At 47.6% G+C, this 230,686-nt stretch carries 212 protein-coding genes, 11 tRNA genes and 1 other RNA gene (2 of these 224 cut by a window edge); 64 read left to right on the top strand and 160 right to left on the bottom strand.

Annotation, left to right across the window (positions count from 1 at the left end):
• The 14 genes from oadA to M1L23_RS01395 all read right to left on the bottom strand — a co-directional run.
• Positions 1-738, bottom strand: the 5' portion of a protein-coding gene (gene oadA / locus M1L23_RS01330) for a sodium-extruding oxaloacetate decarboxylase subunit alpha (protein WP_252625224.1). It extends 1,071 nt beyond the left edge of the window; the window shows 738 of its 1,809 coding nt (coding positions 1-738); it begins with the start codon at positions 736-738; its stop codon lies beyond the left edge, outside the window.
• Positions 735-995 carry an OadG family protein gene (locus M1L23_RS01335; RefSeq protein WP_252625225.1) on the bottom strand — a complete coding sequence of 87 codons (261 nt, stop codon included), beginning with the start codon at positions 993-995 and terminating at the stop codon, positions 735-737. The genes oadA and M1L23_RS01335 overlap by 4 nt, the downstream gene beginning before the upstream one ends.
• A gap of 229 nt (positions 996-1,224) precedes the next feature.
• Positions 1,225-1,301, bottom strand: a tRNA-Arg gene (locus M1L23_RS01340).
• Between the two features lie 35 nt (positions 1,302-1,336).
• Positions 1,337-1,413, bottom strand: a tRNA-Arg gene (locus tag M1L23_RS01345).
• A 12-nt stretch (positions 1,414-1,425) separates the two neighbouring features.
• Positions 1,426-1,518, bottom strand: a tRNA-Ser gene (locus M1L23_RS01350).
• Between the two features lie 197 nt (positions 1,519-1,715).
• Positions 1,716-1,907: a carbon storage regulator CsrA gene (gene csrA, locus M1L23_RS01355; RefSeq protein ID WP_252625227.1), complete on the bottom strand. Its 192-nt coding sequence runs from the start codon at positions 1,905-1,907 to the stop codon at positions 1,716-1,718.
• A gap of 213 nt (positions 1,908-2,120) precedes the next feature.
• Positions 2,121-4,748: an alanine--tRNA ligase gene (gene alaS / locus M1L23_RS01360; protein ID WP_252625229.1), complete on the bottom strand. Its 2,628-nt coding sequence runs from the start codon at positions 4,746-4,748 to the stop codon at positions 2,121-2,123.
• Positions 4,749-4,825: 77 nt separating this feature from the next.
• Entirely contained in the window at positions 4,826-5,335 is a 510-nt protein-coding gene (locus tag M1L23_RS01365; protein WP_252625230.1) for a regulatory protein RecX, read from the bottom strand.
• The gene (locus M1L23_RS01370) at positions 5,322-6,410 is read right to left on the bottom strand and encodes an agmatine deiminase family protein (protein ID WP_252625231.1); all 1,089 of its coding nucleotides are present in this window, start codon (positions 6,408-6,410) and stop codon (positions 5,322-5,324) included. The genes M1L23_RS01365 and M1L23_RS01370 overlap by 14 nt, the downstream gene beginning before the upstream one ends.
• Entirely contained in the window at positions 6,407-7,246 is an 840-nt protein-coding gene (gene rluB, locus M1L23_RS01375) for a 23S rRNA pseudouridine(2605) synthase RluB (protein ID WP_252625232.1), read from the bottom strand. The genes M1L23_RS01370 and rluB overlap by 4 nt, the downstream gene beginning before the upstream one ends.
• Positions 7,227-7,811, bottom strand: coding sequence for an SMC-Scp complex subunit ScpB (gene scpB, locus M1L23_RS01380; RefSeq protein WP_252625234.1), 585 nt, complete (start codon positions 7,809-7,811; stop codon positions 7,227-7,229). Before scpB ends, rluB begins: the two co-directional genes overlap by 20 nt.
• The gene (locus M1L23_RS01385; RefSeq protein ID WP_252625235.1) at positions 7,808-8,668 is read right to left on the bottom strand and encodes a segregation and condensation protein A; all 861 of its coding nucleotides are present in this window, start codon (positions 8,666-8,668) and stop codon (positions 7,808-7,810) included. The genes scpB and M1L23_RS01385 overlap by 4 nt, the downstream gene beginning before the upstream one ends.
• Entirely contained in the window at positions 8,669-9,292 is a 624-nt protein-coding gene (locus M1L23_RS01390; RefSeq protein ID WP_252625237.1) for an L-threonylcarbamoyladenylate synthase, read from the bottom strand.
• Positions 9,293-9,295: 3 nt separating this feature from the next.
• Entirely contained in the window at positions 9,296-10,153 is an 858-nt protein-coding gene (locus M1L23_RS01395; RefSeq protein ID WP_252625239.1) for a PHP domain-containing protein, read from the bottom strand.
• A gap of 378 nt (positions 10,154-10,531) precedes the next feature.
• On the opposite strand from M1L23_RS01395, the gene M1L23_RS01400 reads away from it, so the two are divergent.
• The 6 genes from M1L23_RS01400 to trpA are packed head-to-tail and all read left to right on the top strand — an operon-like array spanning position 10,532 to position 17,273.
• Positions 10,532-12,145, top strand: a complete 1,614-nt coding sequence (locus M1L23_RS01400) for an anthranilate synthase component 1 (protein ID WP_252625241.1) — start codon at positions 10,532-10,534, stop codon at positions 12,143-12,145.
• Complete coding sequence (locus M1L23_RS01405) at positions 12,142-12,816, top strand: anthranilate synthase component II (protein WP_252625243.1); 675 nt, start codon at positions 12,142-12,144, stop codon at positions 12,814-12,816. The genes M1L23_RS01400 and M1L23_RS01405 overlap by 4 nt, the downstream gene beginning before the upstream one ends.
• Positions 12,809-13,813, top strand: a complete 1,005-nt coding sequence (gene trpD, locus M1L23_RS01410) for an anthranilate phosphoribosyltransferase (protein WP_252625245.1) — start codon at positions 12,809-12,811, stop codon at positions 13,811-13,813. The genes M1L23_RS01405 and trpD overlap by 8 nt, the downstream gene beginning before the upstream one ends.
• Positions 13,810-15,252 (top strand): bifunctional indole-3-glycerol-phosphate synthase TrpC/phosphoribosylanthranilate isomerase TrpF, encoded by a 1,443-nt coding sequence (trpCF, locus tag M1L23_RS01415; RefSeq protein WP_252625247.1) that lies wholly within the window; start codon positions 13,810-13,812, stop codon positions 15,250-15,252. Before trpD ends, trpCF begins: the two co-directional genes overlap by 4 nt.
• A gap of 3 nt (positions 15,253-15,255) precedes the next feature.
• Positions 15,256-16,455 (top strand): tryptophan synthase subunit beta, encoded by a 1,200-nt coding sequence (gene trpB / locus M1L23_RS01420; RefSeq protein ID WP_252625248.1) that lies wholly within the window; start codon positions 15,256-15,258, stop codon positions 16,453-16,455.
• Positions 16,452-17,273 carry a tryptophan synthase subunit alpha gene (trpA, locus tag M1L23_RS01425; protein ID WP_252625250.1) on the top strand — a complete coding sequence of 274 codons (822 nt, stop codon included), beginning with the start codon at positions 16,452-16,454 and terminating at the stop codon, positions 17,271-17,273. The genes trpB and trpA overlap by 4 nt, the downstream gene beginning before the upstream one ends.
• Here the strand turns inward: trpA and M1L23_RS01430 are convergent.
• Both M1L23_RS01430 and M1L23_RS01435 read right to left on the bottom strand, forming a co-directional pair.
• Positions 17,257-17,511: a hypothetical protein gene (locus M1L23_RS01430; protein WP_252625251.1), complete on the bottom strand. Its 255-nt coding sequence runs from the start codon at positions 17,509-17,511 to the stop codon at positions 17,257-17,259. The genes trpA and M1L23_RS01430 overlap by 17 nt on opposite strands.
• Position 17,512: 1 nt before the next feature.
• Complete coding sequence (locus M1L23_RS01435; protein ID WP_252625252.1) at positions 17,513-18,592, bottom strand: AI-2E family transporter; 1,080 nt, start codon at positions 18,590-18,592, stop codon at positions 17,513-17,515.
• Positions 18,593-18,705: 113 nt separating this feature from the next.
• Here M1L23_RS01435 and M1L23_RS01440 point away from each other — a divergent pair, with 113 nt between their 5' ends.
• On the top strand, positions 18,706-19,608 hold the full coding sequence (locus M1L23_RS01440; RefSeq protein WP_252625253.1) for a TIGR01777 family oxidoreductase: 903 nt from the start codon (positions 18,706-18,708) through the stop codon (positions 19,606-19,608).
• An 11-nt stretch (positions 19,609-19,619) separates the two neighbouring features.
• Here M1L23_RS01440 and M1L23_RS01445 read toward each other — a convergent pair whose 3' ends face one another.
• Both M1L23_RS01445 and M1L23_RS01450 read right to left on the bottom strand, forming a co-directional pair.
• Positions 19,620-22,148, bottom strand: coding sequence for an ABC transporter permease (locus tag M1L23_RS01445; RefSeq protein WP_252625254.1), 2,529 nt, complete (start codon positions 22,146-22,148; stop codon positions 19,620-19,622).
• Complete coding sequence (locus M1L23_RS01450; protein ID WP_252625255.1) at positions 22,141-22,821, bottom strand: ABC transporter ATP-binding protein; 681 nt, start codon at positions 22,819-22,821, stop codon at positions 22,141-22,143. Before M1L23_RS01450 ends, M1L23_RS01445 begins: the two co-directional genes overlap by 8 nt.
• Between M1L23_RS01450 and M1L23_RS01455 the strand changes: the two genes are divergently transcribed.
• Positions 22,822-23,484, top strand: a complete 663-nt coding sequence (locus tag M1L23_RS01455; protein ID WP_252625256.1) for an arylesterase — start codon at positions 22,822-22,824, stop codon at positions 23,482-23,484.
• Entirely contained in the window at positions 23,481-24,032 is a 552-nt protein-coding gene (gene folK, locus M1L23_RS01460) for a 2-amino-4-hydroxy-6-hydroxymethyldihydropteridine diphosphokinase (protein WP_252625257.1), read from the top strand. The genes M1L23_RS01455 and folK overlap by 4 nt, the downstream gene beginning before the upstream one ends.
• Here folK and M1L23_RS01465 read toward each other — a convergent pair.
• From M1L23_RS01465 to M1L23_RS01515, 11 genes are all read right to left on the bottom strand, one after another.
• Positions 23,916-24,704: an SDR family NAD(P)-dependent oxidoreductase gene (locus M1L23_RS01465; RefSeq protein ID WP_252625259.1), complete on the bottom strand. Its 789-nt coding sequence runs from the start codon at positions 24,702-24,704 to the stop codon at positions 23,916-23,918. The genes folK and M1L23_RS01465 overlap by 117 nt on opposite strands.
• 214 nt (positions 24,705-24,918) lie before the next feature.
• Positions 24,919-24,994: transfer RNA gene (locus M1L23_RS01470), tRNA-Glu, on the bottom strand.
• A gap of 18 nt (positions 24,995-25,012) precedes the next feature.
• Positions 25,013-25,087, bottom strand: a tRNA-Glu gene (locus tag M1L23_RS01475).
• A 60-nt stretch (positions 25,088-25,147) separates the two neighbouring features.
• Positions 25,148-25,222, bottom strand: a tRNA-Glu gene (locus tag M1L23_RS01480).
• 34 nt (positions 25,223-25,256) lie between these two features.
• Positions 25,257-25,332, bottom strand: a tRNA-Ala gene (locus tag M1L23_RS01485).
• A 137-nt stretch (positions 25,333-25,469) separates the two neighbouring features.
• Positions 25,470-26,117, bottom strand: coding sequence for a carbonate dehydratase (can, locus tag M1L23_RS01490; protein WP_252625261.1), 648 nt, complete (start codon positions 26,115-26,117; stop codon positions 25,470-25,472).
• A complete protein-coding gene (gene gltX / locus M1L23_RS01495) occupies positions 26,117-27,541 on the bottom strand; it encodes a glutamate--tRNA ligase (RefSeq protein WP_252625263.1) in 1,425 nt (474 codons plus the stop codon). Before gltX ends, can begins: the two co-directional genes overlap by 1 nt.
• A 115-nt stretch (positions 27,542-27,656) precedes the next feature.
• Positions 27,657-27,732: transfer RNA gene (locus M1L23_RS01500), tRNA-Val, on the bottom strand.
• Positions 27,733-27,755: 23 nt separating this feature from the next.
• Positions 27,756-27,831, bottom strand: a tRNA-Val gene (locus tag M1L23_RS01505).
• 164 nt (positions 27,832-27,995) lie between these two features.
• Positions 27,996-30,065 carry an excinuclease ABC subunit UvrB gene (gene uvrB, locus M1L23_RS01510; protein ID WP_420840618.1) on the bottom strand — a complete coding sequence of 690 codons (2,070 nt, stop codon included), beginning with the start codon at positions 30,063-30,065 and terminating at the stop codon, positions 27,996-27,998.
• Entirely contained in the window at positions 30,062-31,432 is a 1,371-nt protein-coding gene (locus tag M1L23_RS01515) for an MATE family efflux transporter (RefSeq protein ID WP_252625264.1), read from the bottom strand. The genes uvrB and M1L23_RS01515 overlap by 4 nt, the downstream gene beginning before the upstream one ends.
• Before the next feature lie 215 nt (positions 31,433-31,647).
• Here M1L23_RS01515 and M1L23_RS01520 point away from each other — a divergent pair, with 215 nt between their 5' ends.
• The 3 genes from M1L23_RS01520 to M1L23_RS01530 all read left to right on the top strand — a co-directional run bounded on the left by M1L23_RS01520 (position 31,648) and on the right by M1L23_RS01530 (position 33,819).
• Positions 31,648-32,832 carry a pyridoxal phosphate-dependent aminotransferase gene (locus M1L23_RS01520; protein WP_252625265.1) on the top strand — a complete coding sequence of 395 codons (1,185 nt, stop codon included), beginning with the start codon at positions 31,648-31,650 and terminating at the stop codon, positions 32,830-32,832.
• A 779-nt stretch (positions 32,833-33,611) separates the two neighbouring features.
• Positions 33,612-33,688: transfer RNA gene (locus M1L23_RS01525), tRNA-Asn, on the top strand.
• A 54-nt stretch (positions 33,689-33,742) separates the two neighbouring features.
• Positions 33,743-33,819, top strand: a tRNA-Asn gene (locus M1L23_RS01530).
• 66 nt (positions 33,820-33,885) lie between these two features.
• On the opposite strand, the gene M1L23_RS01535 is transcribed toward M1L23_RS01530, so the two are convergent.
• Positions 33,886-34,482, bottom strand: a complete 597-nt coding sequence (locus M1L23_RS01535; protein WP_274707207.1) for a phosphatase PAP2 family protein — start codon at positions 34,480-34,482, stop codon at positions 33,886-33,888.
• Between the two features lie 189 nt (positions 34,483-34,671).
• On the opposite strand from M1L23_RS01535, the gene rsxA reads away from it, so the two are divergent.
• From rsxA to nth, 7 genes are read left to right on the top strand one after another with little or no spacing between them, the layout of a single operon-like run.
• Positions 34,672-35,250 (top strand): electron transport complex subunit RsxA, encoded by a 579-nt coding sequence (rsxA, locus tag M1L23_RS01540; RefSeq protein WP_252625267.1) that lies wholly within the window; start codon positions 34,672-34,674, stop codon positions 35,248-35,250.
• Positions 35,251-35,252: 2 nt separating this feature from the next.
• Positions 35,253-35,885: an electron transport complex subunit RsxB gene (gene rsxB / locus M1L23_RS01545; protein WP_252625269.1), complete on the top strand. Its 633-nt coding sequence runs from the start codon at positions 35,253-35,255 to the stop codon at positions 35,883-35,885.
• On the top strand, positions 35,882-37,762 hold the full coding sequence (gene rsxC, locus M1L23_RS01550) for an electron transport complex subunit RsxC (RefSeq protein WP_252625270.1): 1,881 nt from the start codon (positions 35,882-35,884) through the stop codon (positions 37,760-37,762). The genes rsxB and rsxC overlap by 4 nt, the downstream gene beginning before the upstream one ends.
• Positions 37,759-38,832 carry an electron transport complex subunit RsxD gene (gene rsxD / locus M1L23_RS01555; protein ID WP_252625271.1) on the top strand — a complete coding sequence of 358 codons (1,074 nt, stop codon included), beginning with the start codon at positions 37,759-37,761 and terminating at the stop codon, positions 38,830-38,832. The genes rsxC and rsxD overlap by 4 nt, the downstream gene beginning before the upstream one ends.
• On the top strand, positions 38,832-39,485 hold the full coding sequence (gene rsxG / locus M1L23_RS01560; RefSeq protein WP_252625273.1) for an electron transport complex subunit RsxG: 654 nt from the start codon (positions 38,832-38,834) through the stop codon (positions 39,483-39,485). The genes rsxD and rsxG overlap by 1 nt, the downstream gene beginning before the upstream one ends.
• A 4-nt stretch (positions 39,486-39,489) precedes the next feature.
• Complete coding sequence (locus M1L23_RS01565; protein ID WP_252625274.1) at positions 39,490-40,200, top strand: electron transport complex subunit E; 711 nt, start codon at positions 39,490-39,492, stop codon at positions 40,198-40,200.
• A 34-nt stretch (positions 40,201-40,234) separates the two neighbouring features.
• Positions 40,235-40,873 carry an endonuclease III gene (gene nth, locus M1L23_RS01570; RefSeq protein WP_252625276.1) on the top strand — a complete coding sequence of 213 codons (639 nt, stop codon included), beginning with the start codon at positions 40,235-40,237 and terminating at the stop codon, positions 40,871-40,873.
• A gap of 11 nt (positions 40,874-40,884) precedes the next feature.
• Here the strand turns inward: nth and M1L23_RS01575 are convergent, their stop codons facing one another.
• Positions 40,885-41,796, bottom strand: coding sequence for an OmpA family protein (locus M1L23_RS01575; protein ID WP_252625277.1), 912 nt, complete (start codon positions 41,794-41,796; stop codon positions 40,885-40,887).
• Positions 41,797-41,907: 111 nt separating this feature from the next.
• Here M1L23_RS01575 and rnt point away from each other — a divergent pair, with 111 nt between their 5' ends.
• Positions 41,908-42,579, top strand: coding sequence for a ribonuclease T (rnt, locus tag M1L23_RS01580; protein ID WP_252625278.1), 672 nt, complete (start codon positions 41,908-41,910; stop codon positions 42,577-42,579).
• Here the strand turns inward: rnt and M1L23_RS01585 are convergent.
• Together M1L23_RS01585 and M1L23_RS01590 are read right to left on the bottom strand one after the other, a co-directional pair.
• Entirely contained in the window at positions 42,576-44,789 is a 2,214-nt protein-coding gene (locus M1L23_RS01585) for a sulfatase-like hydrolase/transferase (RefSeq protein WP_252625279.1), read from the bottom strand. The two genes, rnt and M1L23_RS01585, sit on opposite strands and share 4 nt — an antisense overlap.
• 9 nt (positions 44,790-44,798) lie before the next feature.
• Positions 44,799-47,036 carry a multiheme c-type cytochrome gene (locus M1L23_RS01590; RefSeq protein WP_252625280.1) on the bottom strand — a complete coding sequence of 746 codons (2,238 nt, stop codon included), beginning with the start codon at positions 47,034-47,036 and terminating at the stop codon, positions 44,799-44,801.
• Between the two features lie 179 nt (positions 47,037-47,215).
• On the opposite strand from M1L23_RS01590, the gene dbpA reads away from it, so the two are divergent.
• Positions 47,216-48,607, top strand: coding sequence for an ATP-dependent RNA helicase DbpA (gene dbpA, locus M1L23_RS01595; protein ID WP_252625281.1), 1,392 nt, complete (start codon positions 47,216-47,218; stop codon positions 48,605-48,607).
• Between the two features lie 92 nt (positions 48,608-48,699).
• Here dbpA and M1L23_RS01600 read toward each other — a convergent pair whose 3' ends face one another.
• Entirely contained in the window at positions 48,700-49,305 is a 606-nt protein-coding gene (locus M1L23_RS01600; RefSeq protein ID WP_252625282.1) for a peroxiredoxin, read from the bottom strand.
• A 63-nt stretch (positions 49,306-49,368) separates the two neighbouring features.
• On the bottom strand, positions 49,369-49,728 hold the full coding sequence (gene grxD / locus M1L23_RS01605; RefSeq protein WP_252625283.1) for a Grx4 family monothiol glutaredoxin: 360 nt from the start codon (positions 49,726-49,728) through the stop codon (positions 49,369-49,371).
• A 234-nt stretch (positions 49,729-49,962) separates the two neighbouring features.
• On the opposite strand from grxD, the gene sodB reads away from it, so the two are divergent.
• A complete protein-coding gene (gene sodB, locus M1L23_RS01610; protein WP_252625284.1) occupies positions 49,963-50,544 on the top strand; it encodes a superoxide dismutase [Fe] in 582 nt (193 codons plus the stop codon).
• A gap of 75 nt (positions 50,545-50,619) precedes the next feature.
• Here sodB and fadR read toward each other — a convergent pair whose 3' ends face one another.
• Complete coding sequence (gene fadR / locus M1L23_RS01615) at positions 50,620-51,330, bottom strand: fatty acid metabolism transcriptional regulator FadR (protein WP_252625412.1); 711 nt, start codon at positions 51,328-51,330, stop codon at positions 50,620-50,622.
• 214 nt (positions 51,331-51,544) lie between these two features.
• Here fadR and M1L23_RS01620 point away from each other — a divergent pair, with 214 nt between their 5' ends.
• Positions 51,545-52,078 carry a disulfide bond formation protein B gene (locus M1L23_RS01620; RefSeq protein ID WP_252625285.1) on the top strand — a complete coding sequence of 178 codons (534 nt, stop codon included), beginning with the start codon at positions 51,545-51,547 and terminating at the stop codon, positions 52,076-52,078.
• A gap of 11 nt (positions 52,079-52,089) precedes the next feature.
• Here M1L23_RS01620 and M1L23_RS01625 read toward each other — a convergent pair whose 3' ends face one another.
• From M1L23_RS01625 to M1L23_RS01670, 10 genes are all read right to left on the bottom strand, one after another.
• Complete coding sequence (locus M1L23_RS01625) at positions 52,090-52,584, bottom strand: YcgN family cysteine cluster protein (RefSeq protein WP_252625286.1); 495 nt, start codon at positions 52,582-52,584, stop codon at positions 52,090-52,092.
• 9 nt (positions 52,585-52,593) lie between these two features.
• Entirely contained in the window at positions 52,594-53,571 is a 978-nt protein-coding gene (locus tag M1L23_RS01630) for a lytic murein transglycosylase (protein WP_252625287.1), read from the bottom strand.
• A gap of 24 nt (positions 53,572-53,595) precedes the next feature.
• A complete protein-coding gene (locus M1L23_RS01635; RefSeq protein WP_252625288.1) occupies positions 53,596-53,892 on the bottom strand; it encodes a YcgL domain-containing protein in 297 nt (98 codons plus the stop codon).
• 48 nt (positions 53,893-53,940) lie between these two features.
• Entirely contained in the window at positions 53,941-55,086 is a 1,146-nt protein-coding gene (gene rnd / locus M1L23_RS01640) for a ribonuclease D (protein WP_252625289.1), read from the bottom strand.
• A gap of 3 nt (positions 55,087-55,089) precedes the next feature.
• Positions 55,090-56,745 (bottom strand): long-chain-fatty-acid--CoA ligase FadD, encoded by a 1,656-nt coding sequence (fadD, locus tag M1L23_RS01645; protein WP_338021823.1) that lies wholly within the window; start codon positions 56,743-56,745, stop codon positions 55,090-55,092.
• Between the two features lie 120 nt (positions 56,746-56,865).
• Positions 56,866-57,732, bottom strand: coding sequence for an alpha/beta fold hydrolase (locus tag M1L23_RS01650; protein WP_252625290.1), 867 nt, complete (start codon positions 57,730-57,732; stop codon positions 56,866-56,868).
• Complete coding sequence (locus M1L23_RS01655; RefSeq protein ID WP_252625291.1) at positions 57,729-58,385, bottom strand: Slp family lipoprotein; 657 nt, start codon at positions 58,383-58,385, stop codon at positions 57,729-57,731. Before M1L23_RS01655 ends, M1L23_RS01650 begins: the two co-directional genes overlap by 4 nt.
• A 15-nt stretch (positions 58,386-58,400) precedes the next feature.
• Positions 58,401-58,688, bottom strand: a complete 288-nt coding sequence (locus tag M1L23_RS01660; RefSeq protein ID WP_252625292.1) for a hypothetical protein — start codon at positions 58,686-58,688, stop codon at positions 58,401-58,403.
• 26 nt (positions 58,689-58,714) lie between these two features.
• On the bottom strand, positions 58,715-59,431 hold the full coding sequence (tsaB, locus tag M1L23_RS01665; RefSeq protein WP_252625293.1) for a tRNA (adenosine(37)-N6)-threonylcarbamoyltransferase complex dimerization subunit type 1 TsaB: 717 nt from the start codon (positions 59,429-59,431) through the stop codon (positions 58,715-58,717).
• Between the two features lie 3 nt (positions 59,432-59,434).
• Positions 59,435-61,411 (bottom strand): DNA repair helicase YoaA, encoded by a 1,977-nt coding sequence (locus M1L23_RS01670; RefSeq protein WP_252625294.1) that lies wholly within the window; start codon positions 61,409-61,411, stop codon positions 59,435-59,437.
• An 81-nt stretch (positions 61,412-61,492) separates the two neighbouring features.
• Between M1L23_RS01670 and M1L23_RS01675 the strand changes: the two genes are divergently transcribed.
• Positions 61,493-63,445 carry a YfiR/HmsC family protein gene (locus M1L23_RS01675; RefSeq protein WP_252625295.1) on the top strand — a complete coding sequence of 651 codons (1,953 nt, stop codon included), beginning with the start codon at positions 61,493-61,495 and terminating at the stop codon, positions 63,443-63,445.
• On the opposite strand, the gene M1L23_RS01680 is transcribed toward M1L23_RS01675, so the two are convergent.
• Entirely contained in the window at positions 63,442-63,756 is a 315-nt protein-coding gene (locus M1L23_RS01680; protein ID WP_252625296.1) for a hypothetical protein, read from the bottom strand. The genes M1L23_RS01675 and M1L23_RS01680 overlap by 4 nt on opposite strands.
• A gap of 430 nt (positions 63,757-64,186) precedes the next feature.
• Here M1L23_RS01680 and hisG point away from each other — a divergent pair, with 430 nt between their 5' ends.
• The 6 genes from hisG to hisF are packed head-to-tail and all read left to right on the top strand — an operon-like array spanning position 64,187 to position 70,751.
• Entirely contained in the window at positions 64,187-65,086 is a 900-nt protein-coding gene (gene hisG, locus M1L23_RS01685; protein ID WP_252625297.1) for an ATP phosphoribosyltransferase, read from the top strand.
• 9 nt (positions 65,087-65,095) lie between these two features.
• On the top strand, positions 65,096-66,481 hold the full coding sequence (gene hisD, locus M1L23_RS01690; protein WP_252625298.1) for a histidinol dehydrogenase: 1,386 nt from the start codon (positions 65,096-65,098) through the stop codon (positions 66,479-66,481).
• Complete coding sequence (gene hisC / locus M1L23_RS01695; protein ID WP_252625299.1) at positions 66,474-67,604, top strand: histidinol-phosphate transaminase; 1,131 nt, start codon at positions 66,474-66,476, stop codon at positions 67,602-67,604. Before hisD ends, hisC begins: the two co-directional genes overlap by 8 nt.
• Entirely contained in the window at positions 67,601-68,665 is a 1,065-nt protein-coding gene (hisB, locus tag M1L23_RS01700; RefSeq protein WP_252625300.1) for a bifunctional histidinol-phosphatase/imidazoleglycerol-phosphate dehydratase HisB, read from the top strand. Before hisC ends, hisB begins: the two co-directional genes overlap by 4 nt.
• A gap of 2 nt (positions 68,666-68,667) precedes the next feature.
• A complete protein-coding gene (gene hisA / locus M1L23_RS01705; RefSeq protein ID WP_252625301.1) occupies positions 68,668-69,423 on the top strand; it encodes a 1-(5-phosphoribosyl)-5-[(5-phosphoribosylamino)methylideneamino]imidazole-4-carboxamide isomerase in 756 nt (251 codons plus the stop codon).
• Positions 69,387-70,751, top strand: a complete 1,365-nt coding sequence (gene hisF, locus M1L23_RS15055) for an imidazole glycerol phosphate synthase subunit HisF (RefSeq protein ID WP_420840619.1) — start codon at positions 69,387-69,389, stop codon at positions 70,749-70,751. The genes hisA and hisF overlap by 37 nt, the downstream gene beginning before the upstream one ends.
• Here hisF and M1L23_RS01720 read toward each other — a convergent pair.
• The 20 genes from M1L23_RS01720 to M1L23_RS01810 form a co-directional block, all read right to left on the bottom strand.
• Positions 70,744-71,274 (bottom strand): DUF6436 domain-containing protein, encoded by a 531-nt coding sequence (locus M1L23_RS01720; RefSeq protein ID WP_252625302.1) that lies wholly within the window; start codon positions 71,272-71,274, stop codon positions 70,744-70,746. The two genes, hisF and M1L23_RS01720, sit on opposite strands and share 8 nt — an antisense overlap.
• Positions 71,267-72,772 (bottom strand): methyl-accepting chemotaxis protein, encoded by a 1,506-nt coding sequence (locus tag M1L23_RS01725; protein WP_252625303.1) that lies wholly within the window; start codon positions 72,770-72,772, stop codon positions 71,267-71,269. The genes M1L23_RS01720 and M1L23_RS01725 overlap by 8 nt, the downstream gene beginning before the upstream one ends.
• A gap of 112 nt (positions 72,773-72,884) precedes the next feature.
• The gene (locus M1L23_RS01730) at positions 72,885-74,255 is read right to left on the bottom strand and encodes an MATE family efflux transporter (protein WP_252625304.1); all 1,371 of its coding nucleotides are present in this window, start codon (positions 74,253-74,255) and stop codon (positions 72,885-72,887) included.
• 9 nt (positions 74,256-74,264) lie between these two features.
• Positions 74,265-75,026, bottom strand: a complete 762-nt coding sequence (locus M1L23_RS01735; RefSeq protein WP_252625305.1) for an alpha/beta fold hydrolase — start codon at positions 75,024-75,026, stop codon at positions 74,265-74,267.
• Positions 75,027-75,058: 32 nt separating this feature from the next.
• Positions 75,059-75,460, bottom strand: coding sequence for an MAPEG family protein (locus tag M1L23_RS01740; RefSeq protein ID WP_252625306.1), 402 nt, complete (start codon positions 75,458-75,460; stop codon positions 75,059-75,061).
• Between the two features lie 49 nt (positions 75,461-75,509).
• A complete protein-coding gene (gene adk / locus M1L23_RS01745; protein ID WP_252625307.1) occupies positions 75,510-76,154 on the bottom strand; it encodes an adenylate kinase in 645 nt (214 codons plus the stop codon).
• Between the two features lie 207 nt (positions 76,155-76,361).
• On the bottom strand, positions 76,362-78,281 hold the full coding sequence (gene htpG / locus M1L23_RS01750; RefSeq protein ID WP_252625308.1) for a molecular chaperone HtpG: 1,920 nt from the start codon (positions 78,279-78,281) through the stop codon (positions 76,362-76,364).
• A gap of 90 nt (positions 78,282-78,371) precedes the next feature.
• Complete coding sequence (gene recR, locus M1L23_RS01755; RefSeq protein WP_252625309.1) at positions 78,372-78,974, bottom strand: recombination mediator RecR; 603 nt, start codon at positions 78,972-78,974, stop codon at positions 78,372-78,374.
• Positions 78,974-79,306, bottom strand: coding sequence for a YbaB/EbfC family nucleoid-associated protein (locus tag M1L23_RS01760; protein ID WP_252625310.1), 333 nt, complete (start codon positions 79,304-79,306; stop codon positions 78,974-78,976). The genes recR and M1L23_RS01760 overlap by 1 nt, the downstream gene beginning before the upstream one ends.
• A gap of 69 nt (positions 79,307-79,375) precedes the next feature.
• On the bottom strand, positions 79,376-81,352 hold the full coding sequence (gene dnaX, locus M1L23_RS01765) for a DNA polymerase III subunit gamma/tau (protein WP_252625311.1): 1,977 nt from the start codon (positions 81,350-81,352) through the stop codon (positions 79,376-79,378).
• A 42-nt stretch (positions 81,353-81,394) separates the two neighbouring features.
• Positions 81,395-81,952 (bottom strand): adenine phosphoribosyltransferase, encoded by a 558-nt coding sequence (locus tag M1L23_RS01770; RefSeq protein WP_252625312.1) that lies wholly within the window; start codon positions 81,950-81,952, stop codon positions 81,395-81,397.
• Positions 81,949-82,329: a response regulator gene (locus M1L23_RS01775; RefSeq protein ID WP_252625313.1), complete on the bottom strand. Its 381-nt coding sequence runs from the start codon at positions 82,327-82,329 to the stop codon at positions 81,949-81,951. Before M1L23_RS01775 ends, M1L23_RS01770 begins: the two co-directional genes overlap by 4 nt.
• 82 nt (positions 82,330-82,411) lie before the next feature.
• Complete coding sequence (locus M1L23_RS14835) at positions 82,412-82,540, bottom strand: hypothetical protein (RefSeq protein ID WP_256473552.1); 129 nt, start codon at positions 82,538-82,540, stop codon at positions 82,412-82,414.
• Between the two features lie 217 nt (positions 82,541-82,757).
• Entirely contained in the window at positions 82,758-84,068 is a 1,311-nt protein-coding gene (locus M1L23_RS01780; protein WP_252625314.1) for a tetratricopeptide repeat protein, read from the bottom strand.
• Between the two features lie 3 nt (positions 84,069-84,071).
• A complete protein-coding gene (locus tag M1L23_RS01785) occupies positions 84,072-84,689 on the bottom strand; it encodes a TonB family protein (RefSeq protein WP_252625315.1) in 618 nt (205 codons plus the stop codon).
• 2 nt (positions 84,690-84,691) lie between these two features.
• Positions 84,692-85,093: an ExbD/TolR family protein gene (locus tag M1L23_RS01790; protein WP_252625316.1), complete on the bottom strand. Its 402-nt coding sequence runs from the start codon at positions 85,091-85,093 to the stop codon at positions 84,692-84,694.
• Positions 85,094-85,105: 12 nt separating this feature from the next.
• The gene (locus M1L23_RS01795; protein ID WP_252625317.1) at positions 85,106-85,633 is read right to left on the bottom strand and encodes a MotA/TolQ/ExbB proton channel family protein; all 528 of its coding nucleotides are present in this window, start codon (positions 85,631-85,633) and stop codon (positions 85,106-85,108) included.
• A gap of 3 nt (positions 85,634-85,636) precedes the next feature.
• A complete protein-coding gene (locus M1L23_RS01800; RefSeq protein WP_252625318.1) occupies positions 85,637-87,040 on the bottom strand; it encodes a MotA/TolQ/ExbB proton channel family protein in 1,404 nt (467 codons plus the stop codon).
• A complete protein-coding gene (locus tag M1L23_RS01805) occupies positions 87,037-87,825 on the bottom strand; it encodes a DUF3450 domain-containing protein (protein WP_252625319.1) in 789 nt (262 codons plus the stop codon). Before M1L23_RS01805 ends, M1L23_RS01800 begins: the two co-directional genes overlap by 4 nt.
• 589 nt (positions 87,826-88,414) lie before the next feature.
• Entirely contained in the window at positions 88,415-91,174 is a 2,760-nt protein-coding gene (locus tag M1L23_RS01810; RefSeq protein ID WP_252625320.1) for a TonB-dependent receptor plug domain-containing protein, read from the bottom strand.
• A gap of 471 nt (positions 91,175-91,645) precedes the next feature.
• On the opposite strand from M1L23_RS01810, the gene priC reads away from it, so the two are divergent.
• Complete coding sequence (gene priC / locus M1L23_RS01815) at positions 91,646-92,227, top strand: primosomal replication protein PriC (RefSeq protein ID WP_252625321.1); 582 nt, start codon at positions 91,646-91,648, stop codon at positions 92,225-92,227.
• A gap of 8 nt (positions 92,228-92,235) precedes the next feature.
• On the opposite strand, the gene M1L23_RS01820 is transcribed toward priC, so the two are convergent.
• Together M1L23_RS01820 and M1L23_RS01825 are read right to left on the bottom strand one after the other, a co-directional pair.
• The gene (locus M1L23_RS01820) at positions 92,236-93,333 is read right to left on the bottom strand and encodes a tryptophan 2,3-dioxygenase family protein (protein WP_252625322.1); all 1,098 of its coding nucleotides are present in this window, start codon (positions 93,331-93,333) and stop codon (positions 92,236-92,238) included.
• Positions 93,330-94,088, bottom strand: a complete 759-nt coding sequence (locus M1L23_RS01825; RefSeq protein WP_252625323.1) for an enoyl-CoA hydratase-related protein — start codon at positions 94,086-94,088, stop codon at positions 93,330-93,332. The genes M1L23_RS01820 and M1L23_RS01825 overlap by 4 nt, the downstream gene beginning before the upstream one ends.
• Before the next feature lie 151 nt (positions 94,089-94,239).
• On the opposite strand from M1L23_RS01825, the gene ffs reads away from it, so the two are divergent.
• Positions 94,240-94,336: signal recognition particle sRNA small type (gene ffs / locus M1L23_RS01830), an RNA gene on the top strand.
• Between the two features lie 28 nt (positions 94,337-94,364).
• On the opposite strand, the gene M1L23_RS01835 is transcribed toward ffs, so the two are convergent.
• On the bottom strand, positions 94,365-94,658 hold the full coding sequence (locus tag M1L23_RS01835; RefSeq protein WP_252625324.1) for a late competence development ComFB family protein: 294 nt from the start codon (positions 94,656-94,658) through the stop codon (positions 94,365-94,367).
• A gap of 4 nt (positions 94,659-94,662) precedes the next feature.
• The gene (locus M1L23_RS01840) at positions 94,663-95,751 is read right to left on the bottom strand and encodes a ketoacyl-ACP synthase III (protein ID WP_252625325.1); all 1,089 of its coding nucleotides are present in this window, start codon (positions 95,749-95,751) and stop codon (positions 94,663-94,665) included.
• Positions 95,752-95,878: 127 nt separating this feature from the next.
• On the opposite strand from M1L23_RS01840, the gene M1L23_RS01845 reads away from it, so the two are divergent.
• Genes M1L23_RS01845 through M1L23_RS01860 form a run of 4 tightly spaced genes read left to right on the top strand, consistent with a single transcriptional unit; the run spans position 95,879 to position 99,680 of the window.
• Entirely contained in the window at positions 95,879-96,514 is a 636-nt protein-coding gene (locus M1L23_RS01845; RefSeq protein WP_252625326.1) for a YajG family lipoprotein, read from the top strand.
• Between the two features lie 31 nt (positions 96,515-96,545).
• A complete protein-coding gene (locus M1L23_RS01850; protein ID WP_252625415.1) occupies positions 96,546-97,109 on the top strand; it encodes a peptidylprolyl isomerase in 564 nt (187 codons plus the stop codon).
• A gap of 28 nt (positions 97,110-97,137) precedes the next feature.
• Positions 97,138-98,763 carry an AmpG family muropeptide MFS transporter gene (locus M1L23_RS01855; RefSeq protein WP_252625327.1) on the top strand — a complete coding sequence of 542 codons (1,626 nt, stop codon included), beginning with the start codon at positions 97,138-97,140 and terminating at the stop codon, positions 98,761-98,763.
• The gene (locus M1L23_RS01860) at positions 98,760-99,680 is read left to right on the top strand and encodes a ketopantoate reductase family protein (protein WP_252625328.1); all 921 of its coding nucleotides are present in this window, start codon (positions 98,760-98,762) and stop codon (positions 99,678-99,680) included. The genes M1L23_RS01855 and M1L23_RS01860 overlap by 4 nt, the downstream gene beginning before the upstream one ends.
• Here M1L23_RS01860 and M1L23_RS01865 read toward each other — a convergent pair.
• The 7 genes from M1L23_RS01865 to M1L23_RS01895 form a co-directional block, all read right to left on the bottom strand.
• Entirely contained in the window at positions 99,677-101,536 is a 1,860-nt protein-coding gene (locus M1L23_RS01865) for an ExeM/NucH family extracellular endonuclease (protein ID WP_252625329.1), read from the bottom strand. The genes M1L23_RS01860 and M1L23_RS01865 overlap by 4 nt on opposite strands.
• Before the next feature lie 19 nt (positions 101,537-101,555).
• Positions 101,556-102,674: a bifunctional 3,4-dihydroxy-2-butanone-4-phosphate synthase/GTP cyclohydrolase II gene (gene ribBA, locus M1L23_RS01870; protein ID WP_252625330.1), complete on the bottom strand. Its 1,119-nt coding sequence runs from the start codon at positions 102,672-102,674 to the stop codon at positions 101,556-101,558.
• Positions 102,671-103,834 (bottom strand): bifunctional diaminohydroxyphosphoribosylaminopyrimidine deaminase/5-amino-6-(5-phosphoribosylamino)uracil reductase RibD, encoded by a 1,164-nt coding sequence (gene ribD, locus M1L23_RS01875; protein WP_252625331.1) that lies wholly within the window; start codon positions 103,832-103,834, stop codon positions 102,671-102,673. Before ribD ends, ribBA begins: the two co-directional genes overlap by 4 nt.
• 1 nt (position 103,835) lies before the next feature.
• Complete coding sequence (nrdR, locus tag M1L23_RS01880) at positions 103,836-104,285, bottom strand: transcriptional regulator NrdR (RefSeq protein WP_252625332.1); 450 nt, start codon at positions 104,283-104,285, stop codon at positions 103,836-103,838.
• A 93-nt stretch (positions 104,286-104,378) separates the two neighbouring features.
• The gene (gene glyA, locus M1L23_RS01885) at positions 104,379-105,635 is read right to left on the bottom strand and encodes a serine hydroxymethyltransferase (protein WP_252625333.1); all 1,257 of its coding nucleotides are present in this window, start codon (positions 105,633-105,635) and stop codon (positions 104,379-104,381) included.
• A gap of 89 nt (positions 105,636-105,724) precedes the next feature.
• Positions 105,725-107,392, bottom strand: coding sequence for an energy-dependent translational throttle protein EttA (ettA, locus tag M1L23_RS01890; RefSeq protein ID WP_252625334.1), 1,668 nt, complete (start codon positions 107,390-107,392; stop codon positions 105,725-105,727).
• 88 nt (positions 107,393-107,480) lie between these two features.
• Entirely contained in the window at positions 107,481-109,991 is a 2,511-nt protein-coding gene (locus M1L23_RS01895; protein WP_252625335.1) for a PilZ domain-containing protein, read from the bottom strand.
• A gap of 118 nt (positions 109,992-110,109) precedes the next feature.
• Between M1L23_RS01895 and radA the strand changes: the two genes are divergently transcribed.
• Positions 110,110-111,477 (top strand): DNA repair protein RadA, encoded by a 1,368-nt coding sequence (radA, locus tag M1L23_RS01900; RefSeq protein ID WP_252625336.1) that lies wholly within the window; start codon positions 110,110-110,112, stop codon positions 111,475-111,477.
• Between the two features lie 80 nt (positions 111,478-111,557).
• Here radA and M1L23_RS01905 read toward each other — a convergent pair whose 3' ends face one another.
• From M1L23_RS01905 to M1L23_RS01920, 4 genes are all read right to left on the bottom strand, one after another.
• On the bottom strand, positions 111,558-112,823 hold the full coding sequence (locus tag M1L23_RS01905) for a dicarboxylate/amino acid:cation symporter (protein ID WP_252625337.1): 1,266 nt from the start codon (positions 112,821-112,823) through the stop codon (positions 111,558-111,560).
• Between the two features lie 60 nt (positions 112,824-112,883).
• The gene (locus tag M1L23_RS01910) at positions 112,884-114,800 is read right to left on the bottom strand and encodes a M1 family metallopeptidase (RefSeq protein WP_252625338.1); all 1,917 of its coding nucleotides are present in this window, start codon (positions 114,798-114,800) and stop codon (positions 112,884-112,886) included.
• A 1-nt stretch (position 114,801) separates the two neighbouring features.
• Positions 114,802-116,391: a peptide chain release factor 3 gene (gene prfC / locus M1L23_RS01915; protein ID WP_252625339.1), complete on the bottom strand. Its 1,590-nt coding sequence runs from the start codon at positions 116,389-116,391 to the stop codon at positions 114,802-114,804.
• 256 nt (positions 116,392-116,647) lie between these two features.
• Complete coding sequence (locus M1L23_RS01920; RefSeq protein WP_000854920.1) at positions 116,648-117,295, bottom strand: LexA family protein; 648 nt, start codon at positions 117,293-117,295, stop codon at positions 116,648-116,650.
• A 117-nt stretch (positions 117,296-117,412) separates the two neighbouring features.
• Here M1L23_RS01920 and M1L23_RS01925 point away from each other — a divergent pair, with 117 nt between their 5' ends.
• From M1L23_RS01925 to eexR, 7 genes are read left to right on the top strand one after another with little or no spacing between them, the layout of a single operon-like run.
• The gene (locus M1L23_RS01925; RefSeq protein ID WP_032482345.1) at positions 117,413-117,664 is read left to right on the top strand and encodes a helix-turn-helix domain-containing protein; all 252 of its coding nucleotides are present in this window, start codon (positions 117,413-117,415) and stop codon (positions 117,662-117,664) included.
• 55 nt (positions 117,665-117,719) lie between these two features.
• Positions 117,720-118,589, top strand: coding sequence for a hypothetical protein (locus M1L23_RS01930; protein WP_193021848.1), 870 nt, complete (start codon positions 117,720-117,722; stop codon positions 118,587-118,589).
• Positions 118,576-119,238, top strand: coding sequence for a DUF6475 domain-containing protein (locus tag M1L23_RS01935; RefSeq protein ID WP_252625340.1), 663 nt, complete (start codon positions 118,576-118,578; stop codon positions 119,236-119,238). Before M1L23_RS01930 ends, M1L23_RS01935 begins: the two co-directional genes overlap by 14 nt.
• Positions 119,225-119,773 (top strand): lytic transglycosylase domain-containing protein, encoded by a 549-nt coding sequence (locus M1L23_RS01940; protein ID WP_008843242.1) that lies wholly within the window; start codon positions 119,225-119,227, stop codon positions 119,771-119,773. The genes M1L23_RS01935 and M1L23_RS01940 overlap by 14 nt, the downstream gene beginning before the upstream one ends.
• Positions 119,770-120,069: a flagellar transcriptional regulator FlhD gene (locus M1L23_RS01945; RefSeq protein WP_000210563.1), complete on the top strand. Its 300-nt coding sequence runs from the start codon at positions 119,770-119,772 to the stop codon at positions 120,067-120,069. Before M1L23_RS01940 ends, M1L23_RS01945 begins: the two co-directional genes overlap by 4 nt.
• Positions 120,066-120,599 carry a FlhC family transcriptional regulator gene (locus M1L23_RS01950; protein ID WP_000566753.1) on the top strand — a complete coding sequence of 178 codons (534 nt, stop codon included), beginning with the start codon at positions 120,066-120,068 and terminating at the stop codon, positions 120,597-120,599. Before M1L23_RS01945 ends, M1L23_RS01950 begins: the two co-directional genes overlap by 4 nt.
• 54 nt (positions 120,600-120,653) lie before the next feature.
• Positions 120,654-121,085, top strand: coding sequence for an entry exclusion protein EexR (eexR, locus tag M1L23_RS01955; protein ID WP_252625341.1), 432 nt, complete (start codon positions 120,654-120,656; stop codon positions 121,083-121,085).
• Between the two features lie 32 nt (positions 121,086-121,117).
• Here the strand turns inward: eexR and M1L23_RS01960 are convergent, their stop codons facing one another.
• The 4 genes from M1L23_RS01960 to M1L23_RS01975 all read right to left on the bottom strand — a co-directional run bounded on the left by M1L23_RS01960 (position 121,118) and on the right by M1L23_RS01975 (position 130,622).
• Positions 121,118-124,687 (bottom strand): conjugal transfer protein TraG N-terminal domain-containing protein, encoded by a 3,570-nt coding sequence (locus M1L23_RS01960; protein ID WP_252625342.1) that lies wholly within the window; start codon positions 124,685-124,687, stop codon positions 121,118-121,120.
• Positions 124,688-124,690: 3 nt separating this feature from the next.
• The gene (locus M1L23_RS01965; RefSeq protein ID WP_252625343.1) at positions 124,691-126,079 is read right to left on the bottom strand and encodes a conjugal transfer protein TraH; all 1,389 of its coding nucleotides are present in this window, start codon (positions 126,077-126,079) and stop codon (positions 124,691-124,693) included.
• Between the two features lie 2 nt (positions 126,080-126,081).
• Positions 126,082-127,026 (bottom strand): thioredoxin family protein, encoded by a 945-nt coding sequence (locus M1L23_RS01970; RefSeq protein WP_252625344.1) that lies wholly within the window; start codon positions 127,024-127,026, stop codon positions 126,082-126,084.
• A 302-nt stretch (positions 127,027-127,328) separates the two neighbouring features.
• Positions 127,329-130,622 carry a bifunctional diguanylate cyclase/phosphodiesterase gene (locus M1L23_RS01975; protein WP_274707208.1) on the bottom strand — a complete coding sequence of 1,098 codons (3,294 nt, stop codon included), beginning with the start codon at positions 130,620-130,622 and terminating at the stop codon, positions 127,329-127,331.
• A 108-nt stretch (positions 130,623-130,730) separates the two neighbouring features.
• On the opposite strand from M1L23_RS01975, the gene M1L23_RS01985 reads away from it, so the two are divergent.
• Positions 130,731-131,756 (top strand): IS5 family transposase, encoded by a 1,026-nt coding sequence (locus tag M1L23_RS01985; RefSeq protein WP_252625345.1) that lies wholly within the window; start codon positions 130,731-130,733, stop codon positions 131,754-131,756.
• A 217-nt stretch (positions 131,757-131,973) separates the two neighbouring features.
• Here M1L23_RS01985 and M1L23_RS01990 read toward each other — a convergent pair whose 3' ends face one another.
• From M1L23_RS01990 to M1L23_RS02070, 17 genes are all read right to left on the bottom strand, one after another.
• Positions 131,974-133,527, bottom strand: a complete 1,554-nt coding sequence (locus M1L23_RS01990; protein WP_252625346.1) for a methyl-accepting chemotaxis protein — start codon at positions 133,525-133,527, stop codon at positions 131,974-131,976.
• Between the two features lie 317 nt (positions 133,528-133,844).
• On the bottom strand, positions 133,845-135,149 hold the full coding sequence (locus M1L23_RS01995) for an IS1380 family transposase (RefSeq protein ID WP_252625347.1): 1,305 nt from the start codon (positions 135,147-135,149) through the stop codon (positions 133,845-133,847).
• A 62-nt stretch (positions 135,150-135,211) separates the two neighbouring features.
• Entirely contained in the window at positions 135,212-135,868 is a 657-nt protein-coding gene (locus tag M1L23_RS02000) for a tyrosine-type recombinase/integrase (protein ID WP_252625348.1), read from the bottom strand.
• Between the two features lie 297 nt (positions 135,869-136,165).
• Positions 136,166-136,873 carry a hypothetical protein gene (locus M1L23_RS02005; protein WP_252625349.1) on the bottom strand — a complete coding sequence of 236 codons (708 nt, stop codon included), beginning with the start codon at positions 136,871-136,873 and terminating at the stop codon, positions 136,166-136,168.
• Between the two features lie 89 nt (positions 136,874-136,962).
• Complete coding sequence (locus tag M1L23_RS02010; protein WP_007104983.1) at positions 136,963-138,036, bottom strand: DUF7146 domain-containing protein; 1,074 nt, start codon at positions 138,034-138,036, stop codon at positions 136,963-136,965.
• Positions 138,037-138,127: 91 nt separating this feature from the next.
• On the bottom strand, positions 138,128-138,469 hold the full coding sequence (locus M1L23_RS02015) for a hypothetical protein (RefSeq protein WP_007104984.1): 342 nt from the start codon (positions 138,467-138,469) through the stop codon (positions 138,128-138,130).
• On the bottom strand, positions 138,469-138,966 hold the full coding sequence (gene radC / locus M1L23_RS02020) for a RadC family protein (RefSeq protein ID WP_252625350.1): 498 nt from the start codon (positions 138,964-138,966) through the stop codon (positions 138,469-138,471). The genes M1L23_RS02015 and radC overlap by 1 nt, the downstream gene beginning before the upstream one ends.
• Positions 138,967-139,049: 83 nt before the next feature.
• A complete protein-coding gene (locus M1L23_RS02025; protein WP_154634130.1) occupies positions 139,050-140,705 on the bottom strand; it encodes a VWA domain-containing protein in 1,656 nt (551 codons plus the stop codon).
• 69 nt (positions 140,706-140,774) lie between these two features.
• Positions 140,775-141,215: a hypothetical protein gene (locus M1L23_RS02030; RefSeq protein WP_024015929.1), complete on the bottom strand. Its 441-nt coding sequence runs from the start codon at positions 141,213-141,215 to the stop codon at positions 140,775-140,777.
• A gap of 61 nt (positions 141,216-141,276) precedes the next feature.
• On the bottom strand, positions 141,277-142,230 hold the full coding sequence (locus M1L23_RS02035; protein ID WP_000027441.1) for a DUF3150 domain-containing protein: 954 nt from the start codon (positions 142,228-142,230) through the stop codon (positions 141,277-141,279).
• Positions 142,231-142,328: 98 nt separating this feature from the next.
• Positions 142,329-143,093: a hypothetical protein gene (locus tag M1L23_RS02040; protein WP_476726591.1), complete on the bottom strand. Its 765-nt coding sequence runs from the start codon at positions 143,091-143,093 to the stop codon at positions 142,329-142,331.
• A 2-nt stretch (positions 143,094-143,095) separates the two neighbouring features.
• Complete coding sequence (locus tag M1L23_RS02045) at positions 143,096-144,055, bottom strand: AAA family ATPase (protein ID WP_096036065.1); 960 nt, start codon at positions 144,053-144,055, stop codon at positions 143,096-143,098.
• A gap of 209 nt (positions 144,056-144,264) precedes the next feature.
• Positions 144,265-145,281: a YqaJ viral recombinase family nuclease gene (locus M1L23_RS02050; RefSeq protein ID WP_252625351.1), complete on the bottom strand. Its 1,017-nt coding sequence runs from the start codon at positions 145,279-145,281 to the stop codon at positions 144,265-144,267.
• A 60-nt stretch (positions 145,282-145,341) separates the two neighbouring features.
• Positions 145,342-145,485: a hypothetical protein gene (locus M1L23_RS02055; protein WP_162837524.1), complete on the bottom strand. Its 144-nt coding sequence runs from the start codon at positions 145,483-145,485 to the stop codon at positions 145,342-145,344.
• A gap of 81 nt (positions 145,486-145,566) precedes the next feature.
• Positions 145,567-146,385 carry a phage recombination protein Bet gene (gene bet / locus M1L23_RS02060; RefSeq protein WP_099821799.1) on the bottom strand — a complete coding sequence of 273 codons (819 nt, stop codon included), beginning with the start codon at positions 146,383-146,385 and terminating at the stop codon, positions 145,567-145,569.
• Between the two features lie 79 nt (positions 146,386-146,464).
• Positions 146,465-146,884 carry a single-stranded DNA-binding protein gene (locus M1L23_RS02065; RefSeq protein WP_008844793.1) on the bottom strand — a complete coding sequence of 140 codons (420 nt, stop codon included), beginning with the start codon at positions 146,882-146,884 and terminating at the stop codon, positions 146,465-146,467.
• Between the two features lie 15 nt (positions 146,885-146,899).
• Positions 146,900-147,226, bottom strand: a complete 327-nt coding sequence (locus M1L23_RS02070; protein ID WP_000455722.1) for a hypothetical protein — start codon at positions 147,224-147,226, stop codon at positions 146,900-146,902.
• Positions 147,227-147,593: 367 nt separating this feature from the next.
• Between M1L23_RS02070 and M1L23_RS02075 the strand changes: the two genes are divergently transcribed.
• The 3 genes from M1L23_RS02075 to M1L23_RS02085 all read left to right on the top strand — a co-directional run bounded on the left by M1L23_RS02075 (position 147,594) and on the right by M1L23_RS02085 (position 150,921).
• Positions 147,594-148,196 carry a hypothetical protein gene (locus tag M1L23_RS02075; protein WP_000035786.1) on the top strand — a complete coding sequence of 201 codons (603 nt, stop codon included), beginning with the start codon at positions 147,594-147,596 and terminating at the stop codon, positions 148,194-148,196.
• 108 nt (positions 148,197-148,304) lie between these two features.
• Positions 148,305-148,988 (top strand): endonuclease, encoded by a 684-nt coding sequence (locus tag M1L23_RS02080; protein WP_099821798.1) that lies wholly within the window; start codon positions 148,305-148,307, stop codon positions 148,986-148,988.
• A 118-nt stretch (positions 148,989-149,106) separates the two neighbouring features.
• On the top strand, positions 149,107-150,921 hold the full coding sequence (locus M1L23_RS02085) for a DUF4365 domain-containing protein (protein ID WP_252625352.1): 1,815 nt from the start codon (positions 149,107-149,109) through the stop codon (positions 150,919-150,921).
• A gap of 168 nt (positions 150,922-151,089) precedes the next feature.
• On the opposite strand, the gene traN is transcribed toward M1L23_RS02085, so the two are convergent.
• Genes traN through M1L23_RS02120 form a run of 7 tightly spaced genes read right to left on the bottom strand, consistent with a single transcriptional unit; the run spans position 151,090 to position 160,859 of the window.
• Positions 151,090-154,782, bottom strand: coding sequence for a conjugal transfer protein TraN (traN, locus tag M1L23_RS02090; protein ID WP_252625353.1), 3,693 nt, complete (start codon positions 154,780-154,782; stop codon positions 151,090-151,092).
• A 2-nt stretch (positions 154,783-154,784) separates the two neighbouring features.
• Positions 154,785-155,813, bottom strand: a complete 1,029-nt coding sequence (locus tag M1L23_RS02095; RefSeq protein WP_099821795.1) for a TraU family protein — start codon at positions 155,811-155,813, stop codon at positions 154,785-154,787.
• A complete protein-coding gene (locus M1L23_RS02100) occupies positions 155,797-156,924 on the bottom strand; it encodes a TrbC family F-type conjugative pilus assembly protein (protein WP_476726589.1) in 1,128 nt (375 codons plus the stop codon). The genes M1L23_RS02095 and M1L23_RS02100 overlap by 17 nt, the downstream gene beginning before the upstream one ends.
• Positions 156,925-156,931: 7 nt before the next feature.
• Positions 156,932-157,444 (bottom strand): S26 family signal peptidase, encoded by a 513-nt coding sequence (locus M1L23_RS02105; protein WP_252625354.1) that lies wholly within the window; start codon positions 157,442-157,444, stop codon positions 156,932-156,934.
• Entirely contained in the window at positions 157,428-157,775 is a 348-nt protein-coding gene (locus M1L23_RS02110) for a plasmid-related protein (RefSeq protein WP_197386150.1), read from the bottom strand. The genes M1L23_RS02105 and M1L23_RS02110 overlap by 17 nt, the downstream gene beginning before the upstream one ends.
• A complete protein-coding gene (gene traC, locus M1L23_RS02115; protein ID WP_193284099.1) occupies positions 157,768-160,167 on the bottom strand; it encodes a type IV secretion system protein TraC in 2,400 nt (799 codons plus the stop codon). Before traC ends, M1L23_RS02110 begins: the two co-directional genes overlap by 8 nt.
• Positions 160,167-160,859 carry a DsbC family protein gene (locus tag M1L23_RS02120; RefSeq protein WP_001228924.1) on the bottom strand — a complete coding sequence of 231 codons (693 nt, stop codon included), beginning with the start codon at positions 160,857-160,859 and terminating at the stop codon, positions 160,167-160,169. The genes traC and M1L23_RS02120 overlap by 1 nt, the downstream gene beginning before the upstream one ends.
• A gap of 378 nt (positions 160,860-161,237) precedes the next feature.
• On the opposite strand from M1L23_RS02120, the gene abiEi reads away from it, so the two are divergent.
• Positions 161,238-161,774: a type IV toxin-antitoxin system AbiEi family antitoxin gene (gene abiEi, locus M1L23_RS02125; protein ID WP_007105006.1), complete on the top strand. Its 537-nt coding sequence runs from the start codon at positions 161,238-161,240 to the stop codon at positions 161,772-161,774.
• Positions 161,764-162,684: a nucleotidyl transferase AbiEii/AbiGii toxin family protein gene (locus M1L23_RS02130; protein WP_252625355.1), complete on the top strand. Its 921-nt coding sequence runs from the start codon at positions 161,764-161,766 to the stop codon at positions 162,682-162,684. The genes abiEi and M1L23_RS02130 overlap by 11 nt, the downstream gene beginning before the upstream one ends.
• A gap of 66 nt (positions 162,685-162,750) precedes the next feature.
• Here M1L23_RS02130 and traA read toward each other — a convergent pair whose 3' ends face one another.
• The 6 genes from traA to traL form a co-directional block, all read right to left on the bottom strand.
• Positions 162,751-163,137 carry a TraA family conjugative transfer protein gene (gene traA / locus M1L23_RS02135; protein WP_004249359.1) on the bottom strand — a complete coding sequence of 129 codons (387 nt, stop codon included), beginning with the start codon at positions 163,135-163,137 and terminating at the stop codon, positions 162,751-162,753.
• A complete protein-coding gene (gene traV / locus M1L23_RS02140) occupies positions 163,134-163,706 on the bottom strand; it encodes a type IV conjugative transfer system lipoprotein TraV (protein WP_152118321.1) in 573 nt (190 codons plus the stop codon). Before traV ends, traA begins: the two co-directional genes overlap by 4 nt.
• A 74-nt stretch (positions 163,707-163,780) precedes the next feature.
• Positions 163,781-165,070 carry a TraB/VirB10 family protein gene (locus tag M1L23_RS02145; RefSeq protein WP_252625356.1) on the bottom strand — a complete coding sequence of 430 codons (1,290 nt, stop codon included), beginning with the start codon at positions 165,068-165,070 and terminating at the stop codon, positions 163,781-163,783.
• 2 nt (positions 165,071-165,072) lie between these two features.
• Positions 165,073-165,969, bottom strand: coding sequence for a TraK domain-containing protein (locus M1L23_RS02150; RefSeq protein ID WP_252625418.1), 897 nt, complete (start codon positions 165,967-165,969; stop codon positions 165,073-165,075).
• Positions 165,953-166,579, bottom strand: a complete 627-nt coding sequence (locus tag M1L23_RS02155; RefSeq protein WP_000667170.1) for a TraE/TraK family type IV conjugative transfer system protein — start codon at positions 166,577-166,579, stop codon at positions 165,953-165,955. The genes M1L23_RS02150 and M1L23_RS02155 overlap by 17 nt, the downstream gene beginning before the upstream one ends.
• Positions 166,576-166,857 carry a type IV conjugative transfer system protein TraL gene (traL, locus tag M1L23_RS02160; protein WP_000433891.1) on the bottom strand — a complete coding sequence of 94 codons (282 nt, stop codon included), beginning with the start codon at positions 166,855-166,857 and terminating at the stop codon, positions 166,576-166,578. The genes M1L23_RS02155 and traL overlap by 4 nt, the downstream gene beginning before the upstream one ends.
• 180 nt (positions 166,858-167,037) lie before the next feature.
• On the opposite strand from traL, the gene M1L23_RS02165 reads away from it, so the two are divergent.
• Together M1L23_RS02165 and M1L23_RS02170 are read left to right on the top strand one after the other, a co-directional pair.
• Entirely contained in the window at positions 167,038-167,361 is a 324-nt protein-coding gene (locus M1L23_RS02165; protein ID WP_252625357.1) for a type II toxin-antitoxin system RelE/ParE family toxin, read from the top strand.
• The gene (locus M1L23_RS02170; RefSeq protein WP_000058216.1) at positions 167,358-167,636 is read left to right on the top strand and encodes a helix-turn-helix domain-containing protein; all 279 of its coding nucleotides are present in this window, start codon (positions 167,358-167,360) and stop codon (positions 167,634-167,636) included. The genes M1L23_RS02165 and M1L23_RS02170 overlap by 4 nt, the downstream gene beginning before the upstream one ends.
• A 25-nt stretch (positions 167,637-167,661) precedes the next feature.
• Here the strand turns inward: M1L23_RS02170 and M1L23_RS02175 are convergent, their stop codons facing one another.
• The 20 genes from M1L23_RS02175 to M1L23_RS02270 form a co-directional block, all read right to left on the bottom strand.
• Positions 167,662-168,297: an IncC plasmid conjugative DNA transfer DtrJ family protein gene (locus tag M1L23_RS02175; protein WP_252625358.1), complete on the bottom strand. Its 636-nt coding sequence runs from the start codon at positions 168,295-168,297 to the stop codon at positions 167,662-167,664.
• Complete coding sequence (locus M1L23_RS02180) at positions 168,284-168,841, bottom strand: conjugative transfer protein (RefSeq protein WP_252625359.1); 558 nt, start codon at positions 168,839-168,841, stop codon at positions 168,284-168,286. Before M1L23_RS02180 ends, M1L23_RS02175 begins: the two co-directional genes overlap by 14 nt.
• Positions 168,842-168,850: 9 nt before the next feature.
• Positions 168,851-170,671, bottom strand: a complete 1,821-nt coding sequence (traD, locus tag M1L23_RS02185; RefSeq protein WP_252625360.1) for a conjugative transfer system coupling protein TraD — start codon at positions 170,669-170,671, stop codon at positions 168,851-168,853.
• A 48-nt stretch (positions 170,672-170,719) separates the two neighbouring features.
• On the bottom strand, positions 170,720-172,870 hold the full coding sequence (mobH, locus tag M1L23_RS02190; protein WP_252625361.1) for a MobH family relaxase: 2,151 nt from the start codon (positions 172,868-172,870) through the stop codon (positions 170,720-170,722).
• A gap of 116 nt (positions 172,871-172,986) precedes the next feature.
• Positions 172,987-173,700, bottom strand: a complete 714-nt coding sequence (locus M1L23_RS02195; protein WP_252625362.1) for a hypothetical protein — start codon at positions 173,698-173,700, stop codon at positions 172,987-172,989.
• Complete coding sequence (locus M1L23_RS02200; RefSeq protein WP_252625363.1) at positions 173,701-174,891, bottom strand: nucleotidyltransferase domain-containing protein; 1,191 nt, start codon at positions 174,889-174,891, stop codon at positions 173,701-173,703.
• Positions 174,884-176,038 carry an SAVED domain-containing protein gene (locus tag M1L23_RS02205; protein WP_252625364.1) on the bottom strand — a complete coding sequence of 385 codons (1,155 nt, stop codon included), beginning with the start codon at positions 176,036-176,038 and terminating at the stop codon, positions 174,884-174,886. The genes M1L23_RS02200 and M1L23_RS02205 overlap by 8 nt, the downstream gene beginning before the upstream one ends.
• A 9-nt stretch (positions 176,039-176,047) precedes the next feature.
• Positions 176,048-176,416 (bottom strand): metal-dependent hydrolase, encoded by a 369-nt coding sequence (locus tag M1L23_RS02210; protein WP_252625365.1) that lies wholly within the window; start codon positions 176,414-176,416, stop codon positions 176,048-176,050.
• 304 nt (positions 176,417-176,720) lie between these two features.
• A complete protein-coding gene (locus M1L23_RS02215) occupies positions 176,721-177,272 on the bottom strand; it encodes a MarR family transcriptional regulator (RefSeq protein ID WP_096991883.1) in 552 nt (183 codons plus the stop codon).
• A gap of 22 nt (positions 177,273-177,294) precedes the next feature.
• Complete coding sequence (locus M1L23_RS02220; protein WP_252625366.1) at positions 177,295-178,380, bottom strand: ATP-binding protein; 1,086 nt, start codon at positions 178,378-178,380, stop codon at positions 177,295-177,297.
• A 22-nt stretch (positions 178,381-178,402) separates the two neighbouring features.
• Positions 178,403-181,444, bottom strand: coding sequence for a type I restriction endonuclease subunit R (locus M1L23_RS02225; RefSeq protein ID WP_252625367.1), 3,042 nt, complete (start codon positions 181,442-181,444; stop codon positions 178,403-178,405).
• Between the two features lie 177 nt (positions 181,445-181,621).
• Positions 181,622-182,164, bottom strand: coding sequence for a hypothetical protein (locus tag M1L23_RS02230; protein ID WP_252625368.1), 543 nt, complete (start codon positions 182,162-182,164; stop codon positions 181,622-181,624).
• On the bottom strand, positions 182,157-182,858 hold the full coding sequence (locus M1L23_RS02235) for a DUF3800 domain-containing protein (RefSeq protein WP_252625369.1): 702 nt from the start codon (positions 182,856-182,858) through the stop codon (positions 182,157-182,159). The genes M1L23_RS02230 and M1L23_RS02235 overlap by 8 nt, the downstream gene beginning before the upstream one ends.
• 8 nt (positions 182,859-182,866) lie before the next feature.
• A complete protein-coding gene (locus M1L23_RS02240; protein WP_252625370.1) occupies positions 182,867-183,148 on the bottom strand; it encodes a hypothetical protein in 282 nt (93 codons plus the stop codon).
• Positions 183,149-183,157: 9 nt separating this feature from the next.
• The gene (locus M1L23_RS02245; protein WP_252625371.1) at positions 183,158-184,480 is read right to left on the bottom strand and encodes a restriction endonuclease subunit S; all 1,323 of its coding nucleotides are present in this window, start codon (positions 184,478-184,480) and stop codon (positions 183,158-183,160) included.
• Entirely contained in the window at positions 184,480-186,909 is a 2,430-nt protein-coding gene (locus M1L23_RS02250; RefSeq protein WP_252625372.1) for a type I restriction-modification system subunit M, read from the bottom strand. The genes M1L23_RS02245 and M1L23_RS02250 overlap by 1 nt, the downstream gene beginning before the upstream one ends.
• A gap of 113 nt (positions 186,910-187,022) precedes the next feature.
• The gene (locus M1L23_RS02255) at positions 187,023-187,946 is read right to left on the bottom strand and encodes a WYL domain-containing protein (RefSeq protein WP_252625373.1); all 924 of its coding nucleotides are present in this window, start codon (positions 187,944-187,946) and stop codon (positions 187,023-187,025) included.
• A 317-nt stretch (positions 187,947-188,263) separates the two neighbouring features.
• Positions 188,264-188,563 carry a hypothetical protein gene (locus M1L23_RS02260; RefSeq protein ID WP_014703148.1) on the bottom strand — a complete coding sequence of 100 codons (300 nt, stop codon included), beginning with the start codon at positions 188,561-188,563 and terminating at the stop codon, positions 188,264-188,266.
• An 87-nt stretch (positions 188,564-188,650) separates the two neighbouring features.
• Positions 188,651-189,556, bottom strand: a complete 906-nt coding sequence (locus M1L23_RS02265) for a 3'-5' exonuclease (protein ID WP_252625374.1) — start codon at positions 189,554-189,556, stop codon at positions 188,651-188,653.
• A gap of 383 nt (positions 189,557-189,939) precedes the next feature.
• Positions 189,940-190,140: a hypothetical protein gene (locus M1L23_RS02270; RefSeq protein WP_252625375.1), complete on the bottom strand. Its 201-nt coding sequence runs from the start codon at positions 190,138-190,140 to the stop codon at positions 189,940-189,942.
• Positions 190,141-190,195: 55 nt separating this feature from the next.
• On the opposite strand from M1L23_RS02270, the gene umuD reads away from it, so the two are divergent.
• Both umuD and umuC read left to right on the top strand, forming a co-directional pair.
• Positions 190,196-190,645 carry a translesion error-prone DNA polymerase V autoproteolytic subunit gene (gene umuD / locus M1L23_RS02275; protein WP_252625376.1) on the top strand — a complete coding sequence of 150 codons (450 nt, stop codon included), beginning with the start codon at positions 190,196-190,198 and terminating at the stop codon, positions 190,643-190,645.
• A 7-nt stretch (positions 190,646-190,652) separates the two neighbouring features.
• Positions 190,653-191,921, top strand: a complete 1,269-nt coding sequence (umuC, locus tag M1L23_RS02280; RefSeq protein WP_256473571.1) for a translesion error-prone DNA polymerase V subunit UmuC — start codon at positions 190,653-190,655, stop codon at positions 191,919-191,921.
• 10 nt (positions 191,922-191,931) lie between these two features.
• Here the strand turns inward: umuC and mobI are convergent, their stop codons facing one another.
• Positions 191,932-192,357: a conjugative transfer protein MobI(A/C) gene (gene mobI / locus M1L23_RS02285; protein ID WP_476726590.1), complete on the bottom strand. Its 426-nt coding sequence runs from the start codon at positions 192,355-192,357 to the stop codon at positions 191,932-191,934.
• A gap of 482 nt (positions 192,358-192,839) precedes the next feature.
• Between mobI and M1L23_RS02290 the strand changes: the two genes are divergently transcribed.
• Genes M1L23_RS02290 through M1L23_RS02300 form a run of 3 tightly spaced genes read left to right on the top strand, consistent with a single transcriptional unit; the run spans position 192,840 to position 195,329 of the window.
• Positions 192,840-193,814, top strand: a complete 975-nt coding sequence (locus M1L23_RS02290) for a ParM/StbA family protein (protein WP_252625378.1) — start codon at positions 192,840-192,842, stop codon at positions 193,812-193,814.
• 2 nt (positions 193,815-193,816) lie between these two features.
• The gene (locus M1L23_RS02295) at positions 193,817-194,086 is read left to right on the top strand and encodes a hypothetical protein (RefSeq protein ID WP_252625422.1); all 270 of its coding nucleotides are present in this window, start codon (positions 193,817-193,819) and stop codon (positions 194,084-194,086) included.
• A 1-nt stretch (position 194,087) separates the two neighbouring features.
• The gene (locus M1L23_RS02300) at positions 194,088-195,329 is read left to right on the top strand and encodes a tyrosine-type recombinase/integrase (protein WP_008305558.1); all 1,242 of its coding nucleotides are present in this window, start codon (positions 194,088-194,090) and stop codon (positions 195,327-195,329) included.
• 76 nt (positions 195,330-195,405) lie between these two features.
• On the opposite strand, the gene M1L23_RS02305 is transcribed toward M1L23_RS02300, so the two are convergent.
• The 5 genes from M1L23_RS02305 to M1L23_RS02325 all read right to left on the bottom strand — a co-directional run bounded on the left by M1L23_RS02305 (position 195,406) and on the right by M1L23_RS02325 (position 203,086).
• Positions 195,406-196,764, bottom strand: coding sequence for a hypothetical protein (locus M1L23_RS02305; protein ID WP_252625379.1), 1,359 nt, complete (start codon positions 196,762-196,764; stop codon positions 195,406-195,408).
• Positions 196,765-196,813: 49 nt separating this feature from the next.
• Complete coding sequence (locus M1L23_RS02310; RefSeq protein WP_171345781.1) at positions 196,814-197,986, bottom strand: nucleoid-associated protein; 1,173 nt, start codon at positions 197,984-197,986, stop codon at positions 196,814-196,816.
• A 162-nt stretch (positions 197,987-198,148) separates the two neighbouring features.
• Positions 198,149-198,343, bottom strand: a complete 195-nt coding sequence (locus tag M1L23_RS02315; protein WP_171345780.1) for a helix-turn-helix transcriptional regulator — start codon at positions 198,341-198,343, stop codon at positions 198,149-198,151.
• Between the two features lie 736 nt (positions 198,344-199,079).
• On the bottom strand, positions 199,080-201,965 hold the full coding sequence (locus M1L23_RS02320) for a TonB-dependent receptor domain-containing protein (protein WP_252625380.1): 2,886 nt from the start codon (positions 201,963-201,965) through the stop codon (positions 199,080-199,082).
• 503 nt (positions 201,966-202,468) lie between these two features.
• Entirely contained in the window at positions 202,469-203,086 is a 618-nt protein-coding gene (locus tag M1L23_RS02325) for a 7-cyano-7-deazaguanine/7-aminomethyl-7-deazaguanine transporter (RefSeq protein ID WP_252625381.1), read from the bottom strand.
• Between the two features lie 168 nt (positions 203,087-203,254).
• Between M1L23_RS02325 and M1L23_RS02330 the strand changes: the two genes are divergently transcribed.
• Complete coding sequence (locus tag M1L23_RS02330) at positions 203,255-204,673, top strand: amidohydrolase (protein WP_420840620.1); 1,419 nt, start codon at positions 203,255-203,257, stop codon at positions 204,671-204,673.
• 97 nt (positions 204,674-204,770) lie between these two features.
• On the opposite strand, the gene M1L23_RS02335 is transcribed toward M1L23_RS02330, so the two are convergent.
• From M1L23_RS02335 to M1L23_RS02350, 4 genes are all read right to left on the bottom strand, one after another.
• The gene (locus tag M1L23_RS02335; RefSeq protein ID WP_252625382.1) at positions 204,771-205,946 is read right to left on the bottom strand and encodes a M14 family metallopeptidase; all 1,176 of its coding nucleotides are present in this window, start codon (positions 205,944-205,946) and stop codon (positions 204,771-204,773) included.
• A 78-nt stretch (positions 205,947-206,024) separates the two neighbouring features.
• Entirely contained in the window at positions 206,025-209,096 is a 3,072-nt protein-coding gene (locus M1L23_RS02340; protein ID WP_252625383.1) for a TonB-dependent receptor, read from the bottom strand.
• A 78-nt stretch (positions 209,097-209,174) separates the two neighbouring features.
• Complete coding sequence (locus M1L23_RS02345) at positions 209,175-210,326, bottom strand: FecR family protein (protein WP_252625384.1); 1,152 nt, start codon at positions 210,324-210,326, stop codon at positions 209,175-209,177.
• Positions 210,323-210,895 carry an RNA polymerase sigma factor gene (locus M1L23_RS02350; RefSeq protein ID WP_252625385.1) on the bottom strand — a complete coding sequence of 191 codons (573 nt, stop codon included), beginning with the start codon at positions 210,893-210,895 and terminating at the stop codon, positions 210,323-210,325. The genes M1L23_RS02345 and M1L23_RS02350 overlap by 4 nt, the downstream gene beginning before the upstream one ends.
• Before the next feature lie 149 nt (positions 210,896-211,044).
• Here M1L23_RS02350 and M1L23_RS02355 point away from each other — a divergent pair, with 149 nt between their 5' ends.
• A complete protein-coding gene (locus tag M1L23_RS02355) occupies positions 211,045-211,911 on the top strand; it encodes a DUF368 domain-containing protein (protein ID WP_252625386.1) in 867 nt (288 codons plus the stop codon).
• Positions 211,912-211,990: 79 nt separating this feature from the next.
• Here the strand turns inward: M1L23_RS02355 and M1L23_RS02360 are convergent, their stop codons facing one another.
• Positions 211,991-212,617, bottom strand: a complete 627-nt coding sequence (locus M1L23_RS02360; RefSeq protein WP_252625387.1) for a peroxiredoxin — start codon at positions 212,615-212,617, stop codon at positions 211,991-211,993.
• A 191-nt stretch (positions 212,618-212,808) separates the two neighbouring features.
• Between M1L23_RS02360 and M1L23_RS02365 the strand changes: the two genes are divergently transcribed.
• On the top strand, positions 212,809-214,047 hold the full coding sequence (locus tag M1L23_RS02365; protein ID WP_252625388.1) for an iron-containing alcohol dehydrogenase: 1,239 nt from the start codon (positions 212,809-212,811) through the stop codon (positions 214,045-214,047).
• Here the strand turns inward: M1L23_RS02365 and sohB are convergent.
• Both sohB and M1L23_RS02375 read right to left on the bottom strand, forming a co-directional pair.
• Positions 214,044-215,084, bottom strand: a complete 1,041-nt coding sequence (gene sohB / locus M1L23_RS02370) for a protease SohB (protein ID WP_252625389.1) — start codon at positions 215,082-215,084, stop codon at positions 214,044-214,046. The two genes, M1L23_RS02365 and sohB, sit on opposite strands and share 4 nt — an antisense overlap.
• Positions 215,085-215,198: 114 nt before the next feature.
• The gene (locus tag M1L23_RS02375; RefSeq protein WP_252625390.1) at positions 215,199-217,661 is read right to left on the bottom strand and encodes a VolA/Pla-1 family phospholipase; all 2,463 of its coding nucleotides are present in this window, start codon (positions 217,659-217,661) and stop codon (positions 215,199-215,201) included.
• Between the two features lie 214 nt (positions 217,662-217,875).
• On the opposite strand from M1L23_RS02375, the gene M1L23_RS02380 reads away from it, so the two are divergent.
• Positions 217,876-218,622 (top strand): YciK family oxidoreductase, encoded by a 747-nt coding sequence (locus tag M1L23_RS02380; protein ID WP_252625421.1) that lies wholly within the window; start codon positions 217,876-217,878, stop codon positions 218,620-218,622.
• Positions 218,612-219,433 carry a S1/P1 nuclease gene (locus tag M1L23_RS02385; protein WP_252625391.1) on the top strand — a complete coding sequence of 274 codons (822 nt, stop codon included), beginning with the start codon at positions 218,612-218,614 and terminating at the stop codon, positions 219,431-219,433. Before M1L23_RS02380 ends, M1L23_RS02385 begins: the two co-directional genes overlap by 11 nt.
• 12 nt (positions 219,434-219,445) lie before the next feature.
• Here M1L23_RS02385 and M1L23_RS02390 read toward each other — a convergent pair whose 3' ends face one another.
• Positions 219,446-220,498, bottom strand: a complete 1,053-nt coding sequence (locus tag M1L23_RS02390; protein ID WP_252625392.1) for a WD40/YVTN/BNR-like repeat-containing protein — start codon at positions 220,496-220,498, stop codon at positions 219,446-219,448.
• A gap of 90 nt (positions 220,499-220,588) precedes the next feature.
• On the opposite strand from M1L23_RS02390, the gene M1L23_RS02395 reads away from it, so the two are divergent.
• Positions 220,589-221,593: a CpcT/CpeT family chromophore lyase gene (locus M1L23_RS02395; protein WP_252625393.1), complete on the top strand. Its 1,005-nt coding sequence runs from the start codon at positions 220,589-220,591 to the stop codon at positions 221,591-221,593.
• Positions 221,594-221,605: 12 nt separating this feature from the next.
• Here the strand turns inward: M1L23_RS02395 and M1L23_RS02400 are convergent, their stop codons facing one another.
• The 10 genes from M1L23_RS02400 to M1L23_RS02445 form a co-directional block, all read right to left on the bottom strand.
• A complete protein-coding gene (locus M1L23_RS02400; protein WP_252625394.1) occupies positions 221,606-222,043 on the bottom strand; it encodes a hypothetical protein in 438 nt (145 codons plus the stop codon).
• Positions 222,044-222,053: 10 nt separating this feature from the next.
• Positions 222,054-223,226, bottom strand: coding sequence for a hypothetical protein (locus M1L23_RS02405; RefSeq protein WP_252625395.1), 1,173 nt, complete (start codon positions 223,224-223,226; stop codon positions 222,054-222,056).
• 140 nt (positions 223,227-223,366) lie between these two features.
• On the bottom strand, positions 223,367-223,591 hold the full coding sequence (nqrM, locus tag M1L23_RS02410; RefSeq protein ID WP_252625396.1) for a (Na+)-NQR maturation NqrM: 225 nt from the start codon (positions 223,589-223,591) through the stop codon (positions 223,367-223,369).
• A gap of 10 nt (positions 223,592-223,601) precedes the next feature.
• Complete coding sequence (locus M1L23_RS02415) at positions 223,602-224,453, bottom strand: FAD:protein FMN transferase (protein WP_252625397.1); 852 nt, start codon at positions 224,451-224,453, stop codon at positions 223,602-223,604.
• A 15-nt stretch (positions 224,454-224,468) separates the two neighbouring features.
• Positions 224,469-225,695 (bottom strand): NADH:ubiquinone reductase (Na(+)-transporting) subunit F, encoded by a 1,227-nt coding sequence (gene nqrF, locus M1L23_RS02420; RefSeq protein ID WP_252625398.1) that lies wholly within the window; start codon positions 225,693-225,695, stop codon positions 224,469-224,471.
• Positions 225,696-225,738: 43 nt separating this feature from the next.
• A complete protein-coding gene (gene nqrE, locus M1L23_RS02425; protein ID WP_252625399.1) occupies positions 225,739-226,347 on the bottom strand; it encodes an NADH:ubiquinone reductase (Na(+)-transporting) subunit E in 609 nt (202 codons plus the stop codon).
• 3 nt (positions 226,348-226,350) lie between these two features.
• Complete coding sequence (locus M1L23_RS02430) at positions 226,351-226,986, bottom strand: NADH:ubiquinone reductase (Na(+)-transporting) subunit D (RefSeq protein WP_252625400.1); 636 nt, start codon at positions 226,984-226,986, stop codon at positions 226,351-226,353.
• A complete protein-coding gene (gene nqrC, locus M1L23_RS02435; RefSeq protein ID WP_252625401.1) occupies positions 226,986-227,741 on the bottom strand; it encodes an NADH:ubiquinone reductase (Na(+)-transporting) subunit C in 756 nt (251 codons plus the stop codon). Before nqrC ends, M1L23_RS02430 begins: the two co-directional genes overlap by 1 nt.
• The gene (locus M1L23_RS02440) at positions 227,734-228,957 is read right to left on the bottom strand and encodes an NADH:ubiquinone reductase (Na(+)-transporting) subunit B (RefSeq protein WP_252625402.1); all 1,224 of its coding nucleotides are present in this window, start codon (positions 228,955-228,957) and stop codon (positions 227,734-227,736) included. The genes nqrC and M1L23_RS02440 overlap by 8 nt, the downstream gene beginning before the upstream one ends.
• Positions 228,958-228,961: 4 nt before the next feature.
• Entirely contained in the window at positions 228,962-230,302 is a 1,341-nt protein-coding gene (locus M1L23_RS02445) for a Na(+)-translocating NADH-quinone reductase subunit A (protein WP_252625403.1), read from the bottom strand.
• 343 nt (positions 230,303-230,645) lie between these two features.
• On the opposite strand from M1L23_RS02445, the gene M1L23_RS02450 reads away from it, so the two are divergent.
• Positions 230,646-230,686: the 5' portion of a transposase gene (locus tag M1L23_RS02450; RefSeq protein WP_252625404.1), read on the top strand. The gene runs 607 nt beyond the window's last position; the window shows 41 of its 648 coding nt (coding positions 1-41); the start codon lies at positions 230,646-230,648; its stop codon lies off the right edge, out of view.

Raw genomic sequence — 230,686 nt, forward strand, 5'->3', positions numbered from 1 at the left:
AATGGTTTCTGTGGCGGAATGGCCGTAGGTCATACTCATGGGTGAAATTGCCGTGTCGAGCATATCAATACCCGCATCTATGGCTTTCATATAGGTGGCGGTGCTTAACCCGGTGGTCGCATGGCATTGCATTGCAATAGGTACCTTAACGCGCTTCTTAAGCGCGGTAATCAGCTCTTCTGCTTCATAAGGCCTAAGCAAGCCAGCCATGTCTTTAATGCAAATAGAATGGCAACCAAGGCTTTCTAGCTCTGCTGCCATATCCAGCCAAGTGTCTAGGGTGTGCACTGGGCTTACCGTATACGACAAAGTACCCTGCGCATGGCCGTCATTGGCAATTGTGGCTGCAATCGCAGTTTTTAGGTTACGCACATCGTTCATGGCGTCAAAGATACGGAATACATCTACGCCATTGGCCCGTGCGCGCTCAACAAAGCGTTTAACTACGTCATCGGCATAATGCCTATAGCCAAGCAAGTTTTGGCCTCGTAGCAGCATTTGCTGGCGGGTATTGGGCATAGCCTTCTTTAGTTCACGCAAGCGCTCCCAAGGATCTTCGCCTAAATAGCGAATACAGGCGTCGAAGGTGGCCCCACCCCAAGTTTCTAACGACCAATAGCCAAGCGCATCAAGCTGTGCGGCAATCGGCAGCATGTCATCAATTCGCAAACGCGTAGCTAGTAATGATTGATGAGCGTCACGTAAAACAAGTTCCGTTAGTTTTAAAGGCTGGGTCATAGCAACTTTCCTTCATGCTTTTGTTGGTGCCGATAGCGGTGAACAGCCACAGCAATAGCAGCCTGCTGAGGCTTGCTCAATGGCTGTGGCTTTAACTGGGCTTTATGGCTTATATCAGAATGGGTATGGCTACTTTGCTCTGGGAACAAAGCTACGAGTAGTTTAGTGAAAATGGTTAGCACGATCAGAAATAAAAAAACCACAATAAGACCCACAACAAGTACGTCGAAGGCTTTAACTAGAAGTTCTGAAGTCATTCAAACACCACACTAACAATAAGTTTACATGCTGTTAGTGTACTGCAGATGGGGGGGTATGCGAACCCTAAAATGATCTTACTAGGGAATTATTACTCAAAAGGGCTTAATTAAATATTACGAACGTACGGCGGTATCAATTGTTTTAAAACTTTCTAATAGTTGCCTGAGCGGCTTAGTTATGTCTTACATTAGCCTGCCTTACAAACTGCAAGTACTATAAATTAAATGGCGCGCTCGGGAGGATTCGAACCTCCGACCGCCTGGTTCGTAGCCAGGTACTCTATCCAGCTGAGCTACGAGCGCATCACTTAATTACTTGCCTACTAACTTTGTTAAACTGGCGCGCTCGGGAGGATTCGAACCTCCGACCGCCTGGTTCGTAGCCAGGTACTCTATCCAGCTGAGCTACGAGCGCATTCAGTTTAACTGGCGGTGAGGGAGGGATTCGAACCCTCGATAGAGCTATAAACTCTATACTCCCTTAGCAGGGGAGCGCCTTCAGCCTCTCGGCCACCTCACCGCAACTTGTGGGCGTGAATTCTAGAGACTTTCACAGGTATGTCAATGGCTTTTCTAAGAAACTTTTTCAACTGCGGCATAATTAACCAGTTCGTTGAAAATTCGCCCAAACTTCCCACATTTAACACTTTAATCATAAGCAAGCCGACCTAGGTCGGCTTGCTTTACTTATGATAATACCAGAAGTCAGAAATAGAATTATTCGTCTGTCTCGGGTGTATTACCTTTTTCCTGTTGGATTCGCATATATATCTCTTCCCGATGTACCGAGACTTCTTTGGGCGCATTTACTCCAATACGCACTTGATTTCCCTTTACACCCAGAACAGTCACAGTGACATCATCACCGATCATGAGTGTTTCACCAACCCGGCGGGTTAAGATTAACATTGTTAAGCTCCTTCAATACCGATTACCGTAGTTAAGAGTATGCTTAAAACTCTTTCCTACACCCCACATTACACATTCAGTAGCACCGATAAAAAATACTGCTACGTCATATACAGAAACTACAACATCCTCTGAGAATCTGTGCGAGCCTTTTAGCATCATGCTAACACTTAGCAGCATAGCACAATGCACCAAATTCTAAATATTGTTTTTTTAATTAATTAACACATTATTTAGCCAATCCGTTGCTGCGGTTAATGCCAATTCTAACTTTTGTGGCTCACTACCACCCGCTTGTGCCATATCCGGCCGACCACCTCCTTTACCACCTACAACGGCAGCAGCCTTATTAACTAACTCACCGGCCTTCACTTTACCTGTTAGCGACTTTGTTACACCAGCAATTAAACTTACTTTAGCATCATCGCGCACAGCGAGAAGAATAATCCCTTCGCCGATTCTATTTTTCAAGTCATCTAACATGTCGCGCAAACCTTTGGCGTCACCACCAGGAATTTCCGCCACAATAACCTTTACACCATGCAGCATGGTTGGGTTTTGTGCCAATTCAGCACCAGCATTAGCCGACAACTTACGCTGTAAGTCGGCGTTTTCCCGCTCTAGGCTCTTTTGTTTGTCAACTATTTGCTCTATTCGTTCAACGACCCCGTTCACATCACTTTTCACTAGGCCGGCTAAGGCCCGTAGTTGCGCTTGCTGCTCTTGGGTATAGCTAAGCGCACGCTCACCGGTTATTGCTTCTACCCGCCGCACACCAGATGCTATACCCGCTTCACTAATAATTCGAAACAAGCCAATATCGCCCGTGTGCGCTACGTGCGTACCGCCGCACAGCTCAATGGAATAGTCACCCATACTCACTACGCGCACTTCGCTGTCGTACTTTTCGCCAAACAGCGCCAACGCACCCGCCGCCTTTGCATCATCAACACTCATTAGTTGCGTGGCTAAGGGCTCATTTTTTAATATTTCTAAATTTACCTCACGCTCTATTGCCACCAGCTCGGCTACGCTTACCGCTTGGCCGTGGGCAAAGTCAAAACGCAACCGCTCGTCGTTTACCAAAGACCCTTTTTGCATTACATGCTCGCCTAATACGCGGCGTAAGGCGGCATGAATCAAATGAGTGGCCGAATGGTTGCGACGAATTGCAGCACGGCGTGCCGAATCAATAGTAGCCGCTAACCGCTCACCCACCGCTAAAGCCTGGTTGGCTGTACCCACATGGCCAATTCCTTTGCCCAAGTAACGGGTATCGGTAACAGTAAAGGCACTTACTCCGGCCTGCCCGCCTTCATCGACACGGGCCAACACGCCTGTATCACCTACCTGACCACCACTTTCTGGGTAAAACGGGGTTTCTTTTAACACCACCGTTGCTTCGCTGCCGGCGGCCACTGTAGCAACCGACTTACCCGCCACAAACAGCTCAACAATTTCCGACACCTGTTGGTCACAGGCGTAGCCTAAAAACTCGGTAGCCGTGGCCGCGGTTATTTGGGCATTGTAGTCGACACCAAATTGCGATGCCTGCTGGGCCCGCTGCCGTTGTTCTGCCATGGCCGCATCAAAGCCAGCCTGATCAACCTGTATACCCCGCTCACGCGTAATGTCGGCGGTTAAGTCTAACGGGAAACCATAGGTGTCATATAATCGAAACGCCACGTCGCCAGCTAAGGTGTCGCCCGCTTGCATACCAGCCATTGCTTCTTCCAATAAGCTCAACCCACGCTGTACCGTACGGGCAAACTGCTCTTCTTCCTGCTTTAGGGCTTTCACAATGGTTTTTTCAGCCTGTGCCAATTCAGGAAAAGCCTCACCCATTAAGCGCACTAATTCAGGAACTAATTTATGGAAAAACGCTTCACTTACACCTAGCTTATGGCCATGGCGCACCGCGCGGCGAATAATACGTCGTAGTACATAGCCACGCCCTTCATTCGACGGCATTACCCCGTCGGTAATTAAAAATGCACAGCTACGAATGTGGTCGGCAATAACCCGCAGCGACTGCTGGGTTAAATCTGTACAGTGGGTCAACTCGGCAACTTTATTAATCAGCGCTACAAAGGTGTCGGTTTCATAGTTCGAGTGTACGTTTTGCATTACTGCGGCAATTCGCTCTAGCCCCATGCCCGTGTCTACCGAAGGCTTCGGTAGCGGGTGCATGGTGCCGTCGCTGTCGCGGTTGTACTGCATAAATACTAAGTTCCAAATTTCAATATAGCGGTCGCCGTCTTCTTCCGGAGTTCCCGGTGGGCCACCCCATACCTCTTCACCGTGGTCATAGAATATTTCCGAACAAGGACCACAGGGTCCGGTGTCGCCCATTTGCCAGAAGTTGTCCTTAGCTCCAATGCGGCCAATACGATCTTCTGGCACGCCCACTTCTTTGGCCCAAATGTCATAGGCTTCATCGTCTTCTTCAAACACCGTTACCCACAGCTTTTCCTTTGGAATGCCTAGTTCTTCGGTTAAAAACTGCCACGCATATTGAATAGCCTCGCGCTTAAAGTAGTCACCAAAGCTAAAGTTACCTAGCATTTCAAAGAAGGTATGGTGGCGTGCCGTATAGCCTACGTTTTCTAAGTCGTTATGCTTACCACCAGCGCGCACGCAGCGTTGTGAACTGGTGGCACGATTATAGCCACGCTCTTCGTTACCTAAAAATACGTCTTTAAAGGGCACCATACCGGCGTTGGTAAACAATAAAGTGGCGTCATTGCCAGGAATAAGTGAACTGCTAGGAACAATTTCATGTCCTCGCTCGGCAAAAAACTGAAGAAATAAAGAACGAATCTCAGCGCTAGTCATACTCATGAAATGCTATCCTGCTTGGTTATTCAAAGGTGTCCGTAGCTACGGAAATATGGTGAAAAGATTATCACGAAAGAAAATTAGAACATACCCTCGTCCCAGTCATGCTCGCCGCTTTCCAAGGCGCCCATGGCTCGGCGAATATGTTCCATAGTAAAGCCGCGCGAGGCTAAAAAACGTTGCCTGCGAGCGTATTCTTTACGGTCGTCGCCAGCGGCAGTACGAAATTTACGGTGTAAGGCTTCTGCGGCTAAAGCAAACCAGTCAACCTGCTCGGCTTCAAAGTGACGCTCTATGTCGTCGCTTTGAATGCCGCGCATGGTTAGCTCGGCACGAATTTTTATTGGCCCTTGGCGCTGCATAACGCGGTGACGAATAAAGCTGCCGGTAAAGCGTTCGTCCGACTGCCAATTCCGTTCGGCTAAGCGCTCTAGCACGGCTTTTACTGCTTTGCTATCGAAGCCACGCTGTTCCATTTTACGTTGCAGCTCAAGCTGACTGTGCTCACGCCGGCTTAATAAATTAACCGCCCTTAATTCAATGTCTTTTTCGTCCGCTGGGTCTGGCGGCAGTCGTCTAACCACCGCCATTACCTAGTTCTGGCTCCACCCAGCTCGCACAGTGCCAACCGCCGCCGCCAACCAACAAACCCCGGGTTGGCGCTCGAATAATAGTACAGTCGGGCAAAGCTTTGGCCAGCACCTTGTAGGCCTCGTCGTCTTCAGCAATACCAAATTCTGGTAACACCACAATGTTGCCAGCCCGAATAAAGTTTAAATAACTAGCCATTAACGGCATGCCTGCAATACGTCTACGAATACCTTGGCGAGTTGTAATAGTAGCCGCTTCTTGCGCTGTTAATCGCGGCATCGGTGGCAATGGCATGCGCACAATCTCAAAGCTGCGCCCTTGAGCGTCTTTAGCTCGCTCTAAAAAAGTTAGCACCCGTCGGCAGGTAGCATAGTCGGGATGCGTCGGGCTGGCAGGCATATTCAACGCAATACGCCCAGGCGCTAAAAAACATGCCATATTGTCCACATGGCCACCGGTTTCATCGGCACTTAACTTGCCTGGCAACCAGAGCACTTTTTTAATGCCTAAGGCCGTGGCTAAGGTGTCTTCAAATGCGGCCTGGCTCCAGTCTTCATTACCTTCACGGTAAATGGTGCTACCAGTACAGGCTAACCCTGTGCCTTCACCGTCGGTGTATATTGCACCACCTTCCAATACCGCCGTATAACGTTCAGTGCTGGCTTTTAAGGTTCGGCTTAACCAATCACGGGCCATAATGTCGAGTGGCCATTGGTCGTCAATGCCACCCCAGCTGTCAAAGGCAAAATGGCGGTGAACGCCGTCGGCACCAACAAAGGGCGCACAGTCACGCAACCACACATCGCCATAGTCCACTTCATGCACAGTAACCGGCTGCAGGCCAGCTGCGGTTATTGCCTGCTCGGCTTTACTCCGCTCGGCACTAGGCACCATTAATTGCACGGCTAAACTCGTAGTTTGCAGCCTTTCCAATAACACTAGCAGGTCTTGCTGCGCCGCCAAACCATGATCAGAGAAAATGTCAGCCCGATAGGGCCAGCGTAACCACAATGCCCGAGCTGCGGTCCACTCGGGCAGCCATTTTAATGTTTCATTATTCACAACTTCACTCATGAACGGCGTCGCTCCTTGTTTGATCGCCGCGCCCGTTTCAGTTGGCGCTCTCTGTCTTCTGGGGTAATCACCGGAGCCGACTCCAGTTTAGGTAATTCCGCTAGGGTACGTAAATAATTCACTTCTTTTAGATCAAGGTCCATCCAGCCACCTTGCACTAAACCTTTTGGCAATAGCTGTTCGCCCATGCGAATACGAATTAAGCGGTTAACTAATAATCCTTGCGACTCCCACATCCGGCGTACTTGGCGGTTACGGCCTTCGGTTAAGCTTACATGGAACCAGCGGTTTAACCCTTCGCCACCTTGGCGTTTCACTTTTAAGAAGTTTGCTTTCCCGTCTTCTAGCATGACCCCTTGGCGCAACCGTTGAATAATGGCGTCGTTCACTTCACCAAATACGCGCACTGCATATTCACGTTCAACTTCATATTTTGGGTGCATTAAACGGTTAGCAAGTTCACCGTCTGTGGTAAACAGCAATAAACCCGAAGTATTAATGTCAAGACGGCCAATGGCAACCCAACGGGAGTTATTTAAATACGGTAAGCTGGAATAAACCGTTGGCCGCCCTTCTGGGTCTTTCCGCGTGACTAATTCACCTTCGGGTTTGTGGTACACAATCACGCGGCACGGCACTTCTTCTTCCGTTTTCACTTCCACCCGGTGGCCGTCAATACGAATGTCTGCACCAGGGCCTATACGCTCACCTAAGTGGGCTACTTTGCCATTCACTCGTACTCGCCCTGCACTAATTTTAGCTTCAAGTTCACGGCGCGAACCATGGCCGGATCGCGCTAATACTTTTTGTAACTTTTCAGTTGGTGCCGTTTTCACTGTTTAATACCTCTATCATGTCACGCTCCCGCGTGTCGGGTTCAGGCGGTTCGGCCAATGCAGGAATATCGGCCACCGACTGAAGAGAAAAATAGTCTAAAAATTCTTTGGTGGTTGCAAACAAAGCGGGCCGACCAGGAACTTCTTTATGGCCCACAACTTTCACCCAGCCTCGTTCTTGTAGCGTACGCATTATTTGGGTGCTCACCGACACCCCTCGTATGGCTTCTATTTCACCACGGGTGGTAGGCTGTCGCCAAGCAATTAACGCCAAGGTTTCCAGCAAGGCCGCCGAATACCGTGGCGCCCGCTCCGGCCACATATTGGCCAAGGCAGGGCCTAGTTCGGCACGGGTTTGAAAGCGAAAGCCGCTGGCTACTTCCACCAGCTGTACACCCCGTTCACGATAGTCGTCTTGTAACTGATCAAGCACTTGCCGAATACGGGGCCTATTTAGCGAAAAATTTGCCAGTGCGCCACTTAGTAACTGGTCTACCGTTACCGCTTGTTCCGCAGCAAAAATTGCTGCTTCAACAATTTGTTTTAGTTGCTTATCGGAAATCATAGCGCGGGCGTTTCCTCTTGGGCCAGTTGCTCATAGCGCGACACATAAATTACCGAATAAGCTTCCGCTTGAATAAGGCGAATTAAGCCTTCTTTATTCAATTCTAAAATGGCTAGAAAACTTACTACCACCCCTGCCTTCCCTTCACTCACATCAAACAGCTCTACAAAGTCAAGCCGTTTCACCTGGCTTAACCGCTCGAGCACCCGGCTCATACGCTCACGGGTCGACAGTGCTTCGCGCATTACCTGGTGGTGCGCTTGAGCCTTCACCAACTGCATAACTCGTGCTAGGGCCAAACTTAAGTCGGCCAAGGTTACCGCTGGCGGCTCTTGCGCGGCAATATCTTGCGCATCGGTAAAGGCGCTGCCAACAAAAAAGTCTCGCTCTTGTTGCGGTTGGTGGTCTAGTTGTTGGGCGCCTTCACGCACCACTTCATATTCCCGTAAGCGCCGAATAAGCTCTGCACGGGGGTCTAGCTCTTCGTCTTCTTCACTTGCTAGCTGCGGTAATAGCAATCTACTTTTAATTTCTGCCAACATGGCCGCCATCACTAAATAATCCGCGGCCAATTCCAATTTTAACTCATGCATTAACTCGACATATTCCATATATTGCTTGGTTATTGGCAATATAGGTAAATCAAGAATATCCATTTTCTGGCGGCGTATTAGGTACAACAATAAATCCATTGGCCCAGAAAACGCCTCCAACATCAGCTCTAACGCTTCTGGTGGAATATACAAGTCGTCTGGTCGGTCGAACATTGGCTCGCCGCGCACAAAACCCAGCGGTAAGCTATGTTGTTCTGTTACTGGCGGCTCTAACACCGCAGCTCCAACCAAAGAATCGCTCATTTACGCTTCAAACGGGCTTGGGTCGCCTTGCCCAATACGCAAAATGGACACTCCACCGTCGGCCAAGTCCACTACTGTGGTTGGTTTTTCACCTATTTGGCCACCATCAATAATAACGTCTACCTGGCCATCAAGGGCATCACGAATCTCTTCCGGATCAGACTCGGCAAACTCACGCCCTGGTAAAATTAACGTGGTCGACATTAACGGTTCCCGCAACTCTGCTAATAAGGTTTGCGCAATAACGTGATCTGGTACCCGTAAACCAATGGTTTTTCGCTTCGGGTTTAGCAACCGCTTGGGCACTTCTTTGGTGCCTTTTAATACAAAAGTATAGGCACCTGGGGTGTTGTTTTTAATTAACCGAAAGGCTTGGTTATCAACCCGAGCATATTCCGACAATTCCGACAAATCGCGACACATCAGGGTAAAGTTATGATCTTTGCCAATATCCCGAATACGGCAAATACGCTGCAAGGCGTCTTTGTTTTCTAGTTGGCAACCAATGGCATAACCCGAATCAGTGGGGTACACCACTACGGCGCCGCCACGAATGAGTTCGGCTGCCTGGGCAATGGTGCGCTGCTGCGGGTTCACCGGGTGAACCTCAAAATAATTAGTCATACTTCATACTCCCTCGCTTAAATTCCATGCTTCCCATATGGGTGTACATTGTGGCGGCAAAGCTAAATTTTTGCCAAGCTCGCGCCAGCGCCCTGGAAAATGAAAATCAGATCCAACCGAAGCTGCTAAGCCATGTTCAGTGGCTAGTGCGGCTAATTGTAAGCGCTGCTTTGGCTCTTGCTGCCCAGACGCCACTTCAATGGCGTCGCCACCGGCAGCCTTAAAGGCCACGGTTAAACGCCGCAGCCACTTACTAGTTAACTGATAAGCCAATGGGTGCGCCAAGCCAGCACTACCACCGGCCGCATGAATTGCAGCAATGGCTTCATCAATGGTACACCAAGGGGTTGCCACATAAGCACACTGGCCCTTACCCAAATAACGCCGAAACGCGTCTTCCATGTTTTTAACATAGCCATGCTCAACCAAGGCCGCACCAAAGTGAGCACGGGTTAATACCCGGCCAGCATGGGCCACCGGTAAATGCTCTTCTGCCACGCCATACTTTATCAATTTTTCAGCAATGGCTGCAGCGCGGGCGTGGCGGGTATTTTGTTGCCGAGTGGCTAAACCAACCACCGCTTCATGGCTGGTGTCAAAATTCCAACCTAGAATGTGTATTTCAAACTGCTGCCATTGGCAACTAAATTCCACTCCCGAAATAATTGTTGGGGCGCCTTTACCATAAGCAACCGCAGCTTCCCGCGCCAGTGCAACAGCGGCAATGGCATCGTGGTCGGTAATAGCTAAATAGTCGAGCTGCATTTGCGCCGCCCGCATCACCAAAATCGCTGGCGTTAAACTGCCATCTGAAATATTCGAATGGCAATGTAAATCAATCCGTAACGGTGGTTTATTCATTTCTATCATCATGGCTCTATATTACGTGGTTTAGCATTGAAAAAACACAAGTTGCTGCTGAAAATGTAGCCACTCATTTATATAAGGTGTTGACACGCTCGGCGGCACGGGTTAGTTTTTATTATATATTCAACTTTCAGGCTCGTTACACATGACACACTCAGCTAACGTAATAGCATTTTTTCACCCGTGGTGGTGGCATTCGCATAACGCGGGTGCAAGTGTGCTGTGGGTGAAATAAAATTTCGTAAATAATACCTGATAAGCATATAAACCCGCTCCTGTAGCGGGTTTTTTCGTTTCAGGAGTTTATTTTCGGCGTTTTAACGTTCAATCGTTAACCCACCCATGTTCGTTAATAGAAGTGAGTAACTCGTCATGTCTGAGCAACTTCCCTTAGCTAAGCTGCCCTTGTCGCAGACCGCCACAGGTACGGTGGTGCCGGTAGTACTATCCACGCCCTACCATTTCGACCCCTTAGCTACCTTTGCTAGTTTGCGCCAGCCTGAGGGCGAACACCTGTTGTTAGAGTCGGCTGAAATTGACTCCCGCGCAAACCTGAAAAGCTTAATGCTTATCGACGCCTCGTTGCGCTTAGTGGCTAACGGTAACCAAGTTGAAATAACCCCATTAAGCGCCAACGGCAAAGTTATTATAAATTGGCTTGCCACCCAGCTGCCAGCAGCTATTGAACAACAAACAACGGCAACGGGCGAACTACAACTTACTATGCCGCCGCCTAACCCAACTTTGAACGAGCAAGAACGGCTGCTAGCCATAAGTAACCTAGAGCCCCTACGGATTTTACAACACCAGCTTACTAGCACGCGCGAACATCCTTTTGCTATTTTCTTAGCTGGTGTATTTGCCTACGACTTATTAGCTAGCTTTGAAACCTTACCCCAGGTTGCTGCAGGCGCTAACCATTGCCCCGACTACCAATACTATTTAGCGGAAACCTTATTGGTCATTGATCACCAACAACAAAGCGCCGAGCTTATTGGCAGTTTACCCGGAGGCGAACATATCACCGACCGCCACCAACAGCTTTGCCAACGCATGGGTGAAATTCTCTGTCGGCTACAATTTCCAGTGGCCACGGCAACAGCTGCCACCAGCCCCGCGCTAACCACCGAGCTTACGGTTACGCCAACCGACGCCGATTTCATTACCATTGCTGAACAAATGAAAAGTGCTATTGCTGCTGGCGATATTTTTCAAGTAGTGCCTGCTCGCCAGTTTAAACTGCCCTGCCATAATGCTTTGGCCAGTTATCAGCAGCTGAAAGCACAAAACCCAAGCCCGTATATGTTTTATCTACAAACCAAAGCCTTTGAAATGTTCGGCGCCTCACCAGAGTCGGCCTTAAAGTTTAACGCCGCTAATCGCCAAACCGAACTATACCCCATTGCTGGTACCCGCAAACGAGCCCGCAATCAGCAGGGCCAAATTTTAACAGACCAAGACTCGCGGATAGAACTTGAACTACGTATGGACCAAAAAGAATTAGCCGAGCATATGATGTTAGTCGACTTGGCTCGTAACGACTTAGCCCGCATTGCGGTACCAGGCTCGCGCTATGTGGCCGACTTATTAAAAGTCGACCGTTATTCTCACGTTATGCATTTAGTGTCGCGGGTGGTGGCCACTCTAAAACCTGAACTCGACGCCTTACATGCTTATCAGGCCTGCATGAATATGGGCACCTTAGTGGGTGCACCAAAAATAAGTGCCGCTCAGCTTATTCGTCAAGCAGAACAACAACGCCGCGGTAGTTATGGTGGCGCGGTAGGTTATTTAAACGGTAATGGCGACATGGACACCTGTATTGTTATTCGTTCGGCCTTTGTTAGCCAAGGCACAGCTATTGTGCAAGCCGGCGCTGGCGTGGTGGCCGATTCGGTGCCACAAGCGGAACTAAACGAAACAGAACAAAAAGCACAGGCGGTTATACAGGCCATTCTAACCGCCAATGAAGGAGCACAACAATGAACATAAGCTCTCCAGGGCTAAGGGGCACTGTGGTGGTGCTCGACAACCAAGACAGCTTTACCTATAACCTGGTCGATGAGCTGGCCCAGCTTGGCTTGCAGGTTGAGGTGTATCGCAACACTGTGGCCTTAGCCGTAATTACGCAGCGTTTAGCCACATTAACCGCATTAACCGCACCCGTTACCGTGGTGCTGTCTCCAGGCCCTGGCTACCCTAGCCAAGCGGGCAATTTAATGGCGCTCATAGACCATTGCGCCGGCCGTTATCCTATGCTTGGTATTTGCTTAGGTTTTCAAGCCATTATTGAGCATTTTGGCGGTACTATCGGCCCTTGTAGTCATGCCGCCCATGGTAAAGCAGCAACCATTAGCACTACTGAACACCCGCTATTCGGGCCGCTTAACCAGCACCAGTTGGCACCCACCAAGGGTGAATTAACCGTGGCGCGTTATCACTCATTGCAAGCCACTCAGGTGCCAAGCTCGCTTAAAGTAATTGCTCATTATCAAGGTATTCCTATGGCCGTTTGTCATCACCAGCTACCCATCGCTGGGCTGCAGTTTCATCCGGAATCTATTATGACTATACAAGGTAGCGACATCCTGCGCTCTTGCCTTGCCTTCTTAACCCAAACACCAAACCTTGTTAGTAAGGAGTATAAACATGCGTGAACTCGCCCTATTATTAGAAGGCAAAACCATTAGCCAAGCGCAAACCGAAAAGCTGTTTGGTCATCTTATTGCAGGCCAGTTAACCAATGCACAAATTGCTGGGTTACTTATAGCGATGAAAATTCGCGGTGAACTACCGGAAGAAATAGCCGGTGCCGCACAAGCGCTGCGTGCCGCGGCGAAGCCTTTCCCCCGCCCTAATCGGTTACTAGCCGACACCTGCGGCACCGGTGGCGACGCTAGCAATACCATTAACATTTCCACTGCCGCCGCCTTAGTAGCTGCCAGTATGGGTATTGCCATTGCCAAACATGGTAACCGTAGTGTGTCCTCACGGTCGGGCTCCGCCGATGTCCTTGAAGTATTCGGCGTACCCTTAGAAGGCTCGCCCGAACATGATCGGGCCTTACTCGACGAGTTTAATTTCTGCTTTTTATTTGCCCCCCATTACCACCCAGGGGTTAGGCACGCAATGCCCGCTCGGCAAGAACTACGTACCCGCACTTTATTTAACCTACTGGGGCCGTTAATTAACCCGGCCCAACCCGATATTCAATTACTCGGTGTGTACAATCCAGCCTTGTGTCAACCTGTTGCAGAAACGTTAAAACTGCTACAGTGTCAGCGCGCTATGGTGGTGCATGGCAACGGCCTCGATGAGTTAGCTTTACACGGCCACACCCAAGTAACCGAGCTCATTAACGACGAATTAATACAGTACCAATTAAGCCCTAGCGACTTTGGTTTGCCCTATGCCGACGTCGATGATTTACGCGGTGGCGACGCCGATGAAAATGCGCGGCTACTCACCCATGTTTTTGCTGGTCGCGGCAAGCCAGCACACCGACATGCCATTGCTATGAACGTTGCCGCTATTTTATATATGGTCGGTCGGTGCTCATCGCTAAAAATAGGCACTGAAGCTGCCCTTGATCATTTAAATTCTGGCGAAACCCTGCAGCACCTTCGCCGTATGCAACAGAGGTTTGAACTATGAGTAATGTTCTCACACGCATTATTACCCAACGTCACGTTAATTTAGCGGCTATGCAAGAGCACTATCCAGAGCAGCAAGTACGCAAGCGTGCCGCTCTCCTTAGCAAGCAGGTTACTCACCGTAGCCTTATGGCTAATTTGCGGGCACAGCAGCCGGGTTTTATTCTCGAGTGTAAAAAAGCCTCGCCTTCAAAAGGTGTTATTCGTGGCAATTTTAATGCCGTTGATATCGCCCGCATCTACGAACCCTATGCAGCCGCTATTTCAGTGCTCACCGAGCCAGACTTTTTTGCCGGTAGTTTTGATTACTTACAAGCAGTAAGCGAGCAAGTACGTATTCCAGTGCTGTGTAAAGACTTTATTGTCACTGAATATCAAGTGGCCTTAGCCCGCTACTTTGGTGCCGACGCCATTTTATTAATGTTATCGGCCCTAAACGACGACACCTATTTAGCCCTAGTAAACTACGCTCGCGAGCTCAATCTTGAAGTGCTTACCGAAGTGTCAGATCGTAACGAAATGGAACGCGCGGTGCTCTTTGGCGCACCACTAATAGGCATTAACCACCGAAATTTAAAAGACTTAAGCATCGACTTAAACCGCACTGCAGAACTGGCGCCTCTGGCTCCTGCTGGCACCATTGTTATTGCCGAATCGGGTATTCATAACAACACCCAAGTACGGGCTTTAGCCCCTTATGTGCACGGTTTCTTGATAGGTAGTTCATTAACCGCAGCCGACAATATCGACCAAGCGTGCCGCCGGCTTATTTATGGTGAAAATAAAGTGTGTGGGTTAACCCACCCCGATCAGGCCCTCACTGCCTTTGCCTGTGGTGCTTTGTATGGTGGTCTTATTTTTGCCAAACGTTCGCCACGCCTGCTCGAGCAGGCCCAAGCTGCCTTAATTGTGAACCAAGTGCCACAGCTAAGTTACGTAGGTATTTTTAGTGCCGACGACCAACATATCGACATTTTAACCTACAGCTTACGTTTACAGCGCGAACTTAAACTCACCGCTATTCAGCTGCACGACTTTGATCCTGAAGCCGAGTCTACCCGCCAGCTATTAAAACAGTTACGCAACCAAAAACCTGCCAACTGCGAAGTTTGGTTTGCCCTGTCGGTGCATGCACCACTTGAAGCGTTACCCGATTTACCCGTCGACCGTTTTGTCTTAGACCACAGCACCGGGGGTACTGGCCAAACCTTTAACTGGGACTTTATTCCCGCCACTGAACGCCACCGCATGATGCTTGCAGGTGGTTTAGGTATTGATAATGTAGCCGACGCTTTGGCCTTAAAATGCCGTGGCCTCGACTTCAACAGTCGCCTTGAAGTAGCCCCCGGGGTTAAAAACCCAGCGCTAGTACGCGACTTATTTCATACCATTCGCGCCACCATTACCTTAGACGTAACCAAAGATCACAAGGAATCATAAATCATGACCCAGCTTGCTCCATATTTTGGTGACTTTGGTGGTCAATATGTGCCGGAAATTCTTTTGCCCGCACTTGACCAGCTCGAAGCGGCCTTTATTGATGCCCAACAAGACGAGGCGTTCCAAACAGAATTTAAAGGCTTACTAAGTACTTATTTAGGCCGACCCACACCACTTACTCTTATGCGCAACCTTACGGTAGGCAGCCCGGTTAAGCTCTATTTAAAGCGAGAAGACTTACTTCACGGCGGTGCTCATAAAACCAACCAAGTACTAGGCCAAGCACTGCTTGCTAAGCGCATGGGTAAAAACCGTATTATTGCTGAAACCGGTGCTGGCCAACATGGCACCGCTACGGCCTTAGCCTGCGCGCTATTGGGCCTTGAATGTATTATTTACATGGGCCAAAAAGACGTAGAGCGCCAGCAGCCAAATGTGTTTCGCATGGAATTAATGGGCGCCAAAGTGGTTGCTGTTAATACCGGCAGTGGCACCCTTAAAGACGCCGTTAACGAAGCCCTGCGCGACTGGACCGCCAGTTACCCCACCACTCACTACCTGTTAGGTACCGCCGCTGGCCCACACCCATTTCCAACTATGGTGCGCGAATTTCACCGCATGATCGGCGCCGAAGCAAAAGCCCAAGTGTTGGCGGCGGAAGGTCGCTTGCCCGACGAGGTTATTGCCTGTGTGGGGGGTGGTTCCAATGCTATTGGCATGTTTGCCGAGTTTATCGACGAGCCCGGCGTACAACTAACTGGCGTTGAACCCGCTGGTAAAGGCATTAGCTCGGGTGAACATGGTGCCACCATAGCCGCTGGCTCGCCAGGTGTATTACACGGTTGCCGGTCATTTTTAATGCAAAACAGCGACGGCCAAATTGAAGAGTCCTATTCCGTTTCTGCTGGTCTCGACTACCCTGGCGTTGGTCCGCAGCACGCCCACTTACACAGTATTGGCCGCGCCAACTATGTCAGCGTGACCGACGACGAAGCCCTAGCGGCATTTAAGTTACTGTCGGAAAAAGAAGGTATTATTCCTGCTCTTGAATCGGCGCACGCCCTTGCTTATGCCTTAAAGCGTGTGCAAGCGGCCACCAAGCCAGAAATTTTAGTGGTGAACTTATCGGGCCGCGGCGACAAAGACATCGAGCACGTGCGTAAAATTTTTGCTGCACAAGCCAAGGCAGGAGAACAAAAATGAGAAAAAGCATGAGCCGTTATGAGAATTTATTTGCCCAATTAGAAGCCCATCAAGAGGGTGCGTATGTACCTTTTATAACCTTAGGCGACCCCAGTATGGCGCTAAGCGAAGAAATTATTGAAGCCCTTATTGCCGGTGGCGCCAACGCCCTAGAACTTGGCATGCCGTTTTCTGATCCTGTTGCCGACGGACCAGTTATTCAAGCGGCAAACCTTCGGGCGCTGGCTGCTGGTGCCAAAGTAGCCCAGTGCTTTGCCTTGCTCAAGCGTGTTCGGGCACGGCACCCAGACCTACCCATAGGCTTGTTGGTGTACTGTAATTTAGTGCATGCCAAAGGCATTGGTGACTTTTATGCGGCCTGTACTGAAGCTGGGGTCGATTCGGTGCTTATTGCCGATGTGCCCATGCGCGAATCAGCCAGTTATCGGGCCGCGGCCCGGCAACATGGCATAGCGCCTGTCTTTATTTGTCCACCAGACGCTACCACCGAACTACGTCAGCAGGTAGCCGCAGCTAGCGAAGGCTATGTGTATTTACTTAGCCGCGCGGGCGTTACCGGTACCGGGGCAACCCTAAGTTTGCCGGCCCACGAGGCCTTAAGCGAATTAAAGGCGTTTGCCAGTGCGCCCGCTCTACTTGGTTTTGGTATTAGTCAGCCCAGCCATGTGCAAGAAGCCATTGCTAGCGGTGCCGCCGGCGCCATTAGTGGCTCGGCAGTGGTCAGTATTATTGCTAAGTACCAACACCAACCCAACCTTATGCTCAGCAAGCTCACCGACTTTACTCTAGCCATGAAAGCAGCTACACGAAAATATTAATTACACTCGGTGGGCGGGTAATGTTCACCGCACTTTTTAAGTTTTCAATGGGGTAACGAACCGCGGCTCGGTTTAAGTCTTTATGCACACGTAAATAGTCGGCCACCCGAGTGCGTTCACGCTCGGGGGCTTTACGCATGGCATCGTCGCGCTGCAATTTCGCTTTAAAATTACTCCGCTCATTAAATACTTGCCCTGCACCACGCCAATGTGGGCCACTGGTTGCTGTGGGAATCATATTAGCCCTCCTCTTGCTTGGTTTCTGCTACAAACAGCGGCTCGCTTACCACTTCATCGCCGCTTAATAAAATAGCTAGCCAGCGCGTGTCGGGGTTTTCTTGCAAGCCTATTTTTACCATCATAGTTAAAGGCACCGACAATAACATGCCCACCGGCCCAAGTAGCCAACCCCAAAATATCAAACTAAGAAATACCACCAAGGTCGACAAGCCCAAGCGCTGGCCCATAACTCTGGGCTCAACAATATTACCCATAACTAGGTTAACGGCCACAAACACTAAAGCTACAGCGCCTGCCATGGCCGGGTGGAATTGAATCATGGCCATTGTAACTGCCGGTACGGCGGCTAAAATTGAACCTATATTAGGAATGTAGTTCAATAAAAATGCCAATACGCCCCACAGCGCAAAATGATCGATGCCCATCAACCATAACGTAGCACCAATAAGAATTCCCGTGGCTAAACTAATGGCGGTTTTAATGGCTAAATACTTATTTATGGCGTGCAACAACGAAGTTAACGACTTCAACTGACTGTCGACCCGATCAAACGCTAGGGCAATTTTTCGCGGCATATTGGCCGCTTCGCCTAAAATAAACACCACTATAAGTATTACTAACAATGAATTGGTCATCATGCCGCCCAGCCCAGAAAGCATGTTTACCATCAAGCTCACTAACCGATTCGGATCGAGCTGACTTTGTAAAACGTCAATATTAATATCAATATTGAAACGCCCCATAAAAGCCACAAACCACTGAAACTGTTCTATCGATCGTGCACGGTAACTAGGAAAACTGGCTAAAAACTCATTTACCGACTGCACAATTAGCATACTAAGAAAAAAGCCAAAGACTGAAATAACCACAAAAACAGCCGTAATGGCAAGAAAGTTAGGTAAACCGCGGCGGGCAAACCAAATCAACATGGGCTGCATAATAATGGCAATGAAAATCGCCAAAAATAGTGGCACCACAACCACACTGGCTGCCTTTATACCAGCCAAAACAATAACCACCGCGGCAGCTACTAAAAATATGCGGCTTACTGGGCCAAGTTCACGTTCTGATCCATTCACGGTTATTTTTCCTATTCATTATTATATTCGCAATTTAATTTACACCAACTATGGCTGTTGTTGCTAGTCGCTGACAGACCACCTAGACTGAAACGACAGTATAAGGAGTCAATATGAAGATTTTATTTACCGGTGGCACCGGTTTAATCGGCTCTGCATTTATTAACCGCTTTGCCTACCAACACCAATATACGGTGCTTACACGTGACCCTGCTAAGGCTAAAAAAATTTTAGGCCCTCAGGTTCACACCATTACGCGGCTCGACTCACTCACAAACCTCGACTCGTTCGACGCAGTTATTAATTTGGCCGGCGAACCTATTGCCGACAAACGCTGGACCGCAGCCCGTAAAGCCCAACTTGAACACAGCCGGTGGGTTATTACCAACCAACTGGCCGCTTTAATGAACCAGTCTAGTATGCCACCTAAGGTGGTTATTTCTGGCTCAGCAGTGGGTTATTACGGTCGCCAAGGCACCACCCAAGTCACGGAAAGTAGTTATAGTGCATACCCAGAATATAGCCACCTGCTGTGCCGCAAGTGGGAACAAGCGGCCCAACAATGTGCAGCCGTAACACGGTTGTGTATTGTTCGTACCGGCATTGTGCTTGCTGCCAAAGGCGGTGCTTTGGCCCGCATGGCTCTGCCTTTTAAATTAGGCTTCGGTGGCCCTATTGGCAGCGGAAAGCAAATGATGTCGTGGATTCATCTCAACGACATGGTAAGTGTATTAGCCTATTTACTTGAGCACGAACAATGCCAAGGCAACTACAACGCCACGGCACCTGTACCAGTCAGCAACCGCGAGTTTAGCCAAACTCTAGCAAAGGTACTGCGCCGCCCTTGCCTGTTCACCGTACCTGCAGTAGTGCTGCGCACAGTATTTGGTGAAATGGCCGACATTATTTTAACCGGCCAAGCGGTACTGCCCGAGCGCTTGCAACAAGAAGGTTTTACTTTCCAATACCCAAGCCTCGAGCCAGCCTTAGCCAACGTACTAAAACCAAACGAATGAAAAAATGCACTCTAGTTAAGGTTGCGTATTAACGCTGCGGTACGCTTAGCCAGTAGCCGCCGCGTAGTCAACCAACCTAAACTAGCCACCACCAGGGCGCCAATGCCAGGGCCTAATAACCAAAAGCGTACATGCAGCGTAGCGGGCATAGCAAATACTTGGGTTTGTAACACATAAATGGTTAATTCCATGGCCAAAGCGGCAATTAAGCCTGCCAAGGCCCCCAGTACAATAAATTCATAGGTAACCGCTTGCGCCAACATGCGGCTACGGGCACCTAAGGTACGCAAAATAACCAGCTCTTGCTCGCGCTCTTCCAACGACGCTTGCACCTGGGCCACCAGCACGAGCGCACCGGCAAACACCACCAAAAACATAACAAAGGTAATGGCTAACGACACATGGCCAATAACCGCCCGTATTTGCTGAATAATACTGTCTACGTCAATTAGCGACACCTGCGGGAAGTCGCGAAACAAACTATATAATTCGCTATTTCGTTCGCTCGGCAAATAAAAACTAGCAATATAGGTCACCGGAATGTCGGCAAAGGCCGCAGGGCTAAAAATCAAATAGAAATTTGGCTGCATGCTATTCCAATTCACTTCACGAATATTGCTTACGGGCACAGTAAATTCTTCAGCCCCAACTTGCATAGTAAGCACGTCGCCTACAACAATGTTCAAGCGCTTAGCCACCCGCGATTCCACCGACACACTTTTATGCGGCTGAGCATTACTCGCTTCGGTGGGCCACCAAGAGCCTGCTACAACTTTGTTTTCCGGTGGAACCGTGTGGCGCCAGGTTAATTGCAGTTCACGGCCAAAGCCTTGGCGCAGTTCTGTTTGGCCGGCCTCTTCGCGATCAGACTTATTCACCGCATCAGCCACCAGCTCGCCATTTACCGCCATTAACCGCCCAGGCGTAAGCGGGTATAGGTCTGTTGCCTCTATTTGCTCGGTTCTGAACACTTCTTGCAATGCGGTTACTTGTTGCTCTGCCACGTTAATAACAAAATAATTCGGCGCATTTTCGGGTAGTTGGTTTTGCCAGTCTTCCAACAGTTCGTTACGGAGTGCTAACACCAGCAAAAACAGCATAATTGCGGTGGAAAAACTTAGCATTTGTAAACTGTTTTCACGGGCGCGGCGCTGCATATTCGCCATGGCCAAACGCCAACTACTACCGGCTTGCATGCCTGCTTCACGGCTCGCGCGAATAAATAGCCGGCCAATTAACAGCAGTACCACCGTGGCAACAATACCGCCGCCAAACAGCGCAGCCGACAACAGCCAGCTACGGCTATACAGCACCATTAATACATAAATTGTGGCACCACTAAATACCCAATGTAACCAGCGGCCTAAATCACTGCCGTCGAGTTCACGGCGCAATACCCGCAACGGCGGTATACGCATTAAACGTAACAACGGATAAAGGCTAAACATTAAGGCTGCCAGCAAACCGGTAATAATGGCTAACCACCAAGGGCCTTGGCTTGCTGCTGGCAACACATAACCTAGTTGGCTACCGACAAAACTTACTACTACGAATTGCAGCCCATAGCCCAGTGCCAAGCCAGCGGCAATGCTAAATACACTTAGTAGTAATAAGTGCGCAGTAAATACTCGGCTAATAAAGCTGCGCGTGCCACCTAAAGTTTTCATAATGGCCACGGCGTCGTAGTTGCGCTGGCAATAGCGCTGTGCGGCCACGGCTACGGCGGTAGCGGCTAACACCACACCAAGTAAACTAGCTAAAAGCATAAAACGTTCAGCCCGCTCTAAAGCCGATGCCAAGGGCGAATCGTCGTCGCGAATACTACGCCAGCGTTGGTTTAAATCATCTAACTGTGGCACTAACCAGTCTTCGTAAGCTGTTATTGCTGCTGGCTCGCCGGCAAATAAGTAATTATAACTCACCCGGCTGCCCGGCTGAATTAACTGGGTAGCAGCTAAATCGGCATACTGAATAAGCACCGTGGGGCTGTCGTTAAACACATTAAAGCCAGCGTCGGGCTCCTTGGTAAGCACCTTGGTAACAGTAAATTGCTTTGCTCCCACTTCAATCACATCGCCTAAGGCCAGCGGTAATTGCTGAAACAAGCCCGAATGTATCCAGGCTTCACCTGGCCCAGGCAAGTACGCAGTTGCCGCCCCTGCAATAAAAGGTTGCTCGGCAACTTCTAGCTCGCCCCGTAATGGGTATTTTGCCGTGACCGCTTTAATGTCGGCCAAAGCCAATTGTTCATGGGCAAAAACCATCGAATTAAAGGTTACCCGCTCGGCATAATCAAGCCCTTGTTCTGTGGCCTGCTCTAACCAAGCTGGGTTAACCTGCTGACGGGTCGACAACACTCTATCGGCGGCTAAAAACTCACCGCTGCGGGCCACTAAGCCACCCTGCAAGCGCTCACTAAAAATAGACAGCGACAACACCGCCGTTACCGCCAAAGTAACCGCTAAAGCCATAACGGTTAATTCGCCCCGGCGCAGTTCGTGGCGTAATAGGCGCCAGGAAATAACCAACCAATTACTCATGGCCAGCGGGCTCGGTTAAATAACCACTGTCAATATGCACTATGCGCTGGCATTTTTTAGCTAAGCGGTCGTCATGGGTAACAATAATTAGGGTGGTGCCAAATTCTCGGTTTAAGGCAAACAGTAACTGTTCAATTTTCTCGCCCGTATGGCGATCAAGATTACCCGTGGGCTCGTCGGCAAATAAAATTTCTGGCTCACCAATAAATGCCCGAGCAATAGCAACCCGTTGCTGTTCCCCACCAGACAGTTGGTTGGGGTAATGGTCAAGCCGGCCGCTTAAACCTACTTTTTCCAGTAATTCCCGCGCTTGCGCTTGCGGGTTAGCGGCCCCAGCAAGCTCTGCTGGCAGCATTACGTTTTCCAATGCAGTTAAGCTTTGTATTAATAAAAACGACTGAAAAATAAAACCTATTTTTTCACCGCGTAAAATAGCCCGTTGCTCTTCATCCAATTCTGATAAATTTACGTTATCAATAGAGATATGCCCCGAACTGGGTAAATCTAAACCGGCTAACATAGCCAGCAAAGTTGACTTGCCCGACCCCGACGCACCGACTATGGCAAGCGTTTCTGCCGCGTCAATGGTAAGGTCAATACTAGACAATATATCTAGCCGACCTGCGTTGGTAACAACGTGGCGGCTTACCGAGTGAGCTTGAATAACTGCCATATGAAAAAAAAGTCCTTTAATGTTGCGTTGTTTTTATTACTGTTGTGCTTTATACGCCCTGCAGCAGCAAATGTATCACTGCTTATTTTAGGCGACAGTTTAAGTGCCGGTTACGGTATTGCAGTTGCCGACAGCTGGCCAAGTGAAATACAGCGGCGCTGGCAAAGCACGCATCCTGAATTCAAACTTATTAACGCCAGCATAAGTGGCGAAACCACCGAAGGGGCCCTACGGCGCTTGCCCGCACTTATTGAACGGCACCAACCCCACTGGGTGTTTATTGAACTCGGCGGCAACGACGGCTTGCGGGGCTTTAACTTGTCAACCATGGCCGACAACCTCAAACAAATAATTACCTTATTGCAAGCTAACAATATACGTGTGGCCCTAAGCGAAATTGAAATTCCACCCAACTTAGGCCCTCGTTATACCCAGCTTTTTAATCAAACCTTTCATAATCTTGCCGCTAACAACGAGCACATCGTACTGATTCCATTTTTTGTTCGTCACATTGCGGTGCAGCCCGAATTAATGCAAGCCGATGGTATCCACCCTAATCGCGACGCACAAGTACAGATTGCCAACCTAATGGAACCACAATTACGCCAACTGTTATTAAGCAAAGAATCAAAGCAACAAGCAAAGGGAGGGAAGCAAGAATGACCTGGCATTATTTAAGTTTAGGCAGCAACTTAAAACCTGAACATAATTTAACGCAGGCTATACGTGCCTTAAGCGAGCGCTTTGGTGAGTTATTGTTATTACCGGTAGTGCGTACCCAGCCCTGTAATATGAACTCGGTGCACGACTTCCTTAACACCTTAATTGTTGTTCACAGCGCGCTTGAACCCGCTGCGCTAAAACAACATTTTAATAGCATGGAAGAAAACGCCGGCCGCGATCGCAGTGATCCTGAGCGCGGCAGCAAAGATCGCCCCTTAGACATCGACATTTTAACCACCAGCAGCAGCCTTAGCTTAGCGCCTTTTTATGCCAGCACCGAGCCCTACTGTTTAGCCAGTGTGCAAGCCTTAGTGCCGCCTAGTGCGGCCCCTGCTAGCAATACCGTAGCGTTAGCACTTACCGCCACACAATTAGCCGGCCAACGAGCGGCCACCATCAACGCGAACCACGGCAGCGGTCATATACTCGTTGTCGAGAATACTATAGATAGCCTTCTCCAACGCCTCGAAGCCGCCTTCAGTTGCTAGTAAAGTTTCACTCAGTACTTTCTCTTTATCGGCGGCACTATGCTCAGGTAAAAACTTCACTGGCCCAGGTTGAATTGCATTTACACGTACTTTAGGTGCAAGTTGTTTGGCAAAGCTTAGCATTAAATTTTCTGCCCCAGCTTTAGTCGAGCAGTATAAGGCGTAGTTCGGGTTCGGATTGTTCACATAAATATCGGTAATATGAATAATATTGCCAGTGGGGCGAACACTGTTAGCAAGCGCCGTAGCGAATAGTTGATTAAGCCGTGCCGGCGCCTTCATGTGAATACGAAATAAACGGTCGTAAAAACTCATCATAGCTGCCCCGTCTTGGGCATGGGCTTGGTCCTGCTCGTAAATAGAAGCGTTGTGCAGCACAAAATCAATCCCTTCATGGCGCGCTAAAATGCTCTGCGCCACCTGCTCAACGTTTTCATCGTCAAGCAGATCACACGACACCCGCTCTAAGCGCTCTGATTCGATGCTAGCAAGGCTTTCTGGCTCAACCGCTGTAGTTTTGCAGCTGCCGCGGGTTAAGGCCACTACGTGCCAACCATGCGCTAATAGCGACTTGGTCATTAACAAGCCTAACCGCCGCCCTGCTCCTGTTACCACCGCAACAGGTCGTGCGCCGCACAATTGATAAGTTGAACTGTTTTGATTATTCGACATAAAAATTCCGCCATCGATAGCTGTGGTGTTATTTATACACTCATTCAAATTAGGTAATGAGTTTACGCTAAATAAACAGAATTAGATCGGCAACAGCAAAGCAGCGCTATTGGTTAGCAAGCTGAATTATGTAGATAGTTAAACTGTGGGGTTAAACCGAGTGTGTGCGAAGCGTAGTAGAATAGTTTAAAACAAAAGGCATGGGTAAAAGAGATGGCGTCCCCTAGGGGGTTCGAACCCCTGTTACCGCCGTGAAAGGGCGGTGTCCTAGGCCACTAGACGAAGGGGACACAGAAAGTTAAGTAAGATGGCGTCCCCTAGGGGATTCGAACCCCTGTTACCGCCGTGAAAGGGCGGTGTCCTAACCGCTAGACGAAGGGGACGCTGACTTACCTTATCTTATTCTCTTTTGCTCGAGGCCAATACTGGCTTCGGTTGTGAATTGGCGTCCCCTAGGGGATTCGAACCCCTGTTACCGCCGTGAAAGGGCGGTGTCCTAACCGCTAGACGAAGGGGACGCAACATATTCACAGTGCAAAGCTTACAAAAGTTTGGTGGAGCTAAGCGGGATCGAACCGCTGACCTCTTGCATGCCATGCAAGCGCTCTCCCAGCTGAGCTATAGCCCCATCACTTTTGAAACTTTTTGCTTTCAGGCAAACTGCCCTGACAGCGAGGCGCATTCTAGAAACAGCCGACCTTGGTGTCAACCCTTTTTTCTTAATATGCGTTCGTTTGGCTATTTTTGTAGCGACTTGGTCGTTAATTAGTCACCCGACTCCGCATCTGGCTCAAATTGGTAGATGGGTGCAATGCTATCCATACCGTCAATTGTCACCTGCAAGTCGTGAGCAATACCGTCTTTAATACTATAAATCCAGCCGTGAATGGCTAACTTTTGCCCTTTCGCCCACGCTTCCTGAATTATATAGTTATGCGACAAGTTATACACTTGCTCAATAACGTTCAATTCACACATGCGGTCAAACTGGGCCGACATGGGTAAGTTAGCAATATCGCTTTCATGGGCCCGATAAATATCTTTAATCGGGTGCAGCCAGTGGTCAACAATACCATGGCGGCAAGACTCTAGCGCGGCAGCAACACCACCACAACCATAATGCCCAACAATTAAAATATGTTTTACCCGTAGTTGCGTCACTGCATATTCCACTACAGCTAAACAATTAAAATCCGTTTGTATTACTTGGTTGGCCACATTTCTATGAACAAACAACTCACCTGGGTCCATCCCTACGATTTCGTTTGCAGGCACACGGCTATCAGCACAGCCAATCCATAAGTATTCTGGATTTTGTTGATTCACTAAACGTTCAAAAAACTTAGGATCTTGGGCTTTTTTATTGGTTGCCCACTGCACGTTATTCGCTAGTAACTCACGAATTTTCGGCATTAGCTTTGTTCCTCTCGGCTGTTAATAAACTCAAGCGCTAAGCTTATACGCGCCACCACCGTTGCTTGTGGAATTAACGCTAAAGTTGCATCTAACGCAGGTGAATTACCACCACCGGTTACCGCTACCCGCAATGGCATGCCAACTTTGCCCATGCCTACCTCGAGCGCTGCACAGGTAGCTTGTATGCTGGCTTGAATATTTTCAGTGGTCCATTCTGTTAACGCTTTTAGGCGCTGCTGAATGTCTACCAGTACGTTTTTGGCTACCGGGCGTAAATGTTTTTGCGCTGCGTTTGCTTCAAAGCCAGTAACTGGGGCGTAGAAATAGCTACTAATTTCGGCCATTTCCTTCAGGGTTTTTACCCGCTCCGCCTGTAGCTTGACTACATCGACCAGTGCTGGTCCGTCCTCAGTCGACACCCCAAGGTTGTCAAAATGCCACAATAATTCTGCTGCAACCTGCTCTGCAGGCAAGGTTTTCATATAGTGTTGGTTCAGCCAATTTAGCTTTTCCGTATTAAAAGCCGAGGCGGCTTTATTAATATCGCTCAGCTTGAAATATTGAATCATTTCTTCGCGGCTAAACACTTCCTGATCACCATGCGACCAGCCTAAACGTACCAAATAATTCAGTACCGCTTCTGGTAGGTAACCATTGTCGCGATACTCTGTCACACTCACCGCACCATGGCGTTTAGAAAGCTTCTTGCCATCGTCACCTAAAATCATCGCCACGTGGGCATATTCAGGTAATGGCGCACCTAAAGCCCGTAAAATATTAATTTGCCGTGGGGTGTTGTTAATATGGTCTTCACCACGCACCACATGGGTAATGCCCATGTCCCAGTCATCTACCACCACACAAAAGTTATAGGTTGGCGTGCCGCCGGTGCGAGCAATAATCAGGTCGTCTAATTCCGTATTGGCAATTTCTATGCGCCCACGCACATGGTCATCGAACACCACACTGCCTTCTTGTGGGTTACGAAAACGAATTACAAAGGGTTGGTCTGCTTTTTCCGCATGTTCTGCTGCGGTTAAGTTACGACATTTGCCGTCGTAACGGGCTTTTAAGCCAGCCGCCATTTGCTCTTCGCGCATGGTTTCTAAGCGCTCCTGCGAGCAATAACATTTGTAAGCTTTATCTTCGCCCATTAATTGTTCAATCAGTTCGCCGTAACGGGCAAAGCGCTGGGTTTGGTATATAGGCTCTTCGTCCCAGTCTAAACCAAGCCATTTCATGCCAGCAAAAATGGCATCAATAGCCTCTTGAGTAGAACGTTCACGGTCCGTGTCTTCAATCCGCAATAAAAATTTACCGCCCGCGGCACGAGCCACCAGCCAAGCATAAAGTGCAGTTCGCGCACCACCAACGTGTAAATAACCAGTAGGACTAGGAGCAAAACGAGAGACAACAGACATGAGTAATTTTCCTGCTTCGGAGTTCAAATGCGTAAATTCAAAAAATTAGCGAAGATTATAGCAGAAAAAAAATGGGGTCAGCGCATCATATCTGCTCTGACCCCATCTTTTATTTTGGTGGATGGTACTGGGCTTGAACCAGTGACCCCCGCCTTGTAAGGGCGGTGCTCTACCAACTGAGCTAACCATCCGAATGTGTACCACCATGTAAAATTGGTGGATGGTACTGGGCTTGAACCAGTGACCCCCGCCTTGTAAGGGCGGTGCTCTACCAACTGAGCTAACCATCCATCTGTTGTTATTCATTCCCTGAACAACGAGCGCTATTATAGGGGCGTAACAAAAACTGTCAACTATAGATGCACTCTTTTTCCCTGGTTTTCGTTCAACTGCTGAAAAAAGGAGCATAACGGCCATAACTCAAACAAATCTGCGCCCTATTTAACCTACTGTATTAGGTACCATAGGTTTTGAGCGCTTCGCGTAATTCATTTAATTCGTCACGCATGGCTGCTGCTTTTTCAAATTCTAAGTCTTGCGCGGCTTTATACATACCCCGCTCTTGCTCGGCAATTTTATTTAACAGCTCTTTTTCTGTTCGGTACGTTCGCATGGTTACAACTTTGCGCGCTTCTTGTTCGCGCTCACGGCGTTTCTTGCGATTCGGGTCGCCGCCCATATCCATTACATCTGTAATGCGTTTATTTAATCCTGTTGGTGTTATACCGTGAGCTTCGTTGTGCGCCATTTGCTTTTGTCGGCGTCGATCAGTTTCGTCAATGGCCTTTTGCATCGACTTAGTAATACGGTCGCCGTACAAAATTGCTTTACCGTTTAAGTTACGCGCCGCACGGCCAATGGTTTGTATAAGCGAACGTTCCGAACGTAAAAAACCTTCCTTATCTGCATCTAGAATAGCCACCAACGACACTTCTGGCATATCTAAGCCTTCACGCAGCAAGTTAATACCAATCACCACATCGAATTCGCCTAAGCGGAAGTCGCGAATAATTTCCATTCGCTCTACGGTGTCTATATCTGAATGTAAATAACGTACTTTAATACCGTGCTCGTCTAAATAGTCGGCTAGGTCTTCCGACATCCGCTTGGTTAACGTAGTAATCAGTACCCGTTCATTTTTTGCTGTACGCAAGCGAATTTCCGACATTACATCGTCCACTTGGGTTGCTACCGGCCGTACTTCAATTTCCGGATCAATCAAGCCCGTTGGCCGTACCACTTGTTCAATAATTTCGCCGCCACAACGCTCTAGCTCATAATTACCCGGCGTGGCCGACACATAAATGGTTTGTGGCGAAATGGCTTCAAACTCATCAAACTTTAAGGGGCGGTTATCCAGTGCCGACGGCAACCGAAAACCATAGTTCACCAAGTTTTCTTTACGCGAGCGGTCGCCCTTATACATGGCACCAATTTGCGACACGGTTACGTGCGACTCATCCAAAATTAGCAAGGCATCGTCGGGCAAATAGTCCATTAAGGTTGGTGGCGGCTCGCCCGGTGCCCGGCCCGATAAATAGCGCGAATAGTTTTCAATGCCCGAGCAATAGCCAAGCTCCAGCATCATTTCAATATCAAACTGAGTACGTTCGCGTATACGCTGCTCTTCCACCATTTTCCCGGTGCTTATATATTGCTCGCGGCGCTCTTGTAGTTCATTTTTTATATGTTCAATGGCGTCAACAATTTTTTCTCGGGGGGTCACATAGTGGGTTTTCGGATACACCGTATAACGGGCAATATCGCTTTGAATAATTTGCCCTGTCAGCGGTTCAAAAATAGAAATTCGTTCTATTTCATCGTCGAACAGCTCTACTCGCACCGCAAGCTCGTCTGATTCGGCAGGGAATATATCTATAATTTCGCCCCGCACCCGGTAGGTACCTCGCGCAAAGGCTTGGTCATTACGAGTGTACTGCAAGGTGGCCAAGTTTCTCAGCATATCGCGCTGATCGATAATGGCGCCACGGCGTAAATGCAGCATCATTTTCATATACGACTCAGGATCACCCAAACCATAAATAGCCGACACAGACGCAATCAAAATAACGTCACGGCGCTCCATTAACGCTTTGGTGGCCGACAGCCGCATTTGTTCGATATGTTCGTTAATGGCCGCGTCTTTTTCGATAAAGGTGTCGGTGGTTGGCACATAGGCTTCGGGCTGGTAGTAGTCGTAATAAGAAACAAAGTATTCCACCGCATTATTGGGGAAAAATTCTTTCATTTCACCATATAACTGCGCCGCTAGGGTTTTATTATGAGCCATAATAAGCGTAGGTCGGCCAGTATTGGCTATTACATTAGCCATGGTAAAGGTTTTCCCCGAGCCAGTTACCCCAAGCAACACCTGCCCTGCTAAACCCGCATCAATATTGTCCACCAACTTTTGAATTGCTGCCGGCTGGTCGCCCGCTGGTTGGTAGTCCGACACTAAGTCGAAGGGTCGCCCCTGCTCTGGTACCAAGGCGGCAACCGCTTGCTGTTTACTGTTTTCACTCACTTCACTGCAACCTGTAGCTGTTTTAACTCGGCGCCACTGGTGCGCATAAACCAATTGTACGACACCACGCCAGTAATTATATTAGCCAAAACACCGCCCATAAATAAACCCGGCAAGCCGGCCAGCGCATTACCAAGAATAGACAAAGGCACAAAGGTAACAAATAACCGTACCACGCTTAACGAAAGCGCATGCATAGGTTTGTGCAACGCGTTTAGCGACGAGTTAGTTAAAATAATCCAACCTTGCAAACCATAACCTAAGGGCATGATCCACACGAACAAGGCCAATACCTCGGCCACTGCTGCGTCGCGGGCAAAGGCTGTTTGTATGCCTGGCAACAACAATAGCAGTAATAAGTAAATGGCTAGCTGCAACCCAAGAATAAAAAACAACGAGGTTTTATAAGCGCTGCGCACCCGCTCCATATTGCCGGCACCAAAGTTCTGGCTAATAAATGGCGGTAAACTCATCGACAAGGCCAAAATAACCACCGAGGCTAACGACTCTAAGCGAATACCTACCCCAAACGCCGCCACTGCAGGCGCGCCGTGGGTGGCTACAATGGCAGTTAATACCGCCATTGCTAAAGGCGTTAACATATTAGCCCCCGCAGCAGGTAAACCTATGCTTAATAAGCGCTTAGCCGAGCGAATAAAAATAGCCAACACCGGTGGGCGGCCATCAATCAGCTTTCTGCGCCACACCAGCCAGTAAATAATTAAACTAAAACCAACTAGCCAAGAAATTACGCTAGCTAGGGCCGCACCCTGAATACCCAAAGCAGGGAAAGGCCCCAAGCCAAAAATAAGCAGGGGGTCTAGTATGGCATTCAACAAACCACCAAGGCCCATAATTAACGACGGCGTTTTGGTGTCGCCCGACGCCCGCAGCACACTATTACCTACCATAGGCACAACTAACAGTACCGCGCCAGCATACCAAATATACATATACTGCTTAATCAGCGGCATTAATTCGGTGGTGGCACCCAGGGTGTGAAAAATAGGCTCGGTCAGGAAAAATAGTAACAAAGCTAAACTACCCACCAACAACGCTGCTAAATATATAGCGCTACTACCTACCTGGCGCGCTCCTACTTCATCATTGCTACCTAATTTGCGCGCCATCACCGCCGAGGTGCCAATACCTAAACCTATCGTTAGGCTGATCACCGTAAAGCTAACGGGAAAAGTAAAACCTACTGCGGCTAATTCTTCAGTGCCTAAAAAACTAATGAAAAGCGTATCGATAAAATTAAAACTAATTAGGGTGGCAACACCAAAAATAACCGGCCAGGTCATCGACCAAAGAGTTGGGGCAACGGGGGCGGTCAGCATGGCGCGAGGCGCCGTGGCTGAAGACATTCGAACTCCTCTATATGTTTCACTTTGCCAGTTCTGCAACAAACAGGATTACGGGGGCAAAAACATTGTCACGTATAGTACTTAAAATAGCCCTTAAATACCAATGAAAGCGCCCCGCCGACTAGACTTTTTAGCCCTGCACACATATAGTCTGTGGTGCTTTTTCATTGGGTTTTCAGCCTTTCCAACCATCAACTACGTAGTTAGGTATCTTTGTGGATTACAAACTTTCTCACCGAGTCAACGCTATTCAACCTTCTCCTACGCTTGCTGTCAGTCAAAAGTCGGCCGAGCTTAAGGCACAAGGGCACAATGTTATTGGTCTTGGCGTTGGCGAGCCCGACTTCCCAACCCCAGACTTTATTTGTGAAGCGGCTAAAGTAGCCATCGACAACCGTTACACTCGTTACACTGCCGTCGACGGTATTCCTGCACTTAAACAAGCGATTATTAATAAATTTAAGCGCGACAACAAGTTAGACTACAAACCAAATGAAATTTTAGTTTCAGCCGGTGGTAAGCATTCTATTTTTAACTTGCTTACCGCGTGGATCAACGACGGCGACGAAGTCATTATTCCGGCCCCTTACTGGGTGTCGTACCCCGACATGACCACCTTGCTTGGGGGTGTACCGGTCATTGTTGAAGCAGGTATTGAGCAAGCCTATAAAATCACCCCGGCACAATTAGCTGCGGCCATTACCCCTAAAACCCGCATGCTGTTTTTAAATAGCCCTTCTAACCCCACCGGCATGGCCTACACCGCCGACGAGCTTCGTGGTTTGGCCGACGTATTACGCCAGCACCCTCATGTACTTATTGCTACCGACGATATGTACGAGCACGTGCTCTGGAGCGACGAGCCTTTCCATAACATCCCAATGGTTGCCCCCGACTTAATGAATCGCACTGTGGTACTTTCTGGTGTGTCCAAGGCCTATGCCATGACCGGTTGGCGCATTGGTTACGCGGCAGGCCCTGCCGTTATCATTGCAGCCATGAAAAAAATTCAATCGCAAAGTACTTCTAACCCTTGTTCTATTGCCCAATATGCGGCTTTAGCAGCACTAGAAGGCGACCAAAGTTTTATTCAAGAAATGGTTACCGAATTTAAAGGTCGGCATGAACGTTTGGTGAAAGGCTTAAATTCTATTCCTGGTATCAAGGCCATTCCAGCAGACGGTACTTTTTATAGTTTCCCGAATGTTGAAGAACTTATGGCGGCCAAAGGCGTAGCCACCGACGTTGAGCTGTGCGAGCTATTACTTGAAGAGCAAAAAGTTGCCCTGGTACCAGGCACCGCCTTTGGTGCACCCGGCCACTTCCGCTTGTCGTTTGCAGCGGCCCAAGAGGTACTAGACGACGCCGTAAAGCGTATTGCAGCCTTTGCCGCAAACTAAGTAACACCACTTAAATGGTCTAGCTAAACCAACTTAGGCACTCGTAGGTATACCACCTTTGAGTGCCTTACTTTTAGGAATACACCCTACCCAGCCTAAATCTTGCCTAGAAGGCAGCCAAATACATACTGCTCGGCTGCAATCCTCGCTTTCTTTACCAGCTAATTTCATTTTTCCCCTTGCACCTAAACACTTTTCTTTACTGCAATTACCACCTACGACAGATTTTACTTGTGTTAACAACATGTAGCCCGTAAGCGATCGCTTACCCCACATCTATGCATAGTTTTCCACCGATCCGCCGAGTTAATACACAATAATGTGAATTACATACTTGCATCGTGCTAACAATAGGCGGGCTCTTTACTTTTTCGTTGACAATACATAACGCATTGATATTTAAGGGTAATAATTTTCATGCCAAGTTTTTAATTATTTCAAAACTCCGCTATATCCCGCACCAGTCCTAATCTCCCACAGACTTAACCACATAGTTATCCACAGAAACAGTGGATAAGATCCGCTAGCCCACACCACTCAAGCCTTTTGCCTGTATGTGGACAAAAGCCGAGTTAAAATGAGTTAGTACTACAAAGTGTATGAAAGCGAAGCAGGCAAGGGAAAGTGTAAAAACAGGTAGGTTTGCGGTTAAAAATACACCTAACGCCTGAAAATGTATGTTTTTCCTCCAGTTGAACCACTTATTATCAATTTATTGTGTTTCAATGGTTGACAGTATAGCTCTCTCCCTTTAACATTCTGCCCCGTTGTTAAGCGATTCCCCAGTAGCTCAGTTGGTTAGAGCGGTGGACTGTTAATCCATGTGTCGTTGGTTCAACTCCAACCTGGGGAGCCATCGCTAACAAACGCCCTTCTTATTCAGAAGGCAATAACAAATGCTTCCAGCAATTCCCCAGTAGCTCAGTTGGTTAGAGCGGTGGACTGTTAATCCATGTGTCGTTGGTTCAACTCCAACCTGGGGAGCCATTTTCATCCTTCTGCTTCACTTATTAAAACTTACTTTAATAGCTTGCCAATAAGCCCAATGGCGGCTTACTGAATCAGCGCTATAAACAGCACGCCAATACTGGTACCTAGTAAAGCACCTGCTATTACATCGCTTGGGTAATGCACCCCAAGCGCAACCCGCGACATAGCCACTAGCACCGCCCATAAATATACGGCACTCGACCAAATGGGAAAGCTAGTCACCACCAAAATGGCAAATAGAAATGCGGCCGTAGAATGGCCAGAAGGGAAACTAAATTGATCAGCCGGGGTAATCACCGGTTTAAAGCTAGGCCGCGCCGCAGGTCGATCGCGCTTTAACACTTGCTTCAGCCCAATAAACAAGGGCACTTCAATAGCAAAGGAAAAAAACAGGCGCTGCACAAACAGCCAGCTGCCTTCTACTGTGGCAATGACCGCCAATAAAGCAAACAGGGCGTAGTAAGGGCCATCGCCACTGCGTGAAAACCAAAAAGCTAACCGAGTTTTACGCAGCGCTGAGGTTTTGTGAAACAACCAATAAAACGCACGCTCATCTAGCGCCCGTAAGCGGTTAAATAATTGAATCAGAACAAACTCCTTGCAGAAAATGATAGGCTTGCCGTATTGCCTGCAGCCCCCAACCTTAAACTGAGGTAGCAAACCCACCGTCACAATGAAGGCTAACGTGCAGATAGTAGCGAAATCTTTGCGAAAGCGCTTGTGTAAAAACAGTTTGTTGGTAAAAAGCATCACAGCGAAAGTTGTGTATCCGAGCTTAAAGCAGGATAATAGCAATATTCATATTCCAGAAGCCGTTGGCTTCGTCACTAACGCGAACAATGTAGTTTCATGACTGAAATTTTGCTTCTACTTATAGCAACGGTGTTGGTAAACAACTTCGTTTTGGTACAGTTTCTAGGTTTGTGCCCGTTTATGGGTGTGTCTGGCAAACTTGAAACAGCCATTGGCATGTCAGCAGCAACCACCTTCGTGCTTACTCTCGCTTCTGTTTGTAGCTACCTAGTGAACCATTATATTTTAATTCCTCTCGATTTAATGGCCCTGCGCACCCTTAGCTTTATTTTGGTTATTGCCGTAGTGGTGCAGTTCACTGAAATGGTGGTGCACAAAGCTAGCCCTACCTTATACCGTCTACTTGGCATCTTTTTACCCTTAATAACCACCAACTGTGCGGTACTTGGGGTGGCATTACTGAATATTTCTAAACAACACAACTTTGTTGAATCTATTTTTTATGGTTTCGGCGCTGCCCTCGGCTTTTCCTTAGTGCTTATTTTATTCTCAGCCATTCGTGAACGCATTGCCGCCGCCGACGTGCCCATAGCCTTTCGTGGCGCCGCCATCGGCATGATTACCGCAGGTCTTATGTCTTTAGCCTTCATGGGCTTTAGTGGGCTGGTAAGTTAGCTATGATTTGGTTCATTGGAATTATTACCTTAGCGGTTATGGCCTTGGTTTTTGGCCTTATTCTAGGTTTTGCCGCGATTCGATTTAAAGTGGAAAGCGACCCGCTGGTTGATCAAATCGACGAAATTTTACCCCAAACGCAATGTGGCCAATGTGGTTACCCGGGTTGTCGCCCCTACGCCGAGGCCATTGCCAATGGTGAAGATATCAACAAGTGCCCGCCCGGCGGCGAAGCCACTATTCAAAAATTAGCCGACTTAACCGGCCGTGAAGCCAAACCTCTCGACGCCGCCCATGGCGTTGAAGACGTAAAAAAAGTGGCCTTTATTCGCGAAGACGAATGTATTGGCTGCATGAAATGCATACAGGCCTGCCCTGTCGATGCCATTATTGGTGCTACGCGGCAAATGCATACTATTATTGCCGACGAATGCACCGGCTGTGACCTATGTGTCGAGCCCTGCCCCGTTGACTGTATTGACATGATCCCCGTTGCAACTAAAACCGAACGCTGGCGGTGGGACTTACACAGTATTCCAGTTACCATGGTTAACCCTACAGAAGTTAACCCCGTAGAAGTTACCCCCGCCAAGCCTCATGAAACCACCCCTAGCAGCACGCAGGTGAAGCCATGAGTAAAGATAATAGCCCAGTGAAGCTCTGGCGTTTTCATGGCGGTGTACAGCCTCCAGAGCGCAAAGCGCTCGCTAACACTACTCCCATTCGTACCTTACCCCTGCCCAAGGTGCTGTACATACCCCTGCGCCAGCATATTGGTATGTCGGGTAGCCTTTGCGTGCAACAGGGTGAGCGGGTACTACGTGGCCAAGCGCTAACCGAACCAGGAGTTTACGGCGGCTTACCCATTCATGCGCCAACCTCGGGCCTTGTGGGCGAAGTGGTTGAACACCCAAGCAATCATCCGTCGCAAATTCCCGAGCCCGCATTAACGCTAATTCCCGACGGTGAACACCAAGCCATTGAATTTCAGGGGCTAGCAAACCCTACTGCGCTTAGCTCGCTCGAGCTAATTCAGCATTTACATCATGCGGGTATTGCCGGTTTAGGTGGTGCAGGCTTTCCCACGGCACAAAAACTAACCTTAGCCCGCACCATAGAATTGCTAATTATCAATGGGGTGGAATGCGAACCCTATATAGTCTCCGACGACCGCCTTATGCGCGAACATGCGGCCACTATTATTCGGGGCGTGGTTTTACTGCAACATATTTTGCAGCACCAACAGCAAGCACCTGAAGCGGTTATTGCCGTAGAAGACAACAAGCCAGAAGCAGTGGCGGCACTAACCGCGGCCCTTGGCAATGAACACCCAAACATTCGGCTGCAAGTTATTCCCACGTTGTATCCTTCTGGTGGGGAAAAACAACTTATTCAAGTGCTTACCGGCAAGCAAGTACCCGCCCGTGGCTACCCCGCCGACCTTGGTATTTTAATGCAAAACGTGGGCACTGCTTTTGCTATCGCCACCGCTATCGATCAAGGCCAACCGCTGATGGAACGGGTAGTAACCCTTACGGGTGAAGCCTTCCAACAGCCAGGTACGGCCTGGGTATTACTGGGTACACCAATTCAGCACCTGCTCGAATGTGGCGCCCTCGAACCAAGTGCGCAGCAACGTATTATAGTCGGTGGCCCCATGATGGGTTACACCGTGGCCGACCCGCGCACGCCCATTATTAAAACCACCAACTGTATTTTAGCCCCCAACACAGTAGAGCTTCCGGCCGCCGGAGCAGAAAGCCCTTGTATACGCTGCGGCATGTGCGAACAAGTGTGCCCCGCTTCATTGTTACCCCAGCAATTACTTTGGCTAGCAAAAGCCAAAGACCACCCTGGGCTGGCCAAGCATAATTTAGCCGACTGTATTGAATGTGGCGCCTGTGCTTATGTGTGCCCCAGTGAAATTCCCTTGGTGCACTATTACCGCAAAGCCAAGGCTGAAGTACGTGAAGAAAAAATTGAGCAGCAACAATCTGAAATTGCTCGGTTACGCTTTGAAGCCCGCCAAGAGCGTTTAGAACGCGAAAAGCAAGAGCGCCTTGAACGCCATAAACAAGCAGCTAAAGCCCGTGAAAAAGCCCTCGCCGAACGGGCCAAACAAGCGGCAGCAACCCCCGACAGCACGCCCACAGCAGCTACGGGAAAAACCTCAGCCGACCCTATTCAAGCCGCCATTGCTCGTGCTAAAGCTAAGCGCGCCGCACAGCAAGCACAAGCCGAGCCCAGCACTAACGAAGCCGCCGAGCTCGATCCTCAAAAGGCTCGGGTTGCTGCCGCCATTGCCCGTGCTAAAGCCAAGCGCGCTGAACAACAGCAACAGGCCGAACCCAGCAACGCCAGTGCCGCTGAACCTGTCGAACTCGACCCACAAAAAGCTCGGGTTGCCGCAGCGGTTGCTCGCGCCAAAGCCAAACGCGCTGCCATGGCAGCTGAGTCTGCAACAACCGACGATAACAACCCAAAACCAGCAGGGGACCCTAATAAGCCATGAGTTTTTATATCGCCTCATCACCCCATAGCCATTTCAACCGCACCACGCAAAACATTATGCAACTGGTGCTGTTTGCCATGGTGCCTGGGGTTATTGCACAGCTTTATTTTTTCGGTTGGGGCGTGCTCTTTCAACTTACACTGGCCATTAGTGTGGCGCTATTAGCTGAAGCAGCCGTTATGTTATTACGCGATCGCCCCATCAAGCCGGCCTTAAACGACTATTCCGCGGTGGTTACGGCGGCTTTATTAGCCGTAAGTATTCCGCCTTTAGCCCCTTGGTGGCTTATTGTGGTTGGTACTTTGTTTGCTATTTTGGTGGTTAAGCACGTTTTTGGCGGCATTGGGCAGAATATTTTCAACCCAGCCATGGCCGCCTACGTTATGTTGCTCATTTCATTTCCTGTGCAAATGACCTCATGGATGCCACCTGCCTTACCGGGCTATACAGCGCCCAATTTTATAGACAGCCTTTGGCTCTTTTTAACCACCTTCACCACCGACGGTTATAGCCTTGAACAAGCCCGTTTAGTTGAACTTAGTGGCAGCCTCGACGCCATGGTTATGGCAACCCCGCTAGACTATATAAAAACTGAGTTAGGCCAAGGTTATACCCTGCAAGAAACACTACAAAGCGATTTATTTTCGATATTTGCTGGGGCCGGCTGGCAGTGGGTTAATTTTGCCTATTTAGCCGGTGGGTTAATACTGTTACAACAGCGGGTTATTACCTGGCACATACCAACCGCTTTGCTGGGTACAATTGGCCTCGGCGCTATTATTGGCACTATAGTTGCGCCCGACACCTTACCTGGCTTTAATATTCATGTGTTAAGCGGTGGCGCTATGTTAGCGGCATTCTTTATAGCTACCGACCCAGTTTCAGCTGCCACCTCGAACAAAGGCAAAATTATTTATGCGGCCTTAATTGGCGCACTCATTTATATTATTCGCACCTGGGGCGGCTACCCCGACGCAGTGGCTTTTGCTGTTTTATTAGCCAACCTATGTGTGCCTGTTATCGACCAATACACGCGCCCAAGGGTATACGGCCACGGGGGAGCACGTTGATGATTTTATCTGCTATGGGCCGTAACGGTGCCATTCTCGCTGCTTTTGCAATTGTTGCCACCGCGCTGCTTATGTTTACTCAATACCTAACCGCCGACCGCATTGCCGCACAGCAGCGCAACGAACTTATGCGAACCCTCAGCGAGCTTATTCCAAGCGACAGTTATAACAACGACTTATACGCCGACTGCACGGAAATAATCGAGCCAACAGTGTTAGGTAATAAATTGCCACAGCCCATATATCGCGCGCGGCTTAATGGTCAGCCCGCTGCGCTAGCAGTGCGCACCACAGCGCCCGACGGCTATAGTGGCGACATTCACTTGCTGGTAGCCATTGGCCATACTGGTAAGGTGCTAGGCGCCCGTGTGTTAGACCACCGCGAAACGCCAGGCTTAGGCGACAAAGTTGACCCTCGGCGCAGCGACTGGATTTATTCTTTTAGCAATGAACGGGTACGTGATGCGAACGACCCACGCTGGCAAGTACGCCGCGACGGTGGCGCCTTCGACCAATTTACCGGGGCTACTATTACGCCACGAGCTGTTATAAATGCCATTCAGCGTACTGTAGTGTGGGTGAATGAACATCAGCCTATGCTTTTTCAAGCCCCTATTCAGTGCACTAACAATGCACCCATAACCGAGGAGTGAAGCCATGAGTGAGGTAACAACACCTAGCGAATACAAAACCCTCGCCCGCGGCGGCCTTTGGGAAAACAACCCTGCTTTAGTGCAGCTGCTTGGCCTATGCCCGCTCTTGGCGGTTACCGGCACCGTTACCAACGCACTTGGTTTAGGCTTAGCCACCTTGCTGGTTCTTATGGGTTCAAACATTACCGTGTCTTTGGTGCGTAACTGGGTACCGAACGAAATTCGTATTCCGGTGTTTGTTATCGTTATTGCCACCTTTGTTACTTTTGTGGAATTAATGATGCACGCCTTTACCTATGGCTTATTTACCGCCCTAGGTATTTTTATTCCGCTTATCGTTACTAACTGCGCCATTATTGGCCGCGCTGAAGCCTATGCTTCGAAAAACCCATGGCATAAGGCCGGTTTCGACGGTTTAGTAATGGGCAGTGGCTTTGCCCTTGTGCTTATTCTACTAGGCGCCATGCGGGAAATTATTGGCCAAGGCACCCTGTTCGACGGGGCCGAATTATTACTTGGCAATTGGGCCGCCGGCCTGCGTATTGAATTAATCCAGTTCGACTACCCTATGCTACTCGCCGTATTACCCCCGGGTGCTTTTATTGGCATGGGCATGATGATAGCAGTGAAGAATATAATTGATCGCCAGCAACGGGAAAAAGCGGCCAAAGCGCCTATTGAAAAGGCTCAGCGAGTTCGGGTAACAGCACAATAAATAACAGCAGAGGTATAAAGGGCACTACAACGCAATGAACCAACAAAAACGTATTGAAATACTAACGCGGCTGCGCGACAACAACCCCAACCCCACCACCGAGTTGAATTTTTCCAACCCTTTTGAGTTGCTCATTGCGGTGTTATTGTCGGCACAGTCTACCGACGTGGGCGTGAATAAAGCCACTGGGCCCTTGTTCGCGGTAGCGAATAACCCTGCCGACATGCTGGCTTTAGGCGTTGACGGGGTGAAAGACTATATAAAAACCATTGGCTTATTTAATACCAAAGCCGAAAACGTCATTAAAACCTGTCGTATTTTAGTCGAGCAGCATAATAGTGTGGTGCCAGAAAGCCGTGAAGCCCTTGAAGCCCTGCCTGGCGTAGGGCGGAAAACCGCTAACGTGGTGCTTAATACCGCCTTTGGCTGGCCCACCATTGCCGTCGACACCCATATTTTTCGGGTCAGTAACCGCACCAAGTTTGCCCCTGGCAAAAACGTCGATCAGGTCGAGCAACGGTTATTAAAGGTGGTCCCCGCTGAATTCAAGCTCGACGTACACCATTGGTTTATTTTGCATGGCCGTTACACTTGCATAGCCCGCAAGCCACGTTGTGGCTCGTGCATTATTGAAGACTTATGTGAATATAAAGACAAAGTAGAAATAGAATAGCCGTTGTTTAATTAACGGCTACTCAGTAGGTTTTGATCAAACGGACGACTAATTTGCACTACCACGCGGCGGTTTTGACTGCGCTCTAGTTCGTTTTCGTTACCTGCCGTATGGCGCATTTCACCATGGCCCTTAATCGATATTTGGCTTTCTTGTAGCCCTTGCCCAACCAAAAAGTCTTTCACCGTTTGCGCCCGCGACACGGACAACACTTGGTTTTCTTCGCGGCTACCATAAGCGTCGGTATAACCTGCTAGCAATACCAATTCAATGTCTTGGTCGTAGCTTAAATATTCGCCAACGCGTTGTAATTTCCGTTTCGAGCCATTGGTAAGCTCGGTCGACTGCTCTTCGTAATTTAATACGGTAAACGCAATATCGTCGAAACCAAAGGTTAATAACCCCGACACACACTGCATAAAGTCGTCGTAGCGCTGTTGAAAGTTCACCGCCGAAATACCCACCTGCACCGTGTCTGCATTGTTATGCCAGTCGGTGTAGGCAATGGTTGGCATCATGCCCTTTTCTAGCTCCGTTAACAGCACCCACGACATTTGTTTACCCAGTTCGCTATCGTACTGTCGGTACAAGGGTAAAACGCCTAACAGGCGCGGGGCTTGGTTAGCGCGCCAGCTAGGGGCCACACTATACACTTGTGCTTCGCTATAGGTGTCGGGTAAACGGTGCATGCCCAATACCACGCGCATATTTAACTCGCGGCTTGCTTCACTTTCAAAGCGAACTTGCCCATAGCGAGGTATGTCATGCTCTAACGTGCACTGCAGCGGTGAATATTCGCTTACTCGCCATTCAGAACGTTCAAAACCCGCACTATAAGAGCGTGCGGCGGCATAAGCGTCTGCACCCAAAATATAAGGCATCGCCGTTACACTTAGCGCCAACACTAGCGTTCGAATTTGCATGTTAAACCCTTTTTAATTCTATCTTACTTAGGGTATCGGCATTTATGCTCTGTCCTTTAGCATTCAGAACACCTTTCTGTCATACTTCTCGGGCAATTTTAAGGAGTATGCATGGCCGAACACGAACAACTCATGAAGTCGCGCTTCCGCGGCTACTTACCCGTCGTTATCGACGTGGAAACCGGCGGTTTTAACGCCAACACCGACGCCTTATTGGAAATAGCAGCTGTATTACTCGACTTCGACAGTAACGGTAACCTATACCCAGTGGCCACTCACCATGCCCATATCGAGCCCTTTGAAGGTGCCAATATTGAACAGGCGGCCATCGACTTTAATGGCATCGACCCCGACAACCCACTACGTGGTGCCGTACCTGAAAGCGAAGGCTTACGCGACATCTTCAAAGCTATTCGTAAAGCTCAGCGCAAAGCCGGCTGCCAACGTTCGGTATTGGTCGGCCATAATGCCACCTTCGACCATGGTTTTGTTATGGCGGCAGCAGAGCGCAGCAAGTTAAAGCGTAATCCGTTCCACCCCTTTGTCACCTTCGACACGGCCGCCCTTGCTGCTGTTGCTTTAGGCCAAACCGTATTAATTAAAGCTTGTGAAGCGGCACAAATACCCTTCGACTCGAAACAAGCCCATTCGGCCATTTACGACACCGAGCGTACCGCCGAACTATTTTGCTGGATTGTAAACCAGTGGAAAGACCGCGGCGGCTGGCCACCCATTATCGACACCAAAACCGGTTCACAAGCAACTACCAACAACTCAATTTAGCTACCACATACGGTGCCTAAAGCCGCCTCGATAATGGCTAGGTCTTGGGCATCGGTAACACCATCAAAGTTTACGTCATACCAGCTCGAGCCCTGCCAACCGGTAGCAATAATGCTGTGGTAGTTAAGCACATCACGTTGGTCTACTTTACCATCACCATTACCATCGCCGGGGCAATCTGGTTGCGACGCCATAATTTCCGCTAAAGCCCCCTGCAAGGTTGCATAAACCGTTTGTAAGGCTTCACTTAACTGGGCAACCCCTGCTTCACCTTGGCCAACTAATAAGTCGCTATCGGCCGTGTCTAGCTGTGGCGTAGCCGCTTGGTCAACGGCATACAGTTCAATCGAAAATATGTCTTCGTAACTATCGGTGGCGGGCACATAGTCTAACGCATGGTTGCGCACTAATTTATAATTGTCATTCCGAATAGCCTGATAGCGCGACCAGCCCATGGTTAGTTTATTCGTGTCATAACTTGCCGGATCAGCATTGTAAATGGCTTGGTTCACCTGCCAACATTGCAATAACTCGCCCGACTGATAGGTATTCACCACTACCGGATCGTCAGCCCCTTGCCCCCACCACACGCCACCGTTGTCTTCACATACCGACTTGCTGGTTGGGGTATGGGAACATTGAGTAGTAAAAGCACAGGGACCATTGCGGCCTGCATTTTGCTGAATATTTAACGCACCCTGGGTAAAGTTATAGTCGCGTAAGCTCGCTTGGTTTGCATTTTCTAGGTAAGCAAGCAAACCAACACTGTCGGGGGTTGCCGCGGCCACTATCGCTTCATCAATTCCTGCTACTTGTGCCAGTAAGGCATACACATCGGTGGCATTTACCATGTGCTCTACATTACGGTCGGGGCTAACCACCTGTTCGCCAGCCACAATCAGCGGCACCCACACCCCTGTTTGGTATGCCGAACCCTTTGCTCGTGCAGTATCGAAGGGCAGTTTCACTGTGGGCCCAAACGAACCATTATCGCCCACCACAATTACTAGGGTATTACTTGCTGGGTTGTAAACTAGTTCGCCGGTGTCATTTTCGGTGGCAATGCCCGTTGCCAACATTAACTTGGCCAGGGCCTTGTCTAACCCTTCAATCATGGCGTCGGTTAAGTGGCGTGCATTAAGCAAGTTCACTGGGGCTAAACTACAATTCGGTAATAATTGTTGCTGCCGTTGAACACTCAATAACTCGGCCGGTGGGTGCTGCAACGGCGTGTGCGGCGAACTAAAACTTAAGGTGGCCATCCAGGGTTTGTCGCCTGCTCGGCTTTGAATCCATTCAGTGGCAGCTTCAGCTTCAATAATCGACCGAAAACCGCGGCCACGGGCATCGGCTAAGGGTACATTTTCCACCCCAGCGGCACTGGTAATTACTAGCTCCGACACATAATGAGCATTTTGTTGGTTAAAATTAACCTGTGCGGGAGGCTGTGCTTGGCACGTTGCCTGGGGCACCAATACGCCGCCTTTGGTTAAACACTGTAGGCCTGCGGAATCGCCATGAATACCACTGTGCAGCTGCTCGCAACTGTTGGGCGTATAACAAGCACCACTATTGGCACCATGTACTGGATCTTGGGCTAACGAGGGTACAAAACCACAACTATAGGTACCCGGCGGGGCAATACCTCCTGCCGTGGTATCTAACGACGCCGGCAAGCCACCTAACCAACCATAAAAGTAGTCCCAGCCTAATTGGGTTGGGGTGTTGTATTCAAAGGGGTTAAGTTCTGGACCACCAAGGTGAAACTTACCAAACATGGCATTTTCATACCCGGCCAACTGCAATAATTTAGGCACCGTTAATGTATAGGGCGACAGTTGCGAATTGGCTAAGTCGTTGGGGCCCAAGGCTTGGTACATATTAGTACGCAATGGGTATTGGCCCGCTAGTAACGCGGCCCGCCCGGGTGAGCACTCTGGCATCGACCAAGTATTGCGAAATCGCACGCCAGCTTTAGCAATAGCTGCAATGGAGGGAGTGGCCGGCGGCACTAGCCCGCCGTAGCCCATAATCTCCATTTGGTCGATACCCACATCGTCCATAATCACTAGCAATATATTTGGTTTAGTCGGCTCGACAACAACCACCTCTTCTTCAACGGGCGGTGGTTCCGACGCCTGTTTCGTGTCATTACAACCTACAACTAACACCACACTTACTAAAAAAGTTAATAATGTTACGCCCTGCATAATTTACTCCTAATCACTTAATGTTATTTCTAGAAAAGGATCAAATGGATTAATACGCTGTAAGTCATCAAGCAGCTTTATTCGTTCTGCGCTATTGCCGCTGTATTGCAATAAAGCCAAGCGCAATTGGCGTTGATGCGGGTTAATAGCCAAGGCTGTTCGCAAAATAGCTAACGCCTCTTGCTGTGCACCGCTGTCGTAAGTGGCAACCGCCAGTACATAGGCATATTGGCTGTTGCCAGGGTCTAAACTATAGGCCTGCTGCAAATGTGTTATCGCCAAGGCTAAGTTACCTTGTCGCACTTGGCTTAAGGCCATGGCAAAGTGCAATGCCGCCGAATTAGGCTGACGCTGCAACTGCTGCTGCAAAAATTGCAGTGCCTGAGTTGGGTTTTGCACTTCAAGCCAATCGGCCCAGGCAATCATTGCCGGTATATAATTACTGTTGCGCTGTAAGGCTAACTGTAGGCTTGCCCCCACTTGGTGCTCGCGGCCAGTTAATTGGTACACACTGGCTAAATTAAAGTGCCCTTGTGCCGTTGCTAAATGGCGCTGCTGTAATTGCTCATATTCCATTAATAACGCCGGTGCAACGGGCTGTTGCAAGCCTATTAGCTGTTCCGCGGCGGTTACTCTTACGGCAGTGGCTTGGTCTTGTAACCAGCGCGGAAACTGCCCTTGCAACCAGGCAAAAGGCATCAGTGCGGTGGCGGCTTCTATAGCTGCGCGTCGTAGCAACGCATGCGAATGGTTGGCATAGCGCAGCACTAATTCTTGCGCCGCACTCGACGGGTAGTTTGCCAGCTCGGTTAATAAAGCCGCTAAACGAATGGGTGGTTGTTGCTCTTGCTGTAACTGTTCAAGTAACGCTTGGGCGGCACCTTCTTCACCCTGCCGGGCCATAAACAAAGTTTTGGCATAGCCGCCATCTCGCGCTTGCGCCGCAGGATACCACTGCTGAAACTGGGCAATAATAGCCGCTGGCGCTTGCTCTTGGTGGCAGCCTAAGCAGGCATCGGAATGGTTTAACTGCGCTGCTTGGGCAGGGTTTGGTGAAGAAAAGCTATGGTCATGGCGATAGTCATTACCCATATAGGTGCGGCCTGGCATGTGGCAGCTAGTGCATTGGGCGCCAACTGAATCAACGGGGTGAAAATGATGCTCGCTACTGGTGTAGTCTTTGCTTTGTAAACGCTCGGTATTTAGCCCCGGGCGCGCAGCTTGCCCTTGCGGGTTGTGGCACTGACTACACACGGCATTGCCAGGGGCCCGCAAGGCGCCACTATGGGCATTATGGCAGTCACTACATACCACGCCCGCTTGCTGCATGTTACTTTGCACAAACGAGCCGTATTCAAATACTTCCTCAAGTATTTTGCCGTCTACTTCATATAAGTCGGCACTTAATGGGCTGAGTAAAAACTGCTCATGCACATCGGTCTCAGGGCTAAAGTCAGTAAGCTCAATGCGCCGACTATGGCACTGGGCACAACTATTTAATTGCGTTTCAGCTTGGTTCAACGACACTTTAAAGCCTTTTAAGCCGTGCTCTGGCATGGGTTCTGCCGTAGCTGTTTTGGCCCAATTTACATGCTCCGCAGCAGGCCCATGGCAGCTTTGGCAACCAACGCCTAGTGCCTGCCAAGTGGAATTGAAACGGTCCGTATTCGGGTCGTAATTGGCTTGGTAATTGGTAACATGGCAGCTAATACACTGCGTATTCGCCATATGTAGCGGTTGTTGCCAATGCAACGGGTGGCTCGTATCGTTCGCCTGTTCAGGATATAGGGCAAACCATTGTTGCAGCTCCGTGTCCCAGGCTTGCCCAAAGGCTTGCCAACGGCCTCGCTCTGTCGCCACTAAATATTGCTGCAAAGGCTGCCAACCAAAGGTATAAGCCACCGGAAAATGCTCTCGTTGACCATCGCCAGCCGGGCTAGTTAGCCAGTAATGCTGATCTTTTTGATAAAATCGGTCCGTATTGAATTGCCCCCGCACATAGTCTGGCGTGGCTACTGCCATTGCCATAGCATGGTCCGAACGCTGCCATTGTTGCACGTACTGTTGGTGACAACTGCCACACTGTTGCTCGTTTACCCAAGCAAACTCGGGCTCGGCTAGTTTTTGCCCAGCTAATTTAGCCTCTACTCTTTTAGGCGCAGTGAACAAAGTTACAGCTAAATAAACAACTACAGCCGTGGTAAGTAATACTCCAACGCCTCGAACAATATTTTTACGGGTAAGCATATAAATTTCCGCTACCACCACATGGTTAGTTTTTCACCAGCAAGTTAAGCTATTAATGTTCACTAAGTCAACTAATACCACCGTATTGCTAGCACAGAACTCTGTTATACTAGTTCAATCATAAAACTAAACGCGACCGTTGTTTGCCGCTCGTGCCTATAAAAGCTGATCTAATCACTATGTCTGAAGTAATACCCACGCCAGCGTACTTTAACCATTTGCCACTGAACCAAGCGCTGCTCAACAGCGTTGCAGCAGCAGGGTTTCAGCACATGACCCCAGTACAAGCCCTTAGCTTGCCTACTATTTTGCAAGGCAACGACGTTATCGTGCAGGCCGAAACCGGCTCGGGCAAAACCGCCGCCTTTGCCCTTGGTATTTTAGCCAAGCTCGAATTAGCGCAACTATTACCTCAAGCCCTGGTACTTTGCCCTACTCGTGAACTAGCCGAGCAAGTGGCTGAAGCTATTCGAGGCCTGGCAAAAACCATGGCAAACGTAAAAGTACTCACCTTATGTGGTGGTGTGCCCGTTCGGTCACAAATAGCCTCGCTGGAACACGGCGCCCATATATTAGTTGGTACGCCTGGTCGTATTTTGGACCACTTAGGCCAAAACAGAATTGACTTTACTAAATTACATACGCTGGTTTTAGATGAAGCCGACCGTATGTTAGAAATGGGCTTTCAGGATGATCTCAGCGCAATTATTGCCAAAACACCAACCGCGCGACAAACACTGCTGTTTAGTGCAACTTACCCTTCTGGAATTCAACAACTCAGCCAAGGCGTGAGCAAAAACGCCAACCATATCGAAGTCGCCAGCACCCAAACGCAAGTTAACATTACCCAGCATTTTTATGATGTAAGCGACACCTCGGAAAACTATGCGGTCGAGCAATTATTATTAACTCAACAGCCCAGCAACTGTATTGTGTTTTGCAACACCCGCGCCGAAACCCAAAACATAGCTAATCAGCTCAAAAATAAAGGCTTTAGTGCACTGGCATTGCACGGCGACTTAGAACAAAAAGAACGCGACCAAACCATGGTGCAATTTAGTAACGGCAGCGCCCGTATTTTAGTCGCCACCGACGTTGCTGCACGTGGTCTCGATATTGCTGAACTCGACTTAGTAATAAGTGTCAATATGGCCCATGATCTCGACACCCACACCCACCGTATTGGCCGCACAGGTCGTGCCGGCGCCGAAGGCTTAGCCATTACCTTAATTGCCCAGCAAGACGATTATAAAATGCGCTTATTAGAAGACACCCTAAGCGCCCCTATTCAATTACTGCCATTACCTAGCGCCCCAAGTGGCAATAAACCCTTAGCAGCAGAATTTGTTACTTTGCAATTAAGCGGCGGTAAAAAAGACAAATTGCGCCCAGGTGACATAGTAGGTGCGCTTACACGCGACAAAAAACTAACCATGGCCGACATTGGTAAAATAAAAGTGCAAAGCAACTGGGCTTTTGTGGCAGTAAAAGTAAGCCATGCCAAACATGCTTTAGCATTACTAAATGGCGATCGGATTAAAGGCAAACGTTTTCGTACTCAAGCACTGTAAACACTATATTAGTGCGTGCACTGAAAATAGTTCACCAAAAAAAAAGTCGCCCGCAGGCGACTTTTTTTAATACTTACTTAGTAGCAGTTAGCTTATAGCTTGTCTGCGTTTTTAGTTAGGTAAGCAGCAACGCCAGCAGCGTCAGCTTGCATACCTTCGTCGCCTGCTTTCCAACCTGCAGGGCAAACTTCACCGTGCTCGTCGTGGAAGTTTAGCGCGTCTACCATGCGTAACATTTCGTCAATATCACGGCCTAATGGCAAGTCGTTTACTACTTGGTGACGTACCACACCTTCTTCATCAATTAAGAACGAAGCACGGAATGCTACGCCAGCTTCAGGATGTTCAATGTCGTAAGCTTTAATAATTTCGCGCTTAATGTCAGCAACAAGAGGGTATTTCACTGGACCAATACCACCGTCTTCAACAGCCGTATTGCGCCATGCACTATGGCTAAACTGTGAATCAATTGAACAACCAACTACGACCACACCACGCTTTTCAAAATCAGCTAAACGCTTGTCGAACGCAATCAGTTCTGAAGGACAAACGAAAGTGAAGTCTAATGGGTAGAAAAACAAAACTGCCTTTTTACCTTTAATAAAATCACTAAAAATGAAGTTCTCAACAATCTCACCGTTACCCATTACGGTAGCAGCCGTGAAATCAGGGGCCTGGCGGCCTACTAATACAGCCATGTTTAATCTCCATGTTTAACTAGTTAATGTAAAAAATAATAAAACTGCGAATTTATTTGCAAATTATTCCGCTGCCGACTCTTCTGGAGCTGCATCGGCAATAATAGTTTGCAATTCACCCTGCTGGAACATTTCTAAAATAATGTCACAGCCACCAATTAACTCGCCTTTTACCCATAGTTGCGGGAAGGTCGGCCAATTAGCAATTTTTGGTAACTCAGCGCGAATATCAGGATTCTGCAAAATATCCACGTAAGCAAAAGGCTTACCGCAATTCATTAACGCTTGCGAAGCCTGCGATGAAAAACCACAGCTTGGCAGCTTAGGTGAACCTTTCATATATAAAAGAATTGGATTTTCAGCTATTTGCTCTTTAATGCGTGTATGTACTTCTTGCACCTGATCTGCGTTTTCATTCTGCATTGTCTCTTACTCCGCTCCAAATCGGTCAACGAGCTTTATTGTAACACAGACTATTTGTGTTCGCGCCCTTGAAATATACTACCACTGCCCATATATCTAAAGGAGTACGCAAAAAAACTTTAGCCCTAGAGGTACACCCTTTAAGTGCGCTATACTGAATCGCAAGGGTCGTGTGCTGTTATTCTTCACACGACCGACTCATCATAACAATTAACGTATAACGGAGAGCAGACTATGGCTTTTGAATTACCCGCACTTCCTTACGAAATGAACGCTTTAGAACCACATATTTCAGCTGAAACATTAGAGTACCACTATGGTAAGCATCACCAAACCTATGTGACTAACTTAAATAACCTAACAGCTGGCACCGATATGGCTGGTAAGTCATTAGAGGAAATCGTTCGTACTTCAGACGGTGGCCTGTTCAACAACGCTGCCCAAGTATGGAACCACACCTTCTACTGGCATTGCCTCAGCCCAAATGGCGGCGGTGAGCCAACAGGTGCTTTAGCCGAAGCAATTAACGCTAAATGGGGTTCCTTTGACAAGTTCAAAGAAGCTTTCACCACTAGTGCAGTAACTAACTTTGGCTCTTCCTGGACCTGGTTAGTAAAAACTGCAGACGGTAGCCTCGACATTGTTAACACCAGTAATGCCGCAACACCACTTACGCAAGAAGGTGTAACGCCAATTATGACCGTTGACCTGTGGGAGCATGCCTACTACATCGACTTCCGTAACGCCCGTCCAAAGTATATGGATGCCTTCTGGGCATTAATTAACTGGGAATTCGCAACAGCGAACTTTGCTTAATTAATACCCCTTAAGGGTGAATGAAAAAAGCGAGCCACAGCTCGCTTTTTTGTTGCTTGTGAAAGCAGTTTAGCCCTATTCGACTAAGTTTTCTGGAATGGTATCGCGAATTTGCTGCCAAATTTCCGCCGAATCATAACCATATTGGCGCACTAACTTCATCGCTTCGTTATGCTCACCAATGGCCGCTAAACTGGCTAACTTGGCATAATACTGCCGTGCTAACTCGCGCGCTTCAGGCTTAGAAAAATAAAACTGGCCAATACGCGCATATAAACCTTTAAAACCATTAAGCACCAGCACATACACTTTATTACCTGAGGCATGGGCCAGCTCTTGATTCAATTTATAATCGAACTCGGCAAAAGCGCGGCCATTGTCTTCTAAGCCTTCCGCACCTGTTAAGGCTAATAATGCGCGATCTTTATTGTGCCGCAAGGCGGCGCGAATATAAATTGCACTAATATTGGTGCGGGCCGACAATAAGTCGTCAATCAAGTCAGGCATGCCTTCTTCGTCAAGGCGTGCCAATGTTTCTAATATGTTTAATCCCGAGGTTTCCCAAAAATTGTTCACTTGGGTGGGCTTACCATGCTGAATGGTTAACCAACCGTCGCGGGCTAAACGCTGTAATACTTCCCGTAACGTGGTACGGGTAACGCCGATTAATTCTGAAAGCTCACGCTCTGCGGGCAAAATTGAACCTGGCGCAAAGTCACCTTTCCAGATTGATTTTACAATGAACTCTTCGGCAAAGCCGGCTGGGCTTTTTGCTTTAATAATCATGTGTGCCAAAATTCAAATCCTGTAGTGCTGCATTTGGTTCGTCAAACGCGACTATCCATTTGCAATCTTAAATTGTAACCTGTGCGGAATGGTCGGACAAGCTTTAAACTAGCATCACAGTATAGGTACTACTGTGTTATCTTCAGCATCATTTACCTTGCCACAGCCATTGTTAACCACTTTTGCTTAAACATCGTACATAAAGGGCACTTTAATGAACCACAGGTATTCCCAAAGTCTTGCTAACTGGCCTTCGCTACGTTGGCCATGGCTACTGTTAGCTAGTACAGCTACCGCACTAACCCTAACGGCACTTTATTTTCAACACAGCATGCACCTAGCCCCATGCGAACAGTGTATTTACCAACGCACCGCCGTTATTGCCATAGCTCTAGGCGCTTGGTTTACCGCCATAAACCCGCAGCTGCTCATTTTTCGCTTAGTGGGCTATAGCAGTTGGTTAGGCGCTGCCATTGCAGGCTTTTCCAGTGCCCACTATCATGTTTGGCTGCAAACTGGCATCAATGCCATGTTCGCTAGCTGTAATTTAGAACCTAACTTTCCTAGTTGGCTACCACTACACGAACTGCTCCCCAGTGTATTTGCTGTCACTGGCCTTTGTAGCGACGTAGACTGGAGCTTCTTAGGGCTCGTTATGAGCCAATGGATGCGTATTATATTTGCCCTTTATATAAGCGTGGCTGTCTTCATTATTAGCTACCGTTTATGGAAACTACGGCGCTTTTAACCACTTAAACCTTAAGGCGCTGTAAATAACGGCCACTTAATAATAAGCATATCGTCTTCGTCTACTTCGTCGGCGTCGGAATATAGCGCATAGCCGGTGGTTGCCATGCCGGCTTCGATCATTAAGGTGCGTGAACCTTTATGCAATAAAGGATGCCAACTCGGTAACGAGCGCCCTTCTGCCAACCGCCGATAAGCACAGCTTGGCGGCATAAAGTGAATATGCTCCATTTGCTCTGCCGTTAGCACCACGCACGAAGGCACATACTCTAGCCGCGTGGAATAATGCCGGCAGCGTCCACTTTCCGTATCCAGCAGCTGACACGCCACATTAATAAAGTGCATGGTGTCATCGGCCCGCATGGGCGCGTCGTCGTCCACATCGTCTCGGGCTTCCAGCACCTTATGTAAACAGCACTTACCGCAGCCGTCACACAACGACTCCCATTCTTGTTGGGTCATTTCATGCAGGGATTTGCGTTGCCAAAATGGCACTTCAGCAGCCATAATTATAATTTAGCGGCCAAGTTGAATACGGTCGGCCAAGTGACCCACCACCACCACAAAGTAACTAGACCGGTTCCACTTCATGAGCACATCCCAGTTTTGATAGCTTAAAAAAATACGCCCGTTCTCGTCATCGGGAATAACCAAACCCGCTTCAATATCACGGCTAGGTAGGTCGCTACCGTCATAACGGCGCACCCCTAAGGCTTGCCACTCTGCTAGGGTACGTTTGTTGTTACGGCCAGCCAGCTCTAGGTTGAAGTTTTCTGGCAACCGCACTTGTCGGCCCCAGGTTTTGCTATCGTCCCAACCCGATTGAGCTAAGTAGTTTGCCGCCGATGCAAATACATCACCTTGGCTGTTCCAAATATCAATTTTTCCGTCTTTATCATAATCTACTGCATAGGCCAAAAATGAACTTGGCATAAACTGGGTTTGGCCCATTGCCCCCGCCCACGAACCACGCATTTGTTCAGGGTCAATATGCCCTGCCTCGATAATTTCTAAGGCTTGCATTAGCTGCTTTTTAAAAAATTCCTCTCGCCGCCCTTCGTAGGCCATAGTGGCTAGGGCCGACACTACCTTGAAGTTACCAGTAAAGCGGCCAAAGTTGGTTTCAACTCCCCATAAAGCCACAATAAAGCGCGGCTGCACCCCATATTCAGCACCCACAGCTTCTAGCAGCTCGCGGTGCTTGTTATACATTTCAATACCTTGACGCACCTTCCAGTCGGGTACTGCTTTAGGCAAATAAGTGTCTAAGGTAAGTTTGAATTCAGGCTGATTGCGATCTGCCGACACAGCGCGCTCGTAAAAGCTTACATCGGCAAAGGCCCGTTCAATGGTAGCGGCCGAAAACCCTTGCTCCCGCGCTTCAGCTTTCAACTGCTCTACATAAGCTGGAAAGCCAGCCGGATCGGCAGCAAAAGCCGTATAACTAAATAACAGCAAAGACGCCGCTAACAACTTAGTAAACCAACGTGTCATGCCTTACTCCTTGCAATGTGATTATTATTTCTTTGAAATATGCGCTGTGTATTCTGGCGACGCAATCGGTAACAGGCTGTCGTGTGCAGGTGGTAACTGCAAAAAATAGCCCGGTTCGTTAAAATGCGCCAATAACTCTGCTCCAGTTAAGCGTGCGTATTTTCGCTCTGGCTTAACCAATAAATTCATTGCTATGTGCTGCGGTGTAAACAAGGTTTGCAGCGCCTCTGGCAAAGCGTCAAAGTCGGCGTCTTTGGGTAAATATAAATAGGTGTCGGCCTTCTTTGGCGACCTTAATACCACACACAAATTAATTGCCATGCTTTACTCTTTTTTTAATGAATTGAAAACCTCAGCGCAAGCCAGCAGCTAGCTAAGGCCATCGGCTAAGGCCAGCACCGCTTTGCCTGCCACGCCATAGCGCCAGCTTAATAATAGCTCTGGCTTAGGCACAGCTGCTTTTACCGCATCGTCGGTGTACTTACTCCACACAAACACGTCGTTAATTTGTTTGCGCGAACCCAATAAACTTGGCGCCACCCCCACCTGCTCGGCACTGGTTTTTATTAACGCTTTAGCCTCTTTAAACCACTGCTTATATTGACTGTGGTCGTCTAAACGGGGAATTAAGCGCGGCCAATTTTGCTCTGGTACTGCTTGCCCTCGCTGTATTGCCGCCAATATTTCTTTACCGCGTTGCCGAAGTACGCGCGGATGCAAGTCTTTTATTTCAGCCAATGCCGCTTTACAGCTTGGTTGCTGTAGCGCAATGTCGGTTAATACCGGATCACGCATTAAAAAAGGCAAGGCAATGTCTTCTTGCTGGGCACATTGCATGCGCCACTTCGCCAGTTCAGCCATAACACTACGCTGCACGCCCTTCATTTGAGCAAAGCCACTTACCTCACGCCAAGCATAATCGGGGTTGGCTTTACGGCTCCGTTTAGTCACTTGAAACGCACATTCCTGCACAAAGTATTCATACTGAGAAGCGGCCTCAATACGCTGCTTTAATTCAGGATACACTTGCGCAAGGTATAAGCTATCGGCTGCAGCATAGTCCAATTGCGGTCCTGTTAACGGCCGCTTTAGCCAGTCGGTACGCGACAAAGACTTATCTAAACTAACGCCACACATTTCCTCAACCATGCCTGCATAGCCAATTTGAGCACCTTCATGCAAAAACGACCACGCAATTTGCGTATCAAACATGTGTTGCGGCGCACCCGGGCATTGCTGATTAATAATTTCCAAGTCTTCACCCGCCGCGTGCATCACGGTGGTCACTTGTTTTTCCCGTAGCAATTGCCATAAAGGGGTTAAGTCAACACCGTTTAAAGGGTCAACAATAAGCCATTCACCGGCTGCCCAAAGCTGTACTAATCCCAGCTTGGCGTAGTAAGTGCGGGTACGAACAAATTCAGTATCTAGTGCTAACCAACCCGCTGCTCGGGCCAGATCGCAAAACGCCACCAAGTCTTTGGTGGCGTTTATCATGCGGTATGTATTAGGCATGCATTACTCATCTTTTAACGCGCGACGTAATATTTTGCCCACGTTGGTTTTTGGAAGTTCGTCGCGGAATTCAACTAATTTAGGCACTTTATAAGCGGTTAAGTTTTCTCGGCAATAATCACGTAACTCGCGCTCCGTTAGTGACTGATCTTTTTTCACCACAAACACTTTAACAACTTCACCCGAAGCTTCATGGGGCACACCAATAGCCGCCACTTCAAGTACTTTCGGGTGGCTAGCCACTACGTCTTCTATTTCGTTCGGGTAAACGTTAAAACCCGACACTAAAATCATATCTTTTTTGCGATCAACAATACGGAAGAAACCTTGCTCGTCTACGGTTCCCATATCACCAGTGGCAAACCAACCGTCTTTAATCGACTTGGCGGTTGCCTCAGGACGGCCCAAGTAACCCACCATTACCTGCGGCCCTTTTACCAGCACTTCACCGGCTTCACCCATAGGTACTTCATTACCGTCGTCATCAACTATTTTAAGATCCGTTGAAGGTACAGGAATACCAATGCTGCCCGTGTAGTGTTCAATATCGTAGGGGTTAGTAGTCACAACCGGGGCACACTCGGTTAAACCGTAGCCTTCTAATAGCACCGTGCCAGTTACCTTGGCCCAATTATCAGCCACCGACCGTTGCACAGCCATACCACCGCCTAAAGCAACTTTCAGTTCCTTGAAGTCTAGTTCACTAAACCCTGGGGTATTTAACAAACCATTAAATAAGGTATTTACCCCTGGAATAACGGTAAATTTAAATTTCGACAGCTCTTTCACAAAGCCGGGCATGTCGCGCGGGTTAGTTATTAATACGTTTAAACCACCGTGCTTCATAAAGGTTAAGCAGTTCGCCGTTAAGGCAAAAATATGGTAAAGCGGTAGCGCTGCAATGGCAACTTCCTTACCATTTTCAACCAACGGGTTAATAACCGCCGACACCTGCTCTAAGTTTGCCACCATATTACGATGAGTTAGCATAGCCCCCTTCGACACCCCCGTAGTACCACCGGTGTATTGTAAAAATGCTAGGTCACTACCTACTACGGTAGGGCGCACATAGCTGTGGCGTTTCCCTTCCGCTAAAGTGGCATTAAACTCTATGGTGTTGTCTAAGTTATACGCCGGCACCATTTTCTTAATATAGCGCACAGCAAAATTCACCACCCAGCGTTTAGGCGCAGGTAACAAGTCACCAATGGCGGTTACTATTACTTTGTTTAAGCTTAATTCATGCTGAACTTTTTCTAGCGTAGTGGCAAAGTTTTTTAGAATAACAATTGCTTTTGCGCCTGAATCTTCAAGCTGGTGCTTCAATTCTCTGGCCGTATACAGTGGGTTTACGTTCACCACCACCATACCTGCCCGCAATATGCCAAACAACGCAATTGGGTATTGCAGCAAGTTCGGCATCATGAGTGCTACTGGGTCGCCTTTTTTCAAACCCGAGCTTTGCAAGTACGCGGCAAAGGTTTTCGAAAGTTCATCAAGCTCTTTAAAAGTAATGTAGCGATCTAAGTTAACAAACGCCGGCCGCTCAGCATAGGTGATGCTGCTCTCTTCAAATATTTCTAGCAATGACGAATAACGATCAGGATCAATTTCGTAGGGGACACCTTCTGGATAACGCTTTTGCCATATTTTTTCCACAATCTTGCTCCTGCTGCTCTTATTCTTATCTTAGTTGTAGCTTATTTAGCGAGCCCAAATGCCCATTAAGCCTTTTATTGGTAATTATTTTGGCATATCCGACCAGTTAATCCTAGTTTCTCAGCCATGTTGCTGTAGAAATGCGTTAACTTGCTGCGCTACTTCGGCTGTACTTTCCAAATGCACATGATGCCCACCAGCTAAGGTGCACACCTGTAAGAGGCTCATTTGTTTCGACCAACGCTGTAAGGCAGCATCGAGCTCTTTGAAGCCCGTTGCACCACGAATTAACTGTACGGGACATTTAATGCCCGCCATTAAATCATCTGCTTGCTCTAAGGTATAGCGAAAAGGCGAGCCTAACCGTACCCGAGGATCAACACGCCAGCTCCAGCCTTTTTCTACCGCATACAAGTTACGCTCTACAATAGGCGCAATTTGGCAAACAGTCACATCACTGGTTTCTGCCCGCAAGCGAATAATACGCTCTTTATCACTATATATGGGGGCTCTTTTTGCCGCCAATTCACGCCGTTGTTTTAATGCAGCAGCCAGTTTGTCACGGGTTTCATTGGCTGGAAAGGTTAATATTCCAAACCCTTCAATTAAGCTAATGCACTGAATTCGATCAGGAATAACACTCGCCACCAGCTGGCTAATAAAACCGCCCATACTGTGCCCAAGCAAATGCACTTGTTGCCAGTTTTGCTGCTCTATTAATTCTACTAAGTCGGCCACCCATTCAACAAAGTAGTAGGCCGCACCCGGGGCACGATGAGCCGACAAACCATGGCCGGGTAAATCAAGTGCAATTACCGGGCGCTCAGTTAAAAGTGGCATTAACGAAAGAAAGCTAGCGGCATTATCAAGCCAACCATGTAAGGCTAAGGTGGGCCCATGCAAGCCCGGCGCCATTGCTTCTGCTGCCGTTAAGGTGGTTAAGCCTGCTAGTTCAATACCACCGCTGTGGTAGCTAACATCAATCATCCTTGTTCATCTGACGAACGGCTACCCCGTGTACCTTGCACCCGCGGGCCTGGCTTTAGTTTGTCGCTAGCTGCAGGCGGTGGGCTTTGCCCCCAACCGGGGTAATAGTAGGCTGGGCCATAGTAAGGATAACGATAATAAGGATGGCCAAAGCCGTAATGGAACATCACATCAACCCGTGGGTTCTGATCATCCATACGCCATAAGTGCACGCCTTGGCTTTGTAGCAATGGGAAATGGTAAATAAACTCACCAATTTTATCGGTTTCTTTGCCCACATAGGTGCCAAACACCGTCACTAGCCGTCCAGGGGCATACACTTCGGGATCAATAAAGCCATTTACTTGAACCCGAAACCGCCCTAGGCTATTTTCATCGGCTATAGGCCGGCCAGTACCGCGCAATTCCATGGTAACCACCTCAATAACCGACATGGTTTCAAGGTTATTCACATTGGCAATAATACCACCCCAGCGGGCCGAACTACCTACGCCAGCATCGGGGCTGTTAATCGTTTGCTGATAACTTACCAAGGCGCTGTCGTCGCCCCGAATTGCTTCTGGATAACGAGCGGCACAAGCAGACAGCGCTATGGCTGCGCCTAAAACAAAGAATAGTCGTAAAATATATTTTATTTGAATGGAGAACATCATTATTACCTCCGGTATTTATGCGTAAACGTCAATACCTACCATCTGCTGCAGCTTATCGCGCTGCAAGTAGGTCGCTATCGCTTGGTAGTGGTCAACCGCACGCTGTTCACTGTCGGCCGGTTGGTCATAACCAAGCCGGGCCCGTTCCTGAACTGCGGCGGCTAGTGCTGCTTCACTACTGTCTTGGCGCGGCACTAAGCTAGTATCAACTACCTTTGGCGCATTTAAATAGGTACGGCGCTGGTCAATGTGCTCTTGGCTAACGTAAGCCTGTGCAGGTGAAATTGTGTTTAATAACGTCATTGTCTGTAACGCTCGTTAAAGGCCCGTTAGGTTCGACCTGGCAACTTCTGCCAAGTCACCTCATTACGTACATAGTGTACGTCAAACTGCTCCGCTGCAACACCTGCCCCAGCGCTAAACAACGCTCGGCCAATGGCCAGCATATCTTGCGCATGGGGAAAGCGCACTTCAGCTATAGCAACCAAATGCGGTGTTGGCCCTTGCGCCGACTGCCCTAACCATTCTATTAGCGCAGGGTAAGTCACAAAACCTGTACCCACACAGTGCCATTGTGCCGCTGCCTTCTGAGCGGGTAAAACCATTTGCTCCGGTGCCCCTACAAGGTCTTTAGTTAATGGCTGCATAAGCCCTTGAACCAATTCGTAGGCACCAAAATAAACCTCTCCCATTCGGGCGTCAATGGCGGCAATAACATGGGTAGCCCCTTGTTTACGATACGCCTGTTGCGCCAAAGCTTGCAAACTTGAAACCCCCACCACGGGTAAATTTTGACTAAAGGCTAACCCTTGGCCAATTCCAGCTGCAATACGCACGCCAGTAAAGCTACCAGGCCCAGCACCAATCACTATACCTTCTAGTTCAGCCAAGCTTGTGTTGGCAGTTGTTAAGGTTTTTTGCACCATCGGCAGGATTAAGTTGGCGTGCTGCTGGGGAGCCTCTTCGCCGTAACTGCATTGTTCCATACCGTTGCTAAAAGCTGCCGAACAGTATTCGGTTGCTGTGTCTATTGCCAGTAAACGCAAAGTTTATTCCTCTTCCAAGGCCGTTGGTGTAGCCGCTAATGAGCCCGCTATTATAGCAGAATTTGGGCTGGGTTTACGGCTTAAAAATGCTAAGGCCTTTGCTAGTGAACGGGTACGCCCCATAGGTGGCAAACTGGCAAGAAATAATTGCCCGTAGTTACGCGTAACAATGCGGTTATCACAAATAATTAGCACACCTTCGTCATGCACCGAACGCACCAAACGCCCCGCGCCTTGTTTCATGGCCAGTACTGCTTGGGGTAACTGCACTTCCTTGAACGGATCACGACCACGCTTGCGACAATCTTCCACCCGAGCCTGTAATAAAGGGTCATCGGGTGAAGCAAATGGTAGCTTGTCAATTAACACACAGCGTAAGGCATTACCGGGAACATCCACCCCTTCCCAAAACGAACTGGTGCCAAGTAAAACACCATTGCCTGCCTCTGTAAATGCGGTAATTAATTCACGTTTCGAAGTGGCCCCTTGCACCAACACCTCGCGCTCTAACTTGCCTTCTAAGCGCTTTGCTACGGCTTGCAACATACGGTGGCTGGTGAATAAAATAAAGCTACCACCATGGTTGGCAGCCACTACCTTTAAGGTAATGTCGGTTAAGGTGTCCACCATACTGCGCTCGTGGGGCTCGGGTAAGTAGCGCGGTAAACACAGCAACGCTTGGTCGGCAAAATTAAACGGGCTTTCCAGTTGTAAGGTGGCTGGCTTGCGCAGCCCTAAGCGCTGGTTAAAGTAATCAAAACTGTTGTTTACTGTTAAGGTGGCCGAAGTAAACACCCACCTCGCCTGCTGCTCTGCCATCACTCGGCTAAAAGGCTCTGCCACCGACAAGGGGGTGCGGTGAAAACTGACATGAAAACGGGAGCTTTCATACCAAAAGCTGAAACCTGTGGCTTCAATGGCAAATACTTCAGCCCAGCGCTTCAATAACAACTCTAATCGCTCCACCGCCTGATCAAGAGCCTTGTCGCGGCCAATTTGGGTATTGCAAATGCGCAATAGCTGTTCAAGTTTTTCTTCAAGTTCCGACACACCAATGGCAATTTTGTCTTCCGCCATTGCTTTGCGTAAGTTACTGCGTTCAGGGTCAAGCTTAAACTGCAACCGTAAATCTTTGGCGCTGCGCTCTACTTGCTTGGCCATTTGCGACATGGCACGGGCGTCGCGTACGGCAGTTTGGTAAATGGTTTCTAAGTCACGGCATAGCTCGGTTACTTGGCGGGTCGACACGGTGTCGCTAAAGTATTGGCTGGCTATTTCTGGCAGCTGGTGTGCCTCGTCAAACACTACTAAATCGGCGGCCGGAATAAGCTCGCCAAAACCAGTGTCTTTTAACACTAAGTCAGCGCAAAACAAGTGATGATTCACCACCACAATATCTGCTTCTAAGGCCTCTTTACGGGCTTTTACCAAATAACAGTCATCATAGTGGGGGCAGTCGCGGCCCAAACAGTTGTCTTGAGTACTGGTAATAAAGGGTAAAATCATCGCGTCTTCGGGCAAGGCCGACAGCTCGCCAATGTCACCACTTTTAGTTTGGTTGGCCCACATACGCACTACTTTTAGCTGTTTAATGGCGTTTTCATGGGCGCCACCGGGGTGCACACTAAACTGATTTAGACGTTGAATACACAGGTAGTTCGACCGACCTTTTAATAAGGTCACGACTTTTTCTGGCCCCAACACTTCCCGCAAGCGCGGCATGTCTCTATGATAGAGTTGCTCTTGCAAGTTACGGGTACCGGTAGAAAGAATAACCTTACCACTGCCCAGTAATGCAGGCGCAACATAAGCAAAGGTTTTGCCCGTGCCCGTTTCGGCTTCAACCACCAGTTGGTCGCCCGCTTGCTGCAACGCTTGTATGGCCGTTGCCATCTCAAGCTGGGCAGCACGGGGTTGAAAGTCAGGCAAGGCCTTACTTAGCGCGCCTTCTGCGCGAAAAACATCAGTTATACGGCTCATAAGACAAATGTGCTACGCTTTAGAATGATAATAATTCAAGACATATAGGGTACACGCATGGTTCGTTGCTGCAAGCAGCTCATGACAGCTTTATTACTTACTTTATTCAGTTACAGTGTCAGTTATAGCGCCTATGCCATTGATGTGGCAGACATTACCGACGACGAATTACGTGCTACTTATCTTACTTCGGTTATTCGTTATGTAACCTGGCCGCAAGAAAACCAGCGCCAGCGCTTAGTTATTGGCATTATGGACGCCGACTCGGTGTATCAAACCCTGCGCGCCACCCCATTGCAACCCATCCGCCAATTAAATCTTGAAGTGCGCACCGTACAACGGTTAACGCAAATTACCGACGTCGACATTTTATACGTGGGCACCCGCTCACTGCCGCAGCTTTCTGCCATTGCGCCTTTGGCCCGTAACAACAACATTTTAGTTGTAACAGAAGGTGCCAGTGGCCGCGAAGAAGTGATGATCAACTTAGTCTCGTCGCGGCAAAGTCGCTTCGCTTTTCAAGTCAACAACGACCGTATTATTGAAGCCGGCATGACCCCCTCGAACGACTTACTTATGCTGCGCGGTTTAGAATTAGAAATGGCCGTAGCCTTTCGTCGCAAACAACAAGAGCTACAACAGGTGTTAGCCCACCTGAACGAATTAGAACTTGAACTCGACGCTAATGAACAGCGGCAAGTACAGCTAAACGAGCGTATTAGCATGCTAGAAGCTGCCATCGACGAGCGCGATGCGGTGCTAAGCGCCCAAGCGGGTTCATTAGAAGACAAACAAATGGTGATGGACTCGCAGCAAAACACCTTGAACAGGCTATTACGCGAACTCGACGAACAGCGCATGCGGCTTTTTTCTCGAGAAGAGCAACTGGCTATTATTCTGCAGTCACTACAGGCGTCGCAAAACACGCTAGAGTCTTTGCAGCATGAATTGCAAATAAAAGAGCAACAACTTCAAGAAAAACAACAAGAAAGTGACATATTAGCCGACCGTATCGCCTTAAACCGTAATACCCTGTCGAACCAACAACAGGTGCTACGTGAGCAGCGCCAAGCTATTGCTGAACAGGTTGCCTTATTAGAAAGCCGCGAACAAACCATTAATCGCCAACGCGATATTTTAATGTATGTGGGCATAGGCTTGTTAGCCGCCTTGTTTTTCGCCCTGCTCAGTATTTTGCTGTATTACAACAAACGAAAAACCGCTACTCAGCTTATGCGCACCCTTGACGAACTGCACGACGCCCAAGACAAGCTAGTGGAATCGGAAAAAATGGCCGCCTTAGGTAACCTGGTGGCGGGTGTCGCCCATGAAGTAAACACGCCGCTAGGTGTAGCCCTTACCGCCACCACCATGTTAAATGATCGGCGCGAAATACTTCTTGGCGCTATCAATAGTGGCCAGTTAACCAAAGAGCAGCTCGACAGCTTTTTATCTAAAGCGGCAGAATCGTTACAGCTGACCGAGCGTAACCTAGCCCGAGTAGCACGGCTTATTAGTAACTTTAAGCAGGTTGCGGTCGACCAAATGGTAACCGAGCGGCGGGAAATAAACCTGCATAATTATCTTGAAGAAGTAATGTCAACCTTGTCTATCGAACTACGCCGAGTAGGAATTGACTATCAAATTGAAAGTGAACAAAACATTAGTATGCTCACCACGCCAGGTGCTATGGCTCAAATTATTACCAATTTAACTACCAACGCTATTCGCCATGCCTTCGACGGCAAAGAAGGCACCATTACTATTCGAGCCAAGAAAATAGCCGGCGACAATGTTCAAATTGAATTTGCCGACAATGGCATGGGCATGGACGAAGCTACCATCGCTAAAGTGTTCGAGCCTTTCTTTACTACCAAGCGTAACGCTGGCGGTACTGGGCTTGGCATGTCTATTGTGTACAACCTAGTACGCCAAAAACTACACGGCGACATTAGTGTGCGTAGCAAAGTAGGTGTAGGTACTGCATTTGCCCTCACCATGCCACGAATTACCCGCCAAATAGCTAACACTTAAGCGAAGGTGTCGAGGTTCTGGCCTTTGCTACTATCGGGGTCGAAGGGCCGTTCACGGGGCTCTGCGTCTGCACTAGCCTGTTTGCTGGCCTCTCCTTTAGCTTCGCTTTGCTCTTGCTGCCGGCGCTCTTGCTGGCGTTGTTTCTGCCGCTCTTCCACACGTGCTTGCTGGGTTTCATCACCGGCATCGTCGCCTGCTACACCTTTAATTTTAGGCTTTTTTTGTAACTGAGTTACTTTGTCTAAATCACTACTTACCGCTACTGTCGTATTCCTTGGCAGTAACGGAAATATTAAGTCTTGGCTTGCCATATCTTATCTCCACAATTGTATTGCGAGAACGCACTCTTGTTGCCTATTTGTGTACTTACTCACTGTATCGGCCGCTTTGGTGAAAAATTAAGCAATCAAAGCTTTGGCGATAAAAACATGAACTTTTCGCTTTACTTCGTGTTTTAAGCTCTGTTAGCATCTATACAACTCCAGCAAGTTGATAGCAAGCAAGCGTCAACGCTAACACGAGCCAAAACAGCATGAGTAACATATACAACTTAGCACAAATTCAAGCTCACCATCATCACCGCCATTCACCTTAGCGGTATGCTGTTATTTTGCTGATTATGTAACTATCACACTTAAATAAAGGTACCGCTGCACAGTTAGGTACCTTCGCTGAGTAAAAATAAACCTCGAGAAGGGCAACTTCTCGGGGTTTTTTCGTTTTTAAATAAGGAATAAAAGCATGACCGACACTCGTCGCCTTACCGTCGCCATTCAAAAGTCTGGCCGCTTAAGCGTAGAAACCATACAACTTTTAGCTGCTTGTGGCATAAAATTTAATTTACATGAGCAACGGCTTATTGCCCCCAGTACCAGCCACCCTATTGATTTACTGCGGGTACGCGACGACGATATTCCCGGCTTAATTATGGACGGCGTAGTCGACTTAGGCGTGGTAGGGGAAAATGTTTTAGAAGAAGAGCGCCTCGAGCGCAGCTTTAAACAACAAGCATCAACCTTTCTCTCGTTACGGCGGCTCGACTTCGGCTTTTGTCGGCTCAGTTTAGCCACTCCAAAAGAATTGCCTTACCTTGGTTTAGCCAGCCTCGCCGGGAAAAAAATTGCCACCACATACCCCCGTTTAACCGAGAACTACTTGCGCCAGCAAGGGGTAGCAGCGCAAACCGTTATGCTCACTGGCTCCGTTGAAGTAGCCCCCCGCGCTGGTCTTGCCGACGCTATTTGCGACTTAGTGTCAACCGGGGCCACCTTAGAAGCCAACGGCTTGCAAGAGCAAGAGGTAATTTTTCGCTCGCAGGTAAAGCTTATTCAGCGCAATGACAATTTATCTGTCGACAAGCAGGCTTTAGTTGAAAAACTGCTAGCACGACTCGACGGCGTACAGCTGGCCAAAGAAAGTAAATACATTATGTTGCACGCACCAAAAAATAAAGTTACCGAAGTGTCGGCTATTTTACCCGGTGCCGAGCGCCCTACTATTTTGCCGCTCAGTTATTCCGACAGCCAAGTGGCCATTCACGTGGTTAGCACCGAAAATTTATTTTGGGAAACCATGGAGCAACTAAAAGCCTTGGGCTGCAGCTCTATTTTAGTTATGCCCATTGAAAAAATGATGAGCTAGGAGCGTATTATGAATGATGCATTAACCACTTTGCCCAAGCCTAAACGCTGGTCGCAACTTAATTCCAACAGCCAAGCGGCTATGCTTGCACGCCCGGCCCAGCAACAAAATTCACAACTGCAACAACAAGTGGCTGAAATAATCGATACCGTACGCACCGGCGGCGACACCGCCCTCACCCACTACACCCAACAATTTGATGGGGTCAGAACAAACTTTTTGTCTATACAACTTCCCATAAGTGCTGATAATTCAGAGAGTTCAGGTTTTTTGTCAACTTTGGTTCTGACCCCAACATTGTCTGCAGCGATTGATGCGGCCTATGACAACATTCGTCGCTTTCATATTTTGCAGCAGCCGCAAAACATCAGTACCGAAACCAGCCCAGGGGTGAATTGCCAATTAAAGTACACCCCCTTCGATGCGGTGGGTTTGTATATTCCCGGCGGCACGGCGGTATTACCTAGTACCGTGCTTATGCTTGGTGTGCCTGCGCAATTAGCGGGCTGCCGCGAGCGTATTTTAGTTACTCCGCCCGATAAAAATGGCGAGCTTTCACCTGCTATTTATTATGCGGCCATGAAGTGTGGCATCACTCGCATTGTGCTTGCTGGCGGTGCTCAAGCTATAGCTGCACTAGCCTTTGGTACCGAAACCATTCCAGCGGTAAACAAAATATTTGGCCCGGGTAATAGCTATGTGACCGCTGCCAAACAGCAAGTTAGCCAGTTAGTGGGCGGTCCTGCCATTGACCTACCTGCAGGCCCAAGCGAACTGCTGATTATTGCCGACGACAGCGCTGAGCCCGCCTTTGTTGCCGCCGACTTATTATCGCAAGCCGAGCACGGCGCCGATTCGCAGGTTATTTGCCTGTCGCCTTCAACCAATGTATTGAGCGCTATTCGGCAAGAACTAGCACAGCAACTAAAAACACTCCCGCGCCAGGCCATTGCGCGCCAAGCGTTAGCCCAAAGTAGCTTCATTGTTACGACGGATCTTGCCGAAGCCATTGCTATTAGCCAGCGCTATGCCCCTGAACACTTAAGCCTGCAAATTGCCGCCACAGAACAAGAAAATGCCCTTGCCCAGCTTACTAATGCCGGTTCTATTTTTGTAGGCCATTACACCCCAGAAGCGGGCGGCGACTATGCTACCGGTACCAACCATGTGCTACCCACCTATGGTTTTGCCAAAAATTACAGCAGCTTAGGCTTACTCGACTTTTATCGTCGTTACACGGTGCAAACAATGACCGCACAAGGGTTAGCGCAGCTCGGCCCAACTATTATCACCTTGGCCGAGTTAGAAACCCTCAACGCCCATGCCCAAGCCGTGTCGGTACGCTTAACTAGCGCACGGTTTGAATTAGACCAACAAGGAACAGCACATGACTAACATTCAAGGGCTGCTACGCCCTCACTTGCGTAATATGACCCCCTATTTATCAGCGCGGCGTAGCATGTCGGGCGGCACTATTTGGCTTAATGCCAACGAGTCGCCCTATGCACCAACCAATAGCGACGGCAGTTATTACAGCATTAATAGCGACCAGCTCAACCGCTACCCTAACTTTCAGTCCCGCACTTTAAATGGCGCTTATGCCAATTATGCCGGCGTTACGGCCAACCAAGTCATGAGCCACCGCGGTAGCGACGAAGGTATCGAACTGCTTATTCGCGCCTTTTGCGAGCCCGGCAAAGACAGCGTGCTTATTTGCCCGCCCACCTACGGTATGTATGCCATTTCAGCACAGCTCAATAATAGCGCCACGGTAAGCGTGCCTTTAGTGCCAACCAAGGGCGCTTACCAATTAAACTTAACTGCTATCGAACAAGCCCTAACCGCCGCCAAGGGCCCACAGGTAAAGGTTGTTTTTCTGTGTAACCCGTCTAATCCGCTTGGTAATTTATTAACCCCGGCCGACATTAAAGCCGTACTCGAACTTGCCCGTGGTAAAGCTATGGTGGTGGTCGACGAAGCCTATATTGAATACGCCGAAGCCAGCAATGTCAGCAACACAGCAAACACCTCTACCGGTTTAATTAAGCACTACCCACACCTTGTGGTGCTGCGCACCTTGTCAAAAGCCTTTGGCTTAGCCGGTATTCGGGTCGGTTTTACTCTGGCTCAGGAAGCAGTTATTAACGCCCTAGCTCCGGTACTTGCACCTTACCCACTGCCCGCTATTAGCATTCAAATTGCCGAACAAGCGCTTGGCCCTGAAGGGCTCATTAACATGCGCCAAAACGTTATTGAAGCGGTTGATGAGCGCGAACAACTGGTTATTGCACTGGCGGGTTTTACTTGGGTAACACAGCTGTACCCAAGCACTACCAATTTTATTTTAATGCAGGTGGAAAACGCCAATGCTCTTATGAGCTATTGCCAGCAAGCTGGTATTTTACTGCGCCAGCTTAGCCAACCTAATTTAGACCAATGTATTCGTATCAGTATTGGTAGCCCGGCAGAAAACGAACAGCTTGTTCGGGTGCTACGCAATTTTGGAGCAACACTATGAAACCAATTTTATTTATCGACCGCGACGGCACCCTTATTGAAGAGCCCGCCATAGACAAACAAGTGGATCGGCTCGACAAGCTAGTGTACGAGCCCGCCGTAATTACCGCACTACTGGCCCTGCAAGCGGAAGGCTACCGCTTAGTGCTAATTAGCAATCAAGACGGCCTTGGCACCGCAAGCTTTCCCCAAGCCGATTTCGACGCGCCGCAAAATGCTATGCTCGCCCTGTTTGCTAGCCAAGGTATTGAATTCGACGACATACTTATTTGCCCGCACTTTGCAGAGCAACACTGCAGCTGCCGTAAGCCTAAGCTCGGCTTGGTGCAAGACTATTTACAACAAGGCAAAATCGACTTTCAACGCTCCGCCGTCATTGGCGATCGCGACACCGACCTACAACTGGCCGCCGCTATGGGTATTCGTGGCATTCGGTACGAACGCGAAAACATGAACTGGCCGAGTATTGTTCGCAGCTTAACCGGCGGCGAGCGTACTGCCACCGTTACTCGCATTACCCGTGAAACCAATATAGAAGTGGCAGTGAATCTTGACCAAACTCAGCCCTTAACCTTTAACACGGGCATTGGCTTTTTCGATCACATGCTCGAACAAGTGGCCACCCACGGTGGCTTTTCGTTGCAAATAAATGTGGTGGGCGACTTACACATCGACGATCACCACACGGTAGAAGACACCGCCTTAGCACTGGGTGAAGCTATGGCCAAAGCCCTTGGCAACAAACGTGGCATTGGCCGCTTCGGTTTTGCCTTGCCAATGGACGAATGCCGCGCTGAATGTTTAATCGACCTGTCTGGCCGCCCATGGTTAGAATTTAACGCCAATTTTTCCCAGCCCAAGGTAGGCCAACTCAGCACTGAAATGGTGCCGCACTTTTTCCGCTCCTTTGCCGACAGCATGAAAGTTAGCCTGCATTTAAGCACCAGCGAAGGCAATAGCCACCACCAAGTAGAAAGCTTATTTAAAGTATTTGGCCGCGCCTTGCGCCAAGCCTTACACAAAGAAGGCAATGCTATGCCCTCAACCAAGGGAGTACTGTAACCATGTTAATACCCGCATTAGACTTAATAAAAGGCCAAGTGGTGCGCTTATTAAATGGCAACTTTAACCAGCAAACCACTTACCACAGCGACCCCGTGGCCATTGCCACGGAATACCGCAACGCTGGGGCTGAATACTTACACTTAGTGGATCTCGATGGTGCTCGCGATCCAAGCCAGCGCCAGTTCAAACTTATTGGCCACATCACTCGCAGCACCGGCCTACCCATTCAAGTGGGGGGCGGTATTCGCAGCACCGCAGACCTTGAACAATTGTTCGCCAGCGGGGTTCAGCGGGTGGTCATTGGCTCTCTTGCCGTTACCCAGCCGCAGTTAGTACGGCAGTGGTTTAATCGCTTCGGGCCAGAGGCTATTGTGCTCGCCCTCGATGTGAATATAAATGCAAGCGGTGAACGCTTATTAGCCACCCACGGCTGGCAACAAGCATCAACCACCACTTTAGAAAGTTGCTTAGAAAGCTTCTTAGCCGTCGGTTGCCGCCACGTGCTATGCACCGACATTAGCCGCGACGGCACCTTGGCCGGCAGCCATGTAGAACTCTACGCTGATCTAAAACAACAGTTTCCCACGGTGCAATGGCAAGCGTCCGGTGGCGTAGCAAGCTTAAACGATTTAACCGCCCTGAAAGCAGTTCAGTGCGACAGCGTTATTTTAGGCAAAGCATTACTTACCAACCAATTCACTCTTACGGAGGCTCTCCAATGTTGGACCAACGCATCATCGCCTGTCTCGATGTAAATAACGGCAAAGTAGTTAAAGGCGTACAGTTTCGCCAACATGAAATTATCGGTGACATTTTACCGCTGGCCGAAAAATACGCCACAGAAGGCGCCGACGAACTGGTGTTTTACGACATTAGCGCCTCGGTAGATAACCGCTTAGTCGACACCACTTGGGTGCAACGCATTGCCGAGCGTATTAATATTCCCTTTACTGTGGCAGGCGGTATTCAGTCCTTTGCCCAAGCTCGTGAAATATTGGCCATGGGCGCAGATAAGGTTTCTATTAATTCACCGGCCTTACTGCGCCCCGAGCTTATTAACGAGTTTGTAGCAGCATTAGGCTCGCAGGCTGTGGTAGTGGGCATCGACAGCTATTACAATGCCGACACGGGCAACTACCAAGTGCTGCAATTTACTGGTGACGAAAACTGCACCGAAACAACCGATTGGCTTACCTTCGACTGGGTTGCCGAAGTTATTCGGCGCGGGGCCGGTGAAATTGTACTCAATTGCATGAACCAAGACGGCGTTCGCAATGGCTACGACTTAGACCAGCTGCGCGCCGTTCGTGCTATTTGTTCGGTGCCGTTAGTGGCCTCCGGGGGCGCTGGCAGCATGGAACACGTACGCGACGTGTTTGAAAAAGCTCAAGTGGAAGGCGCTTTAATTGCGTCGGCCTTACACAAAAACTTAATTCAGCTGCCCAAGCTCAAATCGTTTTTGCAGTTACCAGCGCTGGCTTGGGAAAAAATGAACGGCTTACTTCCCTGCGTGGTGCAAAACGCCATTAACGGCCAAGTACTCATGCAAGGCTACATGAACCTTGCCGCCGCCGAGCAAAGCTTAAGCACTGGTAAGGTTACTTTTTTTAGCCGGAGTAAAAATCGGCTATGGACGAAAGGCGAAAGCTCCGGCAATACCTTGCAACTACTCGAGCTGGTGGCCGACTGTGATCAAGACGCCCTCCTCGCTTTAGCTATACCACAAGGACCCACCTGCCATTTAGGTACAGACTCTTGCTGGCAACAACAAACCACTCCTGCTTACGCGTTGTTAGCCGAGCTTTGCCAGCTAGAGCAAACCATTGTTACGCGCAAAGCTGAAGCCAATACCAACACCAGCTACACAGCACAGTTGCTGGCCGAAGGCATTCGTCGCTGCGCGCAAAAGGTTGGCGAAGAAGGGGTAGAAGTAGCGCTGGCCGCCGTAGCACAAGAAAACGACGCCCTGCTGAATGAAAGTGCCGACTTGCTTTATCACCTAATGGTTGTGCTGCAAGCGCGTGATTTAAGCTTCGCCGATGTCAGCCAAGTGCTAAAAGCACGACGTCAACATACTAACTAGCAACGGCGCAGCGGCAGGCTTTTACACCGCCATTGAACCAAGGCCCAGACATATCGATGCTGCCGTCAAGTACAGCGGGTAAAAAGCTGTCATCGGCGGCACAAAAAGGACCCGATGCATAAGGCCCAGCGTACACAAGCGTTAGCTTATCTGGGTCCAGTTCAGAGCTTAATTGTTCATACGAAAAAACGGCCACCATTGGTGTCGCAGGTACAGGTATATTTAGCCCTTTAGCCTCAGTTACGCTAAGTGTTATTTGTTTGCTTTTCACACCCGCTAGTAAGTCATTCGCATGCTGGTCTGCATAGCTATTACAGCGACAACCGGGTTGACGAATGTGTATGATTAACGATTGCTGCTGTTCGCTTTCTACCTCACTAGCAATATTAATTTCCGTAAGCCCCAACCATTGGTTGTTCTTATCAAAGTATCCATAATCGCTAAACGCCCAAATATATAAGTATACCGAGGAGCCCACCACCCAAAGTACAAACACTAGAAGCGGCAACCGTAACTTATTCATACACAAAGCGTGTTGTTTGTTCCGCTAGCCTGTCGCTAATCGCCGCCACTTGGTTGGCTGTGGCAACCAAGTTTTCGGCTTCTTGTAGGTGCTCTGCCGACAAGTCATTCAGGTATTGGGTACTTTGTGTCACGCTCGAACTCGCTTGATTTTGCTGTTGTAACGCATGGGTTATGTCTTGAATAGCCGCTTCAAGCGAAGCAGATTGCTCGGCAATACTACTTAACCAGCCGTCGCTTTCTTCCGAATAACTGCGGGTTTCATCTAACTTGTCTAAACAGTTGCCAACCGCTTGCACCGACTCTTGGCTGGTTTTGGTTAAACGTTCAACATTACGCTCAATTTGTTCCGTCGAGCCTTGTGTTTGGCTAGCTAAATTACGCACTTCATCGGCAACCACAGCAAAGCCACGACCCGCCTCACCGGCTCGCGCCGCTTCAATAGCCGCATTTAAAGCTAACAAGTTGGTTTGCTCGGCAATGGTGTCTATCACTTGCAGTACTTTTCTAATTTCAGTTGCCGACTCCGCCATTTGCGTTACTTTATTACGCGAATCCTCTAATACTGCAGCTAGGTCTTCTACTGACACTCTGGTTTTACTCACCGACGTTTTACCCGACTGAGCCGCATCACCAGCACTTTTTGCTGTGTTTAACACTTCAATAGAACGCTGTTCTGTTTCAGCAATGCTATGGCTCATTTCTTCACTGGCCGCTGCTATACGCTCTACTTCTGTTTGCTGGCGGCGCATACTTTCACTTAGCGTTGCCCCTTCTTTTTGCAAAGCATCCGCCGCGGCTCTGTTTTCTACCGTAGAGCGCGACACACTACCTATACTTTCATGCAAGGTATGCAGCATCTGGTTAAAGCGAATTAAACGACGAGACTTATGCTCAGGGCAACGCTCTGTTAGTACAACAGTGCCGTCATTGCGCACTAAGGTTGCTGTCATATCGAAATAAGCCTGTCCCACTTGCGCCTCACGTAAACTGGTGCGGCAAATAACCACAAGCACCGCCGACTCAATCACCACATATACAGCGTGAATTAAAATAATCGACAAACGGGCGTTTTCCGTCGGAACTACGTAAACAGGAGCGCCATTCTGCTGTAAGTACATAAATAACAAATGATGCACCGCAATAGTGGCAGCGGCCACCACTATTACTACCCAATCACGGAAGGAAATAAGTATGGCTAACAGCACAAAAATGCCGAAATGAACTTCAGTAAACCCCATGCTTTGGTGAATATGCAACGCTGCCAGCAGCATAAAGCTCACGCCATAAGACACTCGGGCTAAAACGTGATCGCCTAAGGTTTTATAAAGCCATAAAGGGACTAAAGCGGCAGGTAGGCCAATAAAAAAAGCGAGACCCCAAGTGGAATACATGCTGGCAAGGCCAAATGCAACGAGTAATAACAATAGATTTATAAGGTTGCCAATTCGAAACGCAATCGTGCGAAACTCGTAAGCTCCCTGCTTGTTTTGCGACATCGGAGTCTCACTTAAATGAAGATAGTTAATTAGAGATGGTTAAAAAACGCCCTATAATACAAACAGAGCAGACCTGTTGCAAGTTAACATTCTTTACAACGTGTTCATTACGTCACGAGGCTGCTAAATGATCATTCTTAAGTGCATGTTTTTTATGTACCCGTAACAACCGTAACGTCAGCATCACTGCAGCCACACTTAGACCACTAATAAAACCAATCCAGAAGCCGGCCGCGCCCATGGCTGGGCGCACTAAGTTGGTTAGGCCTAAAATAACACCTACGGTTAAACCAAAGGGCCAGTAGGCAATCAATGTTATTACCATGGCTGCGCGGGTGTCTTTGTAACCGCGCAAGGCGCCCATAGCAATGGCTTGGAAGGTATCAGAAATAGTAAAAATGGCGGCAAGGCCCAGCAAGGTGCCCGCTAGTTCAATAATACCGCTGTGTTGGCTATAAAAGCCTGCCAACCAACGTCCACCCAACCACATACCTAAGCCATTTATAGTGGCAAAGCTCACTCCGAATAACAGCGCAACCTTATAGGCAGTAATGGCATCTTCGGGCTTTTTCGCGCCTAAGGCGAAACCCACCCGCAGGGTTACCGCCATACTTAAACTGAGCGGAAACATATACACAATCGACGACACATTTAAGGCAATTTGGTGCCCCGACACCATTACCGAGCCCAAGGGCGCAATTAAAATTGCCACTGCAGCAAATAAGCTCGTTTCAAAAAACAGCGACATGGAAATGGGCCCGCCTAGGCGGAAAAAATAAAATATATCGTCCCAGTCGGGCTTAGAAAAGCGTTTAAACGGCCCATTTGCAGCAAAACGTTTGGCCGTGGTTACATACACCAGCAAACTAAGCGCCATGGCCCACAGCACAACTGCCGAGGCTAAGCCCGAGCCCGCCCCACCTAAGGCGGGCATACCTAACTTGCCGTAAATGAATATATAGTTCATCGGAATGTTAACCAATAAACCAATCACGCCAATCACCAACGACGGCATGGTGTGCGACAAGCCCTCACAAAAATTACGCAGCACCACGTACAACACAAAGGCTGGCAGGCCCCACATAATAAACCGTAGGTATTTTAACGTCATGGTCCGAAAGGCCGGCTCTACGTCCATCATGGCGAGAAAATACGGCGCCAAATAAATCAAAGTGCCAGTAATAAGCGCGCCAATAATGCAGGTATATAAGGCTTGTTGTACATAACGCGACATTTGGCTGTTGTCACCCGCACCATGGTAATGGCTAATCACTGGCGCTAAAGCCATACCCAAACCAAATATTAACAGGGTCAGCGGTGTCCAAATAGCACTGCCCACCGCCACTGCCGCAAGATCAACTGCACCCACACGGCCCGACATGAGCGTATCAACCACCCCCATCATCATTTGGGTTAGCTGAGCCACCAAAATAGGCCCAGTAAGCAACGCCAGTTTCTTTGATTCCGGCAATAGGTGGCGCATGAATGTGTCCTAAACTGAGCTTGGTTGGGTCGTAAGCAAGGCTTCTAAAAGTAGCGGGGTAACAATTCGAGCATGTGTAATTGGCCCCATGTGGCCAGCAGCAACCCTAGTATGGGTTGCATTAGGTAAGGTGTTTGCCAGTAGCTGTGCCACGGTTTGGCTAGATAAGGGCGACTGCTCACCACTAAACAAATGCACTGGCATGGTTAATTTTGCATAGTCGTCTAGGCTGGCAGGCTCGCCCAGCAAGGCTTGAAAGTCTGCCGTTACCTTGCCTTGCTGGATTATCATTAAGGTTTGTGCAGCAGCAGGTAAGGCGTTGAAATAACCGGGGCTATTCCAGTAATCCACAAAGTGCGTGCAGGCATCGGCCGCCGACATGGTGTCCATGGCCGCCGCTACCGCACTAATTTCAACTCGCGCTGCATGGTTTTGGGGTAATACATGAAAGGCCACCGGCTCATACAGCACCAACGCTGCTACTGCCTGCGGAAAGCGCCGTGCCCAGTGTAAGGCTAACGCCCCGCCATAAGAATGGCCCAGTAACACTATAGGCCCACAGTCGGGCTGTAAACCTGCCTGCTCTAACGCCGCTAGCTCGTTGCTTAAGCGAAAGTCCGCTGCAGCAACGTGGCACTGGGCAAACGTAGGTGCTGCCCCGTAACCAATTAAGTCGGGCGCTTGCAGCGTTAAGCTTTCTGGCAACTGGCGCGACAGCGCACGCCACTGGCCACCATGGCTTTGCGAACTATGCAGAGCAATACATTGCATAACAACTTAGGCCTATGGTTCGTTAAATATTACTACAGCACGTTACCGTAAAAATAACCTAGCAAGTAAGCCGCTTGGAACAGCATAACACCAAAGGTTCCTAGCACCCCATACGCACGGTACACACTGGTACCTATACTTTTCGTAAGGCCAACAGCATGGCTAATACGGGCGGTAAACAACACCCCACCACACACATACAGCATCATTGCACCTGCGCCGGCTAGTTCCATTAGGGCTAATAACAGCACTGCCATAGGCACAAACTCAATAAAGTTACCGTGAATACGTACAGCCACTTCAAGGGGTTTGCTTGCGCCCACACCAAGGCCAATTCGCTCACGATTACGAATAACAATAATACGAATTGAAAGTGCTAACAGCAGCAATGTTAAAAGCGCTGCAAACAAACTGGTAACAGGCAGAAAAGTCATTTTTAGTCCTTAGGTGGAGTTGCTAACTTGTGTTTGGCAAGCAATGTTATTAACCAAGCAAGCCTTTAAGCTGCTGGTGAATTACGTCTACTTTTTGGGTGCCGTCAATGCGGTGATACTGCACCACATTTTGTTTTGCTAGCTGTTGGTAATAGTCTACCAGCGGCTCGGTTTGTTCATGGTAAATAGCTAAACGTTTGCGTACCGTGGCTTCTTTATCGTCTTCACGCACCGCTAAAGCTTCGCCGGTAACATCGTCAATACCGTCTGTTTTTGGTGGATTATGTTCAATATGATAAACCCGGCCTGAACCAGGATGCACACGGCGCCCTGCCATACGGTTTACTATTACGTCGTCGGCCACGTTAAATTCAAGTACATGGTCAATTTCAATCCCTGCTTCTTGCATCGCATCGGCCTGCGGAATGGTGCGAGGAAAGCCGTCTAATAAAAAACCATTGGTACAATCATCTAGGGTAATGCGCTCTTGCACAAGGCCAATCATAATATCGTCAGAAACCAACTGACCGGCGTCCATAACTTGCTTCGCTTTTAAACCTAATTCCGTGCCCGCTTTTATTGCTGCACGCAACATATCGCCGGTCGAAATTTGCGGTATGTTGTAGGTGTTCATAATGAATTGTGCTTGAGTGCCTTTTCCTGCGCCTGGCGCCCCCAAAAGGATTATGCGCATGTTTAAATTCCCCTAAATAATATTTAATAACATCAAGATTTAGCGCAACTTTACCCGATACAGCCCTGCTAGGCAACGAAATCGGCTTTTTCCTCGTGTAATTGTTGCAGTAAATAAAGCCTGTACCAACAAAAAGCCCCGCTAAATTTAGCAGGGCTTTGGCTACTCGTGTGAGTTGTTAGCAACTACAACAGCCGCTATAAATCACTAGGCTAACTTTAATAGCATTGCGTTCATACGACGCACGAAGCTGCCCGGGTCTTTTAAACTACCACGCTCGGTTAAAGTTGCTTGATCCAAAAGCAGTTGCGCCCATTCAGCAAAACGCTCTTCGTCTGTTTCATCGGCTACACGGCTTACTAGCGGGTGCTCTGGGTTCAGCTCGAAAATGTACTTAGTTTCAGGTACCGGCTGGCCAGCAGCTTCCATTAGCTTCGCCATTTGTGTGCTCATGTCATGGTCATCGGTAACAATACATGCAGGCGAATCAGTTAAGCGATGAGTGCTGCGTACTTGCTTCACTTGATCGCCTAAAACTTTACTAAAGCGTTCCACCACCGGCTTAAATTTCTCGTCGCTGGCTTCTTGTGCCGCTTTGTCTTCTTTACTGTCTAAACTGCCTAAATCTAAATCACCACGGGTAACCGACTGGAATTTCTTTTCCTTAAACTCGGTTAAGTGGCTCATTAGCCATTCGTCAATACGCTCAGACAACAGTAATACTTCAATACCCTTCTTGCGGAATATTTCCAAGGTTGGGTTATTGCGCGCCGCGTCAAAACTGTCAGCCACTATGTAATAAATTTTATCTTGGCCTTCTTGCATACGGCTTACATAGTCTTCTAGCGAAACCCGCTGCTCTGCCACATCGTTATGGGTCGAGGAAAAGCGTAGTAACTCAGCAATACGTTCAATATTACCTTGGTCTTCTGCAGGGCCCTCTTTTAGTACATTACCAAAGGCGTCCCAAAACTTGCCGTAAGCGGCTTGGTCGTCTTTGGCTAATTTACTTAGCATACTTAATACACGGCGCGTGCTGGCAGAACGCATTGAACGGGTTACTTTATTGTCTTGCAGAATTTCCCGCGACACGTTCAACGGTAGGTCGTTCGAATCAATCAAACCACGCACAAAGCGTAAGTACGGCGGCATAAACTGTTCAGCGTCGTCCATAATGAACACCCGCTGCACATAAAGTTTAATGCCTTTTTGCGCATCACGGTTCCACAAGTCAAAGGGCGCCCGCTGAGGAATATATAACAAGCTAGTATACTCGTGCTTCCCTTCAACTTTGTTATGGCTCCATACTAATGGGTCTTCAAAGTCATGGGCTAACGACTTATAAAACTCGTTATATTCATCGTCTGAAATATCATTGCGATCACGTAGCCATAAAGCTTTACCAGCGTTTATGGTTTCCCATTCACCAGGTACAGCTGGTATTTTTTTACCATCTTCGCCTTCACGCTCGGGCTGCTCTTCTTTCCACATTTGCACTGGCATATTCAGGTGGTCAGAATAACGGGTAATAATTTGGCGTAAATTCCACCCATCTAAAAACTCTTCTGCATCGTCGCGCAGGTGTAAAATAATGTCGGTGCCGCGGCCTTCCTTCTCAATATCAGCCAAGGTAAATTCACCGTCACCCGCCGACTGCCATTCTACGCCAGCAGACTTATCAACCCCAGCGGCACGCGAGCGCACCGTAACATTGTCGGCTACAATAAAGGCCGAGTAGAAACCTACCCCAAACTGGCCTATTAACTGTGAATCTTTGGTTTCGTCGCCAGAAAGCTGGCTAAAGAAGTCTTTGGTACCCGACTTAGCAATCGTACCTAGGTTGGTCATAGCTTCGTCTTTAGTCATACCAATACCATTATCACTAATGGTCAGTGTACGGGCGTCTTTATTTACACTTACCCGCACATAAAGGTCGGCATCACCTTCAAACAAGGCGTTATTCTGCAAAGCTTTAAAACGCAACTTATCGGCCGCGTCTGAGGCGTTGGAAATAAGTTCGCGAAGGAAAATTTCTTTATTTGAATACAGCGAATGAATCATTAAGTTCAAAAGCTGTTTTACTTCGGTTTGAAAACCATGTTTTTCTGCGTTTTTCTTATCAGCCATGGCTGAATCTCTCCTGAGCATAAGCAATGTTGATGAACGATAAGTTAAACATGGGGGCAGGCACGACGTTTTTCAATTGTAAATTTTAGGCTAAATCTTTTTTCGACCTTGAAAGGCATGGCCAAGGGTACGGTAATCTACATATTCCAGTTCACCGCCAACAGGTACCCCATGGGCAATACGGCTAGTCACTATGTTGCAACGAGCCGCTGTTTCAGCAATATAATGGGCCGTAGCTTCGCCTTCAACCGTTGGGTTGGTGGCTAAAATCACTTCTTCAATACCACCTTGTTGCAAGCGTTGCTCAAGTACGTCTAAACCTATATCGCGCGGACCAATACCGTCTAAGGGCGACAGGTTGCCCATCAAAACAAAATACTGACCGTGGAATTCACCAGTTTGCTCTACGGCTATAACGTCGGCCGGCGACTCAACAATACACAAAATACCCTGGCTGGCCCGTTCAGGGTTGGCACAAATAACACAAAGGTCGCCTTCCGTTAAAGTGCGACATTGTTGGCAACGCCCCACCACTTCAAGAGCGTGTTGAATACTGGCGGCTAGTTTATCTGCCCCCGCACGTTGCCGCTCAAGTAAAAGAAAAGCCATCCGCTGCGCTGTTTTTTGCCCTACTCCGGGTAACACACGCAGCGACTGTATTAATGCCGCAATAGCTGGGCTATAACCTACCATTAGAACGGCATCTTAAAGCCAGGTGGTAAACCCATACCGCCAGTTACACTGGCCATTTTTTCTTTCGACGCTTCTTCTACTCGGCGCACCGCATCATTTGTTGCTGCGGCAATCAAGTCTTCTAGCATTTCACGATCGTCTTCGTCGCCAAATAAGCTAGGATCAATAGCAACACGCTTCACGTTATGGTTACCGTACATGGTAATTTTAACCATGCCAGCACCCGCTTCGCCGGTTACTTCTAAGCTTGCAATTTCTGCTTGGGCTTGTTGCATGCGCTCTTGCATTTGTTGCGCTTGCTTCATCATGTTACCCATACCGCCTTTAAACATGTGCTTCTCTCTTTAGTTATTGATAAAAATTAACACCGCCGTGGTCACGGCAGTCATATATTAACAGGCTCAGTCGCGGGCTTGAATACTTCCGGCCACAACTTCTGCACCTAGGCTTTGCTGTAACGCCTGAATACCTTCATGCTGCGCCACATACTGCTGCGCTAACGTTAACCGATAGCGATCAATTTCTTGTTGAATTAAAAATGGCGTGCCCGTTACGCTGGCAAACTGAATAGTTAACGGCGCTTGGCCAATTAACTGCTGCAAAACAGCCGCTAAATTTTGCTCCGTATGCACCGACGCCAAGGTTTGTTGCTGCTGCTCAATGGTTAATATATAACCGCCGGTAGCTTCATCTTGGCTTAATAGCGAATGTAGTAACAACTGTCGCACTAAACCATGGGCGTCAAGCCCAGCAATAGTCGCGCTCCAAGAGTCAATATCGGCAGCTACACGCACCGCTGGGGTTAGTTCACCCTGCTGTTGACTAATAAAATCGCTAACTGGTAGTGCTCGCTCAGCGGTTGACGGTACTAGCTCCGGCGCTGAATACTGCGGCTCAGGCGCCGGACTTACCTTTGGGCCAGGTGGTGGCTCCGTTGTGCTTGCAGGTGCCGGCTCCGGTTGGTTCGCTAGTAAGTCGCGGGTAGCCAATAGCGCCGCTAAGGGATCTGTGGTGTCTACCGTGGGTGGCAACTGCACCGGTGCCGTTGGTGTCTGCGGCGCTGGCGTTGGCGAATTCTGGGCCGCCCGCCCCGGCGCGGTTTGTTGCGCCGCTGCTTGATCAATAATAGCTTGTTGCTGCAAGGCCAAGTCCGCTGTAGTTGGTACCACCGGTGCCGGCTGCGCTGCTGCAGCTGGTGGTGCAGGCATAGGCGCCGGCTGCGCTACAGGAGCAGCTGGAGCTGGTTGCTGGCTAGCTGCTGGTTGCGGCGGCGGCAATGTCTGGCTTTGCCCAGCTGGGCGAAAACTTACTAACCGTAGCAAAGTCATTTCCACCGCAGCAAACGCATCAGACACCAAAGGTAATTCGCGCCGGCCTTCAAGCACCATGCGGTACCAAACTTGTATTTGTTCTGGGGCTAGTTGCTTGGCTAAGGCCTGCATGCCTTCTTTATGTGCTACCAAGCCCGTGTCTACATAGCTAGGAGCAAGCTGCGTTAAAGCCAACTGGTGCAGCAAGTTTTGTAGCTCACTAAGCACGTCACTAATGTCGGTCATACGGTCAGGTAACGAGCGTAAATGTTTTAGCGCTTGGGTTATATCGCCACTGGCCAAAAAACTTAATAGCGCAATATTGTCCCGTGGGTCTAGGCTACCCAACATTACCGCCACACTTTGTTCAGTTACTTGCCGGTCGCCTTGAGCAATAGCTTGGTCAGTTAAGCTTAAGCCGTCACGCATACTGCCTCGCGCCGCACGAGCCAGTAGTTCCAATGCGCCGGGCTCAAAAGGAATTTCTTCAGCGGTTAGTACTTTGGCTAACTGGCCGGATATTTCTTCCCGCGTTAGCGCCCGTAAATTAAACTGTAAGCAACGGGAAAGAACAGTAACAGGTAACTTGTCTGGCTCGGTGGTGGCTAACAAAAATATAGCGTGTGGCGGCGGCTCTTCCAATGTTTTTAATAAGGCATTAAAACTGTGCCGCGACAACATGTGCACTTCGTCTATTAAATAAACTTTATAGCGGCCCGAGCTAGGTCGGTACTGCACATTTTCTAATATTTCCCGAGTGTCCTCAACTTTGGTACGCGAAGCAGCGTCAATTTCTAGTAAGTCAACAAAGCGGCCTTCGTCTATTTGGGTACAGGCTTCGCACACGCCACAGGGCTCGGGGGTAATGCCAGTGGCACAGTTCAGGCTACGAGAAAGAATACGCGCAATGGTGGTTTTGCCCACCCCGCGAGTGCCAGAAAGTAAATAAGCATGATGTAATCGTTGGTGGCGTAAGGCATTGCTTAATGCCTGTAGCACGTGTTGTTGCCCTACAACTTCGGCAAAGGTTCGTGGGCGCCATTGTCTTGCTAACACCTGATAACTCATGTTCACTCCTGTGTAGACACTCAGTGATGGCTGTGGTTGGCTTTAGGTGTCGTACGCAATAATGGCGTAACTCGACACCCCTTTTTCCATTAGGCGCTTACGCCCTGGTAAATACAGCAGCTCGGCCACAAAAGCGGCTTCCACAATAGTTGCGGGGGTTTTTTGCACTAAGTTAATTGCTGCATTAATAGTGCCACCCGTCGCCAACATATCGTCCATTACAACCACTCGGTCACGGTGGGTTAAGGCATCTTTATGCAGCTCTAGGGCGCTATTACCGTATTCAAGTGCATAGCTTTCAGAATAGGCGGCACGGGGTAACTTGCCAGGCTTACGAATAAGCGTTAAACCTACCCCTAAACGGTCAGCCAACGCTGCCGCAAAAATAAAGCCACGAGCTTCAACTGCTACTACTTGCGTTAAGCCGTAGTCTCGGTAGCGCTCGTGAAATAAGTCAATGCTGTAACGCAGGGCTTTGGGGTTTGCCAGCATGGTCGTTATATCACGAAATATGACGCCATCTTGTGGAAAGTCAACCACGTCGGTAATTGATCTGGAAATGAAATCACTGCGCAAATCTGCACAAACATAATGCGTCATGAAACAATATCTCGCTGTCGAAGATGGTACAGAAAGTGAGCTAGGTTATTCGTATCTAAGGGCTTTGCCAATACATGGTCAGCACCTACCCGTTCGGCGCGATCACGCACCAAGTTTATATCATCCGTGGTCATTAGCACTAAAGGTGTTTGCTCGTAAGTTGCCAATTCACTTAAGTTACGAATTAAAGTAATACCGTCCATAAGTGGCATTTTGTGGTCGGTCAGCACTAAGTCAAAGTGTTGTTTCTTAGCTAGGATTAAGCCACCTAAACCGTCAACTGCCACCGTTACAGCGAACTTTGTGGAGTCTAATATTGATAGTATCGAATTGCGCGTACGCTCGTTATCTTCCACCAACAGTAAACTTAACGCCATGAATTAAATCCTTTTTTGGTATGTGTTAGCAACCTACTCGGGTTTATTCCTGCCCATTCTTACAACTAACAACGCGGTTAAATTAAACGCCAACCATTAATTGAATCACTCGCAATATTGGCCCTAGTAACGCTAGAGCTAAAAAAGCTACCGTGCCAACAAGCACATGGGGCAGCCCTGTTTGATCTTGAAATGTGTTATCTGTTTCCATATTGAATACCCCTAAAAAAATTTATCCAATCAATTTAAAAGCACCAGTGGCAATAGAAAAAGTTAGAAACATCGCCCACTAGCGCTGCGCATATTACCCGATCAAGCGCTTTTTTGAAAGTTAAACAATGTTAGCTCAGCCTTCTCCAGTTAATATTTTTATTTTCAAAAGGTAAAAAAAAAGCCCGCCAAGGCGGGCTCTTTAATAATTTACAAAACTACAGGTTCACACCACGTCGCTCTGCTGTTTCACGGATAAATCCGGCCCAGCTTTCAGCGTTACGGCGCGTAGCCGAATAGCGACTAGCATTTTCCATAGCTGCAATAGCCTGACGATACTGACGCGCATTAAAGTGTGCTTCACCTAATGACATATACAAACGTCCAGCATCGGCACCTTCAGCAACACCAACGTCTACTGCCCGTTGAAACGACTGCGCTGCCTTACGATAGTCGTCAGACAATGCGTAAGCGTCACCCTGCGAACGAAAAGCCTTCATCAGCTCTTCTTTGTCGTCGGTATATTTAACCACTTCGTCGTAAACTTGTGCCGCACGTTTAAATTCACGTGCCGTATAAAAGCTACGAGCAGCAGAAGCCCAGTTCGAACGAGTGCTTTCAATATCGCCGTTTTGTAAGTGGCGCGTCATGACTACACCCGCATGATATGGAACTTCAGCGTTAGAGTACATTTGTACCAAGTAACGGTAATCTGCTGAGCGGGTTAAATACCCTGCGTCGTAAGCAATGGCCAAGGTTGAAAGAGCTTTGTCGTACTGCTCGTTCATTGCATAGAATGCACCGAGCTGACTCCACCAACGTATCTGTTCAGGCAATACCACGACACCTTCTTCCAAAACTTTAATGGCATTAGGAATGTCGTTCAATTCAAAATACGCACCAACCAATAACACATAGGGGTTACGGTTTGGCGTTTCGTAATTTTGAATAGCTTTACGCGCAAAAGGTATAACGCTAGAGTAATTTTTCAACTCCATGTGAGCTGCGGCCATACGGAACAAAATATCTGCGTTCCATTCGCCGGTGAATTGCAAATAGCGTTTGAAGGTGTCAATCGCGTCTTTGTAATGCTCTTCTTGAAGTTGTAAATTACCTAACAATTGCAACGACTGCTTTTGGTCAGCGTAACTGAGAATGTCTAAAGCTACAGCATCACGCAGCAACTCAAGCGCCTTTACGGGCTGAGCGTTTTCTTCATCAAGTGAAGCGTACATAGTTCCTAAAAAACGGCCAATGTAAGCCCGCTCATATTCGCTACGAGGCGAAAGTGCTTCAAGAACGTTAATTGCTTCTTGCACTTCCGACGCTTCATAATGTTCAAACGCCTGCACAACGGCTCGCGCCAAGCGGTCACCTAATGCATGAGAACGACGGCTCTCTTGCATTGCGGTAACCTGCTCTAGTGTAGGTATATCAAAGCCTACACTTTGCTGCTGAGCTTGAGCTGGAAGGAATGCCATGCTCAGCAACGCAACCGCAGCACAAAGTGTTGTTGTTAAACGCATCATGAGCTATAACCCCCCATCCATTGTGAAATCTAGCTGTATCGTCATACCTTCTTGACGCACTGCCACACCATCTACCATTTTTGCGGCATAACGCCAGCGGCGTAGGGCTTGACGTGCTTCACGGTCGAATACTCGACGCGGCTCTGCTTCAATGATTTCGATATCTTCAACACCACCAATTTCGTTGATTGTGAAGCGCAAGCGCACCCAACCTTCGATACCGTCACGAAGTGCAGCAGCAGGATAACGTGGCTCAACCCGAACTAAAGGTTGTGCATCGCCATCTCGTGCCATACCCGTGCCTGGACCGGTTAGTCCAGTGTCTGTACCACCTATGTTAACGTCGCCTAATTCCAAGTTAAAGCTAACCGAATCGTCTGGCGACTGGGGCTCTTGTGGTGGACTTTTCGGCGGTGTTTCCGGCGGTGGTGGTGGCGGTGGCGGTGTCCGACGACGAGCGTCAACTTCTTGCTCCGCCTGTGTTTGAACAATATCGATCGTGGTCGGAGCCTCAGGCGCTTCATGCCGTTTCGCTCCGCCACTAATCAGGAATGCCATTAAGACAAACAAAGCGAAGGTGACAGCAGCGCCTAGTAATATTGATACTAATACGCGCACCATAATTAATCTGTCTCCGCTGCTATTGATATTTGAGCAATACCTGCTTCTTTAATCTGGTCCATGACCTTCACTACAATACCGTGGCGTGCGTCTTTGTCAGCTTGAATAACTACCATGTCGGTAGGCTGTTCAGCTAATAAGCGCTCAAGGTTTGCAGCAACCCGCTCAACGTCCACCTGGCGACGGTCCATCCATACTTCACCATTCTCACGAATAGCAATAAAGATGTTAGCCGAAGGCTTGGTTGTTGCTTGTGAAGCTTCAGGGCGACTTACATCGATACCTGCTTCTTTCACAAACGAGGTCGTCACGATAAAGAAGATTAACATGATAAACACGATGTCTAGCATCGGTGTCATATCTAGCGTTGCTTCTTCTTCTTCACGAATACGTTTACGTGCCATAATTCTACTCTCTTAATGATGAGGCATGTTGTCGATAAGCTTCGATTTCTCGCGTGCGACGCGAACGTCTAAGCGCTGAACGAAGAACATACCCGACAATGCTGCCACCATTCCCGACATAGTCGGAATAGTCGCCATTGAAATACCACCAGCCATAAGACGCGGGTTACCAGTACCCTGTACCGCCATAATTTCAAATACTGAAATCATACCGGTAACCGTTCCAAACAGCCCAATTAAAGGGCAAATTGCAATAGTTGTCTTTAGCAGCAGCATCCGCGCTGTTAACTTACTCGACGCTTCTGAAATCCATGCTTCACGGATTCTATGTGCGTACCAGGAGGATGTGTCTTCCCTAGCGTTCCACTTAGCGATGATCTGTTCCCGCTCGCGCGGGAACACACCAAGTAGGAACCAATAGCGCTCAATCATAACAATCCACATAATCAGTAGCGCTACTGCAACTAAGTATAAAACATTACCACCAGTGCCAATAAAATCCCTGACAGTTTCCCAAAGGCCTATCAGGTACAATTCCATGGCTTACTCTCCTTTCGCAGCTTTATTAGCCGCAACTTTAGGAGCCGCGTGTTTTTCAGCGTGCTCAGCAACAATACCAGCCGCCTGCTCATCTAAAATGTGCAGCACAAACTTGCTTCGGCCAGCAACGATACTATGAATAATAATCAATGGTAGTGCGGCTATTAAGCCTAGTGCTGTTGTTACAAGCGCCATTGAGATGTCACCTGCCATGATACGTGGGTCACCAGTACCAAATAGGGTAATCGATTGGAAGGTACCGATCATACCGATAACCGTACCCAATAGACCCATTAGCGGTGCAATCGCAGCAAGTATCTTAATAATGTTCACACCGGCTTCAACACGAGGCGTTTCACGTAAAATCGCTTCGTCTAGTTTCAGCTCAAGGTTGTCAGCGTCAACACTTGGGTTCTCATGGTAAACCTTCAGAATACGACCCAACGGGTTAGCATCCGACGGCTTATCTTTGTTCTTCAACTGAGCACGCATCTTGTTACCTACAATGGTCAAAGTAACCAATTTGTAAATAGCAATAATGAAACCTAAAATTAACAGCACAGTAATGGCATAACCCACTTCCTGACCGTTATGGTAGTGTTCCATTAAGGTTGCTTTTTGCGTTAACAAACCTAGAATTTGACCACGAGCTGGGTCAAGGAAAATTCCGCCAAAACCGCTTTGCAATTTCTCGAAGCTTTTAAGTTCTTTTAACACGTGTCCTGCCGGCTGACGTGCTAGAGGTTGCATTTGCTCAGAGCTGTCGCTATAGAGTAAATATTCACCGTCAGAAACTAGGTTAAACGAACCAAGACGAATTACATCACGAACTTCAGAACCACCACCAAGCAAAGTAACTTCGCCTTTAAAGCGCGACACTTTACCTGATTCAGTCATTTCAGTTAGCAAAGCTAACCAAAGGTCTTCAAGCTCTGCAATATTTGGTAGTTCACGTGCTTGTGCAAGGTTTTCTAGCACAATGTGACGACCTGGGTACTGCGCACTTACTACCGAAGTAGAAATACGACCGATGGTGTCGGAAGCAGCGCCACGAATTACACCGAAAATTTCACCTAAGGTACCAATCATGTTGTCGAGTTCAACTTCTTTGGCAGCAATGGTGCTTTCGTTGTCTGAATATTCTTGCTGTAAGCGTTCGCTACGTTTGTTCTCATTCACTAATTGTTGCTGAGCTTGGCGTAACAAGGCTTGTTTGTCGGCACGCTCTTGACGGAAAGCACTTTCGCGCTGTTGGTCAATACGCTGAGAGGCTTGACGGCTCTGTTGAACCTGTTCAAGTAATTGTTCTAATGTTTTTGCTTCTTGTGCTGAGGCAGAAAAAGCAGCACCCGCAACAAGTGTTAAACCTGCAACGGCGCTAATAAAGGTTTTAGCTACTTGTTTCATTCTGCATTCTCCGCGGCAAATACTGGTAAGCGAACGATATCAAACGCAGTTTGGCGACGAGACATACGAATTGCCTGAGTTAAAGGGCTCAGGAAGCTGTCATCTACTTTCGTCCAATTACGCGCATTGTTATCCCACAACCATGCACTACGGCCGTCTAGCGACTGAGCCATAAGTGTTACACGACCCATGTGGAAGAAGTCTACTGCGATTTCCTGGCCACCAAGGTTTAAGTTGCCGCTATAAGAGTTAGGACCAATTCCGTAGTCCATTTCAATTTGGTACGCTTCAATGATCAAACGGAACTTTTCTGAATCCGTTACATCCGAACGAGTCATAGTAGAACGTAAACGCTCAACCCGACGTTCGCGCGCTTCACTATGAATTGGAATGTCTAACCCTACGAACGTGTCTAAAGAGTCGATCATTTTGTACATCAATGGAACGATCCCCTGACGAGTCGCTTCAATTCCGTCAATTTGACGCTGTAAAGAAGCAATAGATGCGTTTTGGTCATCTACTAACTTCTGTACGTGGTTGTTGTACACGTTTAATGCTTCATATTCGGCGACAACACTACGGTATTCGCCTAACAGTTCGCGGCTTTGATCGAACAAGGAATCAATCCGGCCTTGCGATGCTGCTTGATTACGATGAGTCTGAATTTGCTCAGACTGCAGCTGCTGAAGGCTTGGGGTATTAGCTGCCGCTAAACCGCTTCCCGCCAGCGCCATCACACCAACCATAGCGGCGGCGATTTTGCTTCGTTTGATAACTGTGGTCATAGTTCCCAACCAATTTGACTTAACTTAGCCTTCACAAAACAACTCTAAATAACACTTACTGTTACGCAAGTAGCAAATTTAAAACGTTGGAAGGTCCTCGTTGTGTGAGTGATGAATAAAACAATTACACCGAATTAGCTACTTTTTAACAAATAGCCTTGTTCGAATACTCCCATGAACCCGCAGAAGCTGTCAACTGGGCATTTCATCTGGTCCGATGAATGTGAGTGAATTTTTGCATAAAAGAGACAATAATGCCACCAACAGGCGCTAAGTTGAGACGAAAAACACTATTCCGCGTAGCACATTTATTTTAATTATTTAGCTCGCTCTAGCACCGCACAGCATCTAACGCCCGTAGCGTTACGTTTTTCTGCTTTTGGTGCCGTTGCGTGGCTTAACAGAGATAACCTTACTACAGCGCTTAGAATTACCAAGCTAGGTCATTTTAGCCATAAAGCTAAGCTCTGTGTTGTGGCTTATAAGCGTTTGCATTTATTCCGCGCATAAAAAAACCGGCCCTAGTTAGGGCCGGTTTGCTTTATTTACACTTGTTTCTTAACTTTTTCCTTAACTAAGGAAGCCGTTTTTAGAAACGTTGGGTGTAACGAACGTATGTGACACGACCGTATGTGTTGTATAGGTCGAAGTTGTAGTCACGTCCGCCAGCACCGTACTGAGCACCTGCCCAAGGAGAAATCTTAGGTAGTTTCTCAAACGCGTTCTGTACACCTACCGTGAAACGACCGTTCCAAGGTGAGTTGTAGTTGAACTGTAAGTCGTGAGTAGTGTAGCTACCTACGTTACCACAACGAACTGTATCAATGCCTGCACCTGGGTCATCACACTTAACGCCACCAGCACCAGTACCGAAGGTACCGTCTGCACGGCGACCAAGTACTGTGGTGTACTGAGTGCCGATGAAGTTTAGGTTCCACGCTACCGAGAAGTCACCCAAGGTCCAAAGGTTCTGAAGGGCGATACGGTTCGCTGGTACACCTGGGTCTTTAACTTGGTTACGACCACCGTCAACTTTATAGTCAATCATGTGGCTCATTTGCAAGTTATTGCTAATGGAACCCATGCCGCCTAAGTCGAAGTTGGTGCGTAAGTTGAAGTCTAAACCAGTTGTTTTCAACGTACCTTCGTTACCATAACCCGTTAAGATTTCGGTAATTAAGCCATTGCCGTCACGGCTAACACCAAGTCCTGGAGGTATAGGGTCGCCAGAAAGCTCACGGTCAATTAGGTTTTGTGAACCAAACGAACGAATACGGTTATCAATTTCGATGCTGTAGTAGTCAGCTGTTAAGCTCATCCAATCCGTAGGCTGGTATGCAGCACCCAACGCAATTTGCGTAGACTCTTCAGAGCTTAGGTCAGGGTTAGCAATACGGTATGCGTTAATCTGACACTGCTTGTTTGCGTCACCGGCTAAAACAGCACAGGTTTTTGCGTCTACTACTGAGTCAGCAGAGAACGACGTTAACATGGTTAACAGGTCAAGTGACGGTGCACGGAAACCTTTACCGTACGACGCACGTAACATTAAGTTGCTCATTGGCTGATAACGCACACCAATTTTCGGTGAGAAGTCTGAACCATAGTCAGAATAGTCATCGAAACGACCTGCTACAGAAACTTCTAAGTCATAGGTTACTGGTATTAAGAACTCGAAGTAAGCAGCGTCTAGCGTACGACCACCACCTGCTGAGTTACCCGCTGAACCACCTACTAAGCCCGCTTCAGACTGTGAGTCATAAGCGTCTTCGTAGTATTCGTCACGGCTTTCAATACCAGCGAAACCTTGAATCATGCCGCCGCCAATTTCGAATACGTCGAAACCAACAGATGCATACATTTCATCGATATTAAACTGCGAAATACGTGAAGTTGTTACCACACCAGCAGCTAAAACATCGGCTGGGTTGTCACTTGGGCTTTGAATGTCATAACCATAGCGGTACGTTGATGGGTCAAACACTGTACGGTCAGCGTTATAACCTGGGTTAAAGTCGTTAACGTTCGACCATGCAGTGGTAGCAGCTAGGTAGCCATTACCAATTTCATAGGTTTTGTTACGAACACGACGTACACCGAAGTCTAGGTCGAAGTTACCCACACGACCTTCAACACCTACTAAGAAGTCGATGTTTTCGTTACTTACGGTAGAGTCACGGTTACCCATGGCCGCAAAGCGGTGATAGAAAATACCAGGGGTATTTGCACCGGCTTTTGCTGGGTCATAAGCAACAGCATGTGGGTTATTCGGGTCGTAGAACCAAGCATTCGGGTTGGTTGGGTTATTATAGCTGTCTGCTGGAGTAAACAAGCTAGGATAGTAACCGTTTGTATCTGGGGCTGGTGCATAACGACCGAAAGATTCAGTTTTCGCAATGCTAGCATTCGAGTACAAGGTCCAGTTATCGCTGAAGTCATGACGTACTTTAGCAAACAATGATTCGTTTTCAGTAGAAGCTTCGTTAGCGTTGGTGGCGTTAAAGTTATAACGACACTGGTCGTCATCAGCGTCATACATGAAGTTGTCATCACGACAACCATTTGGAACTGAAGAGAAACCACCGAAACCACCAGCTTCTAATGGACGCCAGTTGTTACCGTAGGTAGACGCACCAGGCGACACCCATGGGAACGCGTTTTCAAAAATGATTTCACGTTTGTTCCATGAAACACCACCAATCACGCTGGTTGTGTCGCTTGACGAGCCGAACACTAAAGAACCGTTCTCACGGTCTCCGCCGTCGCTAGGAATGCTTACTTCACCTTTACCGATGGAAAGCTCAGCACCGTTAAAGTCGCGGCGAGTAATAACGTTAATTACACCACCGATGGCGTCTGAACCGTAGATAGCTGAAGCACCGTCAGAAAGGATTTCAATACGCTCGATCGCACCCATAGGGATTGAGTTCAAGTCTTGTGAAGAACCAGTTGAAGGAGACATGGTTAAACGACGGCCATCAACTAGTACTAGTGTACGACCAGCACCTAGACCACGCATGTTGACCTGGCTCACGCCTTGGGCAGATGAACCAGACTGTGGACGGAATGAACCGGCACTGTTAAACGTTGTATTACGAAGAAGTTCTGCTGCAGACGTTTCACCTGAAAGCTCAATGGCTTCACGGTCAATAACGGTTACAGGCAAAGCCCCTTCCATATCGGTACGTTGAATACGCGAACCAGTTACCTGGATACGCTCAACGCGCTCTGCTTGCTCTTCGTCAGCGGCTGTGTCTTGTGCTACGGCTACGCCAGAAACGGCAGTTGCAGTTGCACCAAACATTAAAGCCAAACGAATAGACTTAGCTAATTTACTATTGGTGTGCATGTAAGTTCTCCCTGGATCACTTATCTGTGATTTTTAGGTTTATAAAGCCATGAGTTATTCTTAAAGTGTAACCCTTGGCCGAGCTTCGGCTAGCAAAAAACTAACCAATCGCCTTCGATAGTAATCAAAAAAAAACACAGTAGCAACACTTGTAAACAATGATTGTCATAAATTTGTGCCTGCGTGCAAACCGTGCAATTTTCGACCACTTTGATAGCTAAGTTACACTAAAACCCAACTAAAGTCACATACACCTTTAAAATCAATAGCTTATCTTGTTATTTTATTGTTTAGCAAAGGTCAAAAATAGGTTAATTTTCTCTCCAAAGTGGAAATAAACCGTGCCATCAGGCCCTTTTATATCAAATGCAATAGTGGAAAATAATTTTGCTCAACGAATAAATATCTAACTATTTTTTGCAGTTATGGAATAATCAAGCCCAACTTCACTTATTTGGAGCCAGCTACACCATGAACAATTCGCAAGAGTCTGTTGTTTTATTTAATCAACTCTATGCAAAGGCTGAGGAAGCAGCAACCGAGCTAGCTCGCCCATGGTTCGATAAAAGTTTGTTTAGCTGTCGCAGTACTATTATTAGCGACTATGTGAAAGAAGCCGAAAACACTTGGCAGCGGTGCCAACAGCTTAGCCAAACATCCGCTGGCAACAGCGCTCAACACAATTGGCTAATTGCTCGCTTAGAGCAACAATTAAACACCTTGGTGCAGGCGCTTTACCGCAGCAAGCCGCCACAAGCTAGGTCGGTAACTAAGGCGCAACTTCATGCCCAGCAGGAAAAGTTAACCACCGATTTATTAGGGTTATACCAACAGTTAAAAACCTATAAAGAATATGAAGTGCGGTTAGGTGACAACTTACGGGTGGTGCAACAGCAATTAACGCTGCATTCGCAAAGTAACACCACCACAATTAAGCAAGCTAATGAACAGCAAGCAACCCAACAACAGGTGTTGGTAGCTCAGCAACGGCTACAGCGTTGCCAAAAGGCAATTACTGCCGTTGAACGAGCAATTGCCAAGCTAGAAAGTTAGGCTTCTCGCTACTTACGTCGTAACGCCTGTTTTACGCTTTCAGGTAGCGGTGGTAGTATCCGCTTTGGCAATAAATAGGTAGCTAAATTCATAAAATCAGCAAACACCCGGTTGCGCTCGGTGGTTTTCCGTAAGTATTCGTGCCCCGACGAGCCGCCCGTACCAATTTTACTACCCAGCATACGTTGCACCATCATGACATGGCGAAAACGCCAAATAGTTAGCTGCTCGTCAATATCTACCAAGCTATTTAATACTTGCCAGGGTAAGTTAAACACTGGCTCTTCACGGTACATATAAATAAACAGCGCTGCTTGCATGGCTTGTTGCGACAAGCGCACTCGCCCTTCTGCCTGTAACTTGGCGTATTCTTGGTCGTCGAACAAAGCAACAAAATTTGCCTTGGTGGCGGCTAAGGCGGCTAATTCCGCAGCACGCTCGGCATCGGTAAGCAAATCATTACTCTCTACTATCGCTTCATCGTGGGCCATTTCCGTTGCTATTGCGCTTTGGTAATGCTGCCAAAAGGAAAAGTCGGGCGTTTCTAAAAATGGCATACGGCTTAGCCAGGCATCTACATAGCTAAACAAGTCTGGCTCTTGTTCAAGTTGTTCTAAATAAGCCCGATCACTATCGTTAATGCGGCTATAAAAAGACTCCTGATCAAAAGCCACCCGCCGATCGCGATTCAAACCTAGGCTTATTTCTAGCGCTTTAAACTGAATGCTTTGAAACCCACTGGCCGGTACCAAATAATCGCGAAACTCAAGAAAGTCTTGCGCTGTCATGGTTTCAATCACTTTTATTTGTTGGTTTAGCAGCTCTTGAATTACTACCACTCGGTGCAGCCTATGCACCACAGTCATTAATTGTTCGTCGGGCAAGTACTCTGCTTTAAACAAGCCATGCACCGAGCGTAGTTCATGCAGCATTTGTTTAAACCACAGTTCATAGGCTTGGTGCACCACAATAAATAAGGTTTCATCGTGAGCTTCAGGACCATACTTAGGGCTTACTGGCTGTTGGGCGTCTAACAATTTATTTAACTGTAGGTAGTCGCCATAATAAACCGGATCAGGCTTTCTTCGTTTTTTAAACTCGCTCATAAGCTACCTGCCTTAGCAGCAATAATTGCCTGTGTAGCTGGGCTGGCTAATATTTTTAAAAAGTCTTTTAACTCTAACGCAATACGCTCGGGCACAGGCTGAAACGGGGTTTTTAATAGTTTTTTGCTTAACCGTAAGCTGGCCCGCGGTTTGGCCGCCAGCGCCTGCATTACCTCAGCCACGGTTTGTTCCAGTTCAGCTAAAGGCACCACCTTGTTTACCATATTAAATTGCTGGGCTGTATGGCCATCTATGGTTTCACCTAGCAACAGCAGCTCCGACGCTTTCACATGGCCACACAACAACGGCAGTAATTGGCTTGAAGCCGCCTCTGGCACTAACCCCATATCTACAAAAGGCATCACAAAGCGAGCCGTATCTGCCGCGTACACTAGGTCGCAGTGTAGTAATAAGGTGGTACCAATACCAACCGCAGGCCCCTGTACAGCTGCAACAATTGGCACATGCACAGAAGAAATTGTGGTTAAAAGCTGAAACACCGGTGCATTAGCGTTCATTTCGCCGTGGCGTAAAAAGTCTGCTAAATCGTTGCCAGCACAAAACACATCGCCAGCACCGGTAATAAGTACCGCAGCAATGTCATCTGCGCGCGCATTGGCGCCTAGCAATGCGTCATTCATAGTTTGGTACATGTGCTGGGTTAAAGCGTTTTTCTTGGCTGGCCTATTCAAATGAATACGTAGCACGCCATTTTCTTCGCTTACTTCTACGTGGGTTGTTACATCTGTGCTCATGTTATCCCTCTTATTATTGTCATTGCTTTTTATTACAGCGTTTATGGCCACTTCCTAGCCAAACTGGCTGTTTTCTGCGCACCCCTGCTTTTAAAAGCGGTTATGCCTTGAGTCTTATCACCAGTTCTTGCATAATGCTTGCCGGTGGCCCTGCGGGTCCCCTCGCAACATGAACCAGCGAACCCGGTCAGGCCCGGAAGGGAGCAGCCGTAGTTGGGGTAGTGTGTGCCGGGGTGCGGCTGGTAGGGTCACCACCTCTTATTTAACCATCAAACTTTAACGCCTACGCTCTTCTTCGTTTGGATTATCTTTTTGGCGCTGTTCTAAATACGTCAACACACTCTGCACTGTTTCTTTTACACGCTCATTCATGTCAGCACGCTCTTGTTGCGACAGAAAGAAAGCCATGTCTACTTCATAACGAATGTAGCGTGGTGGTAATTTATTCAACACCAAGCAACATAAGTCTGCAATAAACTCTTTCTCGAAGCGCAGGTGTAAATCCTGCGCATAAATGTGTTCCATAACTAACTGTTCGTAATAATTACGTATGTCATCATTGACGCTCATATTTTTAGTCGCCTCTTTTTTTAGCCCACGCTGCAACTGCGCTTTGGTGCAATGGCAAAATAAGTTCAAGCGCAGTTTGGCCGTTATCGGCTAGCGTTTTCTGGTTATTGTTAATTGGCGTCACCCGCTCGCCCCAACGAATCAACCCAGCACCACAAGTTAAGCCCCCGCCAAACACCGCCGACATAATAGTATCACCAGGTTTAACCATACCTGTTTCTAGCGCTTCACAAAACGCTATGGGCAAGGTTGCCGACGAGGTATTACCGTATTTTTGTATATTCACCATGGTCTTTCCTTCTGGCACCTTACACATTTTAGCCAGAAAATCGATCAGTCGCTTATTCGCTTGGTGTGGAATTAGCGCGTCAATATCGTCTACGGTTTTACCGGTTTGTTTAAATACGTCGTCTATCGCCGCACTCATGCCTTTTACCGCGCGCTTAAATATTTCTTGGCCTTCAAAATTAAACTCCATTACACCATCAAAGTCATAGCGGTCGAAGCTCAAGCCAAAATCGAGGCTCAGCACATCCCGTGCTTCGGCGTCACAGGTAACCTTCGAGGCCAACAAACCCACTTCTTGCTCACTGGCTTCTAACACCATAGCGCCCGCTCCGTCACCAAACAACACCGCACTTTCTCGTTGTGTCCAGTCTAAAATGCGGGTTAAGCGCTCGGCCCCAATAATGAGCACTTTTTTGTGCATACCAGTACGAATTGCCGCCGTAGCGTAATGCATGGCGTATAAAAAACTACTACAGGCTGCATTTAAATCAAACGCAGCAGCATGAGTGGCACCTATTTCTTGCTGCACCTTCGACGCCATATTGGGAATAATTTCGTCCGCCGTACAGGAGCCCACAATAATGAGGTCTATTTCTTTGGCATCTAAGTTAGCGGCGGCCAAGGCATTTTCAGCAGCTATGCGCGCCAATACCGACGTGCCCACGTAACTCACACGCCGCTCTTCAATACCAGTACGGGTGCGAATCCACTCGTCTGAAGTATCTAAAAAGGTCGCCAGGTCGTCGTTCGTCATAATGGCTGGCGGTACACATTTACCCCAGCCGGTAATTTCAGCGTATGTCATTCTAGGAAGTTCCTCTTTAACCGCCACAACATGTAAGACAGAGTATAAGCCCACAACACAGAGCGTGACTCATATAACCTAATCGTATACCTTAATGGGCAGAACAAAAACCCTAAACGAGGCTTTGATGTTAAAGCGTTCATTTATTAAACCTTTTGCCCTCATGGTGGCTGCTTTAAGCAGCATATTGGTTGGCTGTGCCAGTACCGAACTTGCTCCGCTACAACTTCAGCCGCCTAGCTTAGCACCGCCCACCGCTACTTTAGCCATGCAGCGTGTGCGGCCGCAAAGTGCACGCTTAGTGGTGCTCGACCAACGGCCCCAGCACCATGCCCTGCGTTTGCACCAAGGTAACAAGCCAGCCCAGTTTGCTACCCTTAAAACCCCCATTGCTACGCTTATTCGCCAACAGCTGTTACCTTATGTGCGTCATCAGCCCGATCATGCACTGCTATTGCAGCTCACCGTCGACCAAGGGCTATGCATTGCGGAACAAACATTTACTCAGCACAATATGAATTGCACCTTTGTGTTGCAAGTGAGTGCGCAGGTGCCAAACAGCTCGTGGACTAAAACCTACACTCGCACCCGTAGCCGCGAAGGCAAGCTCAGCCTTAGCAATGAATATGTTCAAACCGACATTGTTGCTGTTTTAAACAGCGCCCTAAGCGACTTTATCAACGACCCGGAATTTTATAGCTGGTTAAATACCTATGTACCTAACGCTGCACATGTTATCGAGGAAGCTGCCAATGCGTTTTAAGTTTATTGCCCTTATCATCGCCACCTTCGCCATGCTTGCAACGCCAACAGTTTTTGCCAGCCAGCCAGCCGAACTTCAGCCCGACAATTACTTTCCCCGGCTAAAGTTTGTAACCAGCAAAGGCGACATGGTGGTAGAGCTTAACCGTATGCGAGCGCCACTTACAGTGGCTAATTTTCTACGTTATGTGGCCGACGGCAGCTATAACAACACTCACTTTCATCGGGTTATCGACAACTTTGTGGTGCAAGGCGGTGGCTTTACCCCCAACTGGACCGAATTACCTACTTACGACCCCGTAGTTAATGAAAGTGGCAACGGCTTAACCAATAGCTATGGCACCATTGCTATGGCCCGCCAGTCAAACCCCCATAGTGCGCTACGGCAGTTTTACTTCAATAGCAACGACAACGACAGCCTCAACCCAAGCCCGCGGCGTTGGGGCTATACGGTGTTTGGTCAGGTTATCGAAAATGCCGAATTACTGCGCACCTTAGCCGCAGTAAAAACCGGCCCGCACGCGCAAACCGGCTACGACAACGTACCTATCGAACCCCTTATGCTTATTCGTATTGAACTACTACCAATTGAATAGCTTTATTTGCTAACAGGAACGCCTGCCAATGGCACAGCACCAAGCCCCTCGCGGCATTATGAACATTGTTCGATTTTACACTCAGCGTCGCCTGCTCACTATTTTTTTGCTCGGCATGGCCAGTGGTTACCCTTGGGTAATGATCGGCTCGTCCATGTCGGCCTGGCTCAACGAAGCCGGCATGACCCGCAGCGCCATTGGCTATTTTGGTGCTGTGTATGTTATGTATTCAATAAACTTTTTATGGTCGCCACTTATCGACAGGCTAAAAATACCCTTACTTAGTCGCTGGTTAGGGCAACGTCGTAGCTGGATTTTATTTTGCCAAATAGGCTTGGCAATAACCTGCTTTGCCCTGTCGTTCATAAATTTTGAAATTCATTCACTAACCACCGCAGGCCTTATTGCATTAGCTATTGCCACTTTTTCTGCCACCCAAGACATCGCCATCGACGCCTACCGTATCGACTCTATTGGCGAATACGAAAGTGGCGTGCAGTCGGCTGCAGCAGCTATGGCCACTTCAGGGTGGTGGACAGGTTTTGCCGCCATCGGCAGCATTCCATTCTTTTTAAGTGAACTCCCCGGCTGGAACTGGCCCACCATATACAAAGGTTTAGCCATGGTTATGGTGCTACTAATGGCTGGCGTGTGGTTAGCCCGCGAGCCCGTTACAAACCGCGCCCAACTGCAACATGAAGCCGAACAAAGTTACCTGGCCGTTGCCCTAAGCCGCCCCCTACTTTCCCTTAGCTTGCCGGTTATTGGCTTTGCCGTTATTACCTTGCTGGCGTTGGCTATTACCCAAATGGGCGAAGCCAGTCGTAATTTATGGCTTGTTTGGGGCGCTATGCAACTCGGCTTAGTGGTGGCAATGGTGCGCAGCCTCATGGCGCTCGAACAAAAAAGCCTCGGTTTGATCACTATGAACACTATCGACAACGCCCGTATTCGTATTCAGCACCGTATGGCCGCCTGGCTTATTGTTACCATGATCGAACCCCTAGCCGAATTTTTCCGCCGTAATGGTGTGAGCTTTGCCCTGTCTATTTTATTATTTGTGCTGTTATTTAAAGTGGGCGAAGCCTTTCTTGGCCGTATGTCTATTGTGTTCTATCAAGAAGTGGGCTTTACCAACCAGCAAATTGGGCTTTATTCCAAACTACTCAACTGGTGGATCACCATTGTGTTCTCACTTATTGGTAGTTATGTCACCATGCGCGCCGGCATTGTTAAAGGCTTATTTATTGGTGGCTCGGCCATGGCCTTAAGCAATTTATTCTTTGCCGTCCTTGCTGTTACTGGTCCTAGCGTGCCACTTCTTACCGCCGCCGTGGTGGTCGACGGCTTTACCTCTGCTTGGTCTACGGTAGCTTTTGTGGCTTTAATTAGCCTAATGACCAACCGTGCCTTTACCGCTTCGCAGTATGCCCTTATGGCGTCTATCGCCACCCTTGGTCGTACCTTGCTAGGTAGCTATTCCGGTGCCTTGGTTGACTACCTCGACGGCAACTGGGCACTGTTTTTTGTGCTCACTACGCTAATGGTATTACCTAGTTTGCTATTTTTATGGAACATCCGTAAACCCATTCAGCGCCTTGAAGCCGAAGGCCGCCAGCGAGAATACGACCACCACAACAAGGACACCCCATGAGCCAAGCTTCTGTAACTGCACCCAGCTGGGTTATTGTTGGCACCGGCGCTGTCGGCAGCATTTTAGGTGCGCGCTTAATTCAGCAAGGCCAATCGGTGCATTTTGTACTGCGTAGCCCTGCCGAAAGTCAGCCAATGCAGTTAATAGTTACTGGCCATACGGAATTTTCTGCGCCCATTAAAACCCATACGGCCCATTCGCTGCAGCTAATTCCCCCACAAGCCGTTTGGGTGTTTGCGGTAAAAGCATGGCAACTAGAAGACGCCCTAAGCGCCCATGGCCCTGCACTACAGCAGGCCCAACACATTATTATTAGCCATAACGGTTTAGGCGCCGCTGAAGCCATGTTGCAACAGTTAAACCCCACTCAATTAATCGACTGGGTTACTACTCACGGCGGTTGGCGACATTCACCCCAGCACACAGAACACAGCGGCCTAGGCCAAAGCTGGCTGGGCTTTCGGCACTCCAGCCCACGACCCACAGCGCCCACTTGGTGGCCGCTGTTCGCCAACGCCTTGCCCCCTGCCGAGTGGCACACCAACATTGCCCTGCGCCGCTGGCACAAATTAGCTATCAATTGCGCTATTAACCCCCTTGCCGCCCTTGCCAACGCACCCAATGGTGAATTACAGGCCCCGCAATACCAAGGCCAGTTGCAAGCCGTGTGTGAAGAAGTTGCCGCAGTAATGGCCGCAGAATTAAACTTGCCCGTTAGCGCCAGCGAACTTCTAGCGCAAGTCCAGCAGGTTATTCAAGCCACGGCTAAAAACATCAACTCAATGTTGCAAGACCTACGCGCCCAGCGACCAACAGAAATCGACTATTTAAATGGTTTCGTGCATAAAAAAGGTCGGCAACATAAGGTGCCGACCCCGGTGAATACCATGCTATGGAAAGAAATTACTCAGGTTTAGTTAATTAACCCGGTGTCTACCGCAATCACCACTGGGTTACGCTCTACCGAACGGTACATATCTTCTTGATACCAAACGTTCTGGTGGCGGTAAGTCTTGCCATTAATTTCATAGTTAAACGCCTCTGGCTCGTCGGCATTCACTTTCCACGTATCGGCAGCAACCACCGCATTGCGAATACTACTGGCTACAAAAATATGGTCGAGCGAACCAACCATACCCTCTTCAACCGTTGTATAAGGCTTAACAGCCAAAGTTTCTGCCGCATTAAAGTAACCAGCTGCTTTAATTAAGCGAGCAGGATCTTCTAAAGTATAAGCATTAAAGTCACCGGCAATAACCACTGGCGCCGCACTATTACCAGTGGGGTTCGTGGCAAGCCAATTCAATAATGTTTGCGTTGCTTCGCGGCGTGCTAAACTTGCACAGGCTTGGCCGTCGCCATGATTCTTAAGTAATTCGCTGGCGTTATTGTCATCGTCACAATCACGCTCTGCAAATTGGTTACCAACCACAGTAAAACCCTTGCCCGAAACAATATGGGTAAAGGTTTGTGCTACAGCGGGCTGGTTCAAATCACCGTTAAAATGGCCGCTTGTTAACGCTGCTGCCACTCCGGCTTGGCTAACGCGATCTTGGCGGTACACAATACCATTAGTTTCATCGTCGTTGCCTAATGGGCCTGCTGCAAATTCAACAAACGCATAAGGGGTGCCTTCTTCAGCTTCGTTAAGCATATTTACTAAGTCAACAATACCACTGGCTGGGCCCGTACCATTGTTTGGCAGCTCTTGCAGTACATATACATCTGCATCTAAACCACTAAACAAGGCCTGAATTTTCGGCCGCTGGCGGCTAAAGCTATGGGTACCTGGTATGTATTGCCATAAGTTTATGGTCGCTACCCGAAATTCATTGGCATCTCTTGGCGGCTCATCAACACCTTCTACTTCGCCCACTTTGGGTTTTGCCGGCCGATGGTTGGTAGGCACAAAGGTTGGTACTTCGGAAGGGTGTAACCGATACACACCATCTTTTTTCGCTAACACACCTTGTAAGCCAAGTACTCGGTCGCCTATGCGCACTGGGTTGTACGAAAGTAATTCTGGCGCAGGGTAAATAACCGACTCTGGGTTTTCAACAAAAGAGCCGTCATCTAACACCAACGACATAAGTTTATAGCGCTCCGCATAGGTATTTGCTGCACTACCTGGTGCCATTACTTCCGTTGGGTAACTTAATACTTCAGTGGCCAGTAACAGCTCACCTTCCTCAGCTAAATTTTCATGGTCAGTAACATATTCAACACCCGCTAAACGAACTGCCATGCCTTCATAACGGTCTAAGCTAGCAATGCTGTCAATCGGAAACTTAATGTCTGAATACACAATAGTATTACCCGTTTTACAGGCAGCAATAGCTTCTACCGCACCAATTTGGGTATTGCCATTACTTTCCTGCACTACCCCACGCACCACCACTTCTTGGCCAATACGAATGGTAGTTTGCGCTGGGTGGTGAATAAACAAGCCTTGCGAGGCCGTTGCAGCATTATCAAAATTAGCTTTGTTCGCTTGAATATAAAAACCATTTAAGCGTTTGGCGCCTAAAAACTCCGCATGTACTACACCACTAACAGTTACCGTTTCACCTAACTTAGGGCTGCTTGCACCGGTACCTTGAATACTCGTAATAGGTAAGGTAGCTGCCGAACAACTTAAGTTACCTGTACTACCGCCGTCGCCACCAGTGTCGCCGCCACCATCACCGCCGCCACCGAAAACATCGTCCGACGAACCACACCCTGTTAGCAATACCACTAGTAATGCAGCCAGGCTGCCATACTTTAAAGCCATAATTAATTCCTTCGTTTTTTTAATGAGTATCTTCAATAAACTCGACAATTTCTAAGCCAAAGCCCGACAGCGACGAGTATTTTTTCGGTGAACTTAACAAACGCATTTTACCCACGCCTAAATTCGACAATATTTGCGAACCAACCCCCACATTTCGAGACTGATTCGACAAGGTCGCCTTTGGTCCAGTACCGCCTTTGTCTTCTGCTTCAAAGTGGCGCACTTGCTCTATTAAGTCTTTCGGACTTTGCTGCCGGCCCAGTAACACCAACACACCACCTTCTTCGGCAATTTTGCGCATAGCGCGATATAAAGGCCAGCTACGTCGAGTGGCACGGTCTGTCGCCAACAAGTCGTTAAAGGTGTCCTGTAAATGGACCCGAACCATAGTCGGTTGGTTCCCTTCAATAGCACCATTAACTAACGCAAAATGAACTTGGCCATCTACCGTGTCTTGGTAAGTCACACAATCAAATTCGCCATAACTAGTAGGTAAGCGACATTGCGCCACCCGCTCTACGGTATGCTCGGTTAGCGAGCGGTACTCAATTAAGTCGGCAATAGTACCCATTTTAATACCATGCTCTGCGGCAAACTTTTCTAAATCTGCGCGGCGCGCCATGGTGCCGTCTTCATTGAGTATTTCAACTATAACTGCTGCCGGCTCTAAGCCAGCCAATTTGGCTAAGTCACAACCTGCTTCCGTATGCCCAGCGCGGTTTAGCACCCCGCCTTCACGGGCCTTTAATGGAAAAATATGCCCTGGCATCACTAAGTCTGAAGGCTTGGCGTCTTTTGCTACCGCAGCCAAAACGGTGGTGGCCCTATCGGCCGCTGAAATACCTGTGGTTACGCCTTCAGTGGCCTCAATCGACACGGTGAAGTTAGTGGCGTAAGGCGAATTGTTTTGCCCCACCATTAAGGGTAAACGTAACTGCTGACAACGCTCTGCCGTTAGCGTTAAGCAAATTAGCCCACGGCCATAACGGGCCATAAAGTTAATGGCTTCGGGGGTCACACACTCGGCCGCCATAATTAGGTCGCCCTCGTTTTCCCGGTCTTCATCGTCCATAAGAATCACCATTTTGCCCGCTTTTATATCTTCAATAATCTCAGCAGTGGTGTTCAGTGTACTCATACTCGGGTTACTCCTTGGTTTGTGTTCGCTTGTTTACATACATAAATTAGTTTTACGTCGTGGCCTATGGGTTGTACCTCTTGCAAATGCAATTGCGGTACCTCAGCCATACTGTCGTATTGTGGCAGCGCCAGCATTGGCTGCGCACCTTGGCCCATTAGTTTGGGGCCAATATAAAGCCACAGCTCATTGGCTAACTGCTGCCCTACTAAAGCGCCCGCCAATTGGTGGCCAGCTTCACACCACACGGTATGAACATTCATTTTTGCCAGCGTTTTTAACAACGCTTTTAAGTCTACTTTACCGTGCCGATCAGGCACAATAAGCTCTTGCACATGGGCTGGGTAGTTAAGCCCTAAGGGTCGGGTACGAACCAAATAAACCGGCACCCCGTCGTCGAATATACCAGCGTTTAGTGGCACTCGGCCTAAGCTGTCAATCACCACCCGAATAGGTTGCTGCACGCAACGGTCGGCTTTGCTTACGGCCGGCGAAAACACGTCTGGCGGCATTTCATTTATACGCACATTTAAGCGTGGGTTGTCGTAAATAACCGTGTCAGCACCGGTTAAAATGGCACCCGCCAACGCCCGCCCTAATTGCACGTCGGCACGGGCTTGAGGCCCGGTAATCCATTTGCTTTCACCACTAGCTAAGGCTGTACGGCCATCAATACTTGCCGCTAGCTTTACTTGCACTAAAGGTAGGCCGGTTTTACAGCAATGCATAAAACCTTTATTTAATTTCGCTGCGGCACGGGCTTCTACGCCAACAAACACCTCAATGCCAGCGTTCCGTAGTTTTTCTATACCTCGCCCAGACACCGCCGCAAAGGGATCTTCCATCGCCACCACCACCCGCTTTAAGCCGGCGGCAATCAGCGCGTCGGCACAAGGCGGCGTACGCCCTTGGTGGCTACAGGGCTCTAGTGTTACATACGCGGTGCCGCCTCGGGCTTGTTCTCCGGCGGCGCGTAACGCATGCACTTCCGCATGGGCTTCACCCGCTCGCACATGCCAACCTTCGCCCACCACAGCGCCCGCCGCATTAATAATAACGCAGCCCACATTAGGGTTCGGGTGAGTAGTAAATCGGCCACGGCGCGCTAACACTAGCGCCCGCTGCATGTGGTGAGTGTCGTGGGGCAGTATGGTATTCATATTAGTCGTCAAGCCTGGCTATTTCTTCGCCAAACTCACCTAAATTTTCAAACGACCTATACACCGAAGCAAAACGAATATAAGCCACTTTGTCGAGCTGCTTTAAGGCTTCCATTACTAGGTTGCCAATATGTTTACTCGACACTTCGCGCTCGCCGGTGGCCCGCAGCGCCGACTTAATTGAATTCACATTTTTTTCAATCGCTTCCATACTTACCGGGCGTTTTTCTAAAGCCCGCAATAAACCAGCACGTAATTTGTCTTCATTAAAGGGCTCGCGGGCACCATTAGTTTTCACCACGCGAGGCATAACCAATTCAGCCGACTCAAAAGTAGTAAAACGTTCCTTGCATGCCGTACATTCACGCCGCCTGCGCACCGACATGCCGTCGGTTACTAAACGCGAGTCAATGACTTTGGTATCTTGCATATTACAAAATGGACAATGCAAAACGCTCTCCTTACTTTAATGGCCACCCATAAGGGTTTTACTGTTAAAAAAAGGGGGCAAAGGCTGCCCCCTACTTACACACAGTATAGAAGCTTAGCCGTATACTGGGAAGCGCGCACACAGTGCTTTTACTTCGTCACGTACACGGGCTTCAACGCTTTCGTCGCCTAGGTTGTCTAACACGTCGGCAATCCAGTTGGCTACTTGCTCGGCTTCCGCAACTTTAAAGCCACGGCGAGTAATAGCTGGGGTACCTAAACGCAAGCCAGACGTAACAAACGGCGAACGCGGGTCGTTTGGCACCGAGTTTTTATTCACAGTAATAAAGGCGCGGCCTAAAGCGGCATCGGCGTCTTTACCGGTAATATCTTTCTTAATCAGGTCAACCAAAAACAAATGGTTTTCTGTACCGTTCGACACAATGTCGTAGCCACGACTTTGCAGCACTTTTACCATGGCTTTGGCGTTGTCTAGCACTTGCTGTTGGTACACCTTGAATTCAGGCGCTAAGGCTTCTTTGAACGCCACTGCTTTGGCAGCAATCACGTGCATTAATGGGCCACCTTGGTTACCAGGGAACACCGCACTGTTTAGGCGTTTGTGTAATTCTGGGTCGTCTTTACCTGAAAGAATCATGCCGCTACGTGGGCCAGCCAAGGTTTTATGGGTGGTAGTGGTTACTACGTCGGCATAAGGTACCGGGTTCGGGTATAAGCCCGCAGCAACTAAACCAGCTACGTGAGCCATATCTACTAAAAAGTAAGCACCTACTTCGTCTGCAATATCGCGGAACTTTTTCCAGTCAATCACCCCAGAAAACGCCGAGAAACCAGCAATAATCATTTTCGGCTTATGCTTACGGGCTAGCTCAGCTACTTCCGCATAGTTAATGTCACCGGTTTCAGGGTCTAAACCATACTGCACCGCATTATAGTTTTTACCCGAAAAATTCACCGACGAACCATGGGTTAAGTGGCCGCCGTGGGCCAAGCTCATACCTAAAATGGTGTCGCCTGCATTCACTAACGCCATAAAGGCCGCGGTGTTTGCTTGTGAACCCGAATGGGGTTGTACGTTGGCGTAAGCAGCTGAAAACAGCTCTTTGGCACGGTCTATGGCTAAGTTTTCGGCAATATCAACAAACTCGCAACCACCGTAATAACGCTTGCCCGGGTAGCCTTCTGCGTATTTATTCGTTAGCTGCGAACCCTGTGCTTCAAGCACCGCGCGGCTTACGTAGTTTTCAGATGCAATCAGCTCAATATGCTCTTCTTGACGCTTATCTTCAGCTTGCATTGCAGCCCATAATTCTGGGTCGAACTCAGCAATAGAGGTATTACGGCTTTGCATGCGTACTCCTAACTTAAACAAAAAGAATGGGTCTTGCGCTTAAAGTATACCGCCTAAGCGCAAGCTTTAAAAACAAACGCAGCCCTAGCTTACTTGGCAATACGCTTATACTTAATACGGTGCGGCTCCATTGCGTCCGCGCCATAGGTTTTCTTCATATAGGCCTCATACTCACTGTAGTTACCCTCGTAGAAAGTCACTTCACCTTCGTCGCGGTAGTCAAGAATATGGGTAGCTATACGGTCTAAGAACCAACGGTCGTGCGATATCACCATAGCCGCGCCCGGAAACTCCAATAAGGCTTCTTCCAAGGCCCGTAAGGTTTCAATATCAAGGTCGTTGGTTGGTTCGTCTAATAATAGTAAGTTACCGCCTGCTTTTAATAGCTTAGCTAGGTGCACGCGGTTACGCTCACCACCGGAAAGTTCGCCAACAAATTTTTGCTGGTCGTTGCCACGGAAGTTAAAACGCCCTACATAAGCACGGCTAGGAATTTCGTAGTTGCCAATTTTTAGAATTTCATGGCCTTCCGAAATTTCTTGCCACACGGTTTTCTTTGGGTCCATGTCGTCACGGAACTGATCAACCGACGCCAACTTCACGGTTTCACCCAACTCTATGGTGCCCGAATCAGGCTGCTCCATGCCGTTAATCATACGGAACAAGGTCGACTTACCCGCCCCGTTCGGACCAATAATGCCCACAATAGCGCCCTTGGGCATACTAAAGCTTAGGTTATCAATGAGTAGCCGGTCGCCATAACTTTTACTTAAGCCATTCACCTCTACCACCTTGTCGCCTAAGCGTGGGCCAGGTGGAATAAACATTTCATTGGTTTCGTTACGCGCTTGGTGATCCGAACTTTGTAGCTCTTCAAAACGCGCCAGCCGCGCTTTACTTTTCGCTTGGCGGCCTTTGGGGTTTTCACGTACCCATTCAAGTTCTTTTTGAATCGACTTCTGGCGGGCTACTTCAGTGCGCTCTTCTTGCTTCAAACGGGCGTCTTTTTGCTCTAGCCAGCTTGAATAGTTGCCTTCCCACGGAATACCATGGCCACGGTCTAATTCAAGAATCCAGCCAGCTACGTTATCGAGGAAGTAACGGTCGTGGGTAATGGCTACCACAGTGCCTTCATAGTCGTGCAAGAAGCGCTCTAACCAAGCCACCGACTCAGCGTCTAAGTGGTTAGTAGGCTCGTCGAGCAGCAACATGTCTGGCTTTTCTAACAGCAACCGACAAATAGCTACCCGGCGGCGCTCACCACCAGAAAGATGTTCAATGGAAGCGTCCCAAGGGGGTAGGCGTAAGGCGTTCGCCGCGCGCTCAAGGGCGTTATCAAGGTTATGGCCGTCGTGGGCTTGAATAATGGCTTCTAATTCGCCTTGGCGTTTGGCTAGGGCGTCAAAGTCGGCACCTTCTTCTGCATAGGCAGTGTACACACTGTCTAGTTCGGTTAATGCATTAGCCACTTCAGCTACGGCTTCTTCAACAATTTCACGTACGGTTTTAGTTGGGTCAAGCACCGGCTCTTGTGGTAGGTAACCAATTTTAATACCCGCCTGTGGTATAGCTTCACCCTCAAACTCTTTGTCTACACCCGCCATAATGCGCAGCAAGGTCGACTTACCCGAACCGTTTAAACCCAGCACACCAATTTTAGCACCCGGGAAAAAGCTTAAAGAAATATCTTTTAAAATGGTACGCTTCGGGGGAACAACTTTACTAACCCGCTGCATACTAAATATGTATTGCGCCATGAATAAACCAATTCCTGTTCGAACGAAGAAATGAATAGGCTCAATAGTACCACATTGAATGATTCCAGCAGTAGCGTTCCGCGCTGCTTTAAGGTGCCTTGGCTAAATTGAAGCGCATTAATACCTCTTCCGTAACCAGGGTTACGTCAACCAAACCGGCAATACTCCACATTACCTCTTCTACTTCTTCTGCTCTGTGGCCAGCATATTTTTGCAAGTATATAAATTCATTAGCAATAAATTCAGTGTCTGGGCGCCCTGTGCGCATTAGGTCAAACTGCAAGGCGTACACATCTCCTTCCATTAGGCCGCGAACTAAAAACTTTTTCGCTTCTTTAGCATGGTCAGAATTTGGCACCGTTGGCAGTAACCACATACGGCGAGTACGCAGGGCATTTTTTTCAATGTTGCGGCGAATGATAATAGTGGCACGCCAAGGGCGACTGTTCGGCTCAAGGTCAGCCCACGCCTGCTCTAAGGTATCGCGAATAAAATGCTCCGACATAATCGACTGCAAATTCACTAACCCAGGCCCTGCATTTTCCAGCGCTTTGGTTTTCAATGGCTCCTCAAGCGGCGACAACCCCACCCTATGCAAGGCAAGTTTTTGGTTGCGCGGCTTCCTTAAAAACATCGGCAAACTCATTAATGCGTTGCAATATAAATTGCGCAAACAAAGCTCTAAGCCGTGTACTGTACCCGTTTGCTCGTGGGGCTTTAAGGCCCGCTGGTGCTTGTCTATTAAGTAACTAAAAAAGCGTTTCCCTACATGCTCTCGTTCAGCCGCCATTTTTAAGTGGTACACGGTTTTATCATTACTAATATTCATTACTTGGTAGGGCATTTTTCGCAAGTCAAAATCGGTAAAGGTTTTTGCCAATTGTGGCAGGCTAATAAACACCTTGTCACCCGCAACAATTGGCATCGGCCGTTCAACCTCAACTTGCAAACCACCTACAGAAAAGTCGCGCGTTACTCCTAGCTGCCCTTCACCACCAATTTCTATACGCATTTGACTGCGATAATTAAAGCGTCTTTCATGGCGATGATTCACAAAGTCGAACGACGCCCGCATCAACGACCGAATACCCCGGCGCGGGTGCATAAAGTTATTTAACACCCCTAATTCGTCGCGCACGTATTCATGCTGCTGATATAGCCCCACCGACGGCGTAATCTCGGTTAGCAAACCTACGTGGGTTAAGCCTTCCAGCTCTTTCATTACTTCCGGCGAAGGTGGCCGCACATCAAAACCTTCCGCGTCTACCACGTCTTTAGGAATAGTAGAAGGTATCCAGGCTTTACCAATATCTAGCCGAGCAAAGCTAAAGCGATACACCCGAAAATGAGCCCGGCGGCTCGCGTAGGCTAGGAAAATACGCCTAGTTTCCGCCGTGTTTAGCTCGCTGTCTAAAGCCGAATAAAAGTAACTTTGGCCGTTACGCAATACTTGGAAGCTATAAATAATTCTTGCAGCAATAGCTTTAGGCTGGTCTTTTATTTCCCGTATCAGGGCCGCTAACCGGCGGCCTGAAAACAAGCCTCCCACCACACAACGGTTCGACTCGTCTAACCAACCGTCTAAAATGGTGCTATTCATTTCCGTTTCTAACGCCAGCTTAGGAAACATGCGTTTTTCTTCCCGTTTAAAAAACAGCGGTACGCCGCCCATACGGGGTAAATAAAGCTGCTCATGGGCCTTGCTCACTAGGCCACGGAAAATGTTGTCAACGTTCACCTTGTACTTGTGTTTATAACCGGCAATAAATTTCGACAAAAAGGCATCGAAGGTATCGTTTTCTTGTTCTGCACTACGTTTTAAGCGTATATATGTGCCTTGCGGCCGCTCGTCCACTGCCATTAGGTTGTACATTACGCCTTCATCAATATCGAGAGTAAATTCTTGAGTAAAGCCAGTAAACTGCACCACTAAGCTTACTCCATGGCGTAAATCTAGCGTCGACAACACCTGGTTCGACACCTTTAAGCGCACTCGAATACCGCTCACAGAAATGTCCGAAGTAACTCCCTCAAAGGTTTTTTTCCCTAGCGTTACCAACACTGGTGCTGCGTAGTTCATGCGCTCTTCGCGCCGCCCCACATAACGGCCAAAGGTAAAGTAAGGCACTTCAATGCCCTGCTCTAACTGTAGCTCTGTCATATTTTGCTGAATTTCATCTTGCGGTGTGGGTGCTTCAGAAAGGTTTTCATTCATGCGTTTTGCTGCCAGTGCAAGGGTTTTTTCTTTCTCTTGCAGCACCCGAATATTGTTTTCTGCTTGGTGAATTTTATGGTAGGTGTCTTCGGTAAAAATGCCGTTGTAACGGTCAATGCCATCTTCAAAAATACTAATAGCAATAGGATCCATATAATGCACTTGCCCGCGGTAAGTATAGGGCTGTACGTCGCCCACCACGCGCTTTCGCAAGTCCACTTGCCGTGGGCACGGGGTGGCCAGCTTGCGCAGCTTAGCTTTCAGTTGAAAGCGCTCAGGCCCGCTCAAGTCGGTTGTTAACATTGCAAAAATCTTATCGAACTCAGGCTCGTTCACGATTGGCTTAAGTTGTTCAATAAGCTGTTGGCGTACCACGTCTTCCATTGTCGATGTTTCCTGCGATAATACGTTTGTTATTATTGTTTTCGGCCAGTAATCGTTAGTCTATAGTTTGCCGTCAAGAAAATCACCCACCACGTATGTATAGGAAGCTTACCTGCTTATGTCCAAAGCCAAACAAAAAACCGCTTATGTCTGCACCGAATGTGGCGCCGACTACCCCCGCTGGGCTGGCCAATGTAATGCCTGTAATACTTGGAACACTATTACCGAAGTGCGCTTAGGCACTGGCCCTGCCCGCCAACATGTACGCTCAGGCTTTGCCGGCGCAGTGCAGGCCAAAGTGCAACGTTTAAGCGAAGTCGATTTACAGCAAGTGCCCCGGTTCTCTAGTGGGTTTAGCGAGCTCGACCGCGTCTTAGGCGGCGGTATTGTCCCCGGCTCGGCTATTTTAATTGGTGGCTCGCCGGGTGCGGGCAAAAGTACCCTGCTATTGCAAACCATGTGTTTACTAGCAGAACAAATGCCTGCTCTCTACATTACGGGTGAAGAATCATTACAGCAAGTAGCCATGCGTGCGCAACGGCTGAAACTGCCCGCCGACAAACTAATGATGCTGGCTGAAACCTCCGTTGAAACCATTTGCCAACTGGCCGACCAAGAGCAGCCCCGAGTTATGGTTATCGACTCCATTCAAGTTATGCATTTAAGCGACATTCAGTCGGCACCGGGCAGCGTGGCGCAAGTACGCGAAACCGCCGCCTATTTAACCCGCTACGCCAAACAAAACAACGTGGCTATTATTATGGTTGGCCATGTTACCAAAGACGGCTCGTTAGCAGGGCCAAAAGTACTCGAACACTGTATCGACTGTTCCATTATGCTCGACGGCGACACCGACGGCCGCTACCGCACCTTACGCGGCACCAAAAACCGCTTTGGTCCAGTAAACGAACTGGGCGTATTTGCCATGACAGGCAGCGGCTTAAAAGAAGTGAAAAACCCCTCGGCTATTTTCTTGTCCCGCGGCGACGACCACGGCAGCGGCTCGGTGGTTATCGTTATTTGGGAAGGCACGCGGCCACTACTGGTAGAAATACAAGCCTTAGTCGACCACTCCCAGCTTTCCAACCCACGCCGAGTGGCCGTTGGTACCGAACAAAACCGCTTGGCCTTGTTACTTGCGGTACTGCACCGCCACGGCGGTTTAGCTCTAGGCGACCAAGACGTGTTTGTAAACGTGGTGGGTGGCGTGAAAATAACCGAAACCAGTGCCGACTTAGCCCTGTTATTAGCCATTATTTCCAGCTTTAAAGATCAGCAACTACCGCGCGACTTAATTGTGTTTGGAGAAGTGGGGTTATCAGGAGAAATTCGCCCCGTACCCAACGGTACCGAGCGCGTAAACGAAGCGGCCAAGCACGGCTTTACCCGTGCTATCGTGCCCATTGCCAACGTACCTAAAAACCCACCCAAAGGCATGAAAGTTCAAGGCGTCCGCAACATCGCCGAAGCCCTCGACCTAGTTTAATTGTGGGGTCAGAAGCAAACCTCTGCAGGCCATATAGCATGCGGAAAGGGTTAGCGTTAAGTTGTTCTGACCCCAATAAATTAGGCTTTGGGGTCGTTGTAAACTTCTTCGTCGAGCTTGCCTTCGCTTTTGGCAATAACGGTGGTAACCATAGCGTCGCCGGTTACGTTAACGGCGGTGCGGGTCATGTCTAGCAAGCGGTCTACGCCAATAATCAAGGCAATACCTTCCACCGGCAAGCCCACCTGCTGAAACACCATAGCCAGCATAATCAAGCCTACACCCGGCACCCCTGCGGTACCAATCGAAGCTAAGGTAGCGGTAGCAATCACCATTAGGTATTGGGTCATGGTTAAGTCTATGCCATAAATTTGGGCAATAAACACCGTTGCCACGCCCTGCATAATAGCGGTACCGTCCATATTAATGGTGGCACCCAGCGGAATGGTAAACGACGCAACTGAATTGTCTACACCTAAGCGCTGTTCAGCGTTTTTTAAGTTCACCGGAATAGTGGCGTTACTGCTTGAAATACTAAAGGCAAAGGTTTGCACATTCATCATTTTACGTAAAAAGTGCCGTGGGTTTAAACGGCTCATAGCACTTAACATTAAGGGGTAAATAACAAAACCATGGAAAATCAGCACGAAAAACACCGTGCCAAAGTACTTGCCTAAGCTCAACACCATGTCTAGGCCTAAGTCGGCAAACACTCGTGCCATTAATGCGAACACCCCGTAAGGCGCCACATACATCAACATTACCACCAACTTCATAATCACGTCGTTAACGTCTTCAAACACCACCTTTAAGCGTTGGCCCGGCTCGCCACTTACTGCAATAGCCACACCAAAAAGCAATGCGAACACAATAATTTGCAGCATATTACCTTCGGCCATGGCTTCTACCGGGTTACGCGGCACCATGTTCAGCAATACGTCTATAAAGGGCGGGGCGTCTTTAACGGTAAAGGCATCAGCCGGCGGTAGCTCTAAGTTCATACCCATGCCTGGCTGTACTTTCACCGCCACAATAAGCGCAATGGAAATAGCCACGGCGGTGGTTAACAAGTATAAAAATATGGCTTTACCACCCAAACGCCCAAGCATTGCTGGGTCGCTCAGTGAACTGGTGCCCACCACCAACGAGAAAAACACCAAGGGCACAACTAGCATCATTAAACTAGCTATAAACATATCGCCCATAAGGCGGAACACACCATCAACCAACAATGACTGAATTGCTGTGCCTTCAACACCAACCTTGTTTAGAATGAAGCCTACTATTGCACCAGCTATCATTCCGGTCAGAATTTTGCCCGTTAGGCCAAGTTTCTTCAAACGCATGTTTACACCTATGTTGTTATTTTTTAAGCGAGCATAACTTACCACACTTACTAGAAGAATTTACTCTCCCAACAGCGCTTCAACCTCTACTCTCGTCAGTTGGTGGTATCCGGCCCGTGCTACTTGGTAAATTGCTAAGGCCAGCTCTTTGCCAGCCTCGGTTTCAACCAAGGCACTATACACAGGCATTAAATACAATAAACGCCCCATACTGGTTAACATTTGTTCAACCCGCGGAAAAGCAGGCTCATAGTTATTACGAATCGCCACCACCAACCAAGTGCTTAATACTTCGTTATTTTGCGTGGCGGTTAAATTAAATTCCATATCCATTCGGGCCAGTTGCGCCGGGGTTAATTCGGTAGGCAAGCTACGTAAAAAATATAGCCGCTCGTGAATACTCCAAGCCGAAATATCTAGTGCTTCACCGGCTAACCAACGGGCTTGGTCCGCATCAACCCGATCAAACACATCTACGTTTGGCGTACTGGCTGTTGCCGGCAAGCCTGGCTCGTGCAGCCATTCATGCACTTCTGCCGCCGACACCACACCCGGGCTCTGCGCCAGCAAATGCTGCTCTAAATACACTTCAAACTGCGGCGTAGTAATACTTTTAAAACTAAAGTCGGCAAAATAATTACGCACAAAGGCATCAAAGGTTTCACGGCCAAAGCGCTCTTCTAAAAAGTATAAAAACTGCTGGGCTTTAATATAAGGCACACGGGTAAACGCCGTGTCGGGGTCGCGCTGCTCAAGTTCCACATACATCACCTGATAACGTTCACTCATACTCGGCAACGACCGCTCTAACGCCTGAGCGTCTAACATCCGCTCCATCAATGCCCGCTCGCGGCCGTATACCCGCTCCATAATGCGGTTTTCAACATACGAAGTAAAACCTTCATTTAACCAAATATCGCGCCACGTGCCGTTGGTCACTAAATTACCCGACCACGAATGGGCCAGCTCGTGGGCAATTAAACCCACCAAGCTTTGGTCGCCAGCAATGGCCGTCGGGGTAATAAAGGCCAACTGTGGGTTTTCCATGCCACCAAAAGGAAAGCTGGGCGGTAAAATCACTTGGTCGTAACGGTCCCAAGCATAAGCACCAAACATATCTTCCGTGGCGGCCATCATGTCGGTGGTATAACCAAATTCAGCCACCGCAGCAGCCAACACACTCGGCTCAGCGTAAATTGCCATGCGCTCATTCAAAGCTTGAAAGTCTAAGTCGCCCACCACCAACGCCATTAAGTAGGAAGGAATCGGCTGCCGGCTTGCAAATGTGTAATGGCCCGTGCGCTTCGGGTTGGGTGCATTATTAGCGCCCATCAAACCAATTAAGTTTGCTGGCGTAAACAGCTCGCCGGTAAAGGTAAAGCGCGAAGCCGGAGTGTCCTGAATCGGAATCCAAGTACGGGCATAATGGGGCTGCGACTGGCTATATAAAAACGGCTGCTCGCCGCCTGCGGTACCCTTGGCGTCTACCCAATCAAGCCCAGTGGCGTTTGGCGAAGAAGCATAATGAACTTTTACCTTCTCAGCGCCTGCCGGCAGCGCAATAATAAGCGGCGTACCTAATACAGGGTCAGTGGTACCCAGCTCGTAGTTCGTCATGGCCCATTCATTGTTACTATAGGCTTCTACGTACTGAATCAATAACTCCTCAGTGTCTAGCACCAAAGTAGTGGCTTTAGGCTCGCCCCGCTTATTATGAAAAGCTAGCGTGTACTCAGCAAAGCCAAACAACTGTTTTGCTTCAAAGTTAACGTTTAAGCTTAAATGCAAATGCGGCGTCGACACCTGGTTAGCATTGGCAAAGCTATGTAAATCGGTCGTTGGCGTTGCCACCCGCATGTGCTCGCTAAATTCGAAGCTAGCGGGCGCGGCCGCACTCGGTGTTGTTTCCGTCGTAGGTTTTGGCCCACAGGCGCTTAACACCAGCACCGCCGCCAATAACTTTATCCAATAACTCATGTTAAACCTCGCGAGTTTTATGAAACTCAATGTCAGGGTAACGCTCTTCGGTAAGCATTAAATTAGCCCGCGTCGGGGCAATATAAGTAAGGTTGTCACCACCGTCTAAAGCCAAGTTGTGTTCCGTTTTACGACGGAAGTCATCTAGCTTCTTAGCATCTTTCGAATACACCCAACGGGCCGTGTGTACTTGCACGCTTTCATAAATAGCTTCCACACCGTACTCCGACTTCAGCCTATGCACCACCACATCAAACTGCAGCACACCCACCGCACCAACAATTAAGTCGTTATTAATTAGTGGCCTAAATACCTGCACCGCACCTTCTTCAGCCAGTTGCACCAAGCCTTTTTGCAGCTGCTTTTGCTTAAGCGGATCTTTTAAACGAATACGACGGAACATTTCTGGGGCAAAGTTTGGAATACCCATAAATTTAAAGTCGTCGCCCCAGGTAAAAGTATCGCCAATTTGAATAGTACCGTGGTTATGCAACCCAATAATATCGCCCGGCCAAGCTTCATCCACCGCTTCCCGGTCACCGGCCACAAAGGTTAGCGCGTCACTAATGCGCACTTCTTTGGCAATACGCACATGGCGCATGCGCATACCTTTTTCGTACCGGCCCGACACAATACGCATAAAGGCCACCCGGTCGCGGTGCTTCGGGTCCATATTGGCCTGAATTTTAAACACAAAACCCGACAGGCGCGGATCTTCCGCCGCAATCACGTCGCCCTTATCGGTTACTCGGCCCTGGGGCTTCGGTGCCCAATCCAACATACCGTCAAGCATGTGATCCACACCAAAGTTGCCCAAGGCAGTACCAAAAAATACCGGGGTTAACTCGCCTTCAAGGAACATTTCTAAATCAAAATCGTTCGAAGCGCCCTTTACCAATTCAATTTGTTCACGCAGCTCTTCCGCATGCACGCCCACCCGCTGGTCTAGCTCTGGGTTATTTAAACCTTTAATAACATCTACTTTTTGAATACGGTGGCCCTGGCCCGACTTATACAAAATCGTTTCGTCGCGCAACAGGTGGTACACCCCTTTAAAGCTTTTCCCCGAACCAATAGGCCAAGTAACCGGCGCGCACATAATATTCAGCACGCTTTCCACTTCGTCTAGTAGTTCAAGCGGGTCACGAATATCGCGGTCAAGTTTATTAATAAAGGTAAGAATAGGCGTGTCACGTAAACGCGTTACTTCCATTAACTTAATGGTTCGCTCTTCAACACCCTTGGCCGCGTCAATTACCATTAAGCAAGCGTCCACCGCCGTTAAGGTACGGTAAGTGTCTTCCGAAAAGTCTTCGTGCCCAGGCGTGTCTAGCAAGTTAATCAGCGCATTACGGTAAGGAAATTGCATTACCGAGGTGGTTACCGAAATACCACGCTCTTTTTCCATTTCCATCCAGTCCGACTTCGCATGCTGGTTCGAACCACGGCCTTTAACCGTACCCGCTTTTTGTAGCTTGTGGCCGTGCAACAACACCTTTTCCGTAATGGTGGTTTTACCCGCATCCGGGTGAGAGATGATAGCAAAGGTCCTTCGCTTATTGATTTCATTGAGAAAATCTTGGTTTGCCATGTATAAATTCTTTTAGTTTGTACACGGATTTGTACACACTTTTGGAAGTACTCTCTTTTCAGTTCTTCGCTTGTCAAATCCGTCGTGTTAATCGTAATTGGCCGCTATTTTCGCTGATCTTGACTTTATAAACAATCGATGGTTATCTAATCGGTTACCATTTACTCTCAGCGTGCGCCAATGCTCAGTTGTACCTGTTTGCAATCGTTGCTTCTTCAGCTCATGAACAACTATGGCTAAACCACAAATTCCTTTGCTACCAGAAATCGATGATAGCTTGTCGTACTACACCGATGATGGTGCAGTTGCCGTTGATCGGTATTGCAGGGTATTGCGGGTTCAAAGGTTTTAGATACTTCTGTTCACCATCAATAACCAACTGCTTAAAGGTTGCTTCTTTCGAATCATCCAAACGCGCAACAACCAATGAACCTGAAGAGTAAGGTAACTCAGGATCAACAACGATCACTGCCCCCTCAGGTATGGATTTTTTCCCGCTTGGATTTTCCATACTGTCGCCTTTTACGCGAAGTGCGAAACAACCCTCATGTGCTTTCCCAGTGACTTCACGCCACTCCTCAGCATCTTCATGGGCAAATCCCTCCGCTATTTCAGTCCAATCACCAGCCTGAACCCAGTTAATGAGAGGAATTCTTCCCTTAATATCAGGCCCGACTTCTACATTACCGACCCCCAAGCCAATCTCGCCATCACCTGTGGCGAGCCAATGAGCATTCACGCGAAGCGCCTCCGCGATCTGCATGGTGTAACGAGACCTAGCCGATTTACCAGAACAAATCTGGCTGATCGACTGCTGTTTGATACCAATGCGACGAGCCAACTCAGACTGAGTCACCCCAGTAAGCTGCAAGGCATGGTTTAGTCGTTCGGATAAAGTTTTCATAAGCTCGCACTCTACAAATAAAACTGTAGCCTTTCAACAATATTAACTGTTGACTTATCTACAGTTTAAACTGTAACATTCAATCTTGTAACAGTTATTATTGTAACAGGAGACGGTATGGAAGTGTTCAACACGACACAAAAACATCTCCGCCGTGCCATTGACTTGGTCGGCGGGCAATCAGCATTAGCACGAGCCATCAACTCAAAACAGCAAAACGTCTGGTTTTGGTTGAATAAATCAGGGCGTGTTCCCGCTGAATTCGTTTTACCCATCGAACAAGCTACGCGAGGACAGGTAACCCGATCCCAGTTAAGACCGGACATCTATCCCGAATGCCCAAGCGAGCTGAAAGCCAGTAACCAGTAGGATTAAGGGCAAATAATGGTCAGCATTTTACGTAAACACAAAAGCGAGTTCCTCCATGCGTGATTATGGCAAGGTCTATACCCGCTTTTGGCTAAAGCAAAACGTTTTGTCCTGGAGTGACTCAGCGAAGTTGCTAGGACTGTATTTGCTTACATGCCCACATTGTAATTTGCTTGGCTGCTTTCGATTGCCGATTGGTTACGTTGCTTCTGACTTGAACTGGGATGAGCAACAAGTTGCCAAGGCTCTAAATGAGTTAGAACAAGATCAGTTCCTCATTCGTTGCGAGGAATCCGGTTGGACTTTGATTCGGAGCTTTCTGAAGCACAACCCAATCGAAAACCCAAACCAAGGTAAGGCAGCCTTTCGGTTGCTTAAAGATGTACCTGCCGACTTCGTTGGTATGGCATCGCTATTGAAATCTCTTGCCGCTTTTCAAGCTCGGCTTCCAGAAGAATTTTCATCATTGTTTATGCCTGATGGCAACCCGGTAAGGGACTCTCAACGGTCGGATGACTCTGAGAGAAGCAATAAACCAACAGTTAAAACTGTTGACCACATACAGTTTGAAGACTTCTGGGATGTACAAATACGCAAAGAAAAAAAAGCGAAAGCCAAAGAAGAATGGCTTCGCATGGGTCTCAATGAAGACCATGAACTCGCCTTGGAAGTGCTAACACGCTGGAAAGAGCAACGAGACAACCGATTGCAGTATCAAGATCGGACTAAGACACCTATGCCACATAACTGGCTTTTAAACCGGCAATGGGAAGACGAGTACGTTCGCATTGATGAAGTACAGCAATCATCGACGAGCCTAAAGGGCAGCAATCACCAATTGAATATTGAAGAAAGCAATCGCCGCATTGCTGAAAGCTGGGCCGGACCAGGTATTCGGGAGGTTCGTTCAAGTGCAGGAGGTTGATAAACGCGAGTTTGCTGAAGTTTGGGGAGCCGCTTGGGCCATGTATGGCAAAAGCGTATCACCACAATTGCTATCCATCGCATTTGAAGCCCTTCGTGCTTATAGCATTGAAGATGTGCGAATCGGTCTAACTCGGCATATTCAATCACCGGATACAGGGCAATTTTTTCCAAAGCCCGCTGACGTCATCAAGCATATCGACGGCAACTCAGGTTCAAGAGCCATGGTTGCTTGGAACAAAGTTGACAAGGCTGTTCGTCAGGTTGGCGCCTGGACATCCGTGATGTTTGACGATGCGCTTATCCACCGCGTGATTTCAGACATGGGTGGATGGGTTGAACTCTGCAAGGTTGATGACAGGGAATACCCCTTTAAGCAAAAAGAGTTTTTAACACGCTACCAGGCTTACTTGCTACGGGACGAAGTGGGTGAATACCCAAGGCTATTACAGGGTATTGCAGACCATCAGAACCAGCAAAAAGGATTTGATATGCAAGCGCCTGTTGCCGTAGGCGACTGGTCAAAAGCGGCACAAGTTTATACGAGAGGCATCGCCGACTTTAGCGCAGTGCCATTAAAAAGAATAAGCCCGAAAGCCATCCAGGCGCTTCTCGGAAATCAATTAGAGGACAAAAATGAAAACGATTAAAGCAAAAACCATTGCCCTAGTGATAGCCATGTCCGCAAGCACTTCAGTCTATGCGTTTCCGGGCTATCAGTGGGAAAAAGCAGCACAAAGCGTTGGTATTGATCCAGTCATGCTCTACGCCGTTGCCTTGGCTGAGTCGGCCTCACATCGTGGTCTCAACATGACCAGTCCATGGCCATACGCAATTCGCAATGGTTCAAACGCAACCTACGCCAAATCTAAGACAGAAGCAGAGCAACTGTTAAACCAGGCACTGCAAGAGACTGAAAAATATCAGCTCGATATTGGCCTTATGCAAATCAATTTGCATTGGCATGGGCATCGGGTGAGCTCAGCAGCGGAACTGCTAGACCCCATCACCAACCTTACGGTCGGCTCAAGTATTTTGGCCGAAGCAATCAAGTCTTCACCAAATGATTTAGAGCTTGGCATAGGCCGCTATCACAGTTGGAACGAAGAGCGTGCACGCTGGTATGGGCAAAGAGTGCTTTCTATCTATCGCAATATTTTACATGAACTGGAGGTCCGTCAATGACAACCAATCAACAAGACTTCTATCAATTAAATTTGGCGTACCTACACGCAGCACGAGAATTGGCGCGAATTGATCCGCAAGAGGCCGTCTTGCGCTTTGGACTTACACGCGACGTGGTTGATGCTCTGATTAATGCTGGTGTTGATGACCTGCAACGAGTGGCGACCTCATCATTCATGCTGTTTCAACCAAGGGGTAACCAAAGCCAACTGATTGAGATGGTGAAGAGCAAAGGCACAGGTATCCCAAGAATCGCTTATTTATTATCAACCCTAAACAACAAGGGGGATGCATGATTGATAACCTGTCCAAAAGTGAGCTATTTACCCGAGCCTCGCTGCTTATTAAATACGGATTTCGAACAACCATTATCGCGCTCGATACAGGTTTGCCAATCCACATTATCAGAAGGCTCCACAAAGAAGTGACTGGCAAGTCACCTTGTCCTGGTCAATTGCCAGAATCTGATGCCATCGTCAAAAGCAGAAGAGCATTAGTTGAAGGCTCCCTGCTGATGGCGCTTTATGTCAATATTGGTGGTGATAATGTCTACAAGCAATTAAATATTGATGCTTTGATGAAGGCTTACGATGCGTACTTGGTTGCAAGGGAAGAAGCAGATCTTCCAGCTGAGATCCCCTGGAAAAAACTGACCATTAATGAAGGTTGGGTTCTAGCTCGTGATTTAAGATCACAGCTAGCATCCTTACACCGGTGTCGATGCGGCAGTCTGTATTTGACGGTATCTCAACAGCGCATTCAGCTTAAATGTCCTGTGTGCGAGATTATGGCCGAGCAAACCACTAGAGCACTTTTTGAGAACTAACATGCTGATGCATGATTTGATTGTGCACCGCCCATGCACTTTGAGAGTACTAAGATGACAAACTTACTTAAATCTTTACCAGCACGCTGCTGGGTTATATCACTGGGGCTTTTTCTGGCGACTTTGGCTGCGGCTCATTTTTTTCCATCAGAAATATTAACGGCATCTGCCAAGTTAGCGGCTTTGCCATTTCTGATTTGCACCATCGTTTTTTTCAGCTACTTGGGATTCAAAGCAACTGCTAGTCCTATCGGCTTTATAACCATCACCACTATGTGTTTAGCAATCGCATATTGGCAAGCGAGTTGGGCAATTTTATGTGTCGGTTTAGCTTTCTTAGGCTTAAGCGGACTAATCCATTTATTTCAAAGACAACTGAAAGATACCGGTCGAGAACTAAGCCTGAGCGAAAAAAAATATTGGTACTGGGTAAACGAATTTGCAGACGGTCGCTCATCTATCCTCCCCAAAAGGCCAAAAAAATAGCCAGCCCATCACAAGCTGGCTACCTTCTGTTTTTAGTTCCTTCCTGATGCCTGGTTATAGGCCCTAATATCAATCAAGTTGTTCTGAGCATAATCTCCCGCAAGGGATGCATTTGAGATCACCGCTATCTGCTTATCCACAAATGCTTTATCTTCTTCAGACACACTGTCAGGGATGTAAGCGCCACTCTCATCCTTTTGACGATACTCATTTAGCATTTGCTCCCTTAGGCCAAGCATTTCAGGCGACCAACTCGATGAGTCTTCAGAGTTGAATACGCGCCCCGCCAAACCTTCATTGAAAGCTTGAGCGAACACTTGACTTTGAATCGGGGTCAATCCCATTCTCTGCCCTTCGCTGTATGCTTCCTTTTTAAAATCATCAGCATACTGCTCTAGGAACTCACCATATCGATTGTTAACTGCCGCACCGAATGCCCCAGCCAACATGGCTTCAGACTTAGTGCCCCAGTTTACTTCGGAAGCATACTGCGAACTCGATCCACTGTATGCATCATTAAACGCCGTCAATGGGTTTTCCAAAGAGGTTCCTGCATCAACGGCGGCTTTTAAGCCATCCCAGGTTGATTTGCTGGCCACCGTAGCGTTGTGCAAGAAACCTCGTGAGCCAGGATCTTCAAGCGCTTGTTCTTTGTAACTCTCATAGTCTTCGCCAAAGTGATTCAAGGTATGCAGTGCTGCATCAGTATGCTTGCCACTGAAATCACCAATAGCACTGGCGCTGTTGAAGAACATTTCAGCACCAGAAACTCCGCTATCATCAGCCATAATGCGTGATCGCCACTGAGATCCAGCTTCACTGTTTAGTCCAGATTGATAGGTACTTGTGTCAGTAGCTACGGCCTGCTGAGCTTGCTGCTGATGCGCATTCAACTGTCCATCTATACCAGACAGATTGGTTTGGTAAGCCGATTGAGCTGCGTTGAACTGAGTTTGAACTGTTGCTGCATCCTCGTAGCCGCCCAATACACCCGATTCAACTTGGCTTTGAGTACCACCAAAAGTAGGTGCAGTTGATGACAAGCCTTCATTTGAGCGCGGCTGAATTGATCGTAAATCGGCTCCGGTAGCCATGGCCATAACAGTCATTGCTGCTTGATAATCATTGTCCCGTTCAGCGGGCGTTGAAGAATTGCTATAGGTTAAAGACTCCATAGCTGCGGCCACATACGCCTGATTATCATCAGGTAACAAGCGCTGATACATTGGAAGGTTTTCACGTAATCGGTTACCGGCTTCAACATGCTGGTTCATATAGCGACCTAAATAATCCATGACTTCAGGATTATCCGCCGCTAATCGGGTTAACGTCGCACCATCAGTATTTCTTTGTCCTGATAGACTGTAGCTGGCCTGATCAAGCTCACTAAAGCGGTTTGATGCCGTGACAACGTCTTGTGCTGAACTCTGAAGAGACTGATAGTCTTGGTTAGACAAGGACATCTCAACGCCAGAACGTCTTGAATCTGAAAGGTCCTTAACCATTGCATCGCGATACTCAGCACGTCGTGAATCACTTGATGCCAAGCTTTGCATCTCCCCAGTGAGCGTATTTGCGGTCGTAGATCGAGAACTGCCTTCTGATGACTCAACTTGGCCACTAAAGTTACCACCTAAATCCAAGCCTGCTCGTAACCGTGATATTTTTGGTACACGAGATGCGTCTGGCTTATCGACTCCTGGCAAGTTGCCCCGTGGGGAGTCATTCCCCCCTGTACCAAGTAATCTTCCCAAGAACCCTTTATCTGCTACTTCTTTATCATCGGTATTTGTAATGGTTCCATCGCCACCGACCCTTAAGCCTCCCGATAACACGCCAGATACCAAGCCACGTACAGCATCTTTTTTATCGTCTCCAAAACCATACCGAGTTTGCAGGTCATCAGTAACCTGATTAACAACGGCGCTAGATGCGGAGTTAGATGAGCCGATCTGACGTCCAACCGAAGACAGGTTGTCGTAACTTAGCTTTTCACCAAAAGTTCGACTCATAGTATTCCCAACCTGACGACTAAAGGCTTGGGTTGCCTGAGTCATGGATTCTTTTGCAGAGCCGACCATTGAACCCACTGCGCTTCCTACAGAGAAACTGCTTAGTAGGTTTGACGCTCCGGTCATAGCAGAACCCGTAAGGGCTGAATTCTGGAACATTGACTGTGATTGCATTACCGGGGCATTTTTCGCGACATCTGGACTTGCCATCTTTTCATCAATGGCATCACCGTTTTGAAGACGTCCAGCCAAGTGGGTTGCAGTTATTGCTGAGCCATACACGAGCATGAGCGAAATTGCCGGAACACTCGACGCCAACATGCCGCCAGTAGCTATCCAGGTTTGCAGCACTGAATCCATCTGCATCATCCCAGCAAAAGATGGTACTTCTGTACCTGCAAAGGCATCAAGAGCCGACATTTTCCCTGCAACGGTTAAATGAATATACAGGTTAATGATGGCCATGACAGGCATCCAAAGTTGAATCCAAAGCAGGATTAACAAGTACTTCCCGGCCATTCGCATCCCGATTTGGCCAAGGGCAATCACAAAGGCCATCAATGGGGTGATGGCGTAAATGAAACCCTCAAAAAACGTCATCATCGGACGAACGATGCTTTGGAACAGGGTCTGCTCCGCCGCCCATTGCGTATTGCGCTGCTCAATTGCTTGGTTAACCATAACGGCTGCGGTGAAAGCTTGATCATCCATATACTTGCCCGTCACGCTTTGCTCATAAATAGGCAAAAGCACTGACGCGGTCATGTACTCTTGGGTGTTAACCGAAGCCAAACCAAGGTTATTCAGTGCATTTCGGATCACGTCATCAGTATCCGTTGCTGACGAAGTCCCCAATGAGGCTGACAAAACCTGTTTAAGCCTTGGAATGAAGGTTGATTCTGTCATGAGTTTCAGTTGGCTATAAGCATCGGTGCAGTCCAGATCGCTACTGCTACCACTGAGCATGATGCGCGTGCCATAAATGCGCGAATCAAACCTAATCGCAGTCATCGGGTTAGGATCACTCAGCACCTGATCGAGGTTCTTTTGGCCAATGTCGATACCAATCAAGGTGCATTCTTTAATGTAGTTAAACCACGATTGCTCGATATCCGAGCCGCCGACACGATTTGCATCACCCAACCCAGAGCGATCCATCACCTGTTTTCTCACTTTAATCAGTGACTGTAAACTGGATGCAAAGCCGTATTCCGTCATGGCGGGAGTTGAGAACGCCGTTTCAAACAATCGCGTGATTTGAAAGCCAACAGTTGAAATCGTACTACCTGCGGCAGCAACACCGATGGGCACATTATCAACCACTCGAACTTGCCCCGTGTACGCATCCTCAATGCTCACTCGGGTACTGGGTCCAAACATGGTTGCAAAGACTAGCCATGAGACTAAAACGTGCTGAAAGTTAATCCCACGACCACCTTGCATTAAGGCCTGAACAGAGACCATCAATACCCCTATGAGCAAGCCAATCCGAACCATTGAAGTAAAGTCGCCTGTACCAGTGATCATCGCGACAGCGTTCAAGACCTGCTCTAAAAATGCCGAATCCCCGATGGAATAGATCTCCCACATTATCTATTCCCCCAGCGCCGTAGATTTAACGGTGTAATAACGCTGTTTGCGAATGGTCTGAATCACCTGATTAAAATGCGCCAGCAATTCTTGCTCTGAGCCGTATCTTCGCTGCAACGCAGCGTACTCCTCATTGATTTGGCGACGTGCACGTTCAAGGTCTTCCGTTAATAACTTCGCATAGGCATGATCTTCCACACCGGAGGTACTTCTAGCTGCATTGAGCATGTCTTCAACCAATGCTCGGGCCATCTCAACAGCAATAAATGGCGCAGCTCTTGAAGCAAACGACCTAGCAGCCCCTTCATTTAATGCAGAAAGTGTTCGAATCATGCCGCCAATGCTTGCAGGAGCCGAGGTCATAAAAGCCTTTTCGGTGGTGCTAGCTGCCCCAGTATTTCGAGCAAACTTAAAAATAATGCCGTTACTAGAACCTGTACCAAGAAGTAAATTTTCGACCTGAGTTGATAACCCGGTTAGGGTCACGTTAGTGATTGTCGGATTTAGACAGCCGTCTTGTGTCACTGTGTCACATCGGTACATAGCGACGTTACCGCCATGAATTAGATGCTCAATAGTCACTTTATTGCCATTCAGTCTGGTCAGTTTTGGGGCTTTACCTTGGCCATCAGCGGCATTCGCTAAATCACCAACGATGATCGAGCCCGTCACTGACATAACCGCTTCAAGAAAACGGTCATCCCCCGATGCAAACCAGCTTGATGCCGAGTGACGTTTCAGTGCTCGCCAAACCAAGTTGCCTTTAATCGTTTTGTTCACATCAGATGCCGCGACACTTGAAGCGTTCTCATAAGGATTCTTACCATTGGACTCACTCCAACTGGTAAAAACGTCTCCGGCCCCTTTAAGTGAGCTCAACATGCTGGCTTCTGTTTGCCCCTTTTTACCAAAAGCAGCCAGAGTATCGTTCACGACTCCCTGAGCCATTTGACAGGAATTGCCAAAATATTCGTTCAACTGCTGGATTTTCTTTTGCAGTGTCTCCATGTGCTGGGAGCATTTCTCACACATAGCACTGAGCGCCAATTGGAATGCATATCCCTTGGCGTTTGCAGCAACAGAGCGAAGTAATTGAACAAACTGATCCGCGTTAACAAATGACAAACTTCCAGCGAACATATCAATGCCGCCACAACCGGCTTGGAATGACGGAGGCACCATAGAGACGAGGTTTTCGTTCATGATCCTGTTACGAACAACAACACTTCCACCAGATATAACGCCACGCCGCTGACTCTCGAATACGCCAGGCGCAGTGGTGTTGGTCATTGAACCAAACAACTGGTTCATCTCCTGTTGCAAGCTTGCTTGGCTCATAGACGAAAAACCAATCGCACAGACGATTAGCGATACTCGTAATACTTTTTTCATCGTTATAACCCTCCTTGTGCACGCAGATAGCGAACAAGGAACTCAGGGTCCTGTAATATCTTCTCGTTAAGCTCTTGGGCTGACATCGCGAGTGACACGCCGGGCTGAACAGGTCTGGTGGCATAGTAAGTTTGATCGTCAATCCAACCTGCTTGATGGGCTACGAGAATAATTCGATTATTGAGCTCATCAAGGCTCATTGCACCTTGGCCAATCGGAGTGATAACGTTGGGCGGGTCTACTAAGAACACAGCAGGGACAGTCGTAACGGACAAGGATTGCGCTTGTCCTGAGTCAACTTTGTAATGAGGAAACTCTCCTCCGGGTAAAGGCAGACCATCAACGGAAATAGCAAACACCTCGAACCCATAGTTCAAGGCCATTGATTCGATGATAGGCGCTTGAGCGTGGCAATAAGGGCAATCCGAACGATAGAAGAAGAACAAGCCTGCTCGCTTTGCTACTTCACCTAAAGCTACATCACGTTGAGCGCCAGCTTCTCGGTCCATCCGATTGGCGGCATAAGTCGCCAATGGTCTGCGACTGATTTCATCCAAAACAGGATCGCCCATGACCACCTGCTGACTAACATCAGCAAATAGTGAGCCTTTATCCATCATAACGCGCTGAAGATACAGATAGGCTCTGACGTTTTCAGTCGTTGGTTCATCAATTGCCTTGTCCATGAACGATTGCATATGCTCTCGGAACCATGCGGCACTGAAGGGCTTTAGTTCGCTCTGACTGGACTCCACGACACCAGTTTCCGGCTCTATCAGCTCATCAAGCTGCTCAGGTTCAGGAATAACCTGATACCAAAACCAGCCTTCCTGACCACGCTGATAGAATGGTCCATCACTGGCATGGGCGGGCAAGATGAATAGCAAGAAAATAATGATTGGGATGGTCACCCATAGGATGAACCAAGGGAACAAGGGGGTTCTCATTGTCAGCTCCAGAAAATTTCATAGAGCTAACATGCTAATGATCCCGGTAAGAGCGATTGGCCAGATAGATGAATGAATCGTGTGTTTTTCTGACTAGCTGCTGTGACCAGTAACAACAGCTAATTTTAACGAGCCAAATTTATGATTGGACCGCTTTGAGCGAATTGCGGAAATTTCTCTTCGTATCATAGTGCTCATTCAAAAGTATGCTTTGTTTGATATAGCGGACATTACCTTTTCGGATTTTATTGCCTATAAACTACTAAATTAAAACCCGCTTAATGTACCTTACTAATTATCTTTTAAAAATGCAGCTCTTCTATCCGACACGGTTTTCCGTATAAATAGCCTTGATAGGTGTGACACCCCATACTCTGCAATAACGCGCGCTGGGCTTCTGTTTCAACACCCTCAGCTATGACTTGCAGTTCCATTGAGTCGGCTAATGTTATAACTGCCTGAGCGATGGCCCTATCATTACTGCTATTGATAATATCTCGAACAAACCCTTGGTCAATTTTCAACTGATTTATAGGCAATTGTTTTAAGTAGGATAAGGATGAATAGCCTGTACCAAAATCATCGATTGAAAAAGTCACGCCGTGCTGCTGCAACTCTTTCATCTTAGCTTTAACATCAGGAATGTTATTTGCGAGCAACGTTTCCGTAATTTCCAGCTTTAGCAACTGTGGATTTGCACCTGAGGTTTTCAATGCATTTAAAACAGTCTGAACAAAATTATCTTTGCTAAATTGAACTACGCTTATGTTAACCGCAATGCTTAGGTGTTGTTTTTCGGATTCTAAAGACCATTTTGCCAGAGTGGCGCAAGCTTCCTCTAGCACCCACTCGCCAATGGGTACAATAAGACCTGTTTTCTCCGCTAATGGGATAAATTGCAGTGGCGACACCATGCCTTTTTCTGGGTGTATCCAGCGTAACAATACCTCAACACCAATAAACTGCTTCAGGTGATTGACCTGTTTTTGATAGAAAAGTACAAATTGCTGGCTTTGTATTGCAGAGTATAAGTCGCTAATAATTGCTGCTCTTGAGCTTACTGCAACTTGCATTTGCGGGTCAAAAAACTGCACATCATTTCGGCCAGCATATTTAGCCTTGTACATAGCCATATCAGCTTGCTTTAACAAATCTTCTTTTGACAGATTTTCACTGTTAAAAAGTGTTACACCAATGCTTACCGAACTATTGTAAGTTAGACCGTCAAGATTATATTCCCTTGTTAAATTACTCACGATGTTTTGTGCAAGTCTCTCAGCCTGGTTCGCTGCTAATGTTGGTTCATGACTTAAATCTGATGCAATAATAACAAACTCATCGCCGCCTAAACGCGCTACGGTATCACCTTGTCTCACTGAGTTGACAAGACGCTCAGCGACCTGACACAACAGCAAATCACCTTTATTATGACCAGCACTATCATTAAGGTTTTTAAAGTTATCTAAATCAAGAAAAAATAATGCTGAGAAGTTCCTTGTACGAACGCTATGATTTATAGCTCCCGTCAATCTGTCCAACAACAGACGTCGATTAGGTAGCAATGTTAATGGGTCATAAAATGCTAACTGGTGAATTTCATTTTCACGTTGTTTACGCTCAGTGATATCCCTGACAACACCGATAAAGTTAACTTCACCAGCCATTTGAACTTCAACTACACCAAGCTCGATTGGAAACATAGAACCATCTTTGCGCAAGGCCTCAAGCTCACGAATACGCCCAGTAATGTCACTGACACCACGTTCTATATAATTTGATAAGTAGCTATCGTGATGCTCTCGATGAGGTGCCCCCATCAACATGCTAATATTTTTGCCAAGCGTTTCATCTTCCGTATAGCCGAAGATTTCCTGTGCGGCTTGGTTAAATGTCAGAATTTTACCACGACCATCAATAGTAATAATGCCATCAAGCAACCCTTCAACAACAGCTTCCATCTGCCTTGACTTATCACTAAGCGCTTTTTCTGCAATTATTTGGTCATTGATATCAAAATGCGTACCCAATAACCATAGAGCTTTGCCATCATTTGATCTCGATGACACACGCCCTCTGGTATTTATCCATATCCATTCACCATTTTTGTGTTTCATACGAAGATTGGCTTCATATATAGGAATAAGACCTGCTGCGTGCTTTTCAAGAATAGTTGCACAATAAGCCAGGTCATCAGGATGCGTTAACCTCTCCCACGTGCTTCTGTTTGCAGGTAATAACTCAGAAAGTGTGTAACCCTGTAATGCGGCCCATTTATCATTGATAATCAACTCGCCTGTTTGAATATTAAAATGCCATGTGCCTATATTGTTAGCGTCTATTACGGCCTTAAGTAAATTCTGACTGTTCCTTATGAGCTCTTCATCCTGTTTCTCTTTTGTAATATCTGTTTCAATTGCAATATAGCCGCTCAAACTACCACTTTCACTAAACAGCGGGTTACAAGCTATTCTCACCCAGTAGGAATTTTGCGCTTTTGAATAATTTACAACATCAACATTAAAGCCGTTCTGTTGAGCAAGCGCATCTCTCATTATTGCAACAGTGGCCGGATCAGTGTCGGGCCCTTGTAATAACTCCCCAGGCTTTTTACCCTGCATTTCTTCAATGCCATATCCTGTAAGAAAGGAGAAAGCTTCATTAATCCATATAACTCGACCTTTGACATCAGTTATTACCACACCATTGGTTGTCTGCCTTGCAACTTCAGAAAGGCGTCTTATTTCTGACTGCGCTTCAACTTGTGCCGTGGTATTGCGTATGACCACTAATACCTCATTATCATCAATTTTTTTGTATCGGGCTTCGAACGATTGATTTGACTTTTCAAACGTGTAGTTATGATGAATCACATCGTTGTTACAAAAGGCTTGCTTGAGGCACTCTACGAGTTGATGACCTAGCTCATTGGGTAGTATCTCATGAACGGTACGCCCCAAAATCGCTTGTTGAGGTTTAAGTAAGTCAGGATGCTCTTTGCAAACCAAAAAACGAAAGTTTCGGTCAATAACAAATACCATATCAGGCAGTGTTGCCAGTATTGAGGTTGTTCTTGCCATGCCTTTTAAAAACTGCTCTTGAAGTCGAGCGTGATCTTCTTTGGCAATTTCATACTCAACCATGTCTGCAAATTCGCGCAGTTCTTGCTGCTCTTTTGCTGAAAAGTCTCTGGCCACGGAGTCAATGAGACATAGAGTGCCGATGGGTTGCCCACTTGTCTCTCGCAGCGGTGCACCCGCATAAAAACGAATATGCGGCGCGTGGGTTACTAAAGGATTTGACGAAAAGCGCTCATCTTTTGTTGCATCTGAAACAATTAAAATATCCTCATGCAATATCGCATGGCCACAAAATGAGATATCACGGCCTGTTTCACAAGCGTCAAGACCCACTTTAGATTTAAACCATTGCCGGTCACTATCCACCAAAGAGATAAGGCATATTGGCACTTTAAATACAGACGCTGCTAATCTTGTAATGCGGTCAAAGCGCTTCTCTGCTGGCGTATCCAGCAAATTAGTTCGCTGTAATGCAAGTAAACGAGCAGCTTCATCAACAGGGGATTCAGGTGCGTTCAAAACGTTACTCCAATAATTTGCTGCTTAATCGATTATTGGGCACCTCCAAAAATAGGCTAAATCAGTTTAAACTAACGCAAAGACAACAACAGTGGTCAAAGGCTCACAATGCAACCCAGTTTCTTCGATTTGGATGATCGCCACCGTAAGCTTAACGAACGCGATCCACTGATTTTTTTAAACAAACTGATTGATTGGGAAGATTTCCGTTCAACCTTAATCCAGGTTCGCGAGAAACCCCGTAAAAGCAACGCCGGTCGTAAGCCTTATGATGTTGTGCTGCTGTTCAAAATGCTTATTTTACAGCAGCTCTACAACATCTCCGATGACGAAGTGGAATTTCAAGTGCGTGATCGCTACAGCTTTTGCCGCTTTTTGAACCTCTTGCCAGAAGACACCGTACCCGATGCGAATACGGTGAGGATGTTCCGTGAAGATTTAACCAGGGCGGGCTTGCACAAAACACTGTTTGACCGCTTCGATCTTTTTCTGGACGAGCAGGGCCTAAAAGCCCGGCGTGGCCAAATCATTGATGCCAGTTTTGTTGAAGCACCCAAGCAGCGTAATAACCGTGAAGAAAACCAACAGATAAAGCAGGGAATTACGCCCAGTAGCTTTGAAGACAATGCCCATAAAAAATGCCAGAAAGACGTCGATGCTCGTTGGACCAAGAAAAACCAGGAAACCCACTACGGCTACAAGAATCATGTGGTTGTGGACAATGAACACAAACTCATTCGGGATTTTGCGGTCACTTCAGCAGAAGTTCACGACTCCCAGGTATTCTTTGACTTACTGACAGAAAATAGCTCGAAGGATGTGTGGGCTGACAGCGCCTATCGTAGCGAAGAAAACGATGTCATCTTAGGGGGCTTGGGTTATCGCAACCAGGTGCATAGAAAGGGCGCGCGTAATAAACCACTGACAAAACGGCAGCAGCAAGCCAACAGTAAAAAATCGAGTGTACGAGCTCGCGTTGAGCATGTCTTTGGCTCCATCGAAAATGAACAAGGCGGTTTATTTGTCCGCACCATTGGCTTAGCCCGTGCTACAACCAAGGTTTGCTTGATGAATCTGGTGTACAACATGAGGCGATATGTAACGCTTCACAGGATAGCTGCGTCTGCTCGGTAGACAAATAGCTCCAGAGGATAACTCTGGAGTAAAAATGGCGATTTAAATACGGATAGGGCGACTTTTTATTGAGCAAATAAGAATTCGTCTCAATTAAAACGTGAAAAATTCGAGTGATGGTTATTGGACGCTATGAATATGGATTTTTAGAGGTGCCCTATTATCAATTGTACTGCAAGAATACACTGTTAAATGTTTTAGGCTTTCACTTGAAAGATTACCGCTTAAACCGTACTACCAGTTCATGAAGCTCATCAGCAATCTTGTTCAAATAAATAATCGTCTCTGAAAGCTGCATCGAGCTGTCATTACTTAAATCGGCAAGCGTTGAAATATTTACTATTTGCCGGTTAATGTCCTCAGCAACATGAGCTTGCTCTTCAACTGCGGCAGCCATTTGAGTAGACATAGAAGCAATTTGACCAACAGACTCGGAAATGCCACTTAACATTTTACCACTCTCAATCACATGAGAAAGACCATCTTCTGCATCAGTCGCGCCAGCATCAGCGACGTGCACAGCATCACCTGCGCGTTTCGTTAATTCGGTGATAATACCGTAGATGTCTTTAGTCGATTCTTGAGTTCTCTGGGCAAGACTTCTTACCTCATCGGCAACCACGGCAAAACCTCGACCTTGCTCACCTGCACGAGCGGCCTCAATAGCAGCGTTAAGGGCAAGTAAGTTGGTTTGATCTGCAATCTGTTCGATTATTTGCGCGGCACTGGCGATACGTGAGGTTTGTTCTGACACACCGCGCACAGAACTACCAATTTGCTCTACCGTTAGTTTTAGCTTTTGAATAGAGTCGCGGGTAACATTCGCCACCTTAGTGCCTTTTACTGCAAGATGGTTAGCAGTATCAGCCTGCGTAGCGGTATCACTGACATGCTTAGATACTTCGGCAATAGTAGTCGACATTTCATTCATCGCAGTAGCCACCTGAATGGTTTCTGCTTGCTGACTTTCAATGTCTTTTCTGGTTTTATCCGTTAATTCTGCGCCTTTCTCCGATTCCTTAGCGACAACAAGCGCAGCACTTTCGATGCGGGTGATCACTGTTCCTAAATGCGCGAGCTGACTTAAAATAGCAACTTTAAGCTTGCCTAAATCACCGGTTTCATCTGTATAACTTTTTACCGCCAGTTCATCTGAAAATGCATGGTTAAGCATGTCGTTCAGCGCATTGAGGGTTTTCTTTCTGCTTAATGATACCCAAATAGCAAAAATGACCACTGAGACTAGCAGTACACCCTCAGAAAGTTCTTTGAAACCAAAACCGAATAAACCAGCACACAGGGCTATCGATAATACTAAAAAGGCATTTTCAAGCGATATGGGTAAAGAGGAGAGACTACTTTTTCCTGCATTGATATCACGATAAAGTTTAGTCGCCCGCTCCACGTCCTGACTTGAGGGGCAGGAGCGAACTGATTCATAGCCTATTACTCTGCCATTCTGTGTTACAGGCGTCACATACGCATCCACCCAATAATAGTCGCCATTTTTACAGCGGTTTTTTACAAGACCCATCCATGGCTTACCGGATTTCAAATAGTGCCACATCTTTTTATATGCCTCTGGTGGCATATCCGGGTGCCTAACCATATTATGAGGCTGTCCAATCAGCTCGTGCTTTTGAAAGCCACTGACTTCAACAAAGGCATCATTACATTCAAGAATAGTTCCTTCAGTATCAGTCACTGAAATCAGTTTAGTTGTACTTCCAAATGTTTTCTCTCGATCAGTAACTGGCAGGTTTTTACGCATAAATGTTCCTTATTTGTACAGGGCATTATAATTCAGTAGCTTCGTATGCTTTGCAATATAGTATTTTAACTATAAAAGGGAAACTCTTACCTGAATCAGTGACGAGTATTGCTTAAGATTACAGATCGGAGCAGTCACTGTTTTATCGCTCTTTAACAATCGATTTTATTCGTACTGATGTGCGCTTGCATTGCAGGCTACTGATTTTTGCCTATTAAAGGATTTTTCTCTGGTTAAAATTCAAACAATTTTGACCGATTTGGCATGCTGAGGCCTGGCTACTAGCCATGCAAGGAATGTTTGGTATATCGAGTATGTCAGGTAATGTGATACACGCGATTGAATGCGCTAAATCCTGGACAATGAGAGCCAAACTTAAGTGTCAGCTGTCTACCACTCTTCACGAGTCGGCAGGCCAGATACATCAACTCTTGCATAACGGTTTTCAATCGGCGACGTTTCGCTGAGTGCCGCACAGGTGAGTCAGATTGCATTAAGCCGCGTAAACCGATCCAGCGTAAGATGTTATAAGCCATGACGGCAAAGCCCATGACTAGATCGTTAGTCGCGAACTTCCCTGATGGCAGGCGCTCTAGATCCAAGTCGGTCTTGAACTCGCTATGGAACTGTTCACACAGCGCATGCCCTTTGTAGAGTTTAATCACCGTGGCGTCATCTGCCACATCTGAAGACAATGAGGTCAACCAGCCATCTAAGCTGATTTCAGGCTCCAAGAACAACTGACCTTTGGCATCAGAGTGTCTCACCGTGACTTTGATCACTCGACGCGTATTGGCCGCATCATCCAGCTGTTGAGAGAACACGGCTTCCATTTTACCGGGGCGTGTGTGTAGCCACTTCGCATGTGTACAGGCTTCATCGTACCATTGCCAGACATTCTGCTTTCGTGGGTTCCATTTAATCAGGAAGTCGACGTTTTGGTCGTTCAGAAAAACACGGTTTTCAAGCGCATCATGTGCACTATCCAGTCGGATCAGTAATGACTGATCGGTAAGCTGACGTGCTCTTGGAATCACCCGTTGAAGTACATTGATAAACTCAGCATTAGCATGTTGGCTGCCAGGGCGTAACTCACAACCTAAGCACCAGCCTTGTTGACCCAAATAGGCAGCGATCGGTGCATAGCCATCATGGCCTTTGTAGGTATACGAAACACCTTCCTTTTTGGTGTCACTGTTATCCATGGGGAACACGTCCATATCCAAGGGAATATACCCTGTTGAGAGCCCTGTTAGTGGAATGGATGCATTCTGTAAAAACTCAACACTGGCCGAACTTAACAGTGGCAGTAAATTAACGGCATCTTCATCAAAGCGCTGACGTAATCGCGCGGATGAGGGTGATTGTTTGATACCCATGGCGGCCTTGAAGTAGGGATCATGTCTGGCTTGTTCGACGGCTTCAAAGTCACTTTTGCCCAAGCAAACGAGTCCTACATACGTACGAATAAGATCGATATTAGCGATACCATGGCGTTTAGCGACATCACGAGAAGTCTTATGAAGTGATGTCATTTGGTTGATGCAATGACCAATGAGAGCAAGACCACCATGAGGTGTGATCACTTCGGTTTTAGACTGAACAAGCTTGAACTTACGCATGGTAGTAACATCACTGATTGGGTGAATGGACAGTGATGACTATTTTAACGTTGGAAGCCTTGCTATTGCAGGGTTTTGAACACATTTATTGAATCTGAAGTCACGGATTCAGGTCTTATTTCAAGATTTTCAGCAGACTCAAGCGCATCCTGCACATCGATACCAAGATAACGCACTGTGCTTTCGATTTTCTTATGACCGAGTAACAACTGAATGGCGCGTAAGTTTTTGTCTCGCTTGTACAGAATAGAAACTTTAGTTCTGCGCATGGAGTGAGTGCCATACAAACTGCTTTCTAAACCTATGGATGACACCCATTTATGGACTATGCGATCGTAAGCGCGGGTGCCAAGATGAGGTACAGTATGCTTTCGTGATGGGAATAAATAGTCAGTAGCGTTTAATTTAGCGTATGCTATCCATTTGCGTAACGACTCACGGGTATATGCAATTATCTCAAACATCACCGGCGTACCGGTTTTTTGCTGCACCACACTGGTACGAGTGAGAATATCGCCAGAGCGCATCACATCAGAGACTTTCAACGCCACCAAATCACACCCCCGTAACTTAGAATCAATCGCGAGGTTAAACAGAGCCAGCTCCTTTAAGTTGTTGGCTATTTCCAGCAGGGCACGGATAGACCAAATTTCTTGTTGGCGCAGCGGCGCTTTTTGGCCGATGATCTTGCCTTTGTTCCATGGTATGCGGCTTGCCATGATAATGCCTCATTATTTTGCAGTGACATTTCTTTATCGACAGAACAGCGTAAATAATGACCGAACTTGATGTTTCAATTAACATCACATAGCACACTTTGGTATGACCAGCATTTGAGGTTATGTTAGATCAAGACTTGATTAAGCACAATGCGCAAGTAAAAGTCACCGAACATAATTGGCATTTGAAATAGCAATGACCGCTTTGAGCTGCAAAGCAGTCATTGTTGTTGGTTTATGCGAATCTCCGCTTTTGGCACATAAGTAATATTCATAAAGTGCGAATACTACATTAGCTTACTTTACTGCAAAAACCGTAACCAATGTCTTCATTGAGTCACCCGTAATCATAACAAAGTACATCTTGCTCTCCACGTGCTGCCAGAATTCGGCCTCTTGTGCATATTTTTTTGCTTTTTTAGTAGCGACGCTTTCTGGTAACTCGGCTTTAGTTAGCGCAGAACATAACAGCTTTGTGCACAAAGCCTTCCAAGGATGCTTAGGTACACCGTCTGAAAGCCTTTCCACGAATCTTTCTAGTGCATGACGAGTTACCACGACAGGTCCAATGTTCGGAACGTTGATGACCTCATCGATTTCTCTCACTGTAGCATTATCGACGCTGTATTCTTCGAAGGAATGTGAGAGCCAATCGTCCCACTTCTCTACCGAGATCTGTGCTTCCTGGTATCGAGTGAGCAAAAACCTAGTCAGGCTGTAAAGTGAATGCTTAGTTGAGCGTTGTTTCTGTAACTTTTTGATAGCTCCTTTACTGACTCGGATTTGAAGCCCATTACCGCTTCGGTTACTCCCCATCACCTCTTTCACTGACAGTAGGTGATGAATAGCATAAAGCTCAGCTGCAATTGGCTTTTGCTGCTCAGGTAGCTTGTCGTATTGCTCACCTAAATCGACCTTTAGCTCACCACCTCTTCGAAGTCCGGTCTTCCAGTAAACCGTAAACTCACCATCAATCTGCTTTGTTAACAGGGTTAATACCATCATGTTTGTTTCTCCTATTGGTTATCTATTTTTCATTCTCCATGTTTTTTCAAATATGCAAGGCGCAAAAAAAGGGGCCGAAGCCCCTTGGATCAGATATGAACTTTAGGAAAGCCCATGGCACCGTAAACATTCAACACATCATTCCAATCCCAACTTTTCACGCCAAGTGACGTTGGTATCGGAGGGATCAACACTTGTGTCAGAATGCCTTTTTGCCAGGCTTTTTTCTTGAGTTCATTCGCTGCATTCAGGCCGGTCTCAGAGAGATCGTGATCTGCCCAGATGTACAGCATTTTCACATTACTTGGTGGTTCAAACCTAGCCAGTAGCGTTGCATTCACAACCGACCAACATGTTTGCCCCGTTGCTCTGGTTACCGCTAGGGCCGTTTCTATACCTTCAGAAACACCTAGTACTTCACCAGGCTCACCTATAGGAATGGCACCACCAGTGATTGTTCTGTCACTTGGTATCGGCATCATCTTTTTAGGCTTTTCAACCGGCGCTTTGAATCCATCTTCACTTAGGTAGATCCGATGGAACGTGGCCGAACGCCCTTGCTGCGTAACGATTTTACCTAGCAGCGCTGGGTAGCTATCGATAAACAGACCATCTTCATCATGGTAAGGCAAGTTTGGATGAAACCTCAGCACCGAATCCCATTCAGGACGAAGCCGGGTAACAATGCCACGACGATGCAAGTAGTTCCAAACTGGTTGCGCACGAGTATCTGCAAGAGATAGCGTTTCTCCCCAGGTTTGATTCAAGCGATGGATAATCGCTTTGTCCTCGTCCTGCTTTCTAGCCTTCCAATCAACAGCGTTACGCGTTATTGCCCGAGAAGGTGCTTGTATTTGTCCGGGTTGAATACCAAGAACTTGGCCAATTGCTTCAATAGACTGAGCAAAGTTCCACCCATTAATCCAAGACAACAGTTCAAAGCCATCATGAAAGATACCGCAGGTATTACAAACGCCACCACCGGTATATTCAGCATCTTTGAACAGCCTAAAGCCATCACGACCGCCATGAACAGGACAAGCCACATGACGGCCTTTTCGAGCAATAGCGGCATCAAGTTCTGGCACCAATGCCGCTAATACTTGAAGCCATTGGCCATTAAGATATGGCCTTACTGTTTCAATTTGTAAAGGTAACGCCATATAACCTCCTTAAGTAAAAAGCCGACTCCTACCACTGGTGGTAAAAGTCAGCTTGGGTCCTACATTAAGCCGTTTGGTTAATGCAGGAACGTTAGTCAAGCTGGATACCATGTCGTCTTAATAGCCACATGATGGAATCACGAAGCACATCAGGATCGACAACCGCAGCCATCGCGCAAACACGAAAGCAAAATGGCGCTATTTCGTCATTTTGAATCCACGACAACACATCCTTGCGCAACCGAGTGCTGACACGACCGTCCAGCAATACTCGGATCGCATCCAATAGAATGCCTTCGCGTAACTGCCAGATTTCCGTGTCAGACCAAGTGACTGGGGCATCATCAAACTCAAATAGAAATTCGAGCTGTGATGATGTGTGTTGATGGGACTGCTTTTGTGATGTAGGAGAATGGGCAATGCGCCCATTCATTAAAGATAACCGCGTTCGGCAAGCGAAACGCAGCCCTCGGATGCGACTACGACATGGTCAAGCGTTCGAATATCAACAAGTGACAAGGAGTCACGAAGTCGATGAGTGATGCGTTTATCAGCTTCACTAGGCTCAGGATCACCCGATGGATGGTTATGAACCAGTATCACTGCTGCCGCATTAAGTTCCAATGCCCGCTTTGTTACTTCCCTTGGATATACGCTCGCCGCATCTAAAGTGCCTTTAAATAGCTCTTCAAATCGAATAACGCGATGCTTTGTATCAAGAAACAGCACGCCAAAGACTTCGTGCTCATACTCGTGCATCAGTGTTTGCAGGTATGAGAACGCCGACGATGGCTGTTCAATTTTTCGACCTTTACTCAATCGACTACGGGCAAGCTTAAGCGCCATATCTAAGATATCCGCTTCAGTCACTTGCTCAGGAACGATATAAGTACCGGCCTCTTCGCCAGCTAAGAACTTTTTGTTTTTCATAGGAGTCTCCAAAAAAAAGCGGAGACGAACCCATGCCCTGACGGAGACGGAATCGTCCCCGCAGGGTGGTAAAATTGATGTGGTTACTGAATTAACAGTTGTTGTGTTACTTCGAATAACTCACGCTTTAGATCTTTGACGTCATTAATCACAATGCTTTGAGGAAAGAATTTCTCAACACTGCGTGTTTGAATCCCGATCCCCAGCAGCTCAAAGCCACTGCGTCTGCACCGGTCAACAATGTCATGCGTGGCAGCCCAATCATCTGGGTCACCATCCGTTAGCACTATCATTAGCTTTCGCTTCTGTTTTTGTGCCAACAAACTGTTTGCCGCAAACCACATAGCTTGTGCCATAGGCGTACAACCTCGTGGTTTTTGGTCAAAACAGGCGGCCCGATGTCGAACCGATTGCTTGGGCAATAACGCGATAGATACTTCCTGATGAATACCAGGAAAATAACTGACCGCAGGTACAACACCCGGTATACCTTCCAATGCCATGGCCAAAGCCAAAGCGGCTTCATTGGCAACATGAAAGTACTTGCGATTACCTTCGCCAATGGGCTTACCCATTGAGCCCGATATATCGACAAGCAAGTGCACAGCAGCATTAGGCGCAATGCGCGGCTGCCTTTGAATAAACAATCTCGATTCACCTGCTTGTGAGGCGGCAAGACGATGGGTTGCAACTCGAAGACCGTGCCGTTTGGCATGATTCCGATTGTCCTGACTGGACTGAACCATGCCCCTAAGCCTGGCTCGAATTTGAGCGGACTCAGACGCCGATAAGGTCAAAATGGCCTCATCACCCAACATAGCCTGCTCTGCTTGGGGCAAACTGAGTGGAGTGACACCCTGATGTCCTTCAGCTTGTTCCGACAACACTTCTGCCACTTGTGCAAAGGTATCGGATTCAAACTGAGCGGCACTGGCCTCTAAGGCTTGTCGCAAATTGTCAGCTTGATCAGAGTTATCAGAATCTCCCGTTTCAGCAGCATCCCCCGTTGCAGACGAACCTGTTTCCGGGGTTTGACTGTCACTACTGCTATTGCTGTCATTACTCGCATCTTGTCCAATGTCATCACCGTTATCAGCATCCGACTCATCCTGTGGTGGACGAGATTCTTCTTCCAACATGGCAACGATGGCATCGACAAGTTTCAGCACTTCACCTGTAGATGCCAGGCTAGGCACTGCTGTCAGCATGGCGCTTAACCGGCTCATCGCTGCGGCAGGAAAGAGTTGTCTCACTCTTTCATCAACAGCTTGATACAAAGGCGTCAGTGCTTTCTGGCCCAGAAAATGGCATCTCAAGCGAAACAACAACCAGGCTTGCAAGTTAGATGCAGGCTCAGGCTGTTCAGGTACACACATTTGCTGTGTGTCCACCATGTACTCAATCACTTGCGAAATACTGCGCCGGGTTCCGGGGTAATCCTTTGCCAATTCGTTTTCAATGCGAACGTCCTCAATGATATTGAGAAGTGCCTTACGGATCGGCTTGGACGACGCCTTCTGCACCATGTCAAAATTGGTATGCCGAATATGCGCCGCTTCATGAGCCAGATAACCCCAAGCTATCTGTTGATAGTGTGGGTCGTCTGGGTTTGCTGTTGGGATCACAATCCGCTCACCATCGGTAAACGCATCTTGTCCTTGAATAAGCACCTTCACACCAAACTTTTCGCCATAAGCGGCGGCAACGATTGGCAGTGCGTTTTTTAATGGATGATTCATGGGAGTCTCCTAATCATTAGGGGGAATACTCCCTCAGCGGGAGCGTTTCCCCGCTGGGAATGTGAGTGTTTAAACCTGTGCTTTTAGCTTATCCAGATCGTATTTTTGACCTAACCAAGCCACCAATTGAGCTGGACTCTCGTGCTGCTCAAATGACGTTTTAAGCTGGTCTAAACTCAGGATGTCATCCAATGTCAGACCGTACTGGTCTTGTAACTGAGTAGACACCTCGTGTTGATATTGCAGCCAGGCCCGCTCAAAAGCGGTTTGCTGCAATGCCATGTTTGGAACAAATACCATGGCCGTTACCCAAGCTCCTTGTGCGTCCGCATCTGCGATCAAAACAGGGTTCTTGGGGATCACGACACTATGTGTTGAGTACGATCGTTGTACTAACGTTCGACAACACGCCACTTCTGGTATCGATTCACTTTCAACCGCATCAGTCACACCACGAAAATGTGCTTCAAACTGGTTCAGTTGGCTGGGGTTATGGATGGTTGATTGCATAATTTCCTCTTACATAGTTCAGAGGACATGCGCCCTTAAGGGCAACATGCCCTCAAGGACGTTAGAAATAAAATGAGTTTGGTACAGTCGAACCAAGGTTTGGTCTGACGGTTGGTTGTGGTATTGCACGTAAGTTATCTGCCTGAGCAGATACTGGCTGTGCGGGTTTAGGTTCAGGTTTGGGCATCAGTTGTCTGATATCCAATTGACCTTCACCGTGCATTCTCATCTTGTCTGGATCAGACAAAATTAAAATGGTCGCCATCAGTTCGTGATAGAGATTGTCTGTCACAGGGCCGGTCTTCGGCAGACGAACAAATAAATTGTCCATCGCTTCAACCATTGGCTGAACTCGGTGATCCAGGAATGACAAACCATCCAACTTGTCTCTTAACCGCTTCAGAGGATTAAGAGCTCGCTGGCTGATTTGATTCTTACCTGCAACGGAACGCTCAAACAGTTCATTGGCATCACGAGCCACCTCCCTAAAGAGGGTGTGTCCCATGCCATTGACCTTGTCATCTAATCCACCAGCTTGTTCAGCTGGTTGCATTCGATAAATGGCATAATCGAACTGAAGCCGTTGTTCCACGTCTTCGATGGGTGATAATGCACGTCGGATTGCATCTGCAAATTCCGGGTGTTTCGCAACCCAGTCAAACGTCACCTGATCATAGTTGTCCAAGAACAACTGCTTACACTGCGCAAACTCCTGACCGATCCGGTCAAGCTCTGGAACAATCTGATCAATTCGGTCTTCAGGGACGGCATAGCCACCTAAGAACCGCACGCCGACTTGCTCACACAAGCGCTGCGCTTCTTTCTTAAGCCTTTCAAAGTTCGCCAATGCCTCAGGGTCGCAAATTTTTTTACTCCCTAAGCTGGCAACATCCTTCGGTGGAAGTTGGCTGCCATTGGCTAATCTGAAATCTTCAGGCCTTAGTTTTTTTCTACCGCTCCAGATGGAACAGTCGATGTGACAAATCAAAAGTTTGTCGAGGGTTTGAATACTCATAGTGCATCCTCATGCGAGATGGGGACGCACCACTCCCAGCAGGAGCAATGGCCCCCGTTTGGGTGGTAGTAGTTGACGCGCTAATGGCAACATCACTATCAGAAATAGTAATTTTGCGAATCAGGCGACGATTGGTTGAGATCGATCTTCGCAGGCATTAAGTCCAGTGCTTCAGCTATCGGGCGAACCCGCTCTAAATCACTGCCTAGCAAACGCAATACATCTTTTTCCAACTTCAGTTGGTCGGATACTTCTATCCCTTCAGGACTCGCTACTGTAAGCGAACACAGTGGTGGTAATTGACGCTTAAAGGCCAGTAACAGCAACAATGGCCACGGGCCATCATCAGTGTTAACAATGCCAGCGCCTTCACCTGACACCATGCTGATTTGATTGGTACTAGGTAATCCGCTTTTGCAAAACGCTAATGACCATTCTCCAATCCTGACCTGGTTATCATCAATAACAGCCAAGCCATAGGCTTCAAGCAGCTTTGCCATATCGAACAACGCTTTTTGCGCCAGCGAGATTTGGCCATTGACGTCCTTGCGAGTACGAAACTCCCAACTGACGTTATTGGCGCACGCGACGCTATCAAGCGCATTTGAGAGTTCAAATGGCCGCCCTTGATGATCAATACCGACGTGTCCAACAAATCGATAACCCTTGTTGATTTTCTCATTGATTCGTCGGTCTGCTTCAGCGTTAGGATCAGTCGAATCAATCAATCGCTGCTGCGACAATTGACCGGCTTTTCCAAACCGAACTTCAATCTCCTGGTTATCTGCTCCAACATAAATGGCCCATTCTTTGGCTGTCCCATCAGAATGACTGTAACGGTAAAGAGCAAAGCACTTTTCCATCATCAATCCTCCCAGTGATCACCGAATACATCAGCAGCAATACGGTGAATGGCTTCTCGTTGCTCCAACTCAGCACGAGCCGTCAAAGACCGAACCAGTGCATACTCCACTGCGTTAGGAGCACCTTTAAAAGCAAGTGTTAACTTTGCCCAGCGCACCAAGGTCCGAGTGGACATGGTGATACTAAGCTCCGCACCGCCATCCGCGCCCCCAATAAAAAGACGACGAATGTCACCAGCCACCTTCACCATTTTTTGGCGAAAGACTTCTGGCAAGCCCGGCGCAACGTTCTCCAGAATGGCTTCCTCTACAGAAGGCTCTGCATAGGTCGCTTCGATGATTCTAAAGCGATCAAGAAAAGCCAAATTCTGTTGAAGCACACCTTGATACAAGCCCGTCTGGTCACCGCTGCCCGCACTATTGCCGGTTGCGATAAAACGAAACTTGTTATGTGGCATGATGATCTCACCGCCATTTTGTGCGATGACCAACGGGGCACCTTCCAAAATGTCATTGAGCCCAGCTAGTTCAGCAGGCTCAGCAAGATCCATTTCATTAATGATCAGCAAATGGCCATGTTTGACAGCCAGTGCCAGCGGTCCATACACAAAGGTCATGTTGCCATTAACCAGCGTGTGGTGACCGATAAGATCGGACAACTCCAATCGACCGTGCGCAGTAATTTGCTGAACAGGCCAATTCAATCGAGAAGCAACTTGGCAAATTAGCGAGGTCTTACCGCATCCCGTGGGGCCTGTAATATACAAACCGTCACCGTCAGGGTGAGACAAGAACGCCAATACGTCACGTAAGTCTTCTTTTCTAAAAACATACTCGTCCTTGCGAACGGGAATGTTTGGATGGGTAGTGTCGGCACCAAATCCTTCCAGAACGAAAGCATCAGGAGCCGGGACATTAAACGCTTGATTCACTTGAACCAAAAATGGGGATTGTTCAGTCATGGTAAACCTCATTAGTTTTGACGAGGCCCCATGCCCCAACAGGGAATGAAGTCCCCGTCGGGTGGTGTGTTGATTATGGTATGGCTGTGTATGTAAGAGTTCAGCTCGCTCTATCATTCGTACCCAGCATTGGCTACGAGTGAAACTGCTTTCTGATGCACTCGATGTAAGCGCATGAGAAAGGAGCCGAAATCGGCTCCAAGTGAACGTTAAAAGTAAAATGAGCTCGGCGAGTCACCTGGCAGAACCAAGTTATCTTGCTCAAGACTGATTTTGATTGGTGTTTCAACGGGCTGCTCTGGCTTATTGGTGCTAATGCGCAACCGCTCTTGTGGCGCTTTTCGGTAAGCGGCTAAAACCTGTTCATCCAGCTCGCCTAACTTATCGGTGGCCAATTGCTTATAGTCCACCGTGCCCGCCATCATGTAGCGGCTGAGTTTGACCCCAGCATAGTCGGCATGAGCGTAGTTACCCATCATGGCGACCAATTTTGACTGGGCGTCTCGCATTTCCTCTTTCAAAGATTTAATGTGATTTTCCAGTCGGACCACTTCGGCATGTGCTGAGCAATACTGTCGAGACAGCGATGTCCAACGGTATTGGGCTTCACCCTTGGGAACAAAACAATCTTGCTCAGGGCATTTTGACGGTTCTTTTTTGGTCTGTACTAACTCCCAAAACTGAAGCGCTGTTTCTTGCAACTCAGTTAAGAACGCCGCGTCTCGTTGTATTTCAAACTCAATCAGTTGATCCTCAAAATAGAAAACCAACCAACCTCGCGTGCTATTGGCGACCAGTATTTGATGCTGTACCTGCACCCAATACAACTGGTACGCCTCGCTTTGTTCTCGGTGAACTTGCACATCCTCAAAAACTGACTGGCAAGGACATTTCAGTTCAACGGGTTCGCCCGCATCGTTGATGCCATCAAAGCTGGCTCGAAAGATTGCGTTATGATCGGCTTCTGCACATAGAGGCAGAAGAAAGTCATTATGCGCATTCTCAAATGCTCGCCTTGCTTGAGGCTCCAACCGTATACCGCGAAGCACATTAGGATTATTCGACAGGTCTTCCGGTAATACGAATCCCGTTTTTTCTGCCCATAATCGCCAAGGTGTTTTGTAGGGTGAACGCCCCATAATAATTGGGGCTTCAGATGCCGTAACCCCTGCAATGCGCCACTGGTGCCATGCAGGAGTACGTTGTGATAGGTCGATAACCTTCATATTGCCTCCTTTGAGGGGAGACTCCCCTGAAGGAGAGAACTCCCCTTCAGGGTTTAGTGGTTACTTTGCAGCTTGTGCTAACGCTGTTTGATGCTGAACAACACTTGTTTGAACCGAATCAATTGCCGCTATACCGGCTTGAATCGAACCTAAGACAAGGGCAACAACCAATACGAAGCGAAAAAGTGAGGCTGATTTAGTCATGGAAGATCTCCAAAAAAAGACGAGACCTTCCCCCTGACGGGAGAATAATCCCGCCAGGGTTAGTAAAATGAATGCGTGGCGCTAAGAAGCTAAAGGCTGTGTGAGCGCTTTGGCTGCCTGTTGCTGTGCATTAAAGATTTCTTGTTTCGCAAACGTCAGCTCAACACCTTGAAAATGTTCATTGGCATATTCCAATGCACTATTCCATGCGTTTGAAGCTTCCGCCCGCTCGATAAGCTTGTAAACAAGCCCTCGGGTTCGATCATCAACTTGCTCGGGTGAAATCACCGATGGCTCAACAACGTGTGTTGCTTGGCCTTCGATAATTCGCTCCGCTTCGTCTTGATCGAAAATTCCCACAAAGCCAAACGCAATGCGGGAACACTGGATCATGGATTTATGTCTTAGCATTCGCTTAGTGTGCGTCTGCCATGGACCATCTACCCGGTAAGGGCCATTTTTGCCGTTACCTTCAAAAGGCGGTCGATAGACTTCATCCAAATACTCAGTGATTTTGACTGGGTGCGAACGGTCGCGCCGATAGATGATGCATTCCATCCATTCCGGGCATTCTTTCGCGCCATCTAGGGAGACTTTGTTTTCTGAAGTCTTAAACTCCATGCCATCAAACTGGTCGTGTTGATTGATGATGCGAGACCATCCATCGACACCTACCACTGGAATAATTCCAGCTTGTTTATCAGGGAACGCAAAAATCTCTTTGGTGAAAGGGTTCAAGCCGTACTGATCTGCAACCACCAAGAGCGCCATCATCTGCTCATTGGTCGGTGCACTACCGTCACGTTGCTTGAATGCTGTTGCTTTTAGGGTATCGAACAGTTTGTTTGGATCGACACTAAAGCGCTCAGCAAAGCGTTGGATTAGCTTTGGTTTTTCCATTGTGGACTCCGACAATCAAAGTGGGAGTCTGCCCCTGACGGGAAAGTACTCCCGGCTGGGTTAAAGCGTTCTTGCTCGGTTAAAAATCTGGTTCAGGATAAGTCTGTGCCCAATTAGCTTGGGAGCCCGCATCATCCGCCGCTGATGGCTCAGATGCTTTGTTCACACTATCAAGAAGCAGAAACTCGTCCGCGTCAACTTCGGTCAATCGATGCTTAATACCATCTTTCTCCCATGAGCGCGTGCGCTGAGGCCCTTGTACAAAAAGCTTCGCTCCTTTTTGGATTAAATCTTTTGCCCTTAGCCCTAACTTAAATCCACCACGATCTCGAAAAACGACCCGATGCCATTCCGTATGCTCTTTGAGCTCATTGGATTGACGGTCGCGCCATTTCTCAGAAGTGGCCAGTGAAATGCTGGTCACTAAATCACCTGATGGATAGGCTCGCGTCTCTGGCTCAGAGCCAACGTAGCCTATGAGTGTTACTTGGTTTTTCATGATGTTCTCCTCGTCTTAGTTGAACTCTGTGCACACAGTTGCTTCTACCCGGCTGGGCAAAGAAGACTGACGACGCAGATAGGTTGGTATTTCGAGTAAAGCCATGTCGTACTGATGTGGCTCTTTGTAAAACGCAGATGTCAAACGGGGCATACCAGGAGCTTTAGGCACTGCCATTGGACGACGTTTTGGTGTTGGTGTGAGCAATCGCTTGATTTGAGTAAGCACAAATCGAAACGGGCGCACGCTTTGACGAGCAAGCAATCGCAAAAGCGACCAGCTCAGTTTTGCAAGCAACATGATGCCTGCGATTTGGATAATAAATCCGAAGATATATTCCATTGGTGACTCCTTAAGTTGGTTTTGAAGGAGTCACCCCCAACTGGGGAAAACTCCCCCAGCTGGGTGGTGAAAAGGCGAACCGTAAGGAACGCATGGTTGAGCATGTAAAAACATGCAGGCTATTTGTTTAAGGAGGCTAGCTACCTCTTAGTACCACTGAGAAAACTCAGCGGCGGGCTTCCTTTGAGCTCATGCTCTCAGGCGCAGATATCACTGAAACAGATCAGCAATATTTGATAGTCAGTGTAACCGTCTTATCCAGACAGGATAGTTAGAAAGATGCTCAATTCTTCCACCTAGCTGAAAGGCCATTACCTCACAGAGGATTAGTCTAGGGACTGATTATTGTCATATCAGGAGCAAACTTATGGCCCAAGCAAAACCCAATTACTCAAAACCCATCTTTGAACAATCATTCACAATTAACAGCTTACAGGCGCAACGTGTCGTTGACCGTGTTTTTAGACGGACGGTCAGTGCGCTTTACGGAATCGATGTCATCCTGCGCATCATTGGCGATGAGAACGAAATTGATGAAGTGGAACAGATCATTAGCCAGTTGATCGAGGATTGCGCTAAAGCGGTAGACAACGAACAAGCTCGTTTGGACAAACTGATGGAGTCCAACGGCATCGATGAAGTACCTGACTACACCGACCCGATTACCTTCAACGCCAAAATCAGCTCGCCTCAGGTTGGCCAGTTTGTCGGCTTAGTTCGCAAACTCGATGCGTTGATGATCTCAATGGACACACTCTGGTTGTCTAGCGTGCTTAGCAACAAACAACGTGTTGATGGCAACTACGCATGGCAACAGCGCATTATCAAACTTGCACGACGCATTATTGATATCGAAATTCGAGCACGAAAATCAGCCCAAGCTAAGGGTAAAGAAGCAGAAGTTGAGCAAGCGGTGCCTTCAACCGATGACGATATCACTGAAGAGGAAACAGATAACCCCGCCAACTAGCCAACTAGGCTCCCATCAACCAGCCCCTCTCGAAGGGGCTCTTCATCTTGCTGTATTTTCTATCAAAATCGTTAAAATGAATTTAACTGTCATTTTTGGCCAATTTACATGAATAGAACTAATTTACTCGTTAACTTCTTAATAGCGTTGTTCGCTATCCCTGCATTTGCAGAACACCCAACATCGTTCAGCCAGGCAAAACGATTTGCCCGAGAAGTTTACCAAGACACCCAGAGTACGTTTTACTGTGGATGTAGTTATAACAATGATGGTGCGATTGATGCTGCATCTTGCGGATATGAACCAAGGAAGCAACCGAAACGAGGAAAACGCTTAGAGTGGGAGCACGTTGTCTCAGCTTGGGAAATTGGCCATCAACGCCAATGCTGGCAAAATGGTGGTCGTCGGAACTGTGAAAAGAATGATCCTGAGTTTTCTAAAATGGTGTCGGATCTCCATAACCTTGTACCATCAGTAGGAGAACTCAACGGGGATAGATCAAATTTTCGATTTGGCATGATTCCGAATGAACCAAGAGCCTACGGTCAATGTGATTTCGAAGTTGATTTCAAAGACCGCCGTGCAGAACCACCAGCTAACCGTCAGGGTGATATTGCTAGAATTTATTTCTACATGCGTGATCAATACGGCCTAAGACTAAGCAGGCAACAAACTCAACTATTTGAAGCTTGGTCAAGAATGGACCCTTTGGACGAATGGGAAAAAGTACGTGATTTGAAGATTAAAGGCATTCAAGGTAATTCTAATTGCCATGTATCAGATAGCTGTTAATTGAAAACTAGCTAGAACAAATTAGTTGAATAACTCTTATTCCCGCTTACTCTATTATAATTTAAATTTTTGCAGCTTCCCGTTAAAATATAAGCCATTAAATTTATAAGGTGTCACGATGAATGCAGGTGAGATTGGCGCAGCAGCTGGACGAATTTTTAACTATAAAGCGCCGCTTAATTGGATTATTAGAAGTCAAGAAGATCAGGATGATCATGGTATTGATTGTGAAATTGAGCTGAAAGATTCAAATGGTAGAGCTCTTGGTCAAGAAAGCGTGTTTAAAATTCAGCTTAAAGGCCAAGAGAACTGTTCATTTATTGAGGATGGACAGAAGCTGTCTTTCTCGGTTTCTCGCGCACGTCTTCAGTATTATCTCAAGTTCAATATTCCAGTGATATTGGTAGTTGTTGAAGTGTCTAGCGAAGATATTTACTGGGTTTCTGTTACTGGCAATCAAGAGATCTTGGAGAAAGTAAGAGACTCATCTACAGATACTTTGACTGTCCATTTGCCCGTTGAGAAAAAGCTAGAAAAAACCGATACCGCAACATTCGATAAATTGTTGGTGGCTGTTCAAGAATGTTGGGACTTTCTGTCTTTAAGAGATCTTAAGCTTGCGGTTAACAACTGTAAAACACTGCAACCAGAAGCTTTGAATACATGTATCGAACAAGTAGGTGACGCTTTGTTCAAGGCTTACCATATCAAGTTAGACCAACTCCTACTTACTAGATCATTTAATGATCTTTATCAGCAAGCCAGTGACATTATTCAATCGCGCATTGTGCCACCTAAAGATAGGTTCTTGGCTACACTTTACTTCGATTATGCTTTTAAGGTCGCTCCTTATAAACAAGTAAAAAACGAACAAGTTGAAGAGCAATTTAAGTTATGCGAATACTTAATTATTTTTGCCAGAGAGCAAAAAGAGTCAGCTTATCGTCTTACAGCTATAGCAAAAGCAAGAAGCTCACTGTTTAACTTTAAAGTTGAACAACTTCATGCGCACCATCATTCAAATGAAAACTTCAAATCGGATAGTTTTGAATACTTGTTTATGAACCGAGAAATACATAAGCAATACCATGATGCTTGTGCTCAGTTGCAGAAGATAATAAACATGTGCCATAGGCTGATTAACCTCGGTCAGTTTAATATCTTGGCTGATTTAATGTGTGATGTGGCATTATCTATAGGTATGTTTAAAACCATTCATAATGCACGTGGTTCAAATGAAGCTATTGCATTCCTAGATGAGTGGCTTGAAAAGATGCTGCACACAGTATTGATGTACTCGTCAATTGTTAGTGAAATGAGAAAAATTGAGCAGCTGTATCTTATGGTCAATTTGCAGTCCGAACTCAAAACTATTGTTAAGTTCGACGTTAGATATTTAATTATCGAGCATTGTCCGAGTTCTGAAGAGTTATTGGATGCACTTGACAATGTAATGGCGAGTAAGGATCAACCCAAACCACTTTTTGAAACCAGCATTGAAGAGCAAAAGCAATTCTTTGCTTACATGGCTAAAAACCTTGGTATGGACCCAGACGATCCTACTTCGAGAGAAGGTCAGTTCATAGCAATAGGTTTAGCCAACTATGACCCTACAAATATTATTGGTCATTGTGAGCATATGTTTGTTGATTACCGACCGAGAGGGATGATAGCCCAACAGCTAGGAATGCACTCTCTAAGTATGCCGATCATGACTTGCTTAAAGCATAAGCACACAGTTGGAACGGGGAACTTGTTAATCAAAGCATTCGATAACTCTGATGGACCAGAGTTTGCGTTAGGATTTAAGCAACGTCATTGTGATAAGTGCTCTGATTGTTCACCAAGAGCAGATGATTGGGTTTGGAGTTTGAAATGGCAGCAAGAAGAACGAACAAAACATGTCGAGTGGCTTGATAAGATAGACTTTTAAACAGCTTATACATGCCACTTTGAAATCAAAAAATAGATGTGCTGTTGCGAACATCAACTTAGCTTAGCCTACTACAAATTAGTCGCAGTTAAATCAAATCAAAGCATATTTAATATTTTTTATATGCTCCATTAGCCCAGCAAACCCTGGCTAATGGAGCCATTTCTTTTAATTATTCCCCGAAATTTCTTCCGTCGCCTCCTGACGCAGTTTCTGGGCATCCATTCCGTTTAGCCGTTCAATGGCTCTGTCTGCGGCACTCTGACGATTTCCATCAACGTTTAGCGTACTTCCTGAGCCAGTGAGTCTCTCAAGATCCAGTGAAGGTATTTCAGGTAGGTTGCCCGTGATCGACAAGATACCTATCCATTCATCGAGATTGACTTGGCTCCAGTCTACCTGGTTTAACTGACTCGCGGTCAAACCTTCACAGTTTGGTGACTTCGCACTGCCCCAACCAAGGCCCAATTGCGGACGTACTTGTTCTTGAATGATCCGTGAAAGCGGCGAAGTAAAGCAGCAATATGATTGCCGTTTCTCAACACAGGCACCTAAGAACTTAGACTTGCAGTAAGAGCCTACGTAGTGGCAACTCTTCAATACCCGCTTGGCGTTCATTTCAAACTCGCTCTGCTCACATTTCCAGATAAGCTGAATGAGGATCATGGTGACTGAATAAATCATGTAGGCCGTCATAACCGTACTCAGAACCGCGCCCGCAGCGCCACCCAGCGCAAAGTTACCACCCGATACAACACCATCGGCTCCAACCGCGCCACCAACGTTACTAAACAGTGCCGATTGCGCCCCCGAACCAAAGGTAGAACCTACCCACTCAGCCGTTTTGTTGGTCAACACCTGCATAAAGCCAGTCGCAGCTTGCTCCGCTCCCGCGCCAGCAGCCGTTGATGGCCCAGCCCCCATGAGAGAGTCCCATGCAGACACAAAAGGCTCTTTAACCGCACTCCAAGTGCTCGTGATTGGCTCCCTAAGCGTATTCCAGGAGCCATAGATTGCCGAAGACGGATTCATGGCCATGACTGCCGTATCAAGCTTGTTAACCGCCACTATCATCGTAATGTAGTCCGATAGCGACACGCCACTTGGCTTTTCACAGCAATCGACTATGCCGCCAACGGCTTTTTTGCACTGGCCAGCATTACCTTTAAAGACCGTACACTCGACGTTATCTTGGCCATCAACTCCCGTGCATGACATATCATTGGTCATAAACTGCGCCGCATTAAGCATCGCAGCGGCCTCTGCAAAGTTAGCCTGCTTGATTGACTCTGGCTCTAAACAATCTGTGCCCATGCAGCGAACTGGCCCCTCACAGTTGTATTGAGTTTCCTTTCGAGCGTTTTGCACTTCGACGCTTTGTCCGCAGTCATACACCAAACTTTGGATATAGCAGAAGCCTTCATGACCAGCCCCGCCTTCAGTGCATTCGGTTCTGACGTACTGGCAGGCCGGGTTTTGCTCCAGCGCGGAACACGTATTGGTGGTCGTGTTTTGTCCGTTATTGACGATGGTTTGTGTATTACCATTGGCATCTACCCAGCTATCTGAGCTGCCCATGTTGAACTCTGGATGAGCAGTCGAAGCATTGTAGGTCGCTTTTGCCCTCCAGCATGAGAGCCCCAGTCCATCAGAGCTGCCACGACTGGTTAAATGAGCAGGAGACGAAACAACCGTCGGATAAAGGCTTCCAAGATTGGCCAACTCGCCACTACCAACTGTTAACCCGTCGATTCGTTTTATGCCCGTATCCAAACACTGCCACTGCACCGCAGTGAACTGATCCGTTTGCATCAAGCATTGGTCTATGCCCGGATCACTTGATTGATGAACAACGTCTTGCTCTAAGTATTTGCCAGAGAAGGTCAAGGAAGCACTCAGTTTCGCAGGAGCCAAACACTTCTGAACTTCTCGGCTGCAAGTATCGAAATCGACTTTGTTCCAGCCGGACTCACATCTGGAACGCGTGACTTCCTGTGGTTCATGCCACGAAATATTCGACCCATTAACGACCTTGCACAATGAGCCAACCAAGGTTCCTTTTGGACAGGTCATTTCAGGGTATTTAATGGACGGTTTCGTCTCTGTTACCGTCTCCTTGTTGCCCGTCAATGAGAGTGTCGTTTTCCAGCCATTTGCCTTGGACGGCGACTCGGTGATTTTTATCTCAGTATTTTGATTATCAAACACTCTCAGCGTCGCGTTTCCAGTTTGCATAGTGCTGCTGTGCTGTGGAACAAAGCTGAGCGTTTCAGAGCTAAAGCAACCGCGCTCAATGGACCAGCTTTGTTGATGGGTTTCAGCGGATACACGTCGTTCTAACTGACACTCAGTAAGCGTGCTGATCTTCTCGCACACCTGGTAATCCGGTACATGCTTGGTTTCAGTAAATGGCGTAATCGTCTGAGTAGGCTCACAGGCCTCAAAACTACTCGGCATAAGATTGGATACCACGCACTTTGGATCGTTGGTTTGCAATCCACAGTCAAAGGTATCGGTAAAACGAATGCATTCACCTCTATCATTGGTTTCGGCACATTCTGACGACATGAAGCCACAGGAAGGGTTCGCTTCAAGCACTTGGCAGGCCTGATTTTCAATCCCTTTATAGCTTTCATCATCCACACTGACTTGTACACGCCGACACAAAGGCGATATGCCAGCCACTGGGCTTGGGGCAAAGTAGGATTCACAAACTGAAACACCATTGACCACCGTACATCCGTTGGTTGAAGACGGCTGATCCGTGCATTGAATGCTGTAGTCTGAAAACTTCGTCGGGATATCCGCTGCTTGTTCGATACAGGACTGTGGTGACCAACTATCATTCATCACCACCTTGGTTGGATCAAAGCGCACCTTGATGCGTGCATAGCCCTCACCACTACCCGTTACCGATACGCGAATTTTGACTGGCACTTCTAAACCGGGCTCTACCGCTTTTAGCTTGGCGGTGAGGTCAGTATTAGGATTGCGTTCCCAACTGGTACTAAGCTCGCAGCGACCTGCCGTTTCTGGTGGAAAGTTATTGTTCGGCCCAGACCAGACTTTCTGATCGCCAAGCCACACTTGCATGTAGTCATCCCATTTTGCGTACTCAAGAACGGCTGAGGTAATCGCTTCGGGGTTGACGACTTTGAGTGTGATGGCCTGTTCGAACACTTTACAACGACCACTCCAGTAGTTGTCGCCAATTCGTCCTATCCAAACTTCAAGACACCCCTCACCACAAGAGCGAAGGTTCATCGGTCCTGAAACATGCTCAATAATGCCTGCCGTGTAATCGTGAGTAATAGTGCAGCTGTTAACCGCTGTATTGAGTCTGTCACATTGCTGGTAATTTGGGCTGCCTTCACCTTGAGACTCACAGCCGGGGAAGCTTTGGGTTAATAGATTGGGGTCAGTTTGAACCGCATCAGTTAATGCCCAAAGCGGATCATTGACCATATCTGGCCGAGACCTGTCTTTGATTTGCTGTAGCGAGCGAAATGCCTCACCCGTAGCGCCACTTTCGGATACCATGCTCTCTTGGCGCTGCGTCCCCAATTGATTCATGCTGGCATCAGAGCCATAAACGCCCGTTAAGACACCTAATGAGCCTTGATCCATACCAGGAAATAGCTCTTGCAAGTTAATGGACTCATTACCACTGCCACTCGGCACCAACAATGTATTGCCGTTAAGTGCGGGCATCGTCCAGTTTTGCAGCAATTGCTTACCTTCTTGTTGTCCGCTTAGGCCGGATTGACGCTGCACATCAGCGGCCACGCCATGTAAGGGCAGGCACGCCATAGTGATTGATAAAATACCCGCTAACACTCGGGTAAAAAGTGTTGGTTTCATGGTTAACCTCCCGAGTTACAGCAGTCTTGCCAGCGCCACAAAATGTAGAGCGCATCTTCACCGGCACCGGGGATCGTTCGCCACTCTCCCCATTTCATGGTGCTTTCACCGATAACATGAGCACTTTCAGTTTCTGGTACAGGAAAGAACATACTCATCTTGTATTGGGATTTCGGTAGCATAGGTTCGATAACAGGTCGGCATAGCGCACTGTTCCCCATTGTTCGTCTAGCAAGACCACGTCTGTGTTGAGCCGCGATTGCACGCGCCGCTAAATGGCTGGTGTTTTCTGCTAATGAGCCAAAGGCTAAAGTGTGGCCAGATAAGGGATATAAATGGCCCCAACTGCCAGCACACCAAAACAACTGGTCGATGGGTTTACCAAGCGTCGATGAGGCAGCGTCAGCGGTACAAGCCGAAATAGCCAATGGATTGGCAACGGCCGCCGCTTCAGGCTGAGTAAAAAAAGCCAGTTCATCGTTCAGCCATGTTGGGTCCAATTCGGACAAATACATCAAGTCAAAGTCCATGTAACCATCGGCATTGCAATTGCCATCCATGAACAAATCGAGCATGACCAAAAGCGGAAAGGCGTAATAATGGTAATGGTAGAAAGCAAGATCACCGGTATCGTATTCACCCTCGCCATGACCACCTTGCAGTCGCCTATCACCTAACGGTAAACGAATCCCTCCCAGGGAAGGCGAGCAACCCGGCGTTCTGACCAGTTCAATCAAACGCGCTGGCTCCCACATGCTGGTAACAATACCTGGCCTTGGCACGCCTAAGTTGTCTTCACATAAGCAAAATGACTTATTTGATGCGCCGCTTGGGACACTGCCAGAGCCAAGCGGAAGCCCTGCAACCCGGATAGGAAAAATGCATGACCAGCAAACATCCGTCAGCAACTTACCCGACAATAAACCCGCGTCTGGGCAGGTCAGTTCGGCTTTAGCAGGAATAGATGCGCCCAGGACAAGCATGACAACGAGAGTACGCAACCGACGATACGTATTATTGAGCTTTTTCATGAACAAGCTCCTTTGCTGGAATTTCTTCTATTTCAAACGCGAGTCCCTTTGCTTGAACAAACGATGGGGTGACTTGCAGATCAAAGCGCTGCTTTAGCGAGACATTGAGAAGGTAAACAGGACTGTCCAATGTCTTTTCGATCGCATTGAGGCGATTCCAGCCTTGCGCACGGTCGAGCTGCGTGGTGATAAGCGTAATGCGGCGCAGTGTCCTATCTTGCGTCTCAAGCCAATGCGCAACTGCGTCTACTTCTTCAGCGTCCGACGCATTAAACACCACGAGCTGCTGAGTAAATGGCAAGGCTTTGAGCGGGTTAATACGCGTTCCTGCTGGGATCAATGTTCGGCCATTGGCATCCAATAGCGGCCGCTGCAAGACGATGGTTGGATCAACCGTTCTTATCCGATACTGCGTGGCTTTGGGTAAGTCAGTAAATGTTTGGCGAGACCAGAAACGCTCAATGGCTTTTTTCTTTAATGCGCCCAGATCAATCGACTGTAAACGCTGCATCGCTACTTGCATCAAATCCGGTTCTAAAATCGAATGAATAGGACCGCGTTGACCCAATGAACCGGTATTGCCTGTTTCAATTTGACGCTGCAACCAGTCCTTGCTGTAAACCCCTAGTGCACTTGCAGTCACCTTGTCATCTTCTATGCGGAAAATGGCAGGCACGCTAGTCACCCGCCAGTGCACAAAGGCTCTCGGATCTATTCGAACCTGAGGAACAGGATCAAGCCCCGTCATCAGGGTATGCCAATCACGGATAGCCGCCCCCAAGGTCTTTCCTTCAGGAATTCCCCGAAACAACACAATAGCGCCGGTAGCACTGGCCTCTTTAAATAGCTGCTTCAGTGAGGAATCCCCCAGTGAAGACGACGCAAATATCAACCATTCATCGTTGTGTTTGAGCGACGCAGGTTGTTCAATCGGTGAAAAAGGCTCGATAAATTCAGATGAACCATCCACAGCACTTTGTAAAATGCTGCGGCTCATTTCGACGATCTTTTTGTCCTCGTCAGACAACGGATAAGGCTCTTGTGCCCAGGACACTTGCACCCAAGCCAATGGAGCAACCAACAAAAATAAGAGGCATAGTCTTCTCATCATCCACCTCCTACCAAAGCGGCCAAGCGCGACCGACAATCTGCTCGCGCTTAACGGCATTCCAATAACGGGAGTCGAAACTCGTTGCGGCCTCACCAGAAAACCAATATTCGTTTTCTTGCAGCGTCAATGAGCGGCTAAATTGTGATTCCGCCACACCAAGACGCTGGGCTAATGCCATGCCGGTAGAGACTTCAGCACCGTTCACCAGCACATGCTCAGGCGTCACCTTGACTTCATCCCCAGGCATCCCTGTTAGGCGTTTAAGCATCCGAGTACCGTCGTTATATAACGGAGCGAGTCCTTTTGAGTGGAAGGCATACAAACCATCCTTAACGGGCTCTTTATTCCATAGGTCAATCAGATACACCGTGGTATCAGGCAGGCATCGCTCTTGCTGGGTATCGATACCTATTCGGTAGCGCATCATGGCGTAGGTGCCTACCACGGCCATGATTAACGCGAGAGCGGTCAACCGGATGAGATATGGCCGCCAAGGCATTCTTTTACGGAGTATCTGCATGAGACACCTCCTTTGAGCCTACTGGCACAAATACGGAGTCATCAGCACCCACCACCGCCTGGGCATCCAGCACGATAAAACCGGCTGCTTTTAGCTTTTCAATTTGCTGATTGGTCTGAAGCAAACTGGATTCGATGTCTTGTTCGCTGGCATTGGGGCCCAATGACAACACCGCCTCACCAAAATCCACGACTGCAATAGGCGTACTTAACGCCAACTGGCTGTGGATGGGTTCGAGTGTTTTCATTAAGAGCCAACTGGTCATTAAACCGCTGCCTGCAATAGACAAAGTAATAGAGGCCATAAATGGCCAAAGCGTGGTTTTATTCATAGCCTCGCTCCTTCAACAACTGAGAGATGGCATCAGCAACAGAAAGGCCTTTGCGCGTTAACTGTTTAATCGCGTTTACATCTTCTGCACGGGACGAGTACAACAGCTTGTGAAACGGATCGACGATGAGGCGGCCAATCCCGGTGCCCATTTCGGTAATAAAGAAAATTTCGGAATAGACACCAGTGACGGTATGAACCGTTTTCAGGTATTCATAGCCGCCTTCACCTAGTGGCAAGCGGCCTTCTTTTTTGAGCGCGTTGATGGTTTCAGCTTTTTGGCCAAGCAGGTACATATTGGCCGAGTTTTCAGCGATGGCTTTACCTGTTGGGCTGTCATACAAATCGTTGACCGACTGCGTTACCGTTACAGCACTGCCGCCATATTTTCGAAATCGACGGTAACCCGTCTCGATGAACTTACCGACATCACCTTGAGTCAGCAGATCCCAAGCTTCGTCAATGAACACAATCTTGCGACGATCCCGCTCACCTAAGTACATCTCTTGTTGGATTTGGTAGATAAGCTGAAGCAACACCACTTGTTGTAGATGCTTACGCCCCTTGAGTTCTTCTAACTCCAAAACGGTGAAACGGTTTTTGAAGCGAATATTGTTGTGGCCATTAAAGAAGCGGCCATATTCGCCCTGTGTCGTAAACGGATAGAGCTGCTCACCCACGTCTTGCACACGTCGGTCTTCATGATTTTTTAAAGCCTCTGCCACATCATCAACCAACATCGCACGACCTTTTTTCTCCCACAGTTCACGGGTCTGACGTTTTAGGTTGGCCATCTGAAAATCGGTTAATGACTGCGTAGGTGCGGCCATTGCGGCCAATAACCCAACCAGTACATCCGCTTCTTCGTCATAGTCCTCAACGATTTCAAACGGGTTTAAGCAAATGCCACTGTCTCGCCCGAACTGTAAGAACTCACCGTCATAGACTTCACACAGCTTTTCATAAGAGCGGCCAACATCAATCACCCAGCATTGCCCGCCTTCTGATAGGTAGGAAGAGATGATTTCGTTCACCAGGAATGACTTACCCGATCCCGATTGCGCCGCGATGCAACAATTGTAATTACTGCCCGAGTCATAAAGGGACACACTCATGATCTGGCCATTACGGGAAACAAAGTTAATCACCGGCGTGCCAGTGCCTTTCCAATCCGCAAACAAAGGCAACAGAGGGATCACATGCCGTGTCGCCATGGTCTTGAATCGAAACAAGTCGTTCATCGCTTGGCGGTCAGCACCAAATGGCAAGGCATTCAGGAAAATGGGCAAACAGAAGTACTTGTCTTCCATCAGCTCAAATCCGAGTTCTTTGAAATAAGTTCGAGCATTTGAAACAGAGCTGATGGACGCTTCTTCCGTTGGTGAAAACAGCGTCAAAGTCATATTGGCCCGAATAGGACGATCACCTTCTTGCAAAGCTTCAAAAAGAACATCAAATCCCTTTTTCTTGGCTGCAAGCACCGGCACAAACTTGAGCATCGGGCCATAGGCCTGATTGACCGCCCATTGACGCTTCGTCTCTAGACGAGATCGCATCGCCTCAGCTGAAGGAAAGTGAATGGTGACATTTAGCAAAAAGCTTCCGCGTAAACCGCGACTACCCGTCATCATATCGCCCGCAAAACTTGCGGCATGGCCAAACCAGATCCGCTCAGGCAGGCGCTTAAACGATAGGGTTTTAACTCGGTAATCACCCAGCATCAGACCTTGACTATCCACTTTGATAGCCCGGTCATAATCCAACACTTGCTCTCGAAGTGGCTTATCTGCCTCACTGCGGATTGGTGATGGATTACGCCAGGAAGCATCTTTTCCCCAGTTAAGCTGCGCACTTAATGCCGCGAGCCAGTTTCGGTCAGTCATCTCAGTAACGCGAAAACCAACCGTTGCCAGCGCTTGAGAGAAAGAAGCCCGAAGCGCGGATGCTCTACTCAACTCACGCTCCGTCGGTATAGGATTTTCCAAAGGCAATTTGCAGGTGACTATCAGTTGAAAGTTGCGTACCTGAGTCTGGGTCGATTCTTCTATCGGTTGAACCGTGCCCCCATCGAGGAAATCCGCACGTTTGCGAATAGACGCCCTGAGCAATGGATCGGATTGACGATGCCGTAAGCCCATCATTCGCTGAATGTCGGTTTGAATATCAGGCGAGGCGTACAGGCCAAATTGCAGCAAAGTGTCTTTTGGCCAGTCGTTGTTGAGTAGAACATTAACCCTGTCTGCAACAGACTCATCACCACCGGGCAATGGGTCACATAGAAAACCAAAGCCAACACTCTGGTCTTCCATGAAAAACAGTTGCTCATCGTCGGAATAGGCTAATACTGGCAAGAGCTCTGAAGCGCGTTGCCCTGAATACAGAGAGGCTTTCATTAACGCCCCTCCAACCAAGCAGAAAGATCATAAGGACGGCCTCGGCTGATGCGACCATCATTGGCGACAATGAAAGGCACACCTTGAATGCCCAGGATTTGAGCCGTCACCAAGGTACGCTGCATTGGTTCTAAGTTGCAGGCATCATCCTGTTCTAGGTTACCAATCCGGCCATTCAGCAATGCATCGGTGGCCGCTTTTTTGTCACGCGCACAGCCAAGCTGGCGAACCTGACGCTCTGAATCAGGACCAAGCACTGGCACAGGGAGTATTTGGAAGGTGTATTCTTTGGTTAACGGTAAAGCTTGTTTCAAAAGCTCATGGCAGTGCGGGCATCGTGGGTCAACAAAGACCACCACTTTCTTTTTGCCTTCACCCAGCGTCAGTGGATTCAAATCATCCATTTTTAAGCCAAGACGACTTAAGTCCAGCGTGTTTCCCGCTTCTCGAATTTCTTCAAGGCTGGTAAGCGGCTTTTTCGACCAGGCATCATAGAGCGTGCCATCAATGACGAACCGGCCACTGTCTGACATGAAAACAATACGGCCATTGCTTTCGACCGCTTTCATACCCGTGACAGGTAAAGAAACCATGCCGTCAATTTTGCCAACTGGCGACACTTCAGACACAGGTTCAGCTTGAACCAAAGGAGACAGCGCAAGCGCCAGAATGATTGGAGATAGTTTTCGCATGAGGAGTCCTCGTTAATGTAAATCGAGGCTCCAGTCTATGCAGTTGTCCTATGTGGACTCGGTTAGATAGATTGAAGAATTGGATGCCTTGCTAGGGTGCCACTTGTTGTTACGCACTATTAGTTCAGGTATAGCTTTCATTCTGGCAGTCTTACAGGCTTCCCCCAATTCATCTAGTTTATCTAAACCCGCTTTTTCACACTCTGGGTGTTAAAATTCATCACTGTGTAAACTAACCAAGTCCTTTTAATACTCCCAGAGGTCAAGTTGACAAATTTGACACCTTTTAGCGTCATTGTTGTCAACTTGCGCTCCATAAAAAATAAGTCTACACTTATGGCATGTTTAAGTGTCACCCTTGATAACTAGAGGCGTATTGTGAAAAAGGCTGAGGCAATTAAAAAGCTCTTAGAATATGACAAGCGTGGTCGCTGTGTTTTTACTAATTCAGATCTGGCGAAAATCTTTCATCAAGATAATGAACGAGCATTGCGTGCGGGAATTAAACGTTTGCAAGACGATGGCTTACTCACCCGAATCATTAATGGTGTGTACTTATACAATTTAGCGCAGTCGAAAGGCAGCGATACGTTGGAGCAAATTGCTAAAACCATTCGGCGTGGAGAATATAACTACATTAGCCTAGAGTCTGCACTTTCTGATTTTGGAGTTATTTCGCAAATTCCAGTAGATCGCTTAACTGTTATGACAACGGGACGTTCCGGTGAATTCAAAACACCTTTGGGTACAATTGAATTTACGCATACGAAACGAGATCCAATGGATATTTTAGAAAATACCAGTTTAGTCGGCAGACCGCTTAGGTTAGCAACGAAACAAACTGCATACAGAGACTTAAAACGAGTTGGCCGAAATACACATTTAGTAAGCAAGGATGGGCTATATGAAAATTGATCAAGAAAATTTCGCGCAATTGGTAAATAAAGCAATGCAGGTTGAAAATGTATCTCATATGCGTTCAGTGATAGAGAAAGAGCTCTTACACTACGATATTTTATTTGCGCTAGAGAAAGGTGGACTTCTAGATAAACTAACTTTTCAAGGTGGCACTTCATTGCGCCTTTGTTATGGCGGCAATCGTTTCAGCGAAGATCTGGATTTTGCTGGCGGGAAGGATTTCAGCTCAGCAATGTTGGCAGACATGAAACATTGTATAGAAAAGTACATTGGCGAACGATACGGGCTTGAAGTGACAGTAAAAGAACCAAAGGATCTAAAGCAAGATCCTAAATATTCTGAATTGAGCATTGATAAGTGGCAAATAGCGGTAGTGACTTCTCCTGAGAGAAAAGATCTGCCAAAACAAAAAATCAAAGTAGAAGTGGCAAACATTCCAGCCTATACAAGAGAGCCGCAACCTCTTCAAATAAACTACGATTTTTTGCCTGATGGATACAGTGATACGCTAATTCTGACAGAAAGCTTGGATGAGGTCATGGCGGATAAAATCATTTCTTTACCTGCCACTACAAGGTATGTCCGCCACCGAGATGTATGGGATTTAGCTTGGTTACAGCAACAAGGCGCGACACTCAATATGGACTTAGTTAAAAACAAGGTGTCAGATTATAAACTTGAGCACTTCAACAAAATGTTGGAAAACTTTCTCGAACGACTTCCTGATATTGTGTCTAGTGAAGCGTTCATTGCAGAAATGAAACGTTTCTTACCAACAGATGTATTTGATAGAACCCTAGCTCAGGATAAGTTTCAAGTTTACCTGCAAAATACTTTGGCGAAACTATTTAAAACTGTGAGTAACGAGTTACTAGGCAACGTTACTAATAATGAGTTTAGAATGTAAAAAATCGGGTCTAAAAAGCAGTGACTTTGTAGACCCAAACCTATTAAAAGGCCTCTTTTGAGTTTATCAGGTGCCCAGTAAGACGGCGCTGATTGCTGGAACAGTTGTGCCAATAACTTCTTGAGTGCTGGCAACAACAGGTAAGGTTGCAGACATAACACTTTCAACGACGGTTGGCGTATTGTAGAGACCCATACCGCCACCAATGCCCAAGGCAAAAGCCATCAAGCTTTGGCGGGCGATACCGCCCACAATACCCACCAGAACCATGGCTCCCGCTACGATCCGTCCCAAAGTACCTTGGGTCCAATCTTTTAGGGTATCCCACACATCAGTGAAAGCATCACCACCGGTGCCCGCAAATGAGGGCTCCGAAATCATTAACGCCATCAAACCAAGCGCACCAATGGTCATTAGGCGCTGAGTCTGAATGCTGCGAACTGCATTTGTCATTCGTTAGTTTCTCCGTAGATACTCAAGTTATCGCGCATACCATCAGCTCCCGCTGAGGCTGAATCGCTTTGAGTCTGAAGTGGACGTAGCACTGGCGAAACCGTTCGAGGTGCTGACACCCCAATATCCCACCGGCGCGGTTCAATTTCGGTAAACACGTAGCTGGATAAATTCAGATCTCCACGGTCATCCTCCCAAGGCGCAATCCAAATTCGCATCACCCTTGAAGGAATACGAATAGGTGCAGATTGCTGCGTCTCAGGTAATGCTGGATGGCTCAGCAGCCCTGTCTCTAAATCAGATTGTGAATACCCAGAGGGAGAACCAATTCGAGTCGCCACAGCATCAATCGTCTTGGGTGCAGCCCCATTACTGGTAAGCTCATAGACTTCACGAGCGGATAAACAGCGCACACCGTCAGGCATACCTGGGCATCCATATTCACTACTCCCAAGACCCAATGAACTACAGCCAGACAATAAGGTTGAGCCGACTGCCAATAAAAGTAATCCAGCTTTAGACCACTGTTTTGACTGGTGCTTTGGGTTGTTCTGCATTGATGTCGTCATGGTTAACTCTCCTCTGGATACACATCTTATTGTCTGAAACGGACTTCGATCGGTTAGCAACATGCAGGATTTTTTCATCTTCTTGCACCTCCCCCTTGCGAAGCGGTCAATGACAATGAGGCCCCACGAGTGACTATGACTTCAATTTTCCTTGCAGCGTCTACCTCTATGACTGGGAACATATTTTCAGCCATGTCCAAATAGAACTTGGCCACTCGATCCAATGCTTTACCTGTGCCTTTAATCGCAGCGCCTTGTAATGCTTCTTGGCTCATGACTTGCTGGTACAGCTGAGTATCACCGGCATTACCTGTCTGAATCGTTGGTACAGGATTCACATCAAATGCGCCAGCCAAGCCCTGAAGGAATCCGGCCATCATCGATTTGGCCACCAGCTGGCCTTGTTTCGACACTAATCGGCCACGAATACCGGCTTTGCCGTCTTCACCTACGGCATAAGAATCCAGTCGCGTTTCAATGACGCCACCATCTTCTCTCACACATGAAATGGTCTCGCCTCGCAAATAGGCACGCTCAGAGCTCAAATCACCGTAACCTGCGGCGATTAAGAAACACTCTTTGATATCCGCTCTAAATCGGTTGGGTAAAATGGCTTCCTTTTGAATCCTCAGCAATGCAGGAAAAGGCTCGCGTCTTGCGGACTCGTGAGTAGGAGCATCCAAACCTGTGATCAAAGTACCTGAGATGATGCTGCCCGCCGGTAGATACAAAGGCGGCGCTTCTTGTACAACAACCTCTGGTTCAGCAACCACTTCAGGCTCAATCATACGAATCGTGATGGGCGGCAATGGAACATCCCGAGCTCGTGTACCTTGGCCATTGGTTGGCTGCTGATAGAGCGGATCAGGCAGCGGCGCATTGGCAAAATAGTCGCCTGGGTTAGACGGCAGTGGCTTTTCGTCTTTAGGCAATTCCATGGCAGATAAAGGCACTTCGAAACGGCTATTTGTGCCTTCAACTGCTGCATCACCTCCAGCGCGAACATCATCAAGTTCCGCTCTAAGGCGGGCCAGCTCCGCATTGACCTCACTTGGTATAGAAGGTGAACCAGGGCTTAACCGTCCTGAATCAACGTCACGGCGCAAGCGTTCAACTTCACGGCGTAACTGCTCGTTGCGCTCACTGAGTAGTTTTACGTTCGCAGCCAAACTATCGACCCCAACATCACGAGTATTGGTATCCGTAAGAATGTGCCGGATCGTTTCCTGTCGGTTCCGACTGCTTGAGCCATCGTCAGGATTAGGTGAAAACACCATCACCATAAGGATGAGACCACCAGCAATACCAGCAACCGATAGACCCCGCTTCATGTTCGGGCTCATTTGTTCCCATTGTGCTTTCATCGTTATTCACCTCCCACAAGAAGCGAAGGTCGCTGACTTTCCACCGCTTCTTCACGATGATTACGAACAACCACATACAACTCAGTCTTTTCACCCGGCAACAAGATATTGCGAGGCCAGTAGGCGCTTGCCACTATATCTGGTGCATGACAGGCTGTTTCACTGGATTCTATCGGTTCATCGGCAAAGCTTTCAACCAGTCCTACATAGACAGTGAAGTAATGTCCCGTCACAATTTGCCCCTGCTTAAAACCAAACTTTAAACCTGGCTGAAAACATTTCGGGCTTGTGTCAGTTTGGCCAGCTAAACGGATGTCATAGCTTTGTGGTAACTCATTTAGTGCAAGGCGTCTGAGTAAATCACGTAAGCTATCGACGTATGGCTGAGCCGTTTCCCAAGTGGCGGCTTTTCGGTTAACGACGCCCTTAATAGGCCACTGCTGACCATCAATAGCTAAGGTGATTTCACGCGGTGGAATACGACGAGGTACTAAGGTGACTGATAATGCGGGCGCTTCCTGACCAGGCGGAGTGATGTAAAGTGAAACCGGTGATTCTTTGTCCGTGGCCACATATACAACATTCCCCTTGATTTGCGTCTGAGCATCACTGGTTGTTCTCACCTGAGGCGATTCAAACGGCGTCACAATCCGATTCAGATGCCCAAGAGCTACAGGGATCAGTTCATTAACCCCCGGTGTCATCAGTAACGTTGTTGGCACATCCGTTGAAACCGTATTGGTTTGAACAGGTGGATTTGCTGTAGCAGACTGCTTCATCACACTGGCTGGCACAATCGGCAATTTCACGTCTGCATACGACGCTTGAGATAACAGGACGCCACTCAAGCACATTGCGATTAAGCCTGGTGTCATCAATCGACTAATTTTGGTTCGCATCATTCACCCTCCGGTTTTGCTCTTGGGTCAACTTTTCACGAACTCGCTTCGTTCTAGCTTGCCCTTCATACGTATCCATCCAACTGAGCTTTGGACGGTATTGCTCAATATCGATATCAAACTCATAGGTGCGAGTTTGGCGCTGTTCATCTCCAGATGGTCCAGAGACCAAGGAATAACCGGTCACAAAGACATGGCCGGTTTCATACTCATACTCCACTTGTCTGGGTTGGAATTTGAGCGTGACTCGGTCTTCGCGGATTTGCCTTGCCTGAATCTCCAGTGCATCGACCACTTGCTGGTACACCGCTGGAGAAAGTAGCGGCTCAATAGCAACCCGGATAAAAGACACATTACCCGGCGTCACGTTGCCCATAAGCTCAGCCAGGTAGAGTCCCCAGGATTCCAGGTAAGGTTGAGTAGCCTGGTTTCGTGACACTTCAGCCGTTTCAGACAAGGTTGGTGGTTGAATGGCTACCACTGTATTGCGAGAAAATGCTGCTACCGCAAGCAGCAAGTTAGATAGCACCAGCACTGCAATCAGAAACCGTTGCCATCGGTTCTCTAATTGCGTGCCTTGCCATGATTTTAAAAACACGTCGAACTTCACGGCAGATAGCTCCTGATAAATGGGTTAGGGATCGTCTTGGCTTTGGTTGGCAACAGTCCGGCCCAGTAGATGGCGTGAAGAATAAAACCATCTGGGCGACCATCACGAAAACGCCGATAGAGCTTGGTTGTCACCAACCCCAACAGGCATAAAACCAAGGCATTACCGGTAAAAATGCCGATCACTAGCCCCAACAGAATGGGAGCCATCTCATCGGCACTCCAAAGCAGGAAGTGCGGCGGGTCATCGATATAGGACGGAATACTCACAGGTTCCATAGTCACTCCTCGTTGTTTGAATTGAGAAGTGAAGAATGCCTTGGGATTGACAGCTTCAGTGGTCAGCTAGATGCCGAATTCTTGAAGGTTTTGAGGGTTCTACTCAGACAAGACGGTTAAGTTCTAGACAAACCGCGCAACCAGAGTTATCATTTATGATAACCTAAGTTAAGGATACCCATGAGCTGGAAGATCGACTTTTACGATGGCGTTGAGGATCAGATCCTCGATATGCCACCCAAAATACAAGCTCGCATGATTAAGCTTTTAGAGCTGATGGAAAAGCATGGTGCAAACTTGGGGTCTCCTCATACTGAGTCTATGGGCGATGGGTTATTTGAAATCCGCGCCAAAGCTCAAGAAGGTATTGGTAGAGGCTTATTTTGCTACTTAAAAGGGAAGCACATTTATGTGTTACACGCTTTTGTAAAAAAATCTCAAAAGACGCCCAAAAATGAGCTCAATCTTGCCAGAGATAGACAAAAAGAGGTTCAAAAATCATGAGTCTGCAAAAACTGAAACAACGTGCTTTAGCCAATGCTGAAGTTAAGAATGAGTACGATAAGCTTGAGAGTGAGTTCAGCTTTATTGATCAATTGCTTACCATGAGAACAAAGGCAGGACTTACTCAAGAACAAGTTGCTGAAAGAATGCATACCCAAAAAAGTAATGTCAGTCGTTTAGAAAAAGGTAATGCCAATCCAAGTTGGTCAACTCTTCTAAAATATGCTCACGCATGTGGCTTTGAACTAACACTCAAGCCACAAAAAATGAGTTAACGTCATTCATGAGGCCTAACTGGCCTCATATCTTCTTCTGCAAGTGACTTAACGCCAACCCCGCCATTAATGCTAAACCGATGATCAGCGACGGTAACACCACTGGAGGAATGGCCAGCGGGGCGAACAATCCCATAAACAGCAAAATGACACCTGAGCCCAGGATAATCATGCTGTAGCGGTGAATGATAGGGCTCGAAAAATCAAAGGTTGTCTTCTTAATCTTCCAAGTCATTAAGCCGTCCCACAACGCCGGTAACATGAGAATAAGCGCAAAGGGCAACCAGACCATCAGCAAAGCAAATCGCGTGAACACCTGGTACAACACATCAAAAAATGCCTGAATACGGTCTTCTACCCAGACAAACCAAAAGCCTCCCATGTTCTCCATCCCTTTAGAACGCAGTCGCTGCTCTTCAGTGGGGATCAGAAAATCTCGCACAGATTGCTCCATCTGCGTATCCACAACCCATGACTGATACCAGCCATGGCTAGTTTGACCAATCCAATAGCTTGTTTGTGCGCCCAATTGATTTTGGATCACCTGCTTCTCTTTACTAATCACTCGGCCAGTCCAATCACCGGGCACTAACACGCCAATGGCAATAATCTCCAGCATCAGTGCCAGACACAGCAGCCAAACCGACTTATGCTTGCTCATGCCAAACATCCTCTTCAACTCGCGCCAGCATGGCTGCAACGGTTGGCGTCATAATCCGGGCTTTAATCACTTGTTGAAGCCGCTTTGTCGTCGTATGACCAGTGACATAACGTACATCGATGTGTCCTTCAGCCAGATACGTCATTCGATTTGGACGATTACGAATCCAGGTGTGGAAATACACACCATCCACGGCGGCCCACTCGAAATGGTCAGGATCACGCAGGCGAATCCCCGTTAAAGCACTGGCGGCAGTCCAGGTCAGTGCCTCAATGAAATGCCAAAGGCGTACACTATCATCACAACTGACTTCGTCATAACTGCCCAAGCCATTACACAGACACAAATCAAAGATGGAATGGCCATCTAACGTGAACGCATCCGTTAAGTAGTCCGCCAAGCAATACACCGAGGCCAAAGCATGAGGCCAGTCGGTTTCAAGCAGTCTTAAGGTTTCCTTGAACTGGGGATTATGTTGCTGCCACTGAGCGAGCATTTCTTTACTGGTAAGTGTTGTCATTTTCAGACAGACAGAATGATGCATACAGACTCCTTATGCTGCCTGTGTAGAGCTGGTTAAAATAGGAATACGGCCTTTGATCACGCGGCCACCTGAAAGCTTGGCGATGTACTCCAGGTTAGGGAGCTGGCCTAATAACTGCGGTGGAAACATATCGCCTTCTTCCTCCATCAAGCGTTCGCCATGATTGCCGGTAAACAATGCGGGGCTGTCCGAGTTGGACGACATACCTTGAGTTTGCATGATGTACTGCAACCGAGTCTTTGGCAGATTGTCAGTAATGTACTGCTGCGTTTCGGCGTCCATCACCCGAAGGGCTATCAAGTTGTTGATGTTACCTAACACCTGGCGAGCCTTAGCTTCACTGCCTGTTCGAGCTGCAAAGTCAGCAAATGTCTGAGTAGCAATCACACAACGCATTTTTGCGCCACGGCCTTTGTTGAGCAGTTGAATGAAAGGATCGTTGACGACTTCAGCCGCCTCATCGATGAAGATATTTACGGGACGATTTTCAACACCATAGTTATAGCGGTCACCGGCCACGGCGGTGAGATCGGATAAAAGCAACGAGCCAATGGCGCTGCCCACCATGGCATCGGTCAATGAATCCAAGCCGATATAAGCCACTTGGGCATTGTTGATAATACGGCCAGAATCCGTAATTAACCGGCTGTCATCCACGTCGTTTGCAATCGGTGATAACAGTGGACCAAGTTCACTTGATGTGAGCATATTGAGCACCGGCATCAGTGAAGCCACCATCTTGGAATAGTGGGTTCTGTCATGCTCAAACATACTCAATAGCCCTTCCAAATCGGTATTGGCAGCAACTGGCTGAATGCGTTCGTAGTAAAAAAGCAGCATCGCCATGGCTTGTTTAGCCAAGGTATTGGCCTTTTCAGTAAAGCGCTTAATCTCCACACTAAAGTTCGGATACACCTGCTCCCCCCAGGCTGTGACTGCTTTTACTACCAAACCTTCTGGGCCACCTTCCAAGAATCGTCTCAGTGTTTTCAGATCAGGACGTTGTGAAGTAAGCAACAAACCTTGCACTATGTTATTCAGTGCCATTTGGCCAAAGGCTTTAAATGGATCAGCACCGGTTTCGGATGGGATTAAGGCCGCAATTCGGCTGGCAATTTCAGTGCCCCGGTTAAAGTTTCTCAGGGGATTAAGACGTACTGAATGCTCTGGAAAACCCGGATGAAAATACACAAAGCGCTCAGGACTACCGGCGGCAATACAGGCTCGCTGTGCATTATCCTTAAGTTCTTTGTCTCCCTTGGGGTCAATAATTATCACGGCTTCATTGCGCAAAATGGCCTGAGTGATCATCGCATCAAAGCATCGGGTTTTTCCGGCACCGGTCGTACCAACTATTAAGGTATGCCCCTCAGTGTGACCAACTGGCTGGTACACATCTTCTTCTTTGGGCTCGACACCATGAATCCAGGTCGAACCCATTTGCTTGCCGTGACCTTGGTTAAGCAAGGTTTGCTTATCCCGCTTTAAGATTTCATAAGCACGTTGAGCATGGCGTTGGTCCCACTCAAAGCCATAACCTAACCACAATTCATCAGGATGTTTTGCCATTACCTTTTGCAAATGCGACAGCGCCATAAATGCCAATGGTTTGCCTTTTAGCCCCTTCTGCAACTTATAAAGACGGTAAGCCTCAGGCAGGCGATACAACGCCATGCCCGAGGAAATCCCTGTCATCCACCAAAATGGTTCGGGCGGTAACTCTGTCAGCATTTCTGCGGCAATCGCCCCAGTGGCCCCAACCAGCCAACCTGCTGCTGCCATGGCCTCATAGTTCGTGCGCCAGGGCATTTCGTATTCGTTTTCTTTCATTCATGCTCCGCAAAATAACCGTTTGCAATCCACTTAAGTTCAAATGAATTAACGTTTAGAGTGAGCGGTAAACAGAACCGTTTCCCCCTCATCAAACTGGCATTCGTCACTGGCCGAGATCCCCCGAAGCAGCTGTCCGGCTGGAATGCCATGCGCATTGGCGACTTGGCGTAAGGTTTGAATCGTGACGCGAATACCATCGACACTATGATCCACGTCTGGGTAATCACCATCGGTCAGTAAGATGGGCAAATCTTTCACAAAATTAACCATCTTTTGCCGCTGCTCGTGTTTGGGGTCTGTAATTGAGTTCGCATTGGGCGCAATCGGCTTTTGATTACGCTCCGCTCTTGTGGCGGGCTCTTTTGCTTGGGCATTGGTTATCTTAGTTCGACTCGGACGCTGTGAAGCCTCTTCGTTCTGAATTGCTGCCGCTGATTCTGCGTCTTGTTTGGGAAGGTCAATCAGTGCAGTAAGCCCTTTAGAAATCGATACTTTCAGCAGCAACCCTTGCTCCTGAACGCCATCATTCGTAGTAATAGTTCTGGCCTTACGTGTCGGGTTTGCGGGATCTAGTTCAAGCCAATCTAATCGACTGAGTTCAGCAAGCAGTTTTCGGGGGGCACACCAGGGTCTTACTCCATCGGGATAGCGGATCAGTATCTGTTCACCAACCATAACCAACGCACTGCTGGCCTCTGGGAGCCACGCCAAAGGTCCAGGGAGATTAAATGCGTCTTCATCGTGCTGGTTTACGTTATTTGAGATAGCGGCGTTGTTTGAATCGTTAGGCTTTTCACATCCATCACCCGGATCATTTTCAGTTGCCTGGGGGCTATTAACGTCGCTTGCACGACTGAGTTCATCATCTTGTTCGGACGATTTTGTCGATGGCGACTCAGACGAATTGCTGTGTTCAATTGATGATGACGCTTCAGGCAAGTCTAAATGCTCACTGGAGCGACTCTGAGGCTCTGCTTCTGTTTGCTGTGTTGCTTCCCACTCAGATTTGTTAAACAGTGTCACACCACTTGGTACATTCGAGCTGAACAATAAATCGGCCTCAGATATATGCAGCATGGGTAGCCAGATTGGCTTGCCGTCTTTGATCAGTACTTCAGGGGCAAGGCTTTCATATCGCTCATTGGAGGCGGATTTAGTGGCCAATCCTCGCTCAATGAGGATGTCCGCAAGGGTATCGGGCTCTCTTGGAATGCCAGGTATCTTGTCTTTGGCCAATAGCTCAATGATGTCCTTAGCCGCGCTTTTCCAAACCAGGTAAAGATTGGTTGATTGATTCGATTTTCGTACCCAGACTCTGGCATCTCGCTGATTGACCAACCACTGGGAACTGGCAAGCAATCGCCTCATGGCATCAAGTAGATAGCGTTCAACTGGGACACCAAGGGCATTGTCGTCAACGGAAATTCGTTGAGCTTTCAGGTCTCGCTGGACACTGGTTTGGTCAGCTTCAATAACCAATTTAGACAGGACATGCTCGGGATCGGTATTGCCAATTGCCTCCAGCATGGCTTGCAAAATTTCAGGGCCAGGTTGTGTTAACCAAGCGAGCAACTCTGGCATCATCACCCGGTTTAACACCAGAATTGAAAATTGCTCGTGCCGTTTGCACCGTCCGTCGCGCCAGCGAATAAAATAACGTTCAATGCTGTTGTTACTGGTCCACTGAGATAATGTTTCTAAAAAAGGGTTCCACTGATAGCGTCCTTCTTCGTCTGTGATGGACAGGTCTGAAACGGGCTTACCAATATCATGGAACAAACCGCCTAATGCCGCCGCAACACGCCACCTTGGTTCCAGCTCTTTTTTCTCAACCGGTGTGCCACTGGCAACAAAGATAATCCCTTCCGCTGCTTGTGCCGCCCAGAAAGCAACTTCCAACGAATGACGTAATAAACCACCCGCACCACTGTGATGATGATGCTCAGAAGCTGGCAACAAATGAACATAAGCAGCCAGATGATCAATGCAGGGCTGAATTAACCTTTGAAACTCACGCTGATTAAATCCAAGTACCTGGCGCAGTTTGGCAATTAGCTCGTCTTGTGTGGACTGCAAATCCTCGGGTGACGCAGCTGGCAACCCCTTCAGAAATGGCGGATAGCGCGGAATTTCTGTATCCAGTTGCGATGACAGCTCTGGTAGTGCTTTGGTTTGAAAAAATAGGTTTTTGAACATAGTGAACCTCCGACACGATAGTGTGAAGGTTCAATCTGGCGTTGCCGGTTGATTAGACTCAAAAATCCGATATGTATTAACACATACGCCATAAAATGCTGAGGGAGCTGATTAAGCTAAGGCGTATTTCTACTTGGCCTTTTAGTTTTTTTTCCAACTCTCCTTTTGGGTTTTTCAATCGGTGTAAAAGCTTCTTGTAGGTGATCGCGAAACCATCGGCGTCGCTCAACTTGGCGAAACTCGTTCAAGACAAACCGATAGTCACACGAGCCAAGACGATCACCACAACCACATGGACACGGTAATTTATTTGCCTCACGCTTGCGCAAACCTAACGCTTTCAGTGCCCGTAGAACTGATGCTTTACCATTAACATTGAACAACTGAGAATAATCATCAACCAGCCCTTTCTCACCATGGTCCAGTTCGCCATAGGGAAAGTTGCCAAATTCAACCCTATGGGACACCGAATAAAGAAACCTGACAACAATCTTTTCGAAAAAGGTTGTCAATGACGAGTCGGTTTTCAAAATTGACTTAATTTTCAGGTCTGAGCCAAGACAAAATGATCCATCAGAGTAAGTATGGAAGTCCTGATTACGAGGAAAGTAACCAGCGGTATCAAACACCACTGGTAAAGCCCTAGGATAATCACTTGGGCATACAATCCTTAGAGAAAATGTTCGCTCTATAAACCGACTTCCAGCTAGCTGTGCTTTTAACAGATACTCTCCCTGCAACTCAACCTTATCTGCATGGACATCTACTAATCTAATGTTCGGATAGGCCGAGAGAAAAGCCTCTAGGCCTACAGCCTTCCAGTGCTTCATCTATTGCTTAAACCATGGCTTTGGATCAGATGATTGAATTGCGAAAGTTGGTTTTGCTGTCACCGCAGGAATCCCCAAGAGACGTGCTACCGAACTTGAATCAAGCTTCAGATCCAAACCATTTTGCGCCGCATTTACTATTCGTTGCGTATCATCACTTGAGCAAAGAGCACTAAAATCAGCTCTAGCTTGATACAGCCATTTATAAAAGTTTTCTTGTAATCGGTATTGAGCAGATTTTTCGTCATACCACTTGTCTGCAAAATCTTCGGCTGGGTTAACTGGGTTCGGAATCATTGGCGCTTGTGCAGAAATATGGTCATCCATCTCGGAGAGCACCGTATTCAACGCTGAAGCCAAATCACTTTCACCTTTATATGATTTAGCTGCCAATGTAGTGATGATTACCGATATTGGCTTACTATCCTCATTGTTTTTGAACATAGTGTCACGATGACGCTTCAATAATTGGATCACCTGTTGTAAGGGTGTCTTCCATTGATAATATGGCAGACTATCTATACTGGCTTTAAATCGCATTTCACGTTCGTTTATCACTAACCGTGCCGTCTTCATGCGCGTTTCAAACCATCGAGCATATCCTTCAGGATTGCTGATACGCCAGTTTTCATTCACAACTGCATAAGTGGAATCTGTGTTGTCGGTAATCGAAACTGCAAGCTGAGACACGTTTTGAGCCAAGTTTTCATCAAACTTAGAGTTTTCGACCATCCGCTTTTTCAAAAGTCCTCTTCCTGTCTCACTCTCTGGCACACACGGAACTATGTCCATGTGAAAGCTAAGACCATCGGCATACTCTAAGCGCCAACAGCGTTTCTTCTCGGCTAGCTCTTCCTTAATTCCTCTGGCGTTTCGATAAAGCTCTAATTCATGACCGACTAGGTGCTTTAGTTGCTTTTGAGTGATAGACGTTTTATCCAGGCCACGCCGAAGATTGCACCCCATGTCTAGGTCATACTGTTCTTCTGAATCGGGCCTAATCGCCGTACCTAGACGAAAGGAACCTTGAGAAAACACGTGGGGATCAAAATTCACACATGTTGACTCTGGGCGATGTAACCAATCACCTAGATCCTTATAGCGTTTTTCAGCCTTTTCATAAGCACTGTCAGGTAGCTCAATTTTTTCGAGAATTGTGTTTAGAACATCGTTACTTTTGCTATTACTCATATAGATCTCCTCGAAGCTCGATTGCCATTACAAATTGTTGTGTTTTTATGTCGTGGTCATAAATAAGCCATGGCATATCAGCCTTAGGCATTCTGGCCCGTCCTAATTCGACGGCACACGATACTGGCATCACAGGAAAAATTTGCAGTGGCGTCGCATCCCCGTGTGTATTTTTGATTTCAACAATCAGCTTTCTTATGCACTTTCTGAACAAGGAGAGCTGCTGCTTTGACTGCATGAAATCATTATGAGGCTGCTTGATAGTCACTTCCCAAATCGATGTATCTGGCCCTATAACCCGAGTAATTCGCTCATGCGACACATGGTCACTCAAAGAAAGTAGCAGGGCTGGCTTTCCCTCCATACTTTGAGGTCTGTTGATGATGTACTCAAAATCATCTGAACAGTCTTGCCAAAACCAGCCTTTAGGCTCTCGATGCAGCTGATAAGTCTCGACGTCAATTTTGTCGGTGAGCAAAGCGCCAAGTTTTATTAACAATGGTTGAGGAGCTAACGCGAACAATGAAAAATGCTTACAAGAGTCCTCTTCGATGATTGATGAAATTTTACTTTGAAAACGCTTCGTTAGGTGTTGCGACTCTGCTTGCCAAAATTGTTCAGAGTGATCCTTCAGCTCTGATACCATGGATAGTGTCACTGGCTTTTCAGTTGCCGGATACCAATTCGGAAACATTGCCTCAACACAACCGTGATAATTAATCGGTGATCTTTCAGTTCCAATATTGGCACCACATAAAACAACATTTGATTTGCGATCAGGAGCAATGCCTGTGAGGATTTCTATACGTTGCTCATGCTGCATTTTCCAACTAATCAAGAGATCGGCTGGATACCTATCTTCGCTGCCTTTCTGGTCAATTTTTTTGTGACAGTCATAGCACATCAACATGAGGTTGCTGACGTCATTCAAGCTGGTTGGCTTGGTTTTAAAGAGTCCCCAACCACGAGGCCCATTCTCAGAAAATGCGTAAATATGAGCATTTTGAGAGACATTGGCCGATTCCTGGGTCACCGCTGATTTGTATAACAATTTATTACACCCGCTAAACTGACAACGAGCAGCTGCGCGAGCCCAAAGCTCCCGCTCAACAGGACGCTTAATGTGCCTCGTGACTTCAACGACCATTCAAAACTCCTATAGTTTGCCAATTAACGGAAGTGAGCGCGGTGTTGTCGCATCACAGAGCAAGTGACTGACATAAGCACATCCGGCTATTAGCCCCAGCCCGCGAAGACACTTATCAATTGCCTCTTCCGGTTGCCACTCATACAAATGTTTAAGACCAACACCTAGTGCAGTTAACACCAATAGACTGTGGCAAAACTGACGATGGTGAGGGTTACCCAAAGAGGGTTCCAGAATATCTGGAAGCTTGCCAAATAGAGAGCCAACCGTAATGGCAGTTACAGGATGGTGACTGGCAGCTTGTTTTTTGTTGTCCGCCAGAGCAACGGTTAAACCAACCGCAGCCCCGACGACCAAATGGGTTTTACCATTAGCCAAACTATTTCTCCTTTCTGACACCTTTAAAAGGTGTTTTGTCTGATGTCTTTACATCCATGAATCGACCAGTATCAGCATCTCGCTTTACCCAATGTCCGCTTGGCGTCTGAGTCTGAGATCTACCTTTAACGGCACCGTTTCTGTGTCCGTCACCTGATGGGGGATTTGTAGCCATAAAGCCTCCTATTCTGCTTAACTTAATCACATTTATCAGATATTAATAAAAAAGATCCAAAGGATCTGATCAAATAATAAACTTCAATTCTGATTAACGCAAGCAGATTAACCAGAAAACCAAAAAAAACTACACAATTGATCGGTAGACAAATTCCAGTCCACCTGACTCTGCCACTTCTTTTTGCCCTAACACAAGACCTGTAGCATGAAGCTTCTTTAATCGACCACTGGCATTCTGTGCTGAAATGTCAAAGTGCTTAGATACATGTGACGAAGTCACTGTCTTTTTTGCAATAACAAAATCTAGAAGCTCTTTGACGGTCGCACTGAGTTTTACACCAAGCACTTCGTAACCGCTATCGCTCTTGACTAGAAGAGGTTGATCCTTGGCTGTAGCGCCATAAGACCAATTGTCCAGAAGGTCACGACTCGGTACATTAAAAAGGTAAAAACCTTTTTCTCCTTTTAATGCTTTAGCCAACGAGATTATACTTTCACGAGGAAATGAAGCATCAGTGAATCGAATCCCTTCCAAGCTGATAGCAAAAATATCGCATGATGGGTGACCATCAACGATCTTTTTAATCTTCACATAGGCTTCACTACCTTCATCGTTACCAAAGGCATGGTCAGAACCTACGACTTCTGAAAGAAGAATTTTATGAGTTAACTGTTTCATCTGCTTAAGTTGACACTATTTATCAGAAATTGTCAACATAGAAGTCAAAACAGATATGGGTTCCTGTGATAGGGACCAACCCTCGATCTTCAGAAACATTGATGAGTTGACCCTTCGAGTATTCCAAAGCCAATGAGAAAGTTAGCTGCCTAATTACAATGATAACTTTCTCTTTGCTAGCGTGCTCTCGACTACTCTTAAAGCCTAGCCCCCGGCCTTTACCAAAGCGACTAACCTCACCAGATGTAAATGCTTTTTGAACAAGCGCAATGTCATTCTCAACAGTTTCCGCTGAAAACTGTGCGTACAACTTCGGATGTTCACTTTGTAATGTTGTTCTCAAGGTAGCGGCAATACCTAAACCAGAGTCGGATATGACTGTTTGAATATGCTTTGGTTTATTATACGGTCGATACACTTGCAGACCTGCTAGTCCAGGTATTTTGGATTCACTGTGATCAGTAACGTTGCCTACAAGCTCTGAAAAAACAGTCTTAGCCGCTAAGAAATAGCTGGCTGAAGAATGCTCTACAAACCTGTCGCCCAAACGAATTACAAGCTCTTTGTTTTGGGTTGGCTGTGCAATCTCTCCTAGTTCGACCAAGGTATCGCTATTATCCCGATAAGTTTTAGCAGCTGACATCGCGGGCCTTTCAGGGAAACAAGTTACACTTTGATTAAGATAATCAAAGAAGCCATTTCTGCTAAAAAAACTGTGTGTATTAGGACATGCTGTAGTATCTATCACCACATCCTTCCCAATAGCAGTGAGCTGATTCGCGAGAGCAAGAAAACGGGCCAATGCTATCAGCAAAAACTTACAATCGATGCCGAATCTAAATGTTATCTTGTTTGCATCTTTTTGATACGCAAGCTTACCGATAGCACTCTCAAAGGCTTTCTCATCAATCCAACCTGTACCGAAATCAATTTCCACATGCTGAGCCCGTATCAAGCACCATTCATGATTTGAGTTTTTCACAAACGTATCCTGGTTTTTGTGAAGAAACGAGTTCACTTGGGACTTATCCAGTCCCAGCTCCTTGGCAATTTGACGTCCTTTCAGGCCTGGTGACCCATCTAATAACTCTGAGACTGCCTTCAGCAAACCATCACTCCTTTCTACCTACCTACATACCTACCATTCGTTGCATACTTTGCGTCCACGACGCTTTAAATGCTGAATCTCCTGCGAACAACTTGTAGAGCTCAAGTTCATCTTTACGGCGTTGCAGCATAATTTCCTTGAGCATTTTTTCGAAGGCCAAATCTCGATTATGAGGATCTGGGTTGTTTTTGTATTTAGATTCAAAATCTGGGTGATTGCGGATACTCTCAGCGATGTTCACAAACTTAACTTTTTGCTCTTCAGGTGTGGCACTCCAGCCCTGGAACCATCGCTCATTAAATGTGCGAATGATTTCATCCAGCGGGTCAGTTTCTTTATCACCGCCATGCGCCCCACGTGGGTTCGGATTTTGAGGATCAAGCTCCGCTTCTTGGTCACTAAGTTTTATGCTGTGGTTAAGCTTCACACGTTGCAAACCGTATGAACTCAGATCGACAGAATCGAGAAGCTCATCAATAGCATCTGCATCGGGATCTTCCACTTTCAATTTCGGTATTAAAAACTTCAGGAACCAAAACAGTTTTTCCCAGCTGACCATTTCATAAGGCATGATAGAAGCCATCTGCCCATAGATTTTAACGAACTGTTTGGCTTTAATCTTAAAGTCAACTTTAGCTTCAGCTTCAAGCTCCAGCTCATGGTCAAACCGAGCTGCTGCAACATCAATGATTGGGCTGAGTGTTTGGGCGTCTTCATTCTTGAAATAACGCGTCACAAAGTCTTCAACCTCATACCACTCGTACACACCGACATCGTCCATTTCATCTTTCAACTCGTGCAGCACGTTTATATCTGTAGCCTGGGACAATGACGTTGCAGTGTAGAAAGGGTCGAATGCTGACTGAATATCTTCAACTGAGTTAAAAAAATCCAGGATAAACAAGTCTTCTGTTTTCTTCCCTAGCTTAGGTGCACTGCGATTTAGCCTAGATAGCGCCTGAACACACAAGACACTGGCGAGCTTCTTATCCACATACATGGCGCAAAGTTTAGGCTGGTCAAACCCAGTCAAATACTTGTTCGCAACCACTAAAAGTCGATACTCATCGGTATCAAACATATCTTTGGTATCTGACTCGGCAAAACCATTAATATCTGCTTCGGTATATTCAATACCTTCAACTTCTTTGGTTCCTGAGAAAGCAATGGCAACTTTAAAGGGGTTCCCTTGCTCCTCAAGTATCCGCCTTATCGCTTTGTAGTATCGAATGGCCGTCTCAATATTTTGAGTGACCACCATTCCCTTACCTTTACCTTTGAGCTTTTTCGCATTCACAACATGTGGAACAAAATGCTCCAGCATAATCTCTGCTTTGGTATCAATTGTTTGCTGGCTTCGCTCTACATAAGCTCTGAGTTTTTTCTGCGCCTTTTTGGTATCAAACTCAGGGTTATCAGCGATTGATTTCTCAATCTCATAATAACTTTTGTATGTCGTATAATTTGCCAGCACATCCAAGATGAAACCTTCTTCAATGGCTTGTTTCATCGAATACAAGTGAAACGGCTTGAAAGAGCCATCTTCTTGGCGCTGGCCAAATTTCTCCAAAGTGCTGTTTTTTGGTGTTGCAGTAAATGCCAGGTACGACGCATTCCCACGCATCTTGCGTGATTTCATCGCCTGAAGGATTTTATCCTGGGCATCTTCGGCCTCTTCGATTTCAGATTTGCCCATCGCTCGGTTCATATTGTCATGCGCCGAACCAGACTGTGAGCTGTGTGCTTCATCAATAATCACCGCAAAGCGCTTGTCACTGAGATCGGCGATACCATCAATAATGAACGGAAATTTCTGAATCGTCGTTATAATGATCTTTTTGCCATTCTCCAGCGCCTGCTTAAGCTCAGAAGACTTGTTCGCCGGGGCAATAATGTTCTTTACTTCAGAAAACTCTTTAATGTTATCCCGCAGCTGCTTGTCCAATAGGCGTCTATCGGTGACCACAATCACAGAGTCAAACAATGGCTGCTCCAAGCTTTTTCCGCCTGCCACATCAGACGAAGCAGGATAGGTTTCAATTAACTGATAAGCAGCCCAGGTAATCGAATTAGACTTACCTGAACCGGCAGAGTGTTGAATTAAGTAAGTCTGACCGACACCGTGCAGGGCGGCATGGTCCACCAATTTTCTCACCACATCCAATTGGTGGTATCGAGGAAAGAACAGGGTTCGCTTTGGTAATGGATCTTTGCTTGACCCATCCAGACGCACAAAATGCTGAATAATATTCGCCAAGCTTTCTTTGGTGAATACTTCTTGCCATAGGTATGCCGTTTTATGGCCCCCTATACCGTCAAAAGAGCGATTCGGCGGATTGCCTTGGCCAAGATTGTGACCTTTATTGAACGGCAAGAAGAAGGTACTGCTACCTGATAACTTGGTGGTCATATACACTTCGTCGGTATCGACCGCCATATGCACTAGGCAGCGGCCAAAGGTCAGCAATGGCTGAGTTGCATCCCGATCATCTCGATACTGCTTTTGGCCGTGATAACGTGCTGTTTGCCCGGTCCATGCGTTCTTCAACTCCAGCGTTATCAAGGGTATTCCGTTGATAAACAATACCATGTCGATTTCTTGTAGGGGATTTACCATGGAATAGCGCACTTGGCGAGTACAACTAAACACGTTATCTGCAAAGTTTTGCTTTACCTTCTCACTACTACTTGCCAAAGGGGCTGGATAGAGCAAATTGAAATGAGCATCGTCTACACTGAGCCCTTTCTTAAGTAAATGAAGGATGCCGTGCTTCTTAATCAGTCGGTCAAATCGTTCGAGTAACTTACGCTGCCAATCTGAGGGGTTGTTCTTTTGCAGTTTGGCCAGCTCTACTTCTTGTGTCTTTTGCAGAAATTGCCAGAAGAAACGCTCATCAATGGCATATTGCATATTGAAGTCTGATGCGAAACCAACCTGATAAAACCTATTGTGAAAATCAGGTGCAATTTCTTGCACGCCTGCTTTGAGCTCTTCCAGAGTTGTACCCGTTAAACACTTCTCAATCGCCGACTCTAATGCTTGCTCATTAGTTTGACTAACCATACTTATTCCCTAAACTTACCGTTTTAACCCATATGACACGAAAAAAAGTCTATCATTACCATTGACAGAACACCCTAAATTAGTTCAAACTTCCAATCGCTCACCTACTACTAAGTAGAAAGAGGTGACCGTATCGCCCGGTCCACAATAGGCGACCATTTCTTTTCATGCTGCGCTTCAAAACCATTCACATCCTGTTAACTCGACATCGCCACGACAATAATTGTTATAGCGTTTTTCAAAGTCCCTTCGCTTCCCGTCATGAGTGATGTAAAAGCTCGTTACCAAAAACGTATTTGACCTACCTAATTTCTGCAATATCACAACAAAGTCTTCTTCGTGTGCCCATAAGTACAGGCGAATATCCCTTTTTTGATTCGACTCCCTGTGATAGAACAACTTAACAGACTCGTGATCGTGATTAATCAGCATCTGTTTTACCCACTCTAATCGGCATGCTCGATCAAAATCGGGGTAACGCCCAATCACTTTCCACAAACGTTTACCATTCTCCCAGACCTGCTCTTTCTCATCACGAGTGGTTAAATGCCAAAAATCTAACTCTTTACCCTCGTCCTTACGATAGCTTCTAGGTTCGATGTAAATGCTATTGGCTAGGTAGGTGCGACTGGCAACAAAGTCCCTATGAAATATGCCATACAAGCAATCAATAATCTTCGTTGCATCAACCTTCGAAAAATCAAGTGGGGTACTAAGCATTGCCTCTCCTTGGCTGAAAGCGGAAGATATTGAACTGCTCCTCCCAAGGTGGTGTAGCGTAATCAAGTGAATACCCAAGCTTAGATTCCAGATACTCAACAAACTGTTTCTTTATAGCACTGGCGTGTTCTATATCCTTACGATTCCGATACGCAACAGCGCCAATCAGTAAATCACAGAGTTGGATTAATTGAACTTCATAGGATTGAACAATGGTAGCTACAGCACTTAACTGCCAGTACGTACGATTTTGCAAAACCTCACAAAGCTTGCGCGTTTTTTCTGCGCCGAGCGTATCCATGTAATCTAAATAAATTCGATATTCATTTTCTTGCTTTAGAAAGTCTCGAAGGGTGTAGTAAAACATCTTGTAGTAAAAGTCACTGTGCGAACCCGCATTGTACTGATGATGGTCAAGAATATTCTTATTCAGCACAACGGTAGATTTAAATTTCACATCGGTATCATCGATAACCATATCAATGAGATCGCGATAAAGTGGCCATTGATGCTTGTTCAATTTACTCCACTTTAGCTCAGGCTTGTAGTTATGCTGATGTCGCAGCCATTTAATGTGCTTGCTCAGCCTCGTGGCCTTATCTGCGCTACAATAAATCGCACCCAGCACCATAATGTCGGCACCATCATGTTCCAAATGGCAGCTTTCATCACAGAATATTTTATAAACCGTCATACCCCACCTTAATCAAAATTCTTTTTATTTAACGCATTTACCGCGCTATCCAGCGCCAGTAAATCTAAGCGTTCACGGCCTGCGTCCAGCACAAAAGGAAAAAGCACAAAGCCATCAAACTCCTTTTGAATAACCAGTAGCTCTTCACCGAGTGCGGAAGGCTCGTGTGCCAAGCGCAGCCCTGAGCGGGTAAAAAACTGAAGATGCTTGCGCTCAGTAAAGCCCAACTCACTGAACTTCTTTGTCCTAACAGGACTAATCCTGTTGGTCTGATGATTTACCGTGAACATAATCGCATCCTATTGCTCAACCATTTCTGGGGTGATTTTTATTTTTCCTGTCACGGCGCTGTTGATCAGGGTGGTTTTGTATTCTTTGAGCTTTTCGATTTGTTGCAAATAAAAGCCCTCTGCATCATTGAACATACCTAATTGATCATTAATAAAATCAACAATAGCTGTTTGTTCAAGAATTGAAGGTAAAGTTATGGGCATTCGTCTGACTTGATCTTGACTAATATTAGGGTCGACACGAGAGCCTTTGGCTACAATCATCCAATGTGGTCTATAAAATTTCACATAGTAATACAGAAAATTTGGTACTAACTTATGACAAGGTAGAATTGCACAAACTGCCTGATTAACTGTTCCACTAAATTTCAGCAATGCATGCTTACCAATTGTTCCTGCACCACCATACATTGCAACACAGACAGATTCCTCTGGAACAAGCTTGCATGAAGTCTCCCTTAGAGCCTTGTAGGTGATTTTTTCAGGCGTATCGAATAGTAGGTCATCATTCAAATCCGTTGTCCTTACCCATGGAATATTGCCATTATAGTAAGCTTCAACGTTACCACTTTGGGGAGTACTGCCACTGGTAGTGTTAGTGATATTCGAAATTTTTGTAATATCCCAATGCACTGGAATCTTGCCAATCCAATCCACACCGGAGTCTTTCATTGGCACATTAGGATCAAGCCCTTGCGTCACCGCCTGTTGGATGATGATCTGCTTACGCTCTTTCAGCAGGCTAATTTGCTTCTCTTTGATCGCAATCGCTTCATCGATTTGCTCGGTTTTCTTGTCGAGAAAGTTGGCTATTAGGGTTTGTTGCCCAAGGAGAGGAACAAACGTCTTAAAACTCATGAATGAATCTTTAGGAATTGTATTTCTTAACCCCCTATATAAAGGCTTTAGGCGTTTTGTTGAATCAAGATTCAGATAAAAATAATATAGGAACTTATTGTCGAACCCTGCATTTGTCTGGAAAACGGTGTAAGCACCCGTAATCATCCCGTCATAAGAGGACAAACCAACTGTTCGAGGTGTCTCTTCCACATCAAAGAGACAAAAAACAAAATCACCACAATTAACTTCTTGATATGTATTAAACTCAGCAGGAAATTTCCCCTCAGGATTATCCATATCTCGTTTAATTATGCCTCTAAGGGTTAGAGAAAGAAGGTCATAATCAGCTGACCTTTTACCGACAAGTTTCTTCTTAAGTGTAAAAATATGCTTATTCGAAAGCAGCTCCCACGAGTCCGGTATATCTCCTAACCATTCTGCCCCAGACTCCTTATAAGACTCATATTTCGGCATCAACGCTAAACGTTCCATTACGCTTCTCCCTGAACTTCCGCCACTTTCACACCCAATATCTGTGCAATAAGACCTTCGGCTTTTTGTTCTAAGTTGATGATGTCGGTTGCCACCTCTTCTAAACTACGCAGCGGTTTATGACGGTAGAAATACTTATTGAAGCTGATTTCATAGCCAATTTTCACCGTATCCAGGTTTATCCATGCTTCATCAACATGAGGCTTTACTTCGTCTAGGAAGTACTGGTAGATGCTTTGTTTCAATGGAACAGATTCTGTGTCACGCAGGTCTGAGTTCGTCTCGTAAGTGATATACTCGCCTTTTTTACCGCCTTCTGTGGTAGGAACGGGGTAATAACCAAAATCTGGCAGGTCAGCGACTTCACACTCATATCGCTCCAGCAGGTCGTTTAATTTTTCACCGCTTAACTTAACTACTTTTTTAACCACTTTCTTGGCGGTTTCGTCATACCAGCTCACCGCGTTCAGGATGGCATTTTTCTCAGGTGCTGAAAGCTTAATGGCGTGGGCTTTTAGTGATTTATCAACTTGGGTTTTAAAGCTATTGAAGTCATCAAATTCAATGCTACCGATGTCAGCCATCAGCGTTTGTGCAGTTTCAAGCAATGCTTTTAGCGCTAGCCAGTGTTTCACATCAAGCAGTTTTGCCTTAGCCTTGGCATTGAGACTGATGTCGTTATCTTCACACCAAGAAAGAATGTCCTTCTCAATGGATTTCAAGAAGCTCTTTTTCTTGTCAGAACCATAGCCAGTTTTTTCGTAAACACGTTCGCCGTGCTCTGCGTACACGTACTCCATCACTTCACTGAGCTGCTTGTCAAAACGCAGTGGGGCTATTGCGTCTTGAGTGAACTTGGCTCTTCGGCGGTCTGGGCGCTCGATAGTGACTTTGTAGTAGCCAAAGTCGTCATTACTAAACACCTTACTGGCGATACCGATAGGATCATTGTTTGCATCAAGCGCTCTTTCAACATCCTCACACGCGAGGTAATTCTCGGTAATTTCCGTGATGTGCTCAGGCGCAAATTCGCAGTTTTTGTTACCCAAGTTCTTACGCAACTTACGGTATAGCAAGCTGGCATCAATCAGTTGCACCTTTCCTTTGCGTGCCTCAGGTTTATTGTTGTTCAACACCCAAATGTAAGTGGTAATACCGGTGTTGTAGAACAGGTTATTTGGTAACTGAACGATGGCATCTAGCATGTCGTTTTCAATGATGAAGCGACGAATGTTACTTTCGCCACCGCCCGCATCACCGGTAAAGAGCGATGAGCCGTTGTGAACAGAAGCAATCCGGCTGCCTAATGGGCTTACGCTCGGATCTTTCATTTTGTTAACCATTTCCATTAAAAAGAGTAGCTGGCCATCACTTGAACGTGGCGTGGCATCCACCACTTCGAGATTTCCCCAATAGTCTTTCAGGCTAACCTTAAAACGTGGGTCAATCACATCACTGCCGTCTTTAATGTGCTTCTGTTCAGACGCCCAACTCTTACCATATGGCGGGTTAGACAACATAAAGTCAAAGCGAGAAGCCGCAAACTCGTCGGTAGACAAGGTTGAGCCTACTTTGATGTTCTCAGGGTTGTTACCTTTGATCATCATGTCCGATTTACAAATCGCGTAGGTCTCGTCGTTGATCTCTTTGCCGTAAAGATAAACATCTCGGCTGTCGTTTGGATATTTCTCTTCAATGAAGTTTTGAGATTCAGTCAACATACCACCGCTACCACACGCAGGGTCATACACTGTCATGGTAAGCGGCAACTGGTCTTTCACTGGGTCAAACACCAGGTGCGTCATCAGTTCAATAACTTCACGTGGCGTAAAGTGTTCGCCTGCTTCTTCGTTGTTTTCTTCGTTGAACTTGCGGATCAACTCTTCGAACACGTAACCCATACCCAGGTTGGTAAGGGCTGGCATCTTGTTGCCATCCGGGTCTTCGACCGTTTCATGAGTTAAGTTTATGTAAGGGGAAACAAACTTCTCGACGACATCAAGAAGGACTTGCTTGGAGGCCATGTGACGAATTTGCGACTTGAGGTTAAAGCATTCAATGATTTCTTTAACATTATCGCTAAAGCCAAGCAGGTACTCTTCGAAGTTGGCGAGTAATATCTGTTGGTTATTAGTCGCGGTGTTGAACAGGGATTTCAGAGTCCATTTAGATGTATTGTAAAAGACATAACCACTGGCCGCCTTCAACGGTTCATCATCAAGCTCTGTGGCTTGCATCTCTTCTTTTTGGAACTTTACCTCTTCAAGCACGGCTTCTTTGGTAGGTTCTAGTAACGTATCTAAACGTCGTAATACCACCATAGGTAAAATCACATCGCGGTACTTACCGCGAACGTAAACATCACGTAAACAGTCGTCGGCAATGTTCCAAATAAATGAGATGAGCTTGTTATGTACACTATGATCCATTTTCTTTTCCTGTTCAGTGTTGGTTGCATCCCACTAGGTTGCTGCAACGGCTTCACTATAAATTTAAAATTCTGTTCTTTCTGTAACGCCTCAATGGCCGCTACATCGTTCGATTAACTTGTTCTGCCCGGCGCAATTCTTAAGTTTGTGACACCATAAAGTGCTTGGCTGTTACGCAACCAAAGCTGATACTCAAAGCCCATTAATGAGTGTTCCGTAGAACAATCCACATGCCATTGGCGAAGCAAATACCCAGCAGTTGCAGCTCTAATCTCAACCTTTAGAACGCCACCCGTCATGCCATAGTCCAGCTCTATCGCTTCGCTGTGCTCAATACGAGGATGCGGCACTAACTCCAGCTCAACAAATCGGTTCCATTGCCGGTCTTGGGTTTCGAGCTCGGTTTCAGATAAAGTGGAGTCTTCAAGCACAACCGCTGCTTTAATTCGGGTCAGTACAAAGTCTCGAAATTCACCATGTTTGCGGTCAAAACCACGAACGTGCCAACGCAGGCCATTATCCACCAGCGTATGCGGCACAATTTCCCGCGTTGTTTCACCGCTCGATAACGACACATAGGTGATACTCAAGGCTTTGCCTTTGTGGATGGCCTCGGTGACTTTCGCTACTATCGATAAACTCGGCTTGTTAAGGTGATAAGGCGCTTCACAAGCCAGAGGTGGTTTTACCTTTCCAGTGAAGCCATCTCCGTAGCCTTGGCTAATGGTTGCCAGAGTTCTCACAACGTCGTAGTCGAACAAGGGCTCAAAAGCTTCACCACGCTTGTGCAACTTGAGCTTTTGGTCATACTCAATGTTGCCTGGCGCAAGCTCTCTATACATTGTGAAGTCTTTCGTTGCTTGTGCAGCAGCTATGCTGAACCGATCTACTAAGTCTGCCCGTACCGCTTCTCCCTTAAACAATAAGGTGAAATCGATGTGGGCAATGCGATCCCTGGTTGCTTGTGGCAACTGCGCTATCTGCGAAAGCCTATCTGGCTTCACCACTACCGTTTGTTTCAGACCATCATTTGTCATGCGTCTTGTTTATCCAATTCAACCAGATTCTTAAAACTCTGTTTATAAAGTACGGTCAGACATCGCGTAATCACATTGAATAGTGTCACTCAATGCTGCTCTTCATCCGCAATGAGTAATCAATCTCTACCGGTTGAAGCTGGACCGATGGCCATAAAACACTGAATAGGCTTCAACCTAATTAATTTTATTAGGTATCATCCTATCACAAATTATTTTGTAGGGAAGACTAAGCGGCAACTTTTTGATCTGGATTGCAATTGCCGCTCAGGTATCGGTGTGAAGACCTTGTTTGGTGCCATCGATGATAGCCGCTATCAATGCGCTACCCGAACCAGTGGCACCACGATGTTACCGCGATGAGATACCCCTTTGTCCGACTCTGTAGACATCAGGGCTCGTTGCTCACTCTCCCGAATGCGCCTGGCAACTTCTGCCTGAGCTGGTAGCAATGGCAGCATCCCTTCAGCAATCGCGTCCGGTGCAGATTCTTGGCCACAGGACATCAAATGCTTCCATGGATCTTTAAGAAAGCGCTCGAACGTGATGCCAAATTCAATGATGCGGGCAGAGACGAAGATTTCGCCCCAGTATTCAATGTAGGTGTCTTGGTACATGGAAAGATTCCTCTTGTTGGTTAAACCATAAGTTCACTTTCCATTTTCCAGAGGTTTTCAAATATGCAAGGCTTACCTTGTAGAGAGCTACAAAGCTTTAAATCGATTGCGGGCATCTTTGTAGTCATAGTGGGCATGTTCTGAGCCACGATGATACAAATCATCCAGGTAAGTTTGTTCCTGCGGCAACTCGTCTTCGCTGATTTCGCGCCACCAATGTTTGTTGGCACCTTTAACACCGTCATGCCAGCGGTAACCACGTTCTTTTAAATAGTCCTTTACGTCAAACGGTGCACCAAACGCACGAACTAACACAGTTCGCCTGTCTGCTTCAGACAACAAGTTTGCAACGGACTCGGGCAACAAATAGAACAACCAGGCCATCGCCAAACAATCGGTTGCAGCTCGGTGTCCTTCATAGAACCAACCTAAGCGAAGCAGCAGGTACTCAAGCTTTCGACTTTCAAAACCCAGCGCCTTCCAATCTATGCCACTGGCTGAACAGGCCCAAGATAGATGGCCTAATACAGCAAACCGCTTTTCAAAGAAAGGACGATCAAACTGTGCATTGTGTGCAACCACCAGCGGATCATCGGATAACCAACTCGCTACCAGTGAATCATCAATGTGCTGGCCTTGCACCATCTCATCGGTGATGCCGGTTAACTCGGTAATCAGCTCGGGGATTGGCTTGCCGGGATCTTCATACAAGCTGATCACATCAACAATCGACACAATCCGCTGAGCAGAGGGGCTGTAAAGCACCTTAACCATACCAAGCTCAATAATGGATTCGTCCTCGGCAGACAGTCCGGTTGTCTCTGTATCGAGCAGCACCATTGGCCGTTCATCACCGACCACAGGAGAAAGTTCAAGTGGCCAAGTCTGCGGCTCACGCGTTAATGGAATACGCTCCAGCAATCTAAAATCTTCTGGTCTTTCTGGGATATCCGCGAGGCGCTCTAGCGGAAATGGCGCAGGGGCTCTTGTCATTGATGGTTCCTCTTCAATTCTATTGTTCGCTTTAGGTGATTTCACTGTGCCACAGGTTTTTCTAAATGCACCTTGGATACCTCAGCGTTTTTTTAATCTTTCTACTGGGTGAACCCATGTATGAAGGCTTTGGCTAAGCCTTTCAGAAAGCCTTAGCTAAACCCTTTAGGTAACCCTTACCGATACCCTTTAGGTATGGCTTAGCCAACCCCTTTTCAAACGGTTGAAAAAGGCTTGAACTGAGTTCGACTGAGCATTTTAATGATGCTCCTGACTTCGCTTTAAGCCAGTAAATTCAATACGAAGCAGAATTTTACTAACTGTTTTTAAACCCTTTGCAAAGGGTTCAACAAGCCTTGTTTGACGGTTACTTGACCCATGCGTTAACCAGTAGCAGTAACAGGATCAGTAACAGAAACAAGAGCAGTAGGCAGAAGCAGTATTGTCCAAGCCTTGCAGGCTTTGACGAGGGCGAGCAATCCCCACATCAAGCTTTTCAACACAAAAAAGAAATCACCGACAACACAGCGTCTTACTCGAACAACACCAGTTTTACCTACAATTTTACTTGTAGAAATCAGCATAGCATTAGATACTGTATAAACAAACAGTATTAATTATGATTTTTCGAGGTTCGTCATGAGTGTCTCGCTGATAGGCCGTAGCGGCGCACTTGCCTTCATCAAAGCAAAGCGCCTTCGTATTCCATTGTTCATGGAACGTGTTTCTGCTGGTTTTCCCTCACCAGCGCAGGAATATGTTGAGCAAACGCTCGACCTCAACGAGCTGTGCATCAAGCGACCGGCTGCAACGTTCTTTGTGCGTGTTGAAGGTGATTCAATGATTGATGCCGGGATTCACCCAGATGATATTTTGGTGGTTGATCGCTCTGTCCAAGCAGAACACGGTGACATTGTCATCGCGGGAATCCATGGAGAACTCACGGTAAAGGAGCTTCAACTAAGGCCGTGCGTCAAGCTGATCCCAAGAAACCAGGCGTATGAACCCATTCATATTCCTGAAGGGACAGAGTTAGAGATATTTGGTGTGGTCACCAATGTGGTGCGAAATATGCGCCGTAAGTCGTGACTATCCCATGCCTGTGTTTGCCTTGGTGGACTGCAACAACTTTTACGCCAGTTGTGAGAAGCTGTTTCGTCCTGATTTAAAAGATACACCGGTTGTGGTGCTGTCCAACAATGACGGCTGCGTGGTTGCACGGTCGCGCGAAGCTAAGTCACTCGGTATTAAAATGGGCGTACCCGTCTTTCAAATCAAAGCTGAAATGCAGCGCCATGGCATTTTGGCATTTTCGTCCAACTACGCTCTGTATGCAGATTTGAGCAGTCGAGTGATGCGCACTTTGGAAGAGATGGCACCACGAGTAGAGGTTTACTCCATTGACGAAGCGTTTTTGGACTTAACCGGTATTGAGTCTGCCCTATCCCTTGTCGAGTTCGGACAACAAGTGCGAGAGCGCATAGGCCACTGGATTGGGATCACCGTCTGTGTAGGCATTGCACCGACTAAAACACTCGCCAAACTGGCCAACCATGCCGCCAAGAAATATCCCGCTACTCAAGGAGTTGTAGACCTGACCAATCCAGATCGGCAACGTCGATTGCTCGCATTAGTCCCGGTTGATGATGTTTGGGGCGTTGGTAGACGGCTTTCTAAGCGTTTAAATGCGTTAGGTATCACCACAGCCCTAGACCTCGCCAATGCCTCTCCTAGAGCCATCAGAGACCAGTTTTCAGTGGTTTTAGAGAGAACCGTCAGAGAGCTCAATGGTGAGTCGTGCATTGAACTTGAAGAGATCCCGCCAACTAAGAAACAAATTGTCTGTAGCCGTTCATTTGGCGCAAAAGTAACGCAATTTGAATTGTTACGTGAGGCCGTATGTGAATACGCAACCCGCGCCACTGAGAAGCTACGCAAAGAACAGCAGCAAGCCAAAGTGATGACCGTGTTTATACGTACCAGCCCCTTTAAAGACAACGAGTCGCAATACAGCAACTCCGCATCGGGCGAGTTGTTGATACCCAGTTGTGATACTAGGGATTTTATCGAGCTGGCCAATCACTTACTCAAGCGGATTTGGAAGGATGGTTTTCGTTATGCCAAAGCGGGCGTCATGCTGTCTGACTTTTACGATCCCGGCATGTTTCAACCAGGACTATTCGATGACGTATCGACCCGCTCTAATAGCCAGAAGTTAATGTCTGTATTGGACACCATTAACCAAAGCGGTGCCGGAAAGGTTTTCTTTGCTGGACAAGGTACGAAGAAAGATTGGTCGATGAAGCGAGAGCATTTGTCTCCCGCCTACACAACACGCTGGGACCAGTTGCCGCGAGTTAAATAGCGCAATTGACTCAATACGCATTCACTCTGCGACGCAGCATGTTGAGCTTATCAACCTGGCGTCGAATATCACTGAAAAATTCTTCTTTCTCCATGGCCAGCGCTAACTCCCATTCTTTGGCCAAACCTTGGCAGTCCAAAAATGAGTATCTCAGCTTCGTCTTTGAGATACGCAGTCCCTTGCTAAAGACCACGCGCTTGCCTCGTTGACCGTGAAAACTGTTGATGTACCACTCTATGCCAAAGCCATACTTAAAGTCTCTGATACGGACACCAAGCAGCCCCCAATCTTTAAAGGGCGCATTCTCTCGAACCTTGTAATGGGTAACCCAAAAGTCATCAACTTCAGCTCGTGCCAGCGCTTTTAGCCTGTCCGTTTCTTGCTGCAATAAATTTGATACTTCTGATTTCCATTGTTCATTGACGATTTCTACCAAACCAATTTCCCCATCCAATTAACCCCAAAAGCCAAAACCACTATCCGTTTGGCTTTTGGATCGAAACGCCAAACGTAAAACTGCCGTAACAATCGCTGTTTGGCGTCTCGATATAAATCAACTCGCGCAATCCCATACCTGACAAGGGATGCAGCCCGATTTCACTTAAAAACGCCTGAAAAGACGTATCGTCATGAAGATACAAACCGTTTGGCGAGTTCAGGCCAGAAGGCAAACGACGTTTGGCGTCTCGATTTTTTTGGCTCAGTCATCCGCCGCCAAACAGAGCCTATTCTCATACTTTTGCGAAAATGCAATAGGCAGATAGATGAAAGGATTTGTCACCTTTCTGCCCACCGCCAGTGCACCGAATCCTGATAATGACATTTGAGTGAACCGCCAGAGCACTTGGAAATGCCCAAGCGTGACCTGAGCGGTTGATTGAAAACTGTTAGAGCACTTTGAGTGCACAGGAGATAAGTATGTTTGTACTAGGCGTAGATATCGGTTACTCAAACCTGAAGCTGGCCATTGGCCAATCAGGCAGTGAACCGAAAACCATTATTCTACCTGCGGGTGCCGGTCCTGCGGATCGTATGCCGGAGCGTATCGGTGGAGGCGATGATGACACTTGTTTGTATGTCTCTGTCGATAATGAGCGTTGGGCCGCTGGTGTGCCAGCTGGACGCCTTCAAGGCTGGGAACGAGAGCTTCACCCGGAATATCCGACCACAAAAACCTATAAGGCGCTTTTTCATGCCGCCTTGTTAATGGCTGAAACAGAATCTATCGATTTGGTTGTCACTGGATTACCGGTTTCCCAGTTTCATGAACCACAACGTAAGTCTGACCTTGTGCAGCGTTTAAAAGGTGTCCATCAAGTGACGCCTAAGCGCAGCATCACCGTTCATGACGTCAAAGTACTGCCGCAGCCTGCCGGTGCCTATATGGATCTGGTTCAAACAGGTGGAGATTTGGGCTTGATTGAAGAAGGTCGCGTCGTCGTCATCGATCCCGGCTTCTTTTCTGTTGACTGGGTTGCCCTTGAAGCCGGAGAAATTCGCTACAGCTCATCAGGAACCAGTCTTCAGGCAATGTCCGTGCTACTGGAAACCATTGATAAGCTGATTTCAGAAGATCATGGCGCCAAAGTGGGTATGGATCGACTTGAGAAAGCCATGAGAACCGGCGACTTGCAGGTGCTGCTATTTGGAGAAAAAGTCGATATTTCACCTTATCTGAATTCTGCCATGAAAAAGGTAGCGCCTGTTGCTCTTACAGCCATGCGCCAATCCATGCGTGACGAAAGCATCAATGCGGACTTGGTATTGATCGCCGGGGGTGGAGCCATGGCTTATAAGGAAGCGGCCAAGGAGATTTTTTCACGAAGCAAGATCATCGTGCCGGAACAGTCTGTTTTGGCGAACGTCCGAGGCTTCTGGTTTTATGGAGCCTGATCATGAGAGTTGTCGTCAACATTCCCCCAGGGAGCCACCCAGAACTACTCAAAGAATTGGAAAAGACGCCACCACGGGAACGTGCTGAGCGTCTGCGGATGCTGGCCACCTTTGGGTTAATTCACATGAGCCAATCCAATCTATCCACGACATCTGTACCGGTGGATGGTCTTGCACCAGATGGTGAAGTTACTTCTGAGAGTACAGCGCCAGAACCCAAAGCAGAATCACGTAAACAATCATTAAAATCAAAACTAGGGCTGGGCTTATAACATGGCGTTATCAGTTAGCTGGCTCGATGCCAGGTTAAATAAAGAAGCAAAAGAAACCGTAGTAAAAGCCGACCGAGATGGGCTAAGTGCTCGGGTATCGCCCAAGGGCAAAATTGTTTTTCAGTTTCGTTATCGTTTCGATGGCAAGCAACAGCGGGTAGACATAGGTACTTACCCACTTATGAAGCTTGCTGAAGCCAGGAATGAGCTGGATAGGTTAAGGGCAGTACTTGATCAAGGCCGAAACCCCAAGCTCTACCTACAGCAGGAACGGGCTAAGTATTCTGCTAATCAAAGCTTCGAATCGATTTTTCGAGACTGGATAGACTCTGCCGGTAAGCAAGGGCTAAAGGAGAAAACGTGGCACTATCAAAAACGCAGCAGTGAAATATATTTGCTACCCCGACTTGGCAAGTACCCATTAACTGACATCAATGAATTATCATTGCGTAACTGTCTTCGTGAGGTTTCGGAGTCGTCCCCTTCAAACACAGAACGCCTAGTTTCTGTGCTGCATAAGTTTTATGACTGGCTGATAGATGAACAGATTTTGGAAATTAACGCCGCCGCTGGGATCACTGCAAAAAAGGTCGGCGGTAAGAAAGGCAAACGAACTCGGGTGCTAAACGACAACGAAATCAGGATACTTTGGCGCTATTTGCATGAGTCAAAAATCACTGAGAAGAATCGCATCTACATAAAACTGCTTCTCTTATTGGGAGGGCGCAAGGGCGAACTCATTCAAGCTGAAAAGCATCACTTTGACTTGCAATCTGCAATGTGGACAGTGCCCATAGAGATCCGCAAACAAGGTGAGAAAATTGGAGCGCCGATCATGCGGCCATTGATTAGGCCTGCTATCGAGCTGATTGAACTGGCTATGCAGATGAGCAAATCAACCTACTTGTTTCCCGCTAACGGACAAGAAGAGCTTGCCACAAATGGCTTTGATACCACTATTCCTAACAATGTGAAAATCTGGGCTCGCAGATCGCTCGGTATTGAGATGGAACACTGGTCTATGCATGATCTTCGCAGAACGATGCGAACGCGAATGTCTGCCATCACGACGCAAGAAGTTGCCGAGTTGATGATTGGCCACAGCAAAAAAGGGTTGGATGCTATCTACAACCAATATCAGTACCTGGATGAAATGCGTCATGCTTACGACGTTTGGTATCAACAACTAGAAACCATCATCGAGCCGACAGGCTTTCCATTCAACTGGCGTTTCGGACAATAAATAAATTACTAAAATCAAATAAAAGGAGTTGGAACTCTTAAAAGTAACCGAGCCTAATGGTTTATTTAGACTCGGTTTATTCTTCTATACTTGAAGCCTTCTTTACATTAGGGGCAGACAGTTCTTCAACTGGTAATTTGGGGATAGCGCTAGAATCAGAGCTCACTTCAACTGACATTTTATTAGGCTTCGACTCAGATACAACATCTATCGAAATAGCGTTTCCAGAAATAACATCACTATTTTTCTGCTGTGATATAATGCTTGACTCTTGATGTGGCACCTTAGAAAAAGCAATACCACTTCGATTATCATTCAATACAACAATTACAAAAACGATGGCTAAGCAGCAAATAAGCCATATAGAATTTCTCATGAAACCAGAGTTTTTCTTAGCTTTATCTATTAAAATTGATAATTCAGAAATTGTTTGCTTTGCCCTTTTTCTTATTTCAACCTTCTCATTTAGTACATCATACCGTTTAAATTCTGAAGTGATTTGCTTTTCTATGTGATCAAACGTGCTTTCATGTACATTTAGGGAGCGGTGTACGATCAGTGTAGTCATCAACATACCAATTGCAACTGCAACCCCATCAATCATTTGATCAATTTTCATCACAGCTCCAATTACAATTAAAGCTCCTGGTATCGTCAACGCTTTGTTCTGTGCACTCGACAAGATTTCATTAATCTTAGAAGTATAATTTAAGTCTTTCTCATTAATCTCATGAAGAACTTTGTTTATACTAAAACGTCTCACAAAAATATCGTGATGCTCTTCATAGCGTTTATGAAAATTATCGATAGAATTTATGACTTTTTTAAATATTTCTGAGCTAGAATGACAAGTAGAAATAATTTCATGAAATGCAGAACGCATAACGGATCTTCTCTCAGAATCTTGACTATCACCCAGAGTAATTAACTTGCGTAACTTTTCAATCAAAGATAGCTGACCATCTTCAGTAAATGTTTCTTTAAGTTCACTCCACAATAGAGTAGGTTTAAAGTCATACTTGACCACACCATCTTCCGTTTCAATTATGTAAAACAACTTACGGGAACCTTTGCCACATCCATCCTGGGGAGGTTCGCATTGATCGGCTAATGAAGCTAGTAACTGTCTGAGGGCACAAAATAACTCTAGAGCGCGCTTATTTTGTATGTCGTCTAACGAGGACTCCATTGTTTCTAAAACGTAAAAATATGAAGGTAATTTCGACGTATTTTCAACGATAGTAAATAAGTCCTCCCAACTAAGATAAATTGGACAACTACTTGACCAGTCGGATGCATTGAGCGAGAGGTTTACCTTTCCTTGCCGAATAGTTCTAACGTCGTCAAATGAGTACCCTACACTTGTTAACGTTTCTTCAATTTGATGCGATGAGACTTTAGTAGACAACGAAAGTACTAGTTCGCCATCGTTCATAGTTGGCGAACTTTCACTTAAAATACTAAAAAATGACTGAAAATTTTCGCTATTCATTTTCTGTATTAGCAGTCACGAGCTTGACTAGCTCTTTCTTCTGCTCCTGGTCAACGATTAAAAATGTTAGTCGCCCATCTTCATATTCGACTAAATGACCGGAGCCCGCCGGACCAATTTGCTTTTTTAATATTTTAGCTGAAAAGCTTTTATCACCTGCAACCACCTCAATGGTCTGCCCTGCTTTAACGCTATTTAAAGTAGGTTCTATGTGATGATTAATTTCATAGCCACTATTGTTAACAAAAGACTCGAATGTCCCCTTTAATAACGAGTCATCAGGTAACAAACCGTCAACGGCATTACATAACGTTGATAGTGATATAGGTTTACCATTCTTTTGGGCTGTCTCAAGTAATTTTTCAACTTTTGCGCTGGCTTCCATGTAGAAATCATTAGATAATTTATATTTATCTTGGTAATCACTTACTGCCTGTCGAAGATTTTTTATTGAATCGACATTACCTACATTCCTCTCATCACAACCAAACGCAATTTTAAAAAAGGCACCGCCAGATGCGCCCTTGATGAATTTTAAATAAGTATCATCAGAAGGAATGTTTGGATAGACCTCATCAAATAAAGTAAGATCAAACAATGCTGCTTGTCTCAACGCGTCAAGGTTTAAATGACTACTATCTTTTGGCACTAAGCTCTCTTTGTCAAAATCAAAACCATCTTTCTTAGTTACCCAGATTGCCAATAATCGCCCTATATCAGTATCTTCATGGCTTTTATAGTGCATAAAAACAATATTACCGCCAGAAACTTTATGGACACCAACTTCTTTTGCCGAAGAAACAAGAGAATCCATGAATTTTTCTACGAGCACTGAAAATGTAATGTTTTTACTAATATATGTTTTAAGTATATTGGGTGCTGAATTTAATGAGTTACTTTCTAAAAAGTAACTGTGAAATTTGTTTTTCCCCTTAAATTTTCTTTCTACTTCAGAGATGAGCTTGAAACTCACCCCATCATTTTGGGGCCAAAGATCACCGATTTTTGCTTCTAATTTTGAGCTGCCAGTTGTGGTTATTAATTCCGCTGTCATAGCAGCGACAGCAACAAGAACAGGCCGCTCAGTCACATCCAATTCAACACAACGGGGACAGTTTTCTAAAGTATCTTCATAAGAAAATCCACACTCAACACAATTCAGCACATTTTTTCCTTATACTATTGTATGCTTGATAACCTAAGACAGCACAAGTAATACTGGATGTAAACACAGCATACACTATCTTCCATATTAGCCAATAGTACAGGGGATTGAAATTTTGCGTCAATTGGATTATTGAGCTCGGGACAAATACCGCTTGACTACTTAGTTAACATTCCTTTCATGCTCTTCCAAGTCTTTAATGTGCCACAGCTTGTTTCGTGTATTTCGGTTGATACGAGGTTGCGGCAAGCTGCCATCTTTTATTCTTCGCCAGAGCGTCGTATAGCTAATGTGGTAACGAGCCATAACTTCGTAAGACGTTAAAAAAGGGGTTACTTGGTGCGCTACTGCTGTCATCTGCATTCTCCTGAAAATCAATGTAAAGCTATCATCGCCTGATTCATCACTTGTTGATGGTCAGAAAGATGCATGATTTGTTCAGAAGATCAGGTCCATACAAATGAACTTTTAGGATAGCAAGAAAGCAACCGGTAACAAACTCAACCAGCAAACAATTAGAGATAATCGCAAACGTCTTACCATCATTTCTCGATTTTCGGCATATAAAATATAGGTAATTTTTTGCCAAAACCCAGTAGCCACGGGGCCTACAGCTAGGCTTGTGTCATGGAATTTCGCTAAATACGGTAAATATGGCGATTTGTACTCAAGTTTGTACACACTTTCCGAGGTTACGCTTGAACATCATTGAAAAGCAAAGAAACGAGAAAAAGACAAAAAGCCTTTAAATTCAGTACGTAGAGATGTGATTGTGGTGTGCAATGAAAGGTGGTTTTAAGCGTTGAAAGGCTGGACGGCATCAGGGTGAGAAATAATGGCAAAAGTACGGCGTTTAGCCACTTCACTGGCAATATCAAGCTTAGGCATGGGGAATCTTCTAGTTATTTGAACGTTCAAAACAATAGGCCATTTTCGCTGAAATAGCAGAAATATACAATGCTGGGGTCAGAACCACTGCGCTATAAACCGCCAAACACGCTAAATCAACCAATAAACTTTGTTCTGACCCCAAAATTAAAAAAGCCCAGCGCGGGGCTGGGCTTGGGTTCTATTGCGTGTAAATAAACGGCAATTAGAAGGTGTACGTTAAGCTTCCGTATGCACGGCGGCCTACTAGGTCGTACAGCGGGTTGTTTACATAACCTGGGGCAAGCTTGTCAAACAGGTTACGAATACCACCGCTTATTCTTAGGTTGTCGGTAACCATGTAACCGGCTGAAAGGTCATGGGTTACAATCGAACCTACGTAGTTAGGCGAAATGTTCTCGTACGACTCCAATCGTGGGGTCACGTCGAATAACGCTGAACGGTCTAGGTAACGTGCAGTCCAAGAAACGTTGAAACCATCTAGTCGGTAAGTGGTCGAGAACCGTGCTTGCCATTTTGGCGTGCCAATTTGGCCGCGGTTCACGTTATCTTGGTCTGGCTTGTCTTGGAAGTTATACGACACCAAGGTGTCTAAGTGGCTTACAAACAGCGAAGTTGCAATGCTGCCTGGTAAGTCGAAACCACTTAGGTCGGTGTAGTACTTCGCTTCCATTTCATAACCAGAAGTTTTTAGCGCGGCTGCGTTCAAATAGCCCGACTCAACTGCTGTTAGCTGCTTAGTGTCAGGGTCACGAGTTACTTGGCCACAGTAGTTATTGCCAATACCCGATTCTGAATCAACACAGTTATTAATTACCGTTTGTGGATCAATAAAGGTAATTGCATCAGTAATTTCAATGTCGTAGTAGTCTAGCGTTAGTGAAAAGTTCTTAATAAAGCTAGGCATCCACACCACACCAAAGGTTTTCGAATCCGACTCTTCAGAGCTCAAATTCGGGTTACCACCACTAATTAAGTCAATACTTACGTTCGTTACGGCATCAAAACCAACCGGTATACCTAACGCAGCACAGTTCGCTGCACGGCTTGGGTCTTTGGTAATGTTGGTTACGTCACATGGGTCGTTAATATTAACAAAACCAGGCGAACGCGGGCTAAAGGCTTCGGCCACGTTTGGCGCACGCACCGCTACCCCCATGGTGCCACGGAAGCGCACATCTTCAATGGGCGCGTACACAAAGCCAACTTTCCACGCATTGGCAGAACCAGCGTGGGAATAATCTGCGCCACGGTAGGCTAAATCAATCGACAGTTCGTCAACCATTTTAACACCACGCAATAATGGCAAGTTTACTTCCACAAAGCCTTCCGACACATCAAACTTACCAAATTCGTTTGGCGTTGCGGCGTTGTTGGTTAAACCACGGCGCGTAAATTCGTCGGTAATAGTGCCCGACGTTTCTTCCCGCCATTCAAAACCAAAGGCCACGTCAATTGGACCACCTTGCAGCTCAATAAAGTCGCCTGTGTCGGTAACAAACGTAGCACCCACATATTCCTGGGTTATTTTGTCTTCTCGGGTTACGTCAGCTGTCATAAAAGCAACGGCTGCCGCTGAAGCATTTTGGCCAAACGGGTTGTAAGCAACACACTCACCACCCATGTTTACACCACCAGCATTTTTGTCACGGCAAACTATGTCACCTGAGGCATTACGAATGGTGTCAACGGCTGCCAGTACGTTACCGTTAATTTTTTCGTTTTTGGTTACCCGCTTGTTTCGTGTTTCACCATAGCCGTAGTAAATGTCATACAAGAAAAAGGCACTACCTAACTCGAAGTCACCTTCAATACCTGTACTTACTCGGAATAGCTCACGACGGTTTTCTGCCGTACGGTTACCCCAGTCTTCAAAAAACTTGTACATGGTCACTTGCTCTAGCCCTTCGCTTAGCAAGTGCGCGCGCAAATCTTCATTCAAGTACGGGTTGTCAACTACGTTAATTCTAATATCAGTGGCAAACGCCGGCTGAAATTGCTGGGTAATGTCAGCATTGGTGTACTTGAAGTCCGCGTAAAAGTTGGTTGAACGGTTCATTTCAAAATTTAACCGTGAACCCACATTTACCCGACTAATTTCAGGCTGGTAGTTGTCATAGTCTTCGTTAAAGGCGCAGGTGTCGCAACCAGCATTAAACGAACCAAACAAAGCCGAGTTGGTACCGTCACGGTCAGGCTGTACTACCCATGAACCGTCTGGGCGGAAACCGTACAGGTCGTCACCGTGCAGTACGCCATTGCCAGAAATGTACTCAGAACCAACGTTTTCTGCCCAAATGCGGTCTGGAATACCGTCTAAACGGCCCGTATCGGCTGGGTTTAAAATAGTACCCCAGTTGTTCGACTGGCGAATATCGTTTTCCATGGTTTGCTGCGTACGGCTTAAACCTGCGTAAAACACCGCGTTACCACGGCCTTCAGCAAAGTCGCCACCACCTAGAATATTAAATTCGTGGTTACGCGCGCCCACGCCTTCAACTGAACTTGCACCACGGGCGTTAAATTCTAAACCTTCAAAGTTCTTCTTCAAAATAACGTTCACAACACCAGAAACAGCGTCTGAACCATAAATTGCCGAAGCACCACCGGTCATAATTTCAACCCGCTCGATCATGCTTGAAGGAATGGTCGACAAGTCTACCGACGCCGAGCCAGGCGAACCTGCTACGTGGCGTTTGCCGTCAATAAGAATAAGTGTACGGCTGGCACCTAAGTTACGTAGGTTTGCCGAGCTTACACCCGCGCTGCTGTTGCTGGTACGGTTACCTATTAATGTATTGCTCGCACCTACAGCAGGTAATTCCGCAAGAATTTGACCCAAGTCTGGCGAACCAAAGCGTTCAATATCTTCTTGGTTCAAGGTTACAATAGGTGCTGCCTGTGAAAGCTCAGGACGTGAAATACGCGAGCCAGTGGTAATAATTCGTTCAAATTTTTCTGCTGTTTCTTCGTTATTGTCTGTGTCATTTTGGGCTTGTGCCATTACTGGCGCTCCAACTAGAAATACAGACCCTACCCCGGCCATTAACACCGTTTTTATTGATTTAGATACTAAAGACTGCTTGATCATTTTGATCCCCTAGAACTACATCTATGCAAATGTTTTATTTTTAATAAAGTTAATTTTCTTTACACACAAAATACTCATTAACAGTTCAAGCAAACCATATTTAATTTTGTTAAGCAACACTCTAAAACGCGCAATAACATAATAAAAACAAATACAAAACCACTTGCAAATCAATGCTTTACAAAACCACAAAGAAATCACAAATTTACTCAAAGTGACTGTAAAGACACTATTTAAGTTATTAACAATTGGTCGAATTAAGCCCATAGCGATCAATAAATAATCGCAGTTTATGTTTAAATATTGAATAAAGCAGACAACTTCCAACAATTGTAATATATACAGGCAGGGCAGTACGCGAATGTAATTTTAACGTATCTGTTTAATTAAACAGCAAAAACTTCTACACAATAAGTGCAGAAGTTTTAAAAAATAATTTCAATTAAGGCCTCAACTGCTTGTTATTTAACCATTTACGGCAAGTAACAACCCGTGCCGCAGGCTTAAACCACGGCGGGGCGCATTCTTTTTAACAGAGCGGTTAATAGTAGGCCGTATAAAGGCACGAACAATAGTAGGCTTATTAGCAGTTTTATGGCGTAGTCTACCACCGCAATTTCTACCCAGTTTTCTGCCATAAAGGTGTTGCTGCTGTGCCAAAAGGCAATTGAAAAGAACACAAAGGTGTCAAGTAAGTTCCCCAATACCGTTGAGGTACTCGGTGCAATCCACCAGCGGCGCATTTTTCGCAGCCGGTCGAACACATGCACGTCTACTAGTTGGCCCACCACATAGGCGGCAAAACTAGCGAGAGAAATACGAAACACAAAACTATTAAATTCCAGTAAAGCGGCGGCACCATGGAAACTACCTTCCTGAAACAGCGCCGACACCACATAGGAAACCACTAAGGCCGGCAGCATCACCGCAGCAATAACCCGCCGCGCCGACTGTTTGCCCAGTAAGCGTACGGTTAAGTCGGTAGCAAGAAAAATAAATGGGAAACTAAAGGCACCCCAGGTGGTATGCCAACCCAGCAATTCAACAGGAAACTGAACCAGGTAGTTACTAGCGATAATAATTAAAATATGAAACGCAATAAGCGCAATAACAGCATTCATTAGATTGCCTTTTTGAATGGGGCGAGGGAACCATTGCCTAACTGCTTAGCAGCGCGGCATTACCAGCGGCGCATTATACGCACATCTGCTGCTTGCGTCAGCTTTGTTTGAGGGCCTAGCGCTAAGCTGCGTATACTTCATTATAAGCTAAATTCCAAAGGACCCCACATGAAACATAATCTTCAGTTGGTTAGCGCCAGCATTTTGCTAGCTTTAGTCGCCAGTGGTTGCTCACTTACTTCAGCACCAGCGGCAACCACAGCGCCAGCAACCGCGCCACAAATGGCGCCACCAACAGCCCAGCCCGCAGCTAACGACAACACCCACCGTATTGCCAACGATCTCGAGCAACAAATTATTGCTTGGCGCCGCGACATTCACCAACACCCAGAACTAGGCAACCGTGAATTTCGCACGGCGGCACTGGTACAACAACATCTTGAAGCGCTCGGTATCACCGTACATGCGGGCATTGCCCACACGGGCGTAGTGGGTATTTTACAAGGCGGCCAGCCCGGCCCTGTTATTGCCCTGCGGGCCGACATGGACGCCCTCCCGGTAAAAGAGCAAACCGGTTTACCTTTTGCTTCTACTGTTATGGCCGAATACCGTGGCGAACAAGTACCGGTTATGCACGCCTGCGGTCACGACATGCACGTAGCTATGTTAATGGGCGCAGCAGAATACCTTGCACAGCATAAAGAAAGTATCAAAGGCACGGTTATGTTCATTTTCCAGCCCGCCGAAGAAGGCGCACCCCCAGGGGAAGAAGGCGGCGCTCAGCTTATGCTCAAAGAAGGCCTGTTCGACATTCTTAAACCCGACGCTATTTTTGGTATTCATGTGGGCTCAAATTACCATGCCGGCCATGTGGGGTATAAATCAGGCCCTGCCATGGCCTCGTCCGACCGCTTTCAAGTCACCGTGCAAGGTGTACAAACCCACGGCTCGCGCCCATGGGGAGGTGCCGACCCCATTGTTGCCGCGGCCAGTATTGTTACCAACAGCCAAGCCATAGTTAGCCGCCAGCTCGACCTTACCCAAGCGCCCGCGGTATTAAGCTTCGGTATTATCCAAGGCGGCATGCGCAACAACATTATTCCCGATCAAGTGTACTTAGAAGGCACCATGCGTAACTTCGACATGGACCTTCGCGCCCGCATGTTCGAGCAGTTCAAGCACCTGGCCACCCACACGGCGGCAGCCCACAACACCACCGCTACTGTTACTATTAAGCAAGGCTACCCGGTTACTATTAACAACCCAGCGCTTATGCAACAAATGTTACCCACCACCGAGCGTGTAGTTGGCAGCGACAAACTTAGCCCCGCGGGGTTAGGCACCGCCGCCGAAGACTTTAGTTTTTACGCCCTTGAAGTACCCGGCAAATATGTATTTTTAGGCGGCGCGCAACCCGGGCAAGATCCAGCCACCGCCGCAGGTAACCACTCGCCCTTCTTTAACCCCGACGAAAGCACCATGAAAGTAGGCACCGAACTGTTTATAAACTGGGTGTTCGACTTCGGCGCCCAAGCCCAAGCTCAAGCTCAGGCCAGGCTCAATAAAAGCCCAGCAAAAGCCCAGTAAAGAAAAAAGGGAATTCCATATCCGTGGAATTCCCTTTTAAAGTTCAGCTCTAACTCCAGCTGAGTGTTACCGAGTGCGTTAAACGCATGCTTTCAAACTATGGCCGCTCAAGCATATATTGCATTAAAACTTGTGCTGCGGCCTGTGCTGTAACAGCTATTTCGTTGCGGTCGGTTTCGTCGCCAACCTCGTAGGTTACCGAATGAATGCCATACACATCGGCCATATACTGCTTAAAAATACCACGGCCCGGCGACGTACCCGCTTTCTCTTCTACTTCATAAGGCACAGCGGCGGCTAGCCGTTGCAACCATTCAGCACTAAAGTTTGATTCGTGCTCCAAATAGTCCGCAGGAATCGTGTAATAAATATTACGCCAAGTGGAATGAAAGTCCACCCCGTACACTAACTGCTCACCACTGTTCACAATGGCCTGTAAATAATCATGTACCGCTGTGGTTTCAGGCTGGGTGCGATCAAACCAGTCGCGGTTTAAGTCGCCACCACCGGTACTATGGCGCCAGTTGCCTAAGGCCACCCCATCAGGGTTTAAGTTCGGCGCTAACAGCACGTTATAACGGGCTAAAAACTGCTTACTTAAGGCACTACCACTAAATACTTCAGCTACAAACGCCCGTAACGCCATGGCCCCAGTTAATTCAGGCGGGTGCTGCCGGCCAATTAACACCAGCCATTCGGTGTTACCTTGCGTTTGTTTAACTAACGCCGGCAGCGGTCGTTGCTGCGCACTTTGGCCTAAGTTAAATAAGGTGCTACCACTTAATTCACTTATACTGGTTAGCCAGCGAATATAATCACGGTTGGCAAATATTTCTTGCCCAGCCACATAATATGGCGTTGGCCCCACCGCTAAACTAAAATAAATAATATCGTTTTCTTTCACATGCTCAATATTGCGCCAGCTACGCAAATCGGTACTTGCCTTCGGGTTGTACCTTGCCATGCCACGGCCTAAAGCTTCAATGGCAATATTTACCTGTTGTGGCTCGGCCGCACTAATACGAAATGCATACCATGGGCTTGGATTAATCGGCTCATCTTCAGGTGCTGTTTGTATTACTATAGCCCCTTTATCGTTCAAATAACAACCATCTATCTTGGCCGCGGGAAAGTCATACTCAATGGTTATCCCTTGTAACTCACAGTGGGTATCGGTTACCCGCGTTTCGGTAGCACTGCCAGCACTCGCAACAAAACCCGTTAACAGCACTAAAATCGGACCAAATAGCCCCATACGCATCAATTTATCCATCTGTTTATATCCTACTTCAGGCTTTTCAAAGCAAAAAGCAGGCAGCATTACTACTGCCTGCTTCACACTTACACCAAATTAAAAGCGGAAGGTTACGTCGGCATAAGCATAACGACCACGGTTTGAGTGCACATCGGCAATATACCCAAAGCTACCACTGTTCACCGGCGGTGCTTTGTCTTCCAAGTTACGTACACCTATGCGAATACGCGTACTCTCCGACCAACCCGTCGAGCCAAAGTCGTAGCTAGCCATTAGGTCGTAGGTGCGCCACGTCGGTACCGGCAAATTGTCGCCCGCCGCGGTACGTACCCACGAACTTTCAAAGCTACCTACATAGTTCATGCGGGCATGCACGCGCCACTGGTTTAAGCTCCAGTTAATCGAAGCTGTACCGCGCCATTCAGGGTTACCGTTAATACCTAACAGGTCGCCTGCTCCTAGCACCGCAATGTCATTCGGCACGGCCGGGTTACCTGCCTCTTGCGCCGCAATTACTAACGCACTGCGGGGGTCTGGGGTTTGCTCAAACTTCGACAACCGCGCCACGTTCACATTAAAGTCAAAGCGGCCAAAGTCGCTAAACACACTGTATTTAACCGAGGTGTCCATGCCTTGTATTTTACGCGGGTTCAAGTTCGAGTATTGGTTTTCAATGTGTATTACATAGCCGTCCGTATCGCGCACAATGGCGTCGTTCACCGACCCTTCCGAACGCAATAAAGCGTCGTAAAGTAAGTGGGTTTGGCTATTCAATACGCCCACAATGCCTTCTTGCTCAATGTCCCACCAGTCGAGGGTAATCATTAAGTTGCTCACTGGCGCCAGCACCACACCATACGAAACGTGGGTGCTTTCCTCAGGCTTCAGGTTGTCGTTACCACCACGCACTTCCATCACCCCGTAGCGGGTGTCTAGCAATGGGTCATAACGAGTATTGGAACGCTCAACCCCCACTTCTACCACCTGCGGTAAGTTCGGCGCACGGAAGCCTTCCGCATAGGCAGCACGAAACTGCACCATGTCGTGAGGCACCCACGAAAGGGCCACTTTCGGCTTTAACACCGACCCCACGTCAGAAAAGTTCTCAAAACGAGCGGCTACCTGCATATCTAAAGTGCTATGTAAGGGCACGTCTAGCTCGGCAAATGCCGACACCACACTACGGCTACCGCTGGCCGAAGGCGTCGAACTGGTACCTAACACGTTGCTGTCCGACAGCATTTTTCCAGTTACGCCGTCTATTTGCGGTACCGCACCACTTAATAAGGGGTCGCGAATATCTTTATAACTTTCATAACGGTATTCCACCCCGGCGGCCATACCAATGTCGCCCGCGTACCAAGCAAAGGCTTCTGGGTTCGACACTTTAAAGTCCCATAGGGCTAGTTCGGTTTCGCTCTCACGGGTTACGTTCACGGTAAAGGTATCAATTACCGCTTGCGAGTTACGCCGCCCAAAACCCGTATTCATATTCATTGGATCACCACCAATAAAAATATTATAGGCTTTGGTCGGGTCGGTTTGGTTTATTGCCGCTTGAAATTTATCCGCACGAATACGGTTGTAGTCTGTGTCTAAGGTGTTCGCCACCGAATAAAGCGCTGCAGTTTCCCAGTCCCAACTTTGAAACATGCCTCGTACCCCAGTTAGTAAACGGTAACTATAGTCGTCTACCACTACCCGGCGCAGCCCCACATCCGTGGGCCGAATGTTGCGCAGCTCTACGTTTTCCCCAAAGGGGTTAAAAGCAGCGTTTTCAGCAATAATAAAGCGCTGGGCCGTTAAGTTATGGTTTTGCTCACGTAGCCGCTTGGCTTCCGCTGAATACCAAAGGGCCTCGGCAAATACCTCCGTGGTGGCGTTCACTTCATGGGTTAAATAAGCAAAGGCATTTAACCGCTCCACGTCATCGGTCATCGACCTATCCGGTGCCGCGTCGTAACGCAAATCAGCTGGCAAGGTGCCATTTACTGCACACACCTCGTTATCAATTGCTGCTTTACAATTAGCCGTGGCGCGCGGCTCTAAGTGAAAGGTTTTTAGCGAAGCACTATTAAACACGCCCCAAGGGCTGCCCAACAAACGCCCGTCTAGCCCACTGTTACCCTGAAACTCAGCTGGAATACCAGGGTGAAAACGGTTGTCTAAACTGGCGGAATAATCACGCTCGCTGGCCATCATGCCGTCGCGTTTGTAATAGGCACCCGAAAGGCTTACATAGGTACGGCCGCCATTAAAGCGCAGCCCTGTTAAACCATTTATTGTGGTTTGCCCAAACGACGTACCATCACTACCACCGTGGCTTAAAGAAAACTCACTACTGTCTACGTCGTCTTTCAATACGTAGTTCACCACCCCAGCAATGGCATCCGACCCATAAACTGCCGCCGCACCGTCACGCAGTACTTCTAACCGCGCTAAGCCACGCACCGGTAATGTGTTCGAGTTTACTGTTGCCACCGGCACAAAGTTTTCCGTTTGCGTACCCGGGTGCAACACTAAGCGCCGACCATTTAAAGTGGTTAGCGTATAGCCGGTACCAATGCCCCGTAAGTTAATCGACGACACGTCACCTCGGGCGTCGTTCACGCCACCAATCACGCGCTCGCTGGTAAAAGCCACGTCGCCAATTTGTGGAATCGCCCGTAACAGTTCGTCGCCGCTCATGGCGCCAGTATTAATAATGTCTTCTTCGCTCAGCGCCGTTACCGGTAAGTTACCTGCCGATCGCGCCCCCCGAATGTTCGAGCCCACCACTTGAATACGCTCAATGCGTCCCGTCGACGCGCCCGTGGCAGCACCTTCAGTTGCACTGGCACCACGTACCCGCACCACATAAATATTATCTGCCTGTTGTACTACTTCTAGTTCGCTATTGGCCAAACTACGTTGTATTGCTTCAAACACAGTAAATTTACCCGCCAAGGCAGGCGCATTAATCGCATTTAAGGCTTCCGGCGAGAAAATTATTTGCACATTGGCTTCTTCGGCTATTTCTAGCAACGACGAAGCCGCACTTTGCGCAGGTATGTTAATTTCATGAATGGTTTTAGCATCGGCGGCCAGCACCGGAACGGCAACTGTGGCGCCTAAAGCCAGCAAGGTGCAACGCACCAAGTAGCTTAGTTTGTGTGTGTGTTGTTTCATTAGTTTGCCCTTTGCTTTTTATAAGTTTTCTACAGGTATATACGCAGGCAAACAAAAACCCCTCAATTATTTTATCAATTAGGGTATTTTTCGTATTAAAACTTCGTGCCCCGTTTCTTCTAACTCTATTGGCAAGCTTGCTGTTAACGCCTGCAGTAAGCCGTCGCCGTCGTTAAAATGGAACACGCCACCAATGCGTAAATTGGCGGCGCTTTCATCCATAATGCGAATTTTCTGCGAACGGTAACGGTTAAATTCTTTTACCACCGCGTCTAGCGACGAATCATCAAAACGAAATATGCCCCGGCGCCAGCTTTGCGCTTCGCTTACTTGGGCAAAGTTGCTTTCTGCCACCACGTCAGCCGTGGCCGAAAACGAGCCAACCGCACCGGCTTCTAAAAAATAGTCTTTGCTGTCAAAATCAATTTCTTCAGCCCTTGGCGTACCACCTTCAATAGGCATTGTCGGTAACCGCGACACGGCCACCTTGCCCTCTACAACAGCAACGCGCACCGCCGACTCTTCTTTACGCACGTTAAATTTAGTACCCAACACCCGAATGGTTTGCTCGCCCGTGTCAATTACAAAGGCCCGCTCCATGTCCGACTTCACATCAAAAAAGGCCTCGCCGGCCACCAACACCACGTAACGCTCTTCGTCATTAAAGGCAATTTGCAGGGTCGTCGCCGTGTTTAAAGTAACCGTCGAACCATCGGAAAGCGCCACGGTGTCTACTTCGCCTACACCCGTGCGTAAGTAACGGTGCTCTTGCGGCACCACCGCTGGCACCCCTGCCGCGGTAATCGGCTCAATGCTATTCACCGTACTCGCTAGCGCTTGCTCAGCAGGTTGTTGGCTAGTTTGGCTCATTGGCTGCTTAATGGCAGGCCCCGCAGCAGGCACCCAGTCGGTGGCTAAATAAAGCACCCCAGCACTTAGCAACACACCCGCCGCCGCCGAAATACCCCACGACCGCAAACGCCGCTGCAAGGTGCGCTTTTGCGCCACCGGCTGGTATAAATTATTACTCAGCTCCCACAAGGCCAGCATGGCCTGAAACGCCTCTTCGTGCTCTGCGCTAGCCTTACGCCACTGTTGCAATTGCCGCTCTTCTTGGGCGCTTAGTTCGCCAGAATATAACCGCGTAACAAAGTGGGCCGCCTGCTCTTGCACCGGCTGCTGTAGCGCCAGCTGCATAGGTTGCATGGGTTGGTCTGGTTTATTCATCATGGCAACACTCGCTCACGTATGGCAACTAAAACCGCCGATATATACTTCTCTACCGTGCTCACTGAAACGCCCATAGTATCGCTAATTTCCCTATAACTCATATTGTCCATTCTACTTAGTAAAAACGCCTGCTGCAGCTCAGGTTTTACATCGTTTAGTGCTAATTGAATCAGTTGCAAGGTGCGTTTACCTTCCAACTGCCGCTCGGGCGAACTTAGGGTACTCCCTAAGGCACCATATATAGTCGAAGGCTCATCGGCATCTACATGATCAAACTCGCGCCGTACCACTGCTTTGCGGTAGCGGTCAGTAATAATATTCACCGCAATTTGAAATAAATAGTTCCGCACCGTGTCCATTCGTCCAGCCACCCGCTGCTCAAGCTGGCTCATTTGTGCCAGCCTAGCATATACGTCTTGCACCACATCGTCGGCGTCGTCTTTTTGGCCCACTCGCACCCGCACAAAGCGCTGCAAGGCCGCTCCGTGTTCAGCAATAATTAACTCAAGTAACTTGTCGTTACTGGCTTTTTGTACTTTGTCTTTAATTACATACAGCACTGCCGGCATTCCACCTTAAAACATGCTTCTATACAGTTATACGCAACAACAGCGCGCTCCCTCCATTAATTTGTTCGGTGTGGAGCTATTTTCCACCCAAAACAAAGGTTGCTCAGGTACACTATTGCCCATTCATAACAGCACACTGGCGTAAAATAATGAATCAGTACTGGAAACTATTTGTAAAAGGCATGGCCATGGGCGCCGCCGACGTGGTACCAGGCGTGTCGGGCGGAACCTTGGCGTTTATTCTTGGCGTGTACGAACGCTTACTCAGCGCCCTTGCCTCAGTTAATATAGCGGCCATTAAGTTGCTGCTTAGCGGACAAATTAAATTAGCTTGGCGCCATATCGACGGCACTTTTTTACTCTGCCTGTTTGGTGGCATTTTAGTCAGTATTTTTAGCCTAACCAATATAATTACCTACATGCTCCAGCACCAGCCCGTGCCCTTATGGGCGTTTTTCAATGGCCTTATTTTAGCATCTTTGCCCATTCTTATACGTAATGTAACTTGGAACTGGCAGCGGGGGCTATGGTTTGTGGTTGGCACTATCATCGCTACCTGCATTACCCTGCTTACCCCCATGCAAAGCGATCCAACCCCATGGATGTTTTTCGGCGCTGGCTTTATCGCTATTTGTGCAATGATTTTACCCGGCATTTCTGGCAGCTTTTTATTGCTAATTATGGGCATGTACATACCCATTACCACCGCCGTTAGTAACTTAAACATCAGTTTGCTACTGCTGTTCGCGTTAGGTTGCTTTAGTGGCTTAATGGCTTTCTCGCGGTTATTAAAGTGGGCCTTACAGCGCGCTCAAAATGCCATGTTAGCCTTTTTAAGCGGCATCGTACTTGGTGCCCTGTACCGTATTTGGCCATGGCAAATAAACGACCAATTGGTCAGCCCAGCTAGCTACGCCGAAGCTTTTGGTAGTGCGCAGCTGCTTCTTGCTGCGGTGGCCTTTGCCTTAGGTATTGGCGCATTGTTATTGTTGCGTTTGTTGGAAAAAAAACCATAAAAAAAGTAGTTCAGGCAATGCCTGAACTACTTTGATTTTTATCTGCAACACTGTTCCGTTATGTCAGGCCATGCCTAACTTACAGTTTTACCATGCGCAGGTAAGGGCGTAATTCGTTCCAACCCTGTGGGAAAATGTCTTTCGCTGCTTCGTTGCTAATCGAAGGTGGAATAATCACATCGTCACCTGGGCGCCAGTCGGCAGGGGTAGCTACTTTGCTCTTGTCATTCAACTGCAGCGCATCAATCACTCGCAGAATCTCGTCAAAGTTACGGCCCGTCGACATTGGGTAAGTCATGGTTAAACGAATTTTCTTGTTCGGGTCAATAATAAATACTGTACGCACCGCTGCTGTTTCGCTTTCACCTGGGTGAATCATGTCATACAGCTGGGCTACTTTATGGTCTGCGTCGGCCACAATCGGGAACTGCAAATCAGTGTTTTGCGTATCGTTCACGTCTAAAATCCACTTGTCGTGCTCTTCAACCGTGTCGGTAGAAAGGCCAAGCGACTTCACGTTACGCTTTGCAAATTCATCGTGTAGCTGTGCCGTACGGCCCATTTCTGTGGTACATACTGGGGTAAAATCAGCCGGGTGGCTAAAGAAAAACGCCCATGAATCACCAATCCACTCATGAAAGTCAATTTTGCCTTTGGTGGTGTCTATTTGGAAATTAGGGGCTGTATCGCCTAAACGTAAAGACATAGTCGTACTCCTGTTTGTTTAAGTTAAAGTGGCTCTTGCTGAACCGATGAACCTACTATAGCGCTTATAACCAAACGATATAAGCTTATAACACCTATTGCCTCAATCGATTTTACCTATACACGCTGCTTACAGCTATTTTTACAGGTACGATAAGCGCACAACGGCTTACAATAAAAAAAGGTGGCGCCATGCTGTTCTTTATCGAAAAATGTTTTCTTCATGTGTACATGTATATTTTTAAAATAGTAACGCGCTTGCTGCCGTTCAAGTGGCCGCTACGTTTTACAGGTCCGGGTAGTTCGCAACAACTGTTGCAACACATTGCCCAACAAAACCACCAACACTTACTTATTGTTACCGACGCCACCTTAGTTAAACTGGGCCTTATTCAACCCTTATACGATCAAGCCACGGCGCTGAATATTAAGCATACAACCTATTCAGGTATTTTACCCGACCCCACCTTAGAACAAATTGAACTAGGTTATGCCTTATTAAACCAAGTGGGGGCCGACGCTATTTTAGCCATTGGTGGTGGTTCAGTTATCGACGGCGCGAAAATGATCGGCGCGCTAGCCAAAAATAACAAGCCACTGGCAAACATGACCGGGCTATTTAAAGTGCGTAAAGGCATTTTGCCGTTATACGTTGTCCCCACCACCGCAGGAACGGGGTCAGAAGCAACCATAGCCGCGGTAGTGTCCGATCCGGTGGCCAAACGTAAGTTAGCCGTACTCGACCCTAAACTCATGCCCACGGCGCTAGCACTCGACGCCCAAATCATGCAAGGCTTGCCGCCAGCCATTACCGCCGCCACGGGCATCGACGCCCTTACCCACGCCATTGAATCTTACTTGTCGCGCAATGCCACCACCCATACCAACGAATGTGCCCTGGAATGTGCGCGCTTGGTATTTCAGCACTTGCCCACGGCTTATCACCAGGGCAACAATTTAGAGGCGCGCCAGCACATGGCACAAGCTTCAATGCTCGGTGGCATGGCCTTTACACAAGCTGGGGTAGGTTACATTCATGCTATTGCGCATAACTTAGGCGCCCTTTACCACGTGCCTCACGGCCTAGCGAATGCTATGGTCATGCCCTATGTATTAACCTTTTCTTTAGCCGGCAGCGCGCGGGCTAAACAACGCATGGCGCAGCTGGCTCGGCACTGTGGAATTAGTAGCGACAGCAACGATCAAGCCGCCGCCGAAGCGTTAATAGCAAAAATTGAAGCCTTAAACGAAGAATTTGGTATCCCGAAGCACCCGCCAGAACTGCAAGCGGCCGACATACCTTATATTGCCAAAGCGGCCCGCAGCGAAGCACGGTTTACTTACGCCGTGCCCCGCTACATGAATCAAGCCATGGCCGAGCAATTGCTCACTGAAATGCTCGGCCCAAAACATTTAAACGAAAAGCACTAGTAAAAGAAGCGGCTATTCTGCCACCAGCGTAGTAAAGACTGTTCAACTGCAACAGTGACTTGCTGCGCTAACTTCTCGCCCAATTTTACCCGCGGCTTATATTGTACGCGCAGCACGTCTTTGGTTTTTACCGCCTGCATCAACAAGTCGTCGCTGGTACCAATGCGGTCGGTTAAGCCTCTATCAATGGCATCTTGGCCAAACCACACTTCACCGGTGGCAACCGCGTCTATATCTAGCTCGGTGCGGTGCTCTTTTACGAATTTCTTAAACAACGAATGAATATTTTCCACGTCTTCTTGGTATTTTTCCCGATCTTTGTCGGTGTTCTCACCAAATACCGTTAAGGTACGCTTAAATTCACCGGCGGTAATTTGCTCAAAGTCCACGTTGTTCTTTTTCAACAAGCGGTGAAAGTTAGGTATTTGCGCCAACACGCCAATCGAGCCCACCATAGCAAAAGGTGCAGCCACAATTTCATTACCAATGCAGGCCATCATATAACCGCCACTGGCAGCCACTTTGTCTACCGACACGGTTAAGTGAATGTTTTGCTCACGCAGGCGCTTCAATTGCGCCGCAGCTAAACCATAGCCATGCACCACACCACCGCCGGTTTCCAAGCGCAGCAATACTTCGTCGCCTTTTTCCGCTACCGACAAAATAGCGGTAATTTCACGACGTAACGACTCCACTTCTTTGGCATCTACCGAGCCTTTAAAGTCGATCACGAACAAACGGCCGCTTGGCTTTTTCTCTGCCGCCTTGCCTTTCCCTTCGGCTTTGGCTTTTTTCTCTTCGGCTTTTTGCAATAACTTGCGCTCTTTACCCGAGGCAAGATTCATTTTCATTTGCGTTACCGTGCGCTCTAAGCTTTTGGTTAGGTTATCTACCCGTAACTCACCGCCGCTTTCTCGCTGCCGCCCAGCGGCATTAGCAACAATGCCCACCATAAAAATAAGTGCCACTACAATGGTTAAGGTTTTTAAAAGGAAAGCGCCGTAATCGGTCCAAAGCGCTAATAAAAAGTCTGTCATGCGTTATTAACTCCGCGTTCAAAAGTAGGCGCTTATCTTAACACAGGCCAGCAACAAAAAAGGCCTGCTAAACAGCAGGCCTTCCATTCATTTCTTTTGCTAACTAAATAGTTGTTACTGTTTCACTAGCGTCGGGTCAACATTCAGTAGCAACATGCCGGTGCCAAACCAAGCAGCAATCGCTGTTTGCTGGTTCGCCGTGGTTGCTGCATCGTCGGCTGGGCTCAGTAAACCAGCGTGGCCGCCTTTCAAGTAACGGGCCGCACCAGTAACTGGTTTGCCATCCGTCGACTGAGCTGGGCCTTTAATGCTGGCTAAACCTAACAAGCGAATCATTGGCTCGGTGCCACCTAATGGGTGCGCGGTACTGTTTGGAATGGTCTTATCGCCTAGTGCTTCAATTAAAAACACTGGAGTTTTCGAACTTACCATGCGGCGCATGTAGTTCAGTGGGTCACCTGAGTCAACAACCGTTTGTGCGGCAAACTGGAACTGCGCTAACAAGGCATCCCGTGCGGCAGCTTCAGGAGCACTGGCTACACCGTTAAAGTACATGGTGTAGTACACGCCAAGCTTATTCATAAACTCGTCGCTACCAGGAACCACACCCGAATTAGTTGCTTCTTCAAGTGCAAACTCAGCAAACTTCGGGAACGACTGGAACGACAACATACCGCCAATTAACGGACCAAAACTTTGCGACTCAAGTAAGAACGGCGCAATACCAACACCAGGCATACCTAACGCACCGGCTTTCACCTTGTACAGTGGGTCTACCATTGGGGCCATGTCGCCACCAACAGTGGTGTTTGCCAAGGCAACAAAGTTATGCCCCGCCATCGCACCCAGCGAGTGGCCAGTAAACTTCACGTCGTTACCGTTAATGGCAGCGCCACCAAAGTTTGCCGCACCATTGCTTAGGCTTAAACGCACACCTAATAAGTCCGACACCGACTGGCGCAAGTTATCACGGGCGGTTAATAAGCTAGCAAGGTTCAAGTAGTTGGTTGGTGAACCTTTTCCTGTAGTGGCGTTAATACCACCTGGGAAACCACGTTCACCGTGCAATGGGTGGTCAATGGCAATTGCCGCATGACCAAACATGGCAAAAGTACCCGCAATAGCTAAGAAGTTTTCTTTCGAGCCAGTAATACCGTGCTGGAAAATAACAATCGGCCAACCCTCGGCCGGTTGCTCTAAGGCAGGTAATTGCTGAGCTGCACGTAAAGCGTTAGCAACCGCTAAGTTAGGCACCGACATCAGCAAAGGTACCTGTGGTAGGTTTTGCGGACGTGGAATCGGGTTAAACTTCGTTAAGTGGCGGCCTTGGTCTAAACCACGTGGGTTGGTTTCAGGGTGTACCGCTTTAGTTGGGTCAAAGTTAGGGTTATAAAGCGCTAATGGCGCCGCTTCATAAGGAATTGCACCCGCCAGTTTACGTGGGTCGGCCAGCACTTCCGCTGGGTTTAAACCCAAACCAACTAAGGTTGCAATCAATTCGTCTTGGGTTAACGCACCTGAACCAAGCGCAATTTGAATCGACGCTGGGCTTACTGCAGTAGCCTGCCAACGACCTTTTAAAGGTGCATCTGGCTTCGCTGCGGTTGGTTCTGGGCTGAAGTAAGGTAAGTTCACCTGGCCGGCATAAATGTCAGCGGCAGTGGCAACCATATAGCTTTGGCTACCCGGGGTAACTTGGCCTGCTTGTGCCAGCAACTGGCCCGCATTCGCGCCAGTAGGGCCAGCAACCAACTGTGGAGCTAAACTAGGCTGCAGCATCATTTGCTTAATAACGCCTAACACGTCACCCACCGACTGGGTAGTGAACGAGTTGGAATGAATCACCGTTCTTACGTCAACACCGGCGGCGGCCAAAGCGCCACGCTGGCTGTTAATCATACCTTGCAGGGCCTGCTCTGAAGCCCCACCAATCGGGTCGGTGGCAATCGGTTTGCTCAGCGTATAATAGGTGGTAGAAGGCGCTACCGAACGGCCAATTTCATCTACAACGTTATCGGTAATGCTTACCACATAGCCAGTTTTCGGTTTTAGTGGTTTCAGCGGAATAACCCGTGCTTTATTATTTGCCCATACCACCGTGAAGTCTTCACCATGGCTTAATTCACCGGTGATAGTACATACCGCACCAGCAGGAACTGTGGCACAAGCTTCGACACTCATGTCGGCACCCATCACAGCTTCATACATGCGTATAGAGCCAACCGCAGTAACACTGCGACCGTCTATACCAATTGGGTCGCCGTTTTCATTAAAGGTACCGTCGAATTCAAAATCAAACGGCATTGCTGTCGACCAACCGTCTAACGCAGAAATAGCCGCAGAAGGGTCAGCATAATTATCACGGTTGGCCACTGGCAGCATTAATGTGCCGTCGGTAGTGCCACCCAATAAAATATCCGTAGGAACAGTTAACTTACCCATGCCTGGGTCGAAGACAACACGCGTTGCCGAGATGTTAATTTCTTCATGTGTTACCGGGGCGTTGTCGCCATCCGATAAACAGCCCGTTAAACCGAGCGCTGAAGTGACTGCCAATGACAGAAACAATTTTTTCATGAGATTTCCCCAATCCTTGTTGTTCTAATTCTAGGCCCACCTGGGCTTTAAGTGCTGGCCCACTTTGGGTAATTGTTAACGAGTTTTATACACCGCTCGCGCGTAATGTTAAAGTTATTTTTATCTATTCGCACGTACTAGCTGAGATCGTCTTAAGTTCTACTGTACAATATGGACAAATCAAATGCACAAGTCTAATCAAAAAGTTGGAAATATGCAGAATCATCAAAAATATAAGCCACAAGCAAACGCCTTAGCAAATAAAATCATTCTCGTTACCGGTGCCGGCGACGGTATTGGCCGTGAAGCCGCCCTTAACTACGCTAAATATGGCGCTACCGTTATTTTACTCGGCCGCACCGTGGCCAAACTCGAAGCCGTGTACGACGACATTGTTGCCGCCGGCGGCGCCGAGCCAGCAATAATACCGCTCGACATGAAAGGCGCCACCGAAAACCATTATCGCGACATGGCAGCTACTATTGTAGACCAATTTGGTCGTTTAGACGGTTTGTTACATAACGCTAGCATGTTAGGCATACTGTCGCCCTTCGGCCACGTCGACTTACCCACCTGGAACGACGTTATGCATGTGAACGTAACCGCCCAGTTTATGATGACCAAGGCCCTCTTACCGGCGTTACTTAACTCTAACGCCGCCTCGGTTATTTTCACTTCGTCTGGTGTTGGCCGTAAAGGGCGCGCCCATTGGGGCCCTTATGCGGTGTCGAAGTTTGCCACCGAAGGCATGGCACAAGTGCTCGCCGACGAATACGAAGGCACCAACTTGCGCGTAAACGTAATCAACCCCGGTGCCACCCGCACCAAAATGCGCTCGCGCGCCTACCCCGCTGAAGACGTCAATTTATTAAAAACCCCAGCCGACCTAATGCCTACTTATTTGTATTTAATGGCCGACGACAGCCAGCCAGTAACCGGAGCCTCACTTAATGCGCAATAATCTTCCCGTTGTCCGGCAGGCACGGTCTGCCGCTATGCTTTTGGCCTTGTTATTCGCGGCAATAATGCCATACCAAACCCACGCTTGGGGTTTTCAAGGTCATACCTATATTGGCGATCTCGCTTGGCAGTATTTGTCGCCCGAAGCCCGCGCTTGGGTTACCGACAAACTACAACGGGTCGACGAGCCTTCACTAGGCACCATGACCACCTGGGCCGATCGTATTCGCAGCACGCCAGAAGGTCGCGCCATGGGGCCGCTGCACTTTGCCAACGTGCCACCCACGGAAACCAGTTTTAATATGGAACGCGACTGCCCCAATCACCGCTGTGTGGTGGGTGCCGCTATCGACGCCGCTGCTATTATGTTTAGCAAAAGCAGTAGCAAGCAAGAACAAGCCGAAGCGTTACGGGTATTTACACACTGGATAACCGACTTACACCAGCCGTTGCATTTAGGTTTTTATGAAGACAGGGGCGGCAACAGCATTCGTGTTACCTATAAAGATCACAGCACCAACCTACATGCCCTATGGGACACGGTTATGCTGCGTGAAGGTATGTTATTAGAGCCAGTACAATTGGCCGCCAATAACCCATTACCAGCGGCGCCGGCCAACTTAAACGCCGCACTACTCGAATGGGCCACCGACGCCAACCACCTTGCGCGGGAATATGCCTACAAAGGTATCGAACACCAAGGCGAAGTTAGCCAAGCCTATGTGCAGCACGCCACGCCTATTGTGCAACAACAATTGTTACTGTCTGCCCAGCGGCTGGCTTACTTTATCGAAGCCGCCGCCCGCCAATAGCTTTGGCGAAAATTACGGCGTATTAACTTGATACAACTGATTATCGGTGCCTAGCAGCCAGCAGTGTTTGCTACTGCAAGTAAAAGCACGGGCACCGATACTTTCTTCGCTGTTGTTTAAAACGTTGCTTAAAATACTTTCCCACTTGGCATTACCCGCCATGGTTTGCTCTAACTGGCTAACATAGGCGCCATGTTGGTTACCTATAAACACTTTGTCACCCTGCTGAAACAACACCTCAATTGCACTGTGCATTGCTGGCGTGTTAACCGCGTTAAACTCACCTTGTTGGTAGGTATAAAGCTCGCTTGTAGTGGCATTACCGCCAGCCAGTAAAAAAGTAGTGGGGTTTAGCGGCCACACGGCACTAATTCCAGCCAGCGGCGTGTCGCTCACCTGAAAGCGCAAGGCGTTGTCTTCTTTAAACATAATCCGCGCTACGGCGGCATTTTGGGTACCCATTAACCAGGTATTATTTTCAAACCGCACACAGCTGTCGCTGGTGTTACTGGCTTGTTCGCCGGGCAAGGTGCGCTTGGCAAAGCCACTGCGCGAGGTATTCCAATGCTTACCATTATTCGACCGCACCACATGCCAATGTTCATTTTGGCTGTCACCCAATATCCAAGCTTCACCGGTTGGGTTTATAGCCATGCAGCGTAACTGCTCTTGTTGCTCACCGCGATACAGCGGGCGCCAACTAAAACCGCCATTGCGGGTAATATACAGGCCCGAGCGCGCCCCCTCGCCCGACGTTAAGGCATAACCATGGTGGTCGTCGAGCACCGTTAACTGGCGTACATGCAACTGCTGCAAGCTGGCATCTGCGGCTAACCGCGACAGCTCAAAGGTGTTACCGGCGTCCATCGAAAGCGCCACATAGCCGTCGTCGCTGCCGGCCCAAACCACGTTATTCACGGCCGAAAGGCTAACCCACCGGTGCTCTTGCGGTAAATTTATGTCGGCGCTGGTTGCTACTACAGTGGCTTTGGCTTGAGTGGCAAAGAATGTAGCAGGAAGAAGAATAATCAAGCTTAACAACAAAGGTGTTCGATATAGAATCATTTAGGCATTAGCCCCATTAAGAAAGCGAAGTACGAACTTTGAGTGTGTTATAGTGCCGCATATTCGATGGGTAAACAATGAAGACAGCGAATGATGCTATTTCAAAAAATAATTAAAACAAAGGCTTTGGCCTTGCTCGCGCTTAACGTCGCGGCGCTGCCAGTGGCCATGGCCGACACAATGCCTGCCGCGCCAACCCAAGCTGAACTGCAACAACGGTTGCTACAAGCTTTATCGGGCGAATACTCAAATTTTCACGCCTTAACCGAACAACCAACCACCGTGGGCGACTTCCCGCCCATTATTCAGCACGGCGAACCTATTATTCTTGCCAACGGCGAACAGGCCTTGTTAGTTAAGCAGGGGTTTCTTTCTTCACGCGCTAGCGATGCAAGCAATAGCTATTATCGCCGCACCCTGTATGTGTTTGTTACCCCACGCAATAGCAACGAAATCGTGCAAATAAGCTACCCACTAAGTGCCAGCGTGTCGAAGCAAGCCTTAACCGAGCCCGACGCCTTAGCCGAATTGCCCCGCTTACCCGGCTGTGAAATTTTTTGGCAGTACGAGCCAATGGCAAATGGCCACGACAGTTTTAATGGCTACCGTAGTCCCGACCGTTGCTTTTTTGTCGATGAAAAAGAAATACCTGTGCATTTAGAAACCATTGTGCATGTTACCAACAACGAATTACAAATGACCGAAAGCCTGCTCGACAGCAACGGCGAGCCCTTGTTAGAAGCGGAAATAGGCGGCACCATAACCTTAAACCCAATTCGTTTTTTCGATATGACAGTGTCGTTTCTACCCGATGGGGCCAATAAAGACGATCCAGCAGCCTGGATAAGTGTGCAGCCCGACGGTTTAATTCACGACCATGGCCAGCGCATCAACCTGCGCACACAAAAAGAACAACAAATTTTGCCCTACCAAATTAAGATAGTTCGCGCCGACAGTAACCAAAACCTGTTACAGGTGCGAATTTACTCCTTAGGTTTAGACACCCCGTTAGAAGACTTAACGGTAGAATTAAACGACGGCGTTGGAGTGTTGCATATCGACCCATTGCGGGTCGAAATTGAACTTCGCAACTAATTTTCTTGGCCGTTAAAAGCGCTCAACAATAAACAGGCCGTTGGCTTTGCTGGCGTCGCTAATATAACCAATGGCGTTGTCGTTGGCCTGTATAAAGCCAATAATATCTTCGTCGCTGCGCAATATACTTAGCTCCCAAGCACGGCCAGTAAACACCAAACGCGACCAGTGGGCTTTCATTTGTGCGGGCGTACGGCCAATAATTTTCTGCTCGAAGCGCTCACGGGTTTTATCCCCTTCGGGTAAGTTTACAGCAATAAAGTCGCGCTGCTGGCCCAAGTACATGCGCCGCACCACATCAAGCTCAATTTCTTTACTACTTACTATGGCGCCTTTGCCAAGGTTCGCTTCGTCACCGGCCGCGTGGGCATGCCCTGTCAGCATATTAAGCACCGCAGCGGCAACAAACAAACTTAAAATAACAATGCGGCTACGCATTCCTGCAATCACGAATGCCCCCTTAAAACACTGTTTGCACAGCAAAAGAAATTAAATTCGCATCCGCATTACCGCGTGTGTCGTTTAATTTAGTTATATCAAGCTTTAACGCTACACCCCGATCAAAATCATAACGCACCCCTAGTGTGTAATAATCATATCGCTTCACTTCACTTGCAGCGGCCCCTTGCAGAAATCCGGCAAGCGCAGAATAAGGCGGCAAGCCTGGCAATTGCGCTGTTATTGGTGGCACCGTTGGTAGGTGTCGTTCGGGTCGTGCCGGTGAATCTTTAGTTTGCTCAAAGGTGCCGTGCACCGTGTAATTACCGAAGCGTTTGCCCAAGGTTAAGTACTGAGAAAATTGCCGTGCCACCATGCTGCCAGGCACCCGCAGCGCGGTATATTCGCCACCAAAAAAAAAGTCCGAATTATCATACATAAAGCCCACACCACCAAAGCTACCTTTGTCGCCTTCCGCAAGTAAGGCGTCGGCCGCTTCTGGAACACCATAGGCTCTTAAAATATCGGCCAACCCAAGCAAGTTAGGGTTGGTCACGTGCAAACTCACATCGTTCGTCACAAAGTAACCACCCCGCAGGGTCCAAAAACCCTGCTCTGCGGTCGTGTTAAAGCCAATAATATTATGCACGTCGGCTTGCACTGGTTCACGGTTAAAGCGAATTTCGTCATTAAAACGACCAGTTATAATCTGCGTACTTATTAAAGCATTACCCAGCATCATATTATTGGTGAAGTTCATGCCCAAAATAGTATCGAAAGGTGCTCGGTATACACTCGCCGGCGGTCGCAGCCAATGGTAGGTGTAACCCACATCAAGGGAATCGGAATAGCTATACATAGGCAGCCTAAGTTTGCCCGCATTTATGGTCCAGCTGTCAGAAAGTTTGTAGCGCAAATAGGCCCATTCAACACCCACGTCGAAATCGTCCTCGCCGCGGGCCATAAATTGCACCGTCACCGAAAGGCGATCAGAAATAAAAGAAGAGGCTTGCAAAGCAAATAGGGTGTCGGGCTTGAAGCCAAGATCGTTAGTGTAACCCAGTAGTTCTTCGTCGCTCGCAGTGGTAAAACCACCACCGAAGCTGGCAAAACCACTCCATTCAACATCAGCGCGGGCGGGAGTTGTTGTCAATAAGAGAACAAGGCAGAAGAGTATAAATGAATTTTTTTTCAAGGCCTTGTCCTTAACAAGGTTGTGTTATTCGTAGGGCAGGCATGGCCTGCCGTGGCGGTAACCATCATCGGTACGGCGTATTGGTGACAACCATCATCGGTGCTGCGTACGGCAGTGCCGTACCTACGGAATACCGTGCGTCACACGATACGGTTTTCTTGCCAAGACTTCTCGCGGGTGGCGCGGGTGCGTTCACGCTCTTTGCGCGCTTCGCACGGGTCGGCGCAGTCGCATGCTTTTTCCATGCCTAGCGCGCCAATGCCGCCACAACTGCCAGCAATCGACTTACGCTGAACTAAGAAGCCTAGCGACATACCAGCGAACACAATCAGCATTAACACAAATGCCAGTATAAAAGTTTGCATAAATCACCTCTTAAGGAAAAGCACTACTATTATAACGCTTAACCGCGCCATTTACATGCTGATTAATAACTATCGGCAAGTCTAGTTGCTCCGCCACAATTAACGCTTGCTGTGGTTCCATCATCGCCAGCCACTGGGCCAAGGCCGAAGCCAATATGGTGGTTTTGTTCAGCACGAATACCTGACTACCATTTGGGGTTATGGCGTAGCCAAGGGCGAAGTTCCGTGGCTTAGCGCCCGTTGGTTCTGACCCCAACATTGTTGGTTTTAACATTTCAAGGCGGTGGTGGCCGCGGGTGCGGCTTTGGCCATTAATAGTAATTCGGTACTGCTCAATGCCCATTTGCCCCATTAAAATGGCCACTCGGTCTACTACAAAGCCACTTAGCAAAGAATCGAATTCAAGTTGCAAACTGGGCTCGGTTTTTCGTAACTGGTGGTTGTCTACCAGCAGCAACGCATTTAACGGCTCAGTAGCCGCTTGCCCTGCCGCAACGCTAAATAAAGCCAAGTCGCCTGCGGTTACTTCATTGGCCTCTAAGCTGGCCCGCACAAAGTCTTCTAGCTCGCGGGTTAACACCATGGCTTCAGTACTGTGCCAATTATTAATTCGTGCTACTTCCGACCCGGCATAGGTCGTTGAAAGTTGTTTTTCCAAGTGGCCCACTAAACTGCCAATGCGCTCGGCGGTTCGCACCTCAGTTTGGTTTGGGCTTACTGGCAAATAGGCCACTTGAAACTGCAACTCACCTACTTCCCCTGCTGCTAAATGCGCTTCCGGCGCGTCGCTGCAAGCGGAAACGAAAAAGGCCAGCCCCAGCGGGGCCAGCCAATATCTTATGGAACGAGTAACGTTATTCACGCTAACAGGCCCAACTTAACCACCGAAGTCGTCAAGCATAATGTTTTCGTCTTCTACGCCAAGCTCTTTCAACATGTTAATTACCGCAGCGTTCATCATCGGCGGACCACACATATAGAATTCGCAGTCTTCCGGCGCAGGGTGATCTTTCAAATATTGCTCATACAACACGTTATGAATAAAGCCTGTAGCACCTGTCCAGTTGTCTTCTGGCTGCGGGTCTGAAAGCGCTACGTGCCATTCGAAGTTGTCGTTTTCACGGGCCAACATATCGAAGTCTTCAACATAGAACATTTCACGCTCTGAACGAGCACCATACCAGAATGACATTTTACGCTTGGTGTTTAAACGGCGTAACTGGTCGAAAATGTGCGAACGCATTGGGGCCATTCCTGCACCACCACCTACAAACACCATTTCCGCATCGGTTTCCTTGGCGAAGAACTCACCAAAGGGACCTGAAATAATGGCTTTATCACCTGGCTTCAAGCTGAAAATATACGACGACATTTGGCCAGCAGGTAGGCTTAAGTCACGTGGCGGTGGCGTAGCAATACGCACGTTCAACATGATAATGCCTTTCTCTTCTGGGTAGTTCGCCATGGAATAAGCACGAATTACTTCTTCGTCTACTTTCGACTCTACATCAAAGAAGCCAAAGTGGTTCCAGTCGCCACGGAATTTCTCCGGAATATCAAAGTCCGAGTACTTCACGTGGTGCGGCTGCGCTTCAATTTGCACATAACCACCGGCACGGAAAGGTACTACTTCACCGTCTGGAATTTCTAACACTAGCTCTTTAATAAAAGTAGCTACGTTATCGTTCGAGCGAACCACACATTCCCACTTCTTAACCCCGAACACTTCTTCGTCGAGCTCAATCCGCATGTTCTGTTTTACGTTCACCTGGCACGACAAGCGCGCACCTTTACGAGCTTCACCACGTGAAATATGGTCACGTTCGGTCGGCAAAATGTCACCACCGCCTTCCTGAACATGCACCACACACTGGCCACAAGTACCACCGCCACCACAGGCCGACGATACAAAAATGCCCGCATTTGCAAGCGCACCCAGCAATTTACCACCCGGCTGGGCACTAATTGTTTTTTCTGCGTCATCGTTAATAACGATCTGCACGGCACCAGTAGGTACTAGCTTTGAACGGGCGAACATAATCATCGCCACTAACGCCAGTACTATAATGGTAAACATGCCTACGCCAAGAATTATTTCTTCCATCGACTCGTTCCTTATATTCCCGCTACTTCTTTATACCGAGGGGTTACAGGGATACGCCGGAAAACGACATAAAGCCCAAACCAATCAGACCCGTGCTGATGAAGGTAATTCCAAGGCCACGAAGGCCGTCTGGAATATCCGCATACTTCAGCTTCTCGCGTACCGCTGCCAACAAGGTGATTGCAAGCGCCCAGCCCACACCACTGCCGATACCATAAACGACAGACTCACCAAAGTTGTAGTCACGCTCAACCATGAATAACACACCACCGAAAATTGCACAGTTCACGGTAATCAACGGTAAGAAGATTCCCAAAGCGTTATACAGCGACGGCAAATACTTATCCAAAGCCATTTCTAACACTTGAACCAACGCAGCAATAATGCCAATGAAGGTTAAAAAGCGTAGAAAGCTTAGGTCTGCATCAGGAAAGCCAGCCCAGCCTAAAGCGCCCGGCGACAATATGTAAGTGTTTACTAAGTTACCCGCTGGTACCGACAAACCCAGTACCACAATAACCGCAACACCTAGTCCAAATGCGGTGGTTACTTTTTTCGATACGGCTAAAAAAGTACACATACCGAGGAAAAACGAAAGTGCTAGGTTCTCAATGAACACGGCACGGATAAACATGCTGATATAGTGTTCCATTGCTTAAACCTCCTTCGCTTCAACTTGGTTAGGACGGTAGGTACGAATTATCCAAATCAACCCGCCAATAATAAAGAACGCGCTTGGTGGCATAACCAACAAGCCAACTGGTGTGTACCAGCCGCCGTCTGTTACTAACGACATAATTTGGTAACCGAATAAGCTACCTGAACCGAACAACTCACGGATAAAACCAACAATTAACAGTACCGCTGAATAACCTAAGCCGTTACCAATACCGTCTAAGAAGGAAAGTCCTGGCGACTCTTTCATCGCAAAGGCTTCCGCCCGTCCCATAACAATACAGTTGGTAATAATTAGGCCAACGAACACCGACAATTCTTGCGCAATGCCGTAAGCAAAGGCTTGCAAGAACTGGTCTACAACAATTACCAAACTAGCAATAATTGTCATTTGTACAATAATTCGAACACTCGAAGGAATGTAGTTACGAACCAACGAGATAGAGAAGTTCGACATGGCGGTAACAAAGGTAAGTGCAATACACATTACCAAGGTTTTATCCATGCTCGAAGTTACCGCAAGGGCCGAACATACTCCAAGAATTTGTAAAGCAATGGGGTTGTTTTCCAAAATTGGACCAAACAACGTATCTTTAACTTTCTTTGAAAGCGCCATTACTTAGCTCCTCCGTCACGCAGCTGTGCTAAGAAACCACCGTAGGCTTCGTTGCTTAACCAGAATTTCAGGGTTTTATTCACGCCATCGCTCGTAATAGTAGCGCCAGAAAGTGCATCTACTTCACCTTCTTTAGCTGCTTTACGCACTGCAATGGTTACATCGCCGCTAGCGTCTACAGCTTGCAAGCCATTGAAGCGAGCGGTCCAGCGTGGGTTCTGAATTTCACCACCTAAACCTGGTGTTTCACCATGCTTATAGAAGTAAATGCCGCGAATATTTTCACCATTAGGTTCAATAGCTAAAAATGCGTACATCATGCCCCATAGGCCAGCGCCACGTAGGTCTAATACGTAGGAATCGGTTACACCGCTGTCGTTTAAAATTTCGTATACCGGCACCACTTGGTGCTGATCACGCACACCAGCTTCAGTACCTTCTTTGCTTACCGTGAAGGCGGCCGAATTTTCAATCGCACCTTCCAGTTGGCCAAGGGTATCGAAACTAACAATTTCATTGGTTGCTAAGTTGTAGCCTAAGGTTTTCACCCGCTTATCAAACAAGGTGGCAATTTCTGCGCCCTTTGTTTCAATACCAGCCGTGGCCATAATGTTCAGCTGCTTTGCTTCAGCGGCATTCGCCTGCTGACGCGGTTTTAACAACACTGCCGAACCTGCCACAATAATTGAACACACTAAGCAAAGAACAAGTACCACAGCAAATGTTCTTCCAACTGTTTCTTTGTTATCAGCCATGGCGTGAAACCCTCCGCTTAATATTAGCCTGTACGACAAAGTGGTCAAATAGCGGTGCAAATACGTTGGCGAATAAAATCGCTAACATAATACCTTCTGGGAAGGCCGGGTTTAGTACGCGAATCATAATGGTCATAAAACCAATTAAAATACCGTACGCCCACTTACCATTGTTCGTAAACGACGCCGACACCGGGTCTGTCGCCATAAAGAACATACCAAACGCAAAACCACCAACAACTAAGTGCCAGTACCACGGCATCGCAAACATGGCGTTGGTGTCGCTGCCAACCAAGTTAAGAATGGTTGCAAATCCTGCCATACCTAGCATAACGCCAGCCACTATGCGCCACGACGCAATGCGGAAGTAAATTAGCGCTAAACCACCAATGGCAACGGCAACCGTAGAAACTTCACCAACTGAACCAGGAATACGGCCAATAAAGGCGTCCATCCAAGTTACTGCGCCAATTGCTTGGCTCGACAGCTCACCAGCAAATTTGCCCGCACCGTTAAAGGCTGCGCTTAATACCGTTGCACCTGAATGGCCGTCAATGGCGGTCCATACTTGGTCGCCAGAAATAGCCGCTGGAAACGAGAAGTATAAAAACGCACGTCCGGTTAAAGCTGGGTTTAAGAAGTTACGGCCAGTACCACCGAAAATTTCTTTACCAATTACAATCCCGAAGGTAATACCTAGGGCCACCTGCCATAAAGGAATGGTAGCGGGAAGAATAAGCGCAAAGAGCACCGAAGAAACGAAGAAGCCTTCGTTAATTTCATGTTTACGCACCGTTGCAAACAACACTTCCCAAAAACCGCCCACAATAAAGGCGACAGCGTAAATTGGTATAAAGAAACACGCACCGTACCAAAGCATAGTGCCCCAGCCGGCGTTTTCAAAACTACCACCAAGCATTTCAAACAGGCCAACCTGCCAAATGCTCGCTAGTTGATAACCCTGCTCAATCGCCAACGACGCTTGATAACCAACGTTATACATACCGTAGAACATGGCTGGAAAGGTCATCATCCACACTAAAATCATAATACGCTTTAGGTTCACTTGGTCGCGCACATGCGTGGCGCCCTTGGTGGTGCTCCCTGGCGTATACATAATTGTTGCCACTGCTTCATATAACGGGTACCACTTCTCGTGCTTCCCGCCTTTTACAAAGTTCGGCTCTATCTGCTCAAGATAATTCTTTAAGCTCATGACATCAGCCCTCTTTCTCTATCGTGGTCAAAGCCTTACGCAGTAGCACACCGTAGTCGTATTTACCCGGGCATACGTAAGTACACAGGGCTAAATCTTCTTCGTCGAGCTCCAAACAACCCAGCGCTTGCGCACTTTCAATGTCGTCCGAACATAGGTCGCGTAAAATCATAGTAGGCAAAATATCTAACGGCATTACCCGCTCGTAGTTGCCAATTGGCACCATCGACCGTTCTGAACCGTTGGTAGAAGCGTTCATGCTGAAAAGTTTTTTCGGGCTTAAATGCCCAGCATAAGCGCGGGTCACCGAATGCATGTTTACGCCAGGTTTACCCCAGCCCATGAACTCTTTCTCGGCGCCTTCTTCCAGCAACGACACTTGCAAGTGAAACCGGCCTAAATAGGCATGCGGGCCAGCCGCAGTATGACCATTTAACACCGAACCCGACACAATGCGCTGTTCGCCTTCAGCCAATTCACCTTTGGTAAGGTCGTTCAAATTCGCGCCCAAACGGGTACGAACTAAACGTGGCTTAATTGCACTTGGGCCGCCAATCGCCACAACACGATCCGTAAACAACTCACCCGTGGTGAATAATTTACCAATCGCAATCACGTCTTGAGCGTTCAGGTGCCACACGTGGTAGGTCATATTCACACCTTCTAAAAAGTGAATATGGGTACCCACGTTGCCGGCCGGGTGAATACCTTGAAAGGTTTCGTGTGTCACTGGCGCATCGCCAAAGCTAACGTCGGCGTTCGGCGCAGTAACCACATAAAGCTTACCTTTGGTTAAACGGCTTACAACTTTCAGGCCGTTTGCAAAAGCGTCTTTCTGTTCGTTAATCGCTAACACTGGGTCGCCCGCAAGTGGATTGGTATCCATCGCGTTTACGAAAATGGCTTTCGGTTCGCTGTCTAATTTAGGCGAGCGTGAATAAGGGCGAGTACGTAAAGCAGTCCACAAACCCGACTCAACCAGGTTGTGTTGTACTTTTTCGCGGTCAAGCTTCAACAGCTCATTCGCGTCGTACTTGTCGAACGTCACCTGCTCGTCGCCATCAATTTCGATAACGACCGACTGCAGCACACGACGCGCGCCTCGGTTCACTTCTTTCACTATACCGGCTGCAGGAGCAGTGAATTTAACACCCGGATTCTTTTTGTCTTCAAAAAGAATTTGACCTTTTTTAACACGGTCATCCACATGCACATGCATGGTCGGGCGCATTCCCACATACTCTTCACCAAGTACAGCAACGGACGAGATGGCAGCACCATCTTCGATAATCTGCTGTGGAGCACCCGCAATCGGGATGTCCAATCCTTTCTTTATCGTAATCATACGCGTTTGCACTACTCAATTTAGGGAAGATTGAAAAGCTCAAAATTCGTTTCGCGACAGAATTAAAAACAACCCTGCACTTTACAGGGTCGGTATTCTAGCACTTTCCACACTAAAATAAAGGACCATTTCCAGTTGGTGGGGTCAGAAGCAACATCCTACCAAAATGCTGGGGTCAGAACTAACTTATTAGGTAGTTTTGTTGCTTTTGCTGGGTTTGCGAGCTTTGGTTCTGACCCCACAATTATGGGGTCAGAACAACAATTGTGGGTTTTGGCATAAAGATCAGGAAACTTTGTACATCGCGGTCTACCCTTTGTTTCTATTCAAAAGGAGATTGAATATGGCTCGAAGAATTCGGGTGAATTTACCAGGTATTCCGCA

This window comes from Aliidiomarina quisquiliarum (genome assembly GCF_023922585.1).
GTDB classification, from domain to species: domain Bacteria; phylum Pseudomonadota; class Gammaproteobacteria; order Enterobacterales; family Alteromonadaceae; genus Aliidiomarina; species Aliidiomarina quisquiliarum.

Coding starts and splice junctions, on each gene's coding strand:
- M1L23_RS01335 (WP_252625225.1), bottom strand. CDS start 995: ATGACTTCAGAACTTCTAGTTAAAGCCTTCGACGTACTTGTTGTGGGT.
- csrA (WP_252625227.1), bottom strand. CDS start 1,907: ATGTTAATCTTAACCCGCCGGGTTGGTGAAACACTCATGATCGGTGAT.
- alaS (WP_252625229.1), bottom strand. CDS start 4,748: ATGAGTATGACTAGCGCTGAGATTCGTTCTTTATTTCTTCAGTTTTTT.
- M1L23_RS01365 (WP_252625230.1), bottom strand. CDS start 5,335: ATGGCGGTGGTTAGACGACTGCCGCCAGACCCAGCGGACGAAAAAGAC.
- M1L23_RS01370 (WP_252625231.1), bottom strand. CDS start 6,410: ATGAGTGAAGTTGTGAATAATGAAACATTAAAATGGCTGCCCGAGTGG.
- scpB (WP_252625234.1), bottom strand. CDS start 7,811: ATGATTTCCGATAAGCAACTAAAACAAATTGTTGAAGCAGCAATTTTT.
- M1L23_RS01385 (WP_252625235.1), bottom strand. CDS start 8,668: ATGAGCGATTCTTTGGTTGGAGCTGCGGTGTTAGAGCCGCCAGTAACA.
- M1L23_RS01390 (WP_252625237.1), bottom strand. CDS start 9,292: ATGACTAATTATTTTGAGGTTCACCCGGTGAACCCGCAGCAGCGCACC.
- M1L23_RS01395 (WP_252625239.1), bottom strand. CDS start 10,153: ATGAATAAACCACCGTTACGGATTGATTTACATTGCCATTCGAATATT.
- M1L23_RS01400 (WP_252625241.1), top strand. CDS start 10,532: ATGTCTGAGCAACTTCCCTTAGCTAAGCTGCCCTTGTCGCAGACCGCC.
- M1L23_RS01405 (WP_252625243.1), top strand. CDS start 12,142: ATGAACATAAGCTCTCCAGGGCTAAGGGGCACTGTGGTGGTGCTCGAC.
- trpD (WP_252625245.1), top strand. CDS start 12,809: ATGCGTGAACTCGCCCTATTATTAGAAGGCAAAACCATTAGCCAAGCG.
- trpCF (WP_252625247.1), top strand. CDS start 13,810: ATGAGTAATGTTCTCACACGCATTATTACCCAACGTCACGTTAATTTA.
- trpB (WP_252625248.1), top strand. CDS start 15,256: ATGACCCAGCTTGCTCCATATTTTGGTGACTTTGGTGGTCAATATGTG.
- trpA (WP_252625250.1), top strand. CDS start 16,452: ATGAGAAAAAGCATGAGCCGTTATGAGAATTTATTTGCCCAATTAGAA.
- M1L23_RS01430 (WP_252625251.1), bottom strand. CDS start 17,511: ATGATTCCCACAGCAACCAGTGGCCCACATTGGCGTGGTGCAGGGCAA.
- M1L23_RS01440 (WP_252625253.1), top strand. CDS start 18,706: ATGAAGATTTTATTTACCGGTGGCACCGGTTTAATCGGCTCTGCATTT.
- M1L23_RS01445 (WP_252625254.1), bottom strand. CDS start 22,148: ATGAGTAATTGGTTGGTTATTTCCTGGCGCCTATTACGCCACGAACTG.
- M1L23_RS01450 (WP_252625255.1), bottom strand. CDS start 22,821: ATGGCAGTTATTCAAGCTCACTCGGTAAGCCGCCACGTTGTTACCAAC.
- M1L23_RS01455 (WP_252625256.1), top strand. CDS start 22,822: ATGAAAAAAAAGTCCTTTAATGTTGCGTTGTTTTTATTACTGTTGTGC.
- folK (WP_252625257.1), top strand. CDS start 23,481: ATGACCTGGCATTATTTAAGTTTAGGCAGCAACTTAAAACCTGAACAT.
- M1L23_RS01465 (WP_252625259.1), bottom strand. CDS start 24,704: ATGTCGAATAATCAAAACAGTTCAACTTATCAATTGTGCGGCGCACGA.
- can (WP_252625261.1), bottom strand. CDS start 26,117: ATGCCGAAAATTCGTGAGTTACTAGCGAATAACGTGCAGTGGGCAACC.
- gltX (WP_252625263.1), bottom strand. CDS start 27,541: ATGTCTGTTGTCTCTCGTTTTGCTCCTAGTCCTACTGGTTATTTACAC.
- M1L23_RS01515 (WP_252625264.1), bottom strand. CDS start 31,432: ATGTCTTCAGCCACGGCGCCTCGCGCCATGCTGACCGCCCCCGTTGCC.
- rsxA (WP_252625267.1), top strand. CDS start 34,672: ATGACTGAAATTTTGCTTCTACTTATAGCAACGGTGTTGGTAAACAAC.
- rsxB (WP_252625269.1), top strand. CDS start 35,253: ATGATTTGGTTCATTGGAATTATTACCTTAGCGGTTATGGCCTTGGTT.
- rsxC (WP_252625270.1), top strand. CDS start 35,882: ATGAGTAAAGATAATAGCCCAGTGAAGCTCTGGCGTTTTCATGGCGGT.
- rsxD (WP_252625271.1), top strand. CDS start 37,759: ATGAGTTTTTATATCGCCTCATCACCCCATAGCCATTTCAACCGCACC.
- rsxG (WP_252625273.1), top strand. CDS start 38,832: ATGATTTTATCTGCTATGGGCCGTAACGGTGCCATTCTCGCTGCTTTT.
- M1L23_RS01565 (WP_252625274.1), top strand. CDS start 39,490: ATGAGTGAGGTAACAACACCTAGCGAATACAAAACCCTCGCCCGCGGC.
- nth (WP_252625276.1), top strand. CDS start 40,235: ATGAACCAACAAAAACGTATTGAAATACTAACGCGGCTGCGCGACAAC.
- M1L23_RS01575 (WP_252625277.1), bottom strand. CDS start 41,796: ATGCAAATTCGAACGCTAGTGTTGGCGCTAAGTGTAACGGCGATGCCT.
- rnt (WP_252625278.1), top strand. CDS start 41,908: ATGGCCGAACACGAACAACTCATGAAGTCGCGCTTCCGCGGCTACTTA.
- M1L23_RS01585 (WP_252625279.1), bottom strand. CDS start 44,789: ATGCAGGGCGTAACATTATTAACTTTTTTAGTAAGTGTGGTGTTAGTT.
- M1L23_RS01590 (WP_252625280.1), bottom strand. CDS start 47,036: ATGCTTACCCGTAAAAATATTGTTCGAGGCGTTGGAGTATTACTTACC.
- dbpA (WP_252625281.1), top strand. CDS start 47,216: ATGTCTGAAGTAATACCCACGCCAGCGTACTTTAACCATTTGCCACTG.
- M1L23_RS01600 (WP_252625282.1), bottom strand. CDS start 49,305: ATGGCTGTATTAGTAGGCCGCCAGGCCCCTGATTTCACGGCTGCTACC.
- grxD (WP_252625283.1), bottom strand. CDS start 49,728: ATGCAGAATGAAAACGCAGATCAGGTGCAAGAAGTACATACACGCATT.
- sodB (WP_252625284.1), top strand. CDS start 49,963: ATGGCTTTTGAATTACCCGCACTTCCTTACGAAATGAACGCTTTAGAA.
- fadR (WP_252625412.1), bottom strand. CDS start 51,330: ATGATTATTAAAGCAAAAAGCCCAGCCGGCTTTGCCGAAGAGTTCATT.
- M1L23_RS01620 (WP_252625285.1), top strand. CDS start 51,545: ATGAACCACAGGTATTCCCAAAGTCTTGCTAACTGGCCTTCGCTACGT.
- M1L23_RS01625 (WP_252625286.1), bottom strand. CDS start 52,584: ATGGCTGCTGAAGTGCCATTTTGGCAACGCAAATCCCTGCATGAAATG.
- M1L23_RS01630 (WP_252625287.1), bottom strand. CDS start 53,571: ATGACACGTTGGTTTACTAAGTTGTTAGCGGCGTCTTTGCTGTTATTT.
- M1L23_RS01635 (WP_252625288.1), bottom strand. CDS start 53,892: ATGGCAATTAATTTGTGTGTGGTATTAAGGTCGCCAAAGAAGGCCGAC.
- rnd (WP_252625289.1), bottom strand. CDS start 55,086: ATGCCTAATACATACCGCATGATAAACGCCACCAAAGACTTGGTGGCG.
- M1L23_RS01650 (WP_252625290.1), bottom strand. CDS start 57,732: ATGATTGATGTTAGCTACCACAGCGGTGGTATTGAACTAGCAGGCTTA.
- M1L23_RS01655 (WP_252625291.1), bottom strand. CDS start 58,385: ATGATGTTCTCCATTCAAATAAAATATATTTTACGACTATTCTTTGTT.
- M1L23_RS01660 (WP_252625292.1), bottom strand. CDS start 58,688: ATGACGTTATTAAACACAATTTCACCTGCACAGGCTTACGTTAGCCAA.
- M1L23_RS01670 (WP_252625294.1), bottom strand. CDS start 61,411: ATGAGCCGTATAACTGATGTTTTTCGCGCAGAAGGCGCGCTAAGTAAG.
- M1L23_RS01675 (WP_252625295.1), top strand. CDS start 61,493: ATGACAGCTTTATTACTTACTTTATTCAGTTACAGTGTCAGTTATAGC.
- M1L23_RS01680 (WP_252625296.1), bottom strand. CDS start 63,756: ATGGCAAGCCAAGACTTAATATTTCCGTTACTGCCAAGGAATACGACA.
- hisG (WP_252625297.1), top strand. CDS start 64,187: ATGACCGACACTCGTCGCCTTACCGTCGCCATTCAAAAGTCTGGCCGC.
- hisD (WP_252625298.1), top strand. CDS start 65,096: ATGAATGATGCATTAACCACTTTGCCCAAGCCTAAACGCTGGTCGCAA.
- hisC (WP_252625299.1), top strand. CDS start 66,474: ATGACTAACATTCAAGGGCTGCTACGCCCTCACTTGCGTAATATGACC.
- hisB (WP_252625300.1), top strand. CDS start 67,601: ATGAAACCAATTTTATTTATCGACCGCGACGGCACCCTTATTGAAGAG.
- hisA (WP_252625301.1), top strand. CDS start 68,668: ATGTTAATACCCGCATTAGACTTAATAAAAGGCCAAGTGGTGCGCTTA.
- hisF (WP_420840619.1), top strand. CDS start 69,387: ATGTTGGACCAACGCATCATCGCCTGTCTCGATGTAAATAACGGCAAA.
- M1L23_RS01720 (WP_252625302.1), bottom strand. CDS start 71,274: ATGAATAAGTTACGGTTGCCGCTTCTAGTGTTTGTACTTTGGGTGGTG.
- M1L23_RS01725 (WP_252625303.1), bottom strand. CDS start 72,772: ATGTCGCAAAACAAGCAGGGAGCTTACGAGTTTCGCACGATTGCGTTT.
- M1L23_RS01730 (WP_252625304.1), bottom strand. CDS start 74,255: ATGCGCCACCTATTGCCGGAATCAAAGAAACTGGCGTTGCTTACTGGG.
- M1L23_RS01735 (WP_252625305.1), bottom strand. CDS start 75,026: ATGCAATGTATTGCTCTGCATAGTTCGCAAAGCCATGGTGGCCAGTGG.
- M1L23_RS01740 (WP_252625306.1), bottom strand. CDS start 75,460: ATGACTTTTCTGCCTGTTACCAGTTTGTTTGCAGCGCTTTTAACATTG.
- adk (WP_252625307.1), bottom strand. CDS start 76,154: ATGCGCATAATCCTTTTGGGGGCGCCAGGCGCAGGAAAAGGCACTCAA.
- htpG (WP_252625308.1), bottom strand. CDS start 78,281: ATGGCTGATAAGAAAAACGCAGAAAAACATGGTTTTCAAACCGAAGTA.
- recR (WP_252625309.1), bottom strand. CDS start 78,974: ATGGTAGGTTATAGCCCAGCTATTGCGGCATTAATACAGTCGCTGCGT.
- M1L23_RS01760 (WP_252625310.1), bottom strand. CDS start 79,306: ATGTTTAAAGGCGGTATGGGTAACATGATGAAGCAAGCGCAACAAATG.
- dnaX (WP_252625311.1), bottom strand. CDS start 81,352: ATGAGTTATCAGGTGTTAGCAAGACAATGGCGCCCACGAACCTTTGCC.
- M1L23_RS01770 (WP_252625312.1), bottom strand. CDS start 81,952: ATGACGCATTATGTTTGTGCAGATTTGCGCAGTGATTTCATTTCCAGA.
- M1L23_RS01775 (WP_252625313.1), bottom strand. CDS start 82,329: ATGGCGTTAAGTTTACTGTTGGTGGAAGATAACGAGCGTACGCGCAAT.
- M1L23_RS14835 (WP_256473552.1), bottom strand. CDS start 82,540: ATGGAAACAGATAACACATTTCAAGATCAAACAGGGCTGCCCCATGTG.
- M1L23_RS01780 (WP_252625314.1), bottom strand. CDS start 84,068: ATGATGCGTTTAACAACAACACTTTGTGCTGCGGTTGCGTTGCTGAGC.
- M1L23_RS01785 (WP_252625315.1), bottom strand. CDS start 84,689: ATGGTGCGCGTATTAGTATCAATATTACTAGGCGCTGCTGTCACCTTC.
- M1L23_RS01790 (WP_252625316.1), bottom strand. CDS start 85,093: ATGGCACGTAAACGTATTCGTGAAGAAGAAGAAGCAACGCTAGATATG.
- M1L23_RS01795 (WP_252625317.1), bottom strand. CDS start 85,633: ATGGAATTGTACCTGATAGGCCTTTGGGAAACTGTCAGGGATTTTATT.
- M1L23_RS01800 (WP_252625318.1), bottom strand. CDS start 87,040: ATGAAACAAGTAGCTAAAACCTTTATTAGCGCCGTTGCAGGTTTAACA.
- M1L23_RS01805 (WP_252625319.1), bottom strand. CDS start 87,825: ATGACCACAGTTATCAAACGAAGCAAAATCGCCGCCGCTATGGTTGGT.
- M1L23_RS01810 (WP_252625320.1), bottom strand. CDS start 91,174: ATGCACACCAATAGTAAATTAGCTAAGTCTATTCGTTTGGCTTTAATG.
- priC (WP_252625321.1), top strand. CDS start 91,646: ATGAACAATTCGCAAGAGTCTGTTGTTTTATTTAATCAACTCTATGCA.
- M1L23_RS01820 (WP_252625322.1), bottom strand. CDS start 93,333: ATGAGCGAGTTTAAAAAACGAAGAAAGCCTGATCCGGTTTATTATGGC.
- M1L23_RS01825 (WP_252625323.1), bottom strand. CDS start 94,088: ATGAGCACAGATGTAACAACCCACGTAGAAGTAAGCGAAGAAAATGGC.
- M1L23_RS01835 (WP_252625324.1), bottom strand. CDS start 94,658: ATGAGCGTCAATGATGACATACGTAATTATTACGAACAGTTAGTTATG.
- M1L23_RS01840 (WP_252625325.1), bottom strand. CDS start 95,751: ATGACATACGCTGAAATTACCGGCTGGGGTAAATGTGTACCGCCAGCC.
- M1L23_RS01845 (WP_252625326.1), top strand. CDS start 95,879: ATGTTAAAGCGTTCATTTATTAAACCTTTTGCCCTCATGGTGGCTGCT.
- M1L23_RS01850 (WP_252625415.1), top strand. CDS start 96,546: ATGCTTGCAACGCCAACAGTTTTTGCCAGCCAGCCAGCCGAACTTCAG.
- M1L23_RS01855 (WP_252625327.1), top strand. CDS start 97,138: ATGGCACAGCACCAAGCCCCTCGCGGCATTATGAACATTGTTCGATTT.
- M1L23_RS01860 (WP_252625328.1), top strand. CDS start 98,760: ATGAGCCAAGCTTCTGTAACTGCACCCAGCTGGGTTATTGTTGGCACC.
- M1L23_RS01865 (WP_252625329.1), bottom strand. CDS start 101,536: ATGGCTTTAAAGTATGGCAGCCTGGCTGCATTACTAGTGGTATTGCTA.
- ribBA (WP_252625330.1), bottom strand. CDS start 102,674: ATGAGTACACTGAACACCACTGCTGAGATTATTGAAGATATAAAAGCG.
- ribD (WP_252625331.1), bottom strand. CDS start 103,834: ATGAATACCATACTGCCCCACGACACTCACCACATGCAGCGGGCGCTA.
- glyA (WP_252625333.1), bottom strand. CDS start 105,635: ATGCAAAGCCGTAATACCTCTATTGCTGAGTTCGACCCAGAATTATGG.
- ettA (WP_252625334.1), bottom strand. CDS start 107,392: ATGGCGCAATACATATTTAGTATGCAGCGGGTTAGTAAAGTTGTTCCC.
- M1L23_RS01895 (WP_252625335.1), bottom strand. CDS start 109,991: ATGGAAGACGTGGTACGCCAACAGCTTATTGAACAACTTAAGCCAATC.
- radA (WP_252625336.1), top strand. CDS start 110,110: ATGTCCAAAGCCAAACAAAAAACCGCTTATGTCTGCACCGAATGTGGC.
- M1L23_RS01905 (WP_252625337.1), bottom strand. CDS start 112,823: ATGCGTTTGAAGAAACTTGGCCTAACGGGCAAAATTCTGACCGGAATG.
- M1L23_RS01910 (WP_252625338.1), bottom strand. CDS start 114,800: ATGAGTTATTGGATAAAGTTATTGGCGGCGGTGCTGGTGTTAAGCGCC.
- prfC (WP_252625339.1), bottom strand. CDS start 116,391: ATGGCAAACCAAGATTTTCTCAATGAAATCAATAAGCGAAGGACCTTT.
- M1L23_RS01920 (WP_000854920.1), bottom strand. CDS start 117,295: ATGAAAACTTTATCCGAACGACTAAACCATGCCTTGCAGCTTACTGGG.
- M1L23_RS01925 (WP_032482345.1), top strand. CDS start 117,413: ATGGAAGTGTTCAACACGACACAAAAACATCTCCGCCGTGCCATTGAC.
- M1L23_RS01930 (WP_193021848.1), top strand. CDS start 117,720: ATGCGTGATTATGGCAAGGTCTATACCCGCTTTTGGCTAAAGCAAAAC.
- M1L23_RS01940 (WP_008843242.1), top strand. CDS start 119,225: ATGAAAACGATTAAAGCAAAAACCATTGCCCTAGTGATAGCCATGTCC.
- M1L23_RS01945 (WP_000210563.1), top strand. CDS start 119,770: ATGACAACCAATCAACAAGACTTCTATCAATTAAATTTGGCGTACCTA.
- M1L23_RS01950 (WP_000566753.1), top strand. CDS start 120,066: ATGATTGATAACCTGTCCAAAAGTGAGCTATTTACCCGAGCCTCGCTG.
- eexR (WP_252625341.1), top strand. CDS start 120,654: ATGACAAACTTACTTAAATCTTTACCAGCACGCTGCTGGGTTATATCA.
- M1L23_RS01960 (WP_252625342.1), bottom strand. CDS start 124,687: ATGTGGGAGATCTATTCCATCGGGGATTCGGCATTTTTAGAGCAGGTC.
- M1L23_RS01965 (WP_252625343.1), bottom strand. CDS start 126,079: ATGAAAAAAGTATTACGAGTATCGCTAATCGTCTGTGCGATTGGTTTT.
- M1L23_RS01970 (WP_252625344.1), bottom strand. CDS start 127,026: ATGAGAACCCCCTTGTTCCCTTGGTTCATCCTATGGGTGACCATCCCA.
- M1L23_RS01985 (WP_252625345.1), top strand. CDS start 130,731: ATGCAACCCAGTTTCTTCGATTTGGATGATCGCCACCGTAAGCTTAAC.
- M1L23_RS01990 (WP_252625346.1), bottom strand. CDS start 133,527: ATGCGTAAAAACCTGCCAGTTACTGATCGAGAGAAAACATTTGGAAGT.
- M1L23_RS01995 (WP_252625347.1), bottom strand. CDS start 135,149: ATGCGTAAGTTCAAGCTTGTTCAGTCTAAAACCGAAGTGATCACACCT.
- M1L23_RS02000 (WP_252625348.1), bottom strand. CDS start 135,868: ATGGCAAGCCGCATACCATGGAACAAAGGCAAGATCATCGGCCAAAAA.
- M1L23_RS02005 (WP_252625349.1), bottom strand. CDS start 136,873: ATGATGGTATTAACCCTGTTAACAAAGCAGATTGATGGTGAGTTTACG.
- M1L23_RS02010 (WP_007104983.1), bottom strand. CDS start 138,036: ATGGCGTTACCTTTACAAATTGAAACAGTAAGGCCATATCTTAATGGC.
- M1L23_RS02015 (WP_007104984.1), bottom strand. CDS start 138,469: ATGAATGGGCGCATTGCCCATTCTCCTACATCACAAAAGCAGTCCCAT.
- radC (WP_252625350.1), bottom strand. CDS start 138,966: ATGAAAAACAAAAAGTTCTTAGCTGGCGAAGAGGCCGGTACTTATATC.
- M1L23_RS02025 (WP_154634130.1), bottom strand. CDS start 140,705: ATGAATCATCCATTAAAAAACGCACTGCCAATCGTTGCCGCCGCTTAT.
- M1L23_RS02030 (WP_024015929.1), bottom strand. CDS start 141,215: ATGCAATCAACCATCCATAACCCCAGCCAACTGAACCAGTTTGAAGCA.
- M1L23_RS02035 (WP_000027441.1), bottom strand. CDS start 142,230: ATGAGTATTCAAACCCTCGACAAACTTTTGATTTGTCACATCGACTGT.
- M1L23_RS02040 (WP_476726591.1), bottom strand. CDS start 143,093: ATGGAAAAGTGCTTTGCTCTTTACCGTTACAGTCATTCTGATGGGACA.
- M1L23_RS02045 (WP_096036065.1), bottom strand. CDS start 144,055: ATGACTGAACAATCCCCATTTTTGGTTCAAGTGAATCAAGCGTTTAAT.
- M1L23_RS02050 (WP_252625351.1), bottom strand. CDS start 145,281: ATGAAGGTTATCGACCTATCACAACGTACTCCTGCATGGCACCAGTGG.
- M1L23_RS02055 (WP_162837524.1), bottom strand. CDS start 145,485: ATGACTAAATCAGCCTCACTTTTTCGCTTCGTATTGGTTGTTGCCCTT.
- bet (WP_099821799.1), bottom strand. CDS start 146,385: ATGGAAAAACCAAAGCTAATCCAACGCTTTGCTGAGCGCTTTAGTGTC.
- M1L23_RS02065 (WP_008844793.1), bottom strand. CDS start 146,884: ATGAAAAACCAAGTAACACTCATAGGCTACGTTGGCTCTGAGCCAGAG.
- M1L23_RS02070 (WP_000455722.1), bottom strand. CDS start 147,226: ATGGAATATATCTTCGGATTTATTATCCAAATCGCAGGCATCATGTTG.
- M1L23_RS02075 (WP_000035786.1), top strand. CDS start 147,594: ATGGCCCAAGCAAAACCCAATTACTCAAAACCCATCTTTGAACAATCA.
- M1L23_RS02080 (WP_099821798.1), top strand. CDS start 148,305: ATGAATAGAACTAATTTACTCGTTAACTTCTTAATAGCGTTGTTCGCT.
- M1L23_RS02085 (WP_252625352.1), top strand. CDS start 149,107: ATGAATGCAGGTGAGATTGGCGCAGCAGCTGGACGAATTTTTAACTAT.
- traN (WP_252625353.1), bottom strand. CDS start 154,782: ATGAAACCAACACTTTTTACCCGAGTGTTAGCGGGTATTTTATCAATC.
- M1L23_RS02095 (WP_099821795.1), bottom strand. CDS start 155,813: ATGAAAAAGCTCAATAATACGTATCGTCGGTTGCGTACTCTCGTTGTC.
- M1L23_RS02100 (WP_476726589.1), bottom strand. CDS start 156,924: ATGATGAGAAGACTATGCCTCTTATTTTTGTTGGTTGCTCCATTGGCT.
- M1L23_RS02105 (WP_252625354.1), bottom strand. CDS start 157,444: ATGCAGATACTCCGTAAAAGAATGCCTTGGCGGCCATATCTCATCCGG.
- M1L23_RS02110 (WP_197386150.1), bottom strand. CDS start 157,775: ATGAATAAAACCACGCTTTGGCCATTTATGGCCTCTATTACTTTGTCT.
- traC (WP_193284099.1), bottom strand. CDS start 160,167: ATGAAAGCCTCTCTGTATTCAGGGCAACGCGCTTCAGAGCTCTTGCCA.
- M1L23_RS02120 (WP_001228924.1), bottom strand. CDS start 160,859: ATGCGAAAACTATCTCCAATCATTCTGGCGCTTGCGCTGTCTCCTTTG.
- M1L23_RS02130 (WP_252625355.1), top strand. CDS start 161,764: ATGAAAATTGATCAAGAAAATTTCGCGCAATTGGTAAATAAAGCAATG.
- traA (WP_004249359.1), bottom strand. CDS start 163,137: ATGACAAATGCAGTTCGCAGCATTCAGACTCAGCGCCTAATGACCATT.
- traV (WP_152118321.1), bottom strand. CDS start 163,706: ATGACGACATCAATGCAGAACAACCCAAAGCACCAGTCAAAACAGTGG.
- M1L23_RS02145 (WP_252625356.1), bottom strand. CDS start 165,070: ATGAAAGCACAATGGGAACAAATGAGCCCGAACATGAAGCGGGGTCTA.
- M1L23_RS02150 (WP_252625418.1), bottom strand. CDS start 165,969: ATGCGAACCAAAATTAGTCGATTGATGACACCAGGCTTAATCGCAATG.
- traL (WP_000433891.1), bottom strand. CDS start 166,857: ATGGAACCTGTGAGTATTCCGTCCTATATCGATGACCCGCCGCACTTC.
- M1L23_RS02165 (WP_252625357.1), top strand. CDS start 167,038: ATGAGCTGGAAGATCGACTTTTACGATGGCGTTGAGGATCAGATCCTC.
- M1L23_RS02170 (WP_000058216.1), top strand. CDS start 167,358: ATGAGTCTGCAAAAACTGAAACAACGTGCTTTAGCCAATGCTGAAGTT.
- M1L23_RS02175 (WP_252625358.1), bottom strand. CDS start 168,297: ATGAGCAAGCATAAGTCGGTTTGGCTGCTGTGTCTGGCACTGATGCTG.
- M1L23_RS02180 (WP_252625359.1), bottom strand. CDS start 168,841: ATGCATCATTCTGTCTGTCTGAAAATGACAACACTTACCAGTAAAGAA.
- traD (WP_252625360.1), bottom strand. CDS start 170,671: ATGAAAGAAAACGAATACGAAATGCCCTGGCGCACGAACTATGAGGCC.
- mobH (WP_252625361.1), bottom strand. CDS start 172,870: ATGTTCAAAAACCTATTTTTTCAAACCAAAGCACTACCAGAGCTGTCA.
- M1L23_RS02195 (WP_252625362.1), bottom strand. CDS start 173,700: ATGAAGCACTGGAAGGCTGTAGGCCTAGAGGCTTTTCTCTCGGCCTAT.
- M1L23_RS02200 (WP_252625363.1), bottom strand. CDS start 174,891: ATGAGTAATAGCAAAAGTAACGATGTTCTAAACACAATTCTCGAAAAA.
- M1L23_RS02205 (WP_252625364.1), bottom strand. CDS start 176,038: ATGGTCGTTGAAGTCACGAGGCACATTAAGCGTCCTGTTGAGCGGGAG.
- M1L23_RS02215 (WP_096991883.1), bottom strand. CDS start 177,272: ATGAAACAGTTAACTCATAAAATTCTTCTTTCAGAAGTCGTAGGTTCT.
- M1L23_RS02225 (WP_252625367.1), bottom strand. CDS start 181,444: ATGGTTAGTCAAACTAATGAGCAAGCATTAGAGTCGGCGATTGAGAAG.
- M1L23_RS02230 (WP_252625368.1), bottom strand. CDS start 182,164: ATGCTTAGTACCCCACTTGATTTTTCGAAGGTTGATGCAACGAAGATT.
- M1L23_RS02235 (WP_252625369.1), bottom strand. CDS start 182,858: ATGACGGTTTATAAAATATTCTGTGATGAAAGCTGCCATTTGGAACAT.
- M1L23_RS02240 (WP_252625370.1), bottom strand. CDS start 183,148: ATGTTCACGGTAAATCATCAGACCAACAGGATTAGTCCTGTTAGGACA.
- M1L23_RS02245 (WP_252625371.1), bottom strand. CDS start 184,480: ATGGAACGTTTAGCGTTGATGCCGAAATATGAGTCTTATAAGGAGTCT.
- M1L23_RS02250 (WP_252625372.1), bottom strand. CDS start 186,909: ATGGATCATAGTGTACATAACAAGCTCATCTCATTTATTTGGAACATT.
- M1L23_RS02255 (WP_252625373.1), bottom strand. CDS start 187,946: ATGACAAATGATGGTCTGAAACAAACGGTAGTGGTGAAGCCAGATAGG.
- M1L23_RS02260 (WP_014703148.1), bottom strand. CDS start 188,563: ATGTACCAAGACACCTACATTGAATACTGGGGCGAAATCTTCGTCTCT.
- M1L23_RS02265 (WP_252625374.1), bottom strand. CDS start 189,556: ATGACAAGAGCCCCTGCGCCATTTCCGCTAGAGCGCCTCGCGGATATC.
- M1L23_RS02270 (WP_252625375.1), bottom strand. CDS start 190,140: ATGCTGATTTCTACAAGTAAAATTGTAGGTAAAACTGGTGTTGTTCGA.
- umuD (WP_252625376.1), top strand. CDS start 190,196: ATGAGTGTCTCGCTGATAGGCCGTAGCGGCGCACTTGCCTTCATCAAA.
- umuC (WP_256473571.1), top strand. CDS start 190,653: ATGCCTGTGTTTGCCTTGGTGGACTGCAACAACTTTTACGCCAGTTGT.
- M1L23_RS02290 (WP_252625378.1), top strand. CDS start 192,840: ATGTTTGTACTAGGCGTAGATATCGGTTACTCAAACCTGAAGCTGGCC.
- M1L23_RS02295 (WP_252625422.1), top strand. CDS start 193,817: ATGAGAGTTGTCGTCAACATTCCCCCAGGGAGCCACCCAGAACTACTC.
- M1L23_RS02300 (WP_008305558.1), top strand. CDS start 194,088: ATGGCGTTATCAGTTAGCTGGCTCGATGCCAGGTTAAATAAAGAAGCA.
- M1L23_RS02305 (WP_252625379.1), bottom strand. CDS start 196,764: ATGAACGATGGCGAACTAGTACTTTCGTTGTCTACTAAAGTCTCATCG.
- M1L23_RS02315 (WP_171345780.1), bottom strand. CDS start 198,343: ATGACAGCAGTAGCGCACCAAGTAACCCCTTTTTTAACGTCTTACGAA.
- M1L23_RS02320 (WP_252625380.1), bottom strand. CDS start 201,965: ATGATCAAGCAGTCTTTAGTATCTAAATCAATAAAAACGGTGTTAATG.
- M1L23_RS02325 (WP_252625381.1), bottom strand. CDS start 203,086: ATGAATGCTGTTATTGCGCTTATTGCGTTTCATATTTTAATTATTATC.
- M1L23_RS02330 (WP_420840620.1), top strand. CDS start 203,255: ATGAAACATAATCTTCAGTTGGTTAGCGCCAGCATTTTGCTAGCTTTA.
- M1L23_RS02335 (WP_252625382.1), bottom strand. CDS start 205,946: ATGGATAAATTGATGCGTATGGGGCTATTTGGTCCGATTTTAGTGCTG.
- M1L23_RS02340 (WP_252625383.1), bottom strand. CDS start 209,096: ATGAAACAACACACACACAAACTAAGCTACTTGGTGCGTTGCACCTTG.
- M1L23_RS02345 (WP_252625384.1), bottom strand. CDS start 210,326: ATGATGAATAAACCAGACCAACCCATGCAACCTATGCAGCTGGCGCTA.
- M1L23_RS02350 (WP_252625385.1), bottom strand. CDS start 210,895: ATGCCGGCAGTGCTGTATGTAATTAAAGACAAAGTACAAAAAGCCAGT.
- M1L23_RS02355 (WP_252625386.1), top strand. CDS start 211,045: ATGAATCAGTACTGGAAACTATTTGTAAAAGGCATGGCCATGGGCGCC.
- M1L23_RS02360 (WP_252625387.1), bottom strand. CDS start 212,617: ATGTCTTTACGTTTAGGCGATACAGCCCCTAATTTCCAAATAGACACC.
- M1L23_RS02365 (WP_252625388.1), top strand. CDS start 212,809: ATGCTGTTCTTTATCGAAAAATGTTTTCTTCATGTGTACATGTATATT.
- sohB (WP_252625389.1), bottom strand. CDS start 215,084: ATGACAGACTTTTTATTAGCGCTTTGGACCGATTACGGCGCTTTCCTT.
- M1L23_RS02375 (WP_252625390.1), bottom strand. CDS start 217,661: ATGAAAAAATTGTTTCTGTCATTGGCAGTCACTTCAGCGCTCGGTTTA.
- M1L23_RS02380 (WP_252625421.1), top strand. CDS start 217,876: ATGCAGAATCATCAAAAATATAAGCCACAAGCAAACGCCTTAGCAAAT.
- M1L23_RS02385 (WP_252625391.1), top strand. CDS start 218,612: ATGCGCAATAATCTTCCCGTTGTCCGGCAGGCACGGTCTGCCGCTATG.
- M1L23_RS02390 (WP_252625392.1), bottom strand. CDS start 220,498: ATGATTCTATATCGAACACCTTTGTTGTTAAGCTTGATTATTCTTCTT.
- M1L23_RS02395 (WP_252625393.1), top strand. CDS start 220,589: ATGATGCTATTTCAAAAAATAATTAAAACAAAGGCTTTGGCCTTGCTC.
- nqrM (WP_252625396.1), bottom strand. CDS start 223,591: ATGCAAACTTTTATACTGGCATTTGTGTTAATGCTGATTGTGTTCGCT.
- nqrF (WP_252625398.1), bottom strand. CDS start 225,695: ATGGAAGAAATAATTCTTGGCGTAGGCATGTTTACCATTATAGTACTG.
- nqrE (WP_252625399.1), bottom strand. CDS start 226,347: ATGGAACACTATATCAGCATGTTTATCCGTGCCGTGTTCATTGAGAAC.
- M1L23_RS02430 (WP_252625400.1), bottom strand. CDS start 226,986: ATGGCGCTTTCAAAGAAAGTTAAAGATACGTTGTTTGGTCCAATTTTG.
- nqrC (WP_252625401.1), bottom strand. CDS start 227,741: ATGGCTGATAACAAAGAAACAGTTGGAAGAACATTTGCTGTGGTACTT.
- M1L23_RS02440 (WP_252625402.1), bottom strand. CDS start 228,957: ATGAGCTTAAAGAATTATCTTGAGCAGATAGAGCCGAACTTTGTAAAA.
- M1L23_RS02445 (WP_252625403.1), bottom strand. CDS start 230,302: ATGATTACGATAAAGAAAGGATTGGACATCCCGATTGCGGGTGCTCCA.